This window comes from Micromonospora sp. NBRC 107095 (assembly GCF_030269705.1).
Lineage (GTDB): Bacteria > Actinomycetota > Actinomycetes > Mycobacteriales > Micromonosporaceae > Micromonospora > Micromonospora parva.
Window position 1 is genome coordinate 499,881 of sequence record NZ_BSTU01000002.1, and the last position, 223,779, is coordinate 723,659.

At 72.1% G+C, this 223,779-nt stretch carries 219 protein-coding genes, 1 pseudogene and 1 riboswitch (1 of these 221 cut by a window edge); of the genes and pseudogenes, 120 read left to right on the plus strand and 100 right to left on the minus strand.

Features of this window, described 5'->3' with window-relative positions:
* Positions 1-1,013 precede the first annotated feature (1,013 nt).
* Complete coding sequence (locus QSK15_RS14620; protein ID WP_285794735.1) at positions 1,014-1,568, plus strand: hypothetical protein; 555 nt, start codon at positions 1,014-1,016, stop codon at positions 1,566-1,568.
* Positions 1,569-2,632: 1,064 nt separating this feature from the next.
* Positions 2,633-3,052, plus strand: a complete 420-nt coding sequence (locus QSK15_RS14625; protein WP_285794736.1) for a protein-tyrosine phosphatase family protein — start codon at positions 2,633-2,635, stop codon at positions 3,050-3,052.
* A gap of 323 nt (positions 3,053-3,375) precedes the next feature.
* On the opposite strand, the gene QSK15_RS14630 is transcribed toward QSK15_RS14625, so the two are convergent.
* Positions 3,376-5,658: an ATP-binding cassette domain-containing protein gene (locus QSK15_RS14630; RefSeq protein ID WP_285794737.1), complete on the minus strand. Its 2,283-nt coding sequence runs from the start codon at positions 5,656-5,658 to the stop codon at positions 3,376-3,378.
* Between the two features lie 165 nt (positions 5,659-5,823).
* On the opposite strand from QSK15_RS14630, the gene QSK15_RS14635 reads away from it, so the two are divergent.
* From QSK15_RS14635 to QSK15_RS14645, 3 genes are all read left to right on the plus strand, one after another.
* A complete protein-coding gene (locus QSK15_RS14635; RefSeq protein ID WP_285794738.1) occupies positions 5,824-6,552 on the plus strand; it encodes a MerR family transcriptional regulator in 729 nt (242 codons plus the stop codon).
* Positions 6,553-6,598: 46 nt separating this feature from the next.
* The gene (locus tag QSK15_RS14640) at positions 6,599-7,807 is read left to right on the plus strand and encodes a D-alanyl-D-alanine carboxypeptidase family protein (RefSeq protein WP_285794739.1); all 1,209 of its coding nucleotides are present in this window, start codon (positions 6,599-6,601) and stop codon (positions 7,805-7,807) included.
* A 70-nt stretch (positions 7,808-7,877) separates the two neighbouring features.
* On the plus strand, positions 7,878-8,726 hold the full coding sequence (locus tag QSK15_RS14645) for a peptidylprolyl isomerase (RefSeq protein ID WP_285794740.1): 849 nt from the start codon (positions 7,878-7,880) through the stop codon (positions 8,724-8,726).
* 135 nt (positions 8,727-8,861) lie between these two features.
* On the opposite strand, the gene QSK15_RS14650 is transcribed toward QSK15_RS14645, so the two are convergent.
* The 4 genes from QSK15_RS14650 to QSK15_RS14665 all read right to left on the minus strand — a co-directional run bounded on the left by QSK15_RS14650 (position 8,862) and on the right by QSK15_RS14665 (position 12,657).
* Positions 8,862-9,899 carry a LacI family DNA-binding transcriptional regulator gene (locus QSK15_RS14650; RefSeq protein ID WP_285794741.1) on the minus strand — a complete coding sequence of 346 codons (1,038 nt, stop codon included), beginning with the start codon at positions 9,897-9,899 and terminating at the stop codon, positions 8,862-8,864.
* Positions 9,900-10,091: 192 nt separating this feature from the next.
* Positions 10,092-11,591, minus strand: coding sequence for a hypothetical protein (locus tag QSK15_RS14655; protein WP_285794742.1), 1,500 nt, complete (start codon positions 11,589-11,591; stop codon positions 10,092-10,094).
* Between the two features lie 87 nt (positions 11,592-11,678).
* On the minus strand, positions 11,679-12,215 hold the full coding sequence (locus tag QSK15_RS14660; protein ID WP_285794743.1) for a DUF3558 domain-containing protein: 537 nt from the start codon (positions 12,213-12,215) through the stop codon (positions 11,679-11,681).
* Positions 12,216-12,243: 28 nt separating this feature from the next.
* On the minus strand, positions 12,244-12,657 hold the full coding sequence (locus tag QSK15_RS14665) for a cupin domain-containing protein (RefSeq protein ID WP_285794744.1): 414 nt from the start codon (positions 12,655-12,657) through the stop codon (positions 12,244-12,246).
* A 145-nt stretch (positions 12,658-12,802) separates the two neighbouring features.
* Between QSK15_RS14665 and QSK15_RS14670 the strand changes: the two genes are divergently transcribed.
* Positions 12,803-13,459 carry a TetR/AcrR family transcriptional regulator gene (locus tag QSK15_RS14670; protein ID WP_285794745.1) on the plus strand — a complete coding sequence of 219 codons (657 nt, stop codon included), beginning with the start codon at positions 12,803-12,805 and terminating at the stop codon, positions 13,457-13,459.
* Between the two features lie 152 nt (positions 13,460-13,611).
* Positions 13,612-14,448: a M15 family metallopeptidase gene (locus tag QSK15_RS14675; protein WP_285794746.1), complete on the plus strand. Its 837-nt coding sequence runs from the start codon at positions 13,612-13,614 to the stop codon at positions 14,446-14,448.
* On the opposite strand, the gene QSK15_RS14680 is transcribed toward QSK15_RS14675, so the two are convergent.
* On the minus strand, positions 14,449-15,636 hold the full coding sequence (locus QSK15_RS14680; RefSeq protein ID WP_285794747.1) for a spore photoproduct lyase family protein: 1,188 nt from the start codon (positions 15,634-15,636) through the stop codon (positions 14,449-14,451). It lies immediately after the preceding gene.
* A gap of 158 nt (positions 15,637-15,794) precedes the next feature.
* Between QSK15_RS14680 and QSK15_RS14685 the strand changes: the two genes are divergently transcribed.
* The 3 genes from QSK15_RS14685 (at position 15,795) to QSK15_RS14695 (ending at position 19,150) form a co-directional block, all read left to right on the plus strand.
* Positions 15,795-17,105: an RICIN domain-containing protein gene (locus QSK15_RS14685; protein ID WP_285794748.1), complete on the plus strand. Its 1,311-nt coding sequence runs from the start codon at positions 15,795-15,797 to the stop codon at positions 17,103-17,105.
* A 21-nt stretch (positions 17,106-17,126) separates the two neighbouring features.
* Positions 17,127-17,588, plus strand: coding sequence for a hypothetical protein (locus QSK15_RS14690; RefSeq protein ID WP_285794749.1), 462 nt, complete (start codon positions 17,127-17,129; stop codon positions 17,586-17,588).
* Between the two features lie 362 nt (positions 17,589-17,950).
* Positions 17,951-19,150, plus strand: a complete 1,200-nt coding sequence (locus QSK15_RS14695) for an RtcB family protein (protein WP_285794750.1) — start codon at positions 17,951-17,953, stop codon at positions 19,148-19,150.
* Positions 19,151-19,206: 56 nt separating this feature from the next.
* Here the strand turns inward: QSK15_RS14695 and QSK15_RS14700 are convergent, their stop codons facing one another.
* The 6 genes from QSK15_RS14700 to QSK15_RS14725 form a co-directional block, all read right to left on the minus strand.
* Complete coding sequence (locus tag QSK15_RS14700; RefSeq protein WP_285794751.1) at positions 19,207-19,998, minus strand: maleylpyruvate isomerase family mycothiol-dependent enzyme; 792 nt, start codon at positions 19,996-19,998, stop codon at positions 19,207-19,209.
* Between the two features lie 108 nt (positions 19,999-20,106).
* Positions 20,107-21,600 carry an MFS transporter gene (locus QSK15_RS14705; protein WP_285794752.1) on the minus strand — a complete coding sequence of 498 codons (1,494 nt, stop codon included), beginning with the start codon at positions 21,598-21,600 and terminating at the stop codon, positions 20,107-20,109.
* A gap of 33 nt (positions 21,601-21,633) precedes the next feature.
* Positions 21,634-22,263, minus strand: coding sequence for a TetR/AcrR family transcriptional regulator (locus QSK15_RS14710; RefSeq protein WP_285794753.1), 630 nt, complete (start codon positions 22,261-22,263; stop codon positions 21,634-21,636).
* Positions 22,264-22,401: 138 nt separating this feature from the next.
* Positions 22,402-23,304 carry a Gmad2 immunoglobulin-like domain-containing protein gene (locus QSK15_RS14715; RefSeq protein WP_285794754.1) on the minus strand — a complete coding sequence of 301 codons (903 nt, stop codon included), beginning with the start codon at positions 23,302-23,304 and terminating at the stop codon, positions 22,402-22,404.
* Entirely contained in the window at positions 23,301-24,770 is a 1,470-nt protein-coding gene (locus QSK15_RS14720; RefSeq protein WP_285794755.1) for a sensor histidine kinase, read from the minus strand. The genes QSK15_RS14715 and QSK15_RS14720 overlap by 4 nt, the downstream gene beginning before the upstream one ends.
* A gap of 16 nt (positions 24,771-24,786) precedes the next feature.
* Complete coding sequence (locus QSK15_RS14725) at positions 24,787-25,467, minus strand: response regulator (protein WP_285794756.1); 681 nt, start codon at positions 25,465-25,467, stop codon at positions 24,787-24,789.
* 166 nt (positions 25,468-25,633) lie between these two features.
* Between QSK15_RS14725 and QSK15_RS14730 the strand changes: the two genes are divergently transcribed.
* The 5 genes from QSK15_RS14730 to QSK15_RS14750 all read left to right on the plus strand — a co-directional run bounded on the left by QSK15_RS14730 (position 25,634) and on the right by QSK15_RS14750 (position 28,704).
* A complete protein-coding gene (locus QSK15_RS14730; protein ID WP_245233636.1) occupies positions 25,634-25,948 on the plus strand; it encodes an L-rhamnose mutarotase in 315 nt (104 codons plus the stop codon).
* A 166-nt stretch (positions 25,949-26,114) separates the two neighbouring features.
* A complete protein-coding gene (locus tag QSK15_RS14735; protein WP_285794757.1) occupies positions 26,115-26,525 on the plus strand; it encodes a DUF6069 family protein in 411 nt (136 codons plus the stop codon).
* 30 nt (positions 26,526-26,555) lie between these two features.
* Positions 26,556-26,909: a YciI family protein gene (locus tag QSK15_RS14740; protein WP_285794758.1), complete on the plus strand. Its 354-nt coding sequence runs from the start codon at positions 26,556-26,558 to the stop codon at positions 26,907-26,909.
* 20 nt (positions 26,910-26,929) lie between these two features.
* Positions 26,930-28,129: an RNA polymerase sigma factor gene (locus QSK15_RS14745; protein ID WP_285794759.1), complete on the plus strand. Its 1,200-nt coding sequence runs from the start codon at positions 26,930-26,932 to the stop codon at positions 28,127-28,129.
* Complete coding sequence (locus QSK15_RS14750) at positions 28,126-28,704, plus strand: dihydrofolate reductase family protein (protein ID WP_285794760.1); 579 nt, start codon at positions 28,126-28,128, stop codon at positions 28,702-28,704. The genes QSK15_RS14745 and QSK15_RS14750 overlap by 4 nt, the downstream gene beginning before the upstream one ends.
* A gap of 92 nt (positions 28,705-28,796) precedes the next feature.
* Here the strand turns inward: QSK15_RS14750 and QSK15_RS14755 are convergent, their stop codons facing one another.
* On the minus strand, positions 28,797-29,357 hold the full coding sequence (locus QSK15_RS14755; RefSeq protein ID WP_285794761.1) for an AMIN-like domain-containing (lipo)protein: 561 nt from the start codon (positions 29,355-29,357) through the stop codon (positions 28,797-28,799).
* A gap of 354 nt (positions 29,358-29,711) precedes the next feature.
* Between QSK15_RS14755 and QSK15_RS14760 the strand changes: the two genes are divergently transcribed.
* Together QSK15_RS14760 and QSK15_RS14765 are read left to right on the plus strand one after the other, a co-directional pair.
* Entirely contained in the window at positions 29,712-30,827 is a 1,116-nt protein-coding gene (locus tag QSK15_RS14760) for a snapalysin family zinc-dependent metalloprotease (RefSeq protein WP_502889617.1), read from the plus strand.
* Positions 30,828-30,949: 122 nt separating this feature from the next.
* Positions 30,950-31,627, plus strand: a complete 678-nt coding sequence (locus tag QSK15_RS14765) for a hypothetical protein (RefSeq protein WP_285794763.1) — start codon at positions 30,950-30,952, stop codon at positions 31,625-31,627.
* A 22-nt stretch (positions 31,628-31,649) separates the two neighbouring features.
* Here QSK15_RS14765 and QSK15_RS14770 read toward each other — a convergent pair whose 3' ends face one another.
* Positions 31,650-32,480, minus strand: coding sequence for a DUF3152 domain-containing protein (locus QSK15_RS14770; RefSeq protein ID WP_285794764.1), 831 nt, complete (start codon positions 32,478-32,480; stop codon positions 31,650-31,652).
* A gap of 138 nt (positions 32,481-32,618) precedes the next feature.
* On the opposite strand from QSK15_RS14770, the gene QSK15_RS14775 reads away from it, so the two are divergent.
* On the plus strand, positions 32,619-33,119 hold the full coding sequence (locus tag QSK15_RS14775; protein ID WP_285794765.1) for a SigE family RNA polymerase sigma factor: 501 nt from the start codon (positions 32,619-32,621) through the stop codon (positions 33,117-33,119).
* Positions 33,116-33,877 carry a hypothetical protein gene (locus QSK15_RS14780; RefSeq protein ID WP_285794766.1) on the plus strand — a complete coding sequence of 254 codons (762 nt, stop codon included), beginning with the start codon at positions 33,116-33,118 and terminating at the stop codon, positions 33,875-33,877. Before QSK15_RS14775 ends, QSK15_RS14780 begins: the two co-directional genes overlap by 4 nt.
* Before the next feature lie 14 nt (positions 33,878-33,891).
* Here QSK15_RS14780 and QSK15_RS14785 read toward each other — a convergent pair whose 3' ends face one another.
* Complete coding sequence (locus QSK15_RS14785) at positions 33,892-36,669, minus strand: ATP-binding protein (protein WP_285794767.1); 2,778 nt, start codon at positions 36,667-36,669, stop codon at positions 33,892-33,894.
* Positions 36,670-36,872: 203 nt separating this feature from the next.
* Between QSK15_RS14785 and QSK15_RS14790 the strand changes: the two genes are divergently transcribed.
* The gene (locus QSK15_RS14790; RefSeq protein ID WP_285794768.1) at positions 36,873-38,324 is read left to right on the plus strand and encodes a M28 family peptidase; all 1,452 of its coding nucleotides are present in this window, start codon (positions 36,873-36,875) and stop codon (positions 38,322-38,324) included.
* 60 nt (positions 38,325-38,384) lie between these two features.
* Here QSK15_RS14790 and QSK15_RS14795 read toward each other — a convergent pair whose 3' ends face one another.
* Positions 38,385-39,083, minus strand: coding sequence for an SDR family oxidoreductase (locus tag QSK15_RS14795; protein ID WP_285794769.1), 699 nt, complete (start codon positions 39,081-39,083; stop codon positions 38,385-38,387).
* A gap of 150 nt (positions 39,084-39,233) precedes the next feature.
* On the opposite strand from QSK15_RS14795, the gene htpG reads away from it, so the two are divergent.
* The 3 genes from htpG (at position 39,234) to QSK15_RS14810 (ending at position 43,032) form a co-directional block, all read left to right on the plus strand.
* Positions 39,234-41,162, plus strand: coding sequence for a molecular chaperone HtpG (gene htpG / locus QSK15_RS14800; protein ID WP_285794770.1), 1,929 nt, complete (start codon positions 39,234-39,236; stop codon positions 41,160-41,162).
* Between the two features lie 316 nt (positions 41,163-41,478).
* Complete coding sequence (locus QSK15_RS14805) at positions 41,479-41,979, plus strand: hypothetical protein (RefSeq protein WP_285794771.1); 501 nt, start codon at positions 41,479-41,481, stop codon at positions 41,977-41,979.
* A 211-nt stretch (positions 41,980-42,190) separates the two neighbouring features.
* A riboswitch (cyclic di-AMP (ydaO/yuaA leader) is annotated at positions 42,191-42,363 on the plus strand.
* Positions 42,364-43,032 carry a transglycosylase family protein gene (locus QSK15_RS14810; RefSeq protein WP_285794772.1) on the plus strand — a complete coding sequence of 223 codons (669 nt, stop codon included), beginning with the start codon at positions 42,364-42,366 and terminating at the stop codon, positions 43,030-43,032. It begins immediately after the preceding riboswitch.
* A gap of 97 nt (positions 43,033-43,129) precedes the next feature.
* On the opposite strand, the gene QSK15_RS14815 is transcribed toward QSK15_RS14810, so the two are convergent.
* The 3 genes from QSK15_RS14815 to QSK15_RS14825 form a co-directional block, all read right to left on the minus strand.
* On the minus strand, positions 43,130-43,498 hold the full coding sequence (locus QSK15_RS14815) for a hypothetical protein (protein WP_285794773.1): 369 nt from the start codon (positions 43,496-43,498) through the stop codon (positions 43,130-43,132).
* A gap of 123 nt (positions 43,499-43,621) precedes the next feature.
* Entirely contained in the window at positions 43,622-44,809 is a 1,188-nt protein-coding gene (dinB, locus tag QSK15_RS14820) for a DNA polymerase IV (protein WP_285794774.1), read from the minus strand.
* A gap of 57 nt (positions 44,810-44,866) precedes the next feature.
* Positions 44,867-45,337, minus strand: a complete 471-nt coding sequence (locus tag QSK15_RS14825) for a VOC family protein (protein ID WP_285794775.1) — start codon at positions 45,335-45,337, stop codon at positions 44,867-44,869.
* A gap of 61 nt (positions 45,338-45,398) precedes the next feature.
* Between QSK15_RS14825 and QSK15_RS14830 the strand changes: the two genes are divergently transcribed.
* Positions 45,399-46,376, plus strand: coding sequence for a helix-turn-helix transcriptional regulator (locus QSK15_RS14830; protein WP_285794776.1), 978 nt, complete (start codon positions 45,399-45,401; stop codon positions 46,374-46,376).
* On the opposite strand, the gene QSK15_RS14835 is transcribed toward QSK15_RS14830, so the two are convergent.
* Positions 46,268-46,864 (minus strand): GNAT family N-acetyltransferase, encoded by a 597-nt coding sequence (locus tag QSK15_RS14835; protein ID WP_285794777.1) that lies wholly within the window; start codon positions 46,862-46,864, stop codon positions 46,268-46,270. The two genes, QSK15_RS14830 and QSK15_RS14835, sit on opposite strands and share 109 nt — an antisense overlap.
* The gene (locus QSK15_RS14840; protein WP_285794778.1) at positions 46,861-47,385 is read right to left on the minus strand and encodes a GNAT family N-acetyltransferase; all 525 of its coding nucleotides are present in this window, start codon (positions 47,383-47,385) and stop codon (positions 46,861-46,863) included. The genes QSK15_RS14835 and QSK15_RS14840 overlap by 4 nt, the downstream gene beginning before the upstream one ends.
* 96 nt (positions 47,386-47,481) lie before the next feature.
* On the opposite strand from QSK15_RS14840, the gene QSK15_RS14845 reads away from it, so the two are divergent.
* Positions 47,482-47,655, plus strand: a complete 174-nt coding sequence (locus tag QSK15_RS14845) for a hypothetical protein (RefSeq protein ID WP_285794779.1) — start codon at positions 47,482-47,484, stop codon at positions 47,653-47,655.
* Between the two features lie 229 nt (positions 47,656-47,884).
* Here the strand turns inward: QSK15_RS14845 and QSK15_RS14850 are convergent, their stop codons facing one another.
* The gene (locus QSK15_RS14850; RefSeq protein WP_285794780.1) at positions 47,885-49,459 is read right to left on the minus strand and encodes an FMN-binding glutamate synthase family protein; all 1,575 of its coding nucleotides are present in this window, start codon (positions 49,457-49,459) and stop codon (positions 47,885-47,887) included.
* Positions 49,460-49,547: 88 nt separating this feature from the next.
* On the minus strand, positions 49,548-50,678 hold the full coding sequence (locus QSK15_RS14855) for a peptidoglycan recognition protein family protein (protein ID WP_285794781.1): 1,131 nt from the start codon (positions 50,676-50,678) through the stop codon (positions 49,548-49,550).
* A 192-nt stretch (positions 50,679-50,870) separates the two neighbouring features.
* Here QSK15_RS14855 and QSK15_RS14860 point away from each other — a divergent pair, with 192 nt between their 5' ends.
* A complete protein-coding gene (locus tag QSK15_RS14860) occupies positions 50,871-51,872 on the plus strand; it encodes a mechanosensitive ion channel family protein (RefSeq protein WP_285794782.1) in 1,002 nt (333 codons plus the stop codon).
* 239 nt (positions 51,873-52,111) lie between these two features.
* A complete protein-coding gene (locus tag QSK15_RS14865) occupies positions 52,112-53,485 on the plus strand; it encodes an MFS transporter (RefSeq protein ID WP_285794783.1) in 1,374 nt (457 codons plus the stop codon).
* 99 nt (positions 53,486-53,584) lie between these two features.
* Here the strand turns inward: QSK15_RS14865 and QSK15_RS14870 are convergent, their stop codons facing one another.
* The 3 genes from QSK15_RS14870 to QSK15_RS14880 form a co-directional block, all read right to left on the minus strand.
* Entirely contained in the window at positions 53,585-54,307 is a 723-nt protein-coding gene (locus tag QSK15_RS14870; protein WP_285794784.1) for a hypothetical protein, read from the minus strand.
* A 188-nt stretch (positions 54,308-54,495) separates the two neighbouring features.
* Positions 54,496-54,912 carry a YchJ family protein gene (locus QSK15_RS14875; protein ID WP_285794785.1) on the minus strand — a complete coding sequence of 139 codons (417 nt, stop codon included), beginning with the start codon at positions 54,910-54,912 and terminating at the stop codon, positions 54,496-54,498.
* Positions 54,913-54,935: 23 nt separating this feature from the next.
* Complete coding sequence (locus QSK15_RS14880) at positions 54,936-55,703, minus strand: SGNH/GDSL hydrolase family protein (RefSeq protein WP_285795127.1); 768 nt, start codon at positions 55,701-55,703, stop codon at positions 54,936-54,938.
* Between the two features lie 88 nt (positions 55,704-55,791).
* Between QSK15_RS14880 and QSK15_RS14885 the strand changes: the two genes are divergently transcribed.
* Positions 55,792-56,502 (plus strand): MBL fold metallo-hydrolase, encoded by a 711-nt coding sequence (locus tag QSK15_RS14885; protein ID WP_285794786.1) that lies wholly within the window; start codon positions 55,792-55,794, stop codon positions 56,500-56,502.
* 37 nt (positions 56,503-56,539) lie between these two features.
* Here the strand turns inward: QSK15_RS14885 and QSK15_RS14890 are convergent, their stop codons facing one another.
* The 3 genes from QSK15_RS14890 to QSK15_RS14900 form a co-directional block, all read right to left on the minus strand.
* Positions 56,540-57,151, minus strand: a complete 612-nt coding sequence (locus QSK15_RS14890) for a class F sortase (RefSeq protein WP_285794787.1) — start codon at positions 57,149-57,151, stop codon at positions 56,540-56,542.
* Between the two features lie 86 nt (positions 57,152-57,237).
* Complete coding sequence (locus QSK15_RS14895; RefSeq protein WP_279516383.1) at positions 57,238-57,723, minus strand: hypothetical protein; 486 nt, start codon at positions 57,721-57,723, stop codon at positions 57,238-57,240.
* Positions 57,724-57,995: 272 nt separating this feature from the next.
* Positions 57,996-58,823 (minus strand): ArsR/SmtB family transcription factor, encoded by an 828-nt coding sequence (locus QSK15_RS14900; RefSeq protein WP_285794788.1) that lies wholly within the window; start codon positions 58,821-58,823, stop codon positions 57,996-57,998.
* A 185-nt stretch (positions 58,824-59,008) separates the two neighbouring features.
* Between QSK15_RS14900 and QSK15_RS14905 the strand changes: the two genes are divergently transcribed.
* The gene (locus QSK15_RS14905) at positions 59,009-60,265 is read left to right on the plus strand and encodes a lycopene cyclase family protein (RefSeq protein ID WP_285794789.1); all 1,257 of its coding nucleotides are present in this window, start codon (positions 59,009-59,011) and stop codon (positions 60,263-60,265) included.
* Positions 60,266-60,411: 146 nt separating this feature from the next.
* Entirely contained in the window at positions 60,412-60,885 is a 474-nt protein-coding gene (rnhA, locus tag QSK15_RS14910) for a ribonuclease HI (RefSeq protein ID WP_285794790.1), read from the plus strand.
* Between the two features lie 7 nt (positions 60,886-60,892).
* On the opposite strand, the gene QSK15_RS14915 is transcribed toward rnhA, so the two are convergent.
* On the minus strand, positions 60,893-61,129 hold the full coding sequence (locus QSK15_RS14915; protein ID WP_285794791.1) for a preprotein translocase YidC: 237 nt from the start codon (positions 61,127-61,129) through the stop codon (positions 60,893-60,895).
* Between the two features lie 39 nt (positions 61,130-61,168).
* The gene (locus QSK15_RS14920) at positions 61,169-62,389 is read right to left on the minus strand and encodes an MFS transporter (RefSeq protein WP_285794792.1); all 1,221 of its coding nucleotides are present in this window, start codon (positions 62,387-62,389) and stop codon (positions 61,169-61,171) included.
* A gap of 5 nt (positions 62,390-62,394) precedes the next feature.
* On the opposite strand from QSK15_RS14920, the gene QSK15_RS14925 reads away from it, so the two are divergent.
* Positions 62,395-62,994 carry a MarR family winged helix-turn-helix transcriptional regulator gene (locus QSK15_RS14925; RefSeq protein ID WP_285794793.1) on the plus strand — a complete coding sequence of 200 codons (600 nt, stop codon included), beginning with the start codon at positions 62,395-62,397 and terminating at the stop codon, positions 62,992-62,994.
* On the opposite strand, the gene QSK15_RS14930 is transcribed toward QSK15_RS14925, so the two are convergent.
* Both QSK15_RS14930 and QSK15_RS14935 read right to left on the minus strand, forming a co-directional pair.
* Positions 62,939-63,820 carry a pentapeptide repeat-containing protein gene (locus tag QSK15_RS14930; RefSeq protein WP_285794794.1) on the minus strand — a complete coding sequence of 294 codons (882 nt, stop codon included), beginning with the start codon at positions 63,818-63,820 and terminating at the stop codon, positions 62,939-62,941. The genes QSK15_RS14925 and QSK15_RS14930 overlap by 56 nt on opposite strands.
* Before the next feature lie 72 nt (positions 63,821-63,892).
* Positions 63,893-64,990, minus strand: a complete 1,098-nt coding sequence (locus tag QSK15_RS14935; protein WP_285794795.1) for a DUF5919 domain-containing protein — start codon at positions 64,988-64,990, stop codon at positions 63,893-63,895.
* 180 nt (positions 64,991-65,170) lie between these two features.
* Between QSK15_RS14935 and QSK15_RS14940 the strand changes: the two genes are divergently transcribed.
* Both QSK15_RS14940 and QSK15_RS14945 read left to right on the plus strand, forming a co-directional pair.
* The gene (locus QSK15_RS14940) at positions 65,171-65,779 is read left to right on the plus strand and encodes a hypothetical protein (protein WP_285794796.1); all 609 of its coding nucleotides are present in this window, start codon (positions 65,171-65,173) and stop codon (positions 65,777-65,779) included.
* A gap of 227 nt (positions 65,780-66,006) precedes the next feature.
* Complete coding sequence (locus tag QSK15_RS14945) at positions 66,007-66,609, plus strand: MBL fold metallo-hydrolase (protein WP_285794797.1); 603 nt, start codon at positions 66,007-66,009, stop codon at positions 66,607-66,609.
* On the opposite strand, the gene QSK15_RS14950 is transcribed toward QSK15_RS14945, so the two are convergent.
* Both QSK15_RS14950 and QSK15_RS14955 read right to left on the minus strand, forming a co-directional pair.
* Positions 66,582-67,322, minus strand: coding sequence for a B3/B4 domain-containing protein (locus QSK15_RS14950; RefSeq protein ID WP_285794798.1), 741 nt, complete (start codon positions 67,320-67,322; stop codon positions 66,582-66,584). The genes QSK15_RS14945 and QSK15_RS14950 overlap by 28 nt on opposite strands.
* 7 nt (positions 67,323-67,329) lie before the next feature.
* Complete coding sequence (locus tag QSK15_RS14955; RefSeq protein ID WP_285794799.1) at positions 67,330-67,941, minus strand: LysE family translocator; 612 nt, start codon at positions 67,939-67,941, stop codon at positions 67,330-67,332.
* A 62-nt stretch (positions 67,942-68,003) separates the two neighbouring features.
* On the opposite strand from QSK15_RS14955, the gene pdxR reads away from it, so the two are divergent.
* A complete protein-coding gene (pdxR, locus tag QSK15_RS14960) occupies positions 68,004-69,476 on the plus strand; it encodes a MocR-like pyridoxine biosynthesis transcription factor PdxR (protein WP_285794800.1) in 1,473 nt (490 codons plus the stop codon).
* A gap of 39 nt (positions 69,477-69,515) precedes the next feature.
* Positions 69,516-70,226: a helix-turn-helix domain-containing protein gene (locus tag QSK15_RS14965; protein ID WP_285794801.1), complete on the plus strand. Its 711-nt coding sequence runs from the start codon at positions 69,516-69,518 to the stop codon at positions 70,224-70,226.
* Here QSK15_RS14965 and QSK15_RS14970 read toward each other — a convergent pair.
* The 8 genes from QSK15_RS14970 to QSK15_RS15005 form a co-directional block, all read right to left on the minus strand.
* Positions 70,208-70,786, minus strand: a complete 579-nt coding sequence (locus tag QSK15_RS14970) for a dihydrofolate reductase family protein (RefSeq protein WP_285794802.1) — start codon at positions 70,784-70,786, stop codon at positions 70,208-70,210. The genes QSK15_RS14965 and QSK15_RS14970 overlap by 19 nt on opposite strands.
* Before the next feature lie 128 nt (positions 70,787-70,914).
* Complete coding sequence (locus QSK15_RS14975) at positions 70,915-72,336, minus strand: DUF6297 family protein (protein ID WP_285794803.1); 1,422 nt, start codon at positions 72,334-72,336, stop codon at positions 70,915-70,917.
* Positions 72,333-72,950, minus strand: coding sequence for an ABC transporter ATP-binding protein (locus QSK15_RS14980; RefSeq protein WP_285794804.1), 618 nt, complete (start codon positions 72,948-72,950; stop codon positions 72,333-72,335). Before QSK15_RS14980 ends, QSK15_RS14975 begins: the two co-directional genes overlap by 4 nt.
* 46 nt (positions 72,951-72,996) lie before the next feature.
* Complete coding sequence (locus tag QSK15_RS14985) at positions 72,997-75,381, minus strand: tetratricopeptide repeat protein (RefSeq protein ID WP_285794805.1); 2,385 nt, start codon at positions 75,379-75,381, stop codon at positions 72,997-72,999.
* Positions 75,378-77,144, minus strand: coding sequence for an ABC transporter permease (locus tag QSK15_RS14990; RefSeq protein ID WP_285794806.1), 1,767 nt, complete (start codon positions 77,142-77,144; stop codon positions 75,378-75,380). Before QSK15_RS14990 ends, QSK15_RS14985 begins: the two co-directional genes overlap by 4 nt.
* A complete protein-coding gene (locus tag QSK15_RS14995) occupies positions 77,141-78,418 on the minus strand; it encodes a type 2 periplasmic-binding domain-containing protein (RefSeq protein ID WP_285794807.1) in 1,278 nt (425 codons plus the stop codon). Before QSK15_RS14995 ends, QSK15_RS14990 begins: the two co-directional genes overlap by 4 nt.
* Positions 78,415-79,047, minus strand: coding sequence for an ATP-binding cassette domain-containing protein (locus QSK15_RS15000; protein ID WP_285794808.1), 633 nt, complete (start codon positions 79,045-79,047; stop codon positions 78,415-78,417). Before QSK15_RS15000 ends, QSK15_RS14995 begins: the two co-directional genes overlap by 4 nt.
* Before the next feature lie 92 nt (positions 79,048-79,139).
* Positions 79,140-80,117, minus strand: coding sequence for a helix-turn-helix transcriptional regulator (locus QSK15_RS15005; RefSeq protein ID WP_285794809.1), 978 nt, complete (start codon positions 80,115-80,117; stop codon positions 79,140-79,142).
* Between the two features lie 44 nt (positions 80,118-80,161).
* Here QSK15_RS15005 and QSK15_RS15010 point away from each other — a divergent pair, with 44 nt between their 5' ends.
* Complete coding sequence (locus tag QSK15_RS15010) at positions 80,162-80,641, plus strand: hypothetical protein (RefSeq protein WP_285794810.1); 480 nt, start codon at positions 80,162-80,164, stop codon at positions 80,639-80,641.
* Positions 80,641-81,102 (plus strand): hypothetical protein, encoded by a 462-nt coding sequence (locus QSK15_RS15015; protein ID WP_285794811.1) that lies wholly within the window; start codon positions 80,641-80,643, stop codon positions 81,100-81,102. Before QSK15_RS15010 ends, QSK15_RS15015 begins: the two co-directional genes overlap by 1 nt.
* Before the next feature lie 21 nt (positions 81,103-81,123).
* Here the strand turns inward: QSK15_RS15015 and QSK15_RS15020 are convergent, their stop codons facing one another.
* Together QSK15_RS15020 and QSK15_RS15025 are read right to left on the minus strand one after the other, a co-directional pair.
* Complete coding sequence (locus QSK15_RS15020) at positions 81,124-82,305, minus strand: low temperature requirement protein A (RefSeq protein WP_285794812.1); 1,182 nt, start codon at positions 82,303-82,305, stop codon at positions 81,124-81,126.
* 25 nt (positions 82,306-82,330) lie between these two features.
* Positions 82,331-82,750 (minus strand): hypothetical protein, encoded by a 420-nt coding sequence (locus QSK15_RS15025; protein ID WP_285794813.1) that lies wholly within the window; start codon positions 82,748-82,750, stop codon positions 82,331-82,333.
* Positions 82,751-82,934: 184 nt separating this feature from the next.
* Between QSK15_RS15025 and QSK15_RS15030 the strand changes: the two genes are divergently transcribed.
* Positions 82,935-84,020 carry an S-(hydroxymethyl)mycothiol dehydrogenase gene (locus QSK15_RS15030; RefSeq protein WP_285794814.1) on the plus strand — a complete coding sequence of 362 codons (1,086 nt, stop codon included), beginning with the start codon at positions 82,935-82,937 and terminating at the stop codon, positions 84,018-84,020.
* Positions 84,020-84,649, plus strand: a complete 630-nt coding sequence (locus QSK15_RS15035; RefSeq protein WP_285794815.1) for an MBL fold metallo-hydrolase — start codon at positions 84,020-84,022, stop codon at positions 84,647-84,649. The genes QSK15_RS15030 and QSK15_RS15035 overlap by 1 nt, the downstream gene beginning before the upstream one ends.
* Positions 84,650-84,681: 32 nt before the next feature.
* Here the strand turns inward: QSK15_RS15035 and tsaA are convergent, their stop codons facing one another.
* On the minus strand, positions 84,682-85,110 hold the full coding sequence (tsaA, locus tag QSK15_RS15040; RefSeq protein WP_285794816.1) for a tRNA (N6-threonylcarbamoyladenosine(37)-N6)-methyltransferase TrmO: 429 nt from the start codon (positions 85,108-85,110) through the stop codon (positions 84,682-84,684).
* 61 nt (positions 85,111-85,171) lie between these two features.
* Between tsaA and QSK15_RS15045 the strand changes: the two genes are divergently transcribed.
* From QSK15_RS15045 to QSK15_RS15055, 3 genes are all read left to right on the plus strand, one after another.
* Positions 85,172-85,642, plus strand: a complete 471-nt coding sequence (locus QSK15_RS15045) for a VOC family protein (RefSeq protein WP_285794817.1) — start codon at positions 85,172-85,174, stop codon at positions 85,640-85,642.
* A complete protein-coding gene (locus QSK15_RS15050; protein ID WP_285794818.1) occupies positions 85,626-86,777 on the plus strand; it encodes a DUF3626 domain-containing protein in 1,152 nt (383 codons plus the stop codon). Before QSK15_RS15045 ends, QSK15_RS15050 begins: the two co-directional genes overlap by 17 nt.
* 431 nt (positions 86,778-87,208) lie before the next feature.
* Positions 87,209-87,925 carry a hypothetical protein gene (locus QSK15_RS15055; protein WP_285794819.1) on the plus strand — a complete coding sequence of 239 codons (717 nt, stop codon included), beginning with the start codon at positions 87,209-87,211 and terminating at the stop codon, positions 87,923-87,925.
* A 62-nt stretch (positions 87,926-87,987) separates the two neighbouring features.
* Here QSK15_RS15055 and QSK15_RS15060 read toward each other — a convergent pair whose 3' ends face one another.
* The gene (locus QSK15_RS15060) at positions 87,988-89,358 is read right to left on the minus strand and encodes an alpha/beta hydrolase family protein (protein WP_285794820.1); all 1,371 of its coding nucleotides are present in this window, start codon (positions 89,356-89,358) and stop codon (positions 87,988-87,990) included.
* A 190-nt stretch (positions 89,359-89,548) separates the two neighbouring features.
* On the opposite strand from QSK15_RS15060, the gene QSK15_RS15065 reads away from it, so the two are divergent.
* The 5 genes from QSK15_RS15065 to QSK15_RS15085 all read left to right on the plus strand — a co-directional run bounded on the left by QSK15_RS15065 (position 89,549) and on the right by QSK15_RS15085 (position 94,420).
* Positions 89,549-89,872 (plus strand): MazG-like family protein, encoded by a 324-nt coding sequence (locus tag QSK15_RS15065; RefSeq protein WP_285794821.1) that lies wholly within the window; start codon positions 89,549-89,551, stop codon positions 89,870-89,872.
* A gap of 682 nt (positions 89,873-90,554) precedes the next feature.
* Positions 90,555-91,139, plus strand: coding sequence for a hypothetical protein (locus QSK15_RS15070; RefSeq protein WP_285794822.1), 585 nt, complete (start codon positions 90,555-90,557; stop codon positions 91,137-91,139).
* A gap of 529 nt (positions 91,140-91,668) precedes the next feature.
* A complete protein-coding gene (locus QSK15_RS15075) occupies positions 91,669-92,616 on the plus strand; it encodes a hypothetical protein (protein ID WP_285794823.1) in 948 nt (315 codons plus the stop codon).
* 103 nt (positions 92,617-92,719) lie between these two features.
* Positions 92,720-93,694, plus strand: a complete 975-nt coding sequence (locus tag QSK15_RS15080; protein ID WP_030332548.1) for a pirin family protein — start codon at positions 92,720-92,722, stop codon at positions 93,692-93,694.
* 57 nt (positions 93,695-93,751) lie between these two features.
* On the plus strand, positions 93,752-94,420 hold the full coding sequence (locus QSK15_RS15085) for a hypothetical protein (protein WP_285794824.1): 669 nt from the start codon (positions 93,752-93,754) through the stop codon (positions 94,418-94,420).
* 259 nt (positions 94,421-94,679) lie between these two features.
* On the opposite strand, the gene QSK15_RS15090 is transcribed toward QSK15_RS15085, so the two are convergent.
* Both QSK15_RS15090 and QSK15_RS15095 read right to left on the minus strand, forming a co-directional pair.
* Positions 94,680-95,348, minus strand: coding sequence for a DUF1345 domain-containing protein (locus tag QSK15_RS15090; protein ID WP_285794825.1), 669 nt, complete (start codon positions 95,346-95,348; stop codon positions 94,680-94,682).
* A 42-nt stretch (positions 95,349-95,390) separates the two neighbouring features.
* The gene (locus QSK15_RS15095) at positions 95,391-95,663 is read right to left on the minus strand and encodes a DUF2795 domain-containing protein (protein WP_030332551.1); all 273 of its coding nucleotides are present in this window, start codon (positions 95,661-95,663) and stop codon (positions 95,391-95,393) included.
* Between the two features lie 156 nt (positions 95,664-95,819).
* Between QSK15_RS15095 and QSK15_RS15100 the strand changes: the two genes are divergently transcribed.
* The 6 genes from QSK15_RS15100 (at position 95,820) to QSK15_RS15125 (ending at position 99,692) form a co-directional block, all read left to right on the plus strand.
* A complete protein-coding gene (locus tag QSK15_RS15100; RefSeq protein ID WP_030491038.1) occupies positions 95,820-96,230 on the plus strand; it encodes a DUF2267 domain-containing protein in 411 nt (136 codons plus the stop codon).
* Between the two features lie 217 nt (positions 96,231-96,447).
* Positions 96,448-97,473 (plus strand): TerC/Alx family metal homeostasis membrane protein, encoded by a 1,026-nt coding sequence (locus tag QSK15_RS15105; RefSeq protein ID WP_285794826.1) that lies wholly within the window; start codon positions 96,448-96,450, stop codon positions 97,471-97,473.
* 74 nt (positions 97,474-97,547) lie between these two features.
* On the plus strand, positions 97,548-98,147 hold the full coding sequence (locus tag QSK15_RS15110) for a sulfite oxidase-like oxidoreductase (RefSeq protein ID WP_285794827.1): 600 nt from the start codon (positions 97,548-97,550) through the stop codon (positions 98,145-98,147).
* 7 nt (positions 98,148-98,154) lie between these two features.
* Positions 98,155-98,919, plus strand: a complete 765-nt coding sequence (locus QSK15_RS15115; protein WP_285795128.1) for a ferredoxin reductase — start codon at positions 98,155-98,157, stop codon at positions 98,917-98,919.
* A 25-nt stretch (positions 98,920-98,944) separates the two neighbouring features.
* A complete protein-coding gene (locus tag QSK15_RS15120; RefSeq protein WP_030332557.1) occupies positions 98,945-99,238 on the plus strand; it encodes a DUF6510 family protein in 294 nt (97 codons plus the stop codon).
* A 34-nt stretch (positions 99,239-99,272) separates the two neighbouring features.
* Positions 99,273-99,692, plus strand: a complete 420-nt coding sequence (locus QSK15_RS15125; RefSeq protein ID WP_285794828.1) for a hypothetical protein — start codon at positions 99,273-99,275, stop codon at positions 99,690-99,692.
* A 213-nt stretch (positions 99,693-99,905) separates the two neighbouring features.
* Here the strand turns inward: QSK15_RS15125 and QSK15_RS15130 are convergent, their stop codons facing one another.
* On the minus strand, positions 99,906-100,313 hold the full coding sequence (locus QSK15_RS15130) for a pyridoxamine 5'-phosphate oxidase family protein (RefSeq protein WP_285794829.1): 408 nt from the start codon (positions 100,311-100,313) through the stop codon (positions 99,906-99,908).
* A 124-nt stretch (positions 100,314-100,437) separates the two neighbouring features.
* On the opposite strand from QSK15_RS15130, the gene QSK15_RS15135 reads away from it, so the two are divergent.
* Positions 100,438-101,172, plus strand: a complete 735-nt coding sequence (locus tag QSK15_RS15135; RefSeq protein ID WP_377631064.1) for a VOC family protein — start codon at positions 100,438-100,440, stop codon at positions 101,170-101,172.
* Between the two features lie 81 nt (positions 101,173-101,253).
* Complete coding sequence (locus tag QSK15_RS15140) at positions 101,254-101,781, plus strand: GNAT family N-acetyltransferase (RefSeq protein ID WP_285794830.1); 528 nt, start codon at positions 101,254-101,256, stop codon at positions 101,779-101,781.
* A 37-nt stretch (positions 101,782-101,818) separates the two neighbouring features.
* Here QSK15_RS15140 and QSK15_RS15145 read toward each other — a convergent pair whose 3' ends face one another.
* A complete protein-coding gene (locus QSK15_RS15145; protein WP_285794831.1) occupies positions 101,819-103,288 on the minus strand; it encodes a M1 family metallopeptidase in 1,470 nt (489 codons plus the stop codon).
* A 171-nt stretch (positions 103,289-103,459) separates the two neighbouring features.
* Between QSK15_RS15145 and QSK15_RS15150 the strand changes: the two genes are divergently transcribed.
* Positions 103,460-105,613 carry an amylo-alpha-1,6-glucosidase gene (locus tag QSK15_RS15150; protein ID WP_285794832.1) on the plus strand — a complete coding sequence of 718 codons (2,154 nt, stop codon included), beginning with the start codon at positions 103,460-103,462 and terminating at the stop codon, positions 105,611-105,613.
* A 53-nt stretch (positions 105,614-105,666) separates the two neighbouring features.
* Positions 105,667-106,968, plus strand: coding sequence for an NAD(P)/FAD-dependent oxidoreductase (locus tag QSK15_RS15155; RefSeq protein WP_285794833.1), 1,302 nt, complete (start codon positions 105,667-105,669; stop codon positions 106,966-106,968).
* A 36-nt stretch (positions 106,969-107,004) separates the two neighbouring features.
* Here the strand turns inward: QSK15_RS15155 and QSK15_RS15160 are convergent, their stop codons facing one another.
* The 3 genes from QSK15_RS15160 to QSK15_RS15170 form a co-directional block, all read right to left on the minus strand.
* On the minus strand, positions 107,005-108,090 hold the full coding sequence (locus QSK15_RS15160) for an AI-2E family transporter (protein ID WP_285794834.1): 1,086 nt from the start codon (positions 108,088-108,090) through the stop codon (positions 107,005-107,007).
* Between the two features lie 59 nt (positions 108,091-108,149).
* On the minus strand, positions 108,150-108,944 hold the full coding sequence (locus QSK15_RS15165) for a spermidine synthase (RefSeq protein WP_285794835.1): 795 nt from the start codon (positions 108,942-108,944) through the stop codon (positions 108,150-108,152).
* Between the two features lie 115 nt (positions 108,945-109,059).
* The gene (locus tag QSK15_RS15170; protein ID WP_285794836.1) at positions 109,060-110,037 is read right to left on the minus strand and encodes a DUF2267 domain-containing protein; all 978 of its coding nucleotides are present in this window, start codon (positions 110,035-110,037) and stop codon (positions 109,060-109,062) included.
* 200 nt (positions 110,038-110,237) lie between these two features.
* On the opposite strand from QSK15_RS15170, the gene QSK15_RS15175 reads away from it, so the two are divergent.
* Complete coding sequence (locus tag QSK15_RS15175) at positions 110,238-110,552, plus strand: hypothetical protein (protein WP_285794837.1); 315 nt, start codon at positions 110,238-110,240, stop codon at positions 110,550-110,552.
* Positions 110,553-110,627: 75 nt separating this feature from the next.
* Here QSK15_RS15175 and QSK15_RS15180 read toward each other — a convergent pair whose 3' ends face one another.
* The gene (locus QSK15_RS15180) at positions 110,628-110,957 is read right to left on the minus strand and encodes an STAS domain-containing protein (protein ID WP_285794838.1); all 330 of its coding nucleotides are present in this window, start codon (positions 110,955-110,957) and stop codon (positions 110,628-110,630) included.
* A gap of 233 nt (positions 110,958-111,190) precedes the next feature.
* Between QSK15_RS15180 and QSK15_RS15185 the strand changes: the two genes are divergently transcribed.
* The 5 genes from QSK15_RS15185 to QSK15_RS15205 all read left to right on the plus strand — a co-directional run bounded on the left by QSK15_RS15185 (position 111,191) and on the right by QSK15_RS15205 (position 115,609).
* Complete coding sequence (locus QSK15_RS15185; protein WP_285794839.1) at positions 111,191-112,948, plus strand: PP2C family protein-serine/threonine phosphatase; 1,758 nt, start codon at positions 111,191-111,193, stop codon at positions 112,946-112,948.
* A gap of 8 nt (positions 112,949-112,956) precedes the next feature.
* A complete protein-coding gene (locus QSK15_RS15190; RefSeq protein WP_352232182.1) occupies positions 112,957-113,982 on the plus strand; it encodes a cobalamin B12-binding domain-containing protein in 1,026 nt (341 codons plus the stop codon).
* 115 nt (positions 113,983-114,097) lie between these two features.
* The gene (locus tag QSK15_RS15195) at positions 114,098-114,445 is read left to right on the plus strand and encodes an STAS domain-containing protein (protein WP_285794841.1); all 348 of its coding nucleotides are present in this window, start codon (positions 114,098-114,100) and stop codon (positions 114,443-114,445) included.
* An 84-nt stretch (positions 114,446-114,529) separates the two neighbouring features.
* Positions 114,530-114,976 (plus strand): response regulator, encoded by a 447-nt coding sequence (locus QSK15_RS15200; RefSeq protein WP_285794842.1) that lies wholly within the window; start codon positions 114,530-114,532, stop codon positions 114,974-114,976.
* A 114-nt stretch (positions 114,977-115,090) separates the two neighbouring features.
* Positions 115,091-115,609: a F0F1 ATP synthase subunit B family protein gene (locus QSK15_RS15205; RefSeq protein WP_285794843.1), complete on the plus strand. Its 519-nt coding sequence runs from the start codon at positions 115,091-115,093 to the stop codon at positions 115,607-115,609.
* A 29-nt stretch (positions 115,610-115,638) separates the two neighbouring features.
* Here QSK15_RS15205 and QSK15_RS15210 read toward each other — a convergent pair whose 3' ends face one another.
* The 4 genes from QSK15_RS15210 to QSK15_RS15225 form a co-directional block, all read right to left on the minus strand.
* A complete protein-coding gene (locus QSK15_RS15210; RefSeq protein WP_285794844.1) occupies positions 115,639-116,487 on the minus strand; it encodes a hypothetical protein in 849 nt (282 codons plus the stop codon).
* 404 nt (positions 116,488-116,891) lie between these two features.
* Positions 116,892-117,059: a hypothetical protein gene (locus tag QSK15_RS15215; RefSeq protein ID WP_285794845.1), complete on the minus strand. Its 168-nt coding sequence runs from the start codon at positions 117,057-117,059 to the stop codon at positions 116,892-116,894.
* A gap of 37 nt (positions 117,060-117,096) precedes the next feature.
* Positions 117,097-117,522, minus strand: coding sequence for an OsmC family protein (locus tag QSK15_RS15220; RefSeq protein ID WP_030332593.1), 426 nt, complete (start codon positions 117,520-117,522; stop codon positions 117,097-117,099).
* Between the two features lie 70 nt (positions 117,523-117,592).
* Positions 117,593-118,543, minus strand: coding sequence for a serine/threonine-protein kinase (locus QSK15_RS15225; RefSeq protein WP_285794846.1), 951 nt, complete (start codon positions 118,541-118,543; stop codon positions 117,593-117,595).
* Between the two features lie 188 nt (positions 118,544-118,731).
* On the opposite strand from QSK15_RS15225, the gene QSK15_RS15230 reads away from it, so the two are divergent.
* From QSK15_RS15230 to QSK15_RS15250, 5 genes are all read left to right on the plus strand, one after another.
* On the plus strand, positions 118,732-118,962 hold the full coding sequence (locus QSK15_RS15230; protein WP_091408172.1) for a DUF8847 domain-containing protein: 231 nt from the start codon (positions 118,732-118,734) through the stop codon (positions 118,960-118,962).
* Positions 118,963-119,075: 113 nt separating this feature from the next.
* The gene (locus QSK15_RS15235; protein WP_285795130.1) at positions 119,076-119,822 is read left to right on the plus strand and encodes a response regulator transcription factor; all 747 of its coding nucleotides are present in this window, start codon (positions 119,076-119,078) and stop codon (positions 119,820-119,822) included.
* Positions 119,800-121,302 carry a sensor histidine kinase gene (locus QSK15_RS15240; RefSeq protein WP_502889599.1) on the plus strand — a complete coding sequence of 501 codons (1,503 nt, stop codon included), beginning with the start codon at positions 119,800-119,802 and terminating at the stop codon, positions 121,300-121,302. The genes QSK15_RS15235 and QSK15_RS15240 overlap by 23 nt, the downstream gene beginning before the upstream one ends.
* 44 nt (positions 121,303-121,346) lie before the next feature.
* Positions 121,347-123,650, plus strand: coding sequence for an ArnT family glycosyltransferase (locus QSK15_RS15245; protein ID WP_285794847.1), 2,304 nt, complete (start codon positions 121,347-121,349; stop codon positions 123,648-123,650).
* Entirely contained in the window at positions 123,647-124,894 is a 1,248-nt protein-coding gene (locus QSK15_RS15250; RefSeq protein WP_285794848.1) for a bifunctional glycosyltransferase family 2/GtrA family protein, read from the plus strand. The genes QSK15_RS15245 and QSK15_RS15250 overlap by 4 nt, the downstream gene beginning before the upstream one ends.
* An 8-nt stretch (positions 124,895-124,902) precedes the next feature.
* Here the strand turns inward: QSK15_RS15250 and QSK15_RS15255 are convergent, their stop codons facing one another.
* From QSK15_RS15255 to QSK15_RS15265, 3 genes are all read right to left on the minus strand, one after another.
* Positions 124,903-125,946, minus strand: coding sequence for an FUSC family protein (locus tag QSK15_RS15255; RefSeq protein ID WP_285794849.1), 1,044 nt, complete (start codon positions 125,944-125,946; stop codon positions 124,903-124,905).
* A 137-nt stretch (positions 125,947-126,083) separates the two neighbouring features.
* Positions 126,084-126,458, minus strand: a complete 375-nt coding sequence (locus tag QSK15_RS15260) for a sensory rhodopsin transducer (RefSeq protein ID WP_285794850.1) — start codon at positions 126,456-126,458, stop codon at positions 126,084-126,086.
* A complete protein-coding gene (locus tag QSK15_RS15265; RefSeq protein WP_285794851.1) occupies positions 126,458-127,672 on the minus strand; it encodes a D-arabinono-1,4-lactone oxidase in 1,215 nt (404 codons plus the stop codon). The genes QSK15_RS15260 and QSK15_RS15265 overlap by 1 nt, the downstream gene beginning before the upstream one ends.
* A gap of 68 nt (positions 127,673-127,740) precedes the next feature.
* Here QSK15_RS15265 and QSK15_RS15270 point away from each other — a divergent pair, with 68 nt between their 5' ends.
* From QSK15_RS15270 to QSK15_RS15290, 5 genes are all read left to right on the plus strand, one after another.
* Positions 127,741-129,582, plus strand: a complete 1,842-nt coding sequence (locus QSK15_RS15270; protein WP_285794852.1) for a glycoside hydrolase family 15 protein — start codon at positions 127,741-127,743, stop codon at positions 129,580-129,582.
* A 230-nt stretch (positions 129,583-129,812) separates the two neighbouring features.
* On the plus strand, positions 129,813-129,962 hold the full coding sequence (locus QSK15_RS15275) for a hypothetical protein (protein WP_165947858.1): 150 nt from the start codon (positions 129,813-129,815) through the stop codon (positions 129,960-129,962).
* A gap of 17 nt (positions 129,963-129,979) precedes the next feature.
* On the plus strand, positions 129,980-131,413 hold the full coding sequence (locus tag QSK15_RS15280) for a class I SAM-dependent methyltransferase (RefSeq protein WP_285794853.1): 1,434 nt from the start codon (positions 129,980-129,982) through the stop codon (positions 131,411-131,413).
* Positions 131,406-133,445: a sulfatase-like hydrolase/transferase gene (locus tag QSK15_RS15285; protein WP_285794854.1), complete on the plus strand. Its 2,040-nt coding sequence runs from the start codon at positions 131,406-131,408 to the stop codon at positions 133,443-133,445. The genes QSK15_RS15280 and QSK15_RS15285 overlap by 8 nt, the downstream gene beginning before the upstream one ends.
* 254 nt (positions 133,446-133,699) lie before the next feature.
* Positions 133,700-134,983: a citrate synthase gene (locus tag QSK15_RS15290; RefSeq protein WP_285794855.1), complete on the plus strand. Its 1,284-nt coding sequence runs from the start codon at positions 133,700-133,702 to the stop codon at positions 134,981-134,983.
* A 266-nt stretch (positions 134,984-135,249) separates the two neighbouring features.
* Here QSK15_RS15290 and QSK15_RS15295 read toward each other — a convergent pair whose 3' ends face one another.
* Positions 135,250-135,894, minus strand: coding sequence for a maleylpyruvate isomerase N-terminal domain-containing protein (locus QSK15_RS15295; protein WP_285794856.1), 645 nt, complete (start codon positions 135,892-135,894; stop codon positions 135,250-135,252).
* Between the two features lie 295 nt (positions 135,895-136,189).
* Positions 136,190-137,629 (minus strand): glycosyltransferase family 4 protein, encoded by a 1,440-nt coding sequence (locus QSK15_RS15300; protein WP_285794857.1) that lies wholly within the window; start codon positions 137,627-137,629, stop codon positions 136,190-136,192.
* 315 nt (positions 137,630-137,944) lie between these two features.
* Here QSK15_RS15300 and glgX point away from each other — a divergent pair, with 315 nt between their 5' ends.
* From glgX to QSK15_RS15335, 7 genes are all read left to right on the plus strand, one after another.
* Positions 137,945-140,062, plus strand: coding sequence for a glycogen debranching protein GlgX (glgX, locus tag QSK15_RS15305; RefSeq protein ID WP_285794858.1), 2,118 nt, complete (start codon positions 137,945-137,947; stop codon positions 140,060-140,062).
* A 1-nt stretch (position 140,063) separates the two neighbouring features.
* Entirely contained in the window at positions 140,064-142,370 is a 2,307-nt protein-coding gene (gene treY, locus QSK15_RS15310) for a malto-oligosyltrehalose synthase (protein WP_285794859.1), read from the plus strand.
* A complete protein-coding gene (treZ, locus tag QSK15_RS15315) occupies positions 142,367-144,091 on the plus strand; it encodes a malto-oligosyltrehalose trehalohydrolase (RefSeq protein WP_285794860.1) in 1,725 nt (574 codons plus the stop codon). The genes treY and treZ overlap by 4 nt, the downstream gene beginning before the upstream one ends.
* Positions 144,092-144,268: 177 nt before the next feature.
* The gene (locus QSK15_RS15320; protein ID WP_285794861.1) at positions 144,269-144,847 is read left to right on the plus strand and encodes a DUF8453 domain-containing protein; all 579 of its coding nucleotides are present in this window, start codon (positions 144,269-144,271) and stop codon (positions 144,845-144,847) included.
* A 102-nt stretch (positions 144,848-144,949) separates the two neighbouring features.
* Positions 144,950-146,140 (plus strand): helix-turn-helix domain-containing protein, encoded by a 1,191-nt coding sequence (locus QSK15_RS15325; protein ID WP_285794862.1) that lies wholly within the window; start codon positions 144,950-144,952, stop codon positions 146,138-146,140.
* A 124-nt stretch (positions 146,141-146,264) separates the two neighbouring features.
* Positions 146,265-146,426 (plus strand): hypothetical protein, encoded by a 162-nt coding sequence (locus QSK15_RS15330; RefSeq protein ID WP_285794863.1) that lies wholly within the window; start codon positions 146,265-146,267, stop codon positions 146,424-146,426.
* A complete protein-coding gene (locus QSK15_RS15335; protein WP_285794864.1) occupies positions 146,374-147,645 on the plus strand; it encodes a helix-turn-helix domain-containing protein in 1,272 nt (423 codons plus the stop codon). The genes QSK15_RS15330 and QSK15_RS15335 overlap by 53 nt, the downstream gene beginning before the upstream one ends.
* Before the next feature lie 64 nt (positions 147,646-147,709).
* Here QSK15_RS15335 and QSK15_RS15340 read toward each other — a convergent pair whose 3' ends face one another.
* Positions 147,710-148,072 carry a nuclear transport factor 2 family protein gene (locus QSK15_RS15340; protein WP_285794865.1) on the minus strand — a complete coding sequence of 121 codons (363 nt, stop codon included), beginning with the start codon at positions 148,070-148,072 and terminating at the stop codon, positions 147,710-147,712.
* Between the two features lie 137 nt (positions 148,073-148,209).
* Positions 148,210-148,818 (minus strand): TetR/AcrR family transcriptional regulator, encoded by a 609-nt coding sequence (locus QSK15_RS15345; protein WP_285794866.1) that lies wholly within the window; start codon positions 148,816-148,818, stop codon positions 148,210-148,212.
* A gap of 149 nt (positions 148,819-148,967) precedes the next feature.
* Here QSK15_RS15345 and QSK15_RS15350 point away from each other — a divergent pair, with 149 nt between their 5' ends.
* On the plus strand, positions 148,968-149,654 hold the full coding sequence (locus QSK15_RS15350; RefSeq protein ID WP_285794867.1) for an SDR family NAD(P)-dependent oxidoreductase: 687 nt from the start codon (positions 148,968-148,970) through the stop codon (positions 149,652-149,654).
* Positions 149,655-149,778: 124 nt separating this feature from the next.
* On the opposite strand, the gene QSK15_RS15355 is transcribed toward QSK15_RS15350, so the two are convergent.
* The 3 genes from QSK15_RS15355 to QSK15_RS15365 form a co-directional block, all read right to left on the minus strand.
* Complete coding sequence (locus tag QSK15_RS15355) at positions 149,779-154,080, minus strand: DUF5005 domain-containing protein (RefSeq protein ID WP_285794868.1); 4,302 nt, start codon at positions 154,078-154,080, stop codon at positions 149,779-149,781.
* Between the two features lie 348 nt (positions 154,081-154,428).
* Complete coding sequence (locus tag QSK15_RS15360; protein WP_285794869.1) at positions 154,429-154,560, minus strand: hypothetical protein; 132 nt, start codon at positions 154,558-154,560, stop codon at positions 154,429-154,431.
* A 63-nt stretch (positions 154,561-154,623) separates the two neighbouring features.
* Entirely contained in the window at positions 154,624-155,262 is a 639-nt protein-coding gene (locus tag QSK15_RS15365) for a TetR/AcrR family transcriptional regulator (RefSeq protein WP_285794870.1), read from the minus strand.
* Between the two features lie 61 nt (positions 155,263-155,323).
* Between QSK15_RS15365 and QSK15_RS15370 the strand changes: the two genes are divergently transcribed.
* Positions 155,324-155,980: a class I SAM-dependent methyltransferase gene (locus QSK15_RS15370; protein ID WP_285794871.1), complete on the plus strand. Its 657-nt coding sequence runs from the start codon at positions 155,324-155,326 to the stop codon at positions 155,978-155,980.
* Between the two features lie 40 nt (positions 155,981-156,020).
* Here QSK15_RS15370 and QSK15_RS15375 read toward each other — a convergent pair whose 3' ends face one another.
* Entirely contained in the window at positions 156,021-157,094 is a 1,074-nt protein-coding gene (locus QSK15_RS15375; RefSeq protein ID WP_285794872.1) for a glycoside hydrolase family 43 protein, read from the minus strand.
* A gap of 218 nt (positions 157,095-157,312) precedes the next feature.
* Here QSK15_RS15375 and QSK15_RS15380 point away from each other — a divergent pair, with 218 nt between their 5' ends.
* Positions 157,313-157,654, plus strand: a complete 342-nt coding sequence (locus QSK15_RS15380) for a GlsB/YeaQ/YmgE family stress response membrane protein (protein WP_285794873.1) — start codon at positions 157,313-157,315, stop codon at positions 157,652-157,654.
* A 107-nt stretch (positions 157,655-157,761) separates the two neighbouring features.
* Positions 157,762-158,094 (plus strand): YciI family protein, encoded by a 333-nt coding sequence (locus tag QSK15_RS15385; RefSeq protein WP_285794874.1) that lies wholly within the window; start codon positions 157,762-157,764, stop codon positions 158,092-158,094.
* A 324-nt stretch (positions 158,095-158,418) separates the two neighbouring features.
* On the opposite strand, the gene QSK15_RS15390 is transcribed toward QSK15_RS15385, so the two are convergent.
* The 4 genes from QSK15_RS15390 to QSK15_RS15405 all read right to left on the minus strand — a co-directional run bounded on the left by QSK15_RS15390 (position 158,419) and on the right by QSK15_RS15405 (position 160,333).
* The gene (locus QSK15_RS15390; RefSeq protein WP_285794875.1) at positions 158,419-158,841 is read right to left on the minus strand and encodes an SHOCT-like domain-containing protein; all 423 of its coding nucleotides are present in this window, start codon (positions 158,839-158,841) and stop codon (positions 158,419-158,421) included.
* Between the two features lie 11 nt (positions 158,842-158,852).
* Positions 158,853-159,110: a hypothetical protein gene (locus QSK15_RS15395; RefSeq protein WP_285795132.1), complete on the minus strand. Its 258-nt coding sequence runs from the start codon at positions 159,108-159,110 to the stop codon at positions 158,853-158,855.
* Positions 159,110-159,487 carry a DUF2089 domain-containing protein gene (locus QSK15_RS15400; RefSeq protein ID WP_285794876.1) on the minus strand — a complete coding sequence of 126 codons (378 nt, stop codon included), beginning with the start codon at positions 159,485-159,487 and terminating at the stop codon, positions 159,110-159,112. The genes QSK15_RS15395 and QSK15_RS15400 overlap by 1 nt, the downstream gene beginning before the upstream one ends.
* 180 nt (positions 159,488-159,667) lie before the next feature.
* Positions 159,668-160,333 carry a TetR/AcrR family transcriptional regulator gene (locus tag QSK15_RS15405; protein WP_285794877.1) on the minus strand — a complete coding sequence of 222 codons (666 nt, stop codon included), beginning with the start codon at positions 160,331-160,333 and terminating at the stop codon, positions 159,668-159,670.
* A gap of 101 nt (positions 160,334-160,434) precedes the next feature.
* On the opposite strand from QSK15_RS15405, the gene QSK15_RS15410 reads away from it, so the two are divergent.
* Complete coding sequence (locus QSK15_RS15410) at positions 160,435-161,352, plus strand: SDR family NAD(P)-dependent oxidoreductase (protein ID WP_285794878.1); 918 nt, start codon at positions 160,435-160,437, stop codon at positions 161,350-161,352.
* A 135-nt stretch (positions 161,353-161,487) separates the two neighbouring features.
* Here QSK15_RS15410 and rph read toward each other — a convergent pair whose 3' ends face one another.
* Positions 161,488-164,106, minus strand: a complete 2,619-nt coding sequence (rph, locus tag QSK15_RS15415; RefSeq protein ID WP_285794879.1) for a rifamycin-inactivating phosphotransferase — start codon at positions 164,104-164,106, stop codon at positions 161,488-161,490.
* 171 nt (positions 164,107-164,277) lie between these two features.
* Positions 164,278-164,973, minus strand: coding sequence for a DUF4396 domain-containing protein (locus QSK15_RS15420; protein ID WP_285794880.1), 696 nt, complete (start codon positions 164,971-164,973; stop codon positions 164,278-164,280).
* 244 nt (positions 164,974-165,217) lie between these two features.
* Here QSK15_RS15420 and QSK15_RS15425 point away from each other — a divergent pair, with 244 nt between their 5' ends.
* On the plus strand, positions 165,218-165,985 hold the full coding sequence (locus tag QSK15_RS15425; RefSeq protein WP_285794881.1) for an MBL fold metallo-hydrolase: 768 nt from the start codon (positions 165,218-165,220) through the stop codon (positions 165,983-165,985).
* 20 nt (positions 165,986-166,005) lie between these two features.
* Positions 166,006-166,644 (plus strand): TMEM175 family protein, encoded by a 639-nt coding sequence (locus QSK15_RS15430; RefSeq protein ID WP_285794882.1) that lies wholly within the window; start codon positions 166,006-166,008, stop codon positions 166,642-166,644.
* On the opposite strand, the gene QSK15_RS15435 is transcribed toward QSK15_RS15430, so the two are convergent.
* Entirely contained in the window at positions 166,641-167,732 is a 1,092-nt protein-coding gene (locus QSK15_RS15435; RefSeq protein WP_285794883.1) for a winged helix DNA-binding domain-containing protein, read from the minus strand. The two genes, QSK15_RS15430 and QSK15_RS15435, sit on opposite strands and share 4 nt — an antisense overlap.
* A 218-nt stretch (positions 167,733-167,950) precedes the next feature.
* On the opposite strand from QSK15_RS15435, the gene QSK15_RS15440 reads away from it, so the two are divergent.
* Together QSK15_RS15440 and QSK15_RS15445 are read left to right on the plus strand one after the other, a co-directional pair.
* On the plus strand, positions 167,951-168,586 hold the full coding sequence (locus QSK15_RS15440) for a hypothetical protein (protein WP_285794884.1): 636 nt from the start codon (positions 167,951-167,953) through the stop codon (positions 168,584-168,586).
* A gap of 23 nt (positions 168,587-168,609) precedes the next feature.
* On the plus strand, positions 168,610-169,089 hold the full coding sequence (locus QSK15_RS15445) for a hypothetical protein (protein WP_285794885.1): 480 nt from the start codon (positions 168,610-168,612) through the stop codon (positions 169,087-169,089).
* An 87-nt stretch (positions 169,090-169,176) separates the two neighbouring features.
* Here QSK15_RS15445 and QSK15_RS15450 read toward each other — a convergent pair whose 3' ends face one another.
* Positions 169,177-170,187 (minus strand): saccharopine dehydrogenase NADP-binding domain-containing protein, encoded by a 1,011-nt coding sequence (locus QSK15_RS15450; RefSeq protein WP_285794886.1) that lies wholly within the window; start codon positions 170,185-170,187, stop codon positions 169,177-169,179.
* 93 nt (positions 170,188-170,280) lie between these two features.
* Between QSK15_RS15450 and QSK15_RS15455 the strand changes: the two genes are divergently transcribed.
* Positions 170,281-171,234 carry a helix-turn-helix domain-containing protein gene (locus QSK15_RS15455; RefSeq protein ID WP_285794887.1) on the plus strand — a complete coding sequence of 318 codons (954 nt, stop codon included), beginning with the start codon at positions 170,281-170,283 and terminating at the stop codon, positions 171,232-171,234.
* A gap of 8 nt (positions 171,235-171,242) precedes the next feature.
* Here QSK15_RS15455 and QSK15_RS15460 read toward each other — a convergent pair whose 3' ends face one another.
* From QSK15_RS15460 to QSK15_RS15480, 5 genes are all read right to left on the minus strand, one after another.
* The gene (locus QSK15_RS15460; RefSeq protein WP_285794888.1) at positions 171,243-173,294 is read right to left on the minus strand and encodes an amylo-alpha-1,6-glucosidase; all 2,052 of its coding nucleotides are present in this window, start codon (positions 173,292-173,294) and stop codon (positions 171,243-171,245) included.
* A 3-nt stretch (positions 173,295-173,297) separates the two neighbouring features.
* Positions 173,298-173,660 carry an SCP2 sterol-binding domain-containing protein gene (locus QSK15_RS15465; RefSeq protein WP_285794889.1) on the minus strand — a complete coding sequence of 121 codons (363 nt, stop codon included), beginning with the start codon at positions 173,658-173,660 and terminating at the stop codon, positions 173,298-173,300.
* Positions 173,661-173,740: 80 nt separating this feature from the next.
* Positions 173,741-174,949 (minus strand): WD40/YVTN/BNR-like repeat-containing protein, encoded by a 1,209-nt coding sequence (locus QSK15_RS15470; RefSeq protein ID WP_285794890.1) that lies wholly within the window; start codon positions 174,947-174,949, stop codon positions 173,741-173,743.
* Complete coding sequence (locus QSK15_RS15475) at positions 174,936-175,475, minus strand: RNA polymerase sigma factor (RefSeq protein ID WP_285794891.1); 540 nt, start codon at positions 175,473-175,475, stop codon at positions 174,936-174,938. Before QSK15_RS15475 ends, QSK15_RS15470 begins: the two co-directional genes overlap by 14 nt.
* A 72-nt stretch (positions 175,476-175,547) precedes the next feature.
* On the minus strand, positions 175,548-176,558 hold the full coding sequence (locus QSK15_RS15480) for a carboxypeptidase regulatory-like domain-containing protein (protein WP_285794892.1): 1,011 nt from the start codon (positions 176,556-176,558) through the stop codon (positions 175,548-175,550).
* A gap of 240 nt (positions 176,559-176,798) precedes the next feature.
* Here QSK15_RS15480 and QSK15_RS15485 point away from each other — a divergent pair, with 240 nt between their 5' ends.
* The 3 genes from QSK15_RS15485 to QSK15_RS15495 all read left to right on the plus strand — a co-directional run bounded on the left by QSK15_RS15485 (position 176,799) and on the right by QSK15_RS15495 (position 179,919).
* Complete coding sequence (locus tag QSK15_RS15485) at positions 176,799-177,749, plus strand: SRPBCC family protein (RefSeq protein WP_285794893.1); 951 nt, start codon at positions 176,799-176,801, stop codon at positions 177,747-177,749.
* A gap of 27 nt (positions 177,750-177,776) precedes the next feature.
* Positions 177,777-178,949, plus strand: a complete 1,173-nt coding sequence (locus QSK15_RS15490; protein WP_285794894.1) for a zinc-dependent alcohol dehydrogenase — start codon at positions 177,777-177,779, stop codon at positions 178,947-178,949.
* Between the two features lie 394 nt (positions 178,950-179,343).
* Positions 179,344-179,919 (plus strand): GNAT family N-acetyltransferase, encoded by a 576-nt coding sequence (locus QSK15_RS15495; RefSeq protein ID WP_285794895.1) that lies wholly within the window; start codon positions 179,344-179,346, stop codon positions 179,917-179,919.
* Here the strand turns inward: QSK15_RS15495 and QSK15_RS15500 are convergent.
* Positions 179,916-180,935 carry a S66 peptidase family protein gene (locus QSK15_RS15500; protein ID WP_285794896.1) on the minus strand — a complete coding sequence of 340 codons (1,020 nt, stop codon included), beginning with the start codon at positions 180,933-180,935 and terminating at the stop codon, positions 179,916-179,918. The genes QSK15_RS15495 and QSK15_RS15500 overlap by 4 nt on opposite strands.
* Before the next feature lie 347 nt (positions 180,936-181,282).
* Here QSK15_RS15500 and QSK15_RS15505 point away from each other — a divergent pair, with 347 nt between their 5' ends.
* The gene (locus QSK15_RS15505) at positions 181,283-181,669 is read left to right on the plus strand and encodes a DUF2267 domain-containing protein (protein WP_285794897.1); all 387 of its coding nucleotides are present in this window, start codon (positions 181,283-181,285) and stop codon (positions 181,667-181,669) included.
* Between the two features lie 30 nt (positions 181,670-181,699).
* On the opposite strand, the gene QSK15_RS15510 is transcribed toward QSK15_RS15505, so the two are convergent.
* Positions 181,700-183,178 carry a glutamate-cysteine ligase family protein gene (locus tag QSK15_RS15510; protein WP_285794898.1) on the minus strand — a complete coding sequence of 493 codons (1,479 nt, stop codon included), beginning with the start codon at positions 183,176-183,178 and terminating at the stop codon, positions 181,700-181,702.
* Positions 183,179-183,330: 152 nt separating this feature from the next.
* On the opposite strand from QSK15_RS15510, the gene QSK15_RS15515 reads away from it, so the two are divergent.
* The gene (locus QSK15_RS15515) at positions 183,331-183,669 is read left to right on the plus strand and encodes a DUF3817 domain-containing protein (protein WP_279516400.1); all 339 of its coding nucleotides are present in this window, start codon (positions 183,331-183,333) and stop codon (positions 183,667-183,669) included.
* A gap of 33 nt (positions 183,670-183,702) precedes the next feature.
* Here the strand turns inward: QSK15_RS15515 and QSK15_RS15520 are convergent, their stop codons facing one another.
* Positions 183,703-184,251, minus strand: a complete 549-nt coding sequence (locus QSK15_RS15520; RefSeq protein WP_285795133.1) for a hypothetical protein — start codon at positions 184,249-184,251, stop codon at positions 183,703-183,705.
* Positions 184,252-184,393: 142 nt separating this feature from the next.
* Between QSK15_RS15520 and QSK15_RS15525 the strand changes: the two genes are divergently transcribed.
* From QSK15_RS15525 to QSK15_RS15535, 3 genes are read left to right on the plus strand one after another with little or no spacing between them, the layout of a single operon-like run.
* Positions 184,394-185,518, plus strand: coding sequence for a baeRF2 domain-containing protein (locus QSK15_RS15525; RefSeq protein ID WP_285794899.1), 1,125 nt, complete (start codon positions 184,394-184,396; stop codon positions 185,516-185,518).
* Positions 185,511-187,265 (plus strand): thiamine pyrophosphate-binding protein, encoded by a 1,755-nt coding sequence (locus tag QSK15_RS15530; protein ID WP_285794900.1) that lies wholly within the window; start codon positions 185,511-185,513, stop codon positions 187,263-187,265. Before QSK15_RS15525 ends, QSK15_RS15530 begins: the two co-directional genes overlap by 8 nt.
* Before the next feature lie 50 nt (positions 187,266-187,315).
* Positions 187,316-188,428: an iron-containing redox enzyme family protein gene (locus tag QSK15_RS15535; protein ID WP_285794901.1), complete on the plus strand. Its 1,113-nt coding sequence runs from the start codon at positions 187,316-187,318 to the stop codon at positions 188,426-188,428.
* 284 nt (positions 188,429-188,712) lie between these two features.
* On the opposite strand, the gene QSK15_RS15540 is transcribed toward QSK15_RS15535, so the two are convergent.
* Positions 188,713-188,943, minus strand: a complete 231-nt coding sequence (locus QSK15_RS15540) for a CDGSH iron-sulfur domain-containing protein (protein ID WP_238672129.1) — start codon at positions 188,941-188,943, stop codon at positions 188,713-188,715.
* Positions 188,944-189,088: 145 nt separating this feature from the next.
* Between QSK15_RS15540 and QSK15_RS15545 the strand changes: the two genes are divergently transcribed.
* Together QSK15_RS15545 and QSK15_RS15550 are read left to right on the plus strand one after the other, a co-directional pair.
* Complete coding sequence (locus QSK15_RS15545; protein ID WP_285794902.1) at positions 189,089-190,531, plus strand: hypothetical protein; 1,443 nt, start codon at positions 189,089-189,091, stop codon at positions 190,529-190,531.
* A 221-nt stretch (positions 190,532-190,752) separates the two neighbouring features.
* On the plus strand, positions 190,753-191,895 hold the full coding sequence (locus tag QSK15_RS15550) for a SigB/SigF/SigG family RNA polymerase sigma factor (RefSeq protein WP_124778470.1): 1,143 nt from the start codon (positions 190,753-190,755) through the stop codon (positions 191,893-191,895).
* A 110-nt stretch (positions 191,896-192,005) separates the two neighbouring features.
* On the opposite strand, the gene ctaD is transcribed toward QSK15_RS15550, so the two are convergent.
* From ctaD to QSK15_RS15575, 5 genes are all read right to left on the minus strand, one after another.
* Positions 192,006-193,997 carry an aa3-type cytochrome oxidase subunit I gene (gene ctaD / locus QSK15_RS15555; RefSeq protein WP_285794903.1) on the minus strand — a complete coding sequence of 664 codons (1,992 nt, stop codon included), beginning with the start codon at positions 193,995-193,997 and terminating at the stop codon, positions 192,006-192,008.
* A 125-nt stretch (positions 193,998-194,122) separates the two neighbouring features.
* The gene (locus QSK15_RS15560) at positions 194,123-194,851 is read right to left on the minus strand and encodes an ATP-binding protein (protein WP_285794904.1); all 729 of its coding nucleotides are present in this window, start codon (positions 194,849-194,851) and stop codon (positions 194,123-194,125) included.
* Positions 194,852-194,961: 110 nt separating this feature from the next.
* The gene (locus tag QSK15_RS15565; RefSeq protein WP_377621053.1) at positions 194,962-195,423 is read right to left on the minus strand and encodes a DUF4383 domain-containing protein; all 462 of its coding nucleotides are present in this window, start codon (positions 195,421-195,423) and stop codon (positions 194,962-194,964) included.
* Between the two features lie 101 nt (positions 195,424-195,524).
* Positions 195,525-196,664 (minus strand): glycosyltransferase, encoded by a 1,140-nt coding sequence (locus tag QSK15_RS15570; RefSeq protein WP_285795135.1) that lies wholly within the window; start codon positions 196,662-196,664, stop codon positions 195,525-195,527.
* A gap of 23 nt (positions 196,665-196,687) precedes the next feature.
* Positions 196,688-197,671 carry a glucosyl-3-phosphoglycerate synthase gene (locus tag QSK15_RS15575; protein WP_285795136.1) on the minus strand — a complete coding sequence of 328 codons (984 nt, stop codon included), beginning with the start codon at positions 197,669-197,671 and terminating at the stop codon, positions 196,688-196,690.
* Positions 197,672-197,898: 227 nt separating this feature from the next.
* Between QSK15_RS15575 and QSK15_RS15580 the strand changes: the two genes are divergently transcribed.
* The 8 genes from QSK15_RS15580 to QSK15_RS15615 all read left to right on the plus strand — a co-directional run bounded on the left by QSK15_RS15580 (position 197,899) and on the right by QSK15_RS15615 (position 207,069).
* Positions 197,899-198,909, plus strand: coding sequence for a Gfo/Idh/MocA family protein (locus QSK15_RS15580; RefSeq protein WP_285794905.1), 1,011 nt, complete (start codon positions 197,899-197,901; stop codon positions 198,907-198,909).
* Positions 198,902-199,990 carry a zinc-dependent alcohol dehydrogenase gene (locus QSK15_RS15585; RefSeq protein WP_285794906.1) on the plus strand — a complete coding sequence of 363 codons (1,089 nt, stop codon included), beginning with the start codon at positions 198,902-198,904 and terminating at the stop codon, positions 199,988-199,990. The genes QSK15_RS15580 and QSK15_RS15585 overlap by 8 nt, the downstream gene beginning before the upstream one ends.
* A gap of 55 nt (positions 199,991-200,045) precedes the next feature.
* Positions 200,046-201,851: an ABC transporter ATP-binding protein gene (locus QSK15_RS15590; protein ID WP_285794907.1), complete on the plus strand. Its 1,806-nt coding sequence runs from the start codon at positions 200,046-200,048 to the stop codon at positions 201,849-201,851.
* A 75-nt stretch (positions 201,852-201,926) separates the two neighbouring features.
* A complete protein-coding gene (gene secA2 / locus QSK15_RS15595; protein ID WP_285794908.1) occupies positions 201,927-204,218 on the plus strand; it encodes an accessory Sec system translocase SecA2 in 2,292 nt (763 codons plus the stop codon).
* Between the two features lie 181 nt (positions 204,219-204,399).
* Positions 204,400-205,140: a GAF and ANTAR domain-containing protein gene (locus tag QSK15_RS15600; protein WP_285794909.1), complete on the plus strand. Its 741-nt coding sequence runs from the start codon at positions 204,400-204,402 to the stop codon at positions 205,138-205,140.
* Between the two features lie 286 nt (positions 205,141-205,426).
* On the plus strand, positions 205,427-205,912 hold the full coding sequence (locus QSK15_RS15605) for a DUF2231 domain-containing protein (protein ID WP_285794910.1): 486 nt from the start codon (positions 205,427-205,429) through the stop codon (positions 205,910-205,912).
* Between the two features lie 137 nt (positions 205,913-206,049).
* The gene (locus QSK15_RS15610; RefSeq protein WP_285794911.1) at positions 206,050-206,244 is read left to right on the plus strand and encodes a helix-hairpin-helix domain-containing protein; all 195 of its coding nucleotides are present in this window, start codon (positions 206,050-206,052) and stop codon (positions 206,242-206,244) included.
* A 66-nt stretch (positions 206,245-206,310) separates the two neighbouring features.
* Positions 206,311-207,069, plus strand: a complete 759-nt coding sequence (locus tag QSK15_RS15615; RefSeq protein ID WP_285794912.1) for a class I SAM-dependent methyltransferase — start codon at positions 206,311-206,313, stop codon at positions 207,067-207,069.
* Between the two features lie 12 nt (positions 207,070-207,081).
* Here QSK15_RS15615 and QSK15_RS15620 read toward each other — a convergent pair whose 3' ends face one another.
* Complete coding sequence (locus QSK15_RS15620) at positions 207,082-208,032, minus strand: DUF3500 domain-containing protein (RefSeq protein ID WP_285794913.1); 951 nt, start codon at positions 208,030-208,032, stop codon at positions 207,082-207,084.
* 31 nt (positions 208,033-208,063) lie between these two features.
* Entirely contained in the window at positions 208,064-208,456 is a 393-nt protein-coding gene (locus QSK15_RS15625) for an ankyrin repeat domain-containing protein (RefSeq protein WP_285794914.1), read from the minus strand.
* Between the two features lie 63 nt (positions 208,457-208,519).
* Between QSK15_RS15625 and QSK15_RS15630 the strand changes: the two genes are divergently transcribed.
* The 10 genes from QSK15_RS15630 to QSK15_RS15675 all read left to right on the plus strand — a co-directional run bounded on the left by QSK15_RS15630 (position 208,520) and on the right by QSK15_RS15675 (position 214,337).
* A complete protein-coding gene (locus QSK15_RS15630; protein WP_279516269.1) occupies positions 208,520-208,897 on the plus strand; it encodes a signal peptidase I in 378 nt (125 codons plus the stop codon).
* Between the two features lie 112 nt (positions 208,898-209,009).
* Positions 209,010-209,465 (plus strand): cysteine dioxygenase, encoded by a 456-nt coding sequence (locus QSK15_RS15635; RefSeq protein ID WP_285794915.1) that lies wholly within the window; start codon positions 209,010-209,012, stop codon positions 209,463-209,465.
* A gap of 42 nt (positions 209,466-209,507) precedes the next feature.
* Complete coding sequence (locus tag QSK15_RS15640; protein ID WP_377621068.1) at positions 209,508-209,993, plus strand: rhodanese-like domain-containing protein; 486 nt, start codon at positions 209,508-209,510, stop codon at positions 209,991-209,993.
* A 49-nt stretch (positions 209,994-210,042) separates the two neighbouring features.
* Positions 210,043-210,579: a winged helix-turn-helix domain-containing protein gene (locus QSK15_RS15645; RefSeq protein ID WP_285794916.1), complete on the plus strand. Its 537-nt coding sequence runs from the start codon at positions 210,043-210,045 to the stop codon at positions 210,577-210,579.
* Positions 210,580-210,826: 247 nt separating this feature from the next.
* Positions 210,827-211,432 (plus strand): winged helix-turn-helix domain-containing protein, encoded by a 606-nt coding sequence (locus QSK15_RS15650; protein WP_124775975.1) that lies wholly within the window; start codon positions 210,827-210,829, stop codon positions 211,430-211,432.
* A 41-nt stretch (positions 211,433-211,473) separates the two neighbouring features.
* Entirely contained in the window at positions 211,474-212,136 is a 663-nt protein-coding gene (locus QSK15_RS15655) for a nucleoside/nucleotide kinase family protein (RefSeq protein WP_285794917.1), read from the plus strand.
* A 163-nt stretch (positions 212,137-212,299) separates the two neighbouring features.
* Positions 212,300-212,698, plus strand: a complete 399-nt coding sequence (locus QSK15_RS15660) for a TraR/DksA family transcriptional regulator (RefSeq protein WP_285794918.1) — start codon at positions 212,300-212,302, stop codon at positions 212,696-212,698.
* A 48-nt stretch (positions 212,699-212,746) separates the two neighbouring features.
* Positions 212,747-213,619, plus strand: coding sequence for a DUF72 domain-containing protein (locus QSK15_RS15665; RefSeq protein ID WP_285794919.1), 873 nt, complete (start codon positions 212,747-212,749; stop codon positions 213,617-213,619).
* A gap of 111 nt (positions 213,620-213,730) precedes the next feature.
* Positions 213,731-213,916: a hypothetical protein gene (locus QSK15_RS15670; RefSeq protein WP_030332733.1), complete on the plus strand. Its 186-nt coding sequence runs from the start codon at positions 213,731-213,733 to the stop codon at positions 213,914-213,916.
* Positions 213,909-214,337: a DUF2267 domain-containing protein gene (locus QSK15_RS15675; RefSeq protein WP_285794920.1), complete on the plus strand. Its 429-nt coding sequence runs from the start codon at positions 213,909-213,911 to the stop codon at positions 214,335-214,337. Before QSK15_RS15670 ends, QSK15_RS15675 begins: the two co-directional genes overlap by 8 nt.
* Before the next feature lie 42 nt (positions 214,338-214,379).
* Here the strand turns inward: QSK15_RS15675 and QSK15_RS15680 are convergent, their stop codons facing one another.
* The gene (locus tag QSK15_RS15680) at positions 214,380-215,159 is read right to left on the minus strand and encodes a DUF72 domain-containing protein (RefSeq protein ID WP_285794921.1); all 780 of its coding nucleotides are present in this window, start codon (positions 215,157-215,159) and stop codon (positions 214,380-214,382) included.
* A gap of 157 nt (positions 215,160-215,316) precedes the next feature.
* On the opposite strand from QSK15_RS15680, the pseudogene QSK15_RS15685 reads away from it, so the two are divergent.
* Together QSK15_RS15685 and QSK15_RS15690 are read left to right on the plus strand one after the other, a co-directional pair.
* Positions 215,317-215,553 (plus strand): annotated as a pseudogene (locus tag QSK15_RS15685) (hypothetical protein); the annotation flags it as partial.
* 15 nt (positions 215,554-215,568) lie between these two features.
* Positions 215,569-216,846: a cupin domain-containing protein gene (locus tag QSK15_RS15690; protein ID WP_285794922.1), complete on the plus strand. Its 1,278-nt coding sequence runs from the start codon at positions 215,569-215,571 to the stop codon at positions 216,844-216,846.
* Position 216,847: 1 nt separating this feature from the next.
* Here the strand turns inward: QSK15_RS15690 and QSK15_RS15695 are convergent, their stop codons facing one another.
* From QSK15_RS15695 to QSK15_RS15715, 5 genes are all read right to left on the minus strand, one after another.
* Positions 216,848-217,363 (minus strand): trypco2 family protein, encoded by a 516-nt coding sequence (locus QSK15_RS15695; protein WP_285794923.1) that lies wholly within the window; start codon positions 217,361-217,363, stop codon positions 216,848-216,850.
* Between the two features lie 40 nt (positions 217,364-217,403).
* The gene (locus tag QSK15_RS15700; RefSeq protein ID WP_285794924.1) at positions 217,404-220,061 is read right to left on the minus strand and encodes a CHAT domain-containing protein; all 2,658 of its coding nucleotides are present in this window, start codon (positions 220,059-220,061) and stop codon (positions 217,404-217,406) included.
* A gap of 72 nt (positions 220,062-220,133) precedes the next feature.
* The gene (locus tag QSK15_RS15705) at positions 220,134-220,796 is read right to left on the minus strand and encodes a hypothetical protein (RefSeq protein WP_285794925.1); all 663 of its coding nucleotides are present in this window, start codon (positions 220,794-220,796) and stop codon (positions 220,134-220,136) included.
* Positions 220,793-223,471 (minus strand): FtsK/SpoIIIE domain-containing protein, encoded by a 2,679-nt coding sequence (locus tag QSK15_RS15710; RefSeq protein ID WP_285794926.1) that lies wholly within the window; start codon positions 223,469-223,471, stop codon positions 220,793-220,795. Before QSK15_RS15710 ends, QSK15_RS15705 begins: the two co-directional genes overlap by 4 nt.
* Positions 223,464-223,779, minus strand: the 3' portion of a protein-coding gene (locus tag QSK15_RS15715) for a hypothetical protein (RefSeq protein WP_285794927.1). 785 nt of this gene lie beyond the right edge of the window; only the last 316 of its 1,101 coding nucleotides appear in the window; its start codon lies off the right edge, out of view — the gene reads right to left on this strand; its stop codon occupies positions 223,464-223,466. Before QSK15_RS15715 ends, QSK15_RS15710 begins: the two co-directional genes overlap by 8 nt.

Consider the following 223,779-nt stretch of genomic DNA (forward strand, 5'->3'; position numbering starts at 1 on the left):
GGCCTGCCTGGCTTCGCGAGGTCTGCGCCGCGCTGCGGGCCTGCCTGGCTCCGCCAGGTCTGCGCCGCGCTGCGGGCCTGCCTGGCTCCGCCAGGTCTGCGCCGCGCTGCGGGCCTGCCTGGCTCCGCCAGGTCTGCGCCGCGCTGCGGGCCTGCCTGGCTCCGCGAGGTCTGTGCCGCCTCGCGGGCTCGCGTGGCTTCGCGAGGTTGTGCACGGCTTCAGGCGGCTGGCAAGCCCGCGACTCGATGCGACCCCATTACAGCCGTGATCAACACGAGGTCCTTGATGTCGGGGCGTCCCGCTCGCCCGGACACCCCGATTTCCCTGAAGACGAGTGGATCAAGCCTGGCTGCGCACGAGACCGGCGGGCGGGGACAAGCCCTGGGAGATTTGTCCGGTATGGGCTATCCCGGAGTGCCGTGCCCCTAGACTATGCGCAGTTCGAGGCGTTTGCCCGGTGACCGGCGTCACCGCTGGGCCGGAATCATGGGCGGGCCGGGGTCGTTACACCGCCTGACGATCGCAGCACCACCGACTCTCACCCCTGGCTGTGAGGGTTGGTCGCGCAGGTTGGAATGCCGGCCGCGGCCCGGTCGTTGTGATCCCCACGATCGACCGCTGGCACCGCCTCCCGTGGGTGCCGGCGGGTTGGGCCAGCCCGGAATGACCCTGGCCCCCCGGTCGTTGTGACCCCCACGATCGACCGCAGGTACCGCCGTGATGGGGGTGCCGGCGGGTTGGGTCACCCGGGAATGACCGCCGCCTCCCGGTCGTTGTGACCCCCACGATCGACCGCAGGCATCGCCTCCCAGCGGGTGCCGACGGGTTGGCCCACCCCCGGGAATGACCCCGGCCCTCCGGTCGTTACACCTGGACCCCGGCGCCGCGAGCCCTCCCTCGCAGGCCGCCGACCCCGAAGACTTTCCCCCGTGCAAGTGCAGCGCCGGACGAGGTGCTCACACCCGTGCGTCCCCCGACGTGTGGGTGTTCCTACCCCCGAAGGAGCTACCCCCATGAACACGATCTTCCGTAAGAGCATGCTGTCCGTTGCGGGTCTCGCGTTCGCCGGTGGTGTCTTCGCCGGCCCGATCGCCGCCCACGCCAACCCGGTCGATGCCAAGCCCGCCGCCGCTGCGGTGCAGGTGGCGAAGCCGCAGGGCGAGCAGTCGCGGATCACCCTCAACGACGAGCAGACGGCCAACGTGAAGGCGATCATCGCCGCGACGAAGAAGGCCGGCCTGCCCGAGCGGGCCGCGGTCATCTCGATCGCGACGAGCCTGCAGGAGTCGAAGCTGGAGAACCTCGGCCACCTCGGCGACGCCAACGACCATGACTCGCTGGGTCTGTTCCAGCAGCGCCCGAGTTCGGGTTGGGGTACTCCGGAGCAGATCACCGATCCTGAGTACTCGACGACCGCGTTCCTGAAGGGTCTGAAGCAGGTCGACGGGTGGCAGGACATGCCCCTGACCGAGGCCGCGCAGACCGTGCAGGTCTCGGCGTACCCGGATGCCTACGCCCAGTGGGAGCAGCAGGCCACCGACCTCGTCGCCCAGCACTGGAACAGCTGACCACCGCACCACCGCTGACCCACAGACCAGCAGCACCACACGGCAAGACCCAACAACACCCGCCGCTGGCCGGCACCCCACAACACGGGGTGCCGGCCAGCGGCCTTTGCGTTGCCATCGACCGCCCGGCACCCGGGACGCCGACCACCGACCGCCGCAGCGGACCGCAACGGGAGATGCCGCACTGAAGGGGTCCTCAGCGGCGGCCGATGGCGTCATCAAGCGGCGTTCATTGCAGATCTTGGACAGTTTCCGTTCCGCTTGAACGGAAACTGTCCAAGATCTCGCGAGGTGAACCGCCGGCCGCACGAACCGCTGGGCGCTGGGCGGCGGGCGCTGGCTGCACGAGCTGCTGGCTGGCCGCTGGCCGCTGGCCGCTGGCCGCTGGCCGCTGGCCGCTGGCCGCTGGCCGCTGCCCGCTGGCTGCACGAGCCGCTGCCCGCTGCCCGCTGCCCGCTGCCCGCTGCCCGCTGGCCGCTGGCGGCTGCCCGCTGCCCGCTGCCCGCTGGCCGCTGCCCGCTGCCCGCTGCCCGCTGGCCGCTGGCCGCTGGCCGCTGCCCGCTGCCCGCTGGCCGCTGCCCGCTGCCCGCTGGCCGCTGGCCGCTGGCCGCTGGCCGCTGCCTGCTGCCCGCTGCCCGCTGCCCGCTGCCCGCTGCCCGCTGGCCGCTGGCCGCTGCCTGCTGCCCGCTGCCCGCTGGCTGCTGGCTGCTGGCCGGTGACTGCTGGCCGGTGGCTGCTGGCTGCTGGCCATCGGCCGCACGATCGGCTGGTCGCTGGTGCGGCGGCGTCGGTCGGGGCCGCGGGACGGTCGGGTGGTGCGTGCATGGACGCGGCGGGTGCGGGAACAAGGTGGGGGTCCGGCTGGTTGAGGACAGTGTCGGTGTGACTCAGTGTCCCCGGGCCTCACCTAATATCGCCTTCGCGGAATACCGTTCGGCTGGAGCCGCGTCGTGCCACTCGCCGAGAGGCGACCTGCACACCGACACCAGTGCCGCCCCCGGCTCACCGGCCGGGGGCGGCACTGTCTGTACTCATTCGCCAGAGCGTGGCGGCACAATGTCCGGGTGACTGAGACGCTGCCGTGGTCTGAGCAGTCGGGCGTACTCGTACTCCCCAGTGGGGCGTTGGTGCGCGGACGCCGCATCGTTGCCGCGGCCTCGCCCGCCGACTTCGCCGTGCTGCTGGCCCCTGGTCCGGAGCCGGCCTGGCCACACCGGCGGATCCGGTGGCCCGACTTCTGGGTACCGCTCGACCGCGCCGATGCCCTCGACGCCCTGCGGGAGGCACTACGGCGGGCGCACGATGGTGAACGCGTCGAGGTGGCCTGCCGGGGTGGGGTGGGCCGCACCGGAACGGCCCTGGCCGCGCTGGCGATCCTCGACGGCCTGCCGGTCGAGCGGGCCGTGCCGTGGGTTCGGGCTGGCTACCACCCGAAGGCGGTGGAGACCCCCTGGCAGCGGCGCTGGCTGCGCCGCGTCAGCTGACCACCGCCGCTGGCACCACCAGGCCCTCACCGCTGGCACCGCCAGGCCACCCGCTGGCACCGCCAGGCCACCCGCTGGCACCGCCAGGCCAACCGCTGGCACGGCCATGCCGCTGGCGCTGAACCAGGCCACCGCCGCTGGCGCTTGCGCTGCGCCCAGGCCAGGGCCGCTGGCGCTGGCGGCTGCGCCCACGCCACCGCCGCTTGCCCTGCCCCCATGCCACCGTCGCTGGCGCTGGCGCTGATCCCATGCCACCGCCGCTGGCGTCGGCAAGCCCTGTGGCGTCGCGGACCTTCGCTCCGGTCGGCCGCGGGGCGGCGGTGTCAGCCGTGGCCGACCACCGCCGGGTCGGTGACGTACTCGCGGAGGTGTCTGGCGGTGAGGGTGTCGCCGGTGGCGACCAGTTCGGCTGGTGTGCCGGTGAAGACGATGCGGCCACCGTCGTGGCCGGCGCCGGGGCCGAGGTCGATGAGCCAGTCGGCGTGGGCCATGACCGCCTGGTGATGCTCGATGACGATCACCGTGTTGCCGGCGTCGACCATGCGGTCGAGAAGGGCCAGCAGTTGGTCCACGTCGGCCAGGTGCAGACCGGTGGTCGGCTCGTCCAGGACGTACGTGGTGGTCTTCTCGGCGAGGTGAATGGCGAGCTTGAGCCGTTGCCGCTCCCCGCCGGACAGGGTGGTCAGTGGTTGGCCGAGGCTGAGGTAGCCCAGCCCGACGTCGACCAGCCGACTGAGGATGGGGTGCGGGAAGAACGCGTACGCCTCGGTGACGGACATGGCCAGCACCTCGCTGATGTTCTTGCCGCGCAGCGTGTACGTGAGCACCTCGTCGGTGAAGCGTCGCCCCTCGCAGCGTTCGCAGACGCTGGCGACGCCAGCCATCATCGCCAGGTCGGTGTAGATGAGCCCGATGCCTTTGCAGGCTGGGCAGGCGCCCGCGGAGTTGGCGCTGAACAGCGCGGCCTTGACGCCGTTGGCCTTGGCGAAGGCGGTGCGGATCGGGTCGAGCAGCCCGCTGTAGGTGGCCGGGTTGCTGCGTCGTGAGCCACGGATTGGGGACTGGTCGACGATGACGACCTCGGATCGGCCGCGTAGCGACCCGTGGATCAGTGAGCTTTTGCCGGAGCCGGCCACGCCGGTGACCACGGTGAGCACCCCGAGCGGGATGTCCACGTCGACGTCGCGCAGGTTGTGCAGGTCGGCCTTTCGGATGGCGAGCTGCCCGGTCGGTGGGCGTACCGTCTCGCGCACCCGCACCCGGTGGTCCAGGTGCCGGCCGGTGAGGGTGTCGGAGCGGCGCAGGCCGGGGACGTCGCCGGTGAAGCAGATGCGGCCACCGTCGGTGCCGGCGCCCGGCCCGAGGTCGACGACGTGATCGGCGATGGCGATGGTTTCCGGTTTGTGTTCGACCACCAGCACCGTGTTGCCCTTGTCGCGCAGCCGTAGCAGCAGGTCGTTCATCCGGGCGATGTCGTGCGGGTGCAGGCCGACTGTCGGTTCGTCGAAGACGTACGTGACGTCGGAGAGGCTGGAGCCGAGGTGGCGGACCATTTTCACCCGTTGCGCCTCTCCGCCGGAGAGGGTCGCCGACTCGCGGTCCAGGCTGAGGTAGCCCAGGCCGATCTCGACGAGGGAGTCCAGCAGGTCGCGGAGGTTGGCGACGAGCGGCGCGGCGCCCGGGTCGTCGATGGTGCGGACGAACGCGGCCAGGTCGCTGATCTGCATGGCGGAGCAGGCGGCGATGGTGTGCCCGGAGATGCGCGACGACAGGGCCGCCGCGTTGAGCCGGGTACCGCCGCAGTCGGCGCAGCTGGTGAAGGTGACCGCCCGGTCGACGAAGGCGCGGATGTGCGGTTGCATGGATTCGCGGTCCTTGGCCAGCAGGAGCCGTTTGACCTTGACCGCGAGGCCCTCGTACGTCCAGCTGTTGCTGCCGACCTTGATCTTCGTGGTTGGCTTGTGCAGGAAGTCCTCCCACTGTTGCGGGGTGAAGTCCTGCAGTTTGACGTCCGGGTCGAACAGGCCGGAGCCGACGATGGTCTGCCAGTACCAGGAGTCGACAGCGAAGTTCGGCACGGTGATGGCGCCGTCGTTGAGGGAGCGTTCGACGTCCACCAACTCGTTGATGTCGAGGTCGGAGACCCGGCCCAACCCTTCGCAGGTGGGGCACATGCCCTCGGGCAGGTTGAAGCTGAACGCCCCGGCGCCACCGATGGACGGCTGGCCGAGTCGGCTGAAGAGGATCCGCAGCATGGCGTACGCGTCGGTGGCGGTGCCGACGGTGGAGCGGGAGTTGACGCCCATCCGTTCCTGGTCGACGACGATGGCCGCGCTGAGGTTGCGCAGCGAGTCGACGTCCGGCCGGCTGAGGTTCGGCATGAACGACTGGAGGAACGCGCTGTACGTCTCGTTGATCATGCGCTGGGACTCGGCGGCGATGGTGCCGAAGACCAGCGACGACTTGCCCGATCCGGAGACGCCGGTGAAGACGGTCAACCGGCGCTTGGGGATGTCCACCGAGACGTCGGCGAGATTGTTCTCCCGCGCCCCGCGTACTTCGATCATGTCGTGGCTGTCGGCGGCGGACCATGCTGGCTGCGACATTCGAACCCTTCACGGAATCGTGGCGGGACCTCTCCCGCCGAGCACTGGCAGGTTCAATTGTCTCATTCATCCCCACGTAGAGACTTTCGCCAACATTTGAGCGTCTGCTGGGCCAGGAGGTCCGGGAAAGTCTCAAATCCCGTCGTAAGCGGTACGGTGGCTCGCGTGGACGTCGCGGCGAAGGATCGGCTGCGCGCCGTGGACCTGGCGGCCACCGTCGGGATCTCGGTGCAGCAGGTGCGCAACTACGTCGAGGTGGGGGTGCTGCCGCCGGTGCGCCGCACCGCGAGCGGCTACCGGATCTTCACCAGCGAACATGCCCGGGCGTTGACAGTGGCGCGGCGGTTGGCCGAGGGGCACGGCTGGTCCCGTACCCGGGAGATCATGGCGGCGGTGCACTCCGGCGACCTGCCGGCGGCCCTGGCGGCGCTCGACGGCGGCCACGCCGAGCTGGACCGGGAACGCGCCGAGATCCGCCGCGTGCTCGGCGCCTTCGAGACCGTGCTGGCCAGCCCATCGGCGGCCCGGCCCGCGCCACGCCACGGCGCGCGCATCGGCGAGGTCGCCGCCCTGGTCGGGGTCCGCACCGCGCAGCTGCGGCTCTGGGAGGACCGCGGGCTGCTGCGGCCGGCCCGCACCCCGGGCACCAACTACCGGGTGTACGACGAGGCGGAGCTACGCGCCGCTCAGGTCGTCGCGTTGCTGCGCCGGGGCGCGTACCCGTTCGAGATCATCGCCGCGGTGCTGGGGGAACTGCGGACCACCGGCAGCGCCCAGCGGGTCCGCGTCGAACTGGCCCGCCGCGAGCAGGAGCTGCACACCCGCAGCCTGCGCCGGCTGCGCGGCAGCGCCGCGTTGCACGACTACCTGCGCGGCCGCGGCGACGCGGATTGACCGGCATCCCGTCTCGTCGGTCGATCGTCGTGACTAGGGTCGGCTCATGAGAGCTGCGCTGCTGGCGGCCACGACGTCCGCCGTCCTGCTCGCTCCCGTGCCGGTCGGTACGGCGGGAGCGTCCGCCGCGCCGACGGTGCGCTGCCCCCGGGTTCCGGCGCCGGCGGCGTCGCGCCCACCCCGGCCGTCGCCGCCGCCCGCCGTCCCCGGCCAGCGGATGGTCGGCGGCGCCGCGCTCGACACGACCGGCCTGGTCGTGCCGGCCGGCGTCGCCGCGCCGCCGAAGATCACCGCCACGTCGTGGCTGGTCGCCGATCTGGACAGCGGCCAGGTGCTCGGCGGCTGCGGCCCGCACGAGTACGGCACGCCGGCGAGCGTGCAGAAGCTGCTGCTGGCGGCCACCATGCTGCCGAAGCTCGACCCGAAGCAGATGGTCACCGTCACCGAGGCGGACATGGACATCGAACCCGGCTCATCGGCCGTGGGCCTGGTCGCGGGTGGCCGGTACACCATCGAGACCATCTGGCTCGGGTTGCTGCTGAACTCCGGCAACGAGGCCGCCAACGCGCTGGCACGACTGGGCAGCGGAACGGACAGCGCCGCCGGCGTGCGCGCCATGAACGAGCACGCGCACCACCTCGGCGCGTTGCAGACGCACGCTGTCACCCCGTCCGGGCTGGACGGGAAGGGGCAGTTCACCAGCGCGTACGACCTGGCGTTGATCGCCCGGGCCTGCTTCGCCCAGCCGACCTTCCGCCGGTACGCGTTGACCGAGCAGACGTCGATTCCGGCCCAGCCGGCGCAACGGACCAAGGGCTTCGAGATCCAGAACGAGAACCAGCTCATCTACCGGTACCCGGGGGCGCTCGGCGGCAAGACCGGCTTCACCGACCTGGCCCGGCACACCTATGTGGGGGCGGCGGAACGCGGCGGGCGGCGGCTGGTGGTGACCCTGCTGGGCGCCGAGTCGACGCCGGCTCGCGGCTGGGAGCAGGGCGCCGCCCTGCTGGACTGGGGCTTCACGCTGCCCCGGGACGCCGCGGTGGGCCGGCTGGTCGAGCCCGGCGAGCTGACCGCCACCCCGTCGGCGGCGCCGTCCGCGCTGGCGGCACCCGGCGCGCCCCGGCCGGCGGCGGCCAGCGGATCGGCGCGTACGGATGCGGGGTGGCTCTGGTCGGTGACCGCGCTCAGCGGCGCGACGGTGGTGGCGTTGATGGGCGGTCTGCTGTGGCGGCGTCGCCGCCGGTTGCCGTGACGGATCGACATCGAGCGCTGCCGTCCATAGACTCCGGTCTTTCTGGCACCACCAGTCCAGGAGGATCCCTGTGCCGAGTGAACCCGAACCGCGCCCCGCAGTGGCGGCACCCCGCCGGCCGGTGCGCGCCCTGACCCGCCTCGCGGGGGTGACAGTGCTCGCCGGTGCACTGGTCGTTGGCGTGTCCGCCACCGCGCTCGCCGCGCCGGCCCCGTCGGCTGACGCGGTACGCGTGTCCGCCGCGCCGCCCACCGCTGCGGACGCCGCCGCCAGACCGCCGCGCGCCACGCACGGCCCGTGCGCGTACACCGAGACCCCGGACGAGCCCGCGGCCCGACCGGTGCCGTTGCCGCCCGACCCGCGCCGCACCCCGGCCCGGGGCAGCGTCCGGGTCACACTGGCGACCAATCACGGGCCGATCGGGTTGACACTGGACCGGGCCGCCGCACCGTGCACGGTGCAGAGCTTCCTGCACCTGGTCGGCAAGCGTTTCTACGACCGCACCCCGTGTCACCGGCTCACCGCGTACCCCACGCTGAGCGTGTTGCAGTGCGGTGACCCGTCCGGAACCGGCGAGGGCGGCCCCGGCTACCGGTACCGCGACGAACTGCCGACCGACCTGCCGCCCGCGCCCACCGACCCGACCGGGGAACGGCGGGTGTACGCCCGCGGCGTCCTCGCGATGGCGAACGCCGGGCCGGACACCAACGGCAGCCAGTTCTTCCTGGTCTACGCCAACTCCGCGCTGCGCCCGAACTACACGATCTTCGGCGAGGTCGACGCGGCCGGCCTGGCCACCCTGGACCGGATCGCCGCCGGGGGAGTGGCGCCGACCGCCGAGGACCCGGCACCGGTCGACGGTGCGCCAGCACTGCCGGTGACCATCCGCAAGGCCGTCCGCTGGCACCACCACCACTGACCGTACGGCGCGGTGGGTGACCGTCGGTCGCTCACCGCGCCCGGGCGTGGATGACCCGGGCCGGCCACGGCCTGACCGGAACTTTCTGGAACGGACCGGAACCGGTCCAACCGGTTTCTGCGGCAGGTCCGGCCGTCACGCCGAGGCGGGCGACCCGGTCGGCGGGGCGGCGGTGCTGTCGCGCACGACAAGTTCGGTGGCCAGTTCCACCCGGGGCGAGTCGATGCCCTCACCCTGGGCGAGGCGGAGCACCGTTCGGGCCGCCAACCGTCCCATCTCGACCAACGGTTGGCGCACGGTGGTCAGCGGCGGGGACGCCCAGCGCGCCTCCGGCAGGTCGTCGAAACCCACCACGCTCACGTCGTCCGGGACGCGCAGCCCGCGGCGGCGGATCGCCTCGTAGACGCCGAAGGCCATCTGGTCGCTGGCGGCGAAGATGCCGGTCGGCGGGTCGGCGAGGTCGAGCAGCGCCGTCCCGCCGGCGAACCCGGAGGCGTGGTAGAAGTCGCCCGGGTAGATCAGCGCGTCGTCCACCGGCACACCGGCGGCCTCCAACCCGGCCCGGTAACCGTCGAGTCGCGCCCGGCTGCAGAGCAGATGCGTCGGCCCGGCCACGAAACCGATGCGCCGGTGCCCGATGGCGAGGAGGTGTTCGGTGGCGGCGAGCCCGCCAGCCCAGTTGGTCGCGCCGATCGTCGGCACGTCCATGGCCGGTACGCCGGCTGGGTCGACGACCACCACCGGCACGTTGAGGCGACGCAGTTGCGCGTGCAGCGGCGCGCTGAGGTGCGAGGTCACGAAGATGACGCCGTCGGTGGCCCGGGTGCGCAGGTTCTGCAACCACTGCCGGGCCGCGGTGGGCTGCCGGTGGATCGCGGAGACCACGGTGCCGACGCCGGCCCCGTGCCCGACGTCCTCCACACCACGGATGATCTCCACGGCCCAGGGGCTGTCCAGGTCGTTGAAGACCAGGTCGACCAGACCGGCGCGGCGAACGCTGCGGCTGGTGCGACGCCGGTAGCCGTGGTGGCGCAACAACTCCTCGACCCGCTCGCGGGTGTCCGGGGCCACATCGGAGCGACCGTTGAGCACCCGTGACACGGTCGGCACCGACACCCCGGCCTCCCGTGCGATCGCGGTGATGGTCACCCTGCGTCCGTCGTCCGCGCCCACCCGCGTCTCCTTCACCGAGCCGGAGGAGCGACCAGAAGTCGTCGCCCACCGTGTGTCCCGAAACGGCGTGCCCGTTCCACGCGTCATCTTGCCTCACCGACGGGGGTTGACGACATGCCAGATCGACCGAAGCTTCGCTTGATTTGCGGAAAAGTTCCGGAGTTTTTCGGCCACTTTCGTCGTCGGCTCGTCTCAGTGCTGACACACCGGACGGTTCGTGACCCAGTGCCGGTTGACCAGGTTGACGACCGGCGGCGGGTCAGGGATGCCGCCCTCGGCGGCGATGGGCCGGGCGTTGAAGATCCGCAGGAAGAAATTGATCACTTTGGCGACCAGGGCCGGGATGGTGTAGCCGATGCCGTACTTGGCGTTGATGGTGAGGTCGGCGCGGTTGCACCCCTCGCGGTTCGCGAGGCCCTGTAGACCGCCGAAGCCGACGCTCGACCCTCGGGTGATCCCCACCGTGGTGGTGAGCGCGACGTACAGTCCGGCGCTGAACACGACCGCGCCGAGGCCGATGAAGAACTTCACGTCGTAGTCGACGAGCAGAGCGTTCGCCCCCACCGAGCTGCCGTCGACGGAGTCGACGAGGCTGCTCTTCACCTGCAGACCGCCGGGCCAGCGTGGGCCGAACGTGCCGTTGGCATAGCCGAAGCCCATCGTGCCGCCGAGCGAGTACTCACCGGTGGCCCTGATCGTCGTGTGCCCGGCGCTGAAGCCGGTGCGGATGCCGATCGACTGCCGAACGGTCGCGGAGAACGGGATGCCCAGTACGGATTCCAGGGGGACGCTGAAGTCGACCGGGACGAAGACAACGGGATGGACGTTTCGGCCGGTCGTGGTGGTGGCGTCGACCTGGACCCGGACTCCGGCGGCGCCGTGGATCCGCAACTCGGCAACGGTGACCGTGGAACCGTCGATCACCAGGTGGAACTTCGCCGAGGGCTGCCGCATCACGAAGGCGATGGTGCCTGACAGGTCGAGCCCGCTGTCCCGGTAGGAGAAGCGGGCACCGACACCGTCGGTGCAGCAGAAACCAGTGGCTTCCAGCTCGCCGGGCCGGGCCGCGCCTGTGGTGAGCGGCGCGGCGGCGGTGACCGGCCGGGTACCGGCCAGCGTCAGCGCGTTGACGGTTGCGGCCGCGGCGCGGTCCACGGTCGCGGTCGCTGTCGGTTCGGACCGCGGTGCTGTTGCTGTGCCCGGGTGGGACCAGAACGTGTCGTCGAACTGGTAGGCGGTGGCGTCGGCCAGGGAGACAGGCTGTTCGGAGGTGAACTCGCCGTCCTGGATCACGTCGGTGATCTCCACGGGGCCGATGGTGACCGCGAGGTCCTGGCCGTCACGTCGGACGTCGATCACCCGCCCGACCCCGCGCCCGGTGACGAACATGACCTTGCCGGGAGCCAGCAGATCGGCGTTGCCGGCGTCAGGGTCGAGCCGCCAGGTCAGGCCCCCGTCGGTGACCGAGCGCACCACACCGCTGCCGCCGGACACGATGACGACGTCCGGGTGGAGCGTCACGTCCGGGTGTGGGACGGGCGCGGCGCCGTAGCGCAGATCACCGCCCTCATCGCCAGGCGTGGTCGGCTTCGCGCCCAGGCACGCTGTCAGACCGAGCAGGACGGGCAGGACGGTAGCGGCAGCGATGACCTTGCGGGCAGCCACCGTCGGGAGCGCCGTCAGTCGTCGCATGGGTGACCCTCTCTGACCGGTCGCAGCCGTTGTCGCCATGGCCGGTCCGGCCTGGACACTGCCCGTCGGACTGTCTTGTGGGGGCGCTCAGGCACGGTCGCGAACCAGGCCGATCAGCCGAACCGCGGTGGACCGGTCGGTGTTGTCGGTGACCTTGGTGACGACCTGAACCTCGCAGGCGCGGTCCCGCAGAGCGAACTCGGCGATGCCGCCCGGGGCGAAGCGGATGCCATCGGAGCCGGGTTCGGTCTGCCCGTACGCGGATTCATCCGGCAGGTTGCCGCCGACGGCGGTGCCGGGGCTGCCGATGTCGATGGTGATCGAATGGTAGGTGTCCGGGTTCTCCCAGGTGCAGGAGCTGCCTCCGTCGCCGCTGTCGCCGGCCCGAGGGCCGGTGGCGCCGGTGGCTCCGATCACCTGCCTGACCTCGTCGATGGAGAGCAGCGCGCAGGCGTCGACCGGCTTCGCCTCGGCTGTCGCCGCACCGGTCGAGCCGGTCGGGCTGCCGCCCACTGCGGCCGGCCGGTCCGAAGGTGCGGACCCGCAGGCCGCCACGCCGCTGAGCATTACCGCGGCGGCGGCGCGCGCCCACCGTTTCCGCGCTCGGACCTTTCCGTCCGTCATGTGCTGGCCTCCTGTGCTGTCGATTCACTCAGTGCTGAGGGGGTGGCCCGAGCAGTTCGATGCCGTGTCGGGCGGCGGCGTGGCCGAGGGCGGCCGGGTCGATCGGCCCGGGGTCGGGCAGCCGCCTCTCGAGTGCCGGGGTGCCAGCCTCGGCGGCGAACTGCTCGAAGCCGGACGGGGTGGTGATCTGCAGGGCATGCAGGGGCTCGTCGGGTCCGACGAGGAAGGTGTGTGGCAGTCCGAGGGGCAGCAGGACGAAGTCGCCGGGCCCGGCGGTGAAGGCCTCGCCGTCGCAGCGGAACTCGGTGGTGCCAGACAACAGGTAGAACATCTCGTCCTCGTGCTGGTGGCGATGCAGAGGCGCCGCGAAGCCGGGCGGGTTGACGAACTCGACCACGGTGAGCCGGCCGTGGGTCTGCTCGCCGGTCGCCTTGACGGTCATCAGGCTGCCAACGAACCAGTGGGCCTCTCCCTCGCCAGTGCGGCGCAGATACGGGCGGACAGACATCTCGCTGCCTCTCTAGCTGATGGATGCTGTCTATTCACTAGCCGGTGTCTAGCGAATATGTTGCTAGTATGGCGAAGTCATGGACGATGTCAAGGACGGAAAGCCGACCCGGCGCTACCGGTCCGCGGTGCGTGAGGAGAGCGCACGGCGTACCCGACGGGTGGTGGTCGACGCGGCAGCCGAGTTGTTCGTCGCACGTGGTTACGCCGGCACCTCGTTGGCTGATGTGGCGGCCGCGGCGGGCGTCGCGCGTCCGACGGTGTTCGCCGCGTTCGGGTCGAAGCCGGCGCTGCTACGGCAGGTCCTCGACGAGGCGCTCGCCGGCGATGACGAGCCGGTGCCGGTGGCCCAACGGCCCTGGTTCCGGCCGGTCTTCGAGGCCGATACGCAGGCCGGGGTCCTGCACGCGTACGCCGGTGTGTGCACCCTGATCGGCAGGCGCGCGGCGCGGATCTTCGAAACCGTCCGGCGGGCGGCCGACGAAGCGTCTGAGGTCGCCGAGGTGTGGGAGACGCTGCTGCGCAACCGTCGCGCGGGTGCCCGGATGGTGGTCGAGCGAGGTTACTCGCTCGGCCCGCTGCGCCAAGGCTCCGACGTCGAGCGGGCGGTCGACGTTCTGTGGATCTTCAACGACCCGGCGCACTACGACGCGTTGGTGCTGCGGTGCGGCTGGACGGAGGACTCGTTCCGCGACTGGCTGTCCGAGCGAATGCAGGACGTGCTGCTCGTTCGCTGAGCGACCGGGTCGGTTGCCGCCGCCCTCGGCCAGCCGTCCCCGGGTGCTCACGGCAGCGCTCCGGGGTCTGGCTGCTCGTCCGGCGAGCATTCTCGACCTGGTCGACGGCTGATCCGGCGCGGGGCCCCGACCGGGGCTGGTAGACAGGACTGGTGCGACAACGCGTCGGCGTCGTGCTCGCGCTCACCGCGCTGCTCGGTGGCTGCTCGCGGGCGGAGCCCCGGCCCACGCCGGCCGGGCCGCAGCCCGCGTCGGTGAGCCCCACCCCTTCGCCGACCCCGTCCGTGCCGGCCTCGCTGCCAGGGTTTGTGGTGCTGACCGACGTCGACCCGCGCATCCACGCCGACATCCGCTACGCCACGGCGCACAACTTCGTCGGCCGGCCGATCACCGGATACCGGGAGCCGCTGTGCCTGCTCACCCGGCAGGCGGCCGAGGCGCTGCGCCGCGTACAGGACGCCGCGCTGGCCAGCGGACACAGCCTGAAGGTGTACGACTGCTACCGCCCGCAACCGGCGGTGGACGACTTCGTGGCCTGGTCGAAGCGCCCCCACGAGCAGCAGACCAAGGCCGAGTTCTACCCGGACCTGGCCAAGAACCGGCTCTTCGCCGACGGCTACATCGGCGCGCCCACCGCGCACAGCCGCGGCAGCACCCTGGACCTGACCCTTGTCGACGAGCCCGCCGCCAGCCAACCCCCGTACCGGGTCGGGCAACCGCTCGTCGCCTGCACCGCGCCGCGCGGGCAGCGCTTCCCGGACAACAGCATCGACATGGGTACGGGCTTCGACTGCTTCGACTCGCGGGCGCACACGGCCGACCCCCGCATCAGCGGGACGGCGCGGGACAACCGTCGCTTGTTGCAGCGGCTGATGACCGACGCCGGGTTCGTCAACTACGACCGCGAGTGGTGGCACTACAGCCTGCGCGACGAGCCGTACCCGGACACGTTCTTCGCCGCCCCGGTCGCCCGCTCCTCGGTCGGCTGATCAGGTCCAGTAGAGGACCCGGCAGGCTGGCACGCGGGCGGTGAGTTCGGCGGTGAACCAGTCGCGCAGCTCGGTCATCTGCTCACGCGGGTAGACGTACTTCACCGCGCCGAACTTGCCGTGCTTGCGGGTGCGGGATTCCTCGTCCATCTCCAGCCGGGTGCGGGGGTACCAGCCGAGCAGCACCTCCTTGCTGCCCGGCGTGAACCGGTGGGTGATCAGCTCGGCGGTCAGGTCCAGGTGGGGCACCCCGTCGACCGCCGCGCGGACCTCATCGAGCAGGTCGCCGTAGCGCTCCCGCCAGTCCGGCAGCGCGATGATCGGCGCGATGGTCAGCCCGACCGGGTAGCCGTCGAGGGCGAGGCGGCGCAGCGCGGCCAGCCGGTCGGCCACCCGGGCGGTGCCGCCCTCGAACCGAACACTGACCGGGGCGCAGTTGACGCTGAACCGGACCCTGGTCCGCCCGGCGTGCGGCAGCCCGACGAAGGTGTCCACGTCGGCGTACTTGGTGGTCCAGCGCAGTTGTACGGGGGCGTCCCAGTCGGCGAAGTGCTGCACCGCGCGCCGCCAACTGCCGGTCAGGTGTTCCAGGGCGAGCGGGTCGGTGTAGCAGGACGCCTCGAAGGTGGTGCCCTCGTCGGCGCGCCGCGCGTCGCGGCTGGTCACCGTTCCGCGGCCGGCGTACGCGGCCAGCCCGGCGAGGATGTCGTCGAGGTCCGCGTACACCCGGGTCACCGGTGGCCCGGACAGGGATCCGGCGAGGTAGCAGTACTGGCAGTGCGCCGGACAGCCCTCGGCCAGGTCGACCCGCCAGTCGGCGCTGGGTGCGATGGGTTGCAGGACCCGCCGCGAGGGTGGGCTCACCACGATCGCCATCGTCGACTTGGCCCGGGCGTAGGTCTCCCGGTCGGTACGCCCGCGTACCCCGGTGAGCCGGTTCGCTTTCAGGTGTTCCACCTCGATGCCCAGCGCCCGGACCCGCTCGACGATCCGCTGGCCGTGCGGGTGCTCCAGCGCGGCGGGGGTGGCCACCACCCGGCCCGGGGTCCAGCGGCGCGCCGATCGGGCCGGTGGCGCGAGGCCGGCCAGGTCGCGGGTCGGTACCCGCTCGCCGCTGGCGTCGTGTGCGGCGGCGGGCACGTCCACGGCGAGCGGCTGGTCGACGTCGACGGCGTCCGGGCTGGTCATCCGGCCGGGTTACCCGCTGCCACCGGAATCCCACCCCGGCCGTCGGCCCGCGATTGACGCCACCCGACGGATGCGCATAACCTTTCATCGATCTGTAAACCTTGTGAACAGATCAATGTCGACGCGGCGGCGCGCGTCCCGACCGAAGGGACGATCAGGTGATCGCAGAACTCTCCTCCCGTACCAGACGGATCCTGTCGGTGGTCGTCGCACTGGTCGTCGCGGTGACCGCCGGGCTCGCGGTCAACGCCTCGCGTCTCGCGCAGGCCGCGCCGACGTTCAAGGTGCTGGCCTTCTACAACGGCACCTGGGACGCCGCCCACATCGACTTCGTCAAGGACGCCCGGTCCTGGTTCCCGCAGGCCGCCGCCCAGCACGGCTTCTCCTGGGAGGCCACCACCAACTGGGGCCTGCTGAACACCGCCAACCTGGCCCAGTACAAGGTCGTCATGTTCCTGGACGACGCCCCGCCCACCGCGCAGCGGGCCGCGTTCCAGCAGTACATGCAGAACGGCGGGGCGTGGCTGGGCTTCCACGTCAGCGCGTGGACCGACAACCCGTCGAGCTGGAGCTGGTACTACAACACCTTCCTCGGCACCGGGGCGTTCCAGACCAACACCTGGGGGCCCACCCGGGTCACCATGCGCGCCGACAACCGCACCCACCCCGCCACCCGGAACCTCCCGGCGACCTTCCCGTCCTCGATCAGCGAGTGGTACTCCTGGAGCAACGACCTGCGGCAGAACCCCAACATCGACATCCTGGCCTCGGTCGACCCGTCCAGCTTCCCGGTCGGCACCGACCCCAACCAGTCCTGGTACGGCGGCTACTACCCACTGGTCTGGAGCAACCGGCAGTACAAGATGCTCTACGCCAACTTCGGGCACAACGCGATGAACTACAGCACCAACACCGGGCTGTCCTCCACCTTCGACAGCCCGCAGCAGAACCAGCTGCTGATCGACGGGCTGCACTGGCTCGCCGGTGTCGGCACCGTCCCGCCGACGACGCCCCCGCCGTCCGACGGCACGATCTCGCCGACCGCCTGGCACACGGTGGTCAACCGGGGCAACGGCAAGTGCGTGGACGCGCGGGCCGCGGCCAGCGCGAACGGCACCGCCATCCAGCAGTACGCGTGCAACGGCAGCGCCGCCCAGCAGTACCAGTTCGTGCCGACCAGTGGCGGGTACCTGAGGGTCAACAACCGCAACAACAGCGCCCAGGTGCTCGACGTGACCGACAGGTCGACCGCCGACTCGGCGCCCATCCAGCTCTGGTCCTACAGCGGCGGCAACAACCAGCAGTGGCGGGCCGAACCCGAGGGCGGCGGCTACTACCGGCTGGTCAACCGCGGCAGCGGCAAGTGCCTCGACGTGCCGGGAGCATCCACGGTGGACAGCGTCCAGCTCATCCAGTACGCCTGCAACGGCACCGCCGCGCAGTCCTTCCGGGTGGTGCCCGTGTCATAGCCCGGCGGTAGCTTCACGGCCATGGCGATCCCCGACCTGGTGCCCATCGCGCACGAGCCCGACTACCGCACCAGCACCATCGGGCACTACGACAAGGGCCAGTTCTTCGGCTCCGTCACCGCCACCCTCACCGACGGTGCCGGAGCCGAAGACGACTGGTGCCGGCACAAGCGGTGGTACGCGGTGCTGCACCGCTTCGACGCCGATGGCGCGCACACCGACTCGGACATCTGGTTCGCCGGCACGAGCGAGCACGAGGACGCCTCGATCGACAGGGCGCGGGCCCGCCTCGCCGAGTGGCTGGACGCGCTGCCCGGTCACGTCTTCGCCGACATCGCCATCGCCCTGTTCCAGGTCGAGGTCGACGGGCACGTCTTCGGGCTGGTCGACTGGTCCGAGGAGTACGACGGCGACGACCACGCCGAGTTCCTCCCCGACGACCTGGGATTCGACCCGCCGTGGGACGGCTGCTACGACACCTGAGCCGCACGCGGGCGGCGGCGATATCCATTGCGGACGCGCCGCCGCGCTCCTACTGTCATCAGCGCACTGTCGAGAGCAACCCGGAGGGGAGTACGCCGTGCCACAACGTGTCCGCACCAACGCCGCCCGGTGTCTGCTTCCTGCCGGCGGTTATCTGCTGACCGCATCCACGACCACTGCCGACAACCCTTTGCGGGGCACCGGGCCGGGGTGGCGCGACTGACGTCGACGCGCAGCGCGTCCGCCGGCCGCCCATCCCCACCGGGATCGGGCGGCCTTCTCGTTTCCCCGTACCGCCGCCGGACCGTCACCGGCCGACGCATGATCGATACCGGTCACCCGCACCACAGAAGGAGACCACCATGGGATTCACCCCGCTCGCTGGTACCCGGGCACCGGTCCGGGTCTGGACCGACCCGTACGCCATCGAGCCGCAGGCCGCCAAGCAGCTGCGCAACATCGGCGCGCTGCCCTGGGTGCAGGGCGTCGCCGTCATGCCCGACGTGCACTTCGGCAAGGGCGCCACGGTCGGCTCGGTGATCGCGATGCGGCAGGCCGTCTCGCCGGCCGCGGTCGGCGTCGACATCGGCTGCGGGATGTCAGCGGTGCGTACCTCGCTGACCGCCGCCGACCTGCCGGACGACCTGGCCGGCCTGCGCTGCGCGATCGAGGCCACCATCCCGGTCGGCTTCGCCCAGCGCACCGACCCGGTCGACCCGCGCCGGATCCGGGGCCTGGAGCAGGCCGGCTGGGCCGACTTCTGGGGCCGGTTCACCGGCCTGGACCGGCGGGTGGCGCAACTGCAGACGCGGGCGCAGCGGCAGATCGGCACACTCGGCGGGGGCAACCACTTCATCGAGGTCTGCCTGGAGCAGGGTGGCGCCGACGAGGGCCGGGTCTGGCTGATGCTGCACTCCGGGTCCCGCAACATCGGCAAGGAACTGGCCGAGCGGCACATCGCTGTGGCCCGAGGGCTGCCGCACAACGCCGACCTCCCGGACCGGGACCTGGCGGTGTTCCTCGCCGGGACGCCCGAGATGGACGCGTACCGGCGGGACCTGTTCTGGGCGCAGGAGTACGCGCGGCGCAACCGGGCGGTCATGCTGGCCCTGCTCTGCGGCGTGGTGCGGGAGCACTTCCCGCAGGTCGGCTACGACGAGCCGATCAGCTGCCACCACAACTACGTCTCCGAGGAGAGCTACGACGGGGTGGACGTGCTGGTGACCCGCAAGGGCGCGATCCGGGCCGGCCGGGGTCACCTGGGCATCATCCCCGGGTCGATGGGCACCGGGTCGTACATCGTGCGGGGGCGGGGGAACCCGGACGCGTACTGCTCGGCGTCGCACGGGGCGGGGCGTCGGATGTCCCGGGCGCAGGCCAAGCGGACGTTCAGCACCGCGGACCTGGCCGCGCAGACCGCCGGGGTGGAGTGCCGCAAGGACGCCGGGGTGGTCGACGAGATCCCCGGCGCGTACAAGGACATCACCGAGGTGATGGCCCAGCAGGAGGACCTGGTCGAGGTGGTCGCGCACCTCAAGCAGGTGGTCTGCGTGAAGGGCTGAGACGCCGCGCGGGCCGGATCACCGGCCTGCGCGGCACCGTCTCAGAGCCGACGAACTCAGAAGCCGACGAAGACCCGGCGCAGGTCGTCGAGGGTCACCGAGCCGGTCACCAGCACCCCGTCGGGGGTGTGCCGGGGGCCCAGCCGCCCGGTGGCCAGCCGCAGCCACGCCTCGGCCGGCGCCACCAGCTCGCCGTCGGGATGCTCCGGCGCGTCGACGATCTCGACCTGCTCACCCAGCCGCAACCCGAACGTCCGCTCGGGCGCGTGCAGCCGGACCAGCAGGGTGGCCCCCCGACCGTCCAACTCATGCGGTCGGCTGGTCCAGGCCAGCATGCCGCCGATCTGGTCGAGCAGCAGCGCCACCGCCCCCGGCGTCACCGCCGCGAACGGGTTGAACGCCACCTCGACGTCCCACTGGTGCAGGGCGAACTCACTGAGCCGGAACCGGGCCGCGGTGGCCACGTCGACCGGCTCCGGCAGGAAGCCGAGGTCGACCCGCGTGGAGGCCCGGCTCTCGGCGTCCAACGCCTCGTACGCCTCGACCAGTCGTTCGTTGCTGGCGAGGAACCCGGCGGCGTGTTCGGCCGGGGACATCGCGTCCCAGCGGGCCCAGACGCCACGGTTGAAGTCCCCGTCCGGGCCGGGCGCGCCGGTGCGGGCCGCCTCCAGCGTCGCCAGGTTGATCTCGGCGCCGCTGCCCAGGTGGCTCAGCACCTGCGACACCTGCCACTCACTGGCCCCTGACGGGCGGAGCAGGTCGTCTTCCTTGAGGTCCCGGACGAGCGCGGCTAGCTCCTCGTGGCCCGCGCGCAGAGCGGTGATGATCTGGTCAGCAGGGGTCGACATGGATCTCCTCAACGGATTTTCGACGATGATCGGGACGTTACCGGACGTGGCCGCCGGCCGGCCCACCCCAGGCTCGGGGCGCTCCGGCCGGCGGCCACGGCGGTCAGCTCAACCCATGTGCACGGTGTTGCCGGTCGGGATGTCCTCCTTGCGGACCTTCACCAGCACCAGTGTGGCCAGCCCGGCGAGCACGATCAGCGCCGCGCCCCAGGCGAAGGCCACCCGGTAGCCGTGCACCAGTGCCTCGACCTGGTTGACCGGGTTCGGCGCCCGGCCGACCAGGTAGGCGGCGACCGCGCTGGTGTAGAAGGTGTTCAGCAGCGCGGTGCCGAGCGAGCCGCCGATCTGCTGGGTGGCGTTGAGCGTCGCGCTGGCCGCGCCGGCGTCGTGCTCCGGCACCCCGACCAGGGCGAGGCTCGACAGCGGGACGAAGGTGAAGCCCAACCCCAGGCCCAGGACGACCTGCGCGGGCAGCAGGTGGGTGAGGAACGGGGTGTCCACGTCGATCTGGGTCAGCACCAGCATGCCCAGGGCGGCGAGCGCCGAACCGGCGACCATCAGCGGCTTGGCCCCCAACCGGGGCATCAGCTGGCTGGCGCCACCCGCGGCGATCAGCACACCGGCGGTGACCGGCAGGGACGCGAGACCGGCTTCCAGGGGCTTGTACTGCAGCACCACCTGGAAGTAGAAGGTCAGGAAGAGGAACGCCCCGAACAGGCCCGCGCCGATCAGCGTCGAGGTGAGGAACGCCCCGCCCCGGTTGCGGTCCAGCAGGATCCGCAGCGGCAGCAGCGGGTGGCTGGAGCGCAGCTCGATCACCACGAACGCGGCGAGCAGCAGCACGCCCGCGGCGATGAAACCGAGCGTCGCGGTGGCGTCCCAGCCGTCCTCGGCGGCCTTGGTGAAGCCGTACACCAGGGAGACCAGGCCGGCGGTCACCACGATCGCACCGGGTACGTCGTAGCGGGTGTTGCCGTGGGCCCGGCTCTCCGGCACCAGCGGGAGCGCGAGGGCGATGGCGATCGCGGCCACCGGGATGTTGACCAGCAGGCACCAGCGCCAGTCGGCGTACTCGGTGAGCACCCCGCCGAGCAGCAGACCGACCGCCGATCCACCGCCGGCGATCGCGCCGTACACCGCGAAGGCCTTGGCCCGCTCGGTGGTCTCGGTGAAGAGAACGGTGAGCAGCGCCAGCGCGGCCGGGGCGAGCAGCGCGCCGAAGGCGCCCTGCAACGCGCGGGCGGCGAAGAGCATCTCACCGGTGGTGGCCAGACCGCCCAGGGCCGAGGCGAGCGCGAAACCGGTCATGCCGACGATGAAGGTGCGCTTGCGCCCCCAGTAGTCGGCGATGCGACCGCCGAGCAGCAGCAGACCACCGAAGGCCAGCGTGTAGGCGGTGATCACCCACTGCCGGTTCGCGTCGGTGATCCCCAGGTCGGCCTGGGCCTGCGGCAGTGCGATGTTCACGATCGTGGCGTCCAGGACGACCATCAGCTGTGAGACCGCGATGACCGCCAGAGCGATCCAGCGCCGCGGATGCGGAGCGCCGGTCGACACCCCGGCGTTGGGCGCGCCGGGGGCGGTCGAGGTGGTTCCGGGCATGGTGAAGCCTTCCGTGTTACGGATATCGGTGAATCAGGCCGCCGACGGACCGTCGTGCTGATAGCGGAGTACCGGGATCAGCACCTGGTCGACGACCTGGGTGAGGAAAGCGTCATCGGCGGGTAGGCCGTGCGCGACGATGCGGGACATGGTGAGCGCGGGCGCCAGATCGTGGAACATCTCCCGCTCGCCGGCCTCCGGCGGGATCTCCCCGCGGGCGGCGGCCCGGACCAGGATGGCGGTGCTGGCCACCCGCCCGGCCGGCAGCACCTGGTGACGCACCAGCCGTTCCAGCTCGGGGTTGGTCCGCATGGCGAAGGTCAACGCCTGCATCAGGTCGCAGTCGGCAGTGCAGATCGCGGCCGTGGCCCGCAGCAACTCGATCAGGTCCCCGCGAAGGGAGCCGGTGTCGGGCGGGTTGTGCACACCCACGCGCTGGTCGCGCAGGGCGGCGACGACCAGCTCCGCCTTGCCGTCCCAGCGCCGGTAGATGGTGGCCTTGCTGACGTGGGCACGGGCGGCGACGGCGTCGATGGTCATCCGGTCGTAGCCGACCTCGCGCAGGGTGTCGATGACGACGGTGAACAGGTCGCTGTCGGTGCAGCGCGGAGCCCGGGCAGCCGGCACCCCGGCGCCCGCGTCCACCTGCTGACCACCCAGCATCCCGACCCCCCGCGAAACGATGTCGTACTGACCCTAGTTCGCTGTTCGCTGATCGTGCAGGCTTTCGTGAGTTGCGTCGCACGGACCAGTTGAAACGACTGCGTTTCCATCAGGGGCACGTCGGGTGACCGGGCGCGGTCAGTCGGCGGCGAGGACCACGGGCACAGCCATCGTGTTGATCCGTGCGCCGTCCCGGGCGGACACCTCGTACACCTCGACAGTGCCCTGCTGTTCGCGGACCGCGCGCCAGCCGACCACCACCCGGTAGCCACCCCGGCAGCCGCTGCCGCAACTGGCGGTGCCGAAACCGGTGGCCACCTCCCGGCCGGCGGTGTCCAGCACCCGGACGCTCACCGTGGCCTCGAACACGGTGGCGGTGCCGGTGACGACGAGCGGCGCGGAGACGCGCTCGCCGGGGACCGGGCCGGTGACCACGATCGGCGGCAGCAGATCCGCGTAGTCCGACCGATCGACCGCAGCCGCGCCGTCGAGGCGGACCTGCCGCACGGTGGGGAACTGGGTCAGCGTCCACACCACCTGGGCCTCACGCAGCCGTCGGGTGACCGGGTCGCCGACGGACGGTACCCGCAGTGTCGCGACGCCGTCCGTGATGCGGGTGACCTCGACGCCGACCGGAAGCAGTGTGGTCATCCCGGTGGCGGCCTCGGCCGGGTTCGGCCCGGCGGCCAGTTCGGTCAGCGCCAGCCGGGACGTCGCGACGGTGGCCGGCCGGGTGCGCCGGGTCGGCACCAACAGACCGGCGCGGACATACCACAGCTCGATGGTCACCGGGTCGGGCCGGCGCGTGCCGGAGGACGCCGCCGACGGCGGACGCGGTGGGCGGTCGGTGGTTGGTCGTGGTGACGTCGGCTGCGCGGCCACGGTCGGGACGGGCGCCGGGCGGCTGCTGGGTGCGGCGCTCGTCGGCGGTGCGGTGGGCGCCGGGCCCAGGTCACCGGAGCGGGACGTGCCGCAGCCGCCGAGCAGGAGCGCCGCGACGAGCACCGGTACGCCCAGCCGGACCGTGCCGCGGCGGTTCACCCCACACCGCCCACCGGGTCGGCGGCACGCCCGCTCGGACCCGGGTCGGCGCGGACCTGCGGGCGCGGCACCGCACCGGACGGGCCGCCGGGGCCGTCAGCGGGCAACTCCAGTCGGAACCGGGTGCCCTCGCCCGGTTCGCTGTGCACGCCCAGCGCGCCGCCGAGCAGATCGGTGTGCTCCCGCGCGATGGCCAGCCCGAGCCCGCTGCCCGGCGCCGAGCGGGACGCGTCGACCTGGTGGAACCGGTCGAACACCCGGGGCAGGTGCTCGGCCGGGATGCCGGGCCCCTGATCGGTGACCTCGAAGACGACCAGCGGGCCCGCGCCCGCCACGCTGGCCGTGATCTCCCCACCACCGTGTTCGACAGCGTTGGCGACCAGGTTGGCCAGCACGCGCTCCAGCCGGCGCGGGTCGGTGCGCAACGCCACCGGGTCACCGGTGACCCGCACCCGCGCCGACCAGCCGCGTGCCGAGACGATGCCGTGCAGCAGCGCCACCGCGTCGACCGGCTGCACTGTCAACCGCTCCCGCCCGGCGTCCAACCGGGAGATCTCCATCAGATCGTCGACCAGCCGGCGCAACCGGACCACGTCGCCGACCAACAGCCGGGCGGACGGCTGGGCGTCCTCGGGTAACCGGTCGAGGTGCTCGCGCAGCAGCGACGCCGCGGCCACCAACGCGGTCACCGGGGTACGCAGCTCGTGCGCCACGTCGGCGGTGAACCGCCGCTCGCGGGCCTGTGCGGCCGACAGCGCCGCGATCTTCGACTCCAACGCCTCGGCCATCTCGTTGAACGTCGCCGCCCAGACGCTGAACTCGTCACGCCCGCGTACCGGCAGGCGGGTGGCGAGCAGGCCCTCGGTGAGCGCTCGGGCGGCCCGGCTGGCCCGGCCCACCGGCTCCAACGTGCGACGGGCCAGCGCGTGACCCACCGCGGCGGCGAGCAGCACCACGAGCGCCCAGCCGGCCAGCAGCGCGGTGCGCAGCTGACCCAGGTCGGCGGCGACGTCGTCCTCCACGGTGAGGACGTACAGCTCGGCGGTCGAGCCGGGAATGCGCCCGCCGATGATCAGCAGTCGGGGACGCTCCGCCGGCGCGGAGCGTTGGTAGCCGAGCCGCCCGTCCGCGACGACGCCCCGCAACCGGGTGCCCAGCACCGGGGCGTACGCGGGGTGCGAGGCGCGGGCCGGGCCGTCGACGAGCACCACGTGCCGGCCGCTGGCCTCGAAGCTGGTCAGCAGTTCGGTGCTGCGCTGCTCGGTCAGCGGCAGGAACTGGCCCGCGAGCACGAGTTGGTAGCGGGCGTCGGCGGCAGCCTCGTGCAGCGACGCGTCCAACCAGGACTGCCGCAGCAGCAGCCCGGTCCCGCCGGCGAGCAGCCCGGCTGAGACGCCGGCGACCAGGACGAACGCGATCGTCAGCCGGAGCCGCAGCCGGCCGGGGAGCACCGCGCGTCCGGCCATCGCCGCCCCCTTCCGGTCAGCCCGTCGACAGTTTGTAGCCGGCGCCGCGCACGGTCCGGATCAGCCGGGGCTGCGCCGGATCGTCCTCGATCTTGGCGCGTAGTCGCTGCACGGCCACGTCGACCAGCCGGGAGTCGCCGAGGAAGTCGTGGTTCCAGACCAGGTCCAGCAGCAACTCCCGGGTGAAGACCTGGCCGGGTCGCCGGGCCAGCTCCAGGAGCAGGCGGAACTCGGTGGCGGTCAACGTCACCTCCCGCCCGTGCTGGCGGACCACGAAGCCGCCCGGGTCGATCTCCAGGCCGTCGACCTCGATGACTGTCGACGCCGCCGGCACGTTCACCCGGCGCAGTACCGAGCGGACCCGGGCCACCAACTCGGGCAGGTCGAAGGGTTTGCGCAGGTAGTCGTCCGCGCCGCACTCCAGCCCGACCACCACGTCGATGGTGTCGGTGCGCGCGGTCAGCATCAGGATCGGCACCTGACTGCTACGCCGGATCTCCCGGCACACCTCCAGACCGTCCAGCCCCGGCAACATGATGTCGAGGACGATGAGGTCGACCGGGTGTACGCGGAACGCGGCCAGGGCCTGCCGCCCGTCGACGGCGGTGTCGACCCGGAAGCCGGCGCGGCGCAGACCGAGGGCGGTGACCTCCCGGATCGAGAAGTCGTCCTCGACGACCAACACGCGGCCCTCCATCACCCGAGGGTAGACCCGCTGCGACCGTCCGTAGTCCTGGCGGAACGGTCGGCATCGGTGGCCGGCTGGCCCCCTCACCGGCACCGTCCAACCGCTACGGTCAGGTGCCTTCGGCACCAGTGAATCAGCTCACTCGAAAGGGCACGACGTGCAACGTCATGGCTGCGTGATCCGACTCCGCCCCGAGCAGCGGGAAAACTACCTGCGGCTACACGCCGAGGTGTGGCCGAGCGTCGAGAAGACGCTGCGCGAGGCGAATTTCCGCAACTACACCATCTTCCTCCACGACGACCTGTTGTTCGGCTACTACGAGTACGTCGGCGACGACTACGAGGCCGACCAGCGGCTGATCGCCGCGGACCCGCACACGCAGGAGTGGTGGAAGCTGACCGACCCGTGCCAGGAGTCGATTGCCGAGCCGGGGTCGGGGGACTGGTGGGCTCCGATGCGCGAGGTCTGGCACCTCGCCGACGAGGCCTAGCTCCCTCGGGCGGTTGCGAGGCGAGGCGTCCGGCGACAGAAGGGGCCGCCTCGCCTCACGCCGACGCCAAGATTTTCTGGGCGTGCTGTCGATTGCGACGGGTTCCGTTCGTAGCCCTGGTGAGAGCCCGGCAACGAGCCGGGTCACCCACCCGCCGGAGGGCACGATGACCGCCACTGTGAACCCGACCCGCACCACCACGTCCGTCGGCGCGCTGCTCCGGACCGGTGTCATCGCCACCGTCGTCGCGAGCACCGCCACCATGGCCGTCGCCGCTACCGGCGATCTGGCCGGGGTCAGCCTCGATCTGAGCGGCACCCCGATCCCGGTGTCCGGGTTCGGGGTGTTGACGGCCGTCTTCTCACTGCTCGGGGTGGCCATCGCGGCACTGCTGGCGCGTGTCGCCCGGCACCCGCGGCGCGCCTTCGTCCGCACGACGGTGGTGCTGACGATCCTGTCGCTGGTGCCGGACGTGGTCGCCGACGCCGGAGCGGCGACGAAGGCGCTGCTGATGCTCACCCACCTGGTCGCGGCCGCGATCGTGATCCCCGCTGTCGCCCGCCGCCTGGCCGCCTGACCTGCCCGTTCGACCTACTGGAGGAACGTCATGAAGCAGTACCTGCTGTCCGTACACGCCGTCGCGGGCGCGCCGACGCCGTCCGACGAGGAGATGCAGACCATGTTCCGGGAGACCGGTCGGATCAACGACGACATGCAGGCCGCGGGGGCGTGGGTCTTCGGCGGCGGACTCACGTCACCGGGGAGCGCCACCGTCGTCCGCGTCGACAACGGCGCCACCACCATGAGCGACGGGCCGTTCGCTGAGACGAAGGAACACATCGCCGGGTTCTGGGTCATCAAGTGCGCCGACCTGGACCAGGCGCTGGCCTGGGCGCAGAGGTGCGCGGCGGCCTGCGGCCCGATCGAGGTGCGCCCCTTCGACGACCTGTCCCAGGCCTGACCAGCAGCCGGTCTGCCGAGATGGACCTGGCGAGCATCTACCGCGCGGAGTACGGCCGCTGCGTCGCCACTGTGGCCCGCCTGCTCGGCGACATCAGCCTCGCCGAGGAGGCGGTGCAGGACGCCTTCACCACAGCGCTGCAGAAGTGGCAGACCCCGCCACCGAACCCCGGCGCCTGGATCGTGACCACCGCCCGCAACCGGGCCGTCGACCGGCTGCGCCGGGAGTCGACCCGGGAGGCCCGGCACGCCCAGGCCCTGCTGCTGCATCACCAGGACGAGCCCAGGGAGGTGGGACCGGTGCGGGACGACCAACTTCGACTCATGTTCACCTGCTGCCACCCGGCACTCGCTCCGGAGGCGCGCACCGCCCTCACGCTGCGCCTGCTCGGTGGCCTCGACGTGCCGGAGATCGCCCGGGCCTACCTGATCCAGGAGGCGACAGTCGCTCAGCGGATCGTGCGCGCCAAGAAGAAGATCCGCGACGCCGCCATCCCGTACCGGATGCCCGCCGCGGCTGAGTTGCCGGACCGGTTGCCGCCCGTGCTCACCGTGCTCTACCTGATGTTCAACGAGGGGTACGCGTCCACCACCGGACCGTTGATCAGAACGGATCTGTGCACCGAGGCGATCCGACTCGCCCGCGAACTCGCCGCGTTGATGCCCGACGAGCCCGAGGTCCTCGGCCTGCTCGCGCTGCTGCTGTTGACCGAGGCGCGCCGTCCGGCCCGGCTCGACCCGGCCGGCAACCTGGTGCTGCTGGCCGATCAGGACCGTTCACTGTGGAACCGGAAGCTCATCGCCGAGGGCCACGACCTGGTCCGCCGATGCCTGCGCCGCAACCAGCCCGGCCCGTACCAGATCCAGGCCGCGATCAGCGCTGTGCACACCGACGGCGCCGCCACCGACTGGCCGCAGGTCCTGGCGCTCTACGACCAGCTCCTCGCGCTCTCGCCAACCCCTGTCGTCGCGCTCAACCGGGCGGTAGCCCTCGCCGAGGTGCGCGGACCGGCGGTGGCCCTCGCCGCATTGGAGGGTGTCGACCTTCCGGGCTTTCACCGGCTGCCCGCAACCCGTGCCGAACTACTGGCCCGGCTCGGACGCGACGACGAGGCCCGGGCCGCCTACGACCAGGCCATCGCGCTGGCCACCAACGAGACCGAGCGGGCGCACCTGCGCACCCGTCGCGGCCAACTGACATCTGAACGGAGAACATCATGACCGCCACCTACACCGTCGACGTCTTCTCCAGCCTTGATGGCTTCGGCACCACCAGCGGAAACTGGGGCGGCTACTGGGGCAAGCAGGGCCCGGAGCTGCTCGCGCACCGGCTGGCCGTCTACGACGTCGAGCAGCGCATGGTTTTCGGGGCCGGCACATACCGGGTGTTCGCGCAGCTGCTGGCCGCGAGCACCGAGGAGTCCGAGGTCCGCGACGCCTGGGTGACCCGGATGAGGAGCCTCCCGGCGACGGTCGTGTCGAACACGCTGGAAGGTCCCCTCGACTGGCCGGACGCGACAGTCGTGCGCGGTGACGCCGTCGACGTCGTTGCCCGGCTCAAGGAGGAGTCCGAGGTGCCGCTGCGGTCGCACGGCAGCCTGTCGTTGAACCGGGCACTGATGGCCGCAGGGCTGGTCGACCTCCTCCAGGTGACGCTCTTTCCGGTGATCACCGGTCAGACCGGAACCGAACCGATCTTCCAGGGCGCTGCCGACTTCGACCTGGAACTGATCGGGAGCCGGACCCTCGACGGCCGTTCGGTGGAGCTCAGCTACCGGCCCACAGTGCACGCCTGAGCCGCCCACGCGCCGCTGTCCCTGGTGGTGAAGCGCGGACCCGTCCGCCCGCCGGGTGCGGGCGGACGGCCACGCGGCTCGGCCGGATCCGATCACCACTGGTGGGCCACGTCGAGCACCACCCGGCTGTGGGTGCCGGGGCCGGTCAGTACGAGCACGCGGAACGGCAACCGCGCCCGTACGCCGACGGCGAAGGTGCTGTAGCCCTCGAAGCTGCCGCCGAAGACCACGTCGCGCAGCGTTGGATAGCGCAGCAGGTTGCTGACGTGCTCGCCGACCGCGTACGGCACGGTGCCCAGGTGGTCGTCGTCGTACGCGGGGGCCCGCAGCGAGACCCGCAGCAGCGCGCCCCCGGCGGTGTACGGCGACAGGGCCAACCCTTCGCCCTCGGTCCACGTCTCGCCGTAGCCGATCGCGTAACCGTCGACCGGGCCGGCGAACTCGAACACCACCCGGTCGTAGCAGTCGTGCCGGCCGGTCCGGACCTCGACCAGCGGCGCGTCACTCAACGCGCCGGCCGACTTGTCCGCGCTGCCCCAGGTGATCCCGCAGTACGCGGCCGTCGTGCCACCGGCCGCGGTGCTGCTGCCGGCGCTGGCGACCAGGCCGGCGAGGACGACCGCCAGCGCGGTCAGTGCGCTCCTGATCCTCATTGTGGTTTCTCCGTTCGGTGCCGGGGCCACGTCGCGGCGGCGCTGCCGGTGACCCTCTGCCGCCACCGTCGTCCCGCCGCGCCACAGGGGCTTCGCCGTGGCGTAACCGCTGGGTAACAGTCGACGGCGGTCAGTCGACCGTGGGCGGCCGCCGGCGTCCGGGGTGCTGGATGTGGCTCCGGTATGACGCTTCCGCTATGCCTGACATCGATCACCGTCACAGTAACATCTACGTGCATCGATGACCCGGTGGCTGATGGTCGCCGGACGAGCGCAGGGGAGTGCGTGATGCTTCGACGACAACTGAGACGTGCGGCGCTGGCCATGCTGGTGGCGATCCTGGCGGCGGCCGGGATGCAACTCGCCACCGGCGCTCCGGCCGCCGCCGTCCGGACCGTCTACTACGACGCGAGCCGGACCGGTGAGTTCCGGACCAACTTCGACCAGGCGGCGCAGATCTGGAACAGCCGGGTCAGCAACGTCCGGCTGCTGGCCGGCACCCCGGCCAGCATCACCATCTACGTCGACGACGGCTGGCCCCGGGCGCAATCGACCGGCCTCGGCTCGGGCCGGATCTGGATGGGCCGCACGGCCGTCAACCAGGGCTACGACCGCAACCGCATCGCCGCCCACGAGATCGGCCACATCCTGGGCCTGCCGGACCGGCGTACCGGGCTGTGCACCGACCTGATGTCCGGCAGCAGCGCCCCGGTGTCCTGCCGCAACGCGAACCCCAGCTCCACCGAGGCGAGCCGGGTGAACTCGCTGTTCGCCGGCACCCTGGCCGCGCCCGCGAGCACGACGTACACCTGGAGTGGCGATTCGGACGTCGCGCCGTTGGTGGTCGGCGGCCGCCCGGCGTCGGAGAACTACCCGTTCATGGTGTACGTCTCCGGCTGCACCGGCACGCTGATCAAGGGCAACTGGGCGGTCACCGCCAAGCACTGTTCGACGCCGTCCTCGGTGCGGGTGGGCAGCATCAACCGCACCAGCGGCGGGACCGTCGTGCGGGTGACCCGGGCGGTCAACCACCCGAGCGTCGACGTCAAGCTGCTGCAACTGGCCAGCTCGGTGACGTACGCCCCGGCACCGATCCCGAGTACCTCCGGCGCGGTCGGCACCGCCACCCGGATCATCGGCTGGGGCCAGACCTGCGCCCCCCGGGGCTGCGGGTCGGCGCCGACGGTGGCCAACGAACTGGACACCTCCATCGTGGCCGACAGTCGGTGCTCCGGCATCAACGGCCCGTACGAGATCTGCACCAACAACACCAACGGCAATTCCGGCGCCTGCTACGGCGACTCGGGTGGGCCGCAGGTGCGCAGGGTCAACGGGGTGTGGAACCTGATCGGCGCGACGAGTCGGGCCGGCAACAACAACTCCACCTGCGCCACCGGCCCGTCCATCTATGTGGACCTGCCGTCCATCCGCTCGTGGATCTCCACTCAGGTCGGCGGCCTGCCCGTCTGACCGGCAGCGACGCCGCGGGCGGGGGCGCGACGCACGCGCCCCCGCCCCGGTGTGCCGGTGTCACCACGCGCTCGCCGGACGCGGTACGGTGCGTGGCATCTCGGCACATCGGAGGTCGTTTCATGCCTACCGTCGTCGTCCTCGCGCTGACCCTCGCCCTCGCCCCGGCGCCGTCGCCGTCGCCGTCGGCCACGTCGAACCCGCTCGGCGACATCATCGGTGGGGTCGGTCAGATCGTCGACGACCTGCTCGGCGGCGGCGACCCGCCCAGTGCCGCTCCGACGCCGAGCGCCACCGCGACCGGGGTGCCCACGCCCAGTCGGCCACCGGCCGCCGGTCAGCCCACCCCGGTGCGGACCACGGCGATCCCGACGCCCGCCGGTTCGGTGGGTGATGTCCCCACACCCGCCGTCCCCGCCCCTGATCGCCGCACCGTCGGCGAGAGCACCGACACCCGCGAGGTCGTCGTGCCCCGGCGCGACGGTGACACCCCCGATGCGGCCGCTCCGCCGGTGCTCACCAACCCCACCCGCGATGCCTGGCCACCCGCGTCGTACCTGGTGGTCGTGGCGCTGCTCGCGGTGCTGGCGCTGCTGCTCCTGCGCCGCCGGGCCCCGGCCCCCGCCGTTGCCGCACCCGCGCCGGACCCCGGTCCCGTGCCCGACTCCGGTCCCGCACCGGATCCCGGCCCGGTTCCGGACAACGACAACGTCAGCCGCCTGCCGACCAGCCTCAACGCCATCTACGAGATGGGCCGGCTGGATGAGCGACTCGAACAGGAACGGCGGCGGCGCACCTGAGGGCACACCGCCGCCGACGGTCTCAGCGCGCCGGGTAGCCGCCCTCACGTCGGGGGATCTCGTCGTCGTACGCCCCGACCGGGCCGCTGTAGCGGGTCTTGCCCTTCGGGTACGGCCAGGCGTTCGCGGCGCAACCGTGCAGGCCCAGCGTCTGCTGCTGCATCACCGGCGCCGCCCGACCCCGCCCGGGGCACCGTTCGTGGCCGTACCCGAGTTTGTGTCCCACCTCGTGGTTGACCATGTACTGCCGGTAGGTGTCGAGGCTCGCGCCGTACCGCGGCACCCCCTTGACCCAACGCGCAACGTTGAGCACCACCCGGGCACCGTTGCGGCACGAGGTGTAGGCGTCCGGCACGTCCTGGCAGAGCGTGTCGCGGGTGCCGGGGGTTGCCAAGTAGATGGTGAAGTCGGTCGGTTCACCGGCGCCGACCCGGCGCAGCCGCCACGCCCCGCCCGCCGTCCACCCGCGCGGATCGTTCAACGTCGTGGTGATCGCGGTCGCGACGTCAGCCGCCGCCAGGCCCCGGATGTCGCGCTCCACGGCGACCCGGTAGCGCAGCAACCGGCCGCTGGTCGTGCGTCCCGGCGTCGTCTCGCCGGACGCCACCGACCAACGGTTACCGCCGGTGGCGGGGTAGCTCACCGGGATGACCGGCGCGGAACTGGAGCGCACCTCGGCGGTGGCGGTCGGCCCCCCGGTGGGTGTCGCCGGCCCGGCGGGCAGCGCTCCGGCGGCGACCGGTTCGGTGGCCGGTTCCCCGGCGGCCGGCAGACCGCATCCGGTGAGCAATGCCATCACCAGCAGCGACGCCACTGATGCGGGACCCCAGCGGCGGGTAACCTTCGTCGACATGTCTCTCCCCTCGCGCAACGCTCGGCGGCGGCGCGGAGGAGAAGACGGGTGACCGGGGCGAAAAGTTGATGTGACCCAGCGCTCAACCTTTTGCCGGCCCCGCCCGTCTCTAGCTCTGTGGCACGGGGAGGGTTCGCGGTGGCGCGGGGGGACGCGGATTTCGTGGAGTTCGCGCGGGCGGCCTCCGCGCGACTGGTTCACGCCGCGTTCCTGATGACCGGCGACCACCACCAGGCCGAGGACGCCGCGCAGACCGCTCTGGTCCGTACCTACGCGTCGTGGTCGCGGATCCACGACGACGACGCCTACGGGTACGCGCGCCGCACGCTGGTCAACCATCTGGTGGACGGGTGGCGACGGCCGATGCGGGAGTACCCGACCGACGAGGTGCCGGAGCAGGGGCGTGGCGACGTGGCCGACGACGTGGCAACCCGGCGCTGGTTGATCGCCATCCTCGGTGCGCTCAGCCCTCGGGAGCGCGCCATCGTCGTCCTGCGCTACTACTTCGACCTGCCGGAGGCGCAGGTGGCCCGGGAACTTTCGGTATCCGTCGGCACCGTCAAGAGCACCAGTTCGCGGGCTCTGGAGAAGTTGCGCAGCGCCACGCCCCGGATGGCCGATGAGGAGGCGCGCCGATGAGCGAGCTGGAACGGCTCCGCCAGGCCATGCGGGCGACCGAGCGCCCCGAGGCCGGGCTCGATCTGAGCGCCGTGATGCGCGAGGGACGTCGGTTGCGTACCCGTCGGCGCGTCGCCGCGGCCGGGGCGGCGACGCTCGCGACCGGCCTGGCCGCCGCGGTCGTCGCGGTGGCGGTCGGCGTGTCCGGGCCGGGCGATCCGACGCCGACCGAGCCCCTGCCGCCGGCCGCTGTCGCTCCACCGACGATTGCTGAGTCGCCGACGGCGCAGAAGTCGCAGGACCGCACGCCACCGCCGACGCTAGCCAGCGACAGGCCGCTGGCGAAGCCCCTGGGCCAGTTGGTGGACAGCGGGGTACGGCACGGCAGTGAGCGCCGAATGTACTACTTCGTCCCGGTGTCCGTGCCCGGCCAACCCAAGGTGTCCATCGGCCTGGCCGCCGGTCGCCAAACCCCCGGCGGCTCGTTGACCACGGACATCCTGGTCAACGACGTCGAGGGCAGTGACCGCAGCGCCGGATTCCACCAGATCGGCTACGACGAGGGGTCAGCCGCCACGCCGGTGCCCACCTTCGGCTACTTCGTCGGCCCCGCCAAGCGGATCATCGGCACCGTCGATGGTCGGCAGGTCGACGCCCGGCTGACGCGGTGGAGTCTCGACAGCCAGGTGGTGATCTTCTGGTTCGACCCGGCGCACCTCATGCCGGGGGAGCGGCTGGACGGCATCATCGCCCGCGACGGCGGCGGTCGTCGACTCTGACGCGCTGCCGCCGCTCAGGCCAGGCGACGCTCGATGGTCACCGTCGTCCCCTCGGCGGTGGAGACCAGCCGCACGTCGCCGTAGGCGTTCATCAGTAGCGCGCCGCGCCCCCGGTCCATCGCCGGTCGGCGGTCCCGCCAGGTGCCGAAGTCCCGTACCGAGATCCGGACCAGGCCGCCACCCAGCTGGACGCGCACCCGCACCTCCGGGCGGCTGGGCCGCTGCGCGTGCTCGACGGCGTTGTTCATGGCCTCGGAGGCGGCGAGCAGGAGATCCTCCAGGACGTCCGGGTCGACGTCCAGCTCGCCCAGGACGCCGCGCACGTCCCGACGCAGCGCCGCCGCCGAGGTGGGTTCGGACGGGTACGTCCACCCGATGTCCAGGAGATCGCCCAGCGCGTCCGGGTCGGCCGGCGTCGGCGCGAGCACCGCCGCGTCGCGGACGGGTTCGACAGCCGGATCCGCCTTGGCGGGGCCGATCGGGGCCGGGTGCGAAGGGGGAGCGGAGGCGGCGACAGTCGCCGGTCCGCCGCCGAGGGCCGCCGCGGGGGTGCGGTCGCGGGCCCGGCGGATGCTGGCCCGGATCCGGGCGACCAACTCGGCTGCGGCGAACGGCTTCACCAGGTAGTCGTCGGCGCCCAGGCTCAGGCCCTCCACGCTGGCCTCACCGCCGGCACGGGCGGAGAGCACCAGCACCGGCAGCGCCCGGGTCGCCGGGTCGGCCCGGAGCCGGCGCACCAGGTCGAAGCCGTCCATGACCGGCATCATCACGTCGGTCAGCACCAGGTCCGGCAGGTCGCGGTGGATCTCGTCGAGGGCCTGCTGACCGTCGGTGACGGCCCGCACCCGCCAGCCCTGCGCGGTGAGCAGCCGGGTGAGGTACGCCCGCATGTCGGCGTTGTCGTCGGCGAGCAGGATTCGGGCCCCGGCCAGCTCGTCCGTGGTCGTTCGGGTCGCGGGGTCGGGCTCGGTCACCGCGTCGCTCGGTTCGGTGAGCCAGCCCACCGCCTCTTCGACGGCGGCCCGGGCCGCGTCACCCCGCCCGCCGACCGTCGGGCCGCTGACCGGGGTGCGGTGCGTCGCCGACCACGGCAGCGTCACGGTGAACCGGCTGCCCACGCCCACCTGGCTGGTCACCCGGACGTCGCCGCCCTCCAGCCGGGCCAACTCGTGCACCAGGGCCAGGCCGATGCCCGTGCCCTCGTGACTGCGCGAGCGGGCGCCGCGTACCCGGTGGAAGCGTTCGAAGAGCTTGGGCAGGTCCCGTTCCGCTATGCCGATGCCGGTGTCCGCGACGGTGAGACGCACCTCCTCGTCGTCGGCGTCGAGGGTGACCCGGATGCGGCCGATGAACGTGTACTTGAGGGCGTTGGAGAGCAGGTTCGTGACGATGCGTTCCCAGTTGACCGGGTCGACGGCGACCGGTCGGGGCAGCGGTGGGCAGCTCACCTCGAGGGTCAACCCGGCCCGCTCGACGGCGGCCCGGAAAACCCCGGCGAGCTCGGCGGTCAGCGCGGCCAGGTCGACCACCCGGGCGTCGCTGCGCGCCCGCCCGGCCTCCAGGCTGGAGAAGGTGAGCAGGCTGTTGACAAGCGTCAACAGTCGTGTGGCGTTACGCCAGCCGGTCTCCACCCGCTCCCGCTGCACCGGTGCCAGCGGCGCGGTGGCGTCGGTGAGGGCGTCGGTCAGCGGGCCGAGGATGAGGGTCAACGGAGTACGGAACTCGTGGCTGACGTTGGCGAAGAAGTCGGTCTTGAGCCGGTCCAGTTCCGCCATCGCCTCGACCCGGCGTCGCTCCTCCTCGTACTCCTGGGCGTTGCGCAACGCCACCGAGATCTGCTGGGCGAGGAGCTGGTAGAAGGAGCGGTACGCCTCGTCCAGCCCACGGCTGGGGCTCACCCCGGCGAGCAGGACGCCGCGTGGCTGACCCTCGTCGGCGGAGGACAGCGGCAGCGCCAGTGCGGTGCGGACCGGGTCGTCCCACGGGCCGGCGGGCAGCGGCATCCGGTCGGCGACGTCGGTCACCTCGGTCGCCCGGCCCTCGGCGGCGTCCGCCAGCCCCCAGGCGTACGCGGGCGCGCCCGGATCGGTCAGCTCGACGGCGTCCGGCAGGGTCTGGGCGTGCCGTCGGTCGCCGCCGGTGCAGGCGATCCGGCGCAGTGTCGTGCCGTCGCGCAGGTAGACGGCGGCGAACGGCACGTCCAGGGGGTGGTCGTCGATCACGCCGACCAGCCGTGCGCCGGTGGCGTCCACGTCGACGGTGCGCCCGTCGCCGAGCACGGACAGGTCGCGCAGGAGGCGTAGCCGGCGTTCGCCGATCACCTGCTGGGTGACCTCGCTGCACACGGTCAGCACGCCGACGATGCGCCCGTCGTCGTCGCGGGCGGGGGCGTGCGAGACGCTGAAGTACGCCTCCTCGCGGTAGCCGGCCCGCTTCAGCAGAAGTTGCAGCGCGGGGACCCAGCTGGCCACCGCGGTCGCCATGGCCTCTTCGACCAGCGGGGCGAGCACGTCCCAGACCTCGGCCAGGGTCGTCCGCACGTCGTCGCCGAGCGCGGCGGGGTGCTTGTCGCCGATCAGCGCCGAGTAGGCGTCGTTGTAGAGCTGGGAGTAGTTCTCGCCCCAGAGCAGCAGCATGGGATACCGGGAGGAGAGCACCATCCGGACTGCGGCGCGCAGGCTCTGCGGCCATTCGCTGACCGGGCCGAGCGGGGTGCGGGCCCAGTCCAGCTCCGCCATCAACCGCCCGGTGTCACCGCCGCCGAGGAACAGGTCGCCGCTGGGTCGTGTCACGCTCGATCCGACCCCATCGCAAGCCCCCGTTCCGGGCCTGACGACCCCTGCCGCGTTACCTACCCATCCTGACACTTCTACTCAGCTGTGTTGACGCCGGTACCCATCGTCGAACCGGCGGCGGTTCGGGACGAATGACCGATGCCTAGTACATCGACGTCTGTAATTGTCTCGGGTATCCCTCCGACCCCGAGGAGCCCCCCATGAGAGGCAGGACGCTGAGCGCGAGAATCGCGCTCGCCGTGTTCGCCGCGACGACCGTGACGCTGGCCGCCCAACCGGTGACCGCGTCGTCCCCGACCGCCACGACAGTGGCCCGGCCGATCGCCGGGTCCGTCGCCGCGCTGGCAGCGCCGGACATCTCCGTCAGCAACGTCCAGGCGCACCTGACCCAGTTCAACGCCATCGCCACCAGCAACGGTGGCAACCGACGGGCCGGCTCGGCCGGCTACACCGCCTCGCTCAACTACGTCAAGACCAGACTCCAGTCGGCCGGCTACACCGTCAGCGAGCAGTACTGCTCCAGCTGCCGGTACCCCTCGAACAACCTGATCGCGGAGTGGCCCGGCGGCCCGGCCGACCAGGTGGTCATGTTCGGCGCCCACCTGGACGGTGTGTCGGCCGGTCCGGGCATCAACGACAACGCCACCGGCTCGGCGACCCTGCTGGAGAACGCGCTGGTCCTGGCCGCGCAGAACCCGACAATGACGAAGCGGGTGCGGTTCGCCTGGTGGACCGACGAGGAGCAGGGGCTCAACGGCTCCCGGTTCTACGTCAACTCGCTCACCGCCACCCAGCGCGGCTACATCAAGGGTTACTACAACTTCGACATGGTCGGCTCGGTCAACGGCGGCTACTTCATCAACCGGGTCACCTCGACCACCGCGGCGCCGCTGAAGGCGTACTGGGACTCCCTGGGCCTGCAACCGGAGGAGAACGTCGAGGGGCAGGGCCGCTCCGACGACTACTACTTCCAGCAGGCCGGCATCCCCACCTCGGGCTACGCCGCCGGCGCCAGCGCCCGCAAGACCAGCGCCCAGGCGGCCAAGTGGGGTGGCACCGCCAACTCCGCGTACGACCCGTGCTACCACAGGTCCTGTGACACCACCGCCAACGTCAGCGCCACAGTGCTGAACCGGGCGGCCGACGGTGTCGCGTACGCGCTGTGGCAACTCGCCGTGGGTGGTGGCACCCCGACCTGCGTCGGCGGTCAGGTGATCGGAAACGGTGGCTTCGAGAACGGCAGCACGCCGTGGACCGCGTCCTCCGGCGTGATCACCAACGCCAGCGCCCAGCCGGCCCGGACCGGGTCGTACAAGGCGTGGCTGGGCGGCAACGGCCGAAGCGGCACCGAGAGCCTGACCCAGTCGGTGACGGTGCCGGCCGGCTGCGCCACCTACACGCTGTCGTTCTGGCTGCACATCGACACCGCCGAGACCACCAGTTCCACGGCGTACGACCGGCTCACCGTGCAGGTGGGTTCGACCACGCTGGCGACGTACTCGAATCTCAACGCCGCGACCGGCTACGTGCAGCGCAGCTTCAACGTGGCCGGCTCCGCCGGGCAGACGGTGACGCTGCGGTTCACCGGCACCGAGGACTCGTCGTTGCAGACCAGCTTCGTGATCGACGACGTGACGTTGCAGGCGAGCTGACCGCGTACCCGAAAACGGGCCGCCACCGGTTCTCGCCGGTGGCGGCCCGTCACGTCGTCGTCAGGGGAGCTGTGGGTAGAGCGCGGCGACGCCGCCGGCCAGCCCGGCCTGCACCTGGCGGCTGATGTCGTCGGCGACGATCTCGTACGCGTCGGTCTCGATGCCGTCCACGCCGATCTTGGCGATGGCCGCCGGGTCGGACTTCGGGCCGGTGATGTCGGCGGCCATGTCGGTGTCCAGGTAGCCGACGTGCAGGCCGGCGACCCGGACGCCCCGCTCGGCGAGTTGGACGCGCAGCACGTTGGTCATCGCCCACTCGGCGGACTTGGCGGCGCTGTAGGCCGGGTGAGCCGGGGAGCCGAACCAGGACAGCACGGAGAGCACGTTGAGGATCGTTCCGCCGCCGTTGCCGGCGATGACGGGTGCGAACGCCCGGATGGTCGACAGGGTGCCGATGTAGTGGGTCTCCAGCTCCAGCCGGACGAGGTCCAGGTCGCCGTCGAGCAGGTCGGTCCGGGTGTCGATGCCGGCGTTGTTGATCAGCAGGTTCACGTCGCCGGCCAGCTTCGCGGCGGCGGCCACCGAGGCGGGGTCGGTGATGTCGAGGCGGACCGGCGTCACGCCGGGCAGGTCGACGCTGTCGGGGTTGCGGGCGGCGGCGTAGACGGTGGCGCCCCGGGCGAGGAGTTCGGCGGCCAGGTGGCGGCCGAGGCCGCGGTTGGCGCCGGTGACGAGGGCGGTGCTTCCAGCGATCTTCATGGCGGCCACGTTATCCAAGCTGACTTCTGTTAGGCAAAGTCAGCTATCTCACCGGAGCGGGCGGACCGAATCGGGAATACGACCCGGACGCGCCCACAGCCGGACCGGTGACGACTCGTATCCTTTCCGCGAACCTCCGTACGAGCCGAGATGGGAGACGGTGTGAGCAACCAGGCCGAAACGTTGGAATTCCAGGCCGAGGCGCGTCAGCTCCTCCAGTTGGTGGTCCACTCGATCTACTCGAACAAGGACGTCTTCCTGCGGGAACTCATCTCGAACGCGTCCGACGCACTGGACAAGCTCCGGCTGGCCACCCTCGTCGACAAGGACCTCGTCGCCGACACCGACGACCTGCACGTCGCCCTGGAGATCGACCGCGACGCCCGCACCCTCACCGTGCGGGACAACGGCATCGGGATGACCCGCGACGAGGTCGTCCAGCTGATCGGCACGATCGCCAAGTCGGGCACCGCCGAGCTGCTGCGCCAGCTGCGGGAGTCCGCCGACGCGCACGCCAAGCAGGACCTCATCGGCCAGTTCGGCGTCGGCTTCTACGCCGCGTTCATGGTCGCCGACCGGGTCACCCTGCTGACCCGCAAGGCCGGTGAGACCGGCGGCACCCGCTGGGAGTCCACCGGCGAGGGCACGTACTCGATCGAGGCGGTCGACGAGGTGCCGCAGGGCACCGCTGTGACGCTGCACCTCAAGCCGGCCGACACCGAGGACAACCTGCACGACTACACCACCGAGTGGACCGTCCGCGACATCGTCAAGCGCTACTCCGACTTCATCGCCTGGCCGATCCGGATGACAGTCGAGCGGCCCGGCGCCGACGGTGAGCCCGCCACCAGCGAGGTGCAGACCCTCAACTCCATGAAGGCGCTCTGGGCGCGGCCCCGCGACGAGGTCGACGCCGCCGAGTACAACGAGTTCTACAAGCACGTCAGCCACGACTGGGCCGACCCGCTCGAGGTCGTGCACATGAAGGGCGAGGGCACCTTCGAGTACGAGGCGCTGCTGTTCCTGCCCAGCCACGCCCCACTGGATCTGTTCTCCCCACAGGGCCGCCGTGGCGTCCAGCTCTACGTCAAGCGCGTCTTCATCATGGACGACTGCGAGGCGCTGGTCCCGACGTACCTGCGCTTCGTCAAGGGCGTGGTCGACGCGCACGACCTGTCGCTGAACATCTCCCGGGAGATCCTCCAGCAGGACCGGCAGATCCAGATCGTCCGCCGCCGCCTGGTCAAGAAGATCCTCGCCACGGTCAAGGACCTCAAGGCCAACCACGCCGAGCGCTACCGCACCTTCTGGACCGAGTTCGGCGCGGTGGTCAAGGAGGGGCTGATCGACGACACCGACAACCGGGACACCCTGCTGGACATCCTGTCGGTGGCCTCCACCAACGACCCGGCCGAACCCACCGACCTGGCCGGCTACGTGTCCCGGATGAAGGACGGCCAGAGCGACATCTGGTACGCCACCGGCGAATCCCGGGCCGCCATCGAGAACTCGCCGCACCTGGAGGCCTTCCGGGCCAAGGGACACGAGGTGCTGCTCCTCACCGACCAGGTCGACGAGGTCTGGGTCGAGCGGGTCGGCACGTACGACGGCAAGACGCTGCGCTCGATCGCCAAGGGCGAGATCGACCTGGACACCGACGAGGAGAAGCAGCAGGCCGAGGCCGAGCGTGAGCAGCAGCGACAGGAGTTCGCGGCGCTGCTCGACTGGCTGGGGACCACCCTCACCGACAGTGTCCGGGAGGTTCGCCTGTCATCCCGGCTGACCACCTCACCGGCCTGCGTCGTCGGCGACGCCCACGACCTCACCCCGACCCTGGAGAAGATGTACCGGGCGATGGGGCACGAGATTCCCCCGACCAAGCGGATCCTGGAGATCAACCCCGGCCACCCGCTGGTGTCCGGGCTGCGCAAGGCCCACGAACAGGGCAGCGACTCCGCCGCCCTGACCGAGACCGCCGAGCTGCTCTACGGCTTGGCGGTGCTCGCCGAGGGTGGTGAGCTGACCGACCCGGCCCGCTTCACCCGGACGCTCGCCGACCGGCTGGCCCGCACCCTGTAGCCGTAGGGGATCGCTCGCCCGCTGCTAACGTCACGCGTTCCGCACGAGAGGCTGGAGTCCGTCGGTGCTCAGGATGGTGCTGCGTACGTCAGCCGCTGTGGTGGCCGTCTGCACGGTGACCGCCTGCGGTTCCGCACCGGCTCGTACAGCGGATCGGTCAGCGGGCGAAGCGATCCCCTCCGCGGCGCAGACGACGGGCTCGGCCACAGCCACGAAGCCGCCCGAGCCAGTAGTTCCGGCGACGGGCGGGCCGGGCTACTCCCCGGCGCTGTCCGCACGCCTGGTCGCCACGGACTCGGTGCCGTCAGGATTCACTGTGGACATTGCGACAGTCATGTCGCCCGATGCCGGGAAACAACGCTCAGACGCCTGCTCGGGCAGCATGACCCCGCTGTTGTCAGCGAGGCGGCTGACCGGGACTCCGTCAGCGATGGCCGCGGCCACCCTCAGCTATGACGCGGGCCCGGATGACCTGTGGGTGGGGACCGAAGTCCTCAGGACGTACGCCGATGACGGTGCACGACGAGCAATGGCCGACCTGCGAACCCTGATCGGCCGTTGTCCCACCGTCGCATCGTCCGGCCAGGGCGGCAGCCATCGCTTCGCAGTGGCAGCAGGGCCGCGGTTGGGCGACGACAGCATTCACGTCAGGTGCAGCGCGACCTACGGTGCCGACACGCTGGAATGCGACAGCGTCCTCGTCCGGATCGGGACCACTCTGGTGGTCATTCAGGAGGAGGGCAACAAACCCGGTGGTGACAGGTACCTGGACCAACTTGCCGAAGCTGCGCTCCGCAGATACCAGGCGACCGCCTGAATCGAACTGTCCGGCCGGGCCGTGGCCGTGTTCGCACCGCCTGCTGTGCCGACCTGATCGGAAACGGTCCACGATGGTCACTGCACAGACGTCGTTCGCCCGCAACCGCTGCGGGACCCGCCCCGCGTGGCCCGGTGAAAGAGTTCACAAGGGGTGGGCGACCGTCACCGACGGTGCCTAACGTCGGTCGGGTTCGCCAACGCGGACACCACGGCCGGCAACGCCAAATCCTGCCCCCGGTCGTCGGAACCCAGTCACCCGGGCAGGAGCGGGGGACCCACACGTTCCTCGGTGCATGTCACCTCGGGGTGAAGCCGCCACCGCGCGGCCGGGCTCCTCGGCCCGAACCCGACAGCTCACCTCGCCGGCGTGGAGGAAGCTCACATGACGTCTGTCTACACCCCCCGTCACCGACGGGTCACCACCCGCCGCCTTGCCGTCGGCACCCTTGCCGTCGGCGCGGTCACCGGCGCTGTCGCCCTCTTCGGGCCGGCCGCCCCGGCGCAGGCCGCCGTCAACTGGGACGCGATCGCCAAGTGCGAGTCCGGCGGCAACTGGAAGATCAACACTGGTAACGGGTACTACGGCGGGCTTCAGTTCTCGCAGAGCACCTGGGCCGGTTACGGCGGCAAGAAGTACGCCGCCCGCGCCGACCTGGCCAGCCGTGGCGAGCAGATCGCCGTTGCCGAGAAGGTGCTCGACGGGCAGGGCATCGGCGCGTGGCCGACCTGCGGCAAGAAGGGCGGCTCCGCGACCAAGTCCGCCGCGAAGTCGTCGACCAGATCCACCGGAAAGTCGACGACGTCGACCGCGAAGCCCACCAAACCGCAGGAGCGGTCGTCGCGTGGCGAGCAGCCGGCGACCCGCGACCACCAGCGCACCGCGCCGGTGGCGGGCGGCCAGACGTACCTGGTCAGGTCGGGCGACACCCTGTCCGAGATTGCTGCCGACCAGCGGGTGGCCGGCGGCTGGCAGGCCCTGTACGAGGACAACCGGCAGGTGGTCGGAGCAGACCCGGGTCTGATCTTTCCGGGTCAGCGGCTCAGCCTCTGACGGATGACACACGAACGCTCGGCCGGATCACCGGCCGAGCGTTCGTGTGTGTCGTGCTGTCAGCCCGGGTGCCCATGATGCCTCGTGCGGGCCGCCGTCACGCCGCCGAGGCGGACGCCTTCGGCCCTCGATGCGACGATGCCGGGCCGGCGTTCCAGCCCCAGCGGGACGCGGGAACCGCGGACTCCCCGGGACGGCCCGCGCCCACGTCGTCACTGTCGTCGCCGTCGGTGATCCTCTCGACCGAGTCGGGCGTGCTGCGGGACAGTCGCAGCGAGTGCTCGGCACCGGCACGGGCCGCGCACGGCCAGGACTGACCGGCGCACTGAAGGTTGCGGCACCGGCCCTCGTCGTCCGGCTCGTGTGCGCTCAGCACGTCGATCGCCAACTGCCACAGCAGCGGGTCGGTCACGTCGTGCGGACGCTCGGCGGTGCGGCTCGGTCGGTTGCTGGTGTCGTCGGACATGAGTGGGCCCCCCTCGTCAGGCTGTACCCCTCAAGGGTCACCCGTCAGCCGCCGGCTAAACCGCCGACCTGCTGTGATGTGTCTCTGATCGCAGCTCGGACGCGGACGCCGCACGCGTATCGGTCAGTCCGGCAGGAGTGGCATCTCCACCCCCGGCTCCCGGCCGAGCAACACCGCCCGGGTGAGTGCGGCCGATCCGAACCGGTCGCGGACCGCGTCCACCGCAGCGTCCAGATCGGAACCGGCATCGGGCTGGAACGGCAGCTCTGGCTGGACCGGGTTGTCGTCGAGGTTGCCTACCGAGACACCGATCAGGGTGACACCACGGCGATCGATCTCGGGCAGCGCCGCGCGCAGCAGGGCACGCGCGGCGGCGAGCAGTGGCGTGGTGTCCGCCGTCGCCTTACCCACCGTGTGCGAGCGGGTGGCCCGGGTGTAGTCGCCGAAGCGCAGGCGCAACACCACTGTGCGGCCGGACCGCCCGGCCGCCCGCATCCGCCGGCTGACCCGGTCGACCAGGCCGGCGAGGATGGCGTCCAACTCCGTGGAGGCGTGCGGGGTGCGACTGAGCGCGTGCTGCGCGCCCATCGACCCGCGCCGCCGCCCCACCTGCACCGCCCGGGGGTCGCGATTGTGCGCCAGCGCGTGCAGGTGCCGGCCGGCGCCCGCCCCGAGCACCGACACCAGCGCCGCCTCGCCGAGGCGGGCCACCTCCCCGACCGTACGGATCCGGCGTTCCCGCAGCTTGGCGGCAGTGACCGGGCCGACGCCCCAGAGCCGTTCCACCGGCAGCGGGTGCAGGAACGCCAGCTCGTCGTCCGGCGCGACCACCAGCAGGCCGTCCGGTTTCGCCACCCCGCTGGCCACCTTGGCCAGGAACTTCGTGCGGGCCACCCCCACCGTGATCGGCAGGTGGACCTGGTCGCGGACCTCCCGGCGCAGCCGTTCGGCGATCTCTGCCGGTGGCCCGACCAGCCGCCCCAGCCCGCCCACGTCGAGGAACGCCTCGTCGATGGAGAGCCCCTCGACCAGCGGCGTGGTCTGCCGGAAGATCTCGAAGACCGCGCGGCTCGCCGCCGTGTACGCCGACATCCGGGGCGGCACCACTATCGCGTCCGGGCAGAGCCGCCGCGCCTGCTGCCCGCCCATCGCGCTGCGGACACCCCGCGCCTTCGCCTCGTAGCTGGCCGCGAGCACCACACCGCCACCGACGATCACCGGCCGGCCACGCAGGCGCGGGTCGTCGCGCTGCTCGACCGACGCGTAGAACGCGTCCAGGTCGGCGTGCAGGATGCTGGCGCCGGGCGACACGTACACATGTTCGCATGACGCCCGGCCAATGCGGCAGTGAGCTGGGCGAACGTCCGATCAGTCGAGGCAGAACTCGTTGCCCTCGGGGTCGGCCATGAGCAGATGACCGGCGGCCAACGGGGGAGTGGGCTCGTGCCGGCCGAGGCGCTTCGCGCCGTGCGAGACCAGCCGTTCGGCCTCCGTCTCCAGGGCCGCCATCCGCGCGTCACCGGTCAGCCCGGGGGCAGCCCGGACGTCGAGGTGGACGCGATTCTTCACCTGCTTGCGCTCCGGCACCCGCTGGAAGAACAGCCGTGGTCGCGCGCTCTCGAGGTCGACCACCGCCGACGCGTCGTTGCGGTTCTCCGGCGGCACACCCATCGCCTCCAGTGCCTGGTCCCAGGATTCGAAGTCCCCGGGTGGTGCCTGCACCTGGTAGCCGAGCGCCTCGGCCCAGAACGTGGCCAACCGGGCCGGGTCGGCGCAGTCGACGGTGATCTGCACGTCGCGGATCACGGCGGATCCCTGGTGTCTGATCTGGTCGGTCATGGTCTGAGCCTCTCGCGGATAGCGGACAGGGTCGTTCCGCTATCCGTGCAACGATCGACGAATGACCGTCGAGGCGACGACCGAGCGGGTGCTGCGCCTGCTGGCGCTGCTGCAACGACGACCGTCCTGGACGGCCGCCGAACTCGCCGCCGAGTTGGGGGTCACCGGCCGTTGCGTGCGCCGCGACGTGCAGCGCCTGCGGACGCTCGGTTACCCGGTGCACGCCGTGTCGGGCGTCGGCGGCGGCTACCAACTCGGTGCGGGCACCCGGCTGCCGCCGTTGCTCCTCGACGACGAGGAGGCGATCGCCACGGCGGTGTCGCTGCGGCTGGCCTCCGGCGGCACCGTCGCCGGGGCGAGCGAGGCGGCGCTACGGGCACTCGCCAAGCTCGACCAGGTGATGCCGTCGCGGCTGCGCGCCGAGGTGCGGGCGGTGCACGGCGCCACCGACACCCTCATCGGTCCGGTCGCCGAGATCGACGCGGAGTTGCTGGTGACACTGGCCCGCGCCTGTCGGGACGGGGTGCGCGTTCGGTTCCACTATCCCGGCCGGGGCGCCGGGGGCCAGGAACGGACTGTCGAACCGATCCGGATGGTCACCACCGGGCGCCGCTGGTATCTGATGGCCTGGGACGTCGACCGCGACGACTGGCGGACGTTCCGGCTGGACCGGATGGAGGCGACGGTGGCGACGACCTGGCGTTTCCGGGCCCGCGAGCACCCCGATCCGGTCGCCTTCGTGCAGCGGGCAGTGACCGGGGCGCCCTACCGGTACCTCGCCCGGGTGCGCGTGCACGCCCCGGCCGACCAACTGCGCCAGGTGGTCCCGCCCCAGGTGGGACGGGTCGAGGAGGATCGCGACGGGTGGTCGGTGCTGGTCCTCGGCGGCGACAGCCTGGACTGGCTCGCCGCGCACCTCGCCCGGCTGAGCTACGAGGTCGAGGTGCTGGAGCCCGCCGAGCTGCGCGAGGCCGCGGGCCGGCTCGCCCGTCGCCTCGCGGTGCTGGCCGGTGCGACGTCGGAGGCCGACACGCGGTGACGCAGCGTGTAGTGCCGCAGCGACACCGGGCCGCCGTCGGGCGCCGCCCACGGTGCCGTGCTGGTGCCGACACACCGCCATCCCGCGCGCTCGTACAGGGCGACGGCCGCGGTGTCACCGGCGGTCACCTCCAGCACCAGGTCCGTCGCGCGTGTGGCCGCCCACCGGCGGGCCCGGTCCAGCAGCGCGCTGCCCAGTGCCAACCCCCGGGCTTTCGGCACCACGAACAGACGGGCCACCTCGGCCGTCGGCTGGGCCAGCGACCCGCCCGCCGGGTCGGGCACCCGATGCACGGCGATGTGCCCCACGACGGCAGCGTCCGCATCGACTGCCACCCAGGCCCGCGCCGGCTGCGGTTCGCGGAGCCAGCGGTGCGGGTCGGCGGGCCAGTTCATCGGGTACCTGTCGACCCGGTGAACCTCGGCGAGCGCCGCGACGCAGCCGTCCAGGTCGGTGGCACGCCGTCGGCGGATGCGCGGTGGGTTCACAGGTCGTCGAACGGGCTGGCGTAGCGGAACTCGCCCCGGATCGACTCGTCCCACGCGTGCAGCGGCCGAGCCATGAAGTACTGCGGTCCCCACGGTTGCGGCGGGGTGACACCCAGCTCGACGGCGGGCCGGAACCCGAAACGCGGGTAGTAGTCGGGGTGCCCGAGCAGCACCACGAGCGGCTCGTCCCGCGCGTCGGCCGCGCCGAGCACCGCGTGCATCAACGCGCTGCCGACCCCGCGCCGCTGCCAGTCCGGCAGCACGCCCAGCGGCCCCAGGCCCAGCGCCACCGGCGCACCGCCCACCAGGCCGCGGGTGGCCACCACGTGACCGACCACCTGGCCGTCCGAATCAACCGCCACCAGGGAGTACGCGGGGAGCCAGCCCTCGTCGGTGCGCAGCGCGTCGACGAGCGTCGCCTCGACCGGTGTGCCCGGACCACCGTCGGCCTTGGCGAAGGCGGCGGAGTGCACCGCTCGGACGGCGTCGACGTCGGCGGGTGTTTCGCGTCTGATCAGCACCGCGCCACCATAGACGCGGTGAGTCGCCGGCTCCACGCGATTAGCGCCGGCATCGATCTGCCGGCGGTCGCGTCGTTCGGGCGACGTGCAACGGCGATGGTTGTGCCTGGTAGTCGTGCCCGACAGTCGTCGCGGCTGGCGGCTGGCGGCTGGCGGCTGGCGGGCTGGCGGGCTGGCGGCTGGCGGCTGGCGGCGGCGGTGGCTGGCGGTGGCGGATGGTGGTGGCTGGCCGTGGTGGTCGGCGGTCGTGGTGGTCGGCGGTCGTGGTGAACGGCGGTCGGCACTTCGCGGACATAGCGGGGAAACGCTTGATGTCTGTGCGTCATCATGATGCCGCACAGACATCAAGCTCATCCCGATCCCGATCCCGATCCCGATCCCGATCCCGATCCGCGATCCGCGATCCGCGATCCGCGATCCGCGATCCGCGATCCGCGATCCGCGATCCGCGATCCGCGATCCGCGATCCGCGATCCGCGCTGGCTGGGTGGCCGTGACCTCAGCCGACGGCGGTGGCCGAGGGCGGGGCACTGCCGCCCTGCGGTGCCTCCGGGACCATCAGCCGGATGATCTCCGCCTGGTCGGCGGGGGAGGGCAGCCCCCATTCCGGCCGGTAGCCGTACACCTCGTGCAGTGGCGTGGAGCCGGTGCGGCCGTCCAGGATCTCCACGGCGTCGGTTCCGATCAGGCCGGGGTGTTCGACGCCGCAGGCCTCGGCGACCTTGGTCAGGTCCCGGCGCAGGGTCCGCACGTAGTTGGCCGCCCGGACCGACTTCGACGCCGGGTCCAGGCCGCGGGCGAGCCACGCGTTCTGCGTGGCGACACCGGTGGGGCAGGTGTCGGTGTGGCACTTCTGCGCCTGGATGCAGCCGATCGACAGCATCGCCTCCCGACCGACGTTGACCAGGTCGCAGCCGAGCGCGAACGCCACGATGGCATTGTCCGGCAGACCGAGCTTGCCGGCGCCTACGAAGACCACCTGCTCGTGCAGGCCGTGCTCGGCGAAGATCTTGTACACCCGGGAGAAGCCCTGCTGGAACGGGAGCGACACGGAGTCGGTGAAGATGAGCGGTGCGGCGCCGGTGCCGCCCTCACCGCCGTCGATCGTCACGAAGTCCACACCCCGGCCGGTGTCCCGCATCAGGGTGGCCAGCTCCTGCCAGAAGCCCAGGTCACCCACGGCCGACTTGATGCCGACCGGCAGGCCGGTCTCGGCGGCCAGCAACTCCACCCAGTCGAGCAGGCTGTCGCAGTCGGAGAACTCGGCGTGCCGGGACGGGCTGACGCAGTCCTGACCGGCCGGGATGCCCCGGGTGGCGGCGATCTCGGCGGACACCTTCGCCCCGGGCAGCAACCCACCGAGGCTCGGCTTGGCACCCTGGCTCAGCTTGATCTCCAACGCCTTGACCGGAGCCCCGGCGACCAGGTCCTTCAGCCGGTCGAGGCTGAACCGGCCGTGCTCGTCGCGGCAGCCGAAGTACGCCGTGCCGAGTTGGAAGACCAGCTCGCCGCCGTTGCGGTGGTACGGCGACAGGCCGCCCTCTCCGGTGTTCTGCAGGCAGCCGGCGAGCGCCGCCCCCTTGTTGAGCGCGGTGACGGCGTTGCCAGAGAGCGAGCCGAAGCTCATCCCGGAGATGTTGACGACCGACTCGGGGCGGAACGCCCGGGACCGCCCCCGTGCCGCGCCGAGCACCTTCGCGCAGGGCAACCGCACGTCGTGCCCGGCGGCCGGTGACGACGGCGGCACGGCGCGGCCGAACGTACGGTGCTTGATGATCGGGTACCCGGGGGTGTACTCGATGTCGTTGTCCGTACCGAAACCGAAGTAGTTGTTCTCCTGCTTGGCCGACGCGTACACCCAGCGGCGCTGGTCGCGGGTGAACGGCCGCTCCTCGTTGTTGCCGGCCACGATGTACTGCCGAAGCTCCGGCCCGATCGTCTCCAACAGGTAGCGGGCGCGGCCGAGGACCGGGAAGTTGCGCAGCAGCGCGTGATCGCGCTGGATCAGGTCCCGCGCGGCGAGCGCCGCGACGGCGGTGGCGACGGCGGGTACGGCTCGACGGGCCCAGGTCATGCCCGGGAGTCTTTCCGCCCGGGCGGCGGATCAAACCGGTGAGCTGGCCGGTGGCGGTGCGGGTGCGCCCCACACCGCCACCGCGCGCTCAGCGGTGCCGGAACGACTCGCGGACGGACCCGCCGACGACAGCGCACCACGTGCTCGTGCTGAGCTTGCCGTTGCGCGGCAGCCCGTGCAGTGCCTGGAGGTCCCGCACCGCGCTCCGGGTGGCGTGGTCGTACGCCCCGGTCACGGTGACCCCGTACCCCTTGGTGGCGAGGATCTCCTGCACGGCCGTGACCGGCGCTCCGCTGGCGTGCTGGTCCAGCTCCGGTGCCAGGGTTTCCCAGGTCGGCGTGGTGAGGGTGGCGTCCACGTCCACAGCGATGCCGTTGCGGGCCTGCCAGTCCTGCACGGCCGCGACGGTCGCGGCGTCGAACGTGCCGCTGACGGTCACCGGATAGCCCCGGAAGGCGAGCAGGTGCTGCACCACCCGGACCGAGGGGGAGTTGACGAAGCGCCACAGGTCCGGCCAGCGGCGCGCCGGCACGTCACCGAGCTTCGTGCCGAGGGCGGCGTGCACCCGCCGCCGCAGCTCGGGGAACTGCCGGTAGAAGGCGGCGCCCGGGCACTCGGTGGTGCGGAAGTCCCAGTGGCCGAAGATGTCGTGCGCGTGCAGCCCGTACTGCCGGCAGATCGCGACGCAGAGCTTGACCAGGGAGTCGGTCAACGCCTTCGGCGGTGTCTCGGTGACGTAGGTGCCCTCGTTCTCGATGCCGATCGCGCGGCCGTTCTCACCCGGGCAGTGCGCCGAGATCATCTGCCGGTCGCCGGCTTCGAGCCGTTCCAGGCTGCCCCGGCGGCCCTCCAGAACGTAGCCGCCGCGGCTCACCGTGAAGTGCTGGCCGGTGTCCGACCAGCCGTTGCCGTCGATGTGCAGGTCCTGGCAGTCGTGCGCGAGCTTCACCGCCTGCTCGCGGGAGTAGTCGGTGACGTTCGGGAACGCCATGTGGTGCACGATGATCTTGTTGGTGGCGATGGCGCTCACCGACAGCGGATCCTTCGGCGGGCGGGCGGCCCACTCGTCGCAGCTGATGATCCAGTCCAGGTCGGTGCCCGGCGCGGCCTGCGCCGCGCCCGGGAGGGCGAGTTCGCTCCCGACGACGGCGACCGTGGCGGCGCCGAGACCGGCCCGCAGCAGCGTCCGGCGATCCACTTCGGAATGGTCGACGTGCATGGCATCTCCTCCTGCGGCCGACGGCGGGGATGAAAAGTAGCTCCAGTGGCCGCACGTGCTCCGGAGAATATTGCCAAAGCTCGTCCGCGCGCTAGAGGGCTGGCAGAGCTCGTGATCATCGGCGTTTCCGCGCGCCGGGTCCGGGGTAGGTGCGGGGCAGACCGATCCGGCTGCCCTTTAAGGAATGACCAGATGAGTGACAACGTCAGCGACGCGGTGGGCGACGCGCTCCGCTCGGTGATGCTCTTCCTGCCCAAGGCCGTCGCCTTCCTGGCGATCCTGGTGGCCGGATGGCTGATCGCCAAGGCGGTACTGAAGATCGTGGAGAAGGTCCTCGAACGGGTGGGCTTCGACCGCGCCGTCGAACGCGGCGGCATCCGCCGCGCATTGAGTCGCTCCCGGTACGACGCCAGCGACATCGTCGCGAAGCTCGCCTACTACGCGGTGCTGCTGTTCACCCTCCAGCTCGCCTTCGGCATCTGGGGGCCGAACCCGATCTCCGACCTGCTCGGTGCGGTGATCTCGTGGCTGCCCCGGGCTTTCGTCGCGATCGTCATCGTCGTGGTCGCCGCCGCCATCGCCAACGCGGTCAAGGACATCATCAGCGGCGCGCTCGGCGGCCTGTCGTACGGCCGGGCGCTGGCCACCATCGCCTCGGTGTTCATCCTCGGCCTCGGCGTCATCGCCGCGCTGAACCAGATCGGGGTGGCCACCGCGGTCACCACTCCGGTGCTGATCGCCGTGCTGGCCACGATCGGCGGCATCCTCGTCGTGGGTGTCGGCGGCGGTCTGATCCGTCCGATGCAGAGTCGGTGGGAGTCGTGGCTGACCCGCGCCGAGCGGGAGTCGCGGCTGATCGCCGAGCACGCCCAGGCGTACCGGGCCGGTCGCCGTGACGCCGAGGCCGAGCTGGCCCGCCGGTCGGCCACCACCAGCGAGGCGGAGGCCACCCAGGTGGTGCCCCGGCCGGCCGACGCCGACGCCACCCAGGTGGTGCCCCGGCCGACCGACGCCGACGCCACCCAGGTGGTGCCCCGGCCCAGCGACCCGGAGGCCACCCAGGTCGTCCACTTCCCGGTCAGCTCCGACGCCACCCAGGTGGTCACCGGCGGCACCGACCGCGCGGTGCCCGGGCAGCGCACCAGCGACGACAGCGAGACCACCACTGTCATTCCGCCGGTCGACCGGCGCTGACATCCAGCGGTACGGCGGGGCGGGATCGACCTGATCCCGCCCCGCCTCGCGTTGTCCGCCCCGCCTCGCCTACCCGGCCCGCGCTGCCCGCACGCCGAAAGTGCTGGCCGCCACCGCGCCGGTTGTCTAGCATCGCGGGCATGACCTGGCGACATTGATCCAGCGGCGTAGGCCGATCCCGTGGGCCACCACGGGCACCGCACGTCCGGTGTCCGTCTCCACTCCCACGGGAAGGCCCCATGATCTCCATCGTCTCGCGCGTGCCCGATCCGGCGGTCCGCCGGCTGACGGCGACCCTCTACGGGTACGCGTTCCTCAGCGACCTTGTCCTGCTCTACCCGCTGTACGTGGTGTTCTTCGCCGACACCGGGCTGTCGGTGGGGCAGATCGCGTCGCTGTTCGTCATCTGGTCGGCCGCCGGCATCCTGTTCGAGGTGCCCTCCGGCGCCTGGGCCGACGTGCTGTCCCGCCGGCTGCTGCTGTGCCTCGCCCCGCTGGTGGCCGCCGCCGGTTTCGCGCTCTGGGTGCTGCTGCCGTCGTACCCGGCGTTCGCTGTCGGTTTCCTCCTCTGGGGCGCCGGTGGCGCGCTCGTGTCCGGTGCCCTGGAGGCGCTGGTCTGGACCGAGCTGGACCGGCTCGGCGCGGTCGGCCGGTACGCGCGAGTGCTCGGGCGGGCACGGACGGCGGGTGTGCTGGGCGTGGTGCTCTCCGGAGTGCTCGCCGGCCCGGTGCTCGCCGTCGGCGGCTACCCGGTGATCGGCGCGGCCAGCGTGCTCGCCTGCCTGCTCGCCGCGATCGTCGCCACCCGGTTCCCGGAACACCGCGCGCCAGCCGCCGCGCGCCTCCCGATCGCCGGGCCGGTGCTGGCCGCCGGGCGGGCGGATGCCGCACCACCCCGGCCGGACCAGCCGGACAGCGCCCCACCCCCGGGCCCGGACGAGCCGGACACCGTCGCGTCGGCGGACCCGGACGACGATGCCGACCTGGGATGGTGGGACACGCTGCGGGCCGGGGTGGCGCAGGTCCGCACCCGCGCGCCGGTGCGGTCGGCGGTGCTGCTGGTGGCGGTGGTCGCCGCCGACTGGGGTGCCCTGGACGAGTACACCCCGCTGCTCGCCCTGGACACCGGTGTCGGGGCGGAGGCCGTCCCACTGCTGCTCCTGCTGCTCTGGGCCGGGGTGACCATCGGTGGGCTGCTCGCCCCGGCCGGGGAGCGGCTGGGTAGCCGAGGGTACGCCGCGCTGCTGGGGCTGGTCGGCGTCGCGCTGGCGGGAGGTGCACTGCTGCGGCACCAGGCGGGATTCGTGCTGATCGCGGTGGCCTTCGGCGCGGCGCAGCTGGCCACTGTGCTGGCCGACGCCCGGTTGCAGGCCCGGATCACCGGTACCAGTCGCGCCACCGTCACATCCCTGGCCGGGATGGCCACCGACGTGCTGATCATCGTGACGTACGCCGTCTACGGCCTGCTCGCCACAGCGGCCGGCAACGCGGTGGCGTTCGCGCTGACCGCCGGGGCGTACCTCGTGGTGGCGCTGGTGCTGCTGACCCGCCGCCGGCGCCGGGCGGTGGTGCCCACCGGTGTGGTCGCGGCGGTGACGCCTGGCCGGCACTGACCGGTGGCCCGGCGGCGGCCCGAGGGGTCGCCGCCGGGCCGCCTGGTCAGCCGTCCAGGTGGAGGAACGACCACTGGTGGCCGTCGAGGTCCCGGAAGCTCATCGGTGGCCTCCGTCCGTTTCGAGCAGTGCCTTCAGCGCGGCGAGCCGTTCCCGCCAGTACGCCTTCAGCTCTGCGGCCTGCTCCGCCCCGGTCAGCTTCTCGTGCAGGACGCTGACCCGGGCCTTTGACTCGCCGACAGCGTCGATGCCGACGACAAGCCGGGTCGGGCCACCGGCCCAGTCGGCCCGGAAGATCCGCGGCGCGGTGGCGGTGCGGACGCGTACCTCGACGTCGGGCAGCCAACGGGTGCGTGCCGTCTCGTCGGCGAACGCCTCGAACAGTCGCCGCGCCGGCACCGCCACCGTCCGGCTCGCGCTGGCCTCGAAACCGCCGCCGCGTCGCTGACCCGGCGCGCGCAGGCCGCGTGCCTGCTCGTACCCGACGGTGATGGTCTGCGCCCACCAGCCGGGCACCTCGTGTTCGGTGGTCAGGTGCCGGGCGATCCGGGTGTGCGTCCAGTCGGTGGCGGACACCGCGTCGAGCAGGCCGAACCACTCGGCCCACCCGCGGCCGGTCCGGTCGCGGATCAGGTCGTCGGCGATCCGCTCGGTCTGCGCTGCGGCGGCCGTGGCAGGCGCCGCGGCGGTGGACTGCTGAGCTGGCGGGGCGGCCCGCTCGGCGGCCCGGTTGATCAGGTGCCGGCGGGCCGTGGTGTAGCTCTCGCCGGTCTTCTCCATCCGGGTCCGGACCCGGGCCTTGAACGATCTCTGGGTGGTCATCACATGCTCCCGGTCAACGGCACGGTCACCGGGACTCACGCTCCCGCCGACCCCGCCGGAGTGGGGCATGTGGCACCACGTCCCGAGGGCTCCAGGCACCCTTTGCCTCCGCGTTGCCGGCGGCGTGAGCGCCGGGAGGGAGGTGCGGCGCAGGACGGCGCCGACGTCATCCTACGCCCAAACAGCCGTCAGGGTTGGTCACCGTCGAGGTAGACCCACCGGCCGTCCTCGCGGACGAACCGGCTGTGTTCGGTCACCGTGCCGGGCCGGCCCTCGTGCCGGTAGTGGGCGTGGAAGCTCACCGTGCCGGCGGCGTCGAGCAGGCCGCCCCGCTCGGTCCGCACAATCTCCAGTCGGGTCCACCGCTGCCCCGGGTCGAGCTCCAGCGAGGCGGGCCGGGTCGACGAGTGCCAGCTGCGCAGCAGGTAACCGGAGTCGCCGAGGGCGAAGGCGCTGAACCGGGAGCGCATCAGGGCCTCGGCCGTCGCCGGGGCGTCGCCCGCGTGCGCCGGGGCGCAGCAGTCCGCGTACGCCCGACCGGAGCCGCACGGGCACACCCGTCCCGTCGTCGCCTTCGCCCGCCGGCGTCCCGCACCCTTGCCCACGTCGCTATCCTGCCGCACCTGTTCTAGTCCAGCGGCACCGGCAGCGGCACCGGCCGCTTGGCCACCCGGCCGTCACCCGAGGACCGGCCGCCCAGGTGCCGGACCAGCCAGGGCAGCAGGTGCCGGCGGGTCCAGGCCAGCTCGGCGCCGAACACCTCACCCCGGCGTCGCCGCGCCGCCGGCGGCAACGGTTGCGTCCAGGAGTCGTCGAACCCGGGCAGACCCGCCGTGTACGCCAGCGCGGCGGCGATCCGCTCGTGCCCGGCGCTGTTGGCGTGCAGCCGGTCGTCGCTCCACAGCCGGGGATCGGAGGAGACCGGGTGGGCACCCAGGTCGAGGAGGGTGGCGCCGGTCCGCGCGGTGGCGGCCCGCAGCGCCTCGTTGAGCGCCAGCATGCGCCCCCGCAGGGGTCGGGCCAGCGGCATCACGGGTGCCGGGTCCGGCATCGTGAACGTCAGCACGGTGGCCCCCTGATCGACGAGCGCCTGCTGCATCGCCGCCACATCACCGGCGACCTGGTCGGCGTCGAAGGAGGGGCGCAACACGTCGTTCATGCCGGCGACGACGGTGGCGAGGTCGGGGGCCAGGTCGAGGGCGGGCTGGAGTTGCTCGGCCCGGATCAGCGCGGTGGTCCGGCCACGGATCGCCAGGTTCGCGTACTCCAGACCGCCCTGGGCGCGGGCCACCGCCAGGGCGAACCGGTCGGCCCAGCCCCGGTAGCCGCCGGCGCCGTCCGGGTCGTCGAGCCCTTCGGTGGTGCTGTCGCCGATCGCCACGTACCGCTGCCACATCACCCGGGCGAGGTTAGCCCTCCGGCGCGTCAGGCGGACCGTCGACCGGTCGACAACGACAGTTGACGATCGTTCCTAGACTCGCGACATGACGCGAGCCCCTGCGGTGCCACTGGCCCCGAACGTCTGGCGTATCCCCACTGTCGGCCGTTCGGCCGTCAACTCGTACGCCTTCGTCGACGACGACGGCAGCGTCACGCTTGTCGACTGCGGGCTGGCCAAGGCGCCGGCCCGGATCGTGCGCGGGCTGGCGGCGATCGGCAAGGTGCCGGCGGACGTCACCCGGATCGTGCTCACCCACGCGCACCCCGATCATGCCGGCGGCGCGGCGGAGTTGGCCCGCCGCACCGGTGCCCCGGTCGCCGCGCACGCCGCCGACGTGGCGTACGCGCAGGCGGGCCGCGCGCCGGTCAGCGACCCGGCGGTGACCGGAGGTCGTCTCTTCGCCCGGCTCAACAGCGGCCGGTTCCCGGCGGTCGAGGTGGCCCAGCCGCTGGCCGACGGGGACCTGCTCGACGTCGGTGGCGGTCTGCGGGTGGTGCACACCCCGGGGCACTCGCCCGGGCACGTGTCGCTGCTGCACGAGCCGACCCGCCTGCTGATCACCGGGGACGCGTTGTTCAACGTGCTCGGCGTCCGGTGGCCGATGCGGTGGCTGTGCAGCGACTTCCAGATGACCCGGGAGACCGCGCACGTGCTCGGCGAGTTGGAGTACGACCTCGCGGCCTTCACCCACGGTCCCGAGTTGACCGACAACCCCCGCGACCGCATCCGCGCCTTCCTTTCCGCGCATCGGTGAGCGGCCCGCCGGCCGGAGCGGCGGAGCACGACCCGGTTCAGGCGGTGCGGGTGGCGAAGACGACGACGTTGTCGACGTAGTTGCCGCTGGTGGCGTCGAACCGGCCACCGCAGGTGATCAGGCGCAGCCCGGCGGCGTCCGCCGGGCCGTAGACCAGCGTGGTGGGGAAGTGCTCCTTGGGGTACGCGCGGACGGCGTCCACGGTGAACGTCGCGACCCGTGCGTCGGCGCGGGTGACCTGGACCTGCTGCCCGGCGCGGAGCCGACCGAGGTCGAAGAAGACCGCCGGGCCGGACGGCGCGTCGACGTGTCCCACCAGGACGGCGTTGCCGGTCTCGCCGGGGCTGACCCCGTGCCGGTACCAGCCGGCGAGAGTGGGCCGGTCCAGTGGCGGCACCTCCAGCACCCCGCTGGCGTCCGCACCCACGGGAACGATGTCGGCGCGAACGCCGATGGCCGGGATCTGCACCCGGACCGGTGCGGCGGGTGGCAGCGGGGCCAGGTCCGGTGCGGGGTGGGTGCGGGTCGGCGCTTCGGCCGACGGTCGCGGTGGCCGGGCCGGGTCGGCGGTGAGGCCGACGGTGATCAGCCCGAGCCCGGTCACGCCGAGCAGGGCGACCACGGCCGGCAGGGTCCGCCGCCACCACACCTGTGCACCTCCGGGTGGGATCGTCGGGGTGCCCGCACCGGTGTCACCGGCGCGGGCACCCGTCTCAGGGATGGAACGGCCGCCGATCAGGCGACAGTGGACACCGGACGGCGCCGGCGGATCAGGATCACCGCGCCGGCGAGGGCGGTGCCGAGCAGTGTGCCGCCGGCGGCGAGAGCGCCGGTGTCACGGTTGTCGCCGCCGGAGCCGGCGGGCGCGCCGCCGATCGGGGTGACGGTGAAGGTGGCGGTGCCGGCCGAGCTGCCGTCGCCGCAGGTGGCCGCCACCGTGTAGGTGCCCAGGGTGAACCCGGCGGTGAAGAGTTCGGCGCTCAGCCCGCCGCCGGCGGCGGCCGTGGTGGATCGGACGTTCTGGTCGCGGTTGGGGCCGGTGACCCGGAAGATGGCATCACCCGACTTCGGGTTGCAGGTCGTCGCGGTGAGCACGACGGTTCCACCGACCGGGGTGGTGGCCGGTGACACGGTGGTGTCGGCCAGTGCGGCGCCTGGCAGCAGGAGCGTGCCGAGGCCCACGCCGAGCGCCGCCGAGCAGAGTGCTGTTGAGACCTTCATACGCGTCTTCCCTCACTTTTCGTCCGCTGACTGCGTGGGACGTCGTTCGGGTGGCCAACTCCGTGACTAGCACCGGTGTGCCCAACACTAGGTGGGTTGGGTCCTCGATCAGGTGAAAATGAGAAATCCTCGTTGCCGTCACGTGTCCACCCGAAGGCGGGGAGAGCCGCGAGCTGTCGCCGCTGGGCCGATGGCGAGGTATTGCCGGCGACGCCGCGAATGAGGCGCTGCTCGGTGCGGGCCGGCCACGACGACCGGCCCGCTCGCGTGGGTCAGCCGGCCGGGGTCGGTTCGGGCATCGGCTCGCCGGTCTCCACCAGCGTCTTGAGGCTGGCCAGCAGCTCCGGCCAGCCGCCGCTGCCGTCGAGCTGGCCGCTGATCGCCCGGTGCATCTCGCTGTCGGGGGAGAAGTCGTCGTGGATGACGGTCAGCCGGACGGCCCTGTCGCCGTGCGGCTCGATCTCGAAGGTCACCGTCGACCGGCGCTCGCCGAGCCGGGCGGCCAACTCCTCGGCGGACCAGCCGAAGTGCTCGGCGTGCTCGGGCTGGAAGCCGTGCCAGCTGTAGGAGAGGCGCCGATACGGCTCGGCGACGAGCACCCGCTGGCCCAGGTCGCGGGGCTCGGCGTCCGGCGCGTCCTGCCACAGCACGGGCGACCCGACCTGCCAGTCCGACATCAGCGCCACCCCACCCCAGTAGCGGCGGGTGAACGCCGGTTCGGTGAGCGCGGCCCACAGTCGCTGCGCGGTGGTGGTGACGTAGGTCGTGTAGACGAAGGTGGGGCTCTCCATGGCGTGTCGCTCCAATGCGGTGGTCAGGTCGGCGAGGGTGGCGGCGCGCTCGCGGTCGTAGCGGCTGAGCCACCGGTCGGCGATGGCGTTGATGGGGGCGGCGTTGAGGTAGTGCAACTTCTCCCGGCCACGCCGCACCGTGGTGACGAGATTGGCGGCCTCCAGCACCGACAGATGCTTGCTGACGGCCTGTCGGCTGGTCGCCAGCCCGTCGCAGAGCTCCCGCAGGGTCTGCCCGTTGCGGTCGTTGAGCCGGTCGAGCAGTCGACGCCGGCTGGGGTCGGCCAGCGCCCGGAACGCGTCGTCCATCGACCCTCCCCACAGCAGGCAACCCAGCGGTTGCCTATCAAAATAGGCAACCAGAGAGTTGCCTGTCAATCGGGCCTGCACGCACGCCGATCCGCCCTGTCGAGTCGCCCGCCCCGGGCGGCACAGCGCCGCCGCCACCCATGGCGGCGCGCGGTCGGGCGCGACGGTGTGGCAGCGTGGTGCGGGTGACCGACTCCGCGCCGCTCGACGTCGACCTCGCGCTGCTCGGTGGCGGCGGCGCGGCGTCACTGCTGCTCGCCGCACTGGACCGGCACGGCGTCCGCGATCAGCGGATCGCCATCGTCGACCCGGTGCGCCGACGCGGCCAGGACCGCACCTGGGCCTTCTGGGGCCACCCCGACACCGACCTGGACCCGCTGCTCAGCGCGAGCTGGCAGCAGGTCGAGGTGGCGACCGCGGCGCGCCGTCGCGTCCTGGACCTCACCCCGCTGCGGTACGCCATGCTCCGCTCCGGCCCGGTCTACGACCGGGCTGCCGACGCCGAGCGTCGCCTGGACGCCACCCGGATCGTCGCGCCGGCCGACACGGTGCGCGACGACGGCACCCGGGTGTTGGTGCGTACCGGCGACGGGCGCACCGTGCGGGCTGGCTGGGTGCTCGACTCGCGTCCCCGCCCGCCGGCCCGAGCGGGGCGAACGACCTGGTTGCAGCACTTCCGGGGGTGGTGGCTGGAGGCTGACCGACCGGTGTTCGACCCGACCCGCGCGGTGCTGATGGACTTCCGTACCCCGCAGCCGCCCCGGGGCGTCTCCTTCGGGTACGTGCTGCCGGTCAGCGACCGCTACGCCCTGGTCGAGTACACCGAGTTCTCGCCGGACCTGCTCACCGACGCCGGCTATGACGCGGCGCTGACCGGCTACCGGGACCTGCTCGGCTTGGACCCGGGCGGATTGCGGGTGCGCGAGGTGGAGAACGGGGTCATCCCGATGACCGACGCGCCGTTCCCGGCCCGGCCCACCCCCCGGGTGGTCCGGCTCGGCACGGCCGGCGGCGCGACCCGCCCCTCCACCGGCTTCACCTTCTCCGCCATGTACCGGCAGGCCGACCAGGTGGCCCGCGCCCTCGCCGCCGGCCGGGCGCCGGTGCCCGCGCCGGCGTACCCGCGTCGGCACCGCTGGATGGACGCGGTGGCGTTGCGGGCACTGGACCGGGGCGGGGTGGGCGGTCCGGAGTTCTTCGACCGGCTCTTCGACCGCAACCCGGCCGAGCGGGTGCTGCGCTTCCTCGACGGCGGCACCACCCCGGCCGAGGAGGTCGCGATCATGAATTCGACCCGGCTGGTGCCGATGATCGCCGCGACCGCCGGTGACGCCGCCGGCCGGGTTCGCGACCGGTTGCGCCCCACCCGGCCCGCGCCGGCCATCCCACCGGCGGTGGTGGGTTCGGCGCCCGGCGCGGATGGCGCACCACGTCCGACCTGACCGGAGTCGTCTCCCGCGCCGAGCGGGTGCCGTGCGGCGGCGTCGTCTCCCGCGTCCGCCGCGAGCGGGTGCCGTGCGGTGCGGGCGTCGCGACGCGCCGGCCCCGAGCGGCGAGGACGACGTGCGCGCCCGGTAGGTTGCCGGGCATGGTGGACGCGGCGGCCGGCAGGGGCGTGCAGATCTGGACCGACGGGGCGTGCAGTGGCAACCCCGGGCCGGGCGGTTGGGGCGCCCTGCTGCGCTACGGCAATCACGAGCGGGAGTTGTGCGGCGGTGAGGCCACGCCCACCACCAACAACCGGATGGAACTGATGGCGGCCATCCAGGCGCTGGAGAGCCTGAACCGGCCGGTCACGGTGGAGCTGCACACCGACAGCACGTACGTGCGCAACGGCATCACCAGCTGGCTGGCGTCGTGGAAACGCAACGGGTGGCGGACGGCCGCGAAGCAGCCGGTGAAGAACGCCGACCTGTGGCAGCGGCTGGAGGCGGCCTGCGAACGGCACGAGGTGACCTGGCTGTGGGTCAAGGGGCACAACGGGCACCCGGAGAACGAGCGGGCCGACGGGCTCGCCAACAAGGGCATGACCGAGGCGCGGGCTGCGCTGATCAGCCGCTGAGCCTGGGTCAGCGGGTCGCGTCGGGGTGCCCCGGCATGCTGGAGCCACCGCTGCTGCTGCCGGACGAGCCACCGGCCATACCCGAGCTCTCGGGTTCGGTCACGATGTCCGGCCGGACGTCGGTGTCCGCCGGTGCGGGGACCTCGGTGTCCGCCTCGACCTGCACCAGCGGCACCTGGCCGGCCTCGTCCTCGCTGTGTCGCGGGTCGCCCGGCTGCTCACCGTCGCGCTTCCGGTAGCCCATGCCGTGCCTCCCGTCGATGCCGGTCCGCGTCGGCGCTGGCTACCCGGCGTCGTCCCGGCCGAAACCTGACCCGCCGGCGGTGACCGTCGAGCCGACCGTCTCGGCCTGCGGGGCGGCGGACAGCAGCCGCAAGGTCCGGCGGCGACTGAGCGCGACGATCAGTGCCAGCGCGAGCGCGCCGACGACCACCAGGAACGCCCAGGTGTTGCCGAGGTGGTCGTTGACCATGCCACTGGTCGCGGAGCCGGCGGCGATGCCGAGCTGCCCGGCCGTCTGCAACCACCCGTACGTCTCGGGGAGCCGGACCGCCGGGGTGGACCGCGCGAGGATCTCGTCGGTGACGGCGAGGAACGGTGCCAGCGCGAGACCGAAGACCGCCAGCGCGACGGCCATCTGTGGCACGTTGCGGGGCAGCAGCAGCGCCACCGAGGTGGCGGCCAACGTGCCGAGCATCGTCAGGTACGCCGCCGCCGGGCTGCCGGGCCGTCCCCGGCTGGCCAGCAGCACGCCACCGGCCAGGCTGCCCACCGACCAGATGGTCACCAGCAGCCCGGCCTGGTCCGGGTGCCCGACCGTGGTGGCGAACGCGGGCACCAGCACCCACATCGCGCCGATGCCCATCATGTAGCCGATGTGGGTGCCGACGACGGTGCGGCGGGTGGCCCGGCCGGGCAGCGCGGAGCCCTTCCCGCGAGGCTGCCGGTCGGCCTCGTGCGGCGGCAGCACCGCGACCATGCCGAGCAGCCCGGCGCTGCCGATCACCGCGAAGGCGAGCAGTGCGGCAGTGGGTCCGCTGATCAGCAGGCTCAGTGTCACAGCGAGGGGGCCGCCCACGTAGAGCACCTCCTGCCCGACGGCGTTGACCGCGTACGCGCGGGCCAGCGCGGCAGGGGCGACGAGCCGGGCCAGTTGGGCGCGTCCGCTGCCGACCGCCGGTGGCGTGCTGAGCCCGGCCACAGTCGCCAGTGCCACGAACGCCGCCGGTTCGGTGGTGACGGCCAGGCCGAGCAGGGCGAGCAGGTGGGCGAGGCCGGTGGCGAGCAGCACCGGCCGGGCCCCGAGCCGGCCCAGGAGTCGACCGACCATGGGCGCGGTGACCGCCAGCCCGATCCCGCAGCCGGCGCTGGCTACTCCGGCGGTGGCGAAACTGCCGGTGTTCTGGTGACCGAGCAGGACGACGAGCAGTTGCCGCAGTGCGACCGGTAGCTGCGCCACGGTCATCAACATGATGAGCAGCATCGCCCGACGAGGTACATTCACAACTTATGAATCTACCCGAGGACGGCTCGCCCAACCTGCTCGGCGCACTCGCCCTGCTCGTCGGCTCGCGGATGCGGGCGTCGGTCAGCGGGTCTGTCGGGGCCGGCGGCGCGCTCGCCGAGGCGCTGGTCGTCCTCAAGGATCAGCCGGGGGTGACCGCCGAGTGGTTGGGCCAGGTGCTGGGGCTGACCCAACCCGGCGTCGCGCACCTGGTCCGGCGGCTTCGGGAGCAGGGCTGGGTGGAGAGGCGTCCGGGTGCCGACGCGCGCAGCCGCGCCCTGCACCTCACCGCCGAGGGCGCGGCGGTCGCCGCCCGTACCCTGCGCGCCCGGCAGGAGGTGTTGACCGCGCTGCTCGCCCCGCTGACCGTCGAGCAGCGCCGCCAGCTCGCCGACATCGCCCGGGCCCTGCTGCACGACGAGGTGGCGGACGCCGGCAGCCTGGCCCACCTCTGCCGGCTCTGCGACCGCGCCCGCTGCCCCCAGTGCCCGGTCCATGCCGGCTTCCAGGAGTTGACCGGCGCGCACGGCGGACCGGATCGGGCCGTTCCTAGCGGCGGCGGCCCCGACGGGCCGGGGACCGGGCCGGCTGACCGACCGGGGTGAGCGGCAGCGCCGTCCAGTGCGCCGGCCGGGTGAGCGTCCCCGGTAACCCGGTGCGGGTGTCGCCCCGGGCGGCGTCCAGCTGGGTCTGGTGCAGGAAGAGGGTGCTCCGCAGGTCCGCGCCCCGCAGATCGGCCCCGCGCAGGTCCGCGCCGGTGACGTCGGCCAGACCGAGGTCCGCCCCGCGCAGATCGGCGCCGATCAGCAGCGCCCCGCGCAGGTTGGCCCGGCGCAGGTCGACACGGCGCAGGTCCACCCCGAGCAGGTGCGCGCCCCGGCGATCGGCGCCACCGGGGCCGCGGGTCGCGTCGCTGGCCCGGGACAGCAGTGGGTTGACCCGGGCCCGATGGCCGTCGACGTCCACCACGCGAAGCCGCGCGGGGTCACCTTCGGTGAGCGTCAGCGTCTCGGCGCGGGCGCGTTCCAGCTCGGCGCGCAGGTCGGCCGGCGGGCGCAGCGCCACCGCCTCGGTGAGATACCAGAGCAGTTCGTGCAGCGGCCGGAGCACCGCGAACGCCTCCGCCATCGCCGGCAACGTCTCCGGCGCGTCCCGCCAGTCCCGCCCGCCGAAGGTCACCTGGGCGACCTGCTGCCCGGCGCCGAAGCAGTCGAACACCGTGCAGCCGGGAAAACCGCGCTCCCGCAGGTCGGTGTGGATGCCGCAGCGGTGGTCGGGGCGCAGGTTCGGGCAGGGCGCGCCGGCCGGCTTGTCGATGGCGAAATCCGTCGACGCGGCGAAGGCCGGCACCACGCAGCACAGCCCGAAACAGCGCCCGCAGTCGGCGCGCAGCTGCGCCGCCCCGGGCGGCGGTGCGGTGCGGTGCGACACGCCGACGGTCCTCCTGACGATCAGGGTGGACCACCATTGTTTCCCGCGCCGAGCCGACGGTCCCTTCGGGGGTCACCGTGCGTGCGTTTCACCAGCCGTCGCGGGCCGAGGCGCCGGGGTACGGGAATCGCCCGGCGGCGACACCAGTCGCCGGACGTCCCGCTCGCCGTCGCCGTGCCCGTACTTCTGGTCGAAGTGCCGTTTCACCACCGCGGCCGGGGTGCGGTCCCCGTCGGCGGGCTCGGCCAGCGAGAACACAGCGGGGGCCGCCCCGGGCGCGCGAGGCGGCAGCACGGCTCGCACGGTCAGTGGGCCGGTGACCCGGAACCCCCGACAGTCGACGTAGTGCTGCCCATCCACCGTCACGTACGGCACGCGTACCTCGACCACGTCCGACTCGTCGTGGCGCAGCGTGACCATGACCGACCAGTACCGCTCCAGGTCGAGGGTGGCCTGCTCGTGCTCCCACAGCTCCTCGAACCGGGCGTGCACGAACCCGCCCCACGGGCTGTCCATGTCCACCTCAAGCTGCGGCACGTTGAAGGACAACTTCCCGATCGGGAAGAACGAGATCAGCGCCCGCCCGTCCCACTGGTAGAGCTGGATCGACGGGGACGCGTCATAGAGCCGGACCTGGAGGCGGTGGCGCAGCCGCGCGTCGAGCGCGTCGGCGAACGCGGCCAGGTGGCGCAGGTTGGTGCGGATCTGCCGGGGCACGTCCACCCGTTGCCGTTCCAGCTCCTCGGAGCGCTGCTGCGCGGCGGTGCAGTCGGGATCGAGCAGCAGCAACTGCACCTGGGCGCCGTTGGCGAGCGCCGCTCGCACCGCGCTCAGGGTCTCCTCACGGTGCCGCTGCTCCAGCAGGATCGTCCAGGTGTCGAGGATGCGCACCCGGCGTCCGGAGCGGTGCAGCCGCGTCACGAACGCCTGCTGGTCGAAGCTGAGGTGCTCCTGCACCCGCGCCTTGCGGGCCTCCTCGAACAACGGGTCGAAGATGACGTACGAGATGGCCGCGAGGACCACGCTGGCCCCGAGGTTGAGCAGCAGATCGCTGAGGAAGCCGCTGCTGCGCCAGGCGGCCAGCAGCATGACGACGGCAATCGCGAACAGTGCCCCACCGACGACGAAGGCACGTCGTTGCCGCCCGCCCCGACCAGCCCACCCGGGCATCCGTTCCCCTTCCGTCGTCGGTCGGCCCCACCGCCGCTTGCCGATCACCCGAATTCGGAGGATACGAGCCTGCTTTGCTACGCGCTGTCCCGTACTCCGAGCGGTCGGTTCACCGTTCCGACCCACCCCGCCGCTCATAGGGTGACGGGAACGGAGTCGCGCGACCACGGGGGTGTCGGGGTGGACGAGAGTGAACGCAAGCAGGCGCTTCTCACCGTCCTGACCACCGAGCACTACGCGTTGCAGACGTCTCGCGCCGGCACCATCGCCGAGGCCACCGGCCGCGCCACCATCTTCCTGTCCGTCCTCTCGGCGGCGCTGATCGGCCTCGGTTTCGTCGCCAGCAACGACAAGCTGGTCCAGCCCTACCTGGCCGCGGTGCTGCCGATCCTGGTCATCATCGGGGTGCTGACGTTCCTGCGGCTGGTGGAGACCACAGTCGAAAACTCGTTGGACCTGCGGCGGATCCAACGCATCCGGGCCTACTACCAACACAATCTCGCCGGCGAGCACGACTTCTTCGCCGACGCGGTGGTGGCCGAGGACGCCATGAGCACGGCCTGGAACCTGGTCGGCACGCGACCGGGGCGGTGGGAGTTCCTGCTGACCACGGCCGCACTCGTGGGCGCGGTCAACGCGGTGCTGGGAGGGCTCGGCATCGCCCTGGTGACCACGACCGTCCGGGCCGGGGGCGAGGTGACGGTCCCGGTCGGGGTGCTGGTCGCGGTGGTCGCGTTCGGTGTGCAGTTCGCCTACATCGTCCGGGCGTCGTCCGCGCCGATGCGCTGACGGCGCCCGCGGTGCTGGTCAGACCGACCGCCAGTCGTCGTTCGGCAACGCCGCCGCCTGGGGCCCATCAGCAACATGCCGCCGACGACCGGCCAGGACGCGCCGGTGACGACGGCGATCTTGGGGTAGTTCCCGTATCGCTGCGGCCTGCTGCCGCACCATCGGGCAGCGCCGGCCCAACCGCCACGGGTACCCGGACCGATCTGCCGGCGGCGTACCGTCGCCTGGTGCGTATCACCCGGTTCACCCACGCCTGTGTCCGCATCGAGCACGGGGGAGGGGTGCTGGTCGTCGACCCGGGGACGTGGAGCGAGCCGAGCGCCCTGGTCGGCGCGGACGCCGTCCTGGTCACCCACGAGCACACCGACCACGTGGACGTGTTGCGGCTCGCCGGTCTCGGTGTCCCCGTGTACGCCCCGGAGGGGGCCCAACTGCCGGACCTCGCCCCGCTGCCGGTGACCCGGGTCCGCGCGGGGCAGCGGTTCACGGCGGCCGGCATGTCGGTCAGCGCGCACGGTGGACGGCACGCCGCGATCCACGAGGGGCAGCCCGACTGCCCGAACCTCGGCTACCTGATCGCTGACCACCTCTATCACCCGGGTGACGCGTTGCACGTGCCGGACGAGCCGGTGCACACCCTGCTCGTCCCGGCCCAGGGGTCCTGGCTGCGCCTCGACGAGGCGATCCGATTCGCCGGGGCCGTGGGCGCGGAGGCGGCGTACCCGATCCACGACGCGCAGCTCAACGAACGCGGCCTGGCCAGCGTCGCCGGCTGGTTCGGCGAGACGATCCCCGGTTACCGTCACCTGATGCCCGGCGACACCGCCTGACCTCTGTCGTCACCGGCCGTCGGGGTGCGGAAGCGGGGCGCGGCGGCGGTCAGCACCGCAGCGACCGTCGGTGCGGACCACCCGTCGGTCAGCTCGGTCACGACGTCGGCGACCAGCCGGGTCAGTGCCGGCTCGGCGCCCGGGTGCAGCGCCTCGGCGACGATCAGCACCGACGAGGTGCCCGCCCGCACCGCCGACCAGCCGCTCTGCCGGTTCGTCCACCGTCGGGCGTGGGCCCGGCCGACGGAGTCGACGAAGGTCACCTCGCCCGGCTCGGGATGCTCGGTGTCGCCGGCGAAGCTCAGGTACGCCTCGTCGCCGTGCGCCGGCCGGACCACCAGATCGCCGTCGATCCGGTCCAGGTCGAGCGCGGCGACCGGGATGGCGTACGCGGCTGAGATCGCATTGCACAGATCGACGAGCGGGTGCACCCGGGGCAGTTCGCCGTCCAGGCGCAGCCGGCGCAGCAGCGCCTCGGCGGCGCACCGGTACCTGGTGGGCCGCAGGCCCATCGCCGCGTACGCCCGCCGCCAGGCCTGGATCTCCGGGAACCCGCTCTCGGGCCCGGCGGCCAACCGCCGCCGGGCCTCGCTGAGGTAGCCGGCCGTGCGTCGGGTCACGTCGGCGGTGGCGGTGATTCCGGAGGCCAGCACCACCCCGGCGACCAGATCGGGGTACGCGTCGCGAAGCTGTGGGGAGTGTTCGAACTGCACTGTGGTCCTATCGTTCGGTGAGGGCGAGGGTCACGCCGAGCGCGACGAACGTGCCGGCGGCGGATCGGCGCAGCCAGTCGGTGACCCGGGGTCGGGTCAGCACCCGGTCGCGTACCCGGGCCGCGAAGACGCCGTAGCCGCTGAACACCACGAAGGTGAGCAGCATGAACACCGCCCCGCAGCCGAGCATCGCCCGGGTCGAGCCCGGTGCCGTGGTGTCCACGAACTGCGGCAGGAACGCGACGAAGAACAGCGTCGGCTTCGGGTTGAGCAGGTTGACCAGCACGCCGGAGACGATCACCCGGATCGCGGGGCGGGGCGGGGCGTCGCCCGCCACGGCGAAGGCGTCGCGATCGCGTGCGATGGACCAGGCCAGGTAGAGCAGGTAGCCGACGCCGAGATAGCGGACGGTCTCGAACGCCGCCGCGCTGGTCTGCATCAGCGCGGCCAGCCCGGTCATCGCGGCGAGCAGGTGCGGCAACGTGCCCAGCGTGCAGGCGAACGCGGCGAGCACCCCGGCCCGGGCACCCCTTGACAGCCCGGCGGAGAGCGTGAAGAGCACCCCGGTGCCGGGGGTGACCACCACGATCAGGGTGGTGATCAGGAACGGGATGGTCACGGTCGTCCTCCGGCGGAGTCGGCAGGTCTGGCTCCTGCTCACTCTGCTGCCACAATGGTCTGATGGGCAGAGCCAAACCAGCGGCGTCCGAGAGGTCCATATCTGCCGGGTCCGACTTCCTGCACCTGACCATCGCCGACGCGGCGCCGGGTGGGCGCGCCGACTGGCTGACCGACCGGCTGCGGCAGGCCATCGCCGACGGGCGGGTGCCGGTCGGTGACCGACTGCCCCCCACCCGGGTGCTCGCCGCCGACCTCGGCGTCTCCCGGGGCGTGGTCACCGAGGCGTACCAGCGCCTGACCGAGGAGGGGCACGTCGCCGGTCGGGGCCGGGCCGGCACCGTGGTCGTCGCCGCGCCGGCCGCGCCCACCCCCGCCCCGGCCGCCGCGCCGGCACCGGTCGCGACCTTCCCACCGGCACCGGGCACCGACATCTTCGACGCGGTACGCGCGGCGCACGCGACGATCGACCTGACGCCCGGCGTACCCGACCTGGCCGCGTTTCCCCGCACGGACTGGCTACGCGCCGAACGGACCGTGCTGCGCCGCCTCGCCGCGGCCGACCTCGGCTACGGCGACCCCGGTGGCACGCCCGCGCTCCGTCAGGCCGTCGCCGCCTGGCTGGCCCGCAACCGTGGCATCAGCGTCGACCCCGCCGAGGTGATCATCGTGGCCGGCGTCTCGCAGGCGCTGGGGCTGCTCGCCCAGGCGCTCACCGCGGCCGGCGTCGACCGGATCGCGGTCGAGGACCCGGGCTCGCTCGGAGTGCGCCAGCACCTGAACAACTGGCGGATGGACACCCCGCCGATCACCGTCGACGACGCCGGCCTGCGGGTCGACGAGTTGGCCGACAGCGGCGCTCCAGCCGTGATGCTCACCCCCGCGCACCAGTTCCCGACCGGCGTGGTGCTCGACGGTGACCGCCGCCGCCAGCTCGTCGCCTGGGCGCGGGCCGGCGGCCTGATCATCGAGGACGACTACGACGCCGAGCACCGCTACGACCGCCCCCCGGTGCCGGCACTGCGCGGCCTGCTGCCCGAGCAGGTCTGCTACGCCGGCAGCGTCTCCAAACTGCTCGCCCCCGCCCTGCGGGTCGGCTGGCTGCTGGTGCCCCCGCGACTACGCGACGCGGTGGTGGCCGCCAAGCGCAACGCCGACCTGGGCAACGCCGTGCTGCCGCAACTGGTGCTGGCGGAGCTGATGACCTCCGGCGCCTTCGAACGACACCTGCGGCTGCTGCGCCGCCGACACATCCGCCGACGGGACGCCATGATCGCCGCGCTGGCCCGCGCGCTGCCGTCCGCGACGGTGCACGGCGCCGCCGCCGGTCTGCACCTGATGATCACGCTGGACGACGCCGTGGCCGACACCGAACTGGCGGCGGCGACGCTGGCCCGGGGGGTGAAGGTGCAACCCCTGTCCTGGCACTGCCAGCGGCCCTACCGCCCAGGCCTGGTGCTCGGCTACGCGGCCCGTACGCCCACCGAGATCGAGAACGGCGTCGTCGCGATCGCCGCCGCGCTCGGCTCCGGCTAGGACCACCCGTCCACCGTGCTCGCCGCGTACCCTTCGCCCGTGGGACTGCGGTTCGAGACGCGCGGGTCCGACTCGCCCTGGGTCGACACCGTGTGGACCTGCACGAGCGAGCAGGTCACCGCGATGACCTCCGTCGCGGGGGTGCGGTGGGGCCTGGTGTTCTGGCAACAGGCTGGCCGGTCGTACGCGGGCATCACCGGTCCCGAGACCCGCACCGGCACAGCGTCGGTGCCGGAGGGCGCGACCTTCACCGGCATCGACTTCGTCGTGGGCACCTCGTTGCGGGCCGTGCCCACGACGGCGCTGGTCGACGGCGGCATCGAGCTCCCCGACACCACGCACCGGACGTTCCGGCTGGACGGCACGCGCTGGGAGACGCCCGGCCCCGACGACGCCGAAGCCCTGGTCGCGGGGCTCGTCCGGGCCGGGACCGTGGTCGGTGACCCGCTCGTCGCCGAGCTGCTGCGAGGTCACCGCCCGGCCGTCTCGGAACGCACCGTCGAACGCCGGTTCCGCGCCGCGACGGGACTGACGCGCGGCGCGGTCCGGCAGATCGAGCGGGCCCGCAGGGCGGCGGAGCTGCTGGCTGGCGGCGACCCGGTCGCCGACGTGGTCGCCAAGCTCGACTACTTCGACGAGCCGCATCTGGCCCGGGCGCTGCGCTCCTACGTCGGACGCACCGTCCGGCAGTTACGCGAGGGCAGCGTCGGCGCCATCGCCCTCGACCTGGGTCAGCGCTTGACGTCGTAGATCAACTTGAGGATTCCGTTCGAGTAGCTCTCCGACTCCCGCAGCGTCAGCATGTGCTTCTCTCGGTCGGCCCGGCCGAACAGGCTCTTACCGGCACCGAGCAGCACCGGGAAGACGAGCAGGTTGTACTGGTCGATCAGACCCTCATCGGACAGCCGCCGGGCCAGCTCCGCGCTCCCGTGGATGAAAATCGCGCCGCCGTCGCCCTGCTTGAGCGCGGCGACGTCCCCGGTCGAGCGCAGGATCGTCGTCGGCCCCCACCCGTCGACGAGCGCGTCGTCGGACAGCGTGCTCGACACCACGTACTTGGGCAGCTCCTTGTAGCTGGCGTGGTCCTCCGAGCCGGGCCAGACCGGCGCGAACGCCTCGTAGCTGCGACGGCCGAACATCAGCGCTGTCGTGTCGGCGAGCTCCTCGCCCTTCAGCGACCAGGCCTCCGGGACGAACTCGAGGTCCTTGAACACCCAACCGCCGCTGCGGTGCTCCTCACCCGGCCCGCCGCCGGGCGAGTCCACGACGCCGTCGAGCGACATGAAACCGGTGTAGACCAGGTCGCGCATTGTGGTGTCTCCTCCTGCTCGGGCGGGCTGCCGGGTCCACGCTAGATCGCGATTGCGGCGTTGTCTTGGATGAAAACGACAGCGGGTGGTGCCGTGACCGGGCCTGGGCCGACCGGGCAACTGACCGCTCAGCCCAGGAACAGCTGGACGAGCACCAGCACGGCGAGCAGCGCCGGCCCTCGTGAACCCTGCCGCAGCAGGTCGACCGGGATCATCCCGAACGGCGTGTTCACCGTCGCGCCGCCGTAGTTGATCGGCGGGCGGGTGCCGGCCCGGAACGCGGCAGCCACCACCCCGAGCGCCAGCGTCGGCGCCAGCCAGGCCGGCCCCGGGTCGACGGTCGGCAGCGTCAGCAACCACCACAGGCCCGCGCCGACGGCCGGCACCACCACGTGGATCCCGCGCAGCAGGTTGTCGCTGCCACCGAGCGCCCGGCGCAGCCCGGGCGAGCGGCTGACCGCCCGTAGACCACCGGTCAGCCGGTCGGCGGCGAGGTAGGCGAACACCACCTGCGCGGCCCCCGCCAACCCGGGCAAAGCGAGCGCCGCCGCGTACTGCACCCCGAGCAGCGCCGCCCAGATCAGCACGGCGCTCGGGTGGCGGTGCAGCCGGCGTACGTCGGCCTGCAACAGCGCCCACCAGCCGGGGCCCGGGAGGAACCGGCGGCTGCGCACCCGGCCGATCCGACGCCAGCGGCGGCTCTCCACCAGGCCGGCGAGCAGGCTCGGGTCCAGCAGGATCGTGGCCGTTGCGGCGGCGTTGGCGAACTGCGCGCCGGTGGTCAGCGAGGCCCGGTCGACCCGGGGCAGCGCGCGTACCGCGAGGACCGTGCCCACGACCGCGAGGGGCACCGCGACGGCGACCAGCGCGACGGTCGGCGTCGTCGCCGGCCGGGGCAGCCCGTCGCCGAGGCGGCCGACGAGCACCACCGCCGCGGTGATCACGGCCGCCGCCGCCATCGGCACCGCCCCGGCCACCGTCGGCCAGCGTCGCCCCGACCGGCTGCTCTGGGCGACGACGCTGAGCGCCAACGCGGCCACGCCCCACCCCGCGCCGGCCGCCGCAGCCCCGCCCAGTGCGGCCGGTTCGCTGACCCCGGCCAGCGCCGCCACGGCCACGGCGAGCGCCGCGGTGCCGGCCGCCGCGCCCACCAGCAGCAGCACGAAGCGCGGCGCCAGCCAGGCCCGCCGGTCGATGGGCGCGCTGGTCGCCCAGCTCTGCGTGGCCGGGGTGACCAGTAGCGGACCCAGCGCCCGCAGGCCCCGCCAGGCGAGCCCCGCGCCGGCCAGCAGCGCGGCGACCGCCAGCCACCACCGCACGCCCGGCTCGGCCTGCCCCACGGTGGGGGAGTCCAGCAGGTTGCGGCTGGCGCTGATCGCGAACCAGCCGTACATGCCCACGAACAGGACAATGACGTACGCGTCACCGAGCACGTCGCCGAGGGAATGGTCGTGGTGTCGACTGCGGGCCCGGCGCAGGCGCGTCCGTACCTGCCGGGCGGTGGGCACTCCGGCCGGCGCGTCGGCGACAGTGGCCGGCGCGGCGGTCACTTGCCGATCTCGATGCGCTCGTCGACCACCGCGTCGATCAGCTCAGAGTCGTGCGAGGCCAGCAGCACGGCGGTGCCCGCCGCCCGTTCCCGCAGCAGGCGGTCGGCGAGCCACTGCCGCCCCCGGACGTCCAACCGCTGCTCGGGCTCGTCCAGGATCAGCACCCGGCGTGGCCGGACGAAGCAGGACGCCAGCGCCAACCGGCGGCGCTGCCCGCTGGACAGCGTCACCGGCAACTGGTCGCGGGCCGGCTCCAGACCCAGCTCGGCCAAAACCTCCCCGACCGGTTCGGCGTCACCCCCGTGGGCGTACGCGACCAACTCCAGGTGCTCGACCACCGACAGGTCGGGGAAGAAGTCGATGTCGTCCAGGGCCGCCGCCACCAGCGCCCGCACCTGGGGGTCGGTCTCGTCGGCCCGGCGGCCCTGCACCAGCACCTCACCCGCGTCCGGCCGGTCGGCGCCGACGACACAGCGCAGCAGGGTGGTCTTCCCGCTGCCGTTGGGGCCCAGCACCACCGCGATCCGGCCCGCCGGGAGCGTGAAGCTCACCTCGTCGAGCACCACCAGGTCGCCGAAGTTGCGGCTGAGTCCCCGTACCGAGAGCGCGTCCACGATCACAGAGTCTCGCAGAGCGGTGCCACCGACCAACCCGAGCGACCTACGTCACGCGGCGCTCGGCGTCCTGCTCGAGTCGGGCGTCGGCGGCGGCCAAACCCTGCGCGTCGGCGACCTCCTCGGCCACCGCCGCCGCGTCCGCCCAGTGCCGCCGCGCGTCGGCCCCGTCGCCCAGCGCGGCGCAGGCGTCACCCAGGTAGAGCAGGGTACGCGCCAGCCCGGCGCTCGCTCGGGTCTCCTCGCGCAGCCGGCGGCTCTCGGCCAACAGCTCGTACGCCGTGCGCGCCTGCCCCGGGGTGCTGCTCAACAGCGTCGCCCCGGCGTTGAGCAGCGCCGTCGCCCGGCTGGTCGGGTCGTTGACCGACTCGTACTCGCGCAGTGCGGCCCGCCACGCCTGGGCGGCGTCCAGGTGCTCGCCGAGGGCCGCGTGCACCAGCACCAGGTTGGTCAGCGCCGCCGCGTACCCGCGCGCGTCTCCCACCGACCGGAACGTGTTGGCCGCCCGTACCAGGTGGTGGTGGGCCGTGTCCGGTTCTCCCCGGGCCAGGTGGGCCGCGCCCAGACCCAGGTCGGTGAGGGCGTGCCCGGCCCGGTCCGCGCCGGAGCGGTGCCGGCGGGACAGTTCCAGGTGCTCCACCGCGTCGTCGAGCTGCCCCAGGTCGAGCAGGGCCAGGCCGAGGTTCATCCGCGCCTGGGCGTTGCCCCGCCGCCCCCGCTCGTTGACCGCGAGCGTGAGCGCGGCGGCGGCCCCCTGCGGGTCGTGCCGGCGTCGACGCAGCACCCCCAGCTCGTTGTGCGCCCACCCGGCGATCTCCGGCCGGTCGTCGGCGGTCGGGGTGGCCAGCACGGTACGGCAGACCTGCTCCCACTCGTCGAGCCGCTCGGCGTACGCCAGCCACCCGCACAGCGCCACGGCCAGCCGGAACCACCACCGGCGGACCCGGCGAGGCAGGGTCTCCTTCGCGCCGGCCGGCACCCGCACCACCGCCAGCAGCAACTCCTGGTGCAGGTCGAACCAGCCGTACGGGTCGTCGTCGAGCGGCAGCGACCACTCCCGGTCCGGTGGGGAGCCGAGCACCGCCAGGTTGGCCGCGTGCCGTTCGGCCCGGCGGGCCAGGTGCCGGGTCAGCCGGGCCTGCGCGGCGACCCGGGCCCGGGCCGGATCCGCGTCGCGCAGGTGCAGACGGGCGCTGCCGGCCAGCAGGGGACGGATCTCGTACCGGTCGCCCGGCGCGCCGACCACGAACGCGGCGGCGGCCAACCGGTCGAGCAGCGCGGTCACCAGCTCGGGATGCCGCCCGGCCAGCGCGGCGATGGTGGGCCGGTCCACCGGGGCGGGCACCAGCGACATCAGCCGGTACAACCGTCGGGCCTGGCGGGGCAACGCCTGGTACGCGATGTCCCGTTCGGTGACCAGACGGGCCGCCGGTGACACGGCGAGCCGCTGGTGCGGTGGCGTCTGCACCGCGCGGCGCAGCGCCTCCAGCACGTCGGAGTGCCGCCAGCCGTGTTGAGCCGTGCGGTAACCGAGGGCGCGCACCGTGCGCGGCTGCCGCCCGCACAGGTCGACGATCTCGCGGACCGCCGGGTCGGTGCGCGGGTCGGCGCGCCGGATCCGGGCGGCGGGCGCGGCCCCGCCCGCAGTCGCGAACAGCTCCACCGCCTCGGACGTGCCCGGCTCGGCGATCCAGTGCGCGACCACACCCTCCAGACCGACCAGCGCCGGACCGCCGGCGAGGAGCAGACGGCAGGTGCGCGCGGTGGGTGGCAACAGCGGCCGAACCTGGTCGGGACGGTCGACGTTGTCCAACACCAGCAGGATCTTGCGGCCGTCGAGCTGACCGCGCAGCGCGTCGGCGGCGGCGGCGAGCGCGTCCGGTCGGCCGGAGGCCGGCGGGGCGGTGCCCAGGATCCGGGCCAACGCGGTGAGGACCTGCCGCGCCGAGCGGGGTCGGCCACGCCGCCGCAGGTCCAGGTAGTACTGCCCGTCCGGGAAGTCCTCCCGGCACCGGTTCGCCGCCTGCACCGCGCACGCGGAGGTGCCCACCGCGCGGCGGCCCAGCACCGCCACGGCGTGCTCCCGGGCGAGCAGCGCGACAAGCGCGTCGACGTGCTCGCGGCGACCGGTGAACTCGGCCGTGTAGGGCAGGGTGGGCGCCCCGGTGGCCGGTGTGGTGAGCACCTCCGTCGGCTCGGGGCCGACCTCGTGGCCGGCCCGGCGGCGGCGCACCTCGTACACCACGTAACCCAGCACGCCGCCGGTGGCCAGCACGATGGTCACCGGCCCGAGCACGCTGGCCACCAACTCGGAGAGGAGATTGCCGGCCAGGTTGCCGGCCACGTTGGCGAGGATGCTGCCGACCACGCCGCCGATCGCGATCAGCGCGGGCCAGCGCGAGCCGCCGCGCGCGCCACCCGGCCCGGTCACCGCACGCCCCCGGAGACCAGCCCGGCGACCAGGTGCCGCCGGGACAGGACCACGAGCACCACCGGCAGCACCGAGGCGAGCACCGAACTGGCCGCCAGCGCGCCACTGTTGCTCACGAAGCTGCGGGTCTGTTCGGCCAGGAACGGCCCGAGCGGCGACGCGCCCGACGCGCTGAACAGCCGACCCACCACCAGGTCGTTCCAGACCTGGACGAACTCCAGCACGGAGACCGCCACCACCGCCGACAGGTTGTGCCGGGCCAACCGGCGCAGGGTGTGCCACCACCGGCGCCCACCCAGCCGGGCGTCGCGGACCTGCTCGACCGGCAGGTCCGCGAACGCGTTGCGCAGCACCAGCACGGCGAACGGCACACCCAGCGCGATGTGCACCAGGGCCAGGCCCTGAGCCGTGCCGGAGGAGAGCACCAGGCCCAGCACCTCGTTGACCGGCCCGGCGATGACCTGGATCGGCACGACGCTCGCGGCCAGCAGCAGCAACCCGGTGGCCTGCGCGGCCGGCCCGGTCAACCAGGCCAACGGGTACGCGGCCAGCAGCGCGACCACCAGCACCGTGGCGGTCACGGCGGTGGCCAGCAGCAGGGTGAAGCCCAGCGTGCGCCACAGCTGGGTGCCGGTGAGCAGGTCGCGGTAGGACTCGCCGTTCGGCGGCGCGGACCACCAGCCCCGGGCGGCGGCGTCCACCCTGCCGTGCGCCGAGGTGGCGACCAGCACCGCCAGCGGCACCAGCCAGGCGACCGCGGCACCCGCCGCGAGCAGCCGGAACACCCGCCGGGGCGGGGCGACCGGAGCGGGCTCCGGTGCCGCCTCGACGCGCGGCGGGGGCCACGCCTGCCGGACGAAGAGCGCGGCCACCATGATCCCGCCGATGACCGCCACCAGCCACACCACGCCGAGCGCGGCGCCGTCGCCGGTGGTGGTGCCCCCGGACGTCTGCCAGATCCGCAACGCCAGCACCGACGCCTCGTCGCGGACCGAACCGGGGGTCATCACCAGGATGAGGTCGAACGTGCGGCTGGTGCCCACCGCCACCAACGCGAACACCACGGCGGTCGTCCGCAGCAGCAAGGGCCGCCACTGCGCGTCCCACAGCACGTGGCGACGCCCACCGCCGTACGCGCGGACCGCGTCGGCGAGACTCGGCGGCACCGCGTCCAGGGCGGACCGGAAGACCAGCACCGCCAACCCGACCCAGGCCCAGACGAACGCCGACATCAACGCGACGGTCACCATCCCCGGGCCGAGCAGCTGCGGCGCGTCCTCCAGCGAGCGGCCGGTCAGTCGGGTCGCGACCAGTGTGGCCAGCCCTCGGCTCGGGTCCGGGTCGTACATCAGCCGGAAGGTGACCCCGGTGACGACCAGCGGCAACGCCACCGGCACCAGCAGGATCAACCGCACCAGGCCGCCCTCCTGGGAGCGGCGGGACGCGGCGGCCAGCAGGTAGCCCAACGCCGTCACCACCGCCGGCACCAGCAGCGCCCAGAGGACCGTCCGGCCGACCACCGCGCCGGTGCCCGGGGCGGCGAGGGCGGTCCGGAAGTGTGCCGCGCCCACCCAGCGGCCGTCGGTGGTGACGCTGGCGTGCATGGTTCGCAACACCGGCCACAGCACCAGCCCACCGAGCAGCACCGCGGCCGGCAGCAGCAGGGCCGACGTCGCTCCCGCCGCCGGGTAGGCCCGGCCCCGCCGGGCCGGCCCGACGTCGTCGAGGACCGCCAGTTCGCCGAGCACGCGCACCTGACTCATCGGCCACCCCCCGCGTCGCGGGCCGCCGCGGCGAGCAGGCCGGTGGCCCGGCGGGTCGCCTCACCGGCCCGGACCCCATCGGTGACGTCGGCGAAGAAACCCTGCATGATGCGCCAGATGCCGACCCCGTCGGAGCCGGTGAACGGGCCGGGCAACTGGTCGGAGAGGTCGAACCGCAACGTGCCGGGCGTCCGCATCTCCTCGGCGAGCCGCTGGCCGACCCGGTCGCGGTAGCTGTCGATCGTGACGTTGGTGTTGGGCGAGAGGTAGCCGCCGGAACGCAGCCACGGCTGGAACGAGTCGGCCCGGGTGAGCCACTCGACCAGCTCGACCCCGCCGCGGGCGTCGGCGAACGCCACCGCCGCGTCCCCGCCGACGATCAGTGGGCCACCACCCGATGATGCGCCCGGAAACCGGAACGTCACCGGCGCCTCCGGGCCGCGCTGGAACGGGTCGGCGACGTCGGCGGTGAAGTCGGCCCCGACGAGCATCACCGCCCGCCGGGTGTGCACCACCTGGATGACCGACTCCTCGTACTGGGTGAGCAGGGCGCGTCGACCGCCGCCGACGAACGCCCCGTCGATGCTCCAGAGCCCGGCGAGCCGGTCCAGTGCCTCGCGCACCGCGCTGGCCTGCCAGTCGGCGCCCGCCCGGGCGAGGGCGTTGTAGCTCTCGGGTGCCACGTCGGCCAGGACGTTCTCGAACCAGTCGGTGAGCACCCAGCCGTCCGCGGCGCCGATGGCCAACGGCGCCGGCCCGCCGTCGCGTCGGGCGAGCGCGCCGAGCTCCCGGGTACGCCGGACCAGCTCGTCCCAGTTCGCCGGCGGCACGGGCAGCATCGAGGGCAGGTGCCAGACCAGCGACTTGTGCGCCGCCTTCACCCAGACCCCGTAGCGCTGACCCTCTGCGGTCAGCAGCTCACTCAGCCCGGCGGGTACGGCGTACCCGGTGGACGGGCGCACCGGGCTCAGCCACCCGCGTTGGGCGTACTCGGTGACCAGGCCGGGGCGCGGCAGGATCGCCACGTCCGGGCTGGTGCCGGCGAGGTGTCGGGCGCGCAGGAACGCGTCGATGTCGTTGCCGGCGCTGACCACCTGCACGGGCGAGGGGTAGCCGGCGACGACCTCGCGGAACCGGTCCAGTTCGCTGGTGCTCCAGACCACCGCCACCTGCACCGACCGGCTCCCGCCGGAGCAACCGGTGGCCAGCGCGGTGGCACCCACGGCGGCGGCCCGCAGCAGCGTACGACGACTCGCCCGGATCGCCGGCCTCATCGGGGCACCTCGCTCGGCTCGGTGACCAGCTCGTGGCGCACCGGAATCTCGGCCAGGGTGCCCGGGTCGGCGGTGCAGACCAGCACCGCCACCCCGGGAGCGTTCGATGGTGAGAGGCGGGGCATCAGGTCACCGAGGCGGCTGTCGCCCGCCGAGCCGGCCGGCAGGTCGATCACGAGCACCTCGGGCAGGCAGGCCGCCGCTCGGGCGAGCGCCACCCGGAACCGTTGGGCGGCGGAGATCTGGTGCGGCAGCAGGGTGAGGGAGAGCGCCAGTTCGAGCCGGTCGACCACGGTGGCCGTCCAGTCGTTGGCCACCTCGTGCACCCGTTCGCGTTTGCGCTGGCCGTACTCGATGTTGCGGCGCACGGTCAGCTGCGGCAGCAGCGCGCCACCGGCGGGCACGTAGCCGATCTGCCGGCGGGGCGGCGGCAGGGCGGTGACGTCCCGGTCGCCGACGAGGACGCGGCCGGTCACCGGTGGGGCGAGCCCGGCCAGCACCCGGGCGACCGCCGTGCCGTACCGGGGCGGCGCGACCAGGGCGGCGAGCGTGCCGGCGGGAACGTCGAGGGTCACCGGCCCGGTGCCGGGGACGGCGACCAGTGCGCGTAGCCGTAACGTGACCCTCACCTCCGGTGACCGTTGATGACCGTCCCAGGGTGGCACACCGTGCCGACAACCGACGCCCCCGACCCTTCCACTGTGGAGCGGGTCGGTCCTGTTCAGGTGGGGGAGTACAGCGCGGCGAGCCCGGCCGCGGTGGCGGCCAGCCGTTCGCGCAGCGCCACCGGGCTGAGCACCTCGACGTCGGCGCCGAGGCGCAGCAGCTCACCATGGGCGTGGGTGAGCGACTCGATCGGCAGCACGGCGGTCACCCAACCGCGCGCGTCGGGTGGCCCGGCGCTGGTGTTCATCGCGCTCACCACCGGGTCGCTGCCGATCTCGCGCAGCCGCTCCCGACCGGCCGGGGAGAGTCGGACGGTGGCATCGTCGCGGTGCAGCCGTTCCCGGAACCGCACCACGTGCGCCCGCCACCAGGTGGGCAGGTCGAAGTCATCGGGTCGGTCGAACTCCTGCCCGAGCGGGGTGAGCGCGAGGATCTGGTTGACCCGGTAGGTGGCCGGCGCGCCCCGGCCGGGCTGGTCGGCCACCACATACCACCGGCCGCCCTTGAGGACCAGGCCGTACGGCTCCAGGACCCGGGTCACCTCGCCGTTCCAGCCGCGGTAGCGCACCTCGATGCGGTGCTGTCGCCAGACCGCCTCGGCCGTGCGGGCCAGCTCGGGGGAGGCGTCGCCGTCCGCGTACCACCCGGGGGTGTCCAGGTGGAAACGTTGCCGCAGTCGGGTCGCCCGGTCGCGCAGCGGCGCGGGGAGCGCGGCGTGCAGCTTGAGTTGCAGCGCCGCCACCACGTCGCCGTAGCCCAGCTCGTCGGCAGGGCCGGGCAGGCCGGCGAGGAACAGCCTGTCGGCCTCCTCGGCGGTCAGCCCGGTGAGCCGGGTCCGCCAGCCGTCGACCAGCTGGTAACCCCCGGCGTGCCCGGCCTCGCCGTAGAGCGGGATGCCGGCGGCGTGCAACGACTCGACGTCCCGGTAGATGGTGCGGGGGGAGACAGCCAACCGCTCGGCGAGCTGCCCTGCGGTCAACCGCCCGTGTGACTGCAGCAGCAGCAGGACGGAGAGGAGTCGACTGGCCCGCACTTCACTGACACTAGTTGTCAGGGGACCACTCGTACCGTCCCGGCATGGCATTTCGCGACAAGGATCTGAGAACGCCGGGACCGATCACCGTGGACGGTCGGCACCTCAAGCGCTACCACATCGACCAGCCGCAACGGCCGCTCGAACCGGAGGTGGAAAAGGCCGCGTACGACCAGCTTCCCCTGCTGCTGGCCGACGTCGTCGACGACGGCACCCCGGCCGCCGGGTGGGTGGTGCTGCACCGGGGCGCGGACACCGGCGCGTACCTGCTGGCGTACACCTGGGTCTGGGACAACGCGGTGGAGGTCCGCGTCGCGGCGGCCGGGCAGCCGGCGCTGGACTGCCCGGACGACGACCCGACGCACTTCGTCGAGGTCCGTCGCCCCGCCGTCGGCTGCGTCTGGGAGTTGGCGGTGCTGGAGCACGAGCGGGCGGCCTGGGTGCGGCACATGCTTGCCTCGCAGGCTCCCCACCTGACCGGATATCTGCACGACACGCGAGCGGAAGGGCCGGTGGGCCGCTGATGGGCGACTTCGACTTCTTTGTGGGCACCTGGAACGTCGTCAACCGGCGGCTGCGCGAGCGGCTGGTCGGCTCCGACGAGTGGGAGGAGTTCCCGGGGGTGTCCGTGGCGCACGGCTTCTTCGCCGGCGGCGGTCACTTCGACGAGATCACGTTTCCGACCAGGGGCTCCGCCGGCGCCACGGTCCGGATCTTCGACCCGGCCCGGCAGGAGTGGTCGATCTACTGGATGAGCAGCGACACCGGAGTGCTGGGGCAGCCACCGATGGTGGGCCGCTTCATCGACGGGGTCGGCCGCTTCTACGCCGACGACCAGCACGAGGGACGCCCGGTGCGGTGCCGGTTCGTCTGGTCCGACATCAGCGCGACCACCGCCCGCTGGGAGCAGGCGTTCTCGGTCGACGGCGAGCAGACCTGGGAAACCAACTGGATCATGACCTTCACCCGGGCGTCGGAGGGCTGACCGTCAGGGGCGTGACCGCGGTCAGGCCGGGTCGGCCACCGCCGCGGTCCGCCCCACGTCGCGGCCGCGAAACAGCACGGTGATCGTCACGAGGGCGACCAGCAGCGCCGCGAGCACGTACACCGGGGCCGGGCCCAGCGGCGTGAGCAGTGCCAGCAGCGCGACGACCGGGAAGGCGACGACCACCGTGCCGTGCTGCTGCCGGCGGACGTGCAGCACCCAGACCGTGAGCAGGAAGACGGCGATCGGGACGGCCACCGCGTACCCGGCGGTCCGTCCCGAGATGTGCGCGAGGTGCCGCTCGTGGTCCACCGACACGCTCAGACCCGCGCCGACCGCGGCGACCGCCGCGAAGATCAGGTAGTGGCCGTAGCCCCAGATCAGGGAGTACGGCAGCCGGTCGGGCGCCTCGATGGGCCGGTCGAAGTAGAGCCACCACAGGGCGAACACGACCACGGTGGCCGCCGCCGCCATCGACCAGAGCTGACGGTCGCCGGCATCCAGTCCGGTCTGGATGGCCACCGACGTCGCCAGCACCACGTCACCGAGCACGATCAGGGTGAACAGTCCGTACCGTTCGGTGATGTGTCGCGGGTGCCAGGGAGTCATGCCCGGCCGCTCGGCCACCGCCGGCACCAGCAGGTCCGCCACGACCAGCAGCAGCAACGCCGCGGTCCCCCAACTCGCCGGCAGGGCCAGCCGAAGCAGCCAGCCGAGCTGGACGACGGTGACGCCGATCGCGTAGCGCCGGGCCGCCCGACGATGCGCCGGGTCACCGGCGGCGGCCCGGCACCACTGCACGACGAGCGCGATCCGCATCACCACGTAGCCGTACGTGATGATGCTGAAATCGCCGCTGGTGAACGCCCGCGGGACCCCGGCGGCGATGATCAGCGCCCCGGCGATCTGCACAAGCGTCGCGATCCGGTACAGGTCGTCGTCGGTGTCGTAGGCCGAGGCGAACCAGGTGAAGTTCATCCACGACCACCAGATCGCGAAGAAGACCATCAGGTACCTGGTGAACGCGTGGCCGAGGTGACCCTCGGAGACGTCGTGGTGCAGGCTGGCGGCGGCCTGCGACACGGCCACCACGAAGCACAGGTCGAAGAAGAGTTCCAGCGGCGTGGCGGCACGGTGCGGCTCGTCGCGACGGCGTGGCCGCATCGGCCGGTAGAACGGTCGTACCGACCAGGGCTGGGTCACCGCAGCTCCTCAGGCCGCCGCCAGGTCAGCCGCGCCGACGGCCGTGGGTCAGCCCCTCCAGCACCAGGGTCAGCCCCGCGCCGACCAGCCAGACGTCCTTGGCGAGGCCCGCACCCGCCTGGGTCGGCCGGACGCTGCCGGCTTCACGCATCCCCGGCGTCTTCAGGTACAGCTGCACCAGGCCCGCGCCGAACGCGGTCAGGCCGAGCCCGACCAGGGGCGCCGGGACGAACGGCGCGATCAGCGCGGCCCCCAGGGCGATCTCCGAGTACGACAGCAGCTTGGCGAAGCGGGCCGGCTCCAGCTGGCCGAGCTGAGGCATGGCGGCGACCGCCATCCCGTGCATGCCCTCCGCCGCGGCGCCCTCCAGGTTGCGCTTGCCCAGACCAGAGTTGAGGAAGTACGCGCCGATGGTGAGCCGCAGCGGCAGGTGGGCGAATTTCATTGTCACTCCCGTTGGCAGTGGTCGAATGCGGCCCGCGTACCCCGCACCGCCCGCGATAACCCGCCGGGGCGGCTGGGCAGGCTGTGGTGGTCGCGGTAGGTTCGCCGGGGGCCCAGCGCCGAGCCCGTGGCACACCCGCCCACCCCGGCACCCGGCCCTGCCGCAACCACCAGCAGGAGGCGAAGTGAGCCAGGAAGTCCGGGGAGTCATCTCCCGCAGCAAGGGCGCTCCGGTCGAGGTCACCACCATCGTTGTGCCCGATCCGGGGCCGGGTGAGGCGATCGTCCGGATTCAGTCGTGCGGCGTGTGCCATACCGACCTGCACTACCGCGAGGGTGGCATCAACGACGACTACCCATTCCTGCTCGGTCACGAGGCGGCGGGCATCGTGGAGCAGGTCGGCGAGGGCGTCACCGACGTCGCCCCGGGCGATTTCGTGGTGCTCAACTGGCGGGCGGTCTGCGGGGTCTGCCGGGCCTGCCGCCGGGGCCGGCCCTGGTACTGCTTCAACACCCACAACGCCACCCAGCGGATGACCCTCACCGACGGCACCGAACTCGCCCCGGCGCTGGGCATCGGGGCGTTCGCCGAGAAGACCCTGGTGCACGCCGGGCAGTGCACCAAGGTCGACCCGGCGGCCCGACCCGCCGCGGTGGGCCTGCTCGGGTGCGGGGTGATGGCCGGGCTGGGTGCGGCGATGAACACCGGAAACGTCACCCGGGGCGACTCGGTCGCGGTGATCGGCTGCGGCGGCGTCGGGGACGCGGCGGTGGCCGGTGCGCTCCTCGCCGGCGCCACCACGATCGTCGCCGTCGACACCGACAGCCGCAAGCTCGACTGGGCCCGCCGGTTCGGCGCCACGCACACCGTGAACGCGTCCGAGACCGACCCGGTCGAGGCGATCCGTGCCGCCACCGGTGGCTTCGGCGCCGACGTGGTGATCGACGCGGTGGGTCGACCGGAGACGTGGAAGCAGGCGTTCTACGCCCGCGACCTGGCCGGCACCGTGGTGCTGGTCGGCGTACCGACCCCGCAGATGCAGATCGAGCTGCCGCTGCTGGACGTCTTCGGGCGCGGCGGCGCCCTCAAGTCCAGTTGGTACGGCGACTGCCTGCCCAGCCGGGACTTCCCGATGCTCACCGAGTTGTACCTGCAGGGCCGACTCGACCTCGACGCGTTCGTCACCGAGGAGATCGCGCTCGACCAGGTGGAGACCGCGTTCGAGCGGATGCACCACGGCGACGTGCTCCGCTCGGTGGTGGTGTTCTGATGACCGCCCGGGTCGACCACGCGGTCACCTCGGGCACGTTCTCCCTGGACGGCCAGACCTTCGATGTGGACAACAACGTCTGGGTGATCGGTGACGACCGCGAGTGCGTCGTCCTGGACGCGCCGCACGACGTGGCGGCGATCCTCGCCCTGGTGGGCGACCGGCGGGTCCGGGCGATCCTGGCCACCCACGCCCACGACGATCACGTCCGGGTGGCGCCCGAGCTGGCCGAGGCCACCGGCGCGCCGGTGCTGCTGCACGCCGCCGACCGGGTCCTCTGGGACATGGTCCACCCGCACCTGCCGCCCAACGGTGAGCTGCACGACGGGCAGAGCATCGAGGTGGGTGGCACCACGCTGCGGGTGCTGCACACCCCCGGGCACAGCCCTGGCGCGTGCAGCTTCCACGCGCCGGAGCTGGGCGCGGTGTTCACCGGCGACACGCTCTTCGCCGGTGGCCCGGGCGCGACGGGTCGCTCGTACAGCGACTTCGACACCATCGTCCGGTCGATCCGCACCCGCCTGCTGACCCTCCCGGCGGAGACGATCGTGCACACCGGCCACGGCGACGACACGACGATCGGCGCGGAGGCGCCGCACCTGCAGGAGTGGCTGGCCCGCGGCCACTGACTCCTGCCGGCCTGGTGTGTGGTCGGCGGGCCTCAGCGTTCGTCGGCCGCGCCCAGCACCGGTTTGACGTCCAGGATCGGGGTGCCGTCGAGGGCTTCCAGGTCGGCCACCTCGATGCGCAGCCCGTCCACCGCCAGGACCCGCACCCGGTGCAGCCCGATCGGGTTGGGCCGGTGCGGGGAGCGGGTGCTGAACACCCCGCTCTCCGGCCGGCTCTCGTCGCCGCGCGGGTGCACCGCCAGCACGTCGCGCCGGGCGCGGTCCAACCAGGTCAGCACCAACAGCTCCGCGCCGATTCGCAGGTCACGCACTGCCCGCTCGACGTGCGCGTCGAAGACCAGCCACGCGGCCGGCGCGCCCTCGTCGCCCTGCCGGGGCGCGCTCACCGCGTCGGTCAGCGGCGAGGCGACCCGGCCGACCGGGCGCAGCAGGTACACGTCATCGCCCACTGCCTCGACCATCCCCGCTCCCTCCTGGACGGTCCCAACCTAGCTGTACTGCCGCGCCGCTAAGATCCCGCTCATGGCCGCCGACTCGCCCGCCCCTGTCGTCCGTCAGCTGCGCCTTGTGGTGGAAGCCGCCGACCACGAGGCCGCCGTGGCGTTCTTCCGGGACGCACTCGGCATGCCGGAGGAGGCGGCGTTCAGCGGCGACGGGGATGCCCGGGTGGTGATCCTGGACGCCGGCCGCGCCACCCTGGAGATCGCCAACCCCGCGCAGAAACGGATGATCGACGAGGTCGAGGTGGGTCGGCAGGTCGCGCCGCGCATCCGGGTTGCCTTCGAGGTGGACGACACGGAGGCGACGACCGCCCGTCTGGTGGCCGCCGGGGCGAGCGAGATCGCGCCGCCCACCCGTACCCCGTGGCAGTCGCTCAACTCCCGCCTCGACGCCCCCGCCGACCTCCAGATCACCATCTTCCAGGAGTTGCTCGCGCCGGACGTGCGGGCGGGGAGGCGGGATGCGGAGCCCGGACGTGACAGCGACAACTGAGTCCGGCAGGTCCCGGGCCGCGGCTCTCACCCCGGCGCAGACGGCGGCCCTGGCCCACGTCCGGTCCCTGGCCGTGGCCGAGCGGCGCGCCGCCCTGGACACCATCGTCCGGGAGCTCGCCGCCGCGGGCCTCCACGACCGGCCGGAAGAGCTGCTCGCCGCAGTGGTCCAGCGTGGTCGCCTGACCGTCAACTTCCACCCCGACCGGTTGTGCGTCGACGGGCGGACCGTCGCCGCCGCCCTGGCCGAGAACGGGGTGTACCGCAGCCAGTTCGTTACCGGGATCTCCAACGGCGGGCTCACCGCCTATCCGGGCGGAGACCGGGACCGTTGGGAACAACGGATGTTCGACGGCGCGTACCAGCGAACCGGGGTAACGGCGGCCGACCGTCCCACGTACGGCGGAATGAACCTGCTCGGTCACGCGGACGGCGCCTGTCCCCGATTCGGTTCCTGTCACCTGCGGCTGCGTCCGGCGGTGCTGACCCGGGCGACCTTCTGTCTCGGTGACAGCCACCTCGGTCCGCGGGTGGTGGGGACCGCCGACGCCTTCGAGGCGGTCCTCGCCGGGCTCCTGGTCGGTGTCGCCGCCACCGGTGAGTGTCTGGGACGCGCCGGAACGGACGTCGGCGCACTCGTTCGGACGGTGCGGGACGTACCGACCACGCCGGACACTGTCGGTCGCGCGCTCGACGACTACGTGGAGGCCCAGATCCACGGCACCCTCGACCTCGCGCGCGATGTCGAGGAACTGGTGGTGGACCCGGCCTTCGCCGGCACCCTGACCGGCGCGACGCTGGAATCAATTGCCGAGCGGCACGGTTTCCCGCTGCTGTGGCACCCGGGCTTCACGCTGCCCGTCGACCGGGTCGACGCCGAATTCCGAGGGCCGGCGATTCCGGTGCTGGCGGCGCGGCTGCACCGGGAGTTCGCCGGACCAGGCGAGCCGGTGGACGCGGCGCTGGTCGGGCGGGGCGCGGTCTCGGTGGTCACCGAGCCGGAGCGGTGGACCGACCGGGGTCCGGTCGCGGAAACCCTCCAGCACCTCAAGCAGCTCTGGCACGTTCTCGTCCGGTACGGCGAGCCGCACGCCGATCTCACCCACAGTGCCGGGTCCGTCGGTCGCTCACGGTAGCGGCGAAACCGCCAGCCGCCCGCCTCCCCACCACGGTGAATTCGCCCTTTGCTCTGCACCCAGATCGGCACCACGGACGCTGAGCTGCGGATGAGCCGTTTCCGCCCGCCGTAGGCGGTCCGCACCGCCGTCACGCACGGTGTCTGTTGCGTATGGGGGTGCAAAGCAAAGGCTGTGAACGGGGTTCCGCCTCCGACCGCTGAATTCACCCTGCGTCACCATTGTCAGGTGTGACGGGCGACGAGCCGCGTCTGTCCGGTTCTGCGCCGTGACCGGGACCGCAGCCGGCCGACGTGAGGCCATTTCCGGAATGCCCGACACGTGAACCCGGTTGTGTCCCCCGTACCGCCGGAGCCCAAACCCCCTTCCGCGGTCATCTCCCGAGGAGTGTTCACCCCGGAGCGCTCCGCACGATCGAAAGGGCAACCATCGTGAAGGTCGACTTCACTCGATGGCTCCCCGCCATCGCTAAGGACTCGTACCGCAAGACCGCGCTGAGCGTGGCGGGTGTGGCCGCTCTCGGTGGTCTGGCGCTCGCGCCGACCGCAGCCGCGGCTCCGGTCACCTCCGGACCGCACCAGGGCGCCGTCGCCGCCATCGACCGCGCCACCGGCAAGGCCGCCACCTCGGCACAGCAGAACGACGAGCAGCCCGTCGAGTCGGGCCTGACTACCGGTTCCGCCACCGGCAAGCCGCCGGAGGGCAAGCCGAGCCGCGCGCAGCTCATCCCGCACGGCATCGAGGGCGCCCAGTCGCGGGTCCCCCTCGACGACGCGCAGCTGGCCAACGCCCGGGCCATCGTCGACGCCGCCAAGAAGACCGGCGTCGGTGACCGGGGCGCGGTGATCGGTATCGCCACCTCGCTGCAGGAGTCGAAGCTGTACAACCTCGGCCACCTCGGCGCGTACAACGACCACGACTCGCAGGGCCTGTTCCAGCAGCGCCCGTCGTCTGGTTGGGGCACGCCCGACCAGATCACCGACCCGGAGTACGCCGCCACGGCGTTCTTCACCGCACTCAAGAACGTCGGCGGCTGGCAGGACCTGCCGCTGACCACCGCCGCGCAGACCGTGCAGGTCTCCGCCTTCCCGTACGCGTACGCGCAGTGGGAGGAGCAGGCGGCGGACATCGTCCAGCAGCTCTGGTGACACCAGCCGCACATCCCGCGCCGGCCGGTCCCGTTCAGGGGCCGGCCGGCGTCGTCGTGCCCTCAGCAGGCCGGGTAGAGGCGGCGGGTGCCGACCCCGGCGGCGTACGCGTCCTGGTCGCTGAACCGGCAGCCGTAGTCGGGCCGGGCCACCACCGCCGGGTCGGTGACGGTGTCGCCGGCCGGGCGCTTGCCGGTGCGTACCCAGGACACCAGATCGTCCCAGGCGGCGCCGGCCTCCGCCGGGGTGAACTCGCAGTGCTGCGTGGCCCGGATCGCCCGCTGAACCACCAGCTTGCTGCGACCGTGCCGCGCCACGTCGGTGGCGTACGCCTGCTCCATGCTGAACGGCACGAACAGGTCCCCCAGACCGTGCAGGCTGAGCACCGGCGCGGTCGGGCGGCCGGCGATCCGCGGCACCTCGGTCAACGTCGGCAGAAGCCGCTGCCGCAGGTTCTCCGGGGCGACCCGCTGCACCGTCGCGTTGACATGGACCGGGCTGTTCGGGGTGTAGCGGGTGAGCAGATTGGTGGACAGCTGACCGGGACGCTGGCCGGGGGAGTTGCCGCTGCCGGTGGGCACGCTGATCGAGAAGAGGAAGTCCTTCCACACCGCGAACGCGGCGTCCGCCCCCGGACGCGCCCCGCCCGAACGGTTCACGGTGATCGCCCGCAGCTGCTTGCCCCGCTCGGTGGTGGTGTCCGGCCCGGTGGGCGTCAGCCCGGCCAGGCCGAGCGCCACCTGGATGCGCGGCACCGCGTTGGTCAGGTAGTCGGGCGGCGTGGGATAGGCCGGCACCCCGGCGAGCGCCTGCGCGACCAGGTTGTAGTCCAGGTAGAAGTCGAGCAGCGTCTGATCGCCGAGCACCCCGCACATCGGCAACGCGCCGTCGTAGAAGCCGGGATACTGCTCCAGCGAACGACCGATGACGTACCCGCCCATCGACACCCCGGCGACGTAGGTGTGCTGCGGCCGGCGGACCGTCCGCGCGAAGTGGTCGGCGAGGTCCTTCGTCCCCAGCACGCCGGAGCGGATGTCGAAGCCGTTGCGGTCGTACGAAGACGACGCCCAGGCGTACCCCTGCTCCAGGAGTCGCTGGCGCAGCCCGAAGCCCGGCGGTTCCGGCGAGAGCACGGTGCCCTGGCCGCGGTAGCCGTGCGCCCACATCACCAGGTCACCGTTCCACCGGGCGGGGACCTCGATGAGGTACCCGGCGTGCCGGTGCACTCCTTGGCGTACCATCGTCGGTTTGCCGCCCACGACCAGCGGCGCCAACGGCGGATTCTCGATGGTGTAGCCGGGCAGCGGCTCGCCGCCCCTCGCGTCGCGGCCGGTGGCGGCGGCCGGTGCGGCACCGACCAGCCCGACCGCGAGGGTCAGCGTCGCGGTGGCGGCGAGCAGCCGGCGGAGGGTACGAACGGGTGTGGACAGCATCGATGCTCCCCATCGGACGGACGTCGCCCGGGGGCGACCAGCGGGACGGTTGCCTACCGGCCGGTAGCGTCCTGAACCTAGAACCGCCGTCGACCAGTGTCAATGGGTACGCTGACCGACGGCTCAACCACGACTGTCCGGCCGAACCCGGTCGTCGGGGTCGGTGGGTCGATCGGGTTGACTGGTCGCCGTGGACGAGTCGATCTGGGAGGCGGCCCGGGTGTCGCGCAGCTGGCTGGACGCGGCGAACGGCACCGGGCAGACCGAGCTGACCTGCCGGATCCTCAAGTTGACCGAGGAGGCGGGGGAGGCGTCGGCCGCCTGGATCGGTCTGCTCGGGCAGAATCCGCGCAAGGGTGTCACCCACACCCGCGATGACGTGGCGGCGGAGCTGGCCGACGTCGCCTTCACCGCGCTGGTGGCCATCGAGAGCCTGGGGCTGGACGCGCAAACGGTCCTGGACGCCTGCGCCGCGAAGGTGCGTTCCCGCCTGGCAGACCAAGATCGCCCGTAGCGTCCGGTTACGCCCCCACCCTTTCCAGAGGCCATGAGGGCCTTGGTGGCGAGCCGGATGTCGCGGACCGTCTGGTGGCAGACCGACCGCGTCTGGGCGGCCTACCGGGAGTGGCTCGCGCCCTGCCTGAGGGCGCAGTGCGCGCCCAATGCCCTGCGTGATCGACTTGGGTTTCCTGCAAACGTGCTGTCCAGCCGTCCGGCACACTCCGCTTTTCATGAATCCGAGTGGATCATCCCGGTGCGGGCGATCCGGCGCCGACCGGCCAGCACCGTCTGGGTGGTTTGTCGGGTCGTGGGGGTCAGTGGGTGGTGACCGGCCGCACTCGTGGGTCGGAATCATGGCCGGGCCGGGGTCGTTACACACTCTGACGATCGCAGCACCACCGAGTGCGCCCCGGACGCTGAGCCTGGCCACGCAGGTGGGAATGCCAGCCTCCGCCCGGTCGTTACAGTCCCCACGACCGACCCGGCACCGCCTCAACGAGGGCGCCGATGGATGGGCCAACCCGGAATCACCCCGGCCCGCCGGTCGTTACAGGTGGACCCGGCGCCACGAGCCCCCGCTCGCATGCCGCCAACCCCGAAGGCTTTCCCCTTTGTTTGTGCAGCGCCGGACGAGGTGCTCACACCCGTGCGTCCCCCGACGTGTGGGTGTTCCTACCCCCGAAGGAGCTACCCCCATGAACACGATCATGCGTAAGAGCGTGCTGTCCGTTGCTGGTCTCGCGTTCGTCGGCGGTGTGTTCGCCGGCCCGATCGCCCACGTGGCCAACCCGGCCGACACCAAGCCGGTCGCGGTCGCGGTGCAGGCTGACAAGCCCGACGTCAGCAAGCTGATCCCGCACGGCACCCAGGGCGAGCAGTCGCACATCACCCTCAACGACGAGCAGACGGCCAACGTGAAGGCGATCATCGCCGCGACGAAGAAGGCCGGCCTGCCCGAGCGGGCCGCGGTCATCTCGATCGCGACGAGCCTGCAGGAGTCGAAGTTGGAGAACCTGGGCCACCTGGGCGATATGAACGATCACGACTCGCTGGGTCTGTTCCAGCAGCGTCCGTCCAGTGGTTGGGGTACCCCGGAGCAGATCACCGATCCCGAGTACTCGACGACCGCGTTCCTGAAGGGTCTGAAGCAGGTCGACGGGTGGCAGGACATGCCGCTGACCGTGGCTGCGCAGACGGTGCAGGTGTCGGCGTACCCGGATGCCTACGCCCAGTGGGAGCAGCAGGCCGCTGACCTGGTCGCCCAGTACTGGACCAGCTGACCCGCACGCCGCACGACCGAACAGCAAGACCACCGCACGACTCCGACCGCTGGCCGGCACCCGCAACCCGGGGTGCCGGCCAGCGGCATTTCTGCTGTCGCCGTACGGGGCGGTAGCCGTACCGCAGGCGCCCGCGACCACCGGTCGCCGTCTCCGGTTGCCCGTCGCGCCCCGCGTCGTTGCCCTGTCGTCCGTCGCCCACCGGCTGCGCGGGTCGGCATCTCGCGCTTCGAGGGTCGCGGGGAGGCGAATTGCTGCCTCTGGTCGGCGCGTGTCCGTAGATCTTGGACAGTTTCCGTTCGCGCAGAACGGAAACTGTCCAAGATCTACCGTCGGCGACGTAGCGGAGTGAGGTGATCGGCGCCGAGTGATCCGATCGGCCGGCGGGTACGTACCCCTGGACGGGGACCGGCGGAGGGACAGAGGCATGGCCGCAGTGGGGAACGGCGTGGATCGCGAACCGGAGTCAGGGTCGGAACCTTCCGGTGCGGCCGCACCGCAACAATGGTCCACGGGGGCTCGCCTGTTGGTGGCTGCCGCCGTCGTCGTGCTGCTGCTGGGTGCGGCAGCGGTGGCCGTGATCGTTGCCGATCCCGGCCGCCTCGGCATGACCTACTCCAGCCAACCCGACGGCGCCCGCCTCGACGGCACCGCGCCGGACGGCACCCGCCCCGACGGCACCCGCCCCGACGGCACCCGCCCCGACGGCACTGCGCCGGACGGCACCGGGCACGACGCCACCCGGCCTGGTGACGGCGGGCGTCCGGGGGACGGCGCTGACCCGGACGCGCGCGACGGACGCCCCGGTGGTGCGGGCGCAGCTGCCGAGCAACTGCTGACAGCGCCCCTGGACGGTTGGCGAAAGGGCACCTTCGTGCTCGCGGACGGGTTGACCTCGTTTGAGCTGCGGGTGGGCGAGTTGGGCGAGGACCTGTACCGGATCAGTGTCCCGGCCGGCTCGGGGGTGGCGGGCCGCCCGACGGTGCGGGGGGAGACCGCCCGGCTCGACCTCGTGGAATCCGGGACGCGTGGGCCGCGCGCCGTACGGGTGTTGCTCAACGAACGGGTCGCCTGGCGTCTGCATCTCGTTGGTGGGGTGAGCAGTCAGGTGTTGGATCTGAGCCGGGCCCGGCTGCTGGGTGTCGACCTCGCCGGTGGTTCCAGCCGCACCGAGATTCTCCTGCCACCGATCACCGCGGCCGGCGAGGACGACCTCTCCGGTCCGACCTCGGGCGGCCTGACCGTGCGACTCACCGGCGGGACCAGCCAGCTCGACGTCCGGGTCCCCGGGGAGACGCCGGTGCGGGTACGGGCGGCAGTCGGCGCCGGCTCGGTGGTGGTACGCGACGAGCGCTGGGACGGGGTGGCCGCCGGCTCGGTGCTGGGTACGCCGGGGTGGGACCGGTCGGCCGAGCGCCTGTACCTGGACCTGGTCGCCGGTGCCAACAGCGTGATCGTGTCCTCCAACAACCGCTGACCCGCGCCGGCCAGCCCGCGCCGGCCAGCCCACGGGCTGGTGAACCGTCGGCCCTGGTGGGAAGCGCCGCGGTCGTAGGGGGGCGTGAGCGTACAGTCGGGCGGTGGAGCGTACTGAATCAATGCTGGCGCAGACCCGACCGCCTGGCGTGGCCGACGTCGACCCCGGCAGTGTGTTGTTGCCCGGCCACGACGTGCCGTTGGGTCGGTACACCACGGTGCGGCGGCTGCTACCGCAGCGCGCCCGCCGGATGGTCGGCGCGTGGTGTTTCGTTGATCATTTTGGCCCGGACGATGTGGCGCAGCGGCCCGGTATGGAGGTGCCGCCGCACCCGCACACCGGGCTGCAGACGGTGACCTGGCTGCTCGACGGCGAGATCCTGCACCGGGACAGCCTCGGCAACGTTCAGCCGATCGTTCCCGGCCAGCTGAACGTGATGACCTCCGGGAACGGCATCGCCCACTCGGAGCGGTCACCGGCCACCCACCCGCCCGTGATGCACGGCGTGCAGCTGTGGGTGGCGCTGCCGGACCCGGCGCGCGCCGGGGCGGCCGACTTCGCGCACCACGCCGACCTGCCCCGCTGGCGCGACGGCGACCTCGACGGCACGGTGCTGGTCGGCGAGTTCGCCGGGGAACGGTCACCGGCGGTGGTGCACACCCCGCTGGTGGGGGCGCAGTTGGAGCTGCGCGGCGAGGCGCCGGCGACGATGTCGTTGCGGCCCGATTTCGAGTACGCCGTGCTGGCGATGTCCGGGTCCGCGGAGGCGTCCGGGGTCGGGTTCGAGCCGGGGGCGCTGCTGTATCTGGGCTCGGGCCGCCGGGAGTTGACGGTGCGCGGCGGGGCGGGGGCCCGGTTGCTGCTGCTGGGCGGTACGCCGTTCGAGGAGCCGTTGGTGATGTGGTGGAACTTCGTGGGCCGGTCGCACGAGGAGATCGCCGCAGCCCGGGAGGACTGGATGGCAGGTGACGCACGCTTCGGTGTGGTCGCCGACGATCCGGCGCCGCCGCTGCCGGCGCCCGCGCTGCCCACGACCCGCCTCAAGGCCCGCGACCGCACGGGTGGCCTGCACGGCTGACGACACCGGGGCGGGCGGCGCGGTGTGTGGCCGGTGGCGGCGCGGGTAGTCGCCGGCATGGCGACGAGTTTGATCACTCCGGTGGAGGACCGTAAACGTCTGGCGCGCCGGCTCGCCGGTAGCGGGCGGGGGTTCGCCGAGCAGTACGGGTTCCGGGTGACCAACAACCCGGCGAGCCTGTTCCAGGTGCTGTGTCTGTCGGTGCTGCTGGCCCGTCGTGGTGACTTCCGGCGGGCGTTGGACGGGGCGCGGGCGTTGCGCGACGAGGGGTGGGACAGCGCCGCCCGGCTGGCTCGGTCTCTGCACGAGGACCGGGTGCGGGTGTTGCGCGCCGGCGGCCAGCGCGGCGACGTGGACGGGCTCGCCAGCGTGCTGGGTGACCTGGCCCGCACGGTGGTCGAGCGGTACCGGGGTGATCTGCGGAGGTTGCGGGCGGTGGCGCACCACGACCCGGCGCGGGAGCGGGCGCTGCTCGCCGAGCTTCCGGGCGTGGACGGCCAGGTCGTCGACCTGTTCCTGCGGGAGGCGCAGGCGTTGTGGCGGGAGGTGGCCCCGGTCGCCGACCGGCGGGCGTTGGCTGCCGCGCGTCGGCTCGGGTTGGGCAGGTCGGCCGACGACCTGGCCGGCCTGGCCAGTGGCGAGTCGGAGCAGTTGGCCTGGCTGGTGGGGGCGTTGGCCCGGGTCGACCTGGAGCACCGGTACGCGGAGGTGACCGGTCGGCGGTGACGTGCCCTGGCCCACACTTCCGCAAATTCTGACCAAACGGGGGATGTTCTGTCGTATGGTTGGACCCGGCAGTGCTGGCCGCTCGGTTCGGGCGACCCTCCACCGCCTGGTGACCGCGACCGGTTCGGATGCGGTTCACCGCCTGGGCAGGCTTGCGTGGCGCCCTCGGTCGCGGTTCGTGACCAGGGCGCCCGCCTGTCCCGGCCCTTCATCGGCCCCGCCCCGTGTCGCGCTCCGGGGGACCGGCCAGCCGGTGTCGTCATCGCGCCAGACCCGCCAGCAGGTTCACTGTCACGGCGATGATGAACGCGCCGAACAGGTACGACACCATCGAGTGGCGCAGCACCGTACGACGCATCTCGTTGCTGGTCAGGTTGGTGTCGGAGACCTGGAACGTCGTCCCGATGGTGAACGCGACGTACGCGAAGTCGGAGTAGCGCGGCGGTTCGGGCTGGTTGAAGTTCACCCCGCCATCCGGGCCGGTGTAGTAGATCCGGGCGTACCGGGCGGCGAACACGGTGTGCACCACGAACCAGGAGAGCACGACGCTGAGCACGCCCAGGCCGCTGTGCAGTTCCCGGGTCAGTCCGGGGGGCGCGCTCTGCGCGCTGGCCACGACCAACCCCACGGCGAGCAGGCTGGCCAGGCAGGCGAAGAGCAGCAGGGCGTCCCGGACGGCCCGGTTCGGGTCCTCGTGCACGGCCAGTTGGGCGGTCCGCTCGGCGTCCATCGGCCAGATCTTGTGCCAGACCAGCACGAGCCAGCTGAGCGCGCCCACGTCCCAGCCGGCCAGCGCGGCGAGCGGCAGTGGCAGTACGAGCGCGAAGGCGCAGCCGGCGACGGCCCCGACCACCGCCACCACGGCGAGCTGCCGCGCGGCGGGGAAGCGCACCTCCATCGGCCGGGACGGGCCACCGGTGTAGGTCATCGGTGACGTTTCCTTCGCCGGGCTGTGGGCGGCACCGTTGGGTCAGATGCCGCGCAGGTGCTGCGAGACCCGGTTGTGCTTCTTGTCCCGGGCCTGCTCGGCCCGCTGGGCGGGGCCGACCTCGGGAGCGGCCTCGATCCCGGCGGACCGGGCCACCTCGGTTCCGTTGGCGTAGTCGACCGGCGGCAGGGCGCGCAGCGCCTTCAGCACGTCCGGCGGGGCGCCCTCCCGTTCGGCCTCGCGGACCACGTCGTCCTTCTCGGCCGGGTAGTCCAGGCTCGACAGGTACTGCAGGACGTCGGCGTAGCTCGCCATGGCGTGGGCTCCCTCGGGCATCGATGTGGTGACGACCGGCGGCGGTTACCCGTCTGCCGGCCGGTCACGCCCACCCGCCGGAGGTAACCGGGTGCCGTTTCTCCTCGCCCGCCGTGGGTACCCGCTGACGCCGACGCGAGCCCAAGGGAGTACGCGATGAACTACGACACCTTCATCGACCAGGTTTCCCAGCGCACCGCGACGTCGTCCGAGCGGGCGGTCGAGCTGACCCGGGCCGTGTTGGAGACGTTCGCCGAGCGGTTGACCGGCGGCGAGGTCCTGGACCTGGCCGCCCAGTTGCCCCAACCGCTGCAACTCGTGCTGAAACCGAGCCCGAGCACCGAGCAGGCGGACCGGTTCGGCGCGGCGGAGTTCGTGGCCCGGGTCGCGTTGCGCGCCGGGGTGCAGGAGCCGGCCGCCCGGGACGCCAGTCGGGCGGTTTTCACCACCCTGCGCGAGGCGATCACCGGCGGTGAGTTCGATGACGTGGTGACTCAACTGCCGCGTGACTATCGGGGCCTGGTCGAGCAGGCGATGGCCCCGGGAGCGACGCTGCGCCGCGGCTGACCGCGCCCGTTGCGGGCACGCACAGCGGTTTACCAGGGCAACCATCGATGTCCCGCTTGGCGCGGTGATTCAGCCTGGCCTAACCTTGTCGTGCGAGGGGAGTACTTCCCACGAACCATTCCGGTCAGTACGGCGCGCCCGGCGTGCCTCGGGTGGTTGCCCACCAGGTGGTGGGTGAAGGAGACCTCGAACATGACGGTGTTCGAGGAGACCCCAGATGAGCCAAGTGTCATATCTGTCCGCCGCCAGCGACCTGTCGTCGGTGGGCACCCCGACGTTGTGGGCGGTCACCATCGTCGGGGTCATCCTGCTGCTGGTGCTGGACTTCCTGGTCACCCGTCGCCCGCACGAGGTCTCCATGCGGGAGGCCATCGGCTGGTCGGCGTTCTACATCGCGCTGCCGCTGGCGTTCGGCGCCTGGATCTGGTCCCGCTTCGGCTCCCAGCAGGGAGTGGAATACCTGACCGGTTACCTGGTGGAGAAGTCGCTCTCGGTCGACAACCTCTTCGTCTTCATGCTGTTGCTGGCGGCGTTCGCGGTGCCGGCGGTGCTCGCCCAGCGGGTGCTGCTCTACGGCATCGCCGGCGCGCTGGTGCTGCGGGCCGTCTTCATCGCCCTCGGCGCGGCGGCGTTGCAGACCCTCGACTTCGCCTTCCTGCTCTTCGCGATCATCCTCATCGCCACCGCGGTGAAGCTGCTGCGCGACGCCCTGTCCGGGCATCAGCAGGAAGTCGACATCAACAAGATGCGCTCGGTGAAGCTGCTGCGCAAGATCATGCCGGTGGTCGACGAGTACCACGGCACCAGGATGACCGTGCGGCAGGGCGCGAAGCGGGCGCTCACGCCGTTCGCCCTGGTGGTGGTCGCGGTGCTGGCCACCGACGTGGTCTTCGCCGTCGACTCGGTGCCGGCGGTCTACGGCATCACCGAGGACCCGTACCTGGTCTTCGCCACCAACGCGTTCGCCCTGCTCGGCCTGCGGGCGCTCTACTTCGTCCTGCACGCGGCGCTGAGCCGGCTGGTGCACCTCAGCTACGGTCTGGCCATCATCCTGGCGTTCATCGGCCTCAAGCTGGGTCTGCACTGGGCGCACGGCATCTGGGAGGGCGTGCCGCAGATCCCCACCCTGGCCTCGCTCGGCGTGATCATCGGTGTGCTGGTGGTCGTCACGGTGACCAGCCTGCGCGCCACCCGGGGCGGCGACCTGCCCGAGGACCGCGAGGTCGTCGCGAAGCGGCACTGACCGCGCCGCGCCAGCCGACGAGGGGGTACGCGGGAAAGCTCCCGCCCGGCCGGGGCGGATGGTACGACTGTGCAATGGGAATCGTGTCACCCGGCTTTCAGGGCCGGCCCCGAACGCAGGAGCCGGCCCTGCCACCCGGTCAGTACCTGACCGAGGACTTTCCGGTGCTCTCGGCCGGCCCGACGCCGCGGGTGTCCCTGGACACCTGGGAGTTCGTCATCTCCGCCGAGGACGGCAGCGAGCACCGGTGGTCGTGGCAGGAGCTGATGGCCCTGCCCCAGGAGACGCCGACGGTGGACATCCACTGCGTCACCCGTTGGTCCAAGCTCGGCACCAGTTGGCAGGGCGTCTCCCTGGACACGCTGCTCGCCGACGTCGACACCGGGGCGCACTTCGCGCTCGCGCACTCCTACGGCGGGTACACCACCAACCTGCCGCTGGACGACCTGCGCGGCGGCCAGGCGTGGGTGGTGCACACCTTCGACGGCGCCCCGCTGCCCGCCGAACACGGCGGGCCGGCCCGACTGCTGGTGCCGCACCTGTACTTCTGGAAGTCCGCCAAGTGGGTGCGCGGCCTGCGGCTCAAGACGATGGACGAGCCGGGGTTCTGGGAGACCGCCGGTTACCACGACTACGGTGACCCGTGGCGCGAACAGCGGTACCAGGGTGACTGAGCGCGCCGTGGCGACGAGCACCCAGCGTCGAACGCCGAACCGCTGGCAGGTGGGCCGGCTGGTGGAGCGCCGGGTGGAGACGGCGACCGCGCAGACCCTGGTGCTGGAGGTGCCGGACTGGCCGGGGCACCTGCCCGGGCAGCACGTCGACCTGCGGCTCACCGCCCCGGACGGCTACCAGGCGGCCCGCTCGTACTCGATCGCCGGTCCGGCCGTGGACGGGCCCGGCGGCCCGCGCATCGAGGTGACGGTGCAGCGGGTGCACGACGGCGAGGTGTCCCCGTACCTCATTGATGTCTTTGGTGCCGGCGACCCGGTGGAGGTGCGCGGACCGCTCGGTGGCTGGTTCATCTGGCGGTCGGAGGAGACCGCGCCGGTGCAGCTCGTCGCCGGCGGTTCCGGCATCGTGCCGCTGATGGCGATGATCCGGGCCCGGCGGGCGGTGGGCAGCAAGGCCCCGTTCCGGCTGATCTACTCGGTGCGCACCCCCGCCGACGTCATCTACGCCGACGAGCTGCGCCGCCGGGTGCGTGACGACTTCGGGCTGGACGTCGCGTACGTCTACACCCGCGAGGCGCCCGAGGGTTGGCGCGGCGAACCGCACCGGATCGGGCTGGCCGACGTCAACACGCACGGGTGGCCGCCGGATCTGGAACCGCTCACCTACGTCTGCGGCCCGACCGCGTTCGTGGAGACCGTCGCCGACCTGCTGGTGGGGCTGGGTCACCCGTCACGCCGGGTCAAGACCGAACGCTTCGGCCCCACCGGCTGACGCCCGCCCTGTCGAGGAGATTCCGATGACCGAGATGTCCTACGTGGACGGCAACATGCTCGACGGCCCGATGCGTGAGCTGTTCACCGTCGACCTGAGCAGCGCGATGGGCCGCTGTGAGAACTGCGGGATGACCGGCTCGATGGCCAGCCTGCACGTCTACTCGCACGCCCCGGGCCTGGTCGCCCGCTGCCCGTCCTGCGAGGAGGTGATGGTGCGCCTGGTGCGCGGGCCGGACCGGGCCTGGCTGGACATGCGCGGCACCACCTACCTCCAGGTGCCGATGCCGATGGAGCAGCCGTTCCCCGGCCCGCTCTGACCCGACGCTCGCCCGGCTGAGGCAGGATGGCCGGATGAGCGTCGGTCGATGGCGTGGTGTGCCGCTCGCGGTCCGGTGCGTGGTGGCTGTCGTCGTGCTGGTCTTCGCCTACGGCACCGCTGTGCACGTGGCGCAGTTGCTCCTGCCCCGGTTGGGGCCGCAGCTCGCACTACCCGGGTGGCTGGCGTTCTACTTCGCCTCCCTGACGCTGTGGGATCCGTTGGCGGCACTGCTGTTGGCCGCTCGCCGGGTGCAGGGGCTCGTACTGGGCTGCGCGGTGCTGGTGACGGACGCCGCCGCCAACGGATATGCCAACTACGTGCTGGACCCGGCGGTGGGTGTCACCCCGGGCCGGATCGGGCAGGCCGTCATCACCACTCTCGCCGTCGGCCTCGTCGCGCTCAGTCCCTGGCTGGCGCCGTGGTTCGCACGGCCCACGGGCCAGCGGCGCTGACCCTGGCCCGCTACGGCGTACCCCGGTCGGCCTCGGCGAGGACAGCTGTGGACGCCGTCGGGCACCAGGCCGGACAGTGCGGCGACGACGGGGTCCTGCGGTCCGGTCTCTATCGGGGGTCTCCTCGGCGCGGCGCTCCTGGTCGACCTCAGCCGAGGCCGCTGCCCGGTGTGATCGGCTCGTCCTGCACCGACCGATTCTCGCATCGACGACTCACTGGGCGGTGCCCGCAAGAAGCCACCGACGCACGGGAATCTCCAGCAGTACCCGCTCACCGTCCGGGCCGACCTGGCGGCCGACGTCCCAGCCGTCGTACTTGCGCACGAACGCCTCGACGACGGGAGCCGGAAAGTCGCCCCGGTGCACGTGGGCGGCGCCCTCCGCCACCACCGGCGCGTCGCCGCCCTCGAGAGCCAGGGACACGCGTGGGTCGTTCGCGACGTTGCGGGCCTTCACGCTGCGGCTCCCACAGCCGACCCAGAACGTCGCGGAGAGGTAGACGAACCAGACCGGTGTGAGGTGTGGGGACCCGTCGCGCCGCAGCGTGCAGAGCCAGATGTTCAGCTCCCGGGACAGTCGCTCCTCGACGTCGGCGGAGGGGGTCGTGGTGGTTCGGTTCATCGGGCCAGTTGATCACAGGCCGGCGCGTGCCAACGGCGGCCCATCGAATACTCGGGTGCGAACGGTTCGACCCGCCCCTAGGCTTGCGCCCCGAAGGACCGCTCAGCATCCGGTCGGATCGGAGATGACCAGCGCGATGACGGCTCACCTGTTCGCCATCACCTATGACGCAGCCCAGCCCGTACGCCTCGGTCGGTTCTGGTCCGGGCTTCTCGGTCGGGACATGATGGAGGATCCGCGCGACGGTGTCCTGGTCCTGCCGGGGGCAGACCCCGAGATCCGGGTGCGCTTCGTGCCGTTCGACGAGCCGAAGGTCGTCCAGAACCGGATGCACTTCGACCTGACCAGCAGTTCGCTGGAGGACCAGCGGCAGACGGTGGCCCGGGCGTTGGAGCTCGGCGCACGGCACGCCGACATCGGGCAGGGCCCGGAGATCGATCATGTGGTGCTGGCCGACCCCGAGGGCAACGAGTTCGACGTCATCGCGCCCGGCAACAACTTTCTCGCCGGCTGCGGCTTCGTCGGTGCGCTGGCCTGCGACGGATCGCGGGAGGTCGGGTACTTCTGGAGCCGGGCGCTCGGGTGGCCGCTGGTCTGGGACGAGGGCGAGGAGACCGCCATCCAGTCACCGAACGGCGGCACGAAGATCACCTGGGGTGGTCCGCCGTACCTGCCGAACGGCGGTCGGGACCGGGTGCGTTTCGATCTCGCCCCGGCCGCCGGGGTCGACTGGCAGGTCGAGGTCGACCGTCTGCTCTCGCTCGGTGCGACCCGGGTCGACGCCGGCCAGGACGGGCCAGGCCGGGTGGTGCTGGCCGACCCCGACGGTCAGGAGTTCAGCCTGCGGACGCCCCGCTAACGGCGACCCACGACCGCGGGGCGCCACGCACCGGGCGGCCGGTTGGACAACGGCGGCAGTGGTCGGTCAGAGTGGTCGGCCGTGAGATACCTGCGTAGCGGTGGTCCCGCCGCGATCCGGCGGCCCCGGCCCACCGACTCCGACGAGTTCGTCGCCGCCGCGCGGCGCAGTCGGGACCTGCATCACCCGTGGTTGGCCGCGCCGGCCACCCCCGAGGAGTACGACCTCTACCTGCGCCGGATCCGCCGCCGCGACAGCGCCGGTTACCTGATCTGCGACCGGGCCAGCGGCGCGATCGCCGGCTACGTGAACATCAGCGGGATCGTGCTCGGTGCGCTGCGTGGTGGCTACCTGGGATACGCGGCGTTCCTGCCGTACAGCGGGACCGGGCACGCCTCGGCGGGCGTCGCCCTGGTGATCGACCACGCGTTCACCTCGGTCGGTCTGCACCGGCTGGAGGCGAACATCCAGCCGGGCAACGAGCCGTCGCGGCGGGTGGCCCGCAAGCTCGGTTTCCGGTTGGAGGGTTTCTCCCCGGACTACCTGTTCATCGACGGCGCCTGGCGCGACCACGAACGCTGGGCGATCACCGCGCCCACCCCCGCCTGACCGCCGGCCCGGCCCGACCGGGCCGACGGTCACCGCGTCACTGCGCGAGCGGGCCGGTCTCCGGCGGCGTGGTGGGGGAGTCCAGCCACGCGTCGATGAGCGCGGTGAAGTCGTGGCCCGTCGTCTTGTTGACGTACGCGGTGAACGACGCCCGGGTCTGCTGGGTGTGCAGGTTCTCCTGCACCCAGCCGCGTGCCAACGCGAAGAACCGGTCGTCACCCAGCGCCTGGTGCAGTTGGCGGATCATCGCCGCGGCGCAGGTGTAGACGTTCGTCGCACCGAACTCGGCGGGGTCCGGCTTGCTCGGCGGGCCGTACTCCTTGCGTAGTTCGCTGTCGCGTTGCCGGCTGGTCGCCACCAACTCGGCGTCGGAGAGCCCGTACCTGTCCTGCTCGTAGAGCTTCTGCACGTAGAGGGCCCAGCCCTCGTTGAGCCACATGTCGGGCCAGTCGGTGAGCGTGACCGCGTCGCCGAACCAGTGGTGGGCGTACTCGTGCAGGGTGGTCAGGTCGAACATCTTGTCGCCGCGTTGCGGCTGGACCTCGCCCAGGGTGACCATCTGCTGGGTTTCCATGGCGGATGCCGACTCGACCACGACGAGGCCCGCGGAGTCGAACGGGTACGGGCCGAAACGCTGCTCCAGCCAGGTCAGGAACGCCGGGGACCGCTTGAGCATCGGCAGGTACCGGGCGTCCTTCGCGCGGTACCAGGTGGTGACGGGGATGCCGTGCGGGCCGGTGGCCGCGAGCTTCTTGTACCTGCCGACCGCCAGGGTCGTCGCGTACGACGCCACCGGGGCGGTGCTGCGGTAGGTGAACGTGTTGCCGCTGTGCCCGACCGGGGTGCCGCTGGCCACCCCCGTCCACCCCTTCGGGGCGGTGACGGTGATGTCGTAGAGGGCCTCGTCGGAGGGGTGGTCGTTGGCCGGGTACCAGGTGAACGCGCCGAACGGCTCCTGCATCGTCCAGATCCCACCGTCGCTGTCGACGGTCAGCCCGAGCGGGTGCGAGTCACCCCGCTTGGACGGCATCGGGGTGGTGGACGGTTTGCCGTGGTAACCGACGACGAGGGTGATCGGAACGTTCGCCCGGACCGGCGTCTCGACCAGCAGTTTCTCGTGGGCGACGGTGCCGACGGCGTTCGTGCCGTCGACGGTGACGGTGTCGACGGCGTACGGCTTGAAGTCCAGGCTCACCAAGGGCGCGTCCCGGGTCGGGCGCAGGTGCACGGTCGCCGTGCCGGTGAGGGTACGTGTGGTGGGCGACCAGCTCAGGTCCAGTCCGTAGTGCAGCACGTCCACCGCGTCGGTTCCGCGTTCCGGGTAGAGCGGGTCGACGACCGGTGTCGACACACCCGCCGCCCACGCCGCGTACGGGCCGGAGAGCGCCGGTGCGCCGGGCGGGGTCGCGAAGGTGCCGCCTGAGGTAGGTGCGGTCGGTGGGTCTGCTGTGCAACCGGCGAGCAACGTCAGGGACGCCAGCACGGCGACGGTGGATCGGGTACGCACCTGGGAACTCCGAAGGTCGGGGACGTGTTGCGCGGTGTCAAACGCCCTGGCCACGCCGGTGAGTTGCCGAAACCCGGATTGCGATCTCGTTAATTCGTTTCCCAGGAGCCTCGGAACTTTCACCCGGACCGGGTGATGACGCTGCGTACCCTCGTTCCTACGGTGGGTGTCATGGCTGCCGTTCGCGCGACCCCTGCCAATCCCACCCCCGGTGTGTCCGTGGGGGACGCGGACAGGGCCGACCAGCGGGCCATTCCGCCCGAGTTGGGCCCCGACTCCCTCGCGGTGCTCAGCGGGCCCACGTTCCTGTACTCCAACGCGTGCGGGGATGTGCCGACGGGCAGCATCGGCGGACTCGTCCACCTGGACACCCGCCTGGTCAGCGGCTGGAACCTGACCGTCAACGGCAGCGAGTTGTTGCTGCTGCGCGCCGAGACCATCGACCACTACTCCGCGCAGTACGTCCTCACCAACCCGGAGGTGCCCGGCCTGCCACCGAACACGCTGGGCCTGCGGCGCCTGCGTTACGTCGGCGACGGGTTTCACGAACGCGTGGAACTGATCTCCTTCCGGCGGGAGCCGGTCCGGGTGGAGCTGCGGTTGGCCGTCGCCGCCGACTTCGCCGACCTGTTCGAGGTCAAGTCGACGGTCCGGGACCGCTCCGCCGAGATCAGCCGTGACCACGCCGACGACGGGTCCGAGCTGTGCTTCTCCTACCGGCACGGTGACTTCTTCGCACAGACCCGGGTGCGCTGCGCGAAACCGGCCGACCGCATCGAGGGCGATGACCTGGTCTGGGAACTGGAGTTGGACCAGGGCGAGGAGTGGCAGGTCGACCTGCACGTGCCCCTGCCAACCGGGATGGGGGTGGTCGAGCCGGTCCGGGGCGACATCGCCGACGTCATCCACGGCCGGGCCGACGACCCGCTGCGCCGGTGGCTGGCGGGCCGGGCGGTGTTGCGCAGCGACAACGCGGCGTTGGAACGGACCGTGCAGCAGTCCCGCACCGACCTGGCGGCACTGCGGCTCGATCTGGAGGTCAAGGGCCAGCGGATTCTGCTACCCGGTGCCGGACTGCCCTGGTTCCTCACCGTCTTCGGCCGGGACACCCTGATCACCGCGTATCAAACGCTGGTCGCCGGGCCGGCGCTGGCGAAGGGCACGCTGCTCGCGCTGGCCCGGCTTCAGGGTGAGACGTGCGACGACTTCACCGACGAGGAGCCCGGCAAGATCCTGCACGAGGTGCGCAGCGGCGAGTTGACCCGCAGTGGCGAGAAACCGTTCGGGCCGTACTACGGCACCGCCGACGCCACCCAGCTCTGGCTGATTCTGCTCTCCGAGTACTGGCGCTGGAGCGGCGACGACGAGACCGTCCGCCACCTGCGGGACAACGCGCTGGCCGCGTTGCGCTGGATCGACGAGTACGGCGACCGGGACGGCGACGGCTACGTCGAGTACGGCACCCGCTCGCCCGAAGGGTTGGGCAACCAGTGCTGGCGGGACTCCCCGGACGGGGTCTGCTTCTCCGACGGCCGGATCCCCGTGCTCCCGCTGGCCACCTCGGACCTCCAGGGCTACACCTACGACGCCAAACTGCGACTCGCCGAGCTGTTCGACGGGCCGTTGGACGACCCCACCTTGGCGCGCCGGCTACGCGCCGAGGCCACCAGCCTGTACGAGCGGTTCAACCACGACTTCTGGATCGGGGAACGGGGCGGCTACTACGCCGTCGCCCTGGACGGCGACAAGAACCGCGTCGATTCCAAGACCTCCAACATGGGTCACCTGCTGTGGAGCGGGATCGTGGCGCCGGAGCGGGCCGACGCGGTGGTGCGGCAGCTCATGTCGCCGGACATGTTCTCCGGTTGGGGCATCCGCACGCTGTCCCGGGAGGAGCGGCTCTACAACGCCCTCGGATACCACCTGGGCACGGTCTGGCCGCACGACAATTCGATCGCCGCGCTCGGCCTGGCCCGGTACGGCTACCGGGCCGAGTCGAACCGGATCAGTCTGGCGATGATCGAGGCGGCCGAACAGTTCGGTTACCGGCTGCCGGAGGCGCTCAGCGGCTTCGACCGGAAGCGGCTGCAGTTCGCCGTGCCGTTCCCGACCGCGTGCAGCCCACAGGCGTGGGCGGCCGGCACGCCACTGGCCCTGATCCGCGCCATGCTCGGCGTCAACCCGGTCAACGGTCGGCTGGTCCTCGATCCGGACGTCCCGCAGGAACTGGGCCGGATCGCCGCCGAGCGGATCCGAGCGTTCGGCCACCAGTGGGAGGTGGAGGCGATCGGTCGCAGCGGCCACGTCCGGCTGCAGCCGAGCTGAGCGCGGCTGGCCGTTGGACGTTTGTCGTGGGCTGCGACGGGAAACGGCCCGCAATGACGAAACCTCGTGTGGTGATCGTGGGGGCCGGGTTCGCCGGTTACCACGCGGCGAAGACGTTGAGCCGGATCGCCCGGGACCGGGCCGAGATCGTGGTGCTGAACTCCACCGACTACTTCCTGTACCTGCCGCTGCTGCCCGAGGTGGCGGCCGGGGTGGTCGAACCCAAGCGGATCGCCGTGCCGCTGACCGGGACGCTCAAGGGCGTACGGGTGGTGGTCGGCGAGGCGGACCACGTCGACCTGCAGAACCGTTGGGTCGGCTTCACCCAGGCCGAGGGGGAGAAGAACCGGCTGGCGTACGACCGGCTGGTGCTCGCCGTGGGCAGCGTCAACAAGCTGCTGCCCATCCCCGGGGTGACCGAGTACGCGCACGGCTTCCGCGGCCTGCCCGAGGCCGTCTACCTGCACGACCACATCGTCCGCCAGCTCGAGCTGGCCGAGCAGGCCGAGGACCCGGCGGAGCAGCAGGCCCGGGCCACCTTCGTGGTGGTCGGGGCGGGCTACACCGGCACCGAGGTCGCCGCGCACGGGCAGCTGTTCACCGACGCGCTGCACGCCCAACGGCCGCGGCTCACCGTCCGCCCCCGCTGGATGCTGCTCGACGTGGCGTCGCGGGTGCTGCCGGAGTTGGACAAGCGGATGTCGGACACCTCGCACAAGGTGCTCAACCGCCGTGGGGTGGACGTGCGGATGGGCACCTCGGTGGCCGAGGCGACCTGCGACGGGGTGAAGCTCACCGACGGTGAGTACGTGCCGACCTGCACCCTGGTGTGGTGTGTGGGGGTGCGACCCGACCCGTTCGTCAACGAGTTGGGCCTGCGGACCGACCGGGGTCGACTGGTGACCGACGAGTTCCTCAACGTTCCCGGCTACCCGGAGGTGTACGCGTGCGGCGACGCCGCCGCCGTGCCCGACCTGGTCAACCCGGGGAAGGTCTGCGGGATGACGGCCCAGCACGCGCAGCGGCAGGGCAAGCGCGCGGCGTACAACATCGCCGCGTCGTACGGGTTCGGCCGGCGCAAGCCGTACAAGCACCACGACCTGGGCTGGGTCGTCGACCTGGGTGGCAAGGACGCGGCGGCGAACCCGTTGCAGGTCAACCTGGCCGGGTTGCCGGCCAAGGCGGTCACCCGGGCGTACCACCTGATGGCGATGCCGGGAAACCGCACGCGGGTCAGTGCCGACTGGGCGTTGGACGCCGCGTTGACCCGGTCGGCCGTCCAGTTGGGGTTGGTGCCGGCGAACGCGGTGCCGTTGGAGAGCACCACCCCGGAGGTCGCGACCCGGTCCCGCTGAACGGGCAGCGGGACCCGCCGTCGCGCAGCGGGCCGGTCAGTCCGGCGAGCCGGCCGGCCGTGCGGCCGGACCCGCCGGTGGGGCGGGCCGGAGCCGGCGTGGGCCGTACTCGCGCAGCACGGTCTGGACGATGCCGGCGGCGGGGATGGCCAGCAGCGCGCCGAGCAGACCAGCCAGTTCCGCCGCGAGCAGCAGGCTGACCAGCACGGTCAGCGGGTTCAGCCGGACCGCGCGGGACAGGATGAGCGGCTGGAGCAGGTGGTTCTCCACCTGCTGGTAGACCACGAAGAAGACCAGCACCACCACGGCGGCGGTGGGGGAGTGCAGGAAGCCGGCACCGACCGCGATCACCGCGCCGAGCGTCGCCCCGACCAGCGGTATCAGGTCGGCGACCGCCACCAGCAGGGCGATCACGGCCGCGAAGGGCACCCCGGTGAGGGCCAGCACCGCGTAGGTCAGCGCCCCGCAGATCACGCTGATCAGCAGGTTCCCGGTGAGGTAGCCGGTGACGGTGCGCGACACCTCCCGGCCCACCCGACGCAGCCGCTCGCCCTGACCGTCCCCGGCCAGCGCGAGCAGGCCGCGGATGATCCGCGGCGCCTCCAACACCATGAGGTACGCGAGCACGATGACAGTGACCAGTCCGGCGATCGACTCGACGACGCCGCGCAGCACGCCGACCGCGGGTTGGCGCAGCTGCCCGCCGAGGCCGCGCAGCTGCTCGGAGTGTTCGCTGAGGTAGCGCCGCGCCCCGGTGCGTTCCAGTAGCTGCCCCACCGGGCCCCGTCCGGCGCGGGCGTCGCGCAGCAGCTCCGGAGCGCGCTCGGCGAAGCGGCTCAACTCTCCGGACAGCGGCACCAGGATGAGCGCGGCCAGGATCGCCAGCAGCACGAACGCGGCGAGGAACACCAGCAGCGTGGCCAGCGCCCGACGGCGGACCAGGCGACGTTGCAACCGGTCGACGAGGGGTTTGAGCGCGACCGCGAAGAACGCGGCGACCATCGCCCAGACCAGCACCCGGCGGGTCGCGTACACGAAGCCCAGCGCGAGGGCGGTCGCCAGCACCAGAGCGATCACGACCAGGGTGCGGCGCGCGGTGCCCCGGTCGTCGGTGTCGCTCATCCGGAGCGCCTTCCCCGCCCGGACCGTCGGAAACCCGGCACGGCGGGCGCAACGGGCGATCAGCGCCCGGAGATGTCGTCCGCGCCGGTGACGGGATGGGCCCCGGCGACGAACGTGTCGAGCGCGGCGGCGTGCAACAGGCCCCCGGGCACCGGGTCCCGCAGGGCGGCCACCGCCAGCCGGGCCACCGGCAGCCCACCGGGGCGGGAGGTCGCGGCCAGCACGAGGTTGCCGTACCGGCGGCCGCGCAGCATCCGCCGGTCGCCGACCACGCACACGTCGGCGAAGACCGCGCGCAACGTGGCCACCTGCACCCGGGTGCCGACCAGCGGCGGCAGGTCCGTGACGTTGACCAGGTACAACCCGTCGGGGTGCAGGGCGCGGGCCACCTCGGCGGCGAACTCCACGGTGCGGACGTGCCGCGGCATCCGGGCCGCCCGGTAGATGTCGGCGATCACCAGGTCGTAGCGGTCGGCCGGGGTGGCGGTCAGGGCGTCCCGGGCGTCGGCGACCTCCACCCGCACCTGCGGCGGCAGCGGCGGCAACTCCCGGGCCACCAGCTCGACCACCGCCGCGTCCCGCTCGACGACCCGTTGCGGGGAGCCGGGCCGGGTGGCGGCCAGCCAGCGGGGCAGCGTCAACGCCCCGCCGCCCAGGTGCAGGACGTTCAGCGGCGCGCCGGCCGGGGCCGCCACGTCCACCGCCGAGGCGATCCGCCGGACGTACTCGAAATGCAGGTGGCTGGGGTCCTCGACATCCACGTACGACTGCTCGACACCGGCTGACAGCAGTGTCCGCCCGGTCCGGCGGACCGGGTCGGCGACCAGTTCCAGCCGGTCGGCGGCGCGGTTCATGTCCGGCACGCTAGCCGAGCCCACAGCCCACCCGGCCGGTGGCCCGGCACGACGGACGGGCCGGCGGGACGGGGTCGCCCCCGGCCCGCCGGCCCGCCGATGTCGCGGTGACCGGTCAGCCGCCGGCCATCCCGGCCCCCACCTCGTCGATCGCGTCATCGATCTGGCGGGCGAGGTCCACGTCGAGCGCGGTCACCCCGTTGGCCTGGTTGGTCCGCACGGTCAGCACGGCGGCGGTGTCTCCCGGCCGTCCGATGCTCGGGCCGCGGCCATTGTCCTGGCGCAGCCGGTCGAGCCGGGCGAGCACCCGGTCCAGGTTGTCCGGCGGCAGCGCGACCACCCGGTGCAGGCCCTGGCTGTCGCCGCTCCAGTAGGGCAGGTCGTCCAACGCCGCGCTGATCTCGTCGTCGCTCAGCGTGGGTGTGGTGGTGGAGGCGCCGACCAGGCCGCCGCCCGCCGCCGGCGGGTTCAGCAGGTCGCGCAACCCGTCGGGTACGTGCAACGACTCGACCAGGTCGCCGTCCTGCTCGGCGAGCGCGGCGATCGTCGCCTCCGCCTGGTAGCGGGCCTGCTCCGGGGTGTTACCGCTGATCCGGCCCACCTCCGCCAGGAAGCCGGGCAGGTCCTGGTGCCGTTCGATGCCGTCGACCGGCAGCACGTCGTGCAGCGACGCCGGCACCGCGGCGAGCAGCCGTTGCCGCTCGGCGGCCTCCAGGGCGAACGCGAGGACCAGCACCGTCGCCTCGGTGCCCACCTTCGCCGTCTTGAAGTCGACCCCGGCACGACGCCGTACCTCGTCGACCAGGTCGTGGTAGCCCATGCTGCGCACACCCGCCGCGCCGCCCGGCGGGGACGGCTGCGGTCGCGGGTTGTCGGCGCTACCGACCGGCGGCGGTGCCGGTCCGCCGCGCGTGCTGTCCGGTTTGTGCGGTCCGGCCGCTGGTGGGCCGGCGCGCTTACCCGCCTCAAGGCTGGTGAGCTGCTTGGAGGCGCTCAGGCTGGCGCCGATCTCGCTGGGCTGGCGACTCTGCTCCCGGGCCTGCCGGGCCAGCGCCCGACGCCGCTGGTTGTCGCCCTCCATCTGCTTGCGCATGGTGCACCCCTTTCCGCTGGGGATCGTGGCTGCGCCCGTCGCCTTCCCGCCGTCGGGGAGGACGAAACGGAGGCCACCGGCCGGGTCGGACCGGCCCGCGCCACGCTTCATCCGGGCGGGGTGAGGGGTGCTCACCCGCACGGCCCGCACGATCGGGTCAGGACCGGAGTTCTTCCGAGGTACACGGAAGGAAGGTCGTCATGAAGGAAGTCGTCGAGATCGTTCCCGCCCGACCCGGCTGGTACGCCCGCTGGCAGCTCACACCCGAGGTCACCAGGTGTTACCCGGTGAGCCTGTGGGCGCTGTTGGAGGAGGCCGACGGGACCGGCCGCGAGGTGATCGGCATGGACTGCATCGGCCAGTGGCCCGGCGCGGACGACAACGAGGCGGGTGGGCAGTTCGTCCGCTACCTGTACCAGACGCCCGATTCGGGGGAGCCCGAGGACGTCGACGAGACCCCGGTCGGCGAGCTGCGTACCGACGGCCCCCGGCTCCAGCCGATGACGGCGCCCTAGACATTCCTCCGGCCCCCGACCCCAGGTCCCAGGGTCGGGGGCCATCCCCGAACGGACTCGGGGACGGCCGGCGGATCAGCCGATGGCGCGCACGTCGTCGGAGTACGCCACGGCCAGCAACTCACTCAGGCCGGTGCGGTCGAGCATCCGCTGCAACTGGGGACTGACCCCGGTCAGCTGGATCGCCCCGGCGGCACGGTGCACCACCAGTAACGCGCTGAGCCCGGAGGAGTCGCAGAGGGTCACCTCGGTCAGGTCGACCAGCACCGGGACGCCGCTGCGCAGCTCGGCCGCCGCGGCGATCAGCTCGGGCGCGGTGTCGTAGTCGAGCTCGCCGGTCAGCCGGAGTCGGACGTGCCCGGCGGCGAGCCGGGTTGTCTCGATGGTCAACAGCTGATCAGCCACCCCACCATTTTCCTTGCCAGGCGACAAAACGCAAAGCGGGGCGGCGACAGGGCACCGTGTCCCTGGTGTGGCGTCCGCCGCCGTGGCGATGCCCGCCACCTGCCGTGGGATGCCGCTGTCCGGGTTCGGGCGTAGGGTGGGCTGGAGACTTTTGACAGTGGACGCCGGTTCCGGCACGGGTTCGGTGCAGGACAACACGGGTTCGGTAAACGACAAGGAGTGAGGCTCAGCTGGTGACTGCTTCCGACGTCAGGGACTGTGACCCGGGCGACGGACGGCTCTCCACGCCGAGCACGACACGACCCCCGGCGTGGTCCGCCGACGTTCGCCGCACCACCGCGGCCCTGCCGCCACTGGCCCCCGACCGGGGTCAGGCCCCACCCGACTGGTTCGAGGTCGTCGAGCATTTCCGTGAGGGCCTGGTGGTCTGCGACGCCGATGGCGTGGTGCGCCACGTCAGCCCGGTGGCCGAGCGGCTGCTGCCCGAGGTGACGGCCGGCGAGCCGCTCAGCTCCGCCGGTGTGCCCGGCCTGAGCGAGGACACCCACGGCGGCTTCACCCATCGTGGGCGTCGGCTCACCGCGCGCCGGGTGCCGCTCTCTGGTGCCCGCTGCTGTTGGTACGTCGAGGACGTCACCGACAGCGTCAGCCGCGCCGACGCGTTGCTCGCCGAGCGAGCCCGCTCGGCGTTCCTGGCCGTGGTCGGCGACAAGCTCGGCAACCCGCTGCACCCGGACCGGGCCGCCGCCGCTGTCGTCCGGCTCGCCGTGCCGACCCTGGCCGAGGTGGCGGTGCTGGTGCTGGCCCCGCGGGCGGGGCGCGCCCGCTGGTGGCGGGCCTCGCGCACCGACGACGACGCGCCAGCGGTGGACAGCGGCGTGCTGGTCGGCGGCGAGCTGCCGACAGCCATCGCCGACGGGCTGACCGGGGCCGAGCCGCACACGGTGGACTGGCTGGTCGAGCAGGCGGTCGACGCCGGGTGGTTGCCGGGGCTCGCCGACACCGAGACCGTCGCCCGGGTCGTCCCGCTGCCGGGCCGCGACGCGCCCGTCGGTGTGCTGCTGGTGGCCCGGCGCGCCACCCGCTGGTACGACGAGGACGACGTGGAGTTGGTCCGCGCGTTCGCGGCCCGGGCCGGCGCGGCGTTGACCACCGCGCTGCTCTACCGCGACCAGGCGGAGGTGGCCGACACCCTGCAGGCCAGCCTGCTACCGGTCGAGCCGGTCGAGGCCGTCGGTGTGCAGTGGGGCACCGCGTACCGGCCGGCGCAGGCGGGGCTGCGTATCGGCGGCGACTTCTACGGTTCGCACCGGCTCACCGACGGTGGCTCGGTGTTCTTCCTGGGCGACGTGTCGGGCAAGGGCGTCGAAGCCGCCGTCTTCACCGGCCAGCTGCGCCAGTGCCTGCAGGCGCTGCACCGGTTGGAGTCGCATCCCGCGCGGTTGCTGCGGCTGCTCAACGACGCGTTGCTGGAAACCACCCAGGCGCACGGCCAGGGCCGTTTCGCCACGATGGTGCTCGGCGTCGCCCGCCCGGAGCGCGACGGTGGTCTCACCCTCAGCATGGCCGGCGGCGGGCACCTGCCGCCGTTGGTGCTGCGCGCCTCCGGCGAGGTGGAGGTGGTGCCGCTGCGCGGCATGCTGATCGGGGTGGTGCCCGACCCCCGCGTCGGGGAGGTGACGGTGCGGCTGGCGCCGGGCGAGACCTGCCTGCTCTACAGCGACGGGGTGACCGAGGCCCGGGGCGGCCGGCGCGGCGACGAGCAGTTCGGCCCCGAGCGGTTGGTCACCGCGCTGACCGGTTGCCAGCGGATGCCCGCGCCGGCCCTGGCCGAACGGGTCGAGCAGGTCACCTGCGACTGGCTGGCGCAGGGCGACCACGACGACATCGCCGTGCTGGCGTTGCGGGCGGCCGGCCCGGGCGGGCGTGGAGGGCGCCACCTGCACTCGGTGCCCGCCGGCATCGACCGGACAGAGGAGACCGACGCGTGACCGCCGCCATGGCCGCCCCCGACCTCGGTGAGGCGTACTCCGGCTACCTGGAGCACCTCGCCGACGCTGACGAGTACGCCGCCACCGACCTGGCGATCGGCCTGCTCGACGCCGGCGTCGCGGCGGAACGGGTGCTGCTCGACCTGGTCGCTCCCGCCCAGGCCGAGGTGGGCGAGCGGTGGGCGCGCAACGAGTGGAGCGTCGCCCAGGAACACGCGGCCACCCACATCAGCGAGCAGGTGGTGGCGGCGGTGTCCGCGCACGTGAAGCCGCGGCCGACCGGCGGTCGGGTGGTGGTCGCCTGCATGGACGGCGAGTGGCACGCGCTGCCACCCCGGCTGGTGGCCGAGGTGCTGCGGTTACGCGGGTGGCAGGTGACCTTCCTGGGGGCCAGCGTGCCCGCCGCGCACCTCGTGTCGTATCTGCACCGCTACGACGCGCACGCGGTCGCGTTGGCGTGCGCGCTGCCGATGCGCCTGCCGTACGCCCACCGGATGATCGAGGCGTGCCGCCGTTCGGACGTGCCGGTCGTGGTCGGCGGGCGCGGGTTCGGCGCTGATGGCCGGTGGGCGCGCCGGCTCGGGGTGGCCTGGGCACCGGACGCGCCCTCGGCGGCCGCGTTGATCGCCGACGAGCGGGCGCTGCGTGCGGCGCCGCCGGCCCGGCTGACCCACCTGGCCGACGACGAGTACCCCAGCCTCCTGCGCCGACGCAGCGAGCTGATCGACAGCGCGTTGGCGGAGCTGCGGGAGCGGGTGCCGGCGACCCGGGAGTACACCGCCGCGCAGCTCGACGCGACAGTGAGCGACCTGGGCCACATCGTTGATTTCCTGGCCGCCGCGGTCTACGTCGACGACGCCTCGCTGTTCACCGAGTTCGTGCAGTGGCTGTCGGGGATCCTGCTCAGTCGTGGGGTGCCCGTCGGGGCGATCGCCCTGCCGCTGGAGCACTACGCCACCGCGTTGCGGGACTTCCCGCGGGCGGCGCGGGCGCTGGCGCTGGGATCGGCAGCGCTGCCCGGTATGCCCCGCTGACAGACCCGCTGGTGGCTCCGTATCGATCACCGCGCTCGGCGGCGGCACGGTCAGCTCTGCGTATACTTGCCGGACTGCAAACGTCCCACCCATGGGTGGAGCGAGGGGGGGAACGGTGACGTTCAGCGTCAACTACGTCGAGCGCGACGGTGGTGGCGCCTGCCTGCGGCTCGCCGGCGAACTGGACCTGAGCACCGCCCCCGAGCTGTCCGCCGTGATCGACCGGCTCACCGCGGCGGGCGAGACCCGGGTGCTGCTCGACCTGACCGACCTCACGTTCTGCGACTCCACCGGGATGGCCGTGTTCGTCCGGGGTGACAACCAGGCGGCCGCCGACGGGGGATGGCTCCGGCTCACCGGCGCCAACGGGCGGGTCGAGCGGGTGCTGCGGGTGACCGGCCTCGCCGACGTGTTGCGCTACGAACCGGAGCCGGTCGACCCCGCGTCCCGCAGTGCGTCCTGATGGGCTAGATTTCCCCGCCAGCATTTTCCCGCCAGCGCGGTGACCGTCAGGGTCCCGTCCCCGCCGACTCTGAGGCAGGTAGTGATGGGCGTAAACAGCCCGCAGCCGGTACGCATCCTGGTGGTCGACGACGACCCGGGTGACGTGCTGATGATCGAGGAGGCGCTAGCGGATTCCGACGTCGAGAAGATCATCGATGTGGTCAGTGACGGCGAGGAGGCGATGGAGTTTCTCCGCGCCGAGGGCCGGCACCAGCAGGCCCACCGACCGGACGTGATCCTGCTGGATCTGAACATGCCGCGGATGGACGGTCGGCAGGTGCTCGGTGCGGTCAAGCAGGACGAGGATCTGCGGACCATCCCGATCGTCGTGCTGACCACCTCCAACGCCGACACCGACATCGTCGGCAGCTACACGTTGCAGGCCAACGCGTACGTCACCAAGCCGATCGACCTGGACGACTTCAACGACGTGGTGCGCCGCATCGACGAGTTCTTCGGCCGGGTCGTGGTGCTGCCCAAGCGCACCTGACGCCACCGCCACCTGAGCGGATGCTGAACATTTTCCCCGAACCTCCTCGGCGCGAGCGGTCCCGGCCGAGGATCCAGGTGGGGGAAGTGACAGCAGCTGCCTGGGGGCGACAGTATGAGGTTCTCCGTCGTTGACATCGGTTACGACCAGCGGCAGGTGGATTACTGCCTGGACGAGCTGGGGATCCGGCTGTCCCGGCTCGCGGCGCGGGCCGAGAGCGCGGCCGGGGCGGCCCGGGAGTGGGACGAGATCCGTCAGGAGGCGGCCTGGCTCAGCGGGCTGCTGCAACGGCTGGACCTGGGCGACGCCGCCGTCACCCGGTACGCCGGGGACGCGGTGCGGCGCGAGGCCGCCGAGATCCTGGCCCAGGCCCGCGTCGAGTTGGACGAGGCCCGCGAGGAGGCACGGCGGGTGCGCGAGCAGGCGTACGCGGAGGCCGTGCAGGCCCGACGTGACGTCGAGGCCGCGTTGGACGCCCGTCGACGACGCGAGGAGCGGGTGGAGGAGATCCTCAGTCAGGTCACGGTCGACCAGGTGCCCGCGGACACCCCGACCGCCGCCGCCGGGGTGCCGGGCAGTCGCGTCGGGATCGGTGGGCCGGATCCGGGTGCCCAGCCGCCGGGCCGTCGCTGAGGCCGCGGGCGCAGGGCTGGTCGCCCGGCTCAGGCGGTGAGCGCGGCCGCGACGGTGGTCGCCCGGTCTTCGTGCTGGGCGTACGCGTCGGGGTAGGCGGAGATCTGGACGGCCTGGGCGGCGGAGGTGACGCTCATGTCCTGCCAGCCGGGGATCTCGTTGAGCGCGCTGTAGAAGGCCCGCGCGGCGTACGACGGGCGCATCAGTTGGGCCACCGTGCCCCAGCCGCTGCTGGGCCGCTGCTGGAACAGCCCGACCGAGTCGTGGTCGGAGCCGCTGCCCTGGTTCGGATACTGCGCCGACTCGGGCAGGACGTCGCTGGCCAGGTTGTAGAGGTTGCTCTCCTGCATGGCGGTCGCCAGAGCCACCACCAGGGCGCGGCGCGGCATCTTCATCTCCAGGCCGACGTCCACGATGATTTTCGCGTTGTCCATCTGGGCCTGGTCCAGGCCGGCGACCGGCCGGGGCCGGCGGGGCTTGACCGGCTTCTTGGGTGTCTTGCGGACGGCGGTGGGGGTGGGTGTGGGCTTCGCCGTCGGGCTGGGCAGGATCCGGGCGGGGGCGAGGTCGCGGTCCAGGGATCGGGAGGCGCGTTCGTCGGCGATGGCGGCGCGCTCGGCCACCGCCTCGGCGAGTGGCTCGACCGTACGGGGGGTGTCGTCGTTGCCCTGGGCCGTGGCGACCGCGACGAGGCTGAGGCAGCAGGTGACACCGGCGGCCAGCGCCACCCGCACCGGGGTCGAGCCCAGCAGGGCCCGTCGTGGCGGTTCGGGAACGCGGTGACGGCCGATCGTCCGTTCGGTTGATGCGGCGTCGTCCGATGGGGTGGTCGGGCGCGCGTCGGTCAGCTTCTGGGCGGAGGGGTCGTCGGGATGCACCTGCCGAGGCTAAAGAGCTGAATGCCCGATGCCACCGGCCGGTACGGTGGCATGCGCCACAATTTGCCCTGATCTTGCCGACTTAAGCGGGCAAAACACCAGCGAAGCTGATCAACCTCGCGGATAACTCCAGACGGTTATTCCCGATTTGCCGGCCGAATGCGCTCGTGGCTATTGGCCGTCGGTCCGACGTCCCGCCGCGCTCCAGGGTCCACCGAACGGTCCATGTCAGGCCACCAAAGGTCGCAAGGGTCTTGATCGACCGGTTCACCACCATCGGAGGGCTGCCGCACGACGCCGTGCGCCCGGGTTGGCTCAGTCAGCTGCACGAACGACGCAGACCGACATGATCCACTCGGCTTTCATGAAGTCGGGGTAACCCCGCCACCCGGACACCGCGACTTTCAGCAACCCGAGTCGATCAGCGGGTGATGGCCGCGGTGCCCGTCGGCGTCGTAGACGACGTCGCCGAGCCCCTCCGCAAGATCGTGCTTGACCAGGAAGGTAGGGCCTTCAAGCAGGAACGGGGCACCTGCAACCAGGATCGAGCGGCCGTCACGCGGGACCGACAAGCGTCACGATCCTCGGATCGGGGGCCGCCCGGCGGGGTCAGTGTCGGCCGTTCTCGGCCGGGGTGACGGTCAGCCGGTGCCGGCTGGCGTCGCCGCTGGAGAACGGCCAGAGCCGGTCGGCGTACTCGACCAGATCGGCCAGTTGATCTCGGCTCAGGCCGGCCGAGGAGATCTCCGCGTGCACGTCGGCCCGGTACCGGCCGTCGTTGTCGCGTCCCAGCTTCGCCTCCGCCCGGACCTGCACGGTGTGCGCCTCGTCGGTGATCTCCCCGGCCACCTCCACTGCCGCGTGGTGCAGGCAGGAGGCGAAGGCCGCGGCCAGCAACTGTTCCGGGGTCAGCCCGGTGCAGTGCGGCGCCAGCGGTGAGGCCAGCGCGGTGGAGAGCCCGCCATCGTCGGTGCGTACGTGACCGCCCTCGGCGGTCGCTGTGGCCTCACGCAGCCAGGAACTCTGATCCGGCATCGCGTTTCTCCCGTCGCTCACCAGGCCGGCTACCCCGCCGTCGCCCGGCGAAACGCCGTGCGTCGTACGGTCAGCGCCGCGAGGGCACCTGCGGCTCGTCCACCAGCGCCACTGCCTCGGTGGCCTCCGCGGCGGCCCGTTCGGTCCACGGCGACGTCGGGGCCTGCCGGCGGGCCGTCGGCATCGTCAACGGCACGTACACCCGGGCGTCGACCGCCTCGGCCAGCAGCAGCGCCGCGACCAGGCTGCTCGGACGCCGCTCGGGGTCGTCGGCGAGGCAGGAGTGGCACAGCTCGGCGACCTCCGCCGGGAGCCCGGCGATGTCGGGCAGCGGCTCGGGCGGCTGACAGCGGCGGCGGACGAGGAGCAGTTCGCTGGCGGTCGCCGCGCGGTACGGCAGGCGGGCGGTCAGGCTGTAGTAGAGGAGCACGCCGAGGGCGTACATGTCGGCGGCCGGGGTGGCCGGCGCCTCGTCCAGCTGTTCAGGGGCCAGGTACGCCGGGGTGCCGAGCACCATCCCGGACGGCATCGGGTCCAGTGCGCCGGCGGGGATGGCGATGCCGAAGTCGAGCACCTTCACCCCGGCCGGGGTGAGCATGACGTTGGCGGGCTTGATGTCCCGGTGCACGATGCCCTCGGCGTGCGCGGCGGCCAGCGCGGCGGCGACCTCCGCGCAGACCCGCACCGCGATCCGCCAGTCCAGCGGCCCGGAGCGCAGGTGCACCGCGAGCGTCTCACCCTCGGCCAGCTCCATCACGATGTAGGACACCGGCCGGCCGGGCCACGTCGTGGAGGTGCCGAAGTCGTGCACGCTCGCCACGTTCGGGTGCTCCAGGCGGGCCGCCGACCGGGCTTCCGCGCGGATCCGGTCCACCGGGCCGTCCTGGTCGTCGCGACCGGGCGAGATGAGCTTCACCGCGACCGGCCGGTCGAGCACCCGGTCGTACGCCCGCCACACCTCGGACATCCCGCCCACCCCGATGCGCTGTTCGAGCCGGTACCGCCCGTCCAGCGTCCGCATCGACCACTCCTCGTCCTCGCCCCGCCGACGGCCGGGTGCTCGATCGCGGTACCCGCACTCCGAACTGGGCAAACCGAGGCCGGGCGGCCCCGCGCACCTCGCTGCGCCCCGGCAGCGGGTGCGGTAGCTTGCGAGCCAGAGCCGGTGTCACCGATTGTGCCGGCATGGTCACCTGGGGGGACACCGCGATGAGCGAGGTCACCGTACGCTTCGTCGGCGGGCCCGCGGACGGCCTGGTCCGGCTGCTGCCGGCGGGGTCGGACGGCGCCCCACCCCAGCGCTGGATCATGCGGCACCCGGACGGTACGGGCCCGGTGCAGCCCGGCCCCGACCATCTCTACGAACGCGACCGGCCCGACGAGGCGGGCGGCTGGAGCATGCGCTTCGTGCGCACCGACGCGTACGGGGTGTCCGAGTGACCACGAGGCGGGGCTGACCGGTGGCGACGCCGGCGGCGCGACGGCCCGGCCGCACAGCTGGCACACAGCGTCCGCAGGGGTCCGGCACAGGCATCGTGGCCACGATGGGGGGCATGGTCATGAACGGGCAGGCCGCGCCGAGCCGGATCGAGCTGCGTCGCCCCGACGGCGAACCCGTCCGGGTGCTGGTGGTCGACGACGAACCCACGCTCACCGACCTGCTGTCGATGGCCCTGCGCTACGAGGGTTGGCAGGTGCGCACCGCCGGCAGCGGCATGGCGGCGTTGAGCACCGCCCGACAGTTCCAACCGGACGCGGTGGTGCTCGACGTGATGCTGCCCGACCTGGACGGCTTCCAGGTGCTGCGCCGGCTGCGCGAGGACGCCCCCACGGTGCCGGTGCTCTTCCTGACCGCCCGCGACGCGGTGGAGGAACGCATCGCCGGGTTGACCGTCGGCGGCGACGACTACGTCACCAAACCGTTCAGCCTGGAGGAGGTGATCGCCCGGCTGCGCGCGTTGCTGCGCCGCTCCGGGCTCGCGGTCGCCGCCCGGGAGGAGGCGGTGCTGACCGTCGGTGACCTCAGCCTCGACGAGGACAGCCACGAGGTCCGCCGGGGCGGCCAGCTCATCACCCTCACCGCCACCGAGTTCGAGCTGCTGCGCTACCTGATGCGCAACCCGCGCCGGGTGCTCAGCAAGGCGCAGATCCTGGACCGGGTGTGGAACTACGACTTCGGCGGCCAGGCCAACGTGGTGGAGCTGTACATCTCGTACCTGCGGAAGAAGATCGACGCCGGTCGGCCGCCGATGATCCACACACTGCGCGGCGCGGGCTATGTCCTCAAACCCGCCGAGTAACCACCGCCGTCCGCTGCGCGCCGTCCGCCGCTGGCTGGCCGGGCGCTCCCTGCGTACCCGACTGGTGTTCGCCCTGCTCGCGCTGCTGGCGTTGGTCAGCGTCGCCATCGGCGGCCTGACCACTGTGGCGCTGCGGCACTTCCTGATCGACCGGCTGGACGCCCAACTGGCCCCCGCGACGGCCATGCGCGGGGACCGGCCGGGACGGCCGGCCTTTCCCGGCAACGGACCGGGCATCCCACCCGGGTTGCCGTCCGGCACGGTGGTCGCCGAGATCACCGACGGCCGGGTGACCAGCGCCCGGACCTTGACCAACAGCGCCTCCGACGCGTTCCCCGACCCGCGGTCCGTGCCGGTGGGGGAGGTCGCCGCGCTGGCGGACCTGCCGGTCGACACCGCACCGCGCACCGTCGATCTCGGTGATCGCGGCGACTACCGGGCCGTGGCCCGGCAGTACTGGGACGGCCGGGTACGAGTCGTCGCGATCCCCCTCGCCGGCGTCCAGGAGATCGTCTGGGGGATGATCGCGGCGCAGCTCGGGGTGGCCGCGATCGGGCTGGTCATCGCCGGTGCCGCCGGGGCGCTGATCGTGCGGGCCACCCTGCGACCGCTGCACCGGGTGGCCGCCACCGCCACCCGCGTCACCGAGCTGCCCCTGGACCGTGGGGAGGTGGCGCTCGCCGTCCGGGTGCCGGCCGCCGACACCGACGGGCGCACCGAGGTCGGTCAGGTCGGCGCGGCGCTGAACCGGATGCTGGGCCACGTCGCCGACGCGCTCGCCGCCCGGCAGGCCAGCGAGACCCGGGTACGCCAGTTCGTCGCCGACGCCAGCCACGAACTGCGCACGCCGCTCGCGGCGATCCGCGGCTACGCCGAGGTGGCCCGGCGCGGCCGCGACGAGGTGCCCGCCGACGTGGCGCACGCGTTGCGCCGGGTCGAGTCGGAGAGCACCCGGATGACCAGCCTCGTCGACGACCTGCTGCTGCTGGCCCGTCTCGACACCGGCCGTCCCCTCGCTGTCGAACCGGTCGACCTGACCGCCCTGGTGGTGGACGCGGTCAGCGACGCGCACGTCGCCGGCCCCGACCACCGCTGGCAGCTCGACCTGCCCGAGGTGGCGATCCGGGTGCCCGGCGACGCCGCCCGGCTGCACCAGGTGGTGGCGAACCTGCTCACCAACGCCCGGGTGCACACCCCGCCGGGCAGCACTGTCACCACCACGTTGGCCGTCGACGGCACCAGCGCCGTGCTCACCGTCGCCGATGACGGGCCCGGGGTGCCGGTGCGGCTGCAACCGGAGATCTTCGAGCGCTTCGCCCGGGGCGACAGCTCCCGGTCCCGCGCGCAGGGCAGCACCGGTCTCGGCCTCGCGATCGTCGCGGCGGTGGTGGAGGCCCACCACGGCACGGTCGGGGTGCACAGCCGTCCGGGTCGGACCGTGTTCACCGTCCGGTTGCCGAATCCCACAGCTGACGCATAGTCGGCGCACGGCGTCGCGCCAGCTCAGCCGTCGAGGCTGGCCCGATGGACAAGACAGAGATCCTGCTGATGGCACCCGCCGCCGAGCCGCCGACGGCCGCACGCCCCGACGGGCACTCGCCGGAGACGCGCCGCTCGCCGGCGTGGGCCCGGCCCACGCTGGCGATGCTGCTGCTCGCCACCGGCCTGCTCTACCTGTGGGGTCTGGGCGCGTCCGGCTGGGCGAACTCGTTCTACGCGGCGGCCGTGCAGGCCGGCTCGGTGAGCTGGAAGGCGTTCCTCTACGGCTCGTCCGACGCCGCCAACTCCATCACCGTCGACAAGACACCCGCCTCGCTGTGGCTGATGGCCCTGTCCGTCCGCGTCTTCGGGCTGAACAGCTGGGCGATGCTCGTGCCGCAGGCGCTGTGCGGGGTGGCCTCGGTCGGCGTGCTCTACGCGACGGTGAAGCGCTGGTACGGGCCGGCCGCCGGGCTGATCGCCGGCGCGGTACTCGCGGTCACCCCGGTGGCGACGCTGATGTTCCGGTTCAACAACCCCGACGCGCTCCTGGTCCTGCTGCTGGTCGCCGGGGCGTACGCCACCGTGCGCGCGGTGGAGCAGGCCAGCACCCGGTGGGTGGTGCTCGTCGGTGTCCTGGTCGGCCTCGGCTTCCTCACCAAGATGTTGCAGGCGTTCCTGGTGGTGCCGGTCTTCGCCGGCGTCTACCTACTGGCCGCGCCGACCGCGCTGTGGCGGCGGGTCCGGCAGCTGCTGCTGGCCGGACTGGCGGTGGTGGTCTCCGCCGGCTGGTGGGTGGCGCTGGTCGAGCTGGTTCCGGCACGTTCCCGCCCGTACATCGGAGGCTCGCAGGGCAACAGCATCCTGGAGCTGACCCTCGGCTACAACGGCCTCGGCCGGATCACCGGCGAGGAGGTCGGCAGCGTCGGCGGCGCGCGGCCGGGTGGCGGCGGCCCGTTCTCCGGGCAGACCGGTGTGCTGCGGATGTTCGGCGGCGAGATCGGCGGTCAGGTCTCCTGGCTGCTGCCGGCCGCGCTGGTCCTGCTGGTCGTCGGCCTGCTGCTGGCCGGGCGGGCGCCCCGCACCGACCGTACGCGGGCCGGTCTGCTGCTCTGGGGCGGCTGGCTGCTGGTCACCGGTTTGATCTTCAGCCTCATGTCCGGGATCTTCCACGCCTACTACACCGTGGCGCTCGCACCGGCGATCGGGGCGCTGGTCGGCATCGGCGTGACGCTGCTCTGGCGGCAGCACCGACTGCTGTCCACGCCGGCGGGTGTCCAGTCTGGAACGCCGGCCGCGGTTCCGGCTGCCGCTCCGACCGCCGGGTCACCGGCCGACGACCCGTTGCCCGCGTCCGCCGACGGTGCCGCTGGCGGCAGGCGTTGGCAGCGGTGGCGTCCGCTGGCCGCCTCGGCGACGCTCGCCGGCACGCTCGCGGTCACCGTGTGGTGGGCATGGGTGCTGCTCGGGCGAAGCCCCGACTGGTACCCGTGGCTGCGGAGCACCGTGCTCGTCGCCGGCCTGGTCGGCGCGGTGCTGATCCTGCTTGTCACCCGGCTGTCCCGCCGGTTGGTGCCGGTGGTGCTGGGCCTCGGCGCGGCGGCTGCCCTCGCCGGCCCGGTGGCGTACGCGGTGCAGACCGCCGCGACCCCGCACACGGGGTCGATCCCGAGCGCCGGCCCGTTCGTGGCGGGCGGGTTCGGCCGGGGTGGTTTCCCCGGCGGGCGACCGCCCGGCGGCATGGAACTGCCGGCCGGCGGTCAACTCCCCGGCGGTGGCCAGTTCCCGGGCGGCTTCCCCGGCGGGGGTCAACTCCCCGGTAGCGGCCGAAACGGTGACGGCCAGAACGGTGACGGCCAGAACGGTGACGGCCGCAACGGCGTCGGCCAGAACGGCGGGCAGGGCCCGGGCTTCCCCGGGGGTGGCCGCAACGTCGGGCCCACAGGCGGCCAGGGACGCTCGGCCGGCGGGGGAATGGGCGGGCTGCTCGACGCCCGTGAACCCAGCGCCGCGCTGCGCGAGCTGCTGGAGCACGACAGCGACGACTACATCTGGGTGGCGGCGACCATCGGCTCGAACAACGCCTCCGGCTACCAGCTCGCCACCGGCGAACCGGTGATGCCGATCGGCGGGTTCAACGGCAGCGACCCGTCACCGACCCTCGCGCAGTTCCAGCGGTACGTGGCCGAGAAGAAGATCCACTACTTCGTCGGTGGTGGTGGCTTCCGGGCCAACGGCGGCAGCTCGGCCTCCCAGGAGATCGCCGCCTGGGTCGCGCAGACGTTCACGGCGCAGACCGTCGACGGGGTCACCGTCTACGACCTCGGCGCCGGTACGGAGGCGTCGTGACCGCGCTGGGTGACCCACGGGCTGCCGTCCACGCCCGACCCACCGCCGCGGTGCTGGACGTGGTGATCCCGGTCTACAACGAGGAGGCCGACCTCGGGCCGTGCGTACGGCGGCTGCACGCCCACCTGAGCCAGCACTTCCCGTACCCGTTCCAGATCACCATCGCCGACAACGCGAGCGTCGACGACACCCTGAAGGTGGCCGACGGCCTCGCCGGTGAGCTGCCCGGCGTCGAGGTGCTGCACCTGGACGCCAAGGGGCGGGGGCGGGCGCTCTCCGTCGCCTGGTCGGCGTCGTCCGCGCCCGTGCTGGCATACATGGACGTGGACCTGTCCACCGATCTGGCGGCGCTGTTGCCGCTGGTGGCGCCCCTCATCTCCGGCCACTCCGACCTGGCGATCGGCACCCGGCTGGCGCGGACCTCCCGGGTGGTGCGCGGTGCCAAGCGGGAGGTGATCTCTCGGGCCTACAACCTGCTGCTGCGCGGCGCGTTGGCGGCGCGTTTCTCCGACGCGCAGTGCGGGTTCAAGGCGATCCGCGCGGACGTGGCCGCGGGGTTGCTCCCGTTGGTGCGTGACACCGGCTGGTTCTTCGACACCGAGCTGCTGGTGCTGGCCCAGCGGGCCGGGCTGCGCATCCACGAGGTGCCGGTCGACTGGGTGGACGACCCGGACAGCCGAGTCGACATCGTCGCCACCGCCCTGGCCGACCTGCGCGGCGTGGGTCGGCTGGGCCGGGCGCTGCTCACCGGCGCGCTGCCACTGGCCGACCTGCGCGCGCAGCTCGGTCGAGCACCGTTGACCGGGCCGCCTGCCCGGCCCGGAGCGGCTCTGCCGGGTCAGATGCCGGTCGGGCTGCCCCGGCAGCTGGTCCGGTTCGCGGCCGTGGGGGTGGCGAGCACGCTAGCGTACCTGCTGCTGTTCGTGGCCACCCGGAGCCTGCTCGGCGCGCAGCCGGCGAACCTGCTGGCGCTGTTGGTGACGGCGGTGGCGAACACGGCCGCGAACCGCCGGTTGACGTTCGGCATCAGCGGACGCCGGCACGCCGGTCGGCACCACGCGCAGGGATTGTTGGCCTTCGCCCTCGGCCTGGCGTTGACCAGTGGCGCGTTGGCCGTGCTGCACGCCGTCTCCGCCGCACCGGCCCGGCCGGTGGAGCTGGCCGTGCTGGTGGCCGCGAACCTGACCGCCACCGTGCTGCGGTTCGTGCTGCTGCGCCTCGGCATGCACCACCGCCGTACCTGAGACGCCGGTCAGCCGGCGGCGGCCTCGCGGACCAACCGGCGTGCCTCGTCCCGGGGCACGCCGGTGGCCCGGAGGAGGTCGTTGGCGGCGGTACGCAGCTGGGAGACCACTATCGTCCCGGAGAAACCCAGGTCCTGCCGGCAGGCCACACCCGCCTCCCGGACGGCGTGCAGCACCCGCTCCCGGGCCCGCACCGGCTCCTGCGCGGCCACGAACTCCCGGTGCAGCAGCCGGACCGCCTCGCCGAGGTGCTCCACAGCGGCGGGCAGGGCCGCCGGCACCGGTTCCTCGTCGCGGAGGGCGGTGCCGATCCGGCGGACCAGACCGCGACTGTTGCGGAAGGCCCGCTCCATGTGCGTCACCCCGGCCCGGTACGTGGCGATGGCCCGGCGTCGTCGCCACCGCACCGGGGAGAGCCGGACCACCTCGTCGGCGGCGATCGTCACGGCGACGAGCTGGCGCAGCTGCGGGTCGGCGGCGCGCATCCGGTCCAGCACCGCCCGCGCGCGCCCCCAGTCCGCCTCGGCCAGCGCCTGCGCCGACGCGGTCATCTCCCGGGCGAACAGGTTCAGGGCGGGTTCGGCGGAGCGGCGCACCATCCGCATCGGATTGAGGGGCAGCAGGACGAGCATCACGAACAACCCCGTCGCCCCGCCGACCAGGGCGTTGACCGTTCGGGGCAGCTCCAGGTCCGGCGCGGTCGGGGTGAGGGTGGCGATGAGCACGGCGGTACCACCGGCCTGGGTCATCAGCGCACCGGTGCCGCGTACCAGCACCGACGCGGTGATCGCCAGGAAGACGATCGCACCGGTCTGCCAGGGGCCGGTGCCGAACAGACTGATCAGCAGGTCACCCACGCCGATGCCGAGCACCACCCCGGCGACCAGTTCCAGCGCGCGGTGAGTACGTTTGCCCAGCGACGCCGCGATGACACCGACCGCCGCGGCCGGTGCGAAGGTCGGCTCCGGGTTGCGGAGCACCTCGCGGGCCACCAGCCAGGCCAGGGCGGCAGCCACGCCGGCCTGGAGCGCCACGATCAGATAGAGCCGCATCCGCTGACGACTCTCCCGCACGGCCCGCCCGGCGCGGGTCCGTAGCCTGCCCGCCGTCCGCGTCCCGGTCGCCCCGGCCGTGAGTCTCATGGCGGGGGGTACCCGGCCCGGCCCAATACCGAACCTGCGCCGAACGGCTACGCCGGGTACGCCATGGCCGCGGTGAGGGCGACCACCCCGGGCAGCCGGGTGTCCTGGCGCAGGAACTGCACCACCACCGGCACCGGGGAGCGCAGCAGACAGCCGTACGGTCGGTCGAGCCGCACCGCCTCCGGGTCGATCAGGTCGTTGAGCCGGACGTGTCGCACCCGCCGGGCGTCGACGGTGATGGCGTACGGGCCGACCGGCTCGGCGTCCTCGTAGTAGAGGTGCAGCTCGGTGTCGGCGCGGGTGTCGGTGGTGTTCAGGACGCACAGCTGGTCGAAACTGGTGAACGCTGGCTCCGGGCCGGTGCTGGGGAACGGGATGTGCCCGCCCGGCACGACCCACAGGCGGGCCCCGATGTCGGTCATCAGCTCTCCTCCAGCAGCCGGGCGAGGTCGGGGCTGAGGAACACCCCGTCCGGGTCGAGCCGGCGGCGGGCGTCCTGGAAGTCGTCCCACCGCGGGTAGAGGGGCCGCAGGTCACGGGCGGTCATCCAGTGCTTCTTGCCCCAGTGCGGCCGGCCCCCGTACTGACGGAAGACCGCCTCCATGTCCCGGAAGTAGTCCTCGTACGGCAGCGACGTGTTCTGCAGGCAGGCGATGGTGGTGGTCGGCCGGCCGTACGCGTTGCTCAACCAGATGTCGTCGGCGGCGATGGTGCGCACCAGGACCCGCCAGCCGACGACGGTGCGGTGCCGTTGCAGGATCCGGCGTCGGACCTCGGCGAAGCAGGCCGGGAACGCCTCCGACGGCAGCATGTACTCGATCTCCTCGAACCGCAGCTCCCGTTCCTGGGGGATGGTGCGGTGGATCGGTCCGGACCGGATCTCGCGGGGCGCGCCCCACGGGCCGGAGTCCGGCACCCGTGGCGCGGCCCACACCCGCACGCCGGACGTCCCGTCCGGCCGGTTGAGGGTGCGGATCTGGGTCTGGTCGCTGCGCGGGTACCAGTAGAAGTCCATGTTGCGGTTGGTGTGCTGCAACTCGGCGAGGTGGTCGAGGGTCCAGTCGACGTGCGCGCACCACGCCCGGCGGCGCAGCTCGTACTGCGGTTGCACGTCCAGGGTGACCTGGGTGACCACCCCGAGAGCGCCCAGCGAGAGCCGGGCCGCCGGCAGCAGGTCCGCGTTGTCGTCGGCGGAGATGTCCAGCACCTCGCCGGTGCCGGTGACCAGGCGGACGCCGACCACCTGGGTGCACAGGTTGCCGAAACCGACGCCGGTGCCGTGCGTGCCGGTGGCGGTCGCGCCGGCGATCGACTGGTAGTCCACGTCGCCGAGGTTGTCCATGGCCAGCCCGGCGTCGTACAGGCCCTCACCGAGGGCCTTGAGTTTGGTGCCCGCCCAGGCCCGCGCCCGGTCGGCGTCCTCGGCGATGACACCGGCGAGCCGGTCGACGCTGAGCAGGATGTCGTCGGTGCGGGTCAGTGGGCTCGACGAGTGACCGGACCCGACCGGCCGGATCGTCCGCCCGGACTCCCGCGCCCGGACGACCAGTTCCCGCACCGCGTCCTCGTCGGCCGGCTCGGCGAACTCCCTCGGGGTGAACGAGAGGCTGCCGGACCAGTTGACGAACTGTCGCATGCGGCGGGGTACCCACCGGCATGACCGGTAGTCGCGTTTCCGCGCCGAACCGCCGGGTAGGCAGTCGCGTGCCGGCCTTCGGCTCCGCGAGCACGCCGCCGATCGACTCGTACGCGTTCCTCTCCGACACCCACACCGGGGCGCTGATCGGTGCGGACGGCGCTGTCGACTGGTTCTGTGTGCCGCACTTCGAGGGCGACGCGGTCTTCGCCCGGCTGCTGGACCGTCGCGTCGGTGGCGCGTTCACGTTGTCCGTCGCCGCTGACACCGCGCCGGTCCGCCGGTATCTGCCCGGCACGCTGGTGCTGGAGAGCGCGTACCGGGCCGCCGGTGGGACCGCGACCGGTCAGGATTTCCTCGCCGTCCGGACCGGCGACGACGCACAACCGTTCCGCGCGGACATGCTGCTGGTGCGCCGTCTGCACGTGGGCGCCGGGTCGGTGCGGGTGCGGGTCGAGGTGACGCCCCGCCCCGGGTACGGGTCCCGCCCGGTGGACTGGCGTTGGGACCACGGCCAGTGGGTGGCCGCCGAGGCGGGGCTGCGGCTGCGTTCCGCGCTGCCGTTCCGGGTCGACGGCGCGACGCTGCGCGCCGAGGCGGTGCTGCGCGCGGGGCAGACGATCGACGTGCTGCTCGGCTACGGCCCCGGCCGCATCGACGAGGTCGACCCGGCCGAGCTGTTGGCGCGGACCTGCCGGACCTGGCGGGAGTGGTCGGACCGTACCGACTACACCGGGCGGGGCAGCGCTCAGGTGCGGCACAGCGCGGCCGTCCTGCGGGGCCTGTCGTTCGACGAGACCGGGGCGTTGCTCGCCGCGCCGACCGCCTCGCTGCCCGAGGAGATCGGTGGGGTGCGCAACTGGGACTACCGCTTCACCTGGCACCGCGACGCCGCGCTGCTACTGCTCGCGCTGTTCCGGCTGGGTCACGCCGAGGAGGGCCGTCGTTACCTGCACTTCCTGCTCACCATGTGCGATTGCGCCGGCGAGGTCCTCACCCCCCTCGTCGGGATCCACGGGGTGACCCGCGAGGAGGCGGTGCTTGAGCACCTCGACGGGTACGCCGACTCACGGCCGGTGCGCATCGGCAACGAGGCCGCCCAGCAGCTGCAGTTCGACACGTACGGGCACGTGCTCGACGCCACGCTGTCGTACCAGCAGCTCACCGGCGAGTTGACCACTGAGCAGTGGCAGGTGCTGCGCCGGCACGTGGACACCATGGCCACCCGGTGGCGGGAGCCGGACCACGGCATCTGGGAGATCCGCGGGCCGCTGCGGCACTACGTCAACTCGAAGATGATGGCCTGGGTCTGCCTCGACCGGGGCGTCCGCCTCGCCGACCTGGTCGGCGACCACGACGCACCCGTCGAGCGGTGGTGCGGGGAGCGTGACGCCATCCACGCCGAGGTCGTCGAGCGGGGGTTCGACAGCGGCATCGGCAGCTTCGTGCTGGCGTACGACTCGACCGAACTCGACGCGTCGTTGTTGCGGATGCCCCTGGTCGGGTTCCTCGCCGGTGACGACCCGCGGGTGCTGTCGACCATCGATCGCATCCGGCGGGATCTGGCCGTCGCCCCGGCGCTCATCCGCCGGTACACGGCCGACGACGGGTTGCCCGGGCAGGAGGGCGCGTTCCTGCTCTGCTGCTTCGAGCTGGTCTCGGCGCTGGCGCTGGCGGGGCGACGCGAGCAGGCCGCCGAGCTGTTCGACCAGTTGTGCGGGTACGCCGGGCCGCTCGGCCTGTACGCCGAGCAGCTCGACGCCGACGGCACCGCGTTGGGCAACTACCCGCAGGCCTTCACCCACCTGGCGTTGATCGAGGCGGCGCTGAACCTCGACGGTGCCGGCGACCGCGACGCGCTGCACGCGTGGGCGCAACGGACGGTGCGACCGGGAACGGCCGACGGCTGACCGGTCAGCCGTTCCGCGTCTCGGTGAGGACCCAGCGCACGTCCGCCGCGTAGCGGCGTGCTCCGCCGTCGCTGCCGCTTTCTGTGTCGGGGCTGGGAGTACGCCGATGTGCCCGCGACGGCGACGGGGACCAGCGTACGGTGATGGACAAGTCCGGCTTTCCGGGTTAAAAGCCTCATTGGTGATGACCGGGATGCCGGTGTCGAGACGGCGAGGGCAAGGAGCGATCCGTGGAACATCTGGCCTACCTGGACGCGGGGTCCGGCAGCCTGATCGTGCAGGCGGTCGTAGGTGGGGTGGCCGGTGCCGCAGTCGCCGCGAAGCTCTACTGGCGACGGCTTGTCGACCGGTTCCGCCGGCAACCCACCGACCAGCGCTGAGCAGGCCAGCCCCGACCATGGCGATCTCACCCACCGGGGTACGGCCCGAGCCGGCCTCCTTCCGCGACCCGGCCAACCGGGTCTTCCACGTCGGCGACGAGGTGCTGCGAGGGCTGGACCCCCAGGCCGCGCAGCACTGGCGGGCGCTGACCGGCAGCACGTTCTTTCCGGCGCTCGTCGCCGCGCGCAAGGTCTGCGCCACCGAGGACGCCCCGCCCACCCTGGTGCCCGACGCGACCGGAACACCGTGGGCCGCCGTGCTGCGGCACGAGCGCATCCCGTTCGTCTCCCACCCGTACGAGTGGTCGTTCAGCATGCTGCGCGACGCCGCCCTGCTGCACCTGGAGATCCTCAACGCCGCGCTCGGCGAGGGTTTCACCACCAAGGACGGCTCCGCGTACAACCTCCAGTGGCGCGGCGCCGAACCGGTCTTCATCGACATCGGCTCGTTCGAACCGGTCCGCGACGGCGAACCGTGGGCCGGCTACCGGCAGTTCTGCCAGACCGTGCTCTACCCGCTGATGCTCACCGCCCACCTGGGCGTCGACTTCCAACCGTGGCTGCGCGCCCGGGTCGACGGCATCGAGGCCGACGAGCTGCGGCCCCTGTTCACCGGCGCCCGCCGGTTGCGCCCCGGCGTGCTGACCCACCTGCACCTGCACGGGGCCATGCAGCACCGCAACGCCGCCGCCAGCACCACCGAGGTCCGTGACCAACTGCGGGCTGCCGGCTTCTCCCGGGAGTTGCTGCACGCCACCGTACGCGGCATCGAGAAACTGGTCCGCAAGCTGGAGCACCGCCCGGCCGGCACCCACTGGTCGGACTACCAGCGCACCTGCGGTTACTCGGCCCGTGACCGGGTGGCGAAGGAGCAGTTCGTGGCCGCCTCGGTGGCGGCCGCCGGCACCCGCCCCCGCCTGGTGCTCGACCTCGGCGCCAACGACGGCCGGTACTCCCGCTTGGCGGCCGGGCACGCCGACTACGTCGTCGCCGTCGAGCAGGACCCGGCCGTTGTCGACGAGCTGTACCGCAAGCTGCGCTCCGAGGGGCAGCGCCGCATCCTGCCGCTGGTGCTGGACCTGGCCGACCCCTCGCCGGGTGGCGGCTGGCGCGGCGTCGAGCGGGCCGGCTTCGCCGAGCGGGCGTCCGCCGACGTGGTGCTCGCCCTGGCCGTCGTGCACCACCTGGCGATCGGGCGCAACGTGCCACTGCCGGAGGTCATCGACTGGCTGGCCGGGCTGACCGCGCCGGGCGGCGCGGTGGTGGTGGAGTTCGTCCACCCGGAGGACCCGATGGCGACCCGGCTGCTGGCCAACAAGCCCGCCGGCCTCTTCCCGGACTACCGCCGCGACACCTTCGAGACGCTGCTCGCCGCCCGGGGACGGATCACCGACCGGCTGGAGCTGCCCTCGGGCACCCGCACCCTCTACCGGACGGTGATGGGTGGCTGAACCGGCAGCAGCCGTCGACCCGCCCGCCCCGCCGGCCGGGCGGTGGGAGCGGGGCTGGCGCGCGGAGCTGGGTCGGCTGCTGGAGATCGTCGCGCTGGTCGGTCTCGTGGTCACCCAACCCCTGCTGGACGTGCTCGGCCGCAGCCCTGACTTCTTCCTCTTCCACCGCGCCGACCCGGCGGAGATCCTGCTGCTGGTCGCCCTGGTGACGGTGGTCCCCACCGTCGCGGTGGCGCTGCTCGGCGCGCTCAGCCGACTCGCCGGCCGGACCGCCCGCGCCGTCACCCACACCGGGCTGGTCGGGCTGCTGGTCGCCGCGCTCGCCGTGCAGGTGGGCCGGCACGTGACGCCGCTTCGGGGCGTACCGCTGCTGCTGGTGGCCGTGCTGGCCGGGGCCGCCGGCGCGCTCGCGCACCGGCGGTGGCGGGCGCCGGGCCGGGTGCTGCGACTGGCCGCCGCCGGTCCGGTCGCCTTCGTGGCGCTCTTCCTGCTCGTCTCACCGACCTCGGCGGTGGTCCTGCCACGCGGCGACGGCGGTGCGGCCGGCACCGCGCAGGGCTCGGCCGTCCACCCGCCGGTGGTCATGCTGATCCTCGACGAGCTGCCACTGGTCAGCCTGCTCGGCGCGGACGGCAAGATCGACGCCGGGCGGTACCCGCACTTCGCCGAGCTGGCCGGCGCCTCCACCTGGTACCGCAACTCGACAGGGGTCAGCGGGTGGACACCGAACGCGCTGCCGGCGATGCTCACCGGCCGCTACCCGGCGAAGCCCGTCGCCCCGCACTACTCGCAGTACCCGGACAACATCTTCACCGCCTTCGGCGGCCTCTACGACATCAAGGCCGAGGAGAGCATCACCCGGCTCTGCCCGCCCAGCAGGTGCGAACAGCCGGTCACCCCGGAGCAGGGGATGGGCGTGCTGGTCCGCGAGACCGGCAAACTGCTCGGCCGGGTCGCCGGACCCACCGAGAGCGCCGTCGACCCGGAAGACTCCTACCGCGAGCAGACCCGGGCCGAGGCCGGTCTGGACGCCGCCGAACCGGTACCGGCCGACCCGAAGTTCCGCTGGGACAGCCTGGACGACAACCAACCGGCCCGGTTCACCAGCTTCCTGGCCGGGCTGAAGCCGACCACCCGCCCCACCCTGCACTTCCTGCACCTGCTGATGCCGCACTCACCGTGGGCGTACCTGCCGTCCGGCGCGCGCTACGACGCCCCCGAGGACCTGCCCAACGACGGCGCCGGCTGGGTCGACCTGGCCCGGCAACGGCACCTCGCGCAGCTCGGCTACACCGACCGGCTGATCGGCGAGACACTGCGGACACTGCGCGCCAGCGGCCTCTACGACCAGGCGCTCGTCGTGGTGACCGCCGACCACGGGGTGAGCTTCCGCCCCGGCGCCCAGGGGCGCGGCATGGACGCCATCAAGGCCGCCGCCGGCGAGGTCGCCTGGGTCCCGACGTTCGTCAAGGAACCCCGGCAGCAGACCGGCCGGATCGACGACCGCAACTGGGAACACGTCGACCTGCTGCCGACAGTGGCCGACGAGGCCGGCATCCGGTTGCCCTGGCGGGTCGACGGGCGCTCCGCCCGGCAGGCCCCCCGCACCGACGGTACGAAGCACTTCTACGACCGCCCCGGCGAACCGGTCACCTTCCCCGGCGGCGTACCCACACCGCCGCCCCTGCCGGCACCGCACCCTCTGGTCGGCACCGAGGTCCGCGCCGGCCCGGCCGCCGGTAGCGCCCGGGTCGCCGACCTGGCCGCGTTCACCGCCACCGACCCCGACACCGGCACCCTCCCGGCGCTGGTCTGGGGCGACGTCCCGGACCGGATCCCGGACGGCACCCTGCTGGCGGTCGCCGTCAACGGCCGCATCGGGGCGGTCGTCCCGGTGGTGCCGGCCGACCCCGGCGGACGCCGGTTCGCCGCGCTGCTCGCCGACGACTCGTTGTTCCACGCCGGCACCAACACACTCGACGTCTACCAGGTCGCGGCGGACGGTGCGCTACGCCGCCTCACCCTGTCCTGACTGTGCTTCCGGGTTGGTCTCGCCTGGCTCCCGGAGTCGGTCCGGTCCGGCGTCCGGGTCCGGTCCGGCCTGGCTTTCCGGGTCGGTCGGGTCTGGTCCCGGCTGGCGGGACGCCGGGTTTCCCGGCCGCCTGGTCGGGAATCGGGTGACGCATACCTCACCGCCGAACCACGGCGGGCGTTGTCCCCCGAGCCGCAATTACGGTAGAAGCGAAGGCAATTCAACGTAGATCTGCCGGCGAAGCGAGGAACCACATGACGGAAGTCAAGCTCGATCACCCCGGTGGGCAGCTGTCGATGCCGGTACATCCTGCGGTCGAGGGCCCCGCCGGTATCGGGGTGAGCAAGCTGCTGAAGGAAACCGGGATGACCACGTACGACCCCGGTTTCGTCAACACCGCCGCTGCCTCATCCGCGATCACCTACATCGACGGCGACGCGGGCATCCTGCGTTACCGGGGGTACCCGATCGAGCAGCTGGCCGAGAAGTCCTCCTTCCTGGAGGTCTCCTACCTGCTCATCTACGGTGAGCTGCCGACCGAGCAGCAGCTGACCGAGTTCACCGAGTGGATTCGGCGGCACTCGCTGCTGCACGAGGAGATGCGTCGCTTCTTCGACGGCTTCCCCCGGGACGCCCACCCGATGGCGGTGCTCTCGTCCGCGGTGAGCGCCCTGTCCACCTTTTACCAGGACAGCCTGGACCCGTTCGACTCCGAGCACGTGGAGATCTCCACGGTCCGGCTGATGGCCAAGGTCCCCACCATCGCCTCGTACGCGTACAAGAAGTCCATCGGTCAGCCGCTGCTGTACCCGGACAACTCGCTGGGGTACGTGGACAACCTGCTGCGGATGACGTTCGGCGTGCCGGCGGAGCCGTACGAGGTCGACCCGGTGATGTCGAAGGTGCTGGACATGCTGTTCGTCCTGCACGCCGACCACGAGCAGAACTGCTCCACGTCGACCGTCCGGCTGGTCGGCTCCAGCAACGCCAACCTGTTCGCCTCGGTCTCGGCCGGCGTGAACGCGCTGTTCGGTCCGCTGCATGGCGGCGCCAACCAGGCGGTGCTGGAGATGCTCCAGCAGATCCACGCCGGCGGCGACGACGTCCGGTCCTTCGTCCGCAAGGTCAAGGACAAGGAGGACGGCGTCAAGCTGATGGGCTTCGGCCACCGGGTCTACAAGAACTACGACCCGCGGGCGGCGATCGTCAAGAAGGCCGCGCAGGACGTGCTGGGCCGGATGGCCAAGCCCGACCCGCTGCTGGACATCGCCATGGAGCTGGAGGAGATCGCCCTCGCCGACGACTTCTTCGTCTCCCGTCGGCTCTACCCGAACGTGGACTTCTACACCGGCCTGATCTACAAGGCCATGGGCTTCCCGACCAAGATGTTCACGGTGCTCTTCGCGCTCGGCCGGCTCCCCGGCTGGATCGCCCAGTGGCGCGAGATGATCAACGACCCGGAGACCAAGATCGGCCGTCCGCGGCAGGTCTACGTCGGCTCCGCCGAGCGGGACTACGTCCCCTTCGGCGAGCGCTGATCCGCCTCTTCGCTGCACCGGCAGGCCGTCGACCCGCCCACGGGTCGGCGGCCTGCCGCGTTTCCGCTCTGGCCGGGCCCGATCGCCCTTGATCAACTCGGGATCCGTGAAGGCGCGGTGTCCCTCGGACCGGGACACCCCGCCTTTCAGGAAGCCGAGTCGATCACGAACGGGTGATGCCGGGGCAGCCCCGGGCATCAGGGCGGTCGGGCCGAGGGCGGCGCCCTCAGGGCGGACCGGGGTGTGTGGTCGGCGACCGGGCGGGGTCAGAAGGCGGAGATGTCCTGGGCCCGCTCGCTGCGGCTCAGGGCGCTGATCAGCGCCGACTGACCACGGCGGCGCACCGCCAGTCGGACCAGCAGGTCCCGGACGGGATCGAAGACGTCCGCCGGGAATTCCGGCGTGGGGACGCCGACGCTCACCGCGAGGTCGTCGGAGTGCACGACGATCTCCAGCTGGCGGGTGAGCAGAAAGTCATCGCGCCGCAGCGACCAGCCCTGCCACGGGATGGGCACGACCTCACCGGCGGCACGCCGGGAGAGCAGGTCGCCGACCTCCTCCACCGCCTGGGCGCAGCGGGCGTGCAGGTCGGCCGGCCCGCGTGCCGCGTCCGCCTCGTCGTTGCTCTCGGCGACCGACTTCTCGTCCGGAGTGCCCTCGCTGACCCAGGAGGCCTGCCCGTAGTGGTCGTCTGCCGAATCCAACGTCGGCAGGTCGGTCGGCATCGGCAACAACTCGGCCGCGCGGACCGCCTGACGACCCAGGTGGCACGCCAGGCCACCCACTGACAGGTGCGGCAGCGCGCTCGGGTGTGACCACCGCTCGGTCACCTCGGGGCGTCGGATCAGGTCCAGTGCGATGGCGGCGGCGGTCGGAAAGGCGGCATCCAGGGCGTCGACAGCGCGAAACATCCGCACATTCTGGCAGGACCGGCCGACAGGCGCCGAGCGACGCGGCCCGCCGCGACGGACACCACACCCGCCGCGCCGAGCGACGCGGCCCGGCCCGCCGGACACCGGCCCGGCCCGCCCGGTCCGACGGGCACCACACCCGCTGGGCCCAGCCCGCGCGGCCCGGTCCGACGGGCACCACACCCGCCGCGGCCAGCGTGATCGACTCGGCTTTCAGGAAGTCGGGGCGTCCCCGGCACTGGGACACCCCGACTTCAAGGAAACCGAGTCGATCAACCGCAAGCGGCCAGGAGCGTCAGCGCAGGCCGGCGGCGGCGAGCAGGTTGCCCTCGGGCAGCGCCGGAAGCGCACGGCCCTGCGACATCCGCTGCTCGGCGCGCTCGGCGGTGAACGCGGCGTCGTGTTGGATGGCGGCGGCGTAGCTGGCGGCGGTGTGCTGGGCGATCGCGGCCCAGCCGTACTGGTCGTGGACCATCCGGCGGGCGTGGCGGGCCATGGCACGGGTGCGGTCGGCGTCGGACAGCAGGGCGTGCACGGCGTCGGTCAGGCTGTCCGGGTCGTGCGGGCGGAAGGTCATCCCGGTGACGCCCGGTTCGACGATCTCGGCGAGGCCACCGGTGGCGGCGACGGCGAGCGGGGCACCGGCCGCGGCGCCTTCCAGGGCGACCATGCCGAACGGCTCGTAGATGCTGGGCACGGCGAAGCAGTCCGACGCGGCCATCAGCGCCGGCAGGTCGGTGCCGCCGAGGAAGCCCGGCATGCTGACCATGCCGCCCAGGCCGCGGCGGTGCACCTCGGCCTCCAACTCGGCACGGTACGGGCCGTCGCCGGCGATCACGGCACGCAGCCCGGGGTGCCGTTCGCGCAGCCGGGGGAGCGCGGCGATCAGGTGCTGCACGCCCTTCTCGTACACCAGGCGGCCGGCGAAGGTGACCAGCGGGCCGTTCCCGGCGAACCGGGTGCGGGCGGCGGCCACGGCGCTCGCGGGCACCCGCCAGCGGTGCGGCTCCACGCCGTTGGCGACCACGTCGACCCGCCCGGCCGGTACACCGAAGAGCGCGTTCACCTCGTCGCGCATGTACCCGGAGCAGACGATCACCCGGTTGGACTCGCTGCTGAGCCAGTGCTCGACGCCGTGGATGGTGCGGTTCATCTCCTCCGGCAGCCAGCCCTGGTGCCGACCGGCCTCGGTGGCGTGGATCGTGCTGACCAGCGGGATGTCCAGGTGGTCGCGCAGGGTCATCGCGGTGTGGGCGACGAGCCAGTCGTGGGCGTGGATGACGTCGTAGCTGCCGGCCTGGGTGGCGCGCAGCGCGGTGCGGGTGAGGGTGTGGTTGAAGGCCATCGTCCAGGCCAGCAGTGAGCCGGTGGCGAGCGGGAAGGTGACCGGGTCTTCGGGGGCGCGCAGGATGCGCACGCCCTCGGCGTATTCCTCCAGCGGTGCGCCCTCGGTCTGCCGGGTGACGACGGTGACCTCGTGGCCGGCGGCGGCCAACGCCACCGACAGGGCGTGCACGTGTCGGCCGAGACCGCCGACGAGCACCGGCGGGTACTCCCAGGACAGCATGAGGATGCGACGGGTCTGCGGGGGCACCCCGGAGCCGGACCGCGCCGGCACGGGCGTGCCGGGCTGCGCGGTCGGGCCGGGCTGCGTGGGGGGCCGGGAGGTGAGGGTGGGCCGGTGGGCCCGGTCCTTGGTGGCAGCGAGCTGCTCGTCGACCCGCAGGGTCGTCACATCAATCTCCGTCCATGCATGGTGGTATGCGCCGGCGTCAGTGGCGGCGGAGCGAGAGGTGTAAGGGGTGGCCGAGGGCCTGGAGGGCGCGCGCGGACGCTTGCCCCCGAACAAGGAAAGGGCATCCGGCCCAAGAACGCATCTCGAAAAGGGCCATCGTGACGGAGGACACCCGATGGTTTAGGTCGCATCAGACAGGTGGTTTCCGGGCACCGCCTGAAAGGATGGATTGGCGCGCACGGGCAGGGGGCACTACCTGCCTGCGCGCGGGGCAGGTCGGCCGGTGCGCACATCACCATGGGTTGAGGGAGCAGGATGCAGGTCTGGCCGGGCGAGCGGTATCCCCTGGGCGCCACCTACGACGGGATGGGCACCAACTTCGCCATCTTCTCCGAGGTGGCCGAGCGGATCGAGCTGTGCCTCTTCGACGAGTGGGACACCGGCGCGGAGCGCCGTGTCGAGCTGCGCGAGGTGGACGCGTACGTGTGGCACGCGTACCTGCCGGGCATCGAGCCGGGCCAGCGGTACGGCTACCGGGTGCACGGCCCGTACGACCCGGCGAACGGCTTGCGCTGCAACCCGAACAAGCTGCTGATCGACCCGTACGCCAAGGCCATCGACGGTGACGTGACGTGGGACCCGGCGGTCTACGACTACGACATGGACGAGCCGGAGCGGATGAACGAGACCGACTCCGCGCCGTTCATGCCGAAGTCGGTGGTGGTCAACCCGTACTTCGACTGGGGCAACGACAAGCCGCCGCGCACCCCTTACCACCACTCGGTGATCTACGAGGCGCACGTACGCGGGCTGACCATGCGCCACCCGGACATCCCGGAGGAGCTGCGCGGCACGTACGCCGGCATCGCCTCCCCACCGATGATCGACTATCTGACCCGGCTCGGGGTGACGGCGATCGAGCTGATGCCGGTGCACCAGTTCGTGCACGACCACCGGCTCAACGATCTGGGGCTGCGCAACTACTGGGGCTACAACACCATCGGCTTCTTCGCCCCGCACCACGGCTACTCGGCGCTGGGCCGGCTCGGCCAGCAGGTGCAGGAGTTCCGGGGCATGGTCAAGGCGCTGCACGCGGCCGGCATCGAGGTCATCCTCGACGTGGTCTACAACCACACCGCCGAGGGCAACCACCTCGGCCCGACGTTGAGCTTCAAGGGCGTGGACGCGCCGAGCTACTACCGGCTCAGCGAGGAGGACCGGCGCTACTTCGTCGACTACACCGGCACCGGCAACAGCCTCAACGTGCGCAGCCCCCACTCGCTTCAACTGATCATGGATTCGTTGCGGTACTGGGTGACCGAGATGCACGTCGACGGCTTCCGGTTCGACCTGGCGGCCACCCTGGCCCGCGAGTTCTACGAGGTGGACCGCCTGTCCACGTTCTTCGAGGTGGTGCAGCAGGACCCGGTGGTCAGCCGGGTGAAGCTGATCGCCGAACCGTGGGACGTCGGCCCCGGCGGCTACCAGGTGGGCAACTTCCCGCCGCTGTGGACGGAGTGGAACGGAAAATACCGCGACACCGTGCGGGACTTCTGGCGCGGTGAGCCGGCCACCCTCGCCGAGTTCGCGTCGCGCATCTCCGGCTCCGCCGACCTCTACCAGGACGACGGCCGCCGCCCGTTCCACAGCATCAACTTCGTCACCGTGCACGACGGGTTCACCCTCAACGACCTGGTGTCGTACAACGACAAGCACAACGAGGCCAACGGCGAGGAGAACCGGGACGGCGAGAGCCACAACCGGTCCTGGAACTGCGGGGTCGAGGGCGACACCGACGACGAGGCGGTGCTCGCGCTGCGGGCCAAGCAGCGGCGCAACTTCCTGGCCACCCTGATGCTGTCGCAGGGCGTGCCGATGATCGGCCACGGTGACGAACTGGGCCGCACCCAGCACGGCAACAACAACGCCTACTGCCAGGACAGCGAGCTGGCCTGGATCGACTGGGACAACGCCGACGAGCAGCTACTGGACTTCGTCCGCACGCTCACCGCGTTCCGCAAACGGCACCAGGTGTTCCGCCGCCGCCGGTTCTTCACCGGACTGCCGGTGGGCGGGCGCGGCATCGACGAGCCGCTGCCCGACCTGGCCTGGTACACCCCGGACGGGCGGGAGATGACCGGCGAGGACTGGGGCAACGACTTCGGCCGCTCGGTGGCGCTGTTCGTCAACGGTGCGGGCATCCGCGAGCGCGGCCAGTACGGCCAGAAGCACCACGACGCGTCGTTCCTGCTCTGCTTCAACGCCCACGACGCACCGCTGGACTTCACCATGCCCGGCAGCGAGTACGGCCAGAAGTGGGAGCGGGTGATCAGCACCGCCGAACCCGAGCCGGACGACGCCACGGTGATCAGCGCGGGCGGCACCATCCGGGTGCCGGACCGCTCCCTCGTCGTGTTGGAGAGGATGATCTGACATGCCGGCCACCCCTCCCAAGGCCACCTACCGCGTCCAGGTCCGCCCCGGTTTCGACCTGGACGCCACCGCCGCGATCGTCGACTACCTGGCCGACCTGGGCGTCAGCCACCTCTACAGCGCCCCGCTGCTGACCGCCACCCCCGGCTCCCAGCACGGCTACGACGTGGTCGACCACCGGGCCGTCAACCCGGAGCTGGGCGGGGAGGCCGCCCGGCAGCGGCTGTTGCGCGCGCTGCGCGACAAGCACCTCGGCCTGGTCGTCGACATCGTGCCCAACCACGCCGGGGTGGCCGTCCCGGCCGCCAACCCCGCCTGGTGGGACGTGCTGCGCCGGGGGCGCGACTCGTCGTACGCCGACTGGTTCGACATCGACTGGGACCGGGGCCGGCTCCTGCTGCCGGTGCTGGCCGACGACCCGGGCGCCCTGGACGACCTGAAGCTCGTCGACGGGGAGCTGCGCTACCACGAGCACCGCTTCCCGGTCGCCGACGGCACCGGCGACGGCGACGCCCGCGCGGTGCACGACCGGCAGCACTACGAGCTGGTCTCCTGGCGGCGCGGCGACGCCGAGCTGACGTACCGCCGGTTCTTCGCCATCGCGGGCCTGGCGGGCCTGCGCGTGGAGGACCCGGCGGTGTTCGCCGCCACCCACGAGCTGATCCTGCGCTGGGCCGCCGCCGGAGAGGTCGACGGCATCCGCGTCGACCACCCGGACGGCCTGCGCGACCCGGCCGGCTACCTGGCCCGGTTGCGGGCCGCCGCGCCGGACGCCTGGCTCGTGGTCGAGAAGATCCTGGAGTACGGCGAGGAACTGCCGGACTGGCCGGTGGACGGCACCACCGGCTACGACGCCCTGGCCATGGTCGGTGGGCTCTTCATCGACATCGACGCCGAGGGCGACTTCACCGCGCTGGACAACCGACTCACCGGGCAGCGCACCTCCTGGGAGGACCTGACCCACAGCACCAAACTGGCCGCCGCCACCCGACTGCTCTCCGCCGAGCTGACCCGGCTGGCCGCCCTCGCCCCCGAGGTGCCCGCCGAGCAGGCCCGCGCGGCGCTCGCCGAGCTGGCCGCCGCGTTCGACGTCTACCGCGGCTACCCGCCGCACGGCGCCCGGCACCTCGCCGCCGCCCGCTCCGAGGCCGGCCGCCGCCGCCCCGACCTGGCCGGTGCCCTGGACGCGATCACCCGCCGACTGCGCGACCCCGACGACGAGCTGGGCCTGCGGTTCCCGCAGCTCACCGGCGCGGTCATGGCCAAGGGCGTGGAGGACACCGCGTTCTACCGGTGGACCCGGTTCGTGGCGCTCAACGAGGTCGGCGACAACCCCACCCGCTTCGGGGTGCCACCGGCGGAGTTCCACCGCTTCGCCGCCGCCCAACAGGTCCGCTGGCCGGCCAGCATGACCACCCTCTCCACCCACGACACCAAACGCGGCGAGGACGTCCGCGCCCGACTCGCCGTACTCAGCGAACTGCCGGGCCGCTGGGCGGAGCAGGTCAAGGCCTGGATGGAGTACGCGCCGCTGCCCGACCCGGCGTTCGCCCACCTGCTCTGGCAGACCGCCGTCGGCGCGTGGCCGATCGAACGGGAACGGCTGCACGCGTACGTCGAGAAGGCCGCCCGGGAGGCCGGGGCCTCGACCAGCTGGGCGGACCCGGACCCGGCCTTCGAGCAGGCACTGCACGCGCTGGTCGACCTGATGTACGACGACCCGAGCCTGCACGACGAGCTGACCGAACTCGCCGCCGCCATCACCCCGGCCGGCTGGTGCAACTCGCTCGGGCAGAAGCTCATCCAGCTCACCATGCCCGGGGTGCCGGACACCTACCAGGGCACCGAGCTGTGGGACAACTCCCTCGTCGACCCGGACAACCGCCGCCCGGTCGACTTCGACGTACGCCGAGAATTGCTGGCACGCATCGACGGCGGCTGGCTTCCCCCGATCGACACCGACGGAGCGGCGAAGCTGCTCGTCGTGTCGCGGACCCTGCGGTTGCGGCGGGCGCACCCGGAGCTGTTCACCACCTACCGGCCGGTGCCCGCGCACGGGCCGCTGGGCCGGCACGCGCTGGCCTTCGACCGCGGTGGCGTGATCGCCGTGGCCACCCGGCTGCCGCTGGGCCTGGCCCGCGCCGGCGGCTGGTGCGACACAGCCCTGTCACTTCCCGTTCACGAGATGAAGGACCTGTTCACCGGCCGGGTCTACAGTGGCGGGGAGACGCCGCTGGACAATCTCCTGGCCGACTACCCCGTCGCTCTGCTGGCTCCTCCCACCGCTGCCGAGGAGGCCGTTTCATGACCGAATTCTCCGTCTGGGCACCGGACGCCACCCGGGTGCGGCTGCGCCTAACCGGCGACACCGACCACGAGATGCGCGCCGCCGACGACGGCTGGTGGCGGGTCGAGGTGCCCGACGCCGGCCTCGACTACTCCTTTCTGCTGAACGACGACGAAACCCCACTGCCCGACCCCCGGTCACCGTGGCAGCCTGCGGGAGTGCACGGGCCCAGCCGCCGCTACGACCATTCCGCCTTCGCGTGGACCGACAGCTCGTGGACCGGCCGGCAACTGCCCGGCAGCATCCTCTACGAGCTGCACATCGGCACCTTCACCCCGGACGGCACCTTCGACGCGGCCATCGACCGCCTCGACCACCTGGTGAACCTCGGCGTCGACCTGATCGAACTGCTCCCGGTCAACGCCTTCAACGGCGAACACAACTGGGGGTACGACGGCGTCTGCTGGTACGCCCCGCACGAACCCTACGGCGGCCCCGACGGCCTGAAACGGTTCGTCGACGCCGCCCACGCCCGCGGGCTGGGGGTGATCCTCGACGTCGTCTACAACCATTTCGGGCCCTCCGGGGCCTACGCGCCGCAGTTCGGGCCCTATCTCGCCGAGCAGAGCAACAGTTGGGGCCGCTCGGTCAACCTGGACGGCCCGCACTCCGACGAGGTACGCCGTTACATCATCGACAGCGTCCTCATGTGGCTGCGCGACTACCACGTCGACGGGCTGCGGTTGGACGCCGTGCACGCGCTGCCGGACACGCGGGCGGTGCCGCTGCTCGAAGAGCTGGCGATTGAGGTCGAGGCTCTGTCGACGCACCTGGGCCGGCCGCTGTCGCTGATCGCCGAGTCTGACCTCAACGACCCGCGGCTGATCACGCCCCGGGAGGCTGGCGGGTTCGGGTTGCACGCCCAGTGGAACGACGACGCCCACCACGCGCTGCACACGGTGCTGACGGGGGAGCGGCAGGGGTACTACGGCGACTTCGGCTCCCTAGAGACGCTGTCTGACGTGCTGACGGGTGGTTTCTTCCACGCGGGGACCTGGTCGAGCTTCCGCAATCGACACCATGGGCGGCCTCTGGACTCGCGTGTGCCTGGTCATCGGCTCGTGGCTTACCTCCAGAACCATGATCAGATCGGGAACCGGGCTACCGGGGACCGGATCTCTGCCTCGTTGTCCCCTGCGCTGCTGCGGGTTGGGGCTGTGCTGCTGCTGACCGCGCCGTTCACCCCGATGCTGTTCATGGGGGAGGAGTGGGCGGCTTCCACGCCGTGGCAGTTCTTCACCTCGCACCCCGAGCCGGAGTTGGCTTCTGCGGTGCGGACCGGGCGACGGCGGGAGTTCGCCTCGCACGGGTGGCCGGAGGGGGACGTGCCGGACCCGCAGGACCCGGAGACGTTCGTACGGTCGCGGTTGGACTGGGCCGAGCTGGACAAGCCTGAGCATGCCTCGATGCTGTCGTTCTACCAGCGGTTGATTGCCCTGCGTCGCTCGTCTTCGGACCTGTCGGATCCCCGGATGCATGAGGTGTCGGTGCAGCACGGGGACCAGTTCCTGGTGATGCGGCGGGGGGACACGCTTGTCGTGGCGAACTTCGCTGGGCGGGGGCAGGGGGTGTCGCTGCCTGGGGTGGCTCGACGGGTGCTCCTGGCAACGGGGGAGGGGGTCACCGTGATGCGGGACCGGATCGAGCTTCCAGCGGAGACTGCGGCAATCGTGGCGTTGTGACGTCGATGTCGGATCTCGTGAAGGGTGTGCGTGCCGTACCGGACTTTGGAACCGGTAGCCGGCCGACCGCGAACTGACAGCGCGACCGTTTCAGCTTGCCCGAGCGACGTAGCTTGGAAGACCGCGGTGCCTCCCTGAGCGATGGGATGCCCGACGCACCCTTTGGCGAGGAGGGCCGTGGACGCGAATTCGGTTACTGCCATCTGTGCAACTGTGATCGCCATCGCTTCACTTGTGGTTTCAATTTCGGAGGCAAGAGCAAGCCGAAGGCACAACTTCCAATCGGTTCGCCCAATGTTGAGCCTGGACTGCCTCCGTTTTGACGGTGGGCTGGCAGGCATCCGAATACAGAATGCCGGCCTTGGCCCGGCCATCATTCGGGTGGCAACGCTCTATCTCGACTCTGAGGAGGTCGGGCCGTGGGAGAAGCAAGCTGTCGACCCGCTTCGCGGCACGTTCGCGGTCTGGCCAAACTTCACCTCCCTTCGCCAAGGTAGGCCCATCCCCGTCGGCCAGGAACTGATGATCTTTGCGGTGGAGGATTACGACCCGGTGAGAGATGCCGAATTCTGGGCGGCGGTGACCCAACGGATCAGGATTCGTGTGCAGTATGAATCGGTATACGGCAACGAGCTGCATGAAGCGTGGTTCGAAGGATCCCCCGCCCATAAGATTGGACGTCCCTGGCAAGGTAGGGATGACGCAGGATCTTCGATAGATAAGGATGGGCACATCGAGCCAAGCCAGTCTCTGTAGTGGCTGCCGCCACCTGCATGCTCTGTCGGTGTACCGTCCAATGTGCGGGGGCAGCATTGTGTAACCGCTGTCCTGGTCCTCTAGCTGGGGGTTGGCGAAGGCATGGTGACGAAGCCGGACACCATTGGTGCCAGGATCCGGTACTGGCGGATGCGCCGTGGCGGCATGACTCAGGCCGTTCTCGCCGGGCTCGCTGGCGTCACTCAGTCGTACGTGTCGCAGGTCGAGTCGGGTCGGAAGACCATCGACCGTCGTTCTACTCTGGTCGCTCTCGCTGCCGCGCTCCAGGTCACGGTGGCCGACCTGCTCGGCCAGGGAACCGAGTCCGGGGATCCGGCCCGTGAGAGTGCTGCCGAGTGCGTGCCAGCGATCTGGTCCGCCCTGATCGAGATTGAGGACGGCGAGCGCCGCCCATCGACCTACACACCGGATCGGCTGACCGCCGAGATCGCCCGCGCCGACCAACTTCGCAATTCGTGTAACTATCCGGCGTTGGCCCGTCTCCTTCCGGGTCTACTGCTCGAAGCCGCCGCCGTGGGAGGGACGACGCTTGCCCAGGTCGCCTACCTGGCCTCCACGTGCCTTCGGCACCTCGGCTACCGCCACTTGGCCCTCAACGCCGCCCGGATATCGGTTTCCGCTGCTGAGAATGTCGAGGACCGAGCGTGGATTGGCGCATCGCAGTTCATCTATGCGCAGAGTCTGCCGATCGAGTCCGCACGCCTGGCGGCCAGGGTCGCTGACCGGTCGCTGATGGAGCTTCAGGGAGACGCGTCCGACGTCCGGGTGCGGCAAATCCTTGGTCAACTTCACCTGATGGCCGCGCTGGCCTCCGCCGTGGATGCTCGCCCGGACGTCGCTCGTGACCACCTCGTCGAAGCTTCGCGTGAGGCAGCGAGTCTGGGCGATCCAGCCGACGGAGGCGGCTTCAACGGATGCTGCTTCGGGCCGACCAACGTCGGGCTCTGGAAGATGTCCATCGCGGCCGAACAGGGTGAGGCCGGCAAGGTGATCGAGCTGTCCCGGACGATCCGGCCTCAGGTGCTCAAAGCATCGAATCGCCAACTGTCCTACTGGCTCGACATCGGGCGAGCGTTGGCGGAAGGCGGTCGCCGGGATGCTGAAGCGCTCGCCGCATTCGTGCAGGCCGAGCGGGCAGCGCCGATTCCGTTCGCCATCAACCCGCTCGCCCGCGACGCCGTGGTGAGCCTGGCCCAACGCGCCCAGCGCCGTGCCATCCCCGACGACCTGCGCCTGCTCGCCGGCCGTATCGGCATCAACCTGGCCACATAACTTCCAGTAATCAGGACATCACCAATCCGCCCTACTGTCCGGTTTGGGACGTGATCACGTCCTGATGGCCCAGCGCGGGGATGGTCGATCCTGAGCTGCTGGGCCTCCACCGGAGGAGGCGGGGATGAGCGGTCGGGACGACAACGCCCCAGAGAACAACAGCGAGGCGGCCGAGCGGGAGGCTGCCAAGCAGCGTCTTCTGGCGCAGGCCGAGGCGGAGCGCGTACCCGTTGATGACACGACCCGCGCGGTCCCGGACCGGCGGTGGCGGCGTGACCAGCGATGACATCCCTATCGGCCGCCGGGTGGCGAGCTGGCGGATACGGCGGTCGATGACACAGCAGATGCTTGCCGACCGGTTGCGCAGGTCGAAGAGCTGGGTGGACAAGATCGAGCGGGGTGCCCGCCCTCTGGACCGGTACTCGGTGATTCAGGAGCTGGCCCACGTCCTGCGGGTCGACCCGGAGGTGCTGCTCGGGCAGCCGCGGAGTACCCCGGCGGGCACGCCGGATGGGGTGGACGACATCAGGGCCGCGCTCGCCCGCTACGACACCCCGCAGGCTCCACCGCAGACGGACGAGCTGCGGCGGCAGGTCGGGCACGCTTGGTTGGCCTACCAGCATGCGCACTACGGGCAGTTGGTGCGGGTGTTACCGGGTCTGCTCGACGCCGCCCAGGGTGCGCGGTCACCGGAGCTGCTGGTGCAGGCGTACCGGATCACCTCGTCGCTGCTGGTCAAGCTCGGCGAGGCCGGCCTCGCCTGGCTGGCCGCCGACCGCGCGATGGCCGCCGCCGGCGACGACCCGACGTTGGCGGCAACAGCGACGATCGCGGTAGCTCAGGCACTGCGCGCCGCCAACCGCGACCCCCTGGCCCTGACCGCAGCCCAAAGTGCAGCCAACCGCCTCCTCCCACCGTCATCCCGCCTTGGTGATCATGAGGACGGCGGGTCTGGTGGAGATCAAAGTGCCCGGCAACCTCATGATCAACGGGGAGCAGGGCTGCGGCCGGCGGGGGAGTGGGCAGTGGGTGGGGCGTTGCTGGTGCAGGCAGCGTTGGCCGCTGCTGGGTGCGGTGAGCACCGTCGCGCCGACGAGCTGCTCGGCCGGGCCGCGGGGATCGCCGCCGGCCTGCGGGGGTACGACGACACGTACCGCGCCAGCTTCGGGCCGATCGCCGTCGAGTTGGCGCGGGTGGTGGTGGCTGCCGTGCGAGGCGAGGCCGTTGAGGCGCTGCGGCGGCACGCGATCGTGGTGCGGCGGGAGGGGTGGCGGCGGTTGCCGGCCGAGTATCGGGGCGCGTACCTCGTGGACGCCGCTCGGGCGTACCTCCAGGTGGGTGACCTGCGCGGCGCGGCGCGGGCGCTCGTCGACGCGGACAGTGTCGCGCCGGCTGAGGTTCGGTGCCGGCCTCTGGCGCGTACCCTCATCGCCGAGGTCGCCCGGGGTCACCCGGCGCCGGCCGGTGTGGCGCGACTGGCGACGCTGGTCGGCCTCACCCGCTGACCACCGCTGGCACTGCGACGGGCTCAGGGGCACAGCGCCAGCCGACTGGGGACGCCAAAAAGCCTTACGCTCGAATTTCCATTTCTGCCACCAACCCGTCGGTGAATCGGTAGACATGCGTGACCGTGTGATCCGCGATTTCCGCTCCGGTTTTGTCGCGGACGACCTGGTGGACGGTGACGACGATTCGCCCGTCGGCCTCCGCGGCGAACGCGGTCGGCAGGACGGTCGGTTCGATCTGGTCCCATTGCCTGCGCCAGTAGGCACTCACCTCGTCGCGGCCGTGCACGAGGCCTCCCTCCCAGCCATTCGGCCACGACACATCCGGCGTCATGGCGGCCAGCAGTGCGGGGATGTCACGTTCGTTGAATGCCGCGTAGAGGTTCGTGAGCAGCCTCTCCGACGTTGCGAGTTCCGGCGAATCCATCGAGCCAGCATGGTTGGTGGACCAGACCTGCTGGAAGTCACTTCGCGGTCAGCAGAATGTGGGCGGTGGGTGGGAGTTGCTGCTCCGGGCCGCCCTGCCGCCGCCCGGTGCGGTGAGCGCTGCCGACGCGGCGCGGCTCACTGACGCAGCGCGAGGGCGCGCAGGGCGATGTCGACCGAGGCGTGGAGGTCTTCGCGGCTCGCGCCGGACGCGGCGTGGACAGCGTGCCCTTCGCTGAGGGCCATCACGAACCGTGCCAGCGCGCGGGGGTCCATGCCGTCCGGGAGGTCCCCCTCCTTCGCGGCGCGGGACAGTCGCTCTTCCACGGCCGCCTCGGTGGCGGCACGGCCGGCGGCCAGGATCTCGGAGATGCGGGCGTTCTCCGGCGAGCAGGCCAGGCCTCCCTGGATGGTGAGGCAGCCGGCCGGGTGGTCACGGTCGGTGAGGCCGTCGGCGCTGGCGCGCAGGAAGGCTTCGATCGAGGCGTACGCCGTGGGTTGGTCGAGTGCGGCGCGGGCGTTGGCGACCTGGGTGTCGTGGTAGCGGGCGAAGGCGCGCTGGAACAGCTGTTCCTTGCTGCCGAAGGCGGCGTACAGGCTCGGCCGGTTGATGCCCATCGCGCTGGTGAGGACGCTCAGGGACGCACCCTCGTAGCCGTGTCGCCAGAAGGCCTCGGTTGCCCGGTCGAGGACCGTCTCCTCGTCGAAGGCCCGGGGGCGTCCCACGGCGGGCGTCTCAGTGCTCATGGCGCCAGTGTACCGCTCGGTACAGATCGTGACCCGGGTCACCAACCGATCAGTACAAAACCCTGTTACGGTGATTCGCAACCGAGCGGTACAAAACCAGCGGCGGTCGCTCACAGGGCACCCCGTGGCTGCACACGTAGGAGATACGAATGACCGTCACCCTCATCACCGGTGGCAACAAGGGCATCGGGTTCGAGACCGCCAGGCAGCTTCTCGAACTGGGCCACACCGTCTACATCGGTGCCCGCGACGTCGAGCGGGGCGAGAAGGCCGCAGCCGAGTTGGGCGCACGGTTCGTGCAGCTCGACGTCACCGACGACGCGTCGGTGAGCGGCGCGCTGGCCACTGTCGACTCGGCGGAGGGTCGACTCGACGTCCTCGTCAACAACGCGGGCATCCTCGGCGACGGTCCCGTCGACGGCCCCACCGCCCTGCGGGTGTTCGACACCAACGCGGTGGGGATCGTCCGCGTCACCGAGGCGGCACTACCCCTGCTCCGACGGTCGTCGAACCCGACGGTGGTCACCGTGTCCAGCAGCATGGGGTCATTCTGGGCGGTCACCAACCCGCAACGGCCGGAATTCAACCTTCCGGCGGCGCTCTACGCGGCTTCCAAGTCGGCGGCCACCATGCTCACGATCCAGTACGCCAAGGCCAACCCGGGCATCAAGTTCAACGCGCTGGAGCCCGGCTTCACCGCCACCGACATGACCGCCGCCCTTGGAACCGGACGACCGGTGGCGGAGAGCGCCACAACCGTCGTACGCCTGGCCACCCTCGGCCCCGACGGCCCGACCGGCACCTTCACCGACGAGCTCGGCCCTTTGAACTGGTAGCACGGGCAAACAGGGCCGGGGATGGTCGGTGGGGGAGTGGGCGGCGGGGGACGGCCCTTGGGCGACACCGATGTTCGGCGTCGCCCAAGGGCCGCTCCTGTGTCAGGTCACAGTCTCACGTTCCTCAGCAGCTGGGATCGTTGTAGCCGCCGTGGTACGTGTTCGCCTCTATCTCGAACCAGTTCCCTTCCCAGGGGTTGCCGTACGCCAGCCATGATATGCCCGAGGCGACCCCGTACGCGTTCCTGTATTGATCCACGGTGTTGTAACGGGTCCACTGAACAGAATGGACAGCCTCATGCCGCATGAGGTCTGGCCCGCGTTGGACTGCGGTCGACCGCCCACGAGTCTCCAAGAGGCATGTCCTGGCCCTGGCCTCTTCCTGCAGCCGCGCCCTGAAGCCCGCCAGATCTTCGGGGATGTGGAGAAAGTCTCCGAGCGTCATAGGCTGTGAGCCGCCCGGGGAACGACCCACGCAAACGATCTGCAAGGTGTCGTTGTAGCACGGGGTGCCCCAGCCGAGGGCCCAAAGGCCTGCAGCGCCGTTACTGCCGTTTTGAATGTTGCGAGTGCGAGTCGTGGTGCTTGACGTTGGCACCCAGAGAGGGCTGTCAGCGTCCGTACCTCCATGATCCCAGGCCGTCTCGTTGACAGCGACAGCCCTGAATTCGAAGACGTCGCGACTGTTCAGGCTGTACCAGGTCCACTTCGTGTCAGTAGTGTTGCCGAGGATGCTCCAGTCACGCTGCTCCCACTTGTTCCGGATCTGGACCTGATAATACGGAGCGCCGCAGCCGGTGGTGGCGGACCGTGCCCAGTTCACGTCGATCCGGCCGGGAGCTCCGGTGGCGTTGACCCGTTGGGCCGGTTCGGGGAAGGGTGCCATTGGTCGGGCACTGACGGTGTTGCTGACTGGGCTGTCGCCGCTGATGTTGTCGGCCAACACCCGGAACTGGTACGTGTGAGTGTTGATGAGGAGATCCATCTTGATCGACGACTTGCCAACGATCGGGTAGATCCCTCGGGTCCAGGCTTGCCCGGTGGTGGCGTTCCGATACTCGATCCAGTGGTACACATTCGGAGTCGAGCTCGGTGTCCAGCTCAGGCTGACCGAGGCGCAGCCGGCCGCCGTCACCTTGAGATTGGAAGGGGCCTGTGGCCGAGGCGGCATGGGTCGCACTGTCGCAACATTGGAAGGGCTGCTCTCGCCGGCGACGTTGCTGGCCAGGACCCGGTACTCGTACACGTGTCCGTTGTGCAGGAGGCCCATGGTGATCGAGGTGCCCCCTGGCACCGGGTACTCGGCCCGCTTCCAGCCCTGGCCGGCGGTGACGTCCCGGTACTCGATCAAGTAGTAGGCGTTCGGGAACGAGCTGGCGCTCCAACGGAGGGTGGCCTCCCCGTCGCCCGCTTGGGCGGTCAGGTTCGAGGGTGGCCCGGGCAGCGGCGGCAGCGGCTTCGCCGAGACGGTGTTCGACGGAGGGCTTTGCCCGCCCGCGTTGGAGGCCGTCACGCGGAAGTCGTACGAGTGCCCGTTGGTGAGGAACTGCATCGTGATCGTGGCGTCGTCAATGGGCAGAGGCGTCCGCTGCCACGACTGCCCCGCCGTCCGGTCCCGGTGATAGACGAAATATTGGGCGTTGGGCGTGGCGGAACGGGTCCAGCTCAAGGTGACTTGTCCGTCGCCCGCCCGCGCAGTGAGGTTCGACGGTGACGCGGGCAGGCTGTAGTAGGCGGTGACCCGCACCGCCGAGGAACGCGACCCTTCACCGCCAGCATTCGTGGCCGCGACCTGATACTCGTAGGTGTGGGCGTGGGTGAGGTACTCCATGGTGATGGAGGATTCGCTGCTGAGGTATTCGAGGCGGGTGAACGCCGTTTGCCCCGCGGTGACGTCCCGCCAGTAGATGACCGAGTAGGTGTTCGGCGAGGGTGCGTCCCAGTTCAGCTCGATCTTGCCTTCGCCCATGGCGACACCGCGAAGGTTGGTCGGCGCTGCTGGCGGAGCGTACGTCGCGGTGGCGCTGCTGATCGCGCTGCTGGGCCCTTCCCCCGCCGCGTTCGTGGCGGCAACTTTGAACTCATACCTGTGCCCGTGGGTGAGGTACTCCGCAGTGGCGGTGGTTCCTTCCGTGACCGGGTAGGGCCAGGCCTTGAAAGTCGTCTCGCCCGCCGTCACGTCGCGTTGATAGATGCGGTACCAGACATTGGGGCTGGAGGCCTGCCAGGTGAGCTGGATCGTGCCGTTCGGCTTGGCCGCCGCAGCGAGGCCGGTCGGAGCGGTTGGCATTGCGGGGGCAGGGGTAACGGCCGCGACATTGCTCGCGGGACCCTCACCGGCGCTGTTGGTGGCAGAAATCTTGAACTCATACTGATGGCCGTTGGCGAGGTAGAGGGCGGTTGCGGACGTTCCTTCGGTCACCGGGTACGGCCAGGCCGTGAAAGCAGCCTCGCCGGCGGTGACGTCTCGTTGGTAGATCCGGTACCAGACGTTACCGCCCGGAGCCTGCCAGGTCAGAGTCGCCTTGCCGTCACCGGACGTGGCCCGCAGGGAGGTCGGCGCCCCCGGCAGCGGGAAGGTGGCGGTCGCCTGCGCCACACTGGAGTGCGCGGACTCGCCGCCCTTGTTGGTGGCGGCGACCTTGAACTCGTACACGTGACCGTGCGTCAGATAGGTCGCCGTCGCGGTCGTGGCGTCGATGACCGGAATCGGCCAGGCGGTGAACGCGCTCTCGCCTGCGGTCACGTCACGTTGGTACACGCGGTGCCACACCTGGCCCGGGGGTGCGGTCCACGCCAGTTTGATGTCGCCGTTGGCTTGAGCGGTCGCTACCAACCCGCTCGGCGCCGCGGGCACACTGTATTGGGCCGTGGCGCTCGCTGTCGCCGACCACGGGCCCTTACCGCCCCCGCCGACTCCGCGGACCCGGAAGTCGTACCGGTTCTGGTGTTCGAGCAGGCTGACGGTGAGCGTCGTGGCGGTCCCGTCCGGGTGGGCGAGCGGAAGCCACTCCGTCTTGCCGGCGGTGACGTCGAGCCGTTCGATCTCGTAATACCAGGACCGGTCGGCCGGCTGCCAGTTCAGGACGATGTCACCCGTTGACTGGGCGACCGCCGTCAAGCCGGTGGGTGCGGCCGGTGGTTGCACGGTGACGGTGGCCGAGGCGACGTTGGACGGTTGGCCTTCGCCGGCCCCGTTGTCGGCCGTGATTCGATACTCGTAGGTGTGGTCGCCCCGCAGTTGAGACAGGTCGATGCTGGTCGTGGTGACAGACGCCGGCAGTCGCACCCACTGGATCTGTTGGGAGGTGGTGTCCCGCTGATAGACCCAGTACTTCAGGTTCTGGCCCGCCGGGCCACGCCAGGAGAGATGGATGCCGCCGTCCGCGTCCGCGTTCGCCGCGAGGTCGCTCGGAGCAGCCGGTACGGCTGCGGGGTCCGGCTCCGACAACGGCCAATCCACCTCGATGAACCGAGGGCGATAGATCGACACGTCGGCTTTGGAGTCGTCGGTGTTCAACGCATTGACGTTGTACGACAGGAGCAGCTTGCCATCACGGGCCAGGTCCTGATGTATCGAGGTGTCGTAGACGATGGTCGGCGGCGAGTTGCCTGCCTCAGGGGCGCGTGCCAACTCGCGCGGCCCGGAGTAGGGCCCCGTTGGCGAAGCGGCGCTGTAGGCAACGATGGAACTGTTGAAAACGAGATGGCCCTCCACCGTTGTCATGACGAAGCGGCCATCCAGCTTGCTCACCGTGAATGCGGTGCCCACTCCACTCGCCACACGTGCCGAGGACGCATCAGTGGTGCCCCACCCGGATCCGTTCCAAAACTGCCACTGCCCGGTGAGACCACCAACCGGTACGCGGGCGACGTGCGCGAACTTGAAGTCCGAGGTGTGTTCGGACCCGTAAATATAGGTGTAACCATTGTCGGTGACCAGCGACTGCCCCCAGGTGATCCGCGGGCTCATGGGAAGCTCCCGGACCCCGGTGACGGACAGCGCGGGCAGACTCAAGGTCACGAGGGCGTTGCCGGTGGGCGTGACATCCAACGTGCCCGGGCCGGTCGCGTCATACCTGTTGACAAGGACCTGCAGGTTGTTCCCCTCGACCATCGCACCGGCCACCCAGCAACCGAGGCCCACGCTGTCGTCACACATCAGGGATTTCGGGGCCGCTGACGTCCCGCCGTGCAGCGTCGTGGTCAGCGTCGTGCCGTCTTGTACGACAAGTGTGTTGTGGACCATGGGCGAGTTGGACGGGCGCGAGCCGTCGGCGTTCACGCTGCCCAGGAACGTGTCAGAGAAGAGCCAGGCCAACCGGCCATCCGGCAGGAGAACGGAGAAAGTGCGGTCGCCACCGGTCCAGTGGCCTCCCGCATTTCCGTATTGCGTGAACATGGAGTTGACCGCCGCGGCCGACATGCCCTGCGTGGGTAAAGCGCCAACGGCCTGCGCGCGCGCAGGGAACGAGACGGCGATGGCTGCTATCAGGGCGATGGCGGCAGCTATTGCCGTGGGCCGAATTCTGTCTCGGGGCAGGGACAACGAAAACTCCCTCTAATGAATGCCGTTATCCCTGTGAAGATCGGGATTCGGCAGAAGCTAGCAGGCGGGGGTTAGGTCGAGCGACCCCGAACCGTGCAACGCGCCGATTGCTTCAAAGATAGGCATTGAGCATCTTTGACCCAATTTGACAAGAAGAGAGGCTGCCGGGAACGGCTATGTCGCACAATCTGCGGTGGGTTCCAGTGCCTCAACCTTGTCCTGCGGTCACTGAGCTGTCGTTCCCGGCCCGCGGTGGGCGACTGCGTCGCGGATGGAGAGAACGACCAGCGAGAGCGGCACGACCACCCAGAGCTGGAGCACCGTGTACCGGCGCAGCTCCCGGCGACGAACGTTCATCGGAGCGATGGTGCCACCGGCAGGCAATCTCTGGTGAGGACCGTGACCGTGGCGTCCGTCCGCTCAGCCGTCGTTGGCGCAGAGTTGGGAGGTCAGGGTGGCGCGAGCCCACTCTTCCCACGCGCCCGGTGACCAGTCGCGCTCGCGGACGAAGATCAGGTATAGCTCCGGGCTGAGTACGCCGTACAGCAGGTCCGCCGCCATCTCGACGGAGAGGCCGGGGCGGGCGTCGGGCTTGCCCACCAGGGCTTCGGCTGCTGCGTACTGCACTGTGTAACGCGGATCGGCGTCGTCCGGCCACTGTGCGGCGATCTCCGGATCGGTGGCTGCGGCGGCCGCGATCAGCGGCATGATCGGGGCGACCCGGCCCAGGATCTCGCTGGCGCCGTGCACGTGCGCGCGCAGTTGCCCGGCTGCGGTGGGGTCGGCGCACGCGGCGCGAAACCACTCACGGTCCATGGTGGCGACCGGCGCGGTGTCCCCGGCGATGGACGTGTCGACGACGTCCTTGAACAGCGTGCGCTTGTTGCGGAAGACGAAGTAGACGGTCTGGACGGCCACGCCCGCCCGGTCCGCGACCTCCTGAAGGCTCGTCGCCCCGTAACCCTGCGCGACGAACAGCTCGCGAGCCGCCTCGATGACCTTCTCGCGGGTGCGTTGTGAGCGCTCGGCCCGCTTGTCCGGCCGCTTGACCTTCTCCATAGTGCGAGTCTATCTTTAGAGTAAGTCACTAGAGTTCAACTCTAAATTCATGGAGAAGGCAATGACCCAGCTAAACGACAGCCAGAACCCGGCCACGACGCAGCGGGACCCGGAGGAGGAAGCCGTTCTCCGCGCCCTTGAGGGCTACTACCGCACCGGCAAGCCGCCGTGGGACACCGGCGTGACGCCGCCCGAGTTGGTGGACCTGGTTGAGGGGCACGGTGCGCTGCCGCCCGGCCGGGCCCTCGAACTCGGCTGCGGCACGGGGACCAACGCCATCTACCTCGCACGGCACGGCTGGGAGGTGGCCGCCGTCGATCTGATCGACAGCGCCGTCGACCAGGCCAGGGAGAAGGCCGCGGCGGCGGGAGTGGCGGTACGGGTGCGGCACGGAGACGCCACCCGCCTCGACGACCTGGACGTGCCGGGCCCGTTCGACCTGTTCTTCGACCTGAGCTGCTACTGCGGAATTCCACTGCACCGCCGCGACGCCTACGCCGCCGGGATCACCCACCGCGCCGCGCCTGGAGCGCTGTTGCTGATGTTCGGGTACGGCCCCGAGACACTCGACAATCCGGTCTCCGAGATCACGTCGTGGGCGGCGGGCGTCACCGCCGACGAACTCCGCGACAGGTTCCCGGGCTGGGCACTCATCGACGTCAGGCCGGGCACCAACTCGGTGCCGACCTTCTGGTTCACGCTGCGCCGCGACGCCTAGCAACTCCCGACCGCGTGGAGCCGGCGTGCGCGTTGCGCGATCACTCGAAGAACTTGAGGCTGAACCCGGTGTCGGTGGTCGGGCCGGGCACGTTGGCGCGGCGGTAGGTGGTGTTGCCCCACCAGCAGAAGGTGCCGGTGTACCAGTACCGGTTCGCCCAGGAGTACGCCGTGCCCTTGGGTACGGCGTGGAACATCAGCGGGAACCTCGGCCCGGCGGGTGGGCTCGTAGCGATGTCGCCGTTGAGCAGCACGAAGCTGTGGTGCCCGGGCCCGTTCACGTACAGGGTGGGATCCCAGCCGGCCATCATGGTGGCCCGGTTCGAGCCGAACAGGCAGCCGTTCGACTTGTACCAGTCCCACACGTACGTGGGGTCGCCGCCGGCGCGCAGTCGCAGGTCGGCCAGGCAGTACTGGTCACTCCAGCTGCCGTTGGCGGAGTAGACGATGTGCAGCTGCCCGTTCGGGTCCCGGATCGCCTCGGGGGACTCGTTGATGAACGGGTTGCCCACCACGCGCTCCCAGCTCTCGCGCGGCTGGGAGATGACGTACCGGCTGCCGGTCGGGGTGAGCGGGTCGCTCATCCGGCTGAGGTAGATGTTCTGCTCGACGTTGGTGTCGCCGGCCCAGCCGGACCAGACGAACCACCGCTGCCCGTTGAAGGTGAACAGGCTGCCGTCGATGGCCCACTTGCCACCGGGCAGCGCGAGCTGCCGCTCGGTCGTGTAGCCGCTGGCCGGCGACGCCGAGTGGATCACGTACATGCGGTGGGCGATGCCACGCCCGGCCGAGAAGTAGATGTAGTAGCGGCCACCATCGGTGACGATCTCCGGGGCCCAGACCTCACCGAGGTTGCGGCTGTCCGTCCACACCTGCCGCGCGGTCGCGGCGGCCAGCGCGTCGGGTGACGCTGCCTGCCGTACGGCGATCCCGCCGTTGAGCGACTGGACGGAGATGTAGGTGGAGCCGACGCGGATCACGCTCGGGTCGGCGGCCCGCAGGCTGGTCTGCCCGGCGGCCGCCGGCCCGGCGCCGACCACTGACAGGCCGACGGCGAGCACGGCGGCCACCAGGGCGGAGAGGATTCGCGGAACGGTTCGGCTGTCGGCGTTCACGATCGGGATTCCTCTCCACGACGTGAGCTGGCCGAGGGTCTGACCCGGACCGGGTCGGCCAGCCGTCGCGCACCTCAGAACGAAAACGACTGATGTCGATAGATTAGGCCAGGAGTCGACGAGCCGCAGCGTGGATCGGCGGGCATGCAGCCGGCGGTGTTTCCGGGAACGTGAGAATCGGGCATGTATCTCTGCACTGCTGGAGGGGAGTGACGGCAATGCTGGTATACGGCTATCTCGGCGCGGTGCTCATCGGTGCCCTCGTCGGCCTGCTCGGACGACTCATCCTGCCGGGGAGGCAACGGATCGGCGTCGTCGCCACGTTCGTCATCGGCGTCGGCTCGGCGGTGCTGGGCACAGTGGTCGCCAAGGCGCTCCATGTCGACGACGAAGCCAGCGTGCGGGTCTGGGTGCTGCGCTGGGACTGGATCGTGCTCGCGATCCAGGTCGGCGTCGCGGTCATCGCCGTGGCGCTGGCCAACATGCTCACCTTCACCCGGCTTGCCGGCGGCGACGAGACCCCTCGTCGGCGGACCCGCCGCAGCAAGGCCAAGAGCTGACGAGCCGGCCGGGAGGCCTGCCGTACCTGTCGACGAACGTCCGTCTGAACGATGGCGCCACCCGGCGGACAAACCCCGGCGGGGCAGGCCACCGCTACGATGCGCGGATGGGCAGGTTCCTCGCACTCTTCAACGGCGCGGCTGACGAGGTCGGCAAGGCCGACCTCACCGAACAGCAACAGACCGAGTTCATCAACGCCTGGGCGTCGTGGGCGCAGGCCAACGAGAAGGCCATCGTCGACCCCGGCGCCCCGCTCAACGCGAAGAAGCTGCTCACCGCGCAGGGTGTCGAGGACTTCACCGACGCGCTGACCGGCTACACCATTGTCGAAGCGGGCTCGCACGACGAGGCGGTCCAGATCTTCTCCGGGCACCCGCACCTGCGGCTGTTCACCGGGAACTCGATCGCGGTCCTGGAGTGCCCGCCCCCGCCCGGCTGATCCGCGTCTTCTCGTGCCCACTGCCTGCGCCCGGTGTCGGCTCAGCCGAGCACGGGCTCGCCGCCCGGCAGGCGAACGACGCGCGCGGTGAGTAGAAACCTCAGGCGACCTCCAGCGCGTCCGCCGGACGCGGCGCGTACGCCGGGTGCTGGGGTTCGAGGAACCCCAGCGACGCAGGGACCACCCGTCCGAGTGGTCCCTGCGCTGATGCCGGTGCGTGGCTAGACTTCAGGTTGGCAGTTCACCTGTGCTCTGCTGCGACGGACGCAGATCTCGGGAGGGTGTTCCCGCACCCTTCCGAGGGGCCGTCCCATCGGACGGCGCCTATTCGCAGAAGACCCGGACCGTGGCATCGGGGGAGTCCACCTCCACGGTCACGTCGTCGAGGTGCTCCACGAGCGCCTCTAACTGCTCCGGCTTGAGCTGCGTCAGGTCGATCGGCACGCCCGAGTCGCTGAGTGAGGCGTTGGCCTTGACCAGGGCCTGCGGTGGGACCAGCGCCGCCAGCCGTACGCCGGCCCGCAGCAGTTGCAGCGGCACCCGCACGTTGACCCGTGACGGCTCGCCGTTGTCGGTGGCGTCCACCACCACCCGCAGGTACTTCACCTTGCCCTTCGGTCGGGCGTCGTGACCTGTCACCGCCGGCGCCTGGTCCCGTTCGAGGGCGGCGATGAGCTGCTCCGCCTCCTCCGCAGTGATCTTGCCGGCGGCCAGCATGTCGAGGATGTCCTTGCGTTGTTCGGTCATGCGAACCTCTCCTATCGGATAGCCACGAGCACGGCCAGGCGGCCCTGCTCGATGTCGAAGCGGGCGCCGGGCAGCGCGGAGATGACGCGCCAGCCGGCGCCGAGTGCCCGCACCACACCGATGCGGAACACCAGGCAGGCCACGATCGCCGCGAGCACGACCAGGACCACGAGGGGGAAGAGCAGGAGCGCCACGGGGAGCACCGGAACCCAGAAACGCAGCGGCCGGCGGTCCGGGCGGTTGACCTTGACGGTCACCAACTGCGGCATCATGTCCGGCCGTCCAGCTCGGCCAACGCCTGCTGTGCGGTGATGTCACCGCGGCGCAACCGGTCGATGATGTCGGCCCGCGTCGGCGCCGGGTCGGTCTCGACGAAGTCGAGCATCTGCGTGATCCGGTTGAGGCGTGACTTGATCGTCGGGTAGCTCACCCCGAAGACGCGTTCCATCTCCTTGATCGAACCGTGGCAGCGCACGAACGCCGTGACGAAGACCTGATCCTCGACGGTGAGCTGAGCCAGTTGCGGCAGCTCGAACTCACCCTCGATCGCGACACCGTTGCTCGCCAGACGCACCCGCTCGACGACAACCGACTGCCCGCGCGTCAGGCTGGTCAGTTCCTGCCAGTCCATCGCCTGTTCTGTCATATCTGAATTTGTATCTTAAGAATCTTCAACTTCCAAGAGTTGTGCCTTGATTTCCTTGAGTCGCGTCTCTCGGTGTCGGGCGTGATCCACTCGCCTTCATGAAGACCGCGGTGTTCCGGCCCGGCGGACACCCCGGTTTCGTGGAACCCGAGTTGATCTCTCGCCGGGCGGGGTGGGCGCTCAGTGGCGCGGCAGCATGCCCACGAGCGACGTGATGATCGCGAGCCGCAGGGCGGTCCGCAGGTCGACGTGGTGGACCGCCAGCGCCGGCTCGGACTCGTAGACGGCGAGCAGGCTCGGCGGCGGCGCGGCGTAGGCGGCCAGCGCGCCACCCATGATCAGGGCGTGCAGGCAGAACAGCTCGGCGCGGTCGCCGACCTCGGGCAGGTGCCGCCGGACGAGGTCGGCCATCACCGCGAGGTTGCCCAGCGAGGCCCGCTTGTGCCGGCGGACCACCTCGACGGAGACGTTGTGCTCCAGCACCCCGCCCTGCGCGCCGAAGAGATCACAGAGCACCGTCTGGGCGGCGAGTGACCGGCTGAGCACGTCGGCCATCTGCTCGGCCCGTTCCGGCGTGGACCGGCTGCTGTCGACGCCGTCGGCCAACTCCTGCTCCAGCTCGGCCAGCCAGGTCGCGGTCCGGTCGTCCATCAGGTCGAGCAGCACCGCCTCGCGGGACTCGAAATAGCGCAGCACTGCCGTCTTGGCCAGGCCGACCCGTCGGCTCAGCTCGTTGAGGGTCACCTCGGCCACCGGCATCTCGTCGAGCATCGCCGAGGTCGTCTCCAGGATCGCCCGGCGCCGGACCTCACGCTGCTCCGCGCTGCGCGCCCGCTGGAACGTCATGACACCAACCCTAACTTAGGTACCGGCGGTCCCTTGACAGCGTACCGGCGGTACCTTAGCGTTTCAGGCATAACTTACCGGCGGTACATTAGGAGCCTGAGATGAACTGGACCGAGCAGCAGATTCCGCGCCAGGACGGCCGGGTGGCAGTGGTCACCGGCGCCAACACCGGGCTGGGCTTCGAGACCGCCCGGCTGCTCGCCGAACGCGGCGCGTCCGTCGTGCTGGCCGTCCGCGACACCGCGAAGGGCGAACGGGCCGCCGCCCGGATCAACGGCGACGTCGCCGTACGGGAACTGGACCTGACCTCGCTGGAATCGGTGCGGGCCGCCGCGGCCGGCCTGCACGCCACCCACCAGCGGATCGACCTGCTGATCAACAACGCCGGGGTGATGTACACCCCGAAGCAGACCACCAGAGACGGCTTCGAACTGCAGTTCGGCACCAACCACCTGGGCCACTTCGCCCTCACCGGCCTGCTGCTCGACCTGCTGCTGCCGGTGCCCGGCTCCCGGGTGGTCACGGTCAGCAGCGTCGGCCACCGCATCCGCGCCGCCATCGGATTCGACGACCTGCAGTGGCAGCGTTCCTACAGCCGCGTCGCCGCCTACGGCCAGTCGAAGCTCGCCAACCTGATGTTCACCTACGAGTTACAGCGCCGGCTGGCCGCGCACGGCACCACCGTCGCGGTGGCCGCACACCCCGGCGTCTCCAACACCGAACTGGTCCGCAACGCCCCGGCGGTCATCCGCCGACCGATCACCCTGCTCGCCCCGGTGATCACCCAGCCCGCGACGGCGGGCGCGCTGCCCACACTGCGGGCCGCCACCGACCCGTCCGTCCTCGGCGGGCAGTACTACGGCCCCGACGGTCTCGGCGAGGTGCGCGGCACCCCGAGGCTGGTCACCTCCAGCCCCGCGTCCTACGACCTGGCCGTGCAGCAGCGACTCTGGGCCGTCTCGGAAGACCTCACCGGCGTGCGGTTCCCGCTCGGCCAGGCAACCGTCGGCGCGGCCTGACCGCCTCAGGCCCGCAACCGGGCGACGACCACAGTCGTGGCCTGGGCGACGTACCCACCGGCCCCGGTCTTGTTGCCGACCACCCAGCCGGCCGGCACCCCGGCGCGGACCAGTGCCGCGCCGGGGTGCCGTCGGTCAGGACAGGATCTCGACGTACCCGTCACTGCCGTGCACGCGGATCCGCTGCCCATCCTTGATCAGTCGGGTCGCGTCGAGCACGCTGACGACCGCCGGCAGGCCATACTCCCGTGCGATCACCGCGCCGTGCGTCATCAACCCGCCGACCTCCGTCACCAGGCCGGCGATGCCGACGAACAGGGGCGTCCAGCTGGGGTCGGTGTGGGTCGTGACGAGGATGTCACCCGCTTCGAGATCAGCCTGCGCCATGTCCAGGATGACGCGGGCGCGCCCGTCGACCGTTCCGGCGGACACCGGCACACCGACCAGCGCGCCGGTCGGCACGTCGTCGCGCCGGTACGATCCGGTGATCATCTCGCCGTCCGAGGTGAGTACCCGGGGCGGGGTGAGCGCCTGGTACGACCGGAACGCGTCCCGCCGCCGCCGGATCAGGTCGTCGTCCACCCGCCGCGACCGGACGACCTCGTGGAACTCCTCGAACGTGAGGTAGAAGGCGTCTTCGACAGCGGTGAGGACGCCGGCCCGCACCAGCCGCTCGGCCTCCGCCAGCAGGGCCTGCTTGTAGATGAAGTAGCGGGTGATGATGTCGTACTTCGGGTACTCCCGGTAGCCGGTGAAGGTCCGCACCCGGTCGATCATCCGTTCGGTCTCGGCGGCCTTCTGCTCCCCGTCCGGCAGCGCCCGCAGGCGCGTGACCACCTCCTGCGCCTTGTGCTGCGCCTGCTGCCGGCCCTCCTCGAAGCGCCGCCGGGCGGCACCCGGCTCGAAGAGCTTGACGTTGTCGAGGAGCACCGGCATGAGCGTGTTCGGGCGTTCGCTCCACCGCGGCCGGGTGATGTCGATCTCGCCGACGCAGCGCATCCCGTACCGGTCGAGGTACGCCTCGATGGCGGCGCGGGCCTCGGCCCCGCCGGCGACCTTCGGCAACTCGTCGAGGAAGTCGTCGTCCGCGACGTCCTGCAGGAACGCCACCACCTCCGGGTGCGCACGGATCACGTCGGCGACGTCCAGCAACGCCAACCCCATCTCCGAGGTGATGTTGCCGGGGGCGGAGAGCGTGAGGGTGTCCGCCGCGTTCTTCTCGCCCAGCCATTCGTGCAGCCGGTCGTTGAGCCACCAGGTGGCCTCCATGCCCGCCATGATCGCCCGCATGTTCAGCGGATCGGCGAGGACCCGCTTGTGTTCCTGGAAGGCCTCCAGCAGGAAGTCGAACAGCGCCGCACCGGTCACCGTCGCGATGTCGCGCCGCAGGGCGGCGATGGACGCCTCGCTGCGCGCGATCAGCTCGGGCACGATCGCCGGATCGGTCTCGGTCGACGCGCTGTCGCCCGTCAGCCTGGCCGGACCGGCACCGTCGCCGGTCGGCCGCGTCGTCGGAATGAAACCCGGCCGGTCGAGGAGGGTCTGCAACGCGTCCTTCGTCAGCGGATCGGACTTCCCGACCATCTCCAGGAAACCGGCGCGGCTCGCCGGCGAGGCCAGCAGCCCGGTGGCGTCGACGAACAACCTTCCGCCGGCCTCCCGCATCTGGGCGATGGCCGTCAACTGCCACACGGACAGTCCCAGGGGCCGCATGGCGTCGGTCATCATCTGCTGGTGACCGACCGAGAGGTAGACGTGGTTCTCCTGGTCGTCGACCGCGGGAACGGGGAACAGTGTGGTGATCGGCCGGCTCTGCACGATCTGGAAGTCGTCGCCGACCAGGCACCACTCGATGTCCTGCGGACGGCCGAAGTGCGCCTCGATCCGTCGCCCGAGCTGCACCAGCCGTAGGACCTGCGCCGGCGTCAGCGCCGGCTGGTCCCGCCGCTGCGCCTCGATCGCCACTTCCCGCGTTCCGCCGCCGGGCACGGCAGCGACGGCACGCTGTTTGACGGCGACCGACCCGGCCACCACCTCCCCGTCGCGCACCCGGAAGACGTCCGGGTTCACCAGTCCGGACACCAGGGCCTCGCCGAGGCCGAAGCTGGCGTCGACCGTCGCGACCTTCCGGTTGCCCGTCACCGGGTCCGCCGTGAACAGGATGCCCGCCGCGTCCGGAAAGACCATCTTCTGTACGACGACAGCCATCTGGACCGTGCGGTGGTCGACGCCGTTGCGCAGGCGGTAGACGACGGCCCGCTCGGTGAACAGCGACGCCCAGCACCGGCTGACGTGCCGCAGGATCGCCGCCGACCCCACCACGTTCAGGTACGTGTCCTGCTGCCCGGCGAAGGACGCCGTCGGTGTGTCCTCCGCCGTGGCGCTGGAGCGCACGGCGTAGGCGGCCTGCTCGCCGAACCGGGTGAGCGCGTCCCTGATCGAGGCGGCCAGGTCGCCCGGGATCGCGGTCTCCTCGATGCTGCCTCGGATGGCCGCGCTGAGCGTGCGAATCGCCTCCGCGTCGTCCGGGCTCAGCCGTGACAGTTCTTCGAGCCGGTCGTCGATCGCCGGCACCTGCGCCATGACCTGCCGGAAGGCGGCCGTCGTCACGCAGAACCCGGCGGGCACCCGGATGCCGTCGACCTGGGCCAGCGCGCCCAGGTGCGCCGCCTTGCCGCCGACGACCGACACCTGCGTCTCGTCCACCTCCCGAAGATCCACCAGCGATACCCGGTCGCCGCGGCCCTCGTCCATCGACAACACACCCACGTCGCGCCCCCGTCACCTCGTTTGTGCTGGTCCGGCCGCCGATTCTGCGCTACAACCGGGGTCTTGCGGCAAGCCCCCAGGTGCGATATACGTTAGAAGTGGCAGGGAGTGCGATCTCCTTGCCGCTTGTTTTTTTGGGGCGGCCGGTCGTGGCGCTCACTCGTCGAGGCGCGGCTCGATGCGCAGCCGTCGACCGATCTGCCAGGAGGCGGTGGGCCAGGCCGCGACGAAGCCGGCTATCAGCCCGAGCTGACCGAGGAACCAGAAGGTCGGGGTGTCGGGTCGTGCTGGTGGCTCCGGAAAGACCATGTGATGCGCGACCGTCAGCCACGCGAACAACGCCGCCTCGAACACGGTGATGGTCAGCAGCTCGATCCTGCCCACGCGCGACAGCGCGTTCCCGACCTTCCCGATGCCGCGCCCCGGCCCGGCGAAATACCGGAAGAGCACCGCAATCGTCACGGCCGCCACATAGTCGCCGACGTAGCCGACCCAGAGCGGGTCCTCCGCCGGGTCGAATCTCACCGCGAACAGGGCGACCTCGGCGACGACGAAGCCGAGAGCGCAGTGGGCGCCGCAGCGGGACACATGGGTGACGACGATGCCCCGGCGGGGCCGTCGCGGTTGATCCCCCCGCCGACGCGGAGCGAACGCCTCGGGCCTGCCCCAGTTCCAGTAGAGGCGCACGGCGGCCGGGCCGACATAGAGGACGGTCACCAGCCAGACGATCTCCATGACCCTGACCGGCTGACGGTGCCCGCGCAGGTAGGTGTCGGCGAGGACGATCGCGAAGCTGACCCCGCCGACCGTGAGGGACGCCCACGAGAGCGCCACGAGCCACGTCGGTTGCATCCGCGCCCCCTCCGCACTCCGTTCCCAGGGCCTCCCGGAACCGAACGTGAAGGGGGATTCGCTGGCCGGCGTCGGCCGCCGAGGGCACCTCGCAGTCTGTCACGCCGCACCCGTACGAGCCGGAAGATCGGGTGTTTCCCGCCGGGCCACCACAGGTCGGGCCAGCGGGCCGGTCTCCCCGGGACCCGGTCAGGTCGAAAGGGGAGGGTCGGAGTGTCGTCGTCGCGCTGGCAGACTGGCCGCCATGGTCGACTGGCACACCCGGACGGACGTGGACAGCACCGTCACCCGGATCTCGGAACCCCACGTGCACGAGCTGCTGTCGGCGAACTTCTGGTGGTTGCGCGGCACCGACCGGGACATCGTGATCGACGCCGGGCTCGGTGTCGTCGCGCTGCGGGAGGCGATTCCGGGCCTGTTCGCGCGTGATCCGTTGGTCGTGCTCACCCACGCCCACCTCGATCACGTCGGCGCGGCGGCCGAGTTCGGTGACCGGGCCGCCCACCCCGCCGAGGCGGGGATCCTGGCCGAAGGGGTGCCGGCGAGCCTGTACGGCGCGGAACTCTTCGACAAACTCGGCATCGACCCGGCGGGAGAGGCTGTCCCGGAGCTGATGATCGATGCCCTGCCCGATCCGGGCTACGACCCGGCCACCTACCACATCGAACCCATGACCGTGCACCGCCTGCTGAATGACGGCGACCGGATCGACCTCGGCGGGCGGATGCTGACCGTGCTGCACCTCCCCGGCCACACACCGGGAAGCATCGCCCTGCTGGAGGAGCGCACCGGCACCCTGTACTCCGGCGACATCGTCTACGAGGGTGCCCTGATCGACGATCTGCCGAACTCCGATGTGGCCGCGTACCGGCGCAGCATGCAGTTCCTCGTCGACCTCGACGTGGCCGTTGTCCATCCGGGCCACGGGGACAGCTTCGACGGGACACGCCTGCGCCAGTTGGCCGAGGCCTATCTGCGTAGGACGGCCAGCTCCGCCGACGAAAAAAGCTGACCTATAGCATAATTTGCGCCGTGCCCCCCAAAAGGGAAATTCCACGGCTTACCCGCGGTTCGGGCCGGTTACTGAGCTTCAGCGACGGCGTCTTCGCGATCGCCGTGACACTTCTGGTGTTGGAGATCCAACCGCCGCACGACTTCGGGCACCTCGTCCAGGGGCTCAGGGCGCTGTGGCCGTCGTACCTGGCGTACACGCTGAGCTTCCTGCTCATCGGTCAGGTGTGGGTCAACCACCACGTGATGTTCGACCGGGTCCGGCACGTCGACCGTGGCGTCCTGTTCCTCAACACGTTGCTCCTGATGGTCATCGCGTTCCTGCCGTTCTCCACCTCTCTGCTGGCCGACGCGCTGCGGGCAGAGCAGGGGCTGCGCGCGGCGGTCGTCGTCTACGGCGGCACACTGTGGACGGCGGCGGCCCTGTTCAACGTCATTTGGGCCCACCTGCGCCGCTCCGGACTGCTGGACCCCGGCCTCGGCCCCTGCGGCGCGCGGGCCATCGGCCGCCGATTCCTCCTCGCGCTGGTCTGGATCGGATCCGGCATCCTCGTCGGCGCGTTCGTGCCGATCGCCGGCGTCGTCATCATCGCCGGTTTCCTGCCCGCCTACTACCTGCCCATCCGAGGCGAGTACGGCGAGGACGACCGCGCGCCTTAGCTGCCGAACTCGACCCCGCTGAGGGAGACGGCGCGGTACGCGGCCAGGCGTTCGGCCTGCCCGGTGACGGCCTTACGGGTGGCGTCCGACAGCCGGCGCCACGGCTGGACGGCGACCGTGAACGTCCTGCCGGACTTGCGGGGCCGCCAGGTGCCGACCAGTTCGCCGTCGACCAGGACCGCGCCCGGGCGACCCAGCACCGGCCACAACTGCTTGGCGTGGGCGCTGTCCGGCACCAGCGTCGCCCGATCCTTGGCCTGCAGGAACAGGTCGTACGGGCCGAGCAGACGGGTCCCGGTGCCGTCGGCCGACTCCAGCGCCTCCTCGTCCGCGGCCAGCAGGCAGCGCACCTCGCCGCCGACGGTCACCTCGATCACGTCGTCGGGCCAGCGTGCCTTCACGTCCTTCAGCGGGGCGTCGAGATAGTCGGCCACCTGTTTCGGGGTGGCCGGGCCGAGCAGACGCAGGTACGCGCGGATGAGGTTGAACCGGTCACCCGCGGCGGCTGCCTTGCGGAACCTGGTGATCCGGTGCAGGACCGGTGGTGAGGTGTCGAGCCGCAACTCCAGTCCGGCCCGCACGGCGGCGAGCCGGAACGGCATCTCGTAGAGGTGCGTGGCGTCGCACGGCCGGCAGAACCGCAGATACGGCTCGGGTAGCGCCGAGGCCAGGCGGCTGGAGACGTCCCCCTTCACCGTCGGTGCGCTGACGATGGCCCGCATCCGGGCGGCGATCTCGTCCAGGGCCGCGAGAGTGTCGATGCCGGCGGCCTTCAACGGCTTCGCGGCGTCGTAGACGCGCTTGCTCGCGTCGGCCTCGGAGAAGGGCTCGACCGCGGCCGCCACCTGCGCGATGTCGGCGCGGCGGTAGAGGTGCGGCGCGCCCCGCACGGTCCACAGCAGGACCACGTCCCGGTCGGACAGCGCGGTCACGTCCACCCCGCGCACCGCCAACCCCCACCGGGCGCCGTCCGGGCCGGTGTTCTGCACCCCGATGTCCAGGACGGCGGTGTCGGCGAGCGTGCCCTCATCCCGGTCGAGCTGTTGGGCCCGGACCCGGAAGTTCATCACCTGGTGCCGATCGACCATGTCTGCACAGTAGTTGCGGCGGCACGTGCGACGGGTGCGGGCGCGCAGCCCGGCGTCCGGAGCGGGGCGCACCGTCGGGACGTGCTGTCGGCACCGGACAGACAGCGTCCCCGGACCGGGGGAGGAAACTCCCTCCGCGCGGCGATCCGTTCGTCGCGCCACTCAGCCACGGTGATCCCGGAGGGCAAACGCCCGGCAAGAGACAGGGAGACGACGCTGTGACTCGACACCCACCCGCGCCGACCACAACCACCCAGCCGCCACCGACCTGGGCCCGCCGGGCCGGCCACGTGGCCTGGATCGCCCCCGTGCTGGGGTTCATCCCGCTGCACGTGCCATGGATCCTGGGCATCCCGATGTTCGCCGATCCCGACCGGTTCCGCGAGTGGTACCACGGTCGCGGGCCCGGGGTGGGGGAGCACCCCGTCGAGGGGTTTCTGGGCCTGCCGGCCGGGGCGTTCTACCTGGGTCTGCTGTGCGTCCTGGCCGGACTCGGCGGGGTACTGGCACTGGGACTCATCAAGGACTGGGGTGTGGTCTTCCCCCGCTGGGTGCCGTGGCTGCGCGGACGTCGGGTTCCGCCGTGGGTGCCGCTGACCCCGACGGTGCTGGGCTCCGCCCTGATGATCGGCTACTCGGCGACGCTGCCCTGGCAGTTCGCCGCTGATCTGTCGGAACCCGGCGGGGAGGAGATCTTCACCCCGACGGGCGTCCTGATCGGTCTCCCGCTGCTGCTGGCCTGGACGTTCGCGTTGCCGGTGGCGGGCTGGTCCTACTACCGCCGTACCCGGAGCGTGCGGGCCGCCGGGCAAATTGATCATCGTCTGGGCATCGGCTATCGTGCGCGTCCGTGAGAACTTCCCGCCTTGCCTCAGCCATGTTGATCCTTGCCGTTTCGACGGCGCTCGCCGCTTGCGGCGACACCGACAAGGCGACGACCGCCGGATCCACCACCCCCGCCCCGACGTCCGCCGCTCCGTCCTCGGCGGCCACCTCCGCCGCAGCCACGCCGGCCTCGTCAGCCGCGGCGGGCGGCGCCAACGACAAGCAGGTCTGCGAGTCGGTGAAGAAGGCCAACGACGAGATGCGGGCCGAGTTGGTGAAGGTCGCCACCACCGGCGACGCGTCGGCGGCGGACTTCAAGAAGATCCTGACCGAGCTGGAGCAGGAGGTGAGCGCGGTCGCCGCCACCGGCGACGGCAAGCTGGCCGACGCCCTGCGGGCGTTCGGCGCCGAGGCCGCGAAGGCCGCCGCCGCGGCGGACCCGGCGAGTGCCGCCGACAATCCGGCCTTCGAGAAGGCCGGCAAGGACATCAGCACCGCGTGCAAGGCCGCCGGAGTCAATGTGATCCTCTGACCGACGTCATGCGATGACGGACGGCCCCCACGCCGGAGCGGGGGCCGTCCGTCGACAACGGAGACGATGGTCAGCCGCTGGCGGGCCTCAGTCGCTGACCGGCTCGACGCGGATGGCCGGCGACAGCGCGCGCAGGAAGTCGGGAGCGTCGAACATCTCGCCGGCGGAAGCGACGCCGATGGTCCTCGTCCGACCATCGAGAATGCGCCGGGCCGCCTCCACGGCCAGGGGTGCGCTGACGGCGTAGATGTCCCGGCCACTGGCTACCACGCGGCGGGTCGCGTCGCCGCGACGGACGATGACGTCGACAGTGAACGTCTGCGCTGACCGGCCCAGCCCGTCGACAGCGACCGGCGCCGCCGCGGCAGCCAGGTCGGTGGTGGCGTCGACGGTCATGTAGGTCCGGACCTCGGGAATGACCAGGTGACGGGGAATGGTGACGACGTCGGCCATGGTGAACTCGCCGAGGACGGTGCGCCGTCCCAGCGGCGCGGGGAAGTCCCAGTCCACCCTCGGCAGCTCCCCGCCGGAGTGGTACTCCAACCGGCCCCCGGTGTAGCGGACCCGGCGGCCGGCGCGGCGCTCGCGGGAGACGACGCCCGCGGCCACCGTCCCGGCCGTCGGGTGCCAGCTGCTCAGTCCGTACGCGACGTGCGCCTCGTCGGCCGACGTCCAGTCGCCCATCGCCGTCGTCGCGAGCAGGTCACCGAGCCCGCCGAAGAAGGCCATCGCCGGGACCACCGCGACACCCGCCGTCCGGGCGCGCTCGGTGAAGTGCGTGAACGTGTCGAGGTTGGCCTCGATCTCAGCCGCCACGTCCACGTACGGGATCCCGGCGCGCAACGCGGCCTCGATCACCCCGGCGGCGGTCGACGCGAACGGGCCGGCGCAGTTGATGACCGCGTCCACACCGGTCAACGCCACGTCGAGCGAGGCCGGATCGTCGACCGACGCCACCCGGTAGCCGAGCCCGAACGCCGCCAACTGGCGCGCGTCGCGGCCCACCGGCACCGCACCGAACCCGTGCTCGCGCAGCTCCGCCATCACGAACCGCCCGGTGTGCCCGTACGCCCCGAACACCGCCACCTGGTAACCCATCGCTGCCCCCTCGAAGATCGACTGGACCCAGCGTCCCGCAGTGGTCGGCGGCCGACCAGTGTCGGGAACGCCAACCCCCGTACAGTTTCGGACATGGCCCTTGTCGCGATCGCCGCCACCGACGGGATGCTGCACTTCGAGCTGGCCCTGGCCTGCGAAGTCTTCGCCCACGACCCCTCCGGCCTGGCCGACCCCTGGTACGACGTGACGATCTGCGGCCCCGCCCCGGTCCGGGTCGGCCGCTTCCTGGTGGCGCCCGACGACGGGTTGGACCGCCTGGCCCGAGCCGACACCGTGATCGTCCCGTCGATCGAGGACGTCGACGCGGACGTACCCCCCGACCTGCTCGACGCCGTCCGCGCGGCCCACCGGGCCGGTGCCCGGATGGTCTCCCTGTGCACCGGCGCGTTCGTGCTGGCCGCCGCCGGGGTGCTCGACGGGCTGCGGGCCACCACGCACTGGGCGCACACCGAGGCGCTGACCGCCCGCTATCCCCGGGTACGGGTCGACCCGGACGTGCTCTACGTCGACAACGGCTCCGTGCTCGCCTCCGCCGGCAAGGCCGCCGCGATCGACCTGTGCCTGCACCTGATCCGCCGCGACCACGGCTCGACCGTCGCCAACGCCGTCGCCCGCCGCCTGGTCGTGCCACCGCACCGCGCCGGTGGTCAGGCCCAGTACGTCACCACCCCGGTGCCGGCCCGCGACGACCACCCGCTGGCCAACCTGTTCCCCTGGGTCCTGGCGCGCCTGGACCGGCCGCTGACCGTCGAGGACCTGGCCCGGCAGGCGAACATGAGCTCCCGCAACCTGGCCCGCCACTTCCGGTCGGCCACCGGCACCACCCCACTTCTGTGGCTGTCGACGCAGCGGATCCGTCGCGCCCAGGAGTTGTTGGAGCAGACCGACGACAGCATCGACGCCGTCGCCGAGGCGGCCGGCATGGGCACCGCCGCGACGCTGCGTCGACACTTCCACCGCACCGTCGGCGTACCGCCGGACGCGTACCGGCGCACCTTCCGGGCCACCGGGCCGGGCGTCGGCTGACCGTTCCGTTAGCTCTGGTCGGGGCGTTGCCGGGCGAACGCGTCGCGCCTGCCCCAACGGCCCGGGATGTCCAGCAGCGCGATCCGCCCGAAGGTGGCGGGCAACGCCGGGTCCACGGCCAGGTGGTCCTCGTGCGGGTTGATACCGAGCATGGTGCGGAGCAACAGCATTGTCGCCCCGCTGGACCACGCCTGCGGACTGCCGGCGGTCGGGTACCGGATCGGGAACTTGGTGGTGTCACGGTCGAACCCGCCGAACGCCTCGGGCAGCCGACCCTCGAAGTAGGTGGCCGCGGACAGGATGCCCTCGGCGATGCGGGCCGCCTCGTTGCTGAACCCGTACCGGCGCAGACCCCAGGCGATGAAGGAGTTGTCGAACGGCCAGACCGTACCGTTGTGGTAGCCGAGCGGGTTGTAGCGGCGCTGCCCGTCGGCGAACGTCCGCACACCCCAACCGGAGAACAGCGCCGGACCCATCAGGTGCTCCACCACCCGGGGCGCCCGCTCCGGTGGCACGATGCCGCTCCACAACAGATGCCCGATGTTGGACGACAGGCTGTCCACGGCGGTGCCGTCGTGGTCGAGCGCGAGGGCGTAGAAGCCGCGGTCCTCAAGCCAGAAGTCCCGGTTGAACCGCTCGTACAGCGCCGCCGCCTCGCTCTCCAGCCGCTCGGCGTAGGCCGGATCACCCCACACGGTACGGGCCAGCCGCGCTCCCCGGATCTTGGCGTCGTAGGCGTACCCCTGGGTTTCGCAGGTGGCCCTCGGGAAGCCCGGTAGCCGGCCGTCGGCGTAGGAGATGCTGTCCCACGAGTCTTTCCAGCACTGGTTGTCCAGGCCGGTGACCTGGTTACGTCGCTGGTACCAGACGTAGCCGGTGGAGGTCAGGTCCGCGTACCTGTCGATCCAGGTCAGCGCCGCCCGAGCATCCTGCTCCAACTCCAGCACCAGCGCGGTGTCGCCGCTCCACCGCTCGTACTCGTCGAGCAGCACCACGAACAGCGGTGAGGCGTCCACAGTGCCGTAGTAGGGGGAGTGCGGCTGCTCCTCGAACGCGGCGGACTCCCCGTAGCGCAACTCGTGCAGGATCCGGCCCGGGTCCTCCTCCAGCACGTCGTCGGTCCGGGCGCCCTGCAACGACGCGAGAATCCGCAACGTCGGTGGGGTCAGCGACGGCGTGACGGGCAGGGTCTGCAAGCAGGTCAACAGGCTGTCACGACCGAACAGGGTCATGAACCAGGGCAACCCGGCCGCGGGCACGCTCGCGCCGCCGAGCGACAGCGGGGCGAAGCGTAACGCCGCCAGGTCCACCAGGCTGCGGTGGTAGACCTGCTGGAGGCCGACGCTGTCGGTGTCCAGGGTCGGGGCCGCCGCGATCCAGTCCCGCATGCTCGTGGGCAGGGTGGATTCGTCCGGCCGTTGGACCCGCAGGGCGGAGCGCAGGTCGACGCCGTCCGGACGCAGCGCCAGCATGACGGCCTGCAACCGGGTCGACCACTGCTGCCCCGGGCGCAGCCGGACCGTGAACCGAAGGCCGCCCGGGTCGAACTGCGCGGGCTCACTCGCCGACACGACAACCTCACGGTGGTAGGTGCCCCGCCGGTAGCCCAGGCGCAACTCGTTCTTACCGACCTTCGTGTAGGAGGTGCCCGCCTTCTCCTCGATGTCGAACTTGATCTCGAAAATGTCGGCGAAGTCCGCTTCCACCTCCAGGCGCACGTCGAGCGTCATGTCCTCCTCGCCGTAGTTGAAGATCGTGACCGATTCGGTGAGGTCCGGGCCGATGCGCCGGCGCCGAATGGCCGACACGTCGGCCTCCACGTAGTCCACCGCCCGACCCGGCACCGCGAAGAAGGTGACCTCGAAGTACTGGCTGTCGTCCACCGACAGCGCCGTCATGCACTCACCGTCGACGGTGAGTCTCCAGCGGGACAGGAAGCGCGTGTCGGCGGCGAACAGGCCGACCGGGGTGCTCGGAGACGCCTCCACGTCCCCGCTGGCGTCGGACACCATGAAGGTGTTCCCGTCGATGCACGCCACGGTGCCCGCGATGTCCCTCATCGGTCACGTCCCACTGTCGGGACCGTCGCGTCCGGACGGGCCGGACGTTCGCGGGAACAGCCGCCCGATGCGCAACGCCAGAGCGAGATCACCGTCGACGATGATCTCGCCCCGGGTGATCGCCGCCAGACCGTTCACCTCGCCCCGCGCCATCGCGTCCGCGACCTGCGCCGACACCTTGACCACCGTGGTGGCCGGACCACCACTCTTGATCACCCGCATCCGACCATGGTCGATGTCCAGCAGCCACTGCTCCAGACGGCCGCCGTCGCGGATGTCGAACCGGACACTCCCACAGACCTTGCTGAACCGCGGATCCTGGCCGGCGACCGCCAACCGCTCGAAGAAGTCGCTGGTCTCCGACATCCCACCTCCTCGGGCGCTGGTAGCAGCCGATGCCGGCTACCCGGTTCGGGTAACACCTAACGCCGGGCGGCACCAGTGGTTCAGGGAGCGAGCGAGAAGCGGGTCCAGGTGCTGCCGTCCGTGGTGACCAGGACGTGGTCCGGCTCGCCCGTCGAGCCGTCGTCGCTACCGAAGAGCCAGGCGAAACCGGGCGCGACGCTGACCGAACTGACGAGTCGGCCGTACTCCCTGGCGACGGTGAAGTGCCGTCCGTCGTCCCGGCTGACCAACAGCCGTGCGCGGCGGTCGGTTTCGGTGCCCCCAGCGGGCGTGACCGCCAGCAGGGACCCGTCCGACCCCACCGTGAGGTCGTAGTGGATCTGATCCGACAGTTCGGCGCCCGTGTCCGTCCAGGTCTTCGCGCCGTCCGTGGTCCGCAACAGCCGCACCCCGCCACCGGTGGCCGACGGTTCGGTCAACACGTACCCTTCCCGGTCGTTCAGCCCCACCGCCGTGATCACCCCGGCGTCGTCACCCACCTCCCAGCTGGTCCAGGTCGCGCCCCGGTCGGCGCTGCGGGCGACAGTCGAGCCCTGGGTGCCTCCCATCCGGTAGGTGGCCCAGATGCTGCCGTCGGCCGCCGGGTAGAGGCTGAACAGCGGACGCCACGACGGTGCCGCAGCGGTGAGCCGGTACACCGTTCCGCTCGACGGATCCACCGCCAGCGGCTCCGACACCGGCCCACAGCCGAACCCGCAGAGCACCGGCCGAGCCGTCACCGGGAACGCCTGCACGGCGACGATCGCGGAGTTGCCGTCGCGCCAGGTGCGGCCGTAGTCGGTGGACAGGTGGGTCACCCCCGAATCGGTGACCAGATAGGACCGCTCGCCGAGGACGGAGAAGTCGGTGCCACTGCCAGGTGTCCCGGCCGCCGTGCCGGCCGCGCACCTCGTGCCCTCGAAGCGCGCCGCGTCCCAGTCCGACCAGCTGCGGCCGCCGTCGCCGGTGTACGCGAAGCGCAACACGCAGCCGTCGTGCCGCACGTCGACCCCGGAGGTCGGCCCGGTCAGCGTGAGTTGGCCGACCGACCCACCCGACGGTGGCGGCGGTTCGACCGGCGTGGCCCGCTCCGGCCCGGCCACCATCGGTACGACCGCCAGCCCGACCAGTGCGACCAGCGCGGTCGCCACCACCCCGACCGACCGGCGTCGACGGGACCGGGCCGTGGCGTGCAGCTCGTCGAGAGGCGGCTGCGACACGGCCTCGGTGATCGTGTCCAGGTCGAATCCGGAGAACTCACGATTGGACATCGATCCTCCCGGCTTGGCTAGCGTCGGCTTCTCCCGTGGTGGTGGTGTCGTCGGTGTCGGCGAGCAGCGCCGCCAGGGCGACCCGGCCCCGCGACAGCCGAGACTTCACCGTCCCGGCCGACACGCCCAGCGTGGTGGCGACCTCGTCCACCGGCAGGTCGACGAGGTAGTGCAGGGCCAGCGCGTGCCGCTGCCCCTCCGGCAGCACGCGCAGCGCGGCGAGCAGGGCGAGGTGCTCCGGGGAGTGGTCGGCGACGGCCGGCGGCGGGCCGATCCGGCGCAGCAACCCGTCCAGCACCCGACGGCGGCGGTACCGGCTGCGGGCCCAGTTGACCGCGACCCGACGCAACCACGCCTCCGGGTTGTCCAGCCCGGCGAACCGCCCCGGCGACACCAGCGCACGGGTGAACGCCTCCTGGACCGCCTCCTGCGCCTCGGTCAGGTCGCCGGTCACCGCGTACAGCTGGACCACCAGGCGTCGGAAACAGCCGGCGTACAGCTCGGAGATCAGATCGCCGTCGGACACCGCCACCCCCCTTCTCCACCACTCCCACCAACGGGCCGGGGAGAAGGTTCCGGTGGCTGGCCAGAATCCGGGTCAGCCGAGGTTGAAGTCCACCACGACCGGGGCCCGCCCGACCCGCACGCCGGTCGCGGCGTCGAAGCCGGCGGCGTCGCGGTGCCACACCGGCGGGGCGTACGCGCAGTCGCAGCGCAGCTTCACCCGCTGCCCGGGGAGCAGGCGCAGGGCGTAACCGCTGCCCACGTCCGCCACACCGGCCAGGTCCCCGGTGGCCGCGTCGAACGCGATCACCTGGGCGTAGGTGAGCAGCTCGTCGACCCGAACCTCCCCACTGAACGGCGTCCCGGCGGGCAGCGCCTGATTCAAGGTGACCGTCTGCCGGGCGCGCACCCGCACCGGCCGCGCCTGCTGCCGGCCGCCCACCCCACCGGACCACACGGTCGCCAGGCCGGCGGCGGCGAACTGGACCGGCCAGTGGTACGGGCCGAGACCGGTGATCGTGTAGCGGCCGTCGTCGTCGGTCATCGGGCCGTGGTCGTCGTACTTCGGATCCGGCACGTACGGCACCACCATGACCCGGGCGCGGGGGACCGGCGCTCCCGTCGCCGCGTCGGTCACCACCCCGACGACGGTGCCGGGCGGGTCGAGTCGGACGTCCGGCACAGCGGTCACCGCGCCGGCGCGCACCTGGACCACCCGGGCCCGCTCGCGCTCACCGGTGCCGCCGTGCCGGCCGACCCACTGCCAGCCGTGCGTCGTCGTGTCGTAGGGGCGCACCAGCAGCCGGTACCGCCCCGGGGCGACATCGCCGGTCACCAGGACACCCTGCTCGTCGGAGCAGCCCCCGTACCGTCCGAGCTGGTCCTCGCCGAGGGTGACCGCCGCCAACGCCGCGGCGTCCACCGGGACGAGCGCGGCGCAGGCCCGAGGCACCGGCGCGCCGGTTGCCGCGTCGCGCACCACCGTCCGGACGCCGCCGGGCGCGGACGACCCGGGGGGAGCCGCGGCGGCCGGCGCGGCGGCCTCCACGACGAGCAGGGCGACGGCGACGGTGGCGGTCAGCTGGCGCAGGAGTGCGCGGCTCATGGGGGTGTCCTTCCGACAGCGCGACGGGTGGGCCGACGGTAACCGCAGACAGTGATCCATTTCGGTCGATGTCGCCATGTCGACCGTCGTCGGCCGGGTAATCGTCCACGCCCGCCCGGATCGGACGTTCTCCCCCGAACCCGGCGCGTACGGCACCTGTACGACATAGCGTCACGGTGGCGGGACCACCGCCGCCCCGGCAGCGGACCGATGGCGACCGCCCACCTGAGAGGACCGGACATGAGTCGTGTCGACACTGTGCTCCTGCCCGAGTTGGACGGGCCGGTGCCGGCGACGCTGCCGCGCGCGCTCGGCCTGCTGAGCCTGGCCCTGGGCGTGGGTGCCCTGGTCGCGCCCGGACCCGTCGCGCGGATGACGGGCGTGGACGACAGCCCGGCCGCCCGGTCCGTGCTCCCCGCCATCGGCCTGCGGGAGTTGGGCAGCGCCGCCGGCCTGCTCAGCGGTCGCCGCCCGGCCGGCTGGGCCTGGAGTCGGGTGGCCGGCGACGCGATGGACCTCGCAGTGCTCGGGCGGGCCCTGGCCGACCGCGCTGGTGACCGCCGCCGCCGGGTCGCGCTGACCACCCTCGTCATCGCCGGCATCACCGCCGTCGACGTGCTCGCCGCCGTCCGCGTCGGCCGGGCCCGACGGGCCCGCGCCCGGGTGATCCGGATGGAGATCGCGGTGACGGTGAACCGGTCGCCCGCCGAGGCGTACCGGTTCTGGCGGGACATGGAGAACCTGCCCCGGTTCATGGCGCACCTGGAATCCGTCCGCGCCGACGACCTGCGCCGCTCGCACTGGATCGCCAGGGGACCGGCCGGGCACCGCGTCGAGTGGGACGCCGAGATCATCGACGACCAGCCGAACAAGTCGATCACCTGGCGGTCACTGCCGGGAAGCCGGGTGCCCAACGCCGGCCGGGTCCGGTTCGTGCCCGCCCCCGGTGACCGGGGCACCGAGGTGCGGGTGGAGTTGCGCTACGCGCCGCCGGCCGGCGCGCTGGGTCGAGCGGTGGCGAAGCTCTTCGGCGAGGAGCCCGAGCAGCAGGTCCGTGACGACCTGCGCCGGTTCAAGCAGGTTCTGGAGACCGGCGAGGTCGTCCGCTCCGAGGGCAGCCCCAACGGCATCTCCGTACGCCAGCAGGCCATGCAGCGTCCCGCCCAGCCGCTGCCGCCGTCCCGTCGCTGACCGTCCACGCTCCGAAGGGGACCGATAATGAAGGCCACCGCCTGGATGGGCGCCGACAGCGTCAAGGTCATCGACGTACCCGACCCGAAGATCATGAATGCCCGGGACGCGATCGTGCGGATCAGCACCACCGCGATCTGCGGCTCCGACCTGCACCTCTACCACGGCTACATTCCCGCGATGCGCAAGGGCGACATCCTCGGCCACGAGTTCATGGGCGAGGTGGTGGAGGTGGGCCCGCAGGTCCGCAACCTCGCCCCCGGCGATCGGGTGGTGGTGCCCTTCCCGATCGCCTGCGGGCACTGCGCCTCCTGCCAGCGGGGCCTCTACTCGGTCTGCGAGAACTCCAATCCGAACGCCGGCATCGCCGAGAAGATCATGGGGCACTCGCCGGCCGGCATCTTCGGCTACTCCCACCTGCTCGGCGGGTACGCGGGCGGCCAGGCCGAGTACGCCCGGGTGCCGTTCGCCGACGTCGGCCCGATCAAGGTGCCCGACGAGATCAGCGACGACCAGGCGGTCACGCTGGCCGACGTGTTCCCCACCGGCTACATGGGCGCCGAGATGTGCGACATCAAACCCGGTCAGGTGATCGCCGTCTGGGGCGCCGGGCCGGTCGGGCTGCTCGCCGCGGCCAGCGCCCGGCTGCTCGGCGCGGAGCGGGTCATCATCATCGACCGGTTCCCGTACCGGCTGCGACTGGCCGAGGAGCACATCGGCGCCGAGACGATCAACTACGAGTCCGTCGACGTGCTGGACACACTCAACGCGATGACCGCCGGCCGGGGCCCCGACGCGTGTATCGACGCGGTGGGCCTGGAGAGCCACCACGGCAACACCGCCATGTACGCGTACGACCGGGCCAAGCAGGCCGCGCGGGTCGAGACGGAACGGCCGTTCGCTCTTCGGCAGGCGATCCTGGCCTGCCGCTCCGGAGGGGTGGTCTCCGTCATCGGCGCGTACGGCGGCTTCGTCGACAAGTTCCCGATGGGCGCGTTCATGAACCGGTCGCTGGTCATGCGGACCGGTCAGTGCCACGTTCAGCGCTACACCCGACCGCTGCTGGAGCGCATCCAGCGCGGCGAGATCGACCCGAGCTTCATCGTCAGCCACCGGATGCCGCTGCGCGACGCCCCGAAGGGCTACAAGATCTTCCAGAAGAAGCAGGACGACTGTACGAAGGTGCTGCTCAAGGTCTGACCGGGCGGCAGGGGTGCCGGCTGGTCTGGTCAAGGTCTGACCGGGTGGCAGAGGTGCCGGCGGGGAGTGCTGCGCGTTGCCTTTGGAGCTGATGTCGCAAACGAATCAGCCCCGGCTGGTCTGGAATCTCCTGCCCGGCTGGTCTGGGATCTCCTGCTCGGGAGTCGAGCGGCCGGAGGGTTGCTGTCATAACGCTCGCGGCGCGTGATGCCGTAAGCGAATCAGCTCCAAAGGAGCCGAGCACCACCGCGACCACCATCACGACCGCGACCACCATCACGACCGCGACCACCGCTGCGACCGCGACCGCGACCACCACCGCGGGTCGCCCCCGCGTGCACATGGCGCGAACGCAGGGCGCGCCTCCCCACCGTCCGGCGGCTAGCGTGTCGCCATGGACAGTGATGGCACGCCGCTGCCGGCCTCGGCCGCCCCCACTATCCGCCTGCGGCCGGTTGCCGAGCCCGACCTGGCGATGTTCCGACGGTTACGCACCGAGCCGGGCCTGATCGGTCTGGACTGGGCCGGCTTCACGGACGCCGGCGCGCCGGCACGGCGGTTCGCCGTCGACGGCTACCTCGGCGAGGACGACGGGCGGCTCATCGTCGAGGTCGAACAGGAACGGGCCGCCGCCGGCATCGTCAGCTACACCGCGGGGCGCTACGCCGGTCGGGCGTCGTACTGGTCGATCGGCATCGTCCTGCTGCCATCGTGGCGGGGGCGGGGCATCGGCTGGCGCGCGCAGGCGTTGCTCTGCGACTACCTCTTCCAGCACACCCCGGCGCAGCGCATCCAGGCCGGCACCCACCCGGAGAACGTGGCCGAGCAGCGGGCGCTGGAAAAGGCCGGCTTCCAGTTGGAAGGAATCGTGCGGGCCAGCGAGTTCCGGGCCGGCCGGTGGCGCGACGGGTACCTCTACAGCCGGTTGCGCGACGACCCTTCCCCCTGGGAGGCGGCGACCGGAGGCTAACGCGGGCGGACTCCCGGCTCCACCGTCAAGGTCCCGGCCTCGGCGTCGATGGTGGCCCGCGCGCCGAGCGGAACGGTGAGCTGCCCGTTGCCGTGTCCCAGCCGTAACCCGCCCAGGACCGGCACGCCGAGATCGTACAGGCGGTCCTTCAGCACCCCCGCCGCGTCCCACTCACCGGGGCCGCCGACGCTGTTGGTGATCTGGCCGATGACCACCCCGGCGACCCGGGACAGCACACCCACCCGGCGCAGCTCGGTCACCATCCTGTCGATGCTGTACGGAGCCTCGTCCACGTCCTCGAAGAACAGGATCGCGTCGTCGAACCTCGGGGCGTCCTCCGCGCCGAGCGAGGTGGAGATCAACGTCAGGCAGCCGCCGAGCAGGGGACCGGACGCCCGCCCGGGCACCAGGACGGGGGCTGCCGTCTCGGCCGGATCCCTGGTGATCGTGACGGGCTCGGTGGTCATCACCGCCCTGCGCAGCGCCTCGGCCGACTCGGGGCCGGTGCGGGCGTCGTTCCAGTTGACCATGGGGCCGTAGAAGGTGACCAGGCCGATCTCGCGCCAGAGCTTGCCCTGAATGCTGGTGATGTCGCTGAAGCCGACGACCACCCGGGGATCCCGGCGCAGACCGGAGACGTCGATCCGGTCGACGATCCGCTGGGTGCCGTACCCGCCACGGGCGGCGAAGACAGCACGAACCCCCGGGTCGTTGAGCGCGGCGTTCAGGTCGGCGAGTCGCTGCGCGTCGGTGCCGGCCAGGTAGCCGTACCTGGCGAACACGTTCGCGCCCAGCTCGACCTCCAGGCCCCAGCCGCGCAGGATCTCGATGCCGCGGGCCATGTTGGTGGGGTTGGGGGTGCCGCCGGGCGACACGACCCGGACCCGGTCACCGGGTGACAGCACCGGCGCCCGCAGGACGCGCTTCGCACCAACCGGCGCGGCCTGCGCGGACGTGGCCTCCGCCGAGCCGACGAGCGCCGCGCCCCCGGCCGCCGCCGCTCCCATCCGCAGCATGCGTCGACGGGACAGGGACACCCGTGCGGGCCCCTGGATCGTGGCTGGGTCTGTTCCAGAAGCGGTCACCGGCGCGTCCCCTCATCGTGATCAGACGATGTGCGAGCGGCCCCAGCCTACGGCAGTCATCAATGCGATGCGGGGTCCACAAGGGACTGAGGTCATCCCGGCGAGCGCGCGGTGCCGGGTGACCCGTCCGGTTCGCGCCGGCTTGCGAGGCCTCGCGCGTCGACGGCGGGAAGTCCGGGTCCGCGCGCGACCCGTTTGTGGCCAGAGAGCGTGGGAACTCGCCCCGTTCGTCCGCAGGCACGCCTGACGGCATGCCGACGAGACCGAAGGAGCGGGGCATGGAGTACGAGCAGATGATCGCCACGGTACGACAGCGCGCGGGTCTCGGGGAGAACGAGGCCGTGCGGTCCATCCAGGCCGTCCTGTCGGTGCTCGGTGAACGGCTCGCCGGCCAGGAAGCCGACAACCTGGCAGCACAACTACCGGACGGGCTGGACGCGTCCGTGACCCGCAATCCGCAGGGCCGCCGGTGGGACGTCGGTGAGTTTCTCAAGCACGTCGGGGACCGCGAACAGGTCGCGAACGCAGACCAGGTGCGTCAACACGCCCAGGCGGTGCTGCGGACCGTCGCCGAGGCGCTGAATGACGACGAGCGACACGACCTGCTCGCCCAGCTTCCCGGCGGCATCACCGACCTCTTCGGTGTCCCCACCCCGCGCGGCTGAGCCCCGCGCCGACCGGGTCACCCGGGGCGTTCACGGGATCGGCCACTCGTGCACCGGCCGGTTGCTGTGCATCAGGTCCACGTAGTGCCGGACCACCTCGCGCAGCGCCGCCGGCCGGTCCAGGTGGTCGGCGGACTCCAGCCGGTGCAGTGTCTCCACCTGCCAGGTCGCCCCGTTGCGGCCGGTCAGGCAGCGCTGCTCGATGATGCCGAGCAAGCGGTCGCGCTCGCCCGGGTCGAGCCCCCACCGGTCCAGGCCGTGATGCGCCATCGGCAGCAACCGGCGCAGCACCAGCTCGGTGACCGGCAGGTAACCGAGACCCGGCCAGAAGACCTGTGCGTCGATGCCGTGCCGGGCGCAACTGGTGAAGTTCTCCTCGGCGGCGCTGAACGACATCTGCGACCACAGTGGCCGGTCCGATTCGGCCAGGGCGCGCACCAACCCGAAGTAGAAGGCACCGTTGGCGACGGTGTCCAGCACGGTCGGCCCGGCGGGCAGCACCCGATTCTCCACCCGCAGGTGCGGACGACCACGCGACACGTCGTACACCGGGCGGTTCCACCGGTAGACGGTGCCGTTGTGCAGGCGCAGCTCGGCCAGGTTGGGCACCTCGCCGGCCGCGAGCGCCTGCGCCGGGTCCTCCGGGTCGCAGACCGGAAGCAGCGCCGGGAAGTAGCGCACGTTCTCCTCGAACAGATCGAAGACGCTGGTGATCCAGCGTTCGCCGAACCAGACGCGGGGGCGTACCCCCTGGGCTTTGATCTCTTCCGACCGGGTGTCGGTGGCCTGCTGGAACAGCGGAATGCGGGTCTCGCGCCACAGCTCCCGGCCGAAGAACAGCGGCGAGTTCGCGCCGACGGCGACCTGGATGCCGGCCACCGCCTGCGCGGCGTTCCAGTAGTCGGCGAACTGGGCCGGACTGACCTGCAGGTGGAACTGGGTGCTGGTGCAGGCCGCCTCCGGGGTGATCGTGTCGGCGGTGACCGCCAGGCGTTCCACCCCACTGATGGCGATCGGCAGATCCTCACCACGGGCCGCGAAGATCTGCTCGTTGAGCAGCTTGTAGCGCGGGTTGGCCGACAGCGTCTCGGCGGTCAGGTGCTCGGGGCGCAACGTCGGCAGGATGCCGATCATGACCATGTGCGCGCCGATCGCCCGGGCCTTCACCTCGGCGGCGTTGAGGCTGGCCCGCACGTACTCCTCGAAGTCGGCGGTGCCGGTGCCGGTCAGCCGGCGCGGCGGCACGTTGATCTCGATGTTGAACTGGCCCAGCTCCGTCTGGAAGCTCTCATCGGCGATGGCCGCCAGCACGTCGGCGTTGCGCATCGCCGGGTTCGACGCCTCGTCCACCAGGTTCAGCTCGATCTCGACGCCGGTCATCGGCCGGTCGAGGTCGAAACGGGACTCGCGCAGCATCTCGGCGAAGACGTCCAGGCAGCGGCGGACCTTGTCGCGATAGCGGGCCCGATCCTCCCGACTGAAGGTTCGCACACCGACGTCCTCGCCCATGGTCACCACCCCGTCACCGCTGGTCCCCCTAACCTCGCACTGATCGGCGGGCAGGGGAAGGCCCGATGGTCCTTTCCTACCCAGCCGCCCGCCCCGCCACCCCGGCCAGCGCCGACCGATAGCATTGCGGCCCGAGAGGTGGTGGCGTGCGAATGCGCGAGAAGGTGACCCGGCTGTTCGTCGCGGCGGCGATCGCCGAGGCCTGCTCCTGGCTGGCCCTGCTGGTCGGCATGCTGGTCAAGTACGGCCCGACCGACAACGAGCTGGGCGTCAAGATCTTCGGGCCGATCCACGGCGGCCTGTTCGTCGCGTACGTCCTGCTGGTGCTCGCCGTGGCCCGGCTGCACCGCTGGAGCCTGCTGGCCACGGCGGTGGCCCTGGCCAGCGCGGTGCCGCCGTTCGCCACCCTGGCCTTCGAGCGCTGGGCCCGCCGCCGCGCAATGCTCGGCGTCGACCGGCAGCCGGTTCGCGAGCCCGCCCCCGTCGGCTGAACCGGCAACCGGCGGACGAGCCCGCCGGACCGGTCAGGTCAGCGCGGAGCAGGCCACCACGCCGGCCAGCAGCAGCGAGCCCAGGAACGCCTGCAACAGCAGCGGTGGCCCGAGGTGCGACCAGAGCGTCGCGGTACGCGGGGTCAGCAACTGCCCGGTGGTGAGGTTGACGATCCGCTCGATCCGGGGCGGCAGGTCCGGGTCGCGTTGCGGGCGCACCGTGAGCTGCACCTGATCCGCCGGGTGCAGGGCGCTCTGCGGCAGGTGACCGTGCAGCTCCACCTCGCAGAGCTGACCGGCCGTGTTACGCAGCCGCACCGGTGTGACCAGGTATTCCGGGCCCTGCTTCAGCTCCTTCCAGCGGCGCCGGGTGCCGCCGCCGCCGAAGGAGAAGAGCGAGCGCAGCAGCAGGGCCGGCAGCCGGGCGACGGCCGCCGCGGCGAGCACCGCCACCAGCACCGGCTGACCGATGCGTACCTCCCGGGTGTAGCCGTCGAGTAGGCGGATCAGCCGCCCGGTGACGATCCGTTCCGTCGGGTACACGATCCGTCGGGTATCGAGTCCGCTGTCCATCTCCACCACCGAGAGTCCGCTTGTGTTCACAGATCGTATCGACGTCTTCGGTTGAACGACGTGAATGAAACCTGGTCACGGGCTCACGGCCGCGAGGTGACATCCCCGACGACCCGGGTAAGCGGGGGGCCGAGCTGGAAAGGGGTCGAGCATGCAGCTGTCCTTCCTGCGCCCGCTCTACGACCGTCCCGGGCCGTGGTGCTCGGTGTATCTGGACGCCTCCGCCGACACGGAGGACGCCCATCCCGCCCTGGATCTGCGCTGGCGTGCCCTGGAACGCAGGCTGGCCGAACAGGGCGCGGACGAGGCGGACATCGCCGCGCTGGACCGGGTGGTCCGAGGCCACGACCCGATGGTCGGGGACTACGGCCTGGCGGTCTTCGCCAGTCACGGCCGGGTGGTGCTCTCCGAGTACCTGTCCGCGCCACCACTGCGCGACCTGGCCCACGTCGGCCCGCTGCCGCACGTGATGCCGCTACTCGCCCAGCGCGGCGAGCAGGTGGCCTGGGTGCGGGTGGTCGCCGACCGGGTCGGCGCCGACGCGATGGCGGTCAGCGCCGGCGGGGTGCCCCGGCGGGCGCACGTCGCCGGCCGGGACGAGTACCCGCTACGGCGGGCGAAGCCCGGTGGCTGGTCCCAGTCGCGCTATCAGCGGGCGGCCATGGAGGCATGGCACCAGAACGCCGGCGACGTCACCGCGGCGACAGTGCAACTGGCTGACCGGGTCGGTGCGGACGTGGTGGTGGTGGCCGGCGACGTCCGGGCCACCGGCATGATCGCCGCCCAAATGCCGGAGCGCTGGCAGGACCTGGTGGTGCGCACCGATGCCGGGTCCCGGGCCGGCGGCGCCGACCAGACGATGCTGGACGACCTCACCGTGCAGACCATCGCGGAGATCGCCGACCGGCGGATCAGCGCCGCGCTGGACAAGTTCGGCGTGCAGGAGGACGTCGGCGGCGGCCTCGACGCGGTCGTCTCGGCCCTGCAACGCAACCAGGTGGACATGATGCTCATCGTGGACGACCCGTCGGCCAACGGTGAGCTGTGGATCGGTGCGGAACCCACCGAGATCGCCGTCGACCCGGGGCAGCTGGCCGCCATGTCGGTGGCCGACCCACAGCGGGTACGCGCCGACGCGGCGCTGGTCCGGGCGCTCGTCGGCACCGACGCGGCGCTGACCGTGCTCGGGCCGGACGAGGCGCCGGACCTGACCGACGGCGTGGGCGCGGTACTGCGCTACGTCGACCCCAGCACACCGGGGCGCGGCAATGGTTGACCGCTCGGTGGCCGACGTGGTGGTGGAGCGGCTCCTGGCCTGGCGGGTGCCCCGCGCCTTCGGGTACCCGGGGGAGGCGATCGCCCCGCTGGTCGACGCGCTGGACCGCACCGGCGGGGAGCCGGCGTTCGTCCCGGCCCGGCACGAGGAGACCGCCTCGTTCATGGCCACCGGGCACGCCAAGTTCACCGGCGGCATCGGGGTCTGCCTCGCCACCCAGGGGCCCAGCGCCGTCCAGCTGCTCAACGGCCTCTACGACGCCAAGCTGGACAGCAAGCCGGTGGTGGCCATCGTCGGTGAGGACATCTCCGGGCCGCTCGGTGGCGCGCACCAGGAGATCGGGCTGAGTCGGCTCTTCGCTGACGTGTGCAACCAGTTCGTCCGGTACGGTCGCCGCCCCGAGGAAGTGGGGGCGTTGCTGGACCAGGCGTTCCGGACGGCGGCGGCGACCCGCAGCCCGACCTGCGTGGTGCTGCCCCGGCAGTTGCAGGAGGCGCTGGTGCCCGACCCGCAGACGTACGGCGCCGGGGTGATCACGGCGACCCCCGGCGAGCCGCTGGCCCGGGTCCTGCCGCACGAGGCGGACCTGGACGCCGCCGCGCAGCTGCTCGGCCGCGGCCAGCGGACCGCGATCCTGGTGGGCCAGGGTGGTCGGGACGCCGCCGCCGAGATCATCGAGATCGCCGACCGGCTCGGCGCCGGGGTGGCCACCTCCCTGCTGGGCAAGCCGGTGCTCGACGAGCGGTTGCCGTTTCACACCGGGGTGCTCGGCGAGGTCGGTACACCGGCGGCAGCCGAGCTGATGGGTGGCTGCGACACCCTGCTGATGGTCGGCACCAACGACCCGTGGACCGACTACTTCCCGATGCCGGAGCAGGCGCGCACGGTGCAGATCGACATCGACGGCCGTCGGATCGGCACCCGGTACCCGGCCGACGTGCCGTTGGTCGGTGACGCCGCCGAGACCCTACGGGCGCTGCTGAGCCGGGTGCGCGGTCGGCCCGAGCAGCAGTGGCGGGCCACCGTGGAGAGTTCGGTGGACCGGTGGCGGGAGGCCGCCGCCGAGCGGGCCGCCGCCGCCGCGAACCCGGTCAACCCGCAGCTCGTCCTGCAGGAGTTGTCCGCCCGGCTGCCCGGCACCGGCGCGGTAGCTGTCGACGTCGGCTCGGTTCTCTACTGGTACGCCCGGCACCTCACCCTGCCACCCGGGGTCAACGCGCAGCTGTGCGGCACTCTCGGGTCGATGGGCTGCGCGCTGCCGTACTCGGTGGCGGCCAAGCTCGCCGCCCCGGACCAGCCGGTGGTCGCGCTGGTCGGCGACGGCGCGATGCAGCTCAACGGGCTCGCCGAGCTGATCACCGTGTCGCACCTCTGGCAGCGGTGGAGCGACCCTCGGCTGGTGGTGCTGGTGCTCAACAACCGGGACCAGAACGGGATGGGTGGCGGGCGCGAGCCGTCGTCCGACCCGACCCACCGCCGGCCCGACGTGCCGTACGCGGGCTGGGCCCGGCTGCTGGGGCTGCACGGGGTGCGGGTGGACCGTCCGGAGCTGGTCGGCGCGGCCTGGGACGAGGCCCTCGCCGCGGACCGGCCCTGCGTACTGGAGGCGGTCGTCGACCCCGCGGTGTCGCTGGCGCCGCCGGAGCCGGCGTTCGCCGACCTGCGCGGCCTGTACGCCGACGGTGCCCCCGCCCGGAAGGTCCGGGAGCAGGTGGAGGTCACCGCGAACTCCCAAGATCTCGTTTAGCCGCTCCTGACCTGGGCATCAGAAGCGGCCCCGACGACGCTGGAGGTCCCATGCCCGAGCCGGCCGACCGCCGCTACGGTCCCGCGCCCCTTCCGCGGTCGCGCGGCCCGCTCTCCGCGGCGGTACTCGAGGCTCTGCGGCGGGCGCCGCACGACCTGCCCACCGGACTCGGCGTCGACCTCGACCCGGCGGACCCGATCACCGACGAGGACCTCCAGCTGACCCTGTTCCTCTGCTACGAGCTGCACTACCGCGGCTGGCGCGGGGTCGACGAGTCGTGGGAGTGGCAGCCGACACTGCTCGCCCTGCGCGCGCGCTGCGAACAGCTCTTCGAGGCGGCGCTGCGCCGGCTGGTCGGCAGGCCGGCGGTGCCCGCCGCCGGGGTGGCCGCCGGCCTGGCCGAGTTGGCCGCGGCCGACGACGGGCCGTCACTGGCCGCGAACCTGCAGCGCCGCGCTGACCTCGCCCAGTTCCGCGAGTTCGTCGTGCACCGTTCCGTGTACCACCTGCGCGAGGCCGACCCGCACAGTTGGGCGCTGCCCCGCCTGGGTGGGCCGGCCAAGGCGGCACTCGTGGAGATCCAGACCGACGAGTACGGCAATGGCCGGCTGGACCGGATGCACGCCGAGCTGTTCCGGTGCACCCTCGACCGGTTGGGCCTGGACACCGGTTACGGCGCCTACCTGGACGCCGTGCCGGCGGTGACCCTGGCGACCAACAACCTGATGTCGCTGTTCGGGCTGCACCGGCGGCTGCGCGGCGCGCTGCTGGGGCACCTCGCCGCGTTCGAGATGACCTCCTCGTTGCCGAACCGGCGTTACGGCAACGGGCTGCGCCGGCTCGGCTTCGACGAGGTGGCCACCCGCTTCTACGACGAGCACGTCGAGGCCGACGCGGTGCACGAGCAGATCGCCGCCCACGACATGTGCGGCGGCCTGGTCGCCGCCGAACCGGCCCTCGCCCCCGACGTGCTGTTCGGCGCGGCGGCCGGGCTCGCGCTGGACCGGCTGTTCGCCGTCCACCTGCTGGACAGTTGGGCCGCCGGTCGCAGCTCGCTGCGCCCACCCGCTCCGCCGGCTCTGCCGCCGACCGTCCCGATCCTGGCGTCGACCCCGGTGGCCCCGTCGGCAGTCGCCCCGCCGGCCCCGGTCGCGCTCGTCTGACCGGAGAAGCTGCTCGCGCTGCTCGCGCTGGAGCCGGTGGGGTACCGCCGGCTCACGCGCGGGCAGAGGTAGGACCCTTGCTTCGTCCTTTGCTCTGCACCCACCAAGGCGACGGTTACGGACCGTGTCTGGTGCCTGGGTGGGTGCAGAGCAAAGGACGCGTACGTGGGGTGTGGGTCCCGCGCGGGGGCCTCCGCTGACCAGGGCGGGTGCAGAGCGCAGCCGATTTGTGACGGTCGGGCCTTCCGGAGCGTGCTCTCGGAGCGTGACGGGGCGACGTCGGGTCAGCCCTCGCGGGCGGTGCCGGCCCGGAAGTTGATCGCCTTGTGGGTGCCGTCGCAGAACGGCTTGAGCGCCGACTTGCCGCACCGGCACAGCGCCACCGTGCCGCGCCGCGCGTCGATGCGTTCGCCGTCCGGGGTGACCAGCGCGAAGTCGCCGCGGACCAGCAGCGGTCCGTCCTCGTACGGGGTGATCGTGGCGGCGGCGGGCTCGCTGGTGTCGTCGGTGCGCATGGCCCCGGAAGTGCCCGCCCTGACCCTGCCGAAACCCGCGCGACCGAACGCCGGTGATGACCGGGGCACCCCGCTGACCAGCGGAATGTGCCGCCGGGTGGGTGATGCCCCGTTTGAACCCCATCGGGACGGGAAGCCGGGCCGCGTGGTGAGCGAACGAGGCAAGGTGGGGCCGGTGCACAAGGTGCACAAGGGGCTCACGGCCGATGGCGCCGGTCTCGCCGGCGACCGGGTCGTGGCAGCGGGCAGTTGCGCCCGGGTGCTGGTCGCCGCCACCGCGCGGGCGCTGCGCGGGGTCGACTGCGCCGACCTCGGGCACACCGGGCCGACGTCGCGCTTCCCCGGCGCCCCCGAGCCGGTACGCCGCGCGGCCGCCACCCGCGCCGCCGGCCGGGTCGCGCTGACCGTGGCCCAGATCGACGAGGTGGACGCCGCACGGGTGGCCCGCTGGTTCGTCGACCAGTACCCCCGGCGGCGCTACCCCGGGGTGCTGATCGGCTCCCCGCACGGCGCGGTGGCGCACCTCGCTGTCGCTCTCGGCGTGCCGTGGCTGCCGGCGGGCTTCGAGATGACGGTGCACTGGTCCGAGGGTGGGGTGGACCGCCCGGCGGATGCCGTGGAGCACGGCGCGGCGCTCGCCACCCGGTTGCTCGCCGGCAACGCCGACCTGCACCTTCGTCAGGTGCACTGCCCGGCCAGCCGTGGCGCGCTGACCGGGGCGACCGTGTCGCTGACCGCCGCCTGGCGGGCCCTACCGACCGCGTACGCGCAGTTTCTGGCCGACCGGCTGATGCCGGGTGCGCCGGTGCTGCTCGTCCGCGACGCGCGCACCTGGCCGGCGCTGGAGCGCGCCCCGGGGCACAGCTTCCAGGTCGGCTGCCCGGGCAGCGGGCTGGACCCGGTGGACTTCCACCCGGACAGCCACGCCCTGCGGCAGGTGCTGCGTTCCGTCGGCGGCGACGCGACCCGGTGGGAGCCACCGGAGGTGTCCGTACCGTCGGCGGACGCCGAGCACGCCGTCGACCCGGGCTTCGAGCTGGCCGTGCGGGACTGGACGGCCCGGCACCAGCACCCGCTGCACCGGGTGCTGGTGCCCCGGCCGGCGGCGCTGAGCGCGGGCGTCGCCGACCTGTACCGGCGGTGGCTGCGGCGCGCCGGCAAGACCGGTGACCGGTTGGTGGTGGAATGCGGCCGGCTGCTCGACCCGTGGCAGGTGGTGCGGGCAGGGCTGGTGCCGTACTGGTGCGAGAACGCCACCCGCCGCAGCGTCGACGAGGCCGAGTGGTGGTTGGCCGGCAGCGAGGCGTTCAGCTCGGTGGACGTCCTGCCCGAGCCGCCCGGGGTGCGCTCGCCCGCGCTGGCCGGCCTGCCGCAGTGGCTGGCCGTCGCCGGGTTCGGCCGGCGGCGTCGGGCGCTGGACCGCACCACCGCCCGGGGCTACCCGGTCACCTCGGTGCCCACCCGCCGGGCCACCGAGGTGCTACGCGCCCAGCCGTACGACCTGCCCGCGCCGCCCCCTCTGGGGGTCGCCGAGGCGTTGGCCGTGCTCCGCGACAGCGGCGGCCACCAGGGGTTGTTGGTCTCCTGAGACGGAGCACGCCGAAACATCCTCGCGAACCCGGGGTCCCGTGATTGAGTACCTACGGAGCGGGAACATCGCTGGCTGCGACGGCCTGATTGCGCTGCGTAGAGGCGGTGTCGCCCGCTGGCATCCCAGTCATGACCCACTTTCCGGCCCGGTGCGTGGCTCGACCACGCGCACGACCGGTTTCCCGATCCGGGCGGGGGACCTTCCTGAGGGAGGCGCGGATGTTCGGACAGACGAGCACGACCACGACCACACCACCACCCACCGATCGAGGTCTGGAGGATCTCGACGCGGCGGCGATGGCGTACGCGGCCCGGATCGCCGGGCTGCCGCCGGAGCGGCGGGGGGAGGCTCGGGACGACCTGGTGCGCTTCGCGCTGCCGTTCGCCGGGCGGTTGGCCCGCCGCTACCGGGGGCGCGGAGAGCCGCTGGAGGACCTGGAGCAGGTGGCCCGGTTGGGGCTGGTCAACGCCGTCGACCGCTATGACCCGGAACGGGGCTCGTTCACCGCGTACGCCGCGATCACCATCGTGGGCGAGATCAAACGGCACTTCCGGGACCGGACCTGGGGCGTGCACGTGCCCCGCCGGCTGCGGGACCTGATCCTCGAGGTGGGGCAGGCCACCGCCGCGCTCACCAGTGAGCTGTCCCGGGCCCCGTCGGTGGCCGAGCTGTCGGCCCGGCTGGAGACCCCGGAGGAGGAGATCCTCGCCGCCTTGGAGTCGGCGGCCGGCTACAGCCCGGCCTCCCTCAACGCCCCGGTGGGTGGGGAGAGCTCCGCCGAGTTCGGCGACCTGGTCGGCGAGTCCGACAACGCGTTGGAGTCGGTCGACGACCGGGTGACGGTGAGCGGCCTGCTGCACCGACTGCCCTGGCGGGAACGGCGGATCCTCGCGATGCGCTTCTACGGCAACCAGACCCAGGCGGAGATCGCCGCCCGGTTCGGCATCTCGCAGATGCACGTGTCCCGGCTGCTGTCGCGGGCGCTCACCTGGCTGCGCCAGGCGATGCTCGCCGACGCGCCGCCGCCGTGGCAGAACGGCGCCGCCGAACCCGACCCGGGCAAGACCCGGATCTCGGTCAAGCAGAACGGCGACACGGTGGTCGTCGAGGTGGGCGGCGAGATCGACCGCGACGGCGCGGACCAGTTGCGTCGGGCCATGCTGGAGGCGGTCACCGGCCAGCCCAGCGAGGTGGTCGTGGACCTGGTCGGCGCGGGTGGCTTCGACGCCGGCGGGATCGCCGCGCTGATGGCCGGGCGCGACGCCGCGGAGCGGACCGGGGTGCCGCTGCGGCTGACCCGGGTCCAGCCCGCGGTACGCCGTTCGCTCACCGCCGCCGGCCTGGCACCGGCCCGGGACTGACCGCACCACACCACGTAGGCCGCGCCGAGCAGGCCGCGAAGGAGAGCGCCCGCACAGGCGAAGGGCCGACACCCGGCTGGGTGTCGGCCCTGCTGCTGGCGTACCTCTGGTCAGCGCTCTTCGGGGTTGCCGTCGCTGTGCGGGTGCCGCCAGCGCTCGTGCGGCTTCGGCGCGTCCTCGGCGTCCTGCGGCGGGTCGCTCTGCTCGAAGCTCGGCCGGCGGACGCCCTCGGGCTCCGGCACGTCCACCGGGCGCGCGCCGGAGCGCGGCGCCGGTTGGTAGTCGGCCGCTTCGCGGGCTCCGTGCGCGCCCTCGGCGGCCGGCGACTCCGGGACGTGGTGCTCCATCCGAAGCTCCTCGGCGAAGTGCTGCGGCGGCTTGGTGGTGCGCTGCGGCAGGTCGCGGCCGAGATCGGCGACGAGCGGGCCGTACTTCAGGTCGAACGCCGGACGTTCGGAGCGGATCCGGGGCATCTGGTCGAAGTTGCGCAGCGGCGGCGGGCAGCTGGTGGCCCATTCCAGGGAGTTGCCGAAGCCCCACGGGTCGTCCACCGTCACCATCGCCCCGTACCGCCAGGACTTCCAGGCGTTGTAGATGAAGAAGAGGGTGGACACACCGAGGATGAACGAGAAGATGGTGGAGATCGTGTTCAGGGTGGTGAACCCGTCGGTGGGTAGGTAGTCGGCGTACCGGCGCGGCATGCCCTCGTTGCCCAGCCAGTGGTGCACCAGGAAGGTGCCGTGGAAGCCGATGAACATGGTCCAGAAGTGCGCCTTGCCGAGCCGTTCGTCGAGCAGCCGCCCGGTCATCTTGGGCCACCAGAAGTAGTAGCCGCCGAAGAGGGCGAAGACCACGGTGCCGAACACCACGTAGTGGAAGTGCGCCACCACGAAGTAGCTGTCGTGGGTGTGCCAGTCGACTGGCGGACTGGCCAGCAGCACCCCGGTGAGCCCACCGAGCAGGAAGGTGACCAGGAAGCCGATGGCGAACAGCATCGGCGTCTCGAAGGTGAGCTGCCCCTTCCACATGGTGCCGATCCAGTTGAAGAACTTCACACCGGTCGGCACCGCGATCAGGTAACTCAGGATGCTGAAGAACGGCAGGAGCACCTGACCGGTGGCGAACATGTGGTGCGCCCACACCGTCATCGACAGCACGGTGATGGCGACGGTGGCCAGGACGATCCCGGTGTAGCCGAAGAGCGGTTTGCGGGAGAACACCGGAATGATCTCGGTGATGATGCCGAAGAACGGCAACGCGATGATGTAGACCTCGGGGTGGCCGAAGAACCAGAACAGGTGCTGCCAGAGCATCGGGCCGCCGGTGGCCGCGTCGTACACGTGCGCGTTGAGCAACCGGTCGGCGGAGAGTGCCAGCAGCGCGGCGGCCAGCAGTGGGAAGACGAGGATCACCAGCACGCTGGTGAACAGCATGTTCCAGGTGAAGATCGGCATCCGGAACATGGTCATGCCGGGCGCGCGCAGGGTGAGGATCGTGGTGATCAGGTTGACCGCGCCGAGGATGGTGCCGAGCCCGGAGACGACCAGGCCGAGCACCCACATGTTCGCGCCCACCCCGGGGGAGTTCTCGACGCTGCTCAGTGGGGTGTAGGCGGTCCAGCCGAAGTCGGCCGAGCCCTGTGGGGTGAGGAAGCCGCCGACCACCATCAGCCCGCCGAACAGGTACAACCAGTAGGCCAGCGCGTTGAGGCGGGGGAACGACACGTCCGGCGCGCCGATCTGGATCGGCACGATGTAGTTGGCGAACCCGAAGGCCGCGGGCGTGGCGAACAGCAGCAGCATCACCGCGCCGTGCGAGGTGAAGAGCTGGTTGTACTGCTCGGGGGAGAGGAACTGCATCCCTGGGCGGGCCAGTTCGGCCCGCATCACCATCGCCTCCAGGCCGGCCAACACGAAGAACGCGAAGGAGGTCAGCAGATACAGCAGGCCGATCTGCTTGTGGTCGGTGGTGGCCAGGAACTTGATCAAGGAGTTGCCGGGGATCGGTGTTCGTACCGCTCCCGGGACCCCCCCGAACCGGGCCGGTGCCAGGATCGCCGGGCCCCGATCGCGACCGGGTTCCGTGGTTACCCGCTTGGGCATGACTGCTCACCCCGTCGTGACGGCAGAAAGGACGGGCGTGCCTACCCGACCCTCGCACCATGTAACCAGGCCAGAGCGGTAAATTCGGTCAGAACGCTGGTACCGGGCGCAAGCGCCTCGAACCGTCAGGTCGCCGGCAGCATCGCCCAGACGGCCTTGCCCTGACCGGCCGGCACGCTGCCCCACCGCTGGGCCAGCTCCCGGACCAGCATCAGCCCGCGCCCGCCCTCGGCGCGCAGGTCCGTGCCGCCCGCCCGCGCCTGGGCGCTGCTGCCGTCCACCACCGCCAGGTGCAGGTACGGTCGGCGCAGGGTCACCGTCACCTGCATGGGCGTGCCGGCGTGCCGGACCACGTTGCCGACCAGTTCGCTGAGCACCAACGCGGCCGGGCCGGACGCGTCGGGCAGGTTCCACCGCGCGCACGCGTCGGTGACCAACTCCCGGGCCCGCCGGCAGGCCTCGGCCACCGGCTCCAGCCGGGCCCGTATCCGTAGCGCGGACGACGCGTCGGCCAACCGGGTCGCCTCCGCGCAGTCCGCGGACACCGGGAGCACCCGGCAGGTGCTCGACTCGGCCAGCCACCGTGCCGCCACCGGCGACGGGGCACAGAGCAGCACCGGCACGGCCGGCCACTCCTCGGCCCGCCGGGCGGCCGCGGCGAACACCGACAGCGCCAGCCGGTCCTCGACGGTCACCCCGGCCATGTCGACCACCAGCGCCTCCGGCTGGTCGACGAGCGCGTCGCTGAGCACCTGATGCACCGAACGCATCGTGCCGAGGTGCAACGGGCCGGTGAGCCGGACGACCGCCACCGGTGCCGTGGTGCGCACCTCGCAGGTGATCCCGCTCGACATCGGCGCCTCAATTCGCTGCTGGGTCGGGATCTGCCAACTACCCGACGCCGTTCCCGATCAAACCGGACCGACGGCGACGCGAGACAGGTCACGCGCCACAACTCGGCCGGTCAGCGACCAGGCCGGCGGCGGGTCAGCGCACCCGACGCGATCATGACCACGCCGAGCGTCAGGTGCAGCCAGCCGTCGGCGTCGTTGACCGGCAGCACGTTCGCCGCCGTGTCCTGGTCCACCACCAGCCCGTAGAGCCAGAGCACCAGGAGCACCGCGCCGCCGCCAATCAGGAACGCCCGGGCGCCGGTGACCGTCCGCGCCAGCAGCAGACCCGCCACCCCGAACGCCAGCTGCACCAGGTTGTGCAGCACCGACACCTGGAAGACACCGAACAGGTACGCGCCCGAAGCGTGGCCGGCGAAGCGCAGCGCGTCCATGCCGCTGGTGATCCCCGGCACGAAGCCGAGCACGCCGAGCAGCAGGAACAGCACCGCCACCGTCGATGCCGCGCGCCGGACCGGTGGTTTACCGTCCGCCGGGTTGGCCCGGGCCCGGGAGTGCGCCATCGGTCCGACCATTCCCGGCTCCTCGTCGCACGGCGGACATGAGCGCTGCCGGCTACCCGCTGCCGCTACCGACAAACCGGCTGGCCGCGCGCGCCGGTGGTCGCTGCCGTCGGTCAGGCCGGCAGCAACCGCGGAGCGCGCGCCGACTGCCGGACCCGCTCGTACAGCTCGACGTAGCGCTGAGCCATCACCGCGGGCGTGAAGCGCTGCGCGGCGACCCGCCGGCACTCGTCCGGGTCGAGCAACTCGGCGGCGAGCAGAAGATCGCCCAACTCCTCCTCGTCGGTGGTGAGCAGCCCGGTGCGACCGTGCTCGATCAGCTCCGGCAGGCACCCCCGGGCCGTCGCCACCACCGGTGTCCCCAGGGCGAGCGACTCGACGACCGCCGTGCCGCCCGGCTCCTCCCACCGCAGCGGGAACAGCGACGCGCGGGCACTGGCCAGCAGGTCGTCGCGCTCCTGGCCGGCCACCGTGCCGACCCAGCGGACCAGGTCACCGTCGACGTGCGGGGCCACCTCGTCGAGGAAGAACCGCACGTCCGGGTTCTGCCGGGCCTCGTCGCCCGCCGCGGCCAGATCGGCCGGCCGATGGTACGGCCCGACCGGGCCGGCCAGCACCAGCGGAAGACCGACCCGGTGCGCGAGCCGGGCACCCACGTCCTGCCCCTTGCCGGGGTTGATCCGACCCAGGATGAGCAGGTGCTCGCTCTTCTCGGCCCGGGGTCGCCGGTCGGCGTCGACCGCCAGCGGGGTGGACAGGTGCACGTGCCCCACCGAGTGCTCCCGCAGCGCCAGCGGGGCGCGAGCCAGCTGCGACGCGGAGACGCCGTTGACCCGGACCCGGTCGCCACCGTCCAGGCTGCCGTAGAGCGCCGGGTGCTTGGCCAGGTCCCAGTGCAGCGTGTGCAGGGTCGGCGGTCCCGCCGGCCCCATCGCGGCGAGGGTGGCCAGCCCGACCGCCTCGACATGATCGTGCACCAGGTCGATGTCGTCGCGGGAGTGCAGCTCACGGACCACCCCGGCCAGGTGCGCCTGGGCGATCCCACAGACCTGGTTGTACGGCCGTTGCAACGCGGCGAACTGCCCGTCGGCGAAGACCGAGACCTGCTCGTCGACCGGTAGCGTGCTGCTGCCCACCGAGGCGAGCACCACCCGTACGCCCAGCCGCCGCAGCTCCGGCACCAGGGTGGCGATCACGTTCTCGATGCCGCCGTAGCCGGGCGGTGGCACCGACAGCCACGGGCCGGCGTTCATCAGGACGGTGAGGCTCTGCGCGCTCACGCGGCGGCCACCCGGCGGCGGGGAACCCGGTGGCGCAGTTCGGCCAACGGCGGGCGTTCCTCGATGGAAACGTCGCTGACCACGATCTCCCGGTCCAGGTTCGGCAGGGTGTCCGAGCCGCCGCGACGGAACTGGGTCAGCAACGCCTCCGGCACCAGCCCGGGGGTGGCCCAGCCGCGCCGTTGCAACCGGGTCCAGGCGGTCAACATGATCTGCGCGGACATCCGACCCAGGGCGGCGGTGTCCTGGTGCCGGTGCTTGCGCTCACCGAGGTCGACCTGCGCCAGCGCGTCCAGGCCGACCAGATCGAGCAGGTCGATCATCATGGCCGTCTCCACTCCGTACCCGGAGACGAACGGCACCTGGGCCAGCACGTCGCGGCGGCCCGCGTACTCGCCCGCGAGGGGCTGCACGAAACCGGCCAGCTCGGGCCAGAAGAGGTTGAGCAGCGGACGGGCCATCAACTCGGTCACCCGGCCCCCACCGTCGGGCTCCACGTTGGCGGTGCCCACCAGGGGTCGGTGGTAGAAGCCTTTGACGAAGTCGACCGACGGGTCGGTCAGCAGCGGTCCGAGCAGCCCACTGACGAAGTGCGGCCGGAACTCCCGCAGGTCGGCGTCGATGAACGCCACCACGTCCCCCTCGGCGGCGGCCAGCCCGGCCCAGAGCGCGTCGCCCTTGCCGGTGAGCCGGGGCAACCCGCGGGTCATCGCGTCCTGGCTGACCACCTCCGCGCCGGCGGCGCGGGCCACCTGCGCGGTCCGGTCCGTCGAGCGGGAATCCACCACGATCAGCTCGTCGACCAGGGCGACCCGATCCATGAGGTGTTCGCGGATCGTCGACACGATCGCGCCGACGGTGGCCTCCTCGTTGCGCGCCGGCAGCACCACGCTGACCCGGGTCTCACCCTTGGCACGCATCAGCCGACGGGTCGGCCAGTCCGCGGCCGACGTCGTCCGGTACGTGGCCCACGCCTCCACCACCGGTGACACGCTCGATGTCGTATCCCGCACGGGCACCCCTCCATTCGTGCGTGGAAAAACCGAATTTGGTTGTTCCCATTCCGCATCACCCGCTAACCGCTTTGCTGGCAACAGCTTGATCACAGAGGGGACGTCAGCGCGTTCCCGGGGGATGAACGTTTGATTGCGCACACCCCAGGGGACTGCTCCCAGCGCAGCTGAAAAGTCTTCGAAGGGGTGTCGGGATGCGGAAATGCCGGGTGGGTCTGGTCGGAGCCGGCGGCGTGGCGCAGCGCCACGCGCGGGTACTGGCCGGGTTCGACGACGTCGAACTGGTCGGCGTCACCGACGTCGCGCCGGAGGCCGCGTCCGCGCTGGCCGCCCAGCACGAGGGGCGGGCCTGCGCCCACGTCGGCGAACTGCTGGCCGCCGGCCTGGACGCCGTGTACGTCTGCGTGCCCCCGTTCGCGCACGGCCCCGCCGAGGAGGCGATCATCGAGGCCGGGGTGCCGATGTTCGTGGAGAAGCCCGTCGCTGTCGACCTGGACACCGCCGAGCGGATCGCCGACCTGGTCGCGCGACGCGGGCTGCGCACCGCCGTCGGCCACCACTGGCGCTACCTGAGCGTGCTCGACCAGGCCCGCGACCTGCTCGCCGACCGCCCGGTGCGGATGGTCAGCGGCGCCTGGCTGGACAAGGTGCCCCCGGTGGCGTGGTGGTCGCGGCGGGACCGCTCCGGCGGCCCGGTGGTCGAGCAGGCCGCCCACGTGCTCGACCTGATCCGCGTGCTGGCCGGCGAGGTCACCGAGGTCACCGCGTACGGCAACGGCACACCGCCGCCGGTCGACGGCGCCGACATCGACTCGGTGACCACCGCCGCACTGCGCTTCACCGACGGTGCGGTCGGCACGCTCAGCGCCGCCTGCGTCCTCGGCTGGAAGCACCGCGCCGGCCTGGAGATCCTCGCCGACGGGCTGGCCCTCGCGATCACCGAGGACGGGCTGTCGATCCGCGACGCCGACGGCGAACGACACCTCCCCGCCGACCCGGAAGCCGCCCGGGTGGCGGTGGACCGCGCCTTCGTCGACGCCGTCCGAGGCATCGGCGACGACGTGCGCGTCCCGTACGCCGAGGCCCTCGCGACCCAACGCCTGGCCCTCGCGGTGGCCGACTCGGCCCGTACCGGCACGACCGTGCGGCTCGCCACCGCGACCGCGCCGGCGGTGCTCACCAGCGGGGTGACCGTCGATGCGTGACAAGGTCGTGGTGGTCACCGGTCCCGGCCAGGTCGATCTGGTCGAACAGGACGCCGCACCGCTGCGTCCCGGCACGTTCCGGGTCGAGACGCTGTTCAGCGGTGTCTCCGCCGGCACCGAGCTGAGCTACGTCAAGGGCACGAACCCCTACCTGAACGTCACCTGGAACGCCGACCTGGGGCTGTTCCAGCCGGGCCCGGCCAGCACCCCCTACCCGGTGACGCGACTGGGCTACATGCAGGTCGGCCGGGTGATGGAGAGCGAAACGCCGGCCGTCGCGGTGGGCACCGTCGGTGCCATGACGTACGGGCACCGCACCGGTTGGCTGGCCGACCCGGTCGCCGAACGGTTCGTGGCGCTGCCCGACGACCTGGACCCACTGCTCGGCGTGTACGCCGCGCACATGGGCCCGATCTGCGCCAACGGGCTGCTGCACGCCGCCGCCGACCTGCACGGCACCGACGTCCGGGCGCTCGGCGACGGGGTACGCGGCCGACGGGTCGCCGTCGTCGGCGCCGGTGTCGTGGCGTTGCTGACGGCGTTGTTCGCCCGGCGCAACGGCGCCGCGTCGGTGGTGGTGCTCGACCCGACCCCGCACCGCCGGCAGATCGCCGAGGCGCTCGGCCTGGAAACTCTCGACCCGGACGCGGACGACCCGGCGGTCGTGCTGAAGACCCGCTGGGCGCACACCGCTGGCGACCGGGGCGCCGACGTGGTGTTCCAGTGCCGGGGGCAGGCGTGGGCGTTGCACCTCGCCCTGCGGCTGCTGCGCCCCCAGGGCACGGTCATCGACCTCGCCTTCTACCAGGGCGGCGCGGACGCGGTCCGCCTCGGTGAGGAGTTCCACCACAACGGGTTGTCGCTGCGCTGTGCCCAGATCGGAAGGGTGCCGCGCGGGCTCGCACCCACCTGGGACCGCGAACGGCTCTCCGCCGAGACCATCGACCTGCTCCGCGCGTACGGCGACACGATCCGCAAGCACCTCGTCTCGGCGGTGGTCCCCTTCGACGAGGCCCCCGCTCTCCTCACCGACCTGGCCGAGCGTCGCCGGCAGGAACTCCAGGTGGTGCTCGCCACCTGACCCGACGGGCCGGAGCGCGCCCGTCCTGGTGACACGGCGGACTACCGTTCCCGGCATGAGCACCTCGACGCACCGGCCGGCCGGCGGCACCGCGACAGACCGGCCGGGCGGCGGGGCCGCCGCGGGCCGGCCGGTCGGCCTGCGCGCGCTGCTGCCGTACCTGCGGGAGCACCGCGGCACCCTGGTCGTGGTGGGCGTCCTGTCGCTGGTCGGCTCGGCGGCGTCGCTGGCGCAGCCGCTGCTCACCCGGTCCGTGCTCGACCGGATCGGCGCCGAGCAGGGGGTGTCCGAGCTGGTGGCGGTGCTGGTGGCCCTCGTGGTGCTCGGCGCGGCGATCGGCGGGCTGCGCGACTACCTGCTGCAACGCACCGCCGAAGGGCTGGTGCTGGGCACCCGGCGTCGGCTGGCCGGTCACCTGCTACGGCTGCCCATCGCCGAGTACGACAGCCGGCGCACCGGCGACCTGCTCTCCCGGGTCGGCTCGGACACCACGCTGCTGCGCGCTGTCGTCACCTCCGGGCTCTTCGAGACGGTCACCGGGGCGGTGACGGTGGTCGGCGCCGGCACGGCCATGGTGCTGCTCGACCCGCTGCTGTTCGGCGTCACCCTGCTCGGGGTGGCGCTGGGGCTGGCCTTCGCCGCCACCTTCGCCCGCCGGGTCCGGGCGCTGGCCCGGACCGCCCAGGAGCGGATCGGTGAGATGACCTCGGCGGTGGAACGGGCCATCTCGGCGGCGCGGACCATCCGGGCCAGCCGCGCCGAGACCCGGGAGACGCAGACCGTCACCGGCAGCGCCCGGGAGGCGTACGCGGCGGGGCTGCGGGTGGCCCGCGTGCAGGCGCTGGTCGGCCCGATCGGCTCGGTCACCGTGCAGGGCGCGTTCCTGCTGGTGCTCGGCATCGGAGGGGCGCGGGTCGCCGCCGGGGCGATCTCCGTCGGTGACCTGGTCGCGTTCGTCATGTACCTGTTCCTGCTGGCGCTGCCGCTGGGTCAGGTGCTGCGGGCGTACACCCAGTTGCAGTCCGGCCTGGGCGCCCTGCAGCGGATCGAGGAGATCCTCGCCGTGCCCGCGGAGGGCGCGGACGACCGGCCGGCGCCCGCCACCGCGACGGCGACCTCCCGCCGCCCGACCCCGATGATCGAGTTCGACCGGGTGGGCTTCGGCTACCCGGGTGGCGAGCCGGTGCTGCACGAGGTCACCTTCGCGGTGCCCGCCGGCACCCGGACCGCCCTGGTCGGCCCCTCCGGCGCCGGGAAGTCCACCCTGCTGGCCCTGGTCGAGCGGTTCTACGAGGTCAGCGCCGGCACGATCCGACTCGACGGCACCGACGTGCGGGACCTGCCCCGCGACGCGCTGCGGGCCCGGCTCGGCTACGTCGAGCAGGAGGCCCCCGTGCTGGCCGGCACGCTGCGGGAGAACCTGCTGATCACCACCCCGGACGCCGCCGACGACCGGCTGCGCGAGGTCCTCGACGCTGTCAACCTGGGACACCTGGCGCAGCGCACCCCGCAGGGCCTCGACGTGCAGGTGGGGGAGGGTGGCGTCCTGCTCTCCGGGGGTGAACGGCAGCGACTGGCCATCGCCCGCGCGCTGCTCGCCGGCCCGCCGGTGCTGCTGCTGGACGAGCCGACCAGCAACCTCGACTCGCGCAACGAGGTCGCGCTGCGCCGCGCCATCGACGCCGTGGCCGTCCGCCGGACGCTGTTGATCGTGGCGCACCGGCTCGCCACGGTGGTCGACGCCGACCAGATCGTCGTCCTCGACGGCGGCCGGGTGGTGGCCGTCGGCACCCATGCCGAACTGACCGCCACCGACCCGCTGTACCGGGAGCTCGCCAGCCACCAGCTGCTGGTCGGCTGACTCCGCCCCGGTGCCGCCGACTTGCCGGGCGGCCGGGCCGCACATGGTGCCCCGAATCGCGTACCGTTGCCGCTCATGGGTGTGTCTCAACGGTTCAAGAGCAAGTTCCGGCGGTTCCTCCAGCGCCCCGGCTCGACCGTGGATCTTGCTCCGCTGGAGAAACTGCTCCCGGCGATCGAGGCGCGCGAGGCTGAGCTCGCCGCGCTCGACGACGCCGAGCTGACCCAGGCCGCGGGCGTCGCCGCCGACTACGAGGAGATCTGCGCCGTCGGCCGCGAGGCCGCCCGCCGTGGGCTCGACCAGCGGCCGTACGACGTGCAGCTGCTCGGCGCGATGTCGCTGCTCTCCGGCAAGGTCGCCGAAATGGCCACCGGTGAGGGCAAGACACTGACCGCCACGATCGCCGCGTACGGGCACGTCCGGCTCGGCAACGGCCCGGTGCACGTGCTCACCATCAACGACTACCTGGCCCGCCGCGACGCCCAGTGGATGGAGCCGGTCTACACCCTGCTCGGCCTCACCGTCGGCTGGGTCAACGAGGCGTCCACCCCGCAGGAGCGGCGCGACGCGTACGCCTGCGACGTCACCTACGTCTCGGTCAGCGAGGCGGGCTTCGACTACCTGCGCGACCAGCTGGTCACCGACGTGGAAGACCGGGTGCAGCCCGCGCTGAGCACCGCCATCGTCGACGAGGCCGACTCGATCATGATCGACGAGGCCCGGGTGCCGATGGTCCTGGCCGGCGCGGTGCCGGGCGAGCAGGACCCGGTGCACGCCGCCGCCGCGCTGGTCCGTGGCCTGCGCAAGGGCAAGCACTACACGGTCGCCGAGGACGGGCGGAGCGTGGCGTTCACCTCCGCCGGCCTGGCCGCCATCGAGGCCAAGCTCGGCATCGACCTGTACGACGAGGAGCACGTCGCGCAGCTCTCCGCGGTCAACGTGGCGCTGCACGCCCACGCCCTGCTGCACCGTGACGTGGACTACATCGTCCGGGACGGCACCGTCGAGCTGGTCGACGAGATGCGTGGCCGGGTGGCCCAGCGCCGCCGCTGGCCGGACGGCCTCCAGGCCGCTGTCGAGGCCAAGGAGGGGCTGGACGCCACCGCCGAGGGCGAGGTGCTCGGCACCATCGCCATGCAGGCGTACATCGCGCTCTACCCGAAGGTGTGCGGGATGACCGCCACCGCGGTGCACGTCGGCGACCAGTTGCGGGAGTTCTTCAACCTCGAGGTCGCGGTGATCCCGCCGAACACCCCGTGCATCCGTGAGGACGAGCCGGACCGCATCTACGCCACCCGGGCCGAGAAGGACGAAGCGCTCGTCGACGAGATCCAGCGCGCGCACGCCAAGGGGCGGCCGGTGCTGGTCGGCACCCTGGACGTCAAGGAGTCCGAGGGGCTGGCCGCCGGGCTGAACGCCGCCGGGGTGCCCTGCGTGGTGCTGAACGCCAAGAACGACGACGAGGAGGCGGCGATCATCGCCGAGGCCGGCGCGTACGGCGCGGTCACCGTCTCCACCCAGATGGCCGGCCGGGGCGTCGACATCCGGCTCGGTGGCAGCGACCAGAGCGACAGGGATCGGGTCGCCGAGCTGGGCGGGCTCTACGTGATCGGCAGCGGCCGGCACGACAGCCGCCGGGTGGACGACCAGTTGCGCGGTCGGGCCGGCCGGCAGGGCGACCCGGGCGGCTCGGTCTTCTTCGTCAGCCTGGAGGACGATCTCGTCGTCCGGCACGCCGCCGACTCGGTGCCGGCCTCGCCCCGGATGAACGCCGACGGCCTGGTCACTGACGATCAGGTCGACTACGCGGTGGAGCACGCCCAGCGGGTCGCCGAGGGCGTCAACCACGAGATCCACCGCAACACCTGGCGCTACAGCGTGGTGATCGAGCAGCAGCGCAAGGCCCTCGCCGCACGGCGGGAGCGACTGCTGACCAGTGACGTGGCAGCGGTGATGCTGCTCGAGAAGGAGCCGGAGAAGGCCGGCGAGATGGACGAGGACCTGCTCGCCCGCGCCGCCCGGTCGATCGCGCTCTACCACCTGGACCGGCTCTGGGCCGACCACCTGGCCGAGTTGTCGGAGGTCCGCGAGGGCGTGCACCTGCGCGCGCTGGGCCGGCTCGACCCGCTGGACGAGTTCCACCGGGCTGCGGTGCCCGCGTTCAACGATCTGGTCCCGGAGATCGAGGCCCGCACCATCGCCACCTTCAACGAGACCGAATTCGATGAGGACTGGCAGCCCGAGGACGGCACCCTGGTCCGGCCCACCGCCACGTGGACGTACCTGGTGCACGACAACCCGTTCGGGTCCGAGCTCGACCGCCTGATCGCGTCGATCGGGCGGCGGCTCAGCGGCACCTCGCGCTGAGTTACCGGACGTCGGGGCCCCAGGTGCGCCTTCAGGCGCGGCAGGGGCCCCGATTTACGCCGTTTCGACCCGGGTTTCCGAGGGTAGTAGGGCTGGTCGGTCGAGTCGGGAGAGAGCAGACGATGACACAGGTGACGAGGCGTGCCGGGCAGGCGCGGAACGGCACGGAGGCTGCACACCCGTGAACCTCGACACGCGGGAACCGGTGGTGCAGACCCTCGGCGTCCTGGAAGCAGCCGCGCTGTTACGGGAGTTGACCGCTGGGCTCATCGCCCTGACCGACTTTGATGAGGCTCTACTGGCCCTGGTCCGGGTCACCCGGGACGCCGTCGCCGGGGTGCGCTGGTGCGGGTTCACCGCGCTGCGGGCCGGCGAGCCGGCCGGGGTGGCCGCCTCCGACGAAGGACTGGCCGGGCTCGACGACCTGCGACACGGACCGGACTCGCCGGCGATGAGCGCGATCCGCCGCCGCGAGATGATCCTCGCCGCTGACCTGGACGGTGAGCCCCGCTGGCCGGCCTGGACGACTCGCGCCCGCGACCTCGGCGTACGCGGGGTGATCTCCGCCCCGGTCGACATCGACGACCAGGTGATCGGAGCGATCAACCTGTACGCCGCCGCGCCGGACCTGTTGACCCCGCAACACCAGTTGACCGCGATGCTGCTCGCCGAACACGCCGGACTGCTGCTCGCCGCCGTCCGCGACCGCAGCCGGCAGCTCACCCTCGCAGGTGTTCGGGACGCCTCGCTCCTGCAGGACGGAGTGGTCGGCCAGGCCGTCGGCGTGATCATGACGCAGCGCGGTTGCCCGCCGGCCGAGGCCCTCGACGTGCTGCGGACCGCCGCGTCGTCACTGGACATACCGCTGCGTGAGGTGGCCGAACGGCTGGTCCGGACGGTCTCCCGCTCCCGCGACACCTGACCACCCCGCGCCGCCCCGCGCGGTCCCCGCGGTGATCGACTCGTGTTTCTTGAAGGCGGGGTATCCGGGCCGGTGGGACGGCGCGGCTTCCTGAAAGCCGAGTTGATCGTCCGGATGGCGGGGTGTCCCGGCCGCCCGGATGGCGCGGTTTCCTGAAACGCGAGTGGATCAGGGCGGGTGGTGTCCGTTCGTCCGGTCAGCGGCGAGTCGGACCGTTTCGTTTCGTCTCGACCGACCCCGGGTAGCACTCTGGTCAGGTGAGCTGCGCCGACCCGGGGGAGGACCGATGCAGAGCCGGCTGCGGGTGCAGGGGCATCCGATCCAACCGATGCTGGTGACGTTCCCGCTCGGGTTGTTCGTCAGTGCCACCGTCTTCGACCTCACCGACGTCGTCGGCGGGCCCGCGTTCTTCGGCGAGGTCGGGTATTGGACGGGCATCGCCGCGCTCGTCGCCGCCGCGCTGACCGCCGTGGCCGGCATGGTCGACCTGTGGGACGTGCCGGGTGACCACACCCGCCGCACCGCCGTCGCCTTCAACCTGGTGAACGCGGTGATGGCCGCCATGTTCCTGCTCACCTGCCTGGTTCGGTCACATTCCCCGCAGCGCGGCGCCTCGGTCGCGATCCTGGTCACCGAGCTGGTCGCGTTGGCCGTGGGCGGGGTCGGCGTGCACCTGGGCGCCCGGCTGATGCGTCAGTTCGACAGCGGCCGTGTGGAGGCTGGCGGCCTGGACGCGCTCGCCGGCTCCACCGGCGAGATCGCCCGCCCCTGACCCGACCCGCCTGCCGGGATCGTCGGGCGCGTGAGCCGGACCGCTGGTCGCCCGCCCGGCGTCGAGTCGCCCGCCCGGCGTCGAGTCGCCCGCACGGGGTCGAGCATCCGGGCCCTCGGCCGGTCTACCATCCGCGGATGACCTCTTCGCTGGACACGCTGCCGAAGATCGGTGCGCCGGCCACCCGGGCCCTGCACGGCGCCGGCTACACGGCGTTGCGTCAGCTCGCGGGCGTTCCCCGGGCGGATCTGGCCAGGCTGCACGGCATGGGCCCGAAGGCGCTCGGCATCCTGCAGGCCGCCCTCGAAGAGCACAAGCTCGGTCTCGGCTGAGCCGCCGCCGCCCGGCCGACGGCAAATGGGTTGCCGCCGGGGTGGCCGGCCGCGAGGCTGCCCCCCATGACTGTCGAGCGTGACGCCGAGGACCTGATCGCGGAGGCCGCCGCGGCGCCCGTCGATGGTTGGGGCTTCGGTTGGCTGGCCGGCCGGGCCACCGAGGAACGTCCACCCTGGGGGTACGCCCGGCTCGTCGCCGACCGGATGGCGTACGCCGATGCGGCACTGGACGTGGACACCGGCGGCGGGGAGGTGCTCGCCGAGGTGCCGCGTCGACCGAAGCTGCTGACGGCGACCGAGGCGTGGCCGCCGAACGTCGAGGTCGCCCGACGGACCCTGCGTCGGATCGGTGCGTCGGTGGTGGCGGTCGCGCCGGACGGGCCGCTGCCGTTTCGCGACGCCTCGTTCGACCTGGTGGTCAGTCGGCATCCGGTGCGTACCGACTGGGTGCAGACGGCCCGGGTGCTGCGGCCGGGCGGGACGTTCCTGTCCCAGCAGATCGGGGCCGGCACCATGCGGGAGCTGAGTGAGGCGATGCTCGGGCCGTTGCCGCCGCCGACGCAGCGCCACCCCGAGCACGCGGCCGCCGCTGCCGAGGCCGCTGGCCTGCGGGTGGTCGACCTGCGTCGGGCCACCCTGCGGGCGACCTTCGCCGACATCGGCGCGGTGGTCTGGTTCCTGCGCAAGGTGATCTGGACGGTGCCCGGGTTCACTGTCGACCGCTACCGCGCGCCGCTGGCCGACCTGCACCGCCGCATCGTCGACGAGGGCCCCTTCGTCGCCCACGCCCAACGCTTCCTCATCGAGGCCACCCGCCCCTGACCCGCCGCCGGGTCAGTGCGGGTGGGTGTGGTGGTGGGTGGCCAGGACGTCGGCGCCGAAGTCGCTGGCGGGGCGACGCAGCACGGTGTGCGCGTGGTTGCCGTCCGCTGTGGTGTTGTCGTACTCGATCAGCAGGTCGTCGCCCTGCACCCGGTAGTAGTGCCGCCGCCCGGGTTGGGTCGGGCCGGCCCAGGCGAAGTGCAGCGCGCCGGCGTCCAGTCGGGTCGCCTCCCGGATGGCCAGCTCGGGCGGCAGCCGGTCGAGGTAGAGGGCGACCACCTGGTCGAGCAGCGCGCGGCCGGTCGGCCCGAGCCGCCGCGCCGGCACGCCGAGGGGCTCCAGCAGCCCGTCGACCCGCCCTCGGGTGGCGCTGATGATGTCCGTCGGCGCCTCGTCGGCGATGATGGCGGCGGCCCGTTCGGCCGGGCCCAGCGCGTCGAGCAGGGCGCGGGCCAGGTCCTCCTCGACACCCAGTGGGCGGGAGACCGGCCGGCCGGCGTAGCGGACGGCGGCCGGGTTGGCGCCGAAGAAGATCGGCGCGGGGGAGACCTGGCCGTCCACCACTGTCATGTTCACCGACAGGTGGTGGCCTTCGAGTCGCCACGCCCAGCGGTCGTCGCGCGCCGGGTCGCCGAACACGGCCACCCAGTAATCGGCGCTGTGCCGCCCGCGCTGCCAGCCCTCGGCCCGGTCCAACACCTCCTCCAGGGAGATGATGGCCATGGCCTGCGCGTACGCCGAGGGGCTGAGCGCGGTGGCCAGCAGCCGGTGCGCGGCCTTGCGGGCGGCGACGTCGAGGTCGGCGAGGCAGACGCCCGGTCGGGGTCGGGGCCGGTATTCCAGCCAGCGGCGGGCCGCCTCGTCGTCGAACGAGTGCACGGCGCGCTCGCGGGCGGCGGGGTCGAGCGCGGTCAGCAGCGCGGTGCCGGCGGCCCGCATCTGCTCCGGCAGGGGATCTTCCACCGACCCTGTATACCGCCAGGCCGGGCCGGTGTCAGCCGACGCGCAGCAGCTCGGTCATCTCCGGTAGGTCGAAGAAGCGCGCGGTTTCGAGGGCCGACGGGTTGCCGTGTGCCGGGTCGGCACCGGCGGCGAGCAGCGCGCGGACCGCTTCGGTGCTGCTGCGGAAGACCGCCGCGGCCAGCGCGGTCTGACCCCGGTCGTTGGCCCGGGTGTGGTCGGCGCCGCGGCTGAGCAGGGCGGCCACCGTGTCCGGGTGGGCGTGGTACGCGGCGAGGATGAGCAGCGTGTCGCCCTTGTCGTTGGTGAGGTTGACCGGCAGGCCGGCGTCGAGTTGTGCCGCCAGTTCGTCGGTGGAGCCGGCCCGGGCCAGGTCGAACATCCGGTGCGCGAACGCCAGCGTCTCGGCGTCGAGGTCGTCGGTCACCGCCCCAGGTTAGTCGTACCGCTGCTGATAGGTTGCTCGGCCGGCGCGCTGGGGAGGGATCCGATGGGTGAGACGGTGTACGTGGGCAACGCGGGTGTCGACGGCGCCACCAACGCCGGTTGGTTGCTCGGGCATTTCGCGCCGCCGGGGGAGATCCGGCACAGCACCGATGTCGAGGTGAAGTGGGGTGTGCATCCGCCGGGTCAGGCGCGGTCGCGGTGGGCGACCGGCGAGCTGCGCACCACGTTGCTCGTCCTCGTCGAGGGGTGTTTCCGGGTGGAGCTGCCGGACCGGACGGTGCGGTTGGCCGCGCCGGGCGACTACGTGGTGTGGGCTCGTGGGGTGGACCATTCCTGGTTCGCCGAGCGCGCGTCGGTGGTGTTGACGGTGCGGTGGCCGTCGTTGCCGGGCTACCGGGTGGACCCGCCGGTGCTGCGCTGATCGACCCGTGTGGCTGACCGGCGTCCCAACAGGCGGAATTACCTACTAAACCTATAGGCTTTGCCGTCTAGAGTACGAGGGCACCCCGCCGAACGACCCGCGAGGAACCGCCATGACGCACCACCGTCCGGAGCCCGACCTGCTCACCGTTGCCGCCGGGTGGGCCGACCCGGCCGGCTGGCCGGTGGCGCTGCGGTTCGACCCCGCCGAGCGTTGGTACGCCCGCCTCGCCGTCAGCGACGAGCACGAGGTGTGGGCGCTGAGCTGGCTGCCCGGTCAGGGCACCGACCTGCACGACCACGGCGGCTCCTCCGGAGCGTTCCGGGTGGTCGCCGGCGTGCTCACCGAGGAGACCGTCAGCGCCGGCCGACTCCGCCCCCGACTGCTGTCCGCCGGTGCCGGCCGGCGGTTCGGCCCCCGGCACGTGCACCGGGTGACCAACCGGGGTGCGGACCCGGCGGTCAGCGTGCACGTCTACCGACCGGCGCTGCTGCGCATGACCCGCTACCACCTGCTGGACGGTCGGTTGCGGGTCGCCGAGGTCGCCGAGGCCGGCCGGTCCTGGTAGGTCGGCGCACCGAGATCCCCCTGTCACCGGAAGGAACCGAGAATGCAGATGACCGCCGAGTACTGTCCCGCCGTGCCGCCGCCGGGCTCCCGGGGCATCGACGAGATCCTGGCCGCCGCCCGGGCCCGGCTGCGCCGACTGGACCCGGAGCGGGCGCACCTGGCGTACCGGACCGGTGCGCTGCTGGTCGACATCCGCCCGGCCGCCCAGCGGGCCGCGCACGGCGTGGTGCCGGGCTCGCTCATCGTCGAGCGCAACGTGCTGGAGTGGCGCTTCGACCCTCGCTGCCCAGCCCGGCTGCCGCAGGCCGTCGACTACGACGTACCGGTGGTGATCCTCTGCCAGGAGGGCTACACCTCGTCGCTGGCCGCCGCCGCATTGCAGGACGTCGGCCTGCACCGGGCCACCGACGTGGTCGGGGGGTTCGCGGCCTGGCGGATCGCCGGCCTGCCCGCCCTCGGCCCGACCCCCCTGCACCACCGCGTACCCCATGCGTCCCCGGTCAACGCCGGCTGGACGCGCCGCTGACCGTCACGCCACACCCGGCGTGGCGGGCCCACCGCCCTCAGGAGGCACCATGTCCGTCGTCGCCATCCCCACCCGCCGCCACCCGGGGGTGCGCCCGGCCCGCCCGCGCACCGGCCCGACCCTGACCATCACCCTCGACCTCGCGCCGGGGCCGCTGAGCCCGCGGCTGGCCCGACTGGTGCAGCTACTCGGTGAGCTGGCCGAGTCGGGGGAGGGTCAACTGCGTGCCGTGCGGGACGCAACGCCGGCCCCACCCCCCACCACCGCTGCGCCGTCCGTCGGCGCGGACCACGTCCGCATCCTGGCCGGCTCGCGGACGGTCCGCCGGGGCGAACGCGTCATCGCGCTGACCCGCATCGAGTACGAACTGCTGCTGTTCCTGGCCGAGCGGCCGCGCCGGGTCTTCACGCGCCTGCAACTGCTCTCCAGCGTCTGGGGCTACGAGCACGCGGTCGCCCGGACGGTGGACGTGCACGTCCGCCGGCTGCGCGCCAAGCTGGCCGGCTCGGAGGTGATCACCACGGTCTACGGGGTCGGTTACCGGCTGGCCGACGAGGCCGCGATCAGCGTGGACCACAGCGGCTGAGCGCTGGTCCGGCGGCACCTGACCGGCCTGGTGAACCGGTCGGGGACCCCCGTATCGGGGCATCTCGGCGACTCTGCTGTAATCATCAGGCCTCGTACGCAGAGCGAGCATCTGGCTCCGATGTGTTCGTCAATTGTCACATTCATGCAACGCAGCCGCCTCTTGACCCTCGCCCAGGCGCCGGGAAGCATCGATGAAGCGGCGTCCCGGGCCGTGGGGAGATACCCGGACCAGCCCAAGGAGGACCATGTCGGTCAGCCCCGCCTCGTCGCGCGCCGGATGGCATACGTCCCAGCCCGCGGTGCCCGGTCGACCTCCCGGCGGGCAGCGTCGCCCGGCGAACACCGCCGCGCCCGTGCTCACCGTGACGCTGTCCATCCCGCTGGCCTGTGAGGAGTCGCTGACCCCGGCGGCACGGCGGCTGCTGGAGGCCGCTCGGGAGATGCTGGAACGGGGCGAAGGCGTGATCATCGGTTCGGTCCCAGCCGAACGCCGCCCCGACCAGGCGCCCGCCACCCGGTCGGCGGCCCGCCCGATCAGCCCGACCATTCCCGCCCTGCACATCCTCGCCTCGTCGCGTTCGGTGCTGCGCGACGACGAGCCGCTGCCGTTGACCCGGCTGGAGTTCGACCTGCTGCTGCACCTGGTCGCGCACCCGCGCCGGGTGTTCACCCGGCTGCAACTGCTCAACGCCGTCTGGGGCTACGAGCACGCCGGCGTGCGTACCGTCGACGTGCACGTGCGTCGGCTGCGCGGCAAGGTCGGCGTGGACGTTCCGCTGGTCACCACCGTGTACGGCGTCGGCTACCGGCTGGCCGACGATGCCCGGGTCACCATCGACCGCACCGGCTGACCGGCGTCGCCGAGCCGCCCGGCGCGGGGCAGGATGGTCCGGTGCGCATCCGCCCCATCTCGCCCGACCTGCTCGTCGCCGAGCTGACCGGTCGGCTGGCCGACGCGGCCACCCGCGCCGCGACCGCCGCCGCCGGGCCCGCGCGGCTACGGGTGGCAGTGGACGGCGCTCCCGCCGCCGGCGCCGACGAACTGGCCGCGGCGCTCGTCGACCCGCTGCGTGCCCTGGGCCGCCCGGTGCTGCACGTCCGCGCCACCGACTTCCTCCGCCCGGCGTCGCTGCGCTTCGAGTTGGGCCGCACCAACCCGGACTCCTTCTACGAGGCCTGGGTCGATGAGGCCGGGCTGCGCCGCGAGGTGCTGGACCCTGCCGGCCCGGGCGGCAGCGGCCGACTACTCCCGTCGCTCTGGGACGCCGACGCCGACCGGGCCAGCCGCGCCCGCTACGTCGACCTGGCACCCGGCGGCGTCGTCCTGGTCAGCGGCCCCCTGCTGCTCGGCGGCGGCCTGCCCTTCGACGTGACCGTCCACCTGGAGCTGTCCCCGGCGGCACTGCGCCGGCGTACCGAGGCAGCCCAGGAGTGGGCGCTGCCGGCCTTCGACAGGTACGCCGAGGAGGTCGTCCCGGCGAGCTTCGCCGACGTGGTGGTACGCGCCGACGACCCCCGCCGACCGGCGCTCGTGGAGCCCGACCAGGACCGCTGACAACAACCGGGAATCTGTCGGTTTGCGCGGCTGATCGGGCGGGTACTCGCCCGGCTCACAGAGCGCGGGTGATCGCCCGCGCACCGAACGCGACCGTGACCGAGGCCCCGTGCCGCCGGCATCCGGTTCACCTTGAGGCAGAGGCCCAGAAAGGCAGGCAGCGATGCTCGTCCACGACACGGTCGGTACGACCCGGTCCCAGACGGAGATCGACCAGATCCGGCGATCGCTCCAGGCGCGCTACGACGAGCTGACCGGCGAGTACGACCAGGCGGTGCTCCAGAGCCAGGTGCTGCGGCTGGTGGAGGTCGGCGACACCGCCGGCGACGACCAGGCCGACAGCGGCACCAAGACGGCCGAGCGGGACACCGCCCAGTCCCTGTTGCGCACCATCCTCGACCGCCGCGCCCAGTACGAGCACGCCCTCGGCCGGCTCGAGGAGGGCACCTACGGCTGGTGCGAGGGCTGCTCGGCGGCGATCCCGGTGGAGCGGTTGGAGATCTTCCCGTCCGCCACCACGTGCGTGACGTGCAAGCAGACGCGCGAGCGGCGGGCGGCCTGAGCCACGCCAGCGGTTGCCGGTCGGTCCGCGACGCGATGGACTGCACCAATGGGTGACATCCTGGTGGGCACCGCGTCCTGGACCGACCGCACACTGCTGGACTCGGGGTGGTACCCGCAGACCGCTGACACCCCGGAGAAGCGGCTGGCGTACTACGCCCGGCAGTTTCCCCTTGTCGAAGTGGACGCCACCTACTACTCGCCGCCGGCCGAGGCGACCGCGCGGCTGTGGGCCGAGCGAACCCCGCCCGGCTTCACCTTCAACATCAAGGCGTTCAGCCTGCTCACCGGGCACCCCACCCGGGTCAGCGCGCTCTACAAGGACCTGCGCCCCGAGACCGACAAGAAGAACGTCTACCCCGACGACCTGCCCGCGCAGTCGTACGAGGAGGTGTGGACGCGCTTCCTGTCCGCGTTGGACCCGCTGGTCGAGGCCGGGAAACTGGGCGCGTTGCTGTTCCAGTTCCCGCCCTGGTTCACCATCAAGCGGGCCAACAAGCAGTACCTGCTGGAGGTGGCGAAGCGCTGCGCGCCCCTGCGCCCGGTGTACGAGTTCCGGCACGCCTCCTGGTTCGACGGCGACAACGCCGACGAGACCCTGGCCTTCCTGCGCGAGCACCAGCTGCCGTACGTCTGCGTGGACATGCCGCAGGGCCACCGCTCGTCGCTGCCCCCGGTGCTGGCCGCCACCGCGGACCTCGCGGTGATGCGCTTCCACGGTCACAGCGACAAGTGGACCAGCAAGGACATCCACGAGAAGTTCGGCTACCACTACTCCAAGCGGGAGCTGGCCGACTGGGCGCCGAAGCTGCGCGAGCTGGCCGACGAGGCCGGGCAGACCCACGTTCTCATGAACAACTGCTACCGCGACTACGCGCAGACCAACGCGAAGACCCTCGCCGGTCTCCTCGGCGTGGACTGACCTCACCCGATTCGGGTGGTGCCGCATCACCCACCCCGCGGCGAGGGTGGACGCGGTGGGTACGGCCGTCCCCGGACGGTCGACGCCGGAGACGACACGGAGGTGACGGGGATGACGGTTCGACTGGTGACGGATCGACGGCGTGGTGCCGTCCTGCACGTGGTCGGCTCGGCCGACAACGCCCGGCGGGCACCGCAGGGCAGCCCGGTGCGGGCCCGCCGTGGGCCGGCTGGGCCACCGCGCCGCGCCGATGACCGACGGTGGGACACCACGGAACGGGGGTCGACCAATGGCTGACTCGATGATCTCGGCGTTCGAGTCCTCGCTGGACAAGACGAACATCATCCTCAAGGACATCGAGGACGCCTACGGGTGGCCGAAGGAGCGACGCAACCAGTCGTACGCGGCCCTGCGCACGGTGCTGCACCTGCTGCGCGACCGGCTGCCGGTGAACGAGAGCGTGGAGTTCGCCCAGCAGTTGCCGGTGCTGGTCCGGGGCATCTACTTCGACGGCTGGGTGCCGTCGGACGTGCCGATCAAGCTCAACCGCGACGACTTCCTCTACGAGGTGCGGCAGGGCTTCCCGTACGACGCGGAGGGTGGCCCGGAGCGGGTGACGCAGGTGGTCCTGGACACGCTGCGCCGCCACGTCACCCAGGGTGAGTGGCAGGACGTGAAGGACACCATGCCCAAGGACCTCGCGGTGATGATGCCGTGACCGCCTGACAGCATGGGCCCGCCCGACCGCCGTCGGGCGGGCTCAGTCGTCGCTGCCGGCCGCCTCGGCCGCGGTGGGCACCCGCGACACCGGGTGCCCGGCCCGGCGGGCCAGCCCGGCGAACGCGACCGCGTCCACGATCGCCGCGCCGCCCGGATCGTTGTTGAAATAGACGTACGCCGGCTCGTCCGGGCCGAAGTCGTCGGTCAGCCGGCGTACCCAGGACCGCAGCGCGGCGCGACCGTAGCGGGGCCAGGGCCGCGCCCGCCCCTCGTGCAGCCGCAGGTAGCCGAAGTCGGTGGTGCGCCAGCGGGGGGCGACCGGGCGTCCGAGCCGGTCCGCCCACACCAGCGCGGCCCGACGCCGTTCCAGCACCGCCCGGGTGGCGTCGGTCCACCAGGAGGGGTGCCGGGGCTCGACCGCGACCCGCACCTGCGCGGGGAACAGTCGCAGCGTCGCGTCCAGCGCCTCGACGTCCGCCCGCAGGTTCGGTGGGAGTTGCAGCAGCACCGGGCCGAGCCGGTCACCGAGCGCGGTGGCCCGGCCGAGGAACCGGGCCACCGGCTCCGCCGGGTCGCGCAGTCGCTTGATGTGGGTGAGGTAGCGGCTCATCTTCACCGCCACGCAGAAGTCCGCCGGGGTCCGCGCCCGCCAGGCGGCGAAGGTGTCCCGCTCGGGCAGCCGGTAGAAGGCGTTGTTGACCTCGACAGTGGCGAACCCGGCCGCGAAGTGCTCCAGCCAGAGCCGCTGGGGCAGACCCCGCGGGTAGAAACGACCGCGCCAGTCCCGGTACTGCCAGCCGGACGTGCCCACCACGATCACCAGCCCATCCTGGCACTCTGCGCCGCCGCTCGCGAACCGCCCGTGTCGCCCCGGTTCGGCGTCTACGGTGAGGGTTAGAGAAGATCGCGCGTGGGGTACCACCCGCAGCACGACGGACCCCGGCGCACGGCGGGGCGGCACACCCGAGGGAGTACCGATGGCACTCAACGATGACGACATGCAGACCACCGGCGGCGGCGGCGTGGAGGGCCCGGCCGACGGTGGCGCGACCCCCGGTCAGCACGACGGTGGCGCCGATGGCGGCGCGGAGGGTCCCGCTGACGGTGGTGCCACCCCGGGTCAGCAGGACGGTGGCGCTGACGGCGGCGCGGAGGGTCCCGCTGACGGTGGTGCCACCCCGGGTCAGCAGGACGGTGGCGCTGACGGCAGCGCCCGGTAGCGGCACGCCATGACGTACCCCGACCCGCCGGGCGGCCACCACGGCCGCCCGGCGGTTCCGTCCGCCGAGGCCACCGCCGCGTTGGCCCGCTGCGTCTCGGTCGAACCGGCCAAGTTCGCCGCCGCGCACTGGGGGCACACCCCGCTGCTGTCGCGCGCCGCCGAGCTGCCCGACCCGTCCGGCTTCACCGACCTGCTCAGCCCCGCCGACGCCGACGAACTGCTGAGTCGGCGCGGTCTGCGTACCCCGTTCCTGCGGGTGGCCAAGGACGGCCAGTTGGTCGCGGCGTCGCGCTGGACCGGCGGCGGCGGCGCGGGCGCCGAGATCGGCGACCAGGTCCTCGACGAACGGGTCCTGGAGCAGTACGCGTCCGGAGCCACCCTGGTGTTGCAGGGTCTGCACCGGATCTGGCCGCCGCTTGTCGATTTCGCCCGCGACCTGGGCCTCGCGCTCAACCAGCCGTTGCAGATCAACGCCTACCTGACGCCGGCCGGCAGTCAGGGCTTCGCCACCCACTACGACACCCATGACGTGTTCGTGCTCCAGGTCGACGGCCGCAAGCACTGGCGCATCCACCCGCCGGTGCTGCCCGACCCGCTGGAGAAGCAGCAGTGGGGTGGCCGCGCCGACGAGGTTGCCGCCACCGCGCAGGGCCCGGCCGCGCTGGACGTGGTGCTCGCCCCCGGCGACGCCCTCTACCTGCCCCGGGGGTGGCTGCACAGCGCGCAGGCGCAGGACGCCAGCTCGCTGCACCTGACCGTGGGCATCCGCGCGCTCACCCGCTACGCCCTGGTCGAGGAGCTGGTGGCGCTGGCCGCCGAGGACCAGCGGCTGCGGGCCAGCCTGCCGTTCGGCACCGACGTCGCCGACCCGGACGCCATCGAGCCGGAGCTGACCGAGACCGTGGAGGCGCTGCGGGACTGGCTGCTGCGCGCCGACCCGGGCGCGGTCGCCGCGCGGCTGCGCCAGCGCGCCTGGCCGGCCGCCCGCCCGGCGCCGATCCGACCCCTCGCCCAGGCCGACGCGCTGGCCACCCTGGACGCCGACTCGCGGGTCACACTGCGACCCGGTCTGCGCTGGCAGGTGGTGCCGCACAGCGCGGACACGGTGGCGCTGCGGCTCTTCGACCGCACCATCACCCTGCCCGCTTCCTGCGAGGCGGCGGCTCGTGTCCTGCTCAGCGGCGCTGTCACCCGGGTTGGTGACCTGCCCGGCCTGCCCAACGACGCCGACCGGGTCACCCTGGCTCGCCGGATGCTCCGCGAGGCCGTCCTGATCCCGGCCTGAGCTAACCGGCGGTGGCCGCGACCAGCTCGATCCGGAGGGTGTTCGTGATCTCGTCGGTCAGCTCACCCTCCGCGCCGACCGAGATCGTGCCCTGGTCGGTGACGCCGAAGACGAGTTCCACGGCGGCGGCCTTCAACACCAGCGGATCGTCTCCGCCGCTGCCGGCGGCGACCACCGCGCGGATCGTGGTGATCGCGTCCACCAGGGTGGCCGCGACCGCGCTGTGCCGTAGCTCGTGCCGATCCTGGAGATCCTCGGCGACGAGCGTGATGTCGATCGTGTGGGTCCGCTGGCGGGAGCGGTTGCCACCCACCTTGACCTTCCAGCCGATCACCGGGACCCGGAAGTCCACGCCACCGCCGACCTTCGTGGTGACCACCGCGCTCAGGATCAGCTGAACGGAGGCGACCCGCAGATCCCGGCCCTCGTCGGTGGTGGAGATGCCGGCCTGCTCCACCGCGTACTTCACTGCCGACACCAGGTCCTCGACGGGCACGCTGTAGTCGGTCACCTCCATGCCACACCACCCTCTCTGTGCGAGTTGAGTTGCCGACCGGTCAGACGGCGGCGGTGGCGAACGGGTCGCCGTAGACGGTGTAGGCCAGCCAGGTCGGGTCGAGCGGGTCGTCCTGCTGCTCGACGCGGGCGGCGAGGGCCGCCGCGCCGAGCGTGGCGCCGTCCGCGAGGGAGCGGTAGAACGCGGTCGCGAAGCGAGCCGAGCTGTCCGAGCGGACCGCCCAGAGCGTGCCGACGAACGCGCCCGCTCCGGACGACATGAACTGCTGCGCCCAGCCGAGCATCTTCGTGTACGTCGGTGCCACGCCCGCACTCCGGCACGCGTTGATGAACACCAGCGGTCCGGTCTCCGCCAGCAGTTTCCGGATGCTGGCCTCGGCGAGGAGGGCCGGCTTGAACCGGCCACCATCCATGTCGATGAACGAGCCGTCCGCCGAGAACGTGTTGTGGCAGGCGAAGTGGGTCGCGCCCAGTGCCCCTGAGTTGATCAGGGCGAGGAGTTCGTCGGCCCTGGTGATGGGCTCGCTGTCGGCCGCGCCGAGGATCGCGCGGATGGTGGCGATCTCCTCGTGCGCGCCGGTCGGAGCCTTCGGCGGCACGACGAAGCGCGGGTTGCGCAGGCCGACCTTCGCGTATCGCCGCTGACCGTAGGTGCGGCGTACCACGGGGACCTGCTCGACGAGGAAGCCGGCATCCCGCTCGGCGCTGAGCGGATACAGCAGCTCCCACGGGACCACGTCGTGGTCGGTGACGATCGTGAAGGCGCTCATGTCGGCACCGATCTGCCAGAACTGGTCCCGCACGTCGGCCGGCACCAGCTCCGACCAGAGCTGGATCCCCGCCGACCGGATGACTTCGCGGACCATGCTCGTGCTGTAGCGGGAACCACCCCCGGCCAACTGCTGCAGCTCCCTGATCGCGTTCTCCACAGCGGCGTTCGGTGCGTTCGTGACCGACTCGACGACCGGGGCGAACAGAGCCGCGTCGGAGCGCAGCTGGAACGTGTACCGGTTGCCGTCGAACCGCACCTCCATGGTGGCCTCGCCGGGCCGTGCCTGTGGGGTGCCCAGCGGTGCCGTCTTGGACTGCCCGTCGCGGAACGCCCCACCGTCGGCGACGGAGACCTCGAGCGACACCTCACCGAGGAAGGTGCCTCCGGCCCAGGCAGTCACGTCGACGCGGTGCAGACCAGGGGTACGCGCTCCGAAGCCGAACCGGATCGGATCCGGATCGTCGTCCGGCAGGACCAGCACGGTCTGCTGGAGCGGGCCGTCGGCGTGCAGGCCGGCGGGCGCGTGGGCGGTCACCGTCACCGGCGTGCCGGCGTCGCCGACGAGGAAGCTCCGCATCCGTGCCGCCACGGCGTCCGGATGAACCGATCGTCCCTCGGTGACGAGCCGGACCTCGACGCTCAGGTCCCGACCCGCCGGGACCTGGGTGGGCGCCCGCGCCACCAGCAGCCGCTGCGGCGTCGGGGTGGCGTCCGGAAGGGACGAGGTCCGGCGACGGCGCGGACGGCGTCGATCGCGAGCAGGACCGCCCGGCCCGGTGAGCGTCGGCGTCGCCCCGGCCCCGCCGGCCGAGGTCTCCTGGGTGGGAGGAGCGGCGCGAATGACGTCTTCGAGCGGTATGATCTTGTTGCCGGAAATCGCGTCCCCAAGGACGTCGACTGACCGACGTGGCTCCAGCCGCATAGTTCGCTCGTACAGGTCAGCCCAGTCCCACTCTCGCGAGTGGCGACGGACTCGCTCGTCGAGAGACAGCAGCACCTTGCTCACGTGCAGACTGATGCCGTCGATAGCAGCAGTGTCGTTACCGAGTTGACGGTCGAGGGCAGTCTCGGCCTCGAAAAGTTCGTCGAGGGCGTACCGCGACGTGATCGGTCGGCAGGTGTCCAGCAGGAAATCGCGGACCGGGACCGCGGGGTCTCTGATCGCGCGTCGGACGACCTGCGCCGGGTCGGTCACCTGCAGGTGGACGATGCTGTACGCCTCGAAGTGCTCCGCGCCGCCCTTGGCGGGCAGCCGGAGGCCGACCACGACCCGGTGGACACCGGTGTCCACCTCGTAGCGCGTCGCGTATCGGGCCGCGAGCCCCAACCGCCGCCACGCCATCGGTCGGTCACTGTCGGCGACCTCCAGAGCGCCGTCGTGGGTCGAGTAGACGATCGCCACCGATGGCCTGTGGCTGGGCGGCGGCATGGGCCAGCGGACCGGCTCCACGCTGAGAATCAGGGAGATCGCGGACCCGCCCGTCGCCGCCTCGGGGCCGAGGTTCGCCGCGAGGTTGTCGACCAGGCGCTGGACGGTCGTCCTGGCAGTGCCGAGCCTGACCCGCCGATGGCGTAGCGTCAGAAGCGGTCTGAGCGGTACGTGAGCCCGAATCGCAGGCGGCAGTTCCGCGTCGTCCACCAGCACCGCGAGGATCGGGATCGACGTGGCGAGGGCGGTCGCGATCGTCCGGTGGCCGGGCAGGTGCCACAGCAGGTCCACCGATTCACCGGATGCCGCAGGTTCGATCACGACGATGAGCGCCGTCGAGGCGAGCAGGCGACGCCGCAGCTCGGCGTCGGACATGGCCGCGCTCTGGTCGTCGTGCACGACGCTGTCGCTGCCGAATCGAGCGGTCAGCGCGTCGTCGAGCAGGCGTCCGACGACGTTGTCGTCGCCGGAGCGGTAACTCAGGAAGAAGCTGACCACTCGACGTACCGTAGCGAAGAAAGCGCTCGCGCCGACGGTCGGCATGTCGACAGCCTCAGTGGACCGACTCGGTCAGCGGCCGAGGATCAGCAGCAGCGCGGTGGTCACCAGACCCGCGCCGATCACCACGCTGATCGGCCGAGGGCCGAGCACCGCGTGCCGGCGGTCGGCCAGCACCCGGGCCGGCACCAGCCCGACCAGCGGCCCGAGCAGCGTCACCACCAGCGCCAGCACCGGCAGTCCGACCGCCAGGTCGCCGCCGTAGCCGACACCGAGCGCGCGGGCGCCGGCGCCCAGCGCGTACGCCAGCACCCCGCCGGCCACTCCGCACAGCGCCAGCAACGGGTTGACCGACCCCGGCAACTCGCCCGGCTGTCCGGCCCGCTCCAGCAGGTCGCGGGCCTTGGCGAGTAGCGGCACGGGGTCGGTGGCCCCGACGCCGTTCGCCGGGGCGGGCGGGCGGCCGAGGCGGCGGGCGCCGAGGCGCGAGCGGGCCAGCTGCCACAGGTGGGCCACCTCGGCGTCGACCCGTTCCTGCAGTTCACGGGCGGCGACCAGCTCCTCCTCGGCGCTCTGGAGCTGCTCGGCCGCGTCGGCGACGGCCCGCTCGGCGGCAGCGCACTGCCGCTCGTGCCAGGTGTGCGCCTCGGCGCGCTGGTCGCGCACCCGCGCGGTGAGGTCGGCCAGCCGCCGCAGCTGCGCCGCGTACGTCTCGCTGGTCACCGGTTCGTTCATCGTGTCGGTCCATAGGGGATGATCACCTGTCCGGTGCGGTGGACCGCCCGGTCGAAGAAGAGCCCCCGCCACGGGCGGGGATACCAGTCCGGGCCGCCGGTCCCCGGGTAGAGCGAGGAACCCAGCTCCCCGCCGTGCGCGTCCAGGGCCACCCACGCGCCGATCTGGTCCGTGCGGGCGGCCGGCCCACCCAGGTCGGCGCGCATCCGGGCGACACCCCGCCACCAGGCCAGCACGTGCGTTCGCCGCTCCGGCCCGTCGTGCAGGACCCGGCGCAGCTGCTCCAGGCCGGTCCGCCGACCCGCCCGGACGGCCAGCGCGCCCGCAGCCGCGTCGACAGCGAACAGCAGCAGGTAGTGCGGGCTCCCCGGGCCGCCGCTGAGCCCGTCGGCCGTCTCGGCCATCAGCTCGCCGACGGTCTCCTCGTCGTACCAGGCGGCGTCGTCGGCCAGGTCGTCGTAGAGGGCGCGGGCGACCGGGTCGGCGTCCGCGTCGAGGCAGGCGATGGAGAACCGGGCGGTGCCCGGCGGGTGCTGGCGGGCCAGCGACCGGGCCGCCGCGTCCAGCACCGCGCACGCCTCGTCGACCCGGGTGCCGAGCACCGCGAGGTTGCGGCCCGGGGCGCGCGGCAACCGCAGCGCCGCCGAGCGGGACTGCACGTCGATGATCTCGCCGAGCAGCGCCACCGGGTTGCGTGGCGCGGCCCCGTCCGGGGGTACGGCGAGCGCCAGGAAGTCCGGGGCGTCGCTCAGCCGGGGGATCGCGTCGCCGTCGAAGAGCCGGGCGGGCGCCGCGTCGGGGGCGCGCATCCGCCACAGCCGGTGCTGCAACCCGCTCCAGGTCTCCCAGTCGCTGGCTGACGGGATGCGGGCGACCTCGTTGCCCTCCACCATGCCCGACTCGGCGTTGACCACCGCGTGCCAACGCGGCAGGGACTGCGCCGCGTCGTTACGCTCGGCGAGGATGCGCAACGCCTTGGGCAGGGCGATGCGCAGGGTGAACTGGGCGACCAGCGCGGGCCGGCCCCACAGCGCCTCGATGCCCCGTACGTCCTGCGAGGCGAGGACCAGATGGATGCCCTGGGACCGGCCGCGCCGGGCCAGGTCCTCCAGCAGGTCGGCCGCCTCCCGGGCGACCACGTCCCGGCCGGCCAGCAGCATCTGGAACTCGTCCACCACCGCGACGATGCGGGGCCAGTGCCCGGTCGGGTCGACCGCCCGCAGCTCGGCCAGCTTGGTCACCTCGTGCTTCTTGGCCGCGTCGGCGCGTCGGCGCAACTCCTCGGCGAGGAAGCGCAGCAGCGCCAGCCCGAACTCCCGGTCGGTGTTGACGTTGATGCCGACCAGGCGCATGTGCGGCAACCAGCTCGGGTCGCGCCGGCCCTGCGCGAACCGCGCGAAGGAGACCCCCTCCTTGAAATCCAGCAGGTAGAACTCCAGCTCGGCGGGGGAGTAGCGGGCCGCCAGGGCGCCGATCCACGCGAAGATCAGATTGGTCTTGCCGGTGCCGGACGGCCCACCGATCAGCGCGTGCGGTGGGTAGTCGCCCAGCGTCACCCGCACCGGCCGGCCGTGCGGGCCCTCACCGATCGGCGCGGTCAACCCGTCGGCGGAGTCCTCCCGCCACATCAGCTCGGGCGGGGGCAGCAGGTCGGTGAAGGGGGTCGGCGGCGGGCCCGCGTTCACCCGGGCGGCCACGTCCCGGCAGGTCTCGGTGACCAGCGTCGGCGGTGGCGGTGGGTCCAGCCGGACCGGCAGCCCGGCCGAACCGCCGATCCGCGCGCCGGACGCCCCGGCCACCACCCGGGTCACCGTCGGGTCCTCCGGCAACGGCGCGCCGTGCACCACCAGGTGTACGCCGCAGGCCGCGCCGGCACGCACCACCCGGTCCAGTTGTCCGCGCTCGTGCCGGTTCAGCTCCTCCCCGCCGAGCAGCACCGCCACCCGCCACGGTTCGGGTCGTCGGCCGGTCGCCGCCGCCAGTTCGCGCAGCGACGCGTACTCCCCGGCGAGGACCGTCTCGTTGATCCGGCGGATCTGCTCCACCAGGTCGTCCAGCAGCGGACCCAACCCGCCCGGTCCGACGAAGGTGAGCAGCCCCGCCGTGCCCAACGGGGCGAACCCGGCCAGACCACCGCCGAGCTGGTCCGGGTCGTACCCGATCAGTCGTACCGCCCCGGGGTCGGCGCGGCCGACGGCCCGCAGCAGCAACGCGGCCACCACCGCGTCGCAGCCGGCGCGGTCGTTCCCGGAGAGGTGGACGTGCCCGGCGTCGAGCAGCGGCACCAGCGCGGGCACCGGGTCGACGCCGTCGATCCCGACCGTTCCGACCCGCAGCGCGCCGGGCGGCTCCGCCCGGCGGGCGGGCGTCGGCGCCCATCCCGCCCAGTCGGCCCCCGCGCAGCCGGGCGCCTCCTGCCGGGCCGCGTCGGCGGCCCGCCGGGCCAGCTCCGCGATCCGGGCCGAGTAGCGGGCGTCGATCTCGGCGATGCGGCGGTCGCGTTGGGCGCCCACCCGCTCGGGTACGGCGGCGGCCGCCCGCTGGACCCGGGCCAGTCGTTCCCGGCCGGCGGTCAGCTCGGCCTGGGCGGCGGACAGCCGGGTGCGGGTTGCCCCCAACGCCTCGGCGAGGGTGTCCCGGACCCGGCTGGCCAGCTGACCGCGCCGGTCAGCCATCGGAGCCCCGACGCGTCGGCGCGTCCCGCCAGGGGCTGCCCGGGCGCGGGGGTGACCCACCGGGGCGCGGCGACGGCCCGTCCGGGCGCGGCGGCAGACCACCGGAGCGCTGCGCAGCGGGCGTGCCCGGCCGCTGCACGGCACCGCCGGGGCGGGGAACCCCGACCGCTGGCCGTCCGGTCCCACCCGGTTGCTGCGCGCCCGCCGGTTGCCCCGCGCCGCCTCGCGGACCCGCGCCTGCCGGTTCTCTCGCGCCGCCGGCCGGCAGGTCCCGGCCGAGGCGGGCGAGCAGCAGGCCGGTCGCCACC

Bases quoted from the DNA above. Each gene is read 5' to 3' on its own strand.
- QSK15_RS14750 (WP_285794760.1), top strand. From the start codon at position 28,126: ATGACCGCCACCTACACCGTCGACGTCTTCTCCAGCCTTGATGGCTTC.
- QSK15_RS14695 (WP_285794750.1), top strand. From the start codon at position 17,951: ATGGGATTCACCCCGCTCGCTGGTACCCGGGCACCGGTCCGGGTCTGG.
- QSK15_RS14660 (WP_285794743.1), bottom strand. From the start codon at position 12,215: ATGACGGACGGAAAGGTCCGAGCGCGGAAACGGTGGGCGCGCGCCGCC.
- QSK15_RS15505 (WP_285794897.1), top strand. From the start codon at position 181,283: ATGGAGTACGAGCAGATGATCGCCACGGTACGACAGCGCGCGGGTCTC.
- QSK15_RS15665 (WP_285794919.1), top strand. From the start codon at position 212,747: ATGGGTGACATCCTGGTGGGCACCGCGTCCTGGACCGACCGCACACTG.
- QSK15_RS15525 (WP_285794899.1), top strand. From the start codon at position 184,394: ATGCAGCTGTCCTTCCTGCGCCCGCTCTACGACCGTCCCGGGCCGTGG.
- QSK15_RS15495 (WP_285794895.1), top strand. From the start codon at position 179,344: ATGGACAGTGATGGCACGCCGCTGCCGGCCTCGGCCGCCCCCACTATC.
- QSK15_RS15085 (WP_285794824.1), top strand. From the start codon at position 93,752: ATGGCGACGAGTTTGATCACTCCGGTGGAGGACCGTAAACGTCTGGCG.
- QSK15_RS15695 (WP_285794923.1), bottom strand. From the start codon at position 217,363: ATGGAGGTGACCGACTACAGCGTGCCCGTCGAGGACCTGGTGTCGGCA.
- QSK15_RS15130 (WP_285794829.1), bottom strand. From the start codon at position 100,313: ATGAACCGAACCACCACGACCCCCTCCGCCGACGTCGAGGAGCGACTG.
- QSK15_RS15105 (WP_285794826.1), top strand. From the start codon at position 96,448: ATGAGCCAAGTGTCATATCTGTCCGCCGCCAGCGACCTGTCGTCGGTG.
- QSK15_RS15155 (WP_285794833.1), top strand. From the start codon at position 105,667: ATGACGAAACCTCGTGTGGTGATCGTGGGGGCCGGGTTCGCCGGTTAC.
- QSK15_RS15400 (WP_285794876.1), bottom strand. From the start codon at position 159,487: ATGACAGAACAGGCGATGGACTGGCAGGAACTGACCAGCCTGACGCGC.
- QSK15_RS15350 (WP_285794867.1), top strand. From the start codon at position 148,968: ATGACCGTCACCCTCATCACCGGTGGCAACAAGGGCATCGGGTTCGAG.
- QSK15_RS15170 (WP_285794836.1), bottom strand. From the start codon at position 110,037: ATGCGCAAGCAGATGGAGGGCGACAACCAGCGGCGTCGGGCGCTGGCC.
- QSK15_RS15330 (WP_285794863.1), top strand. From the start codon at position 146,265: ATGAGCGGTCGGGACGACAACGCCCCAGAGAACAACAGCGAGGCGGCC.
- QSK15_RS14935 (WP_285794795.1), bottom strand. From the start codon at position 64,990: ATGCCCGGGTGGGCTGGTCGGGGCGGGCGGCAACGACGTGCCTTCGTC.
- QSK15_RS15630 (WP_279516269.1), top strand. From the start codon at position 208,520: ATGGGTGAGACGGTGTACGTGGGCAACGCGGGTGTCGACGGCGCCACC.
- QSK15_RS15635 (WP_285794915.1), top strand. From the start codon at position 209,010: ATGACGCACCACCGTCCGGAGCCCGACCTGCTCACCGTTGCCGCCGGG.
- QSK15_RS15125 (WP_285794828.1), top strand. From the start codon at position 99,273: ATGAGCGTCGGTCGATGGCGTGGTGTGCCGCTCGCGGTCCGGTGCGTG.
- QSK15_RS15015 (WP_285794811.1), top strand. From the start codon at position 80,641: ATGGGCGACTTCGACTTCTTTGTGGGCACCTGGAACGTCGTCAACCGG.
- QSK15_RS14815 (WP_285794773.1), bottom strand. From the start codon at position 43,498: ATGTCCGACGACACCAGCAACCGACCGAGCCGCACCGCCGAGCGTCCG.
- QSK15_RS15235 (WP_285795130.1), top strand. From the start codon at position 119,076: ATGGTCATGAACGGGCAGGCCGCGCCGAGCCGGATCGAGCTGCGTCGC.
- QSK15_RS15255 (WP_285794849.1), bottom strand. From the start codon at position 125,946: ATGCGGCTCTATCTGATCGTGGCGCTCCAGGCCGGCGTGGCTGCCGCC.
- QSK15_RS15070 (WP_285794822.1), top strand. From the start codon at position 90,555: ATGAACACGATCATGCGTAAGAGCGTGCTGTCCGTTGCTGGTCTCGCG.
- QSK15_RS15200 (WP_285794842.1), top strand. From the start codon at position 114,530: ATGGGCGTAAACAGCCCGCAGCCGGTACGCATCCTGGTGGTCGACGAC.
- tsaA (WP_285794816.1), bottom strand. From the start codon at position 85,110: ATGGTCGAGGCAGTGGGCGATGACGTGTACCTGCTGCGCCCGGTCGGC.
- QSK15_RS15615 (WP_285794912.1), top strand. From the start codon at position 206,311: ATGACTGTCGAGCGTGACGCCGAGGACCTGATCGCGGAGGCCGCCGCG.
- QSK15_RS14790 (WP_285794768.1), top strand. From the start codon at position 36,873: ATGAGAGGCAGGACGCTGAGCGCGAGAATCGCGCTCGCCGTGTTCGCC.
- QSK15_RS15230 (WP_091408172.1), top strand. From the start codon at position 118,732: ATGAGCGAGGTCACCGTACGCTTCGTCGGCGGGCCCGCGGACGGCCTG.
- QSK15_RS14780 (WP_285794766.1), top strand. From the start codon at position 33,116: ATGAGCGAGCTGGAACGGCTCCGCCAGGCCATGCGGGCGACCGAGCGC.
- QSK15_RS15485 (WP_285794893.1), top strand. From the start codon at position 176,799: ATGAGTCGTGTCGACACTGTGCTCCTGCCCGAGTTGGACGGGCCGGTG.
- htpG (WP_285794770.1), top strand. From the start codon at position 39,234: ATGGGAGACGGTGTGAGCAACCAGGCCGAAACGTTGGAATTCCAGGCC.
- QSK15_RS15150 (WP_285794832.1), top strand. From the start codon at position 103,460: ATGGCTGCCGTTCGCGCGACCCCTGCCAATCCCACCCCCGGTGTGTCC.
- QSK15_RS14825 (WP_285794775.1), bottom strand. From the start codon at position 45,337: ATGACCGACCAGATCAGACACCAGGGATCCGCCGTGATCCGCGACGTG.
- QSK15_RS15605 (WP_285794910.1), top strand. From the start codon at position 205,427: ATGCAGAGCCGGCTGCGGGTGCAGGGGCATCCGATCCAACCGATGCTG.
- QSK15_RS14830 (WP_285794776.1), top strand. From the start codon at position 45,399: ATGACCGTCGAGGCGACGACCGAGCGGGTGCTGCGCCTGCTGGCGCTG.
- QSK15_RS15010 (WP_285794810.1), top strand. From the start codon at position 80,162: ATGGCATTTCGCGACAAGGATCTGAGAACGCCGGGACCGATCACCGTG.
- QSK15_RS15670 (WP_030332733.1), top strand. From the start codon at position 213,731: ATGACGGTTCGACTGGTGACGGATCGACGGCGTGGTGCCGTCCTGCAC.
- QSK15_RS15035 (WP_285794815.1), top strand. From the start codon at position 84,020: ATGACCGCCCGGGTCGACCACGCGGTCACCTCGGGCACGTTCTCCCTG.
- QSK15_RS14860 (WP_285794782.1), top strand. From the start codon at position 50,871: ATGAGTGACAACGTCAGCGACGCGGTGGGCGACGCGCTCCGCTCGGTG.
- QSK15_RS15640 (WP_377621068.1), top strand. From the start codon at position 209,508: ATGCAGATGACCGCCGAGTACTGTCCCGCCGTGCCGCCGCCGGGCTCC.
- QSK15_RS15710 (WP_285794926.1), bottom strand. From the start codon at position 223,471: ATGGCTGACCGGCGCGGTCAGCTGGCCAGCCGGGTCCGGGACACCCTC.
- QSK15_RS15135 (WP_377631064.1), top strand. From the start codon at position 100,438: ATGACCAGCGCGATGACGGCTCACCTGTTCGCCATCACCTATGACGCA.
- QSK15_RS15175 (WP_285794837.1), top strand. From the start codon at position 110,238: ATGAAGGAAGTCGTCGAGATCGTTCCCGCCCGACCCGGCTGGTACGCC.
- QSK15_RS15120 (WP_030332557.1), top strand. From the start codon at position 98,945: ATGACCGAGATGTCCTACGTGGACGGCAACATGCTCGACGGCCCGATG.
- QSK15_RS14855 (WP_285794781.1), bottom strand. From the start codon at position 50,678: ATGCACGTCGACCATTCCGAAGTGGATCGCCGGACGCTGCTGCGGGCC.
- QSK15_RS15610 (WP_285794911.1), top strand. From the start codon at position 206,050: ATGACCTCTTCGCTGGACACGCTGCCGAAGATCGGTGCGCCGGCCACC.
- QSK15_RS15110 (WP_285794827.1), top strand. From the start codon at position 97,548: ATGGGAATCGTGTCACCCGGCTTTCAGGGCCGGCCCCGAACGCAGGAG.
- QSK15_RS14670 (WP_285794745.1), top strand. From the start codon at position 12,803: ATGGACGATGTCAAGGACGGAAAGCCGACCCGGCGCTACCGGTCCGCG.
- QSK15_RS14735 (WP_285794757.1), top strand. From the start codon at position 26,115: ATGACCGCCACTGTGAACCCGACCCGCACCACCACGTCCGTCGGCGCG.
- QSK15_RS15345 (WP_285794866.1), bottom strand. From the start codon at position 148,818: ATGAGCACTGAGACGCCCGCCGTGGGACGCCCCCGGGCCTTCGACGAG.
- QSK15_RS15645 (WP_285794916.1), top strand. From the start codon at position 210,043: ATGTCCGTCGTCGCCATCCCCACCCGCCGCCACCCGGGGGTGCGCCCG.
- QSK15_RS15380 (WP_285794873.1), top strand. From the start codon at position 157,313: ATGCTGGTATACGGCTATCTCGGCGCGGTGCTCATCGGTGCCCTCGTC.
- QSK15_RS15190 (WP_352232182.1), top strand. From the start codon at position 112,957: ATGGCCGCCCCCGACCTCGGTGAGGCGTACTCCGGCTACCTGGAGCAC.
- QSK15_RS14765 (WP_285794763.1), top strand. From the start codon at position 30,950: ATGCCTACCGTCGTCGTCCTCGCGCTGACCCTCGCCCTCGCCCCGGCG.
- QSK15_RS14630 (WP_285794737.1), bottom strand. From the start codon at position 5,658: ATGTCGCAGCCAGCATGGTCCGCCGCCGACAGCCACGACATGATCGAA.
- QSK15_RS15455 (WP_285794887.1), top strand. From the start codon at position 170,281: ATGGCCCTTGTCGCGATCGCCGCCACCGACGGGATGCTGCACTTCGAG.
- QSK15_RS15340 (WP_285794865.1), bottom strand. From the start codon at position 148,072: ATGGATTCGCCGGAACTCGCAACGTCGGAGAGGCTGCTCACGAACCTC.
- QSK15_RS15705 (WP_285794925.1), bottom strand. From the start codon at position 220,796: ATGAACGAACCGGTGACCAGCGAGACGTACGCGGCGCAGCTGCGGCGG.
- QSK15_RS15205 (WP_285794843.1), top strand. From the start codon at position 115,091: ATGAGGTTCTCCGTCGTTGACATCGGTTACGACCAGCGGCAGGTGGAT.
- QSK15_RS15390 (WP_285794875.1), bottom strand. From the start codon at position 158,841: ATGACCGAACAACGCAAGGACATCCTCGACATGCTGGCCGCCGGCAAG.
- QSK15_RS14740 (WP_285794758.1), top strand. From the start codon at position 26,556: ATGAAGCAGTACCTGCTGTCCGTACACGCCGTCGCGGGCGCGCCGACG.
- QSK15_RS15265 (WP_285794851.1), bottom strand. From the start codon at position 127,672: ATGCGACAGTTCGTCAACTGGTCCGGCAGCCTCTCGTTCACCCCGAGG.
- QSK15_RS15260 (WP_285794850.1), bottom strand. From the start codon at position 126,458: ATGACCGACATCGGGGCCCGCCTGTGGGTCGTGCCGGGCGGGCACATC.
- QSK15_RS15410 (WP_285794878.1), top strand. From the start codon at position 160,435: ATGAACTGGACCGAGCAGCAGATTCCGCGCCAGGACGGCCGGGTGGCA.
- QSK15_RS15045 (WP_285794817.1), top strand. From the start codon at position 85,172: ATGGCCGCCGACTCGCCCGCCCCTGTCGTCCGTCAGCTGCGCCTTGTG.
- QSK15_RS15450 (WP_285794886.1), bottom strand. From the start codon at position 170,187: ATGGGTTACCAGGTGGCGGTGTTCGGGGCGTACGGGCACACCGGGCGG.
- QSK15_RS14990 (WP_285794806.1), bottom strand. From the start codon at position 77,144: ATGAGTCAGGTGCGCGTGCTCGGCGAACTGGCGGTCCTCGACGACGTC.
- QSK15_RS15025 (WP_285794813.1), bottom strand. From the start codon at position 82,750: ATGAAATTCGCCCACCTGCCGCTGCGGCTCACCATCGGCGCGTACTTC.
- QSK15_RS14770 (WP_285794764.1), bottom strand. From the start codon at position 32,480: ATGTCGACGAAGGTTACCCGCCGCTGGGGTCCCGCATCAGTGGCGTCG.
- QSK15_RS14705 (WP_285794752.1), bottom strand. From the start codon at position 21,600: ATGCCCGGAACCACCTCGACCGCCCCCGGCGCGCCCAACGCCGGGGTG.
- secA2 (WP_285794908.1), top strand. From the start codon at position 201,927: ATGGGTGTGTCTCAACGGTTCAAGAGCAAGTTCCGGCGGTTCCTCCAG.
- QSK15_RS14850 (WP_285794780.1), bottom strand. From the start codon at position 49,459: ATGACCTGGGCCCGTCGAGCCGTACCCGCCGTCGCCACCGCCGTCGCG.
- QSK15_RS14680 (WP_285794747.1), bottom strand. From the start codon at position 15,636: ATGACCAGCCCGGACGCCGTCGACGTCGACCAGCCGCTCGCCGTGGAC.
- QSK15_RS15690 (WP_285794922.1), top strand. From the start codon at position 215,569: ATGACGTACCCCGACCCGCCGGGCGGCCACCACGGCCGCCCGGCGGTT.
- QSK15_RS15370 (WP_285794871.1), top strand. From the start codon at position 155,324: ATGACCCAGCTAAACGACAGCCAGAACCCGGCCACGACGCAGCGGGAC.
- QSK15_RS15295 (WP_285794856.1), bottom strand. From the start codon at position 135,894: ATGTTTCGCGCTGTCGACGCCCTGGATGCCGCCTTTCCGACCGCCGCC.
- QSK15_RS15565 (WP_377621053.1), bottom strand. From the start codon at position 195,423: ATGGTCGGACCGATGGCGCACTCCCGGGCCCGGGCCAACCCGGCGGAC.
- QSK15_RS15240 (WP_502889599.1), top strand. From the start codon at position 119,800: ATGTCCTCAAACCCGCCGAGTAACCACCGCCGTCCGCTGCGCGCCGTC.
- QSK15_RS14725 (WP_285794756.1), bottom strand. From the start codon at position 25,467: ATGGAGGGCCGCGTGTTGGTCGTCGAGGACGACTTCTCGATCCGGGAG.
- QSK15_RS14870 (WP_285794784.1), bottom strand. From the start codon at position 54,307: ATGACCACCCAGAGATCGTTCAAGGCCCGGGTCCGGACCCGGATGGAG.
- QSK15_RS15470 (WP_285794890.1), bottom strand. From the start codon at position 174,949: ATGTCCAATCGTGAGTTCTCCGGATTCGACCTGGACACGATCACCGAG.
- QSK15_RS15460 (WP_285794888.1), bottom strand. From the start codon at position 173,294: ATGAGGGACATCGCGGGCACCGTGGCGTGCATCGACGGGAACACCTTC.
- QSK15_RS15405 (WP_285794877.1), bottom strand. From the start codon at position 160,333: ATGACGTTCCAGCGGGCGCGCAGCGCGGAGCAGCGTGAGGTCCGGCGC.
- QSK15_RS15325 (WP_285794862.1), top strand. From the start codon at position 144,950: ATGGTGACGAAGCCGGACACCATTGGTGCCAGGATCCGGTACTGGCGG.
- QSK15_RS14845 (WP_285794779.1), top strand. From the start codon at position 47,482: ATGGTTGTGCCTGGTAGTCGTGCCCGACAGTCGTCGCGGCTGGCGGCT.
- QSK15_RS15360 (WP_285794869.1), bottom strand. From the start codon at position 154,560: ATGAACGTTCGTCGCCGGGAGCTGCGCCGGTACACGGTGCTCCAGCTC.
- QSK15_RS15560 (WP_285794904.1), bottom strand. From the start codon at position 194,851: ATGTCGAGCGGGATCACCTGCGAGGTGCGCACCACGGCACCGGTGGCG.
- QSK15_RS14745 (WP_285794759.1), top strand. From the start codon at position 26,930: ATGGACCTGGCGAGCATCTACCGCGCGGAGTACGGCCGCTGCGTCGCC.
- QSK15_RS15570 (WP_285795135.1), bottom strand. From the start codon at position 196,664: ATGAACGCCGGCCCGTGGCTGTCGGTGCCACCGCCCGGCTACGGCGGC.
- QSK15_RS14865 (WP_285794783.1), top strand. From the start codon at position 52,112: ATGATCTCCATCGTCTCGCGCGTGCCCGATCCGGCGGTCCGCCGGCTG.
- QSK15_RS15480 (WP_285794892.1), bottom strand. From the start codon at position 176,558: ATGAGCCGCGCACTCCTGCGCCAGCTGACCGCCACCGTCGCCGTCGCC.
- QSK15_RS15220 (WP_030332593.1), bottom strand. From the start codon at position 117,522: ATGCCGGATCAGAGTTCCTGGCTGCGTGAGGCCACAGCGACCGCCGAG.
- QSK15_RS14700 (WP_285794751.1), bottom strand. From the start codon at position 19,998: ATGTCGACCCCTGCTGACCAGATCATCACCGCTCTGCGCGCGGGCCAC.
- QSK15_RS15500 (WP_285794896.1), bottom strand. From the start codon at position 180,935: ATGCTGCGGATGGGAGCGGCGGCGGCCGGGGGCGCGGCGCTCGTCGGC.
- QSK15_RS15435 (WP_285794883.1), bottom strand. From the start codon at position 167,732: ATGGTCGATCGGCACCAGGTGATGAACTTCCGGGTCCGGGCCCAACAG.
- treY (WP_285794859.1), top strand. From the start codon at position 140,064: ATGCCGGCCACCCCTCCCAAGGCCACCTACCGCGTCCAGGTCCGCCCC.
- QSK15_RS15280 (WP_285794853.1), top strand. From the start codon at position 129,980: ATGGCGATCTCACCCACCGGGGTACGGCCCGAGCCGGCCTCCTTCCGC.
- QSK15_RS15160 (WP_285794834.1), bottom strand. From the start codon at position 108,090: ATGAGCGACACCGACGACCGGGGCACCGCGCGCCGCACCCTGGTCGTG.
- QSK15_RS15365 (WP_285794870.1), bottom strand. From the start codon at position 155,262: ATGGAGAAGGTCAAGCGGCCGGACAAGCGGGCCGAGCGCTCACAACGC.
- QSK15_RS14810 (WP_285794772.1), top strand. From the start codon at position 42,364: ATGACGTCTGTCTACACCCCCCGTCACCGACGGGTCACCACCCGCCGC.
- QSK15_RS15650 (WP_124775975.1), top strand. From the start codon at position 210,827: ATGTCGGTCAGCCCCGCCTCGTCGCGCGCCGGATGGCATACGTCCCAG.
- QSK15_RS15095 (WP_030332551.1), bottom strand. From the start codon at position 95,663: ATGGCGAGCTACGCCGACGTCCTGCAGTACCTGTCGAGCCTGGACTAC.
- QSK15_RS15515 (WP_279516400.1), top strand. From the start codon at position 183,331: ATGCGCGAGAAGGTGACCCGGCTGTTCGTCGCGGCGGCGATCGCCGAG.
- QSK15_RS15465 (WP_285794889.1), bottom strand. From the start codon at position 173,660: ATGTCGGAGACCAGCGACTTCTTCGAGCGGTTGGCGGTCGCCGGCCAG.
- QSK15_RS15490 (WP_285794894.1), top strand. From the start codon at position 177,777: ATGAAGGCCACCGCCTGGATGGGCGCCGACAGCGTCAAGGTCATCGAC.
- QSK15_RS15425 (WP_285794881.1), top strand. From the start codon at position 165,218: ATGGTCGACTGGCACACCCGGACGGACGTGGACAGCACCGTCACCCGG.
- QSK15_RS14885 (WP_285794786.1), top strand. From the start codon at position 55,792: ATGACGCGAGCCCCTGCGGTGCCACTGGCCCCGAACGTCTGGCGTATC.
- QSK15_RS15245 (WP_285794847.1), top strand. From the start codon at position 121,347: ATGGACAAGACAGAGATCCTGCTGATGGCACCCGCCGCCGAGCCGCCG.
- QSK15_RS15100 (WP_030491038.1), top strand. From the start codon at position 95,820: ATGAACTACGACACCTTCATCGACCAGGTTTCCCAGCGCACCGCGACG.
- ctaD (WP_285794903.1), bottom strand. From the start codon at position 193,997: ATGCCCAAGCGGGTAACCACGGAACCCGGTCGCGATCGGGGCCCGGCG.
- QSK15_RS15535 (WP_285794901.1), top strand. From the start codon at position 187,316: ATGCCCGAGCCGGCCGACCGCCGCTACGGTCCCGCGCCCCTTCCGCGG.
- QSK15_RS14900 (WP_285794788.1), bottom strand. From the start codon at position 58,823: ATGGACGACGCGTTCCGGGCGCTGGCCGACCCCAGCCGGCGTCGACTG.
- QSK15_RS15385 (WP_285794874.1), top strand. From the start codon at position 157,762: ATGGGCAGGTTCCTCGCACTCTTCAACGGCGCGGCTGACGAGGTCGGC.
- QSK15_RS15585 (WP_285794906.1), top strand. From the start codon at position 198,902: ATGCGTGACAAGGTCGTGGTGGTCACCGGTCCCGGCCAGGTCGATCTG.
- QSK15_RS14720 (WP_285794755.1), bottom strand. From the start codon at position 24,770: ATGGCCGGACGCGCGGTGCTCCCCGGCCGGCTGCGGCTCCGGCTGACG.
- rph (WP_285794879.1), bottom strand. From the start codon at position 164,106: ATGGACGAGGGCCGCGGCGACCGGGTATCGCTGGTGGATCTTCGGGAG.
- QSK15_RS14690 (WP_285794749.1), top strand. From the start codon at position 17,127: ATGGCGATCCCCGACCTGGTGCCCATCGCGCACGAGCCCGACTACCGC.
- QSK15_RS14620 (WP_285794735.1), top strand. From the start codon at position 1,014: ATGAACACGATCTTCCGTAAGAGCATGCTGTCCGTTGCGGGTCTCGCG.
- QSK15_RS15335 (WP_285794864.1), top strand. From the start codon at position 146,374: ATGACACGACCCGCGCGGTCCCGGACCGGCGGTGGCGGCGTGACCAGC.
- QSK15_RS15510 (WP_285794898.1), bottom strand. From the start codon at position 183,178: ATGGGCGAGGACGTCGGTGTGCGAACCTTCAGTCGGGAGGATCGGGCC.
- QSK15_RS14655 (WP_285794742.1), bottom strand. From the start codon at position 11,591: ATGCGACGACTGACGGCGCTCCCGACGGTGGCTGCCCGCAAGGTCATC.
- QSK15_RS14995 (WP_285794807.1), bottom strand. From the start codon at position 78,418: ATGAGGCCGGCGATCCGGGCGAGTCGTCGTACGCTGCTGCGGGCCGCC.
- QSK15_RS15165 (WP_285794835.1), bottom strand. From the start codon at position 108,944: ATGAACCGCGCCGCCGACCGGCTGGAACTGGTCGCCGACCCGGTCCGC.
- QSK15_RS14755 (WP_285794761.1), bottom strand. From the start codon at position 29,357: ATGAGGATCAGGAGCGCACTGACCGCGCTGGCGGTCGTCCTCGCCGGC.
- QSK15_RS14640 (WP_285794739.1), top strand. From the start codon at position 6,599: ATGAGAGCTGCGCTGCTGGCGGCCACGACGTCCGCCGTCCTGCTCGCT.
- QSK15_RS15445 (WP_285794885.1), top strand. From the start codon at position 168,610: ATGTTGATCCTTGCCGTTTCGACGGCGCTCGCCGCTTGCGGCGACACC.
- QSK15_RS15540 (WP_238672129.1), bottom strand. From the start codon at position 188,943: ATGCGCACCGACGACACCAGCGAGCCCGCCGCCGCCACGATCACCCCG.
- QSK15_RS14895 (WP_279516383.1), bottom strand. From the start codon at position 57,723: ATGAAGGTCTCAACAGCACTCTGCTCGGCGGCGCTCGGCGTGGGCCTC.
- QSK15_RS15550 (WP_124778470.1), top strand. From the start codon at position 190,753: ATGTTCGGACAGACGAGCACGACCACGACCACACCACCACCCACCGAT.
- QSK15_RS14880 (WP_285795127.1), bottom strand. From the start codon at position 55,703: ATGTGGCAGCGGTACGTGGCGATCGGCGACAGCACCACCGAAGGGCTC.
- QSK15_RS15530 (WP_285794900.1), top strand. From the start codon at position 185,511: ATGGTTGACCGCTCGGTGGCCGACGTGGTGGTGGAGCGGCTCCTGGCC.
- QSK15_RS14795 (WP_285794769.1), bottom strand. From the start codon at position 39,083: ATGAAGATCGCTGGAAGCACCGCCCTCGTCACCGGCGCCAACCGCGGC.
- QSK15_RS14760 (WP_502889617.1), top strand. From the start codon at position 29,712: ATGCAACTCGCCACCGGCGCTCCGGCCGCCGCCGTCCGGACCGTCTAC.
- QSK15_RS15060 (WP_285794820.1), bottom strand. From the start codon at position 89,358: ATGCTGTCCACACCCGTTCGTACCCTCCGCCGGCTGCTCGCCGCCACC.
- QSK15_RS14710 (WP_285794753.1), bottom strand. From the start codon at position 22,263: ATGCTGGGTGGTCAGCAGGTGGACGCGGGCGCCGGGGTGCCGGCTGCC.
- QSK15_RS15090 (WP_285794825.1), bottom strand. From the start codon at position 95,348: ATGACCTACACCGGTGGCCCGTCCCGGCCGATGGAGGTGCGCTTCCCC.
- QSK15_RS15290 (WP_285794855.1), top strand. From the start codon at position 133,700: ATGACGGAAGTCAAGCTCGATCACCCCGGTGGGCAGCTGTCGATGCCG.
- QSK15_RS15590 (WP_285794907.1), top strand. From the start codon at position 200,046: ATGAGCACCTCGACGCACCGGCCGGCCGGCGGCACCGCGACAGACCGG.
- QSK15_RS15420 (WP_285794880.1), bottom strand. From the start codon at position 164,973: ATGCAACCGACGTGGCTCGTGGCGCTCTCGTGGGCGTCCCTCACGGTC.
- QSK15_RS15660 (WP_285794918.1), top strand. From the start codon at position 212,300: ATGCTCGTCCACGACACGGTCGGTACGACCCGGTCCCAGACGGAGATC.
- QSK15_RS14665 (WP_285794744.1), bottom strand. From the start codon at position 12,657: ATGACCGTCAAGGCGACCGGCGAGCAGACCCACGGCCGGCTCACCGTG.
- treZ (WP_285794860.1), top strand. From the start codon at position 142,367: ATGACCGAATTCTCCGTCTGGGCACCGGACGCCACCCGGGTGCGGCTG.
- glgX (WP_285794858.1), top strand. From the start codon at position 137,945: ATGCAGGTCTGGCCGGGCGAGCGGTATCCCCTGGGCGCCACCTACGAC.
- QSK15_RS14970 (WP_285794802.1), bottom strand. From the start codon at position 70,786: ATGCGCGACCTGGTCTACACCGGTTTCATGTCGCTCGACGGCGTCGTG.
- QSK15_RS15225 (WP_285794846.1), bottom strand. From the start codon at position 118,543: ATGCGGACGCTGGACGGGCGGTACCGGCTCGAACAGCGCATCGGGGTG.
- QSK15_RS14925 (WP_285794793.1), top strand. From the start codon at position 62,395: ATGAATCTACCCGAGGACGGCTCGCCCAACCTGCTCGGCGCACTCGCC.
- QSK15_RS14915 (WP_285794791.1), bottom strand. From the start codon at position 61,129: ATGGGCTACCGGAAGCGCGACGGTGAGCAGCCGGGCGACCCGCGACAC.
- QSK15_RS15395 (WP_285795132.1), bottom strand. From the start codon at position 159,110: ATGCCGCAGTTGGTGACCGTCAAGGTCAACCGCCCGGACCGCCGGCCG.
- pdxR (WP_285794800.1), top strand. From the start codon at position 68,004: ATGGGCAGAGCCAAACCAGCGGCGTCCGAGAGGTCCATATCTGCCGGG.
- QSK15_RS15675 (WP_285794920.1), top strand. From the start codon at position 213,909: ATGGCTGACTCGATGATCTCGGCGTTCGAGTCCTCGCTGGACAAGACG.
- rnhA (WP_285794790.1), top strand. From the start codon at position 60,412: ATGGTGGACGCGGCGGCCGGCAGGGGCGTGCAGATCTGGACCGACGGG.
- QSK15_RS15355 (WP_285794868.1), bottom strand. From the start codon at position 154,080: ATGTCGGCCGCGGCGGTCAACTCCATGTTCACGCAATACGGAAATGCG.
- QSK15_RS15580 (WP_285794905.1), top strand. From the start codon at position 197,899: ATGCGGAAATGCCGGGTGGGTCTGGTCGGAGCCGGCGGCGTGGCGCAG.